General features: G+C 63.9%; 212 protein-coding genes, 4 tRNA genes and 5 pseudogenes (2 of these 221 running past the window's edge). 111 read left to right on the forward strand and 110 right to left on the reverse strand.

Features of this window, described 5'->3' with window-relative positions:
* Nucleotides 1-392, forward strand: the 3' portion of a protein-coding gene (locus PJW05_RS16915; RefSeq protein ID WP_014820685.1) for an IS5-like element ISPst5 family transposase. Its footprint begins 589 nt before the window's first position; the window shows 392 of its 981 coding nt (coding positions 590-981); the start codon falls outside the window, past its left edge; the stop codon is at nt 390-392.
* A 134-nt stretch (nt 393-526) separates the two neighbouring features.
* Here the strand turns inward: PJW05_RS16915 and PJW05_RS16920 are convergent, their stop codons facing one another.
* From PJW05_RS16920 to PJW05_RS16940, 5 genes are all read right to left on the reverse strand, one after another.
* Nucleotides 527-973, reverse strand: coding sequence for an enoyl-CoA hydratase-related protein (locus PJW05_RS16920; RefSeq protein ID WP_271408137.1), 447 nt, complete (start codon nt 971-973; stop codon nt 527-529).
* A 28-nt stretch (nt 974-1,001) separates the two neighbouring features.
* The gene (locus tag PJW05_RS16925) at nt 1,002-2,276 is read right to left on the reverse strand and encodes a CaiB/BaiF CoA transferase family protein (RefSeq protein WP_271408138.1); all 1,275 of its coding nucleotides are present in this window, start codon (nt 2,274-2,276) and stop codon (nt 1,002-1,004) included.
* 24 nt (nt 2,277-2,300) lie between these two features.
* Nucleotides 2,301-3,968 (reverse strand): GMC family oxidoreductase, encoded by a 1,668-nt coding sequence (locus tag PJW05_RS16930; RefSeq protein ID WP_271408139.1) that lies wholly within the window; start codon nt 3,966-3,968, stop codon nt 2,301-2,303.
* An 80-nt stretch (nt 3,969-4,048) separates the two neighbouring features.
* Nucleotides 4,049-4,684 (reverse strand): acrylate utilization transcriptional regulator AcuR, encoded by a 636-nt coding sequence (gene acuR / locus PJW05_RS16935; protein WP_271408140.1) that lies wholly within the window; start codon nt 4,682-4,684, stop codon nt 4,049-4,051.
* Nucleotides 4,685-4,755: 71 nt separating this feature from the next.
* Nucleotides 4,756-6,279, reverse strand: a complete 1,524-nt coding sequence (locus tag PJW05_RS16940) for a CoA-acylating methylmalonate-semialdehyde dehydrogenase (protein ID WP_271408141.1) — start codon at nt 6,277-6,279, stop codon at nt 4,756-4,758.
* Between the two features lie 116 nt (nt 6,280-6,395).
* Between PJW05_RS16940 and PJW05_RS16945 the strand changes: the two genes are divergently transcribed.
* Nucleotides 6,396-7,337: a LysR family transcriptional regulator gene (locus PJW05_RS16945; protein ID WP_271408142.1), complete on the forward strand. Its 942-nt coding sequence runs from the start codon at nt 6,396-6,398 to the stop codon at nt 7,335-7,337.
* Between the two features lie 476 nt (nt 7,338-7,813).
* Here the strand turns inward: PJW05_RS16945 and acuI are convergent, their stop codons facing one another.
* Nucleotides 7,814-8,797 (reverse strand): acrylyl-CoA reductase (NADPH), encoded by a 984-nt coding sequence (gene acuI / locus PJW05_RS16950; RefSeq protein WP_271408143.1) that lies wholly within the window; start codon nt 8,795-8,797, stop codon nt 7,814-7,816.
* Between the two features lie 424 nt (nt 8,798-9,221).
* Between acuI and PJW05_RS16955 the strand changes: the two genes are divergently transcribed.
* From PJW05_RS16955 to PJW05_RS16970, 4 genes are all read left to right on the forward strand, one after another.
* Nucleotides 9,222-10,721, forward strand: a complete 1,500-nt coding sequence (locus PJW05_RS16955; protein WP_271408144.1) for an aldehyde dehydrogenase family protein — start codon at nt 9,222-9,224, stop codon at nt 10,719-10,721.
* 63 nt (nt 10,722-10,784) lie between these two features.
* Nucleotides 10,785-11,909, forward strand: coding sequence for an alkene reductase (locus PJW05_RS16960; protein ID WP_271408145.1), 1,125 nt, complete (start codon nt 10,785-10,787; stop codon nt 11,907-11,909).
* Between the two features lie 65 nt (nt 11,910-11,974).
* Complete coding sequence (locus PJW05_RS16965) at nt 11,975-12,940, forward strand: LLM class oxidoreductase (protein WP_271408146.1); 966 nt, start codon at nt 11,975-11,977, stop codon at nt 12,938-12,940.
* A gap of 148 nt (nt 12,941-13,088) precedes the next feature.
* Nucleotides 13,089-13,394, forward strand: coding sequence for an ArsR/SmtB family transcription factor (locus tag PJW05_RS16970; RefSeq protein ID WP_057384357.1), 306 nt, complete (start codon nt 13,089-13,091; stop codon nt 13,392-13,394).
* 57 nt (nt 13,395-13,451) lie between these two features.
* On the opposite strand, the gene PJW05_RS16975 is transcribed toward PJW05_RS16970, so the two are convergent.
* Nucleotides 13,452-14,608, reverse strand: a protein-coding gene (locus PJW05_RS16975; RefSeq protein ID WP_271408147.1) for an IS3 family transposase whose coding sequence is annotated in 2 segments (ribosomal slippage) — nt 13,452-14,359 and nt 14,359-14,608 — 1,158 coding nt in all. Because the reading frame shifts where the segments join, the coding sequence is not laid out codon by codon here.
* Between the two features lie 59 nt (nt 14,609-14,667).
* Nucleotides 14,668-14,979 (reverse strand): annotated as a pseudogene (locus PJW05_RS16980) (S24 family peptidase); the annotation flags it as partial.
* A gap of 89 nt (nt 14,980-15,068) precedes the next feature.
* Here PJW05_RS16980 and PJW05_RS16985 point away from each other — a divergent pair.
* From PJW05_RS16985 to PJW05_RS17000, 4 genes are all read left to right on the forward strand, one after another.
* A complete protein-coding gene (locus PJW05_RS16985) occupies nt 15,069-15,797 on the forward strand; it encodes an SOS response-associated peptidase (RefSeq protein WP_271408149.1) in 729 nt (242 codons plus the stop codon).
* Nucleotides 15,798-16,017: 220 nt separating this feature from the next.
* A complete protein-coding gene (locus PJW05_RS16990) occupies nt 16,018-16,725 on the forward strand; it encodes a helix-turn-helix transcriptional regulator (RefSeq protein WP_271408150.1) in 708 nt (235 codons plus the stop codon).
* Between the two features lie 677 nt (nt 16,726-17,402).
* On the forward strand, nt 17,403-17,615 hold the full coding sequence (locus PJW05_RS16995; protein ID WP_271408151.1) for a hypothetical protein: 213 nt from the start codon (nt 17,403-17,405) through the stop codon (nt 17,613-17,615).
* A complete protein-coding gene (locus tag PJW05_RS17000; protein ID WP_271408152.1) occupies nt 17,615-18,754 on the forward strand; it encodes a tyrosine-type recombinase/integrase in 1,140 nt (379 codons plus the stop codon). The genes PJW05_RS16995 and PJW05_RS17000 overlap by 1 nt, the downstream gene beginning before the upstream one ends.
* Nucleotides 18,755-18,855: 101 nt before the next feature.
* Here PJW05_RS17000 and PJW05_RS17005 read toward each other — a convergent pair.
* Nucleotides 18,856-18,932 (reverse strand) — tRNA-Val (locus tag PJW05_RS17005).
* A 184-nt stretch (nt 18,933-19,116) separates the two neighbouring features.
* Here PJW05_RS17005 and PJW05_RS17010 point away from each other — a divergent pair.
* Nucleotides 19,117-20,400 carry an NAD(P)/FAD-dependent oxidoreductase gene (locus PJW05_RS17010; protein ID WP_271408153.1) on the forward strand — a complete coding sequence of 428 codons (1,284 nt, stop codon included), beginning with the start codon at nt 19,117-19,119 and terminating at the stop codon, nt 20,398-20,400.
* A gap of 59 nt (nt 20,401-20,459) precedes the next feature.
* Here the strand turns inward: PJW05_RS17010 and PJW05_RS17015 are convergent, their stop codons facing one another.
* Nucleotides 20,460-21,128, reverse strand: a complete 669-nt coding sequence (locus tag PJW05_RS17015) for a PA2778 family cysteine peptidase (protein ID WP_271408154.1) — start codon at nt 21,126-21,128, stop codon at nt 20,460-20,462.
* A gap of 313 nt (nt 21,129-21,441) precedes the next feature.
* Here PJW05_RS17015 and PJW05_RS17020 point away from each other — a divergent pair, with 313 nt between their 5' ends.
* The 3 genes from PJW05_RS17020 to PJW05_RS17030 all read left to right on the forward strand — a co-directional run bounded on the left by PJW05_RS17020 (nt 21,442) and on the right by PJW05_RS17030 (nt 23,215).
* On the forward strand, nt 21,442-21,711 hold the full coding sequence (locus tag PJW05_RS17020) for a hypothetical protein (RefSeq protein WP_271408155.1): 270 nt from the start codon (nt 21,442-21,444) through the stop codon (nt 21,709-21,711).
* A 243-nt stretch (nt 21,712-21,954) separates the two neighbouring features.
* On the forward strand, nt 21,955-22,968 hold the full coding sequence (locus PJW05_RS17025; RefSeq protein ID WP_271408156.1) for a GlxA family transcriptional regulator: 1,014 nt from the start codon (nt 21,955-21,957) through the stop codon (nt 22,966-22,968).
* 4 nt (nt 22,969-22,972) lie between these two features.
* Nucleotides 22,973-23,215 (forward strand): DUF1272 domain-containing protein, encoded by a 243-nt coding sequence (locus PJW05_RS17030; protein ID WP_271408157.1) that lies wholly within the window; start codon nt 22,973-22,975, stop codon nt 23,213-23,215.
* 174 nt (nt 23,216-23,389) lie between these two features.
* Here the strand turns inward: PJW05_RS17030 and nfuA are convergent, their stop codons facing one another.
* Entirely contained in the window at nt 23,390-23,974 is a 585-nt protein-coding gene (nfuA, locus tag PJW05_RS17035) for a Fe-S biogenesis protein NfuA (RefSeq protein WP_271408158.1), read from the reverse strand.
* 94 nt (nt 23,975-24,068) lie between these two features.
* Nucleotides 24,069-26,354: a fatty acid cis/trans isomerase gene (locus PJW05_RS17040; protein ID WP_271408159.1), complete on the reverse strand. Its 2,286-nt coding sequence runs from the start codon at nt 26,352-26,354 to the stop codon at nt 24,069-24,071.
* 172 nt (nt 26,355-26,526) lie between these two features.
* Between PJW05_RS17040 and metH the strand changes: the two genes are divergently transcribed.
* The gene (gene metH, locus PJW05_RS17045) at nt 26,527-30,237 is read left to right on the forward strand and encodes a methionine synthase (RefSeq protein WP_271408160.1); all 3,711 of its coding nucleotides are present in this window, start codon (nt 26,527-26,529) and stop codon (nt 30,235-30,237) included.
* A 373-nt stretch (nt 30,238-30,610) separates the two neighbouring features.
* Here the strand turns inward: metH and PJW05_RS17050 are convergent.
* Nucleotides 30,611-30,995, reverse strand: a pseudogene (locus PJW05_RS17050) (DUF1883 domain-containing protein).
* A gap of 80 nt (nt 30,996-31,075) precedes the next feature.
* Here PJW05_RS17050 and PJW05_RS17055 point away from each other — a divergent pair.
* From PJW05_RS17055 to PJW05_RS17065, 3 genes are all read left to right on the forward strand, one after another.
* A complete protein-coding gene (locus PJW05_RS17055) occupies nt 31,076-31,687 on the forward strand; it encodes a hypothetical protein (protein ID WP_271408162.1) in 612 nt (203 codons plus the stop codon).
* Nucleotides 31,688-31,748: 61 nt separating this feature from the next.
* Nucleotides 31,749-32,789, forward strand: coding sequence for an RNA methyltransferase (locus PJW05_RS17060; RefSeq protein ID WP_271408163.1), 1,041 nt, complete (start codon nt 31,749-31,751; stop codon nt 32,787-32,789).
* 55 nt (nt 32,790-32,844) lie between these two features.
* Complete coding sequence (locus tag PJW05_RS17065; RefSeq protein WP_271408164.1) at nt 32,845-33,063, forward strand: DUF2970 domain-containing protein; 219 nt, start codon at nt 32,845-32,847, stop codon at nt 33,061-33,063.
* Nucleotides 33,064-33,066: 3 nt separating this feature from the next.
* On the opposite strand, the gene PJW05_RS17070 is transcribed toward PJW05_RS17065, so the two are convergent.
* The gene (locus PJW05_RS17070) at nt 33,067-34,152 is read right to left on the reverse strand and encodes an ABC transporter substrate-binding protein (protein WP_271408165.1); all 1,086 of its coding nucleotides are present in this window, start codon (nt 34,150-34,152) and stop codon (nt 33,067-33,069) included.
* Nucleotides 34,153-34,595: 443 nt separating this feature from the next.
* On the opposite strand from PJW05_RS17070, the gene PJW05_RS17075 reads away from it, so the two are divergent.
* Both PJW05_RS17075 and PJW05_RS17080 read left to right on the forward strand, forming a co-directional pair.
* On the forward strand, nt 34,596-36,254 hold the full coding sequence (locus PJW05_RS17075) for a nitrite/sulfite reductase (RefSeq protein ID WP_271408166.1): 1,659 nt from the start codon (nt 34,596-34,598) through the stop codon (nt 36,252-36,254).
* Nucleotides 36,238-36,738, forward strand: a complete 501-nt coding sequence (locus PJW05_RS17080; protein WP_271408167.1) for a DUF934 domain-containing protein — start codon at nt 36,238-36,240, stop codon at nt 36,736-36,738. Before PJW05_RS17075 ends, PJW05_RS17080 begins: the two co-directional genes overlap by 17 nt.
* Before the next feature lie 76 nt (nt 36,739-36,814).
* On the opposite strand, the gene PJW05_RS17085 is transcribed toward PJW05_RS17080, so the two are convergent.
* The gene (locus PJW05_RS17085) at nt 36,815-37,396 is read right to left on the reverse strand and encodes a TetR/AcrR family transcriptional regulator (protein WP_271408168.1); all 582 of its coding nucleotides are present in this window, start codon (nt 37,394-37,396) and stop codon (nt 36,815-36,817) included.
* Between the two features lie 110 nt (nt 37,397-37,506).
* Between PJW05_RS17085 and PJW05_RS17090 the strand changes: the two genes are divergently transcribed.
* Nucleotides 37,507-38,361 carry an alpha/beta hydrolase family protein gene (locus PJW05_RS17090; protein ID WP_271408169.1) on the forward strand — a complete coding sequence of 285 codons (855 nt, stop codon included), beginning with the start codon at nt 37,507-37,509 and terminating at the stop codon, nt 38,359-38,361.
* A 13-nt stretch (nt 38,362-38,374) separates the two neighbouring features.
* On the opposite strand, the gene sohB is transcribed toward PJW05_RS17090, so the two are convergent.
* The gene (gene sohB / locus PJW05_RS17095; protein WP_271408170.1) at nt 38,375-39,400 is read right to left on the reverse strand and encodes a protease SohB; all 1,026 of its coding nucleotides are present in this window, start codon (nt 39,398-39,400) and stop codon (nt 38,375-38,377) included.
* A gap of 209 nt (nt 39,401-39,609) precedes the next feature.
* Between sohB and PJW05_RS17100 the strand changes: the two genes are divergently transcribed.
* The 4 genes from PJW05_RS17100 to PJW05_RS17115 all read left to right on the forward strand — a co-directional run bounded on the left by PJW05_RS17100 (nt 39,610) and on the right by PJW05_RS17115 (nt 42,765).
* On the forward strand, nt 39,610-40,320 hold the full coding sequence (locus tag PJW05_RS17100; protein WP_271408171.1) for a histidine phosphatase family protein: 711 nt from the start codon (nt 39,610-39,612) through the stop codon (nt 40,318-40,320).
* A 59-nt stretch (nt 40,321-40,379) separates the two neighbouring features.
* Nucleotides 40,380-40,694, forward strand: a complete 315-nt coding sequence (locus PJW05_RS17105; RefSeq protein ID WP_271408172.1) for an SCP2 sterol-binding domain-containing protein — start codon at nt 40,380-40,382, stop codon at nt 40,692-40,694.
* A 207-nt stretch (nt 40,695-40,901) separates the two neighbouring features.
* Nucleotides 40,902-41,972 (forward strand): phosphotransferase family protein, encoded by a 1,071-nt coding sequence (locus PJW05_RS17110; RefSeq protein ID WP_271408173.1) that lies wholly within the window; start codon nt 40,902-40,904, stop codon nt 41,970-41,972.
* A 25-nt stretch (nt 41,973-41,997) separates the two neighbouring features.
* Nucleotides 41,998-42,765: an SDR family oxidoreductase gene (locus tag PJW05_RS17115; RefSeq protein WP_271408174.1), complete on the forward strand. Its 768-nt coding sequence runs from the start codon at nt 41,998-42,000 to the stop codon at nt 42,763-42,765.
* A 102-nt stretch (nt 42,766-42,867) separates the two neighbouring features.
* Here the strand turns inward: PJW05_RS17115 and PJW05_RS17120 are convergent, their stop codons facing one another.
* On the reverse strand, nt 42,868-43,518 hold the full coding sequence (locus PJW05_RS17120; protein WP_271408175.1) for a hypothetical protein: 651 nt from the start codon (nt 43,516-43,518) through the stop codon (nt 42,868-42,870).
* Nucleotides 43,519-43,624: 106 nt separating this feature from the next.
* Between PJW05_RS17120 and PJW05_RS17125 the strand changes: the two genes are divergently transcribed.
* Complete coding sequence (locus PJW05_RS17125; protein ID WP_271412245.1) at nt 43,625-44,398, forward strand: TSUP family transporter; 774 nt, start codon at nt 43,625-43,627, stop codon at nt 44,396-44,398.
* Here PJW05_RS17125 and nudC read toward each other — a convergent pair.
* The 3 genes from nudC to PJW05_RS17140 are packed head-to-tail and all read right to left on the reverse strand — an operon-like array spanning nt 44,372 to nt 47,737.
* Nucleotides 44,372-45,205: an NAD(+) diphosphatase gene (gene nudC / locus PJW05_RS17130; RefSeq protein ID WP_271408176.1), complete on the reverse strand. Its 834-nt coding sequence runs from the start codon at nt 45,203-45,205 to the stop codon at nt 44,372-44,374. The two genes, PJW05_RS17125 and nudC, sit on opposite strands and share 27 nt — an antisense overlap.
* Nucleotide 45,206: 1 nt before the next feature.
* Nucleotides 45,207-46,886 carry a ferrous iron transporter B gene (locus PJW05_RS17135; RefSeq protein ID WP_271408177.1) on the reverse strand — a complete coding sequence of 560 codons (1,680 nt, stop codon included), beginning with the start codon at nt 46,884-46,886 and terminating at the stop codon, nt 45,207-45,209.
* A gap of 38 nt (nt 46,887-46,924) precedes the next feature.
* Nucleotides 46,925-47,737, reverse strand: coding sequence for a crotonase/enoyl-CoA hydratase family protein (locus PJW05_RS17140; protein WP_271408178.1), 813 nt, complete (start codon nt 47,735-47,737; stop codon nt 46,925-46,927).
* Nucleotides 47,738-47,956: 219 nt separating this feature from the next.
* On the opposite strand from PJW05_RS17140, the gene nhaB reads away from it, so the two are divergent.
* Nucleotides 47,957-49,459: a sodium/proton antiporter NhaB gene (nhaB, locus tag PJW05_RS17145; RefSeq protein ID WP_271408179.1), complete on the forward strand. Its 1,503-nt coding sequence runs from the start codon at nt 47,957-47,959 to the stop codon at nt 49,457-49,459.
* On the opposite strand, the gene PJW05_RS17150 is transcribed toward nhaB, so the two are convergent.
* From PJW05_RS17150 to PJW05_RS17170, 5 genes are all read right to left on the reverse strand, one after another.
* Complete coding sequence (locus PJW05_RS17150; protein ID WP_271408180.1) at nt 49,443-50,807, reverse strand: amino acid permease; 1,365 nt, start codon at nt 50,805-50,807, stop codon at nt 49,443-49,445. The genes nhaB and PJW05_RS17150 overlap by 17 nt on opposite strands.
* Before the next feature lie 20 nt (nt 50,808-50,827).
* Nucleotides 50,828-53,083, reverse strand: coding sequence for an arginine/lysine/ornithine decarboxylase (locus PJW05_RS17155; RefSeq protein ID WP_271408181.1), 2,256 nt, complete (start codon nt 53,081-53,083; stop codon nt 50,828-50,830).
* A 104-nt stretch (nt 53,084-53,187) separates the two neighbouring features.
* Entirely contained in the window at nt 53,188-53,925 is a 738-nt protein-coding gene (gene dnaQ / locus PJW05_RS17160) for a DNA polymerase III subunit epsilon (RefSeq protein WP_271408182.1), read from the reverse strand.
* Between the two features lie 43 nt (nt 53,926-53,968).
* On the reverse strand, nt 53,969-54,412 hold the full coding sequence (gene rnhA, locus PJW05_RS17165) for a ribonuclease HI (protein ID WP_271408183.1): 444 nt from the start codon (nt 54,410-54,412) through the stop codon (nt 53,969-53,971).
* Complete coding sequence (locus PJW05_RS17170; protein ID WP_271408184.1) at nt 54,413-55,177, reverse strand: methyltransferase domain-containing protein; 765 nt, start codon at nt 55,175-55,177, stop codon at nt 54,413-54,415.
* Nucleotides 55,178-55,238: 61 nt separating this feature from the next.
* Here PJW05_RS17170 and gloB point away from each other — a divergent pair, with 61 nt between their 5' ends.
* Both gloB and PJW05_RS17180 read left to right on the forward strand, forming a co-directional pair.
* Nucleotides 55,239-56,018, forward strand: a complete 780-nt coding sequence (gene gloB / locus PJW05_RS17175; RefSeq protein WP_271408185.1) for a hydroxyacylglutathione hydrolase — start codon at nt 55,239-55,241, stop codon at nt 56,016-56,018.
* 99 nt (nt 56,019-56,117) lie between these two features.
* Complete coding sequence (locus PJW05_RS17180; protein WP_271408186.1) at nt 56,118-57,695, forward strand: LysM peptidoglycan-binding domain-containing protein; 1,578 nt, start codon at nt 56,118-56,120, stop codon at nt 57,693-57,695.
* A 173-nt stretch (nt 57,696-57,868) separates the two neighbouring features.
* Here PJW05_RS17180 and PJW05_RS17185 read toward each other — a convergent pair whose 3' ends face one another.
* Nucleotides 57,869-59,320, reverse strand: a complete 1,452-nt coding sequence (locus PJW05_RS17185; RefSeq protein ID WP_271408187.1) for an HDOD domain-containing protein — start codon at nt 59,318-59,320, stop codon at nt 57,869-57,871.
* A gap of 237 nt (nt 59,321-59,557) precedes the next feature.
* Between PJW05_RS17185 and PJW05_RS17190 the strand changes: the two genes are divergently transcribed.
* From PJW05_RS17190 to PJW05_RS17220, 7 genes are all read left to right on the forward strand, one after another.
* Nucleotides 59,558-61,384 (forward strand): extracellular solute-binding protein, encoded by a 1,827-nt coding sequence (locus PJW05_RS17190; RefSeq protein WP_271408188.1) that lies wholly within the window; start codon nt 59,558-59,560, stop codon nt 61,382-61,384.
* Nucleotides 61,381-63,228: an extracellular solute-binding protein gene (locus PJW05_RS17195; protein ID WP_271408189.1), complete on the forward strand. Its 1,848-nt coding sequence runs from the start codon at nt 61,381-61,383 to the stop codon at nt 63,226-63,228. Before PJW05_RS17190 ends, PJW05_RS17195 begins: the two co-directional genes overlap by 4 nt.
* Nucleotides 63,229-64,314, forward strand: coding sequence for a microcin C ABC transporter permease YejB (locus PJW05_RS17200; protein WP_271408190.1), 1,086 nt, complete (start codon nt 63,229-63,231; stop codon nt 64,312-64,314).
* A gap of 2 nt (nt 64,315-64,316) precedes the next feature.
* Nucleotides 64,317-65,336, forward strand: coding sequence for an ABC transporter permease (locus PJW05_RS17205; RefSeq protein ID WP_271408191.1), 1,020 nt, complete (start codon nt 64,317-64,319; stop codon nt 65,334-65,336).
* Nucleotide 65,337: 1 nt separating this feature from the next.
* On the forward strand, nt 65,338-66,945 hold the full coding sequence (locus tag PJW05_RS17210) for an ABC transporter ATP-binding protein (RefSeq protein WP_271408192.1): 1,608 nt from the start codon (nt 65,338-65,340) through the stop codon (nt 66,943-66,945).
* A 19-nt stretch (nt 66,946-66,964) separates the two neighbouring features.
* The gene (gene fabI / locus PJW05_RS17215) at nt 66,965-67,759 is read left to right on the forward strand and encodes an enoyl-ACP reductase FabI (RefSeq protein WP_271408193.1); all 795 of its coding nucleotides are present in this window, start codon (nt 66,965-66,967) and stop codon (nt 67,757-67,759) included.
* A gap of 116 nt (nt 67,760-67,875) precedes the next feature.
* Nucleotides 67,876-69,207 carry an IS4 family transposase gene (locus tag PJW05_RS17220; RefSeq protein WP_271408194.1) on the forward strand — a complete coding sequence of 444 codons (1,332 nt, stop codon included), beginning with the start codon at nt 67,876-67,878 and terminating at the stop codon, nt 69,205-69,207.
* Between the two features lie 183 nt (nt 69,208-69,390).
* On the opposite strand, the gene PJW05_RS17225 is transcribed toward PJW05_RS17220, so the two are convergent.
* From PJW05_RS17225 to PJW05_RS17265, 9 genes are all read right to left on the reverse strand, one after another.
* A complete protein-coding gene (locus tag PJW05_RS17225) occupies nt 69,391-71,265 on the reverse strand; it encodes a SurA N-terminal domain-containing protein (protein ID WP_271408195.1) in 1,875 nt (624 codons plus the stop codon).
* A 187-nt stretch (nt 71,266-71,452) separates the two neighbouring features.
* Nucleotides 71,453-71,725, reverse strand: a complete 273-nt coding sequence (hupB, locus tag PJW05_RS17230; RefSeq protein ID WP_003087931.1) for a nucleoid-associated protein HU-beta — start codon at nt 71,723-71,725, stop codon at nt 71,453-71,455.
* A 136-nt stretch (nt 71,726-71,861) separates the two neighbouring features.
* Entirely contained in the window at nt 71,862-74,258 is a 2,397-nt protein-coding gene (gene lon, locus PJW05_RS17235) for an endopeptidase La (protein WP_271408196.1), read from the reverse strand.
* Nucleotides 74,259-74,391: 133 nt separating this feature from the next.
* Nucleotides 74,392-75,672 carry an ATP-dependent Clp protease ATP-binding subunit ClpX gene (gene clpX, locus PJW05_RS17240; protein WP_271408197.1) on the reverse strand — a complete coding sequence of 427 codons (1,281 nt, stop codon included), beginning with the start codon at nt 75,670-75,672 and terminating at the stop codon, nt 74,392-74,394.
* A gap of 110 nt (nt 75,673-75,782) precedes the next feature.
* Nucleotides 75,783-76,424 (reverse strand): ATP-dependent Clp endopeptidase proteolytic subunit ClpP, encoded by a 642-nt coding sequence (clpP, locus tag PJW05_RS17245; protein ID WP_271408198.1) that lies wholly within the window; start codon nt 76,422-76,424, stop codon nt 75,783-75,785.
* Nucleotides 76,425-76,520: 96 nt separating this feature from the next.
* A complete protein-coding gene (tig, locus tag PJW05_RS17250) occupies nt 76,521-77,831 on the reverse strand; it encodes a trigger factor (protein WP_271408199.1) in 1,311 nt (436 codons plus the stop codon).
* 140 nt (nt 77,832-77,971) lie between these two features.
* Nucleotides 77,972-78,056, reverse strand: a tRNA-Leu gene (locus PJW05_RS17255).
* Between the two features lie 57 nt (nt 78,057-78,113).
* Nucleotides 78,114-78,189, reverse strand: a tRNA-His gene (locus PJW05_RS17260).
* Between the two features lie 34 nt (nt 78,190-78,223).
* A tRNA-Arg gene (locus PJW05_RS17265) sits at nt 78,224-78,300 on the reverse strand.
* Nucleotides 78,301-78,562: 262 nt separating this feature from the next.
* On the opposite strand from PJW05_RS17265, the gene folD reads away from it, so the two are divergent.
* The 3 genes from folD (at nt 78,563) to PJW05_RS17280 (ending at nt 82,087) form a co-directional block, all read left to right on the forward strand.
* On the forward strand, nt 78,563-79,417 hold the full coding sequence (gene folD, locus PJW05_RS17270) for a bifunctional methylenetetrahydrofolate dehydrogenase/methenyltetrahydrofolate cyclohydrolase FolD (RefSeq protein WP_271408200.1): 855 nt from the start codon (nt 78,563-78,565) through the stop codon (nt 79,415-79,417).
* Between the two features lie 115 nt (nt 79,418-79,532).
* Complete coding sequence (locus PJW05_RS17275; RefSeq protein WP_271408194.1) at nt 79,533-80,864, forward strand: IS4 family transposase; 1,332 nt, start codon at nt 79,533-79,535, stop codon at nt 80,862-80,864.
* 90 nt (nt 80,865-80,954) lie between these two features.
* Nucleotides 80,955-82,087 (forward strand): IS3 family transposase gene (locus PJW05_RS17280; protein WP_271408201.1). Its coding sequence is split into 2 segments (ribosomal slippage): nt 80,955-81,306 and nt 81,306-82,087, totalling 1,134 coding nucleotides; the frame shifts between segments, so codons are not numbered across the junction.
* Between the two features lie 59 nt (nt 82,088-82,146).
* Here PJW05_RS17280 and cysS read toward each other — a convergent pair.
* Together cysS and PJW05_RS17290 are read right to left on the reverse strand one after the other, a co-directional pair.
* Nucleotides 82,147-83,532 (reverse strand): cysteine--tRNA ligase, encoded by a 1,386-nt coding sequence (cysS, locus tag PJW05_RS17285; protein WP_271408202.1) that lies wholly within the window; start codon nt 83,530-83,532, stop codon nt 82,147-82,149.
* Complete coding sequence (locus PJW05_RS17290) at nt 83,532-85,199, reverse strand: glutamine--tRNA ligase/YqeY domain fusion protein (protein ID WP_271408203.1); 1,668 nt, start codon at nt 85,197-85,199, stop codon at nt 83,532-83,534. The genes cysS and PJW05_RS17290 overlap by 1 nt, the downstream gene beginning before the upstream one ends.
* A 122-nt stretch (nt 85,200-85,321) precedes the next feature.
* On the opposite strand from PJW05_RS17290, the gene PJW05_RS17295 reads away from it, so the two are divergent.
* The gene (locus PJW05_RS17295) at nt 85,322-85,816 is read left to right on the forward strand and encodes a peptidylprolyl isomerase (protein ID WP_271408204.1); all 495 of its coding nucleotides are present in this window, start codon (nt 85,322-85,324) and stop codon (nt 85,814-85,816) included.
* Nucleotides 85,813-86,535 carry a UDP-2,3-diacylglucosamine diphosphatase gene (lpxH, locus tag PJW05_RS17300; RefSeq protein ID WP_271408205.1) on the forward strand — a complete coding sequence of 241 codons (723 nt, stop codon included), beginning with the start codon at nt 85,813-85,815 and terminating at the stop codon, nt 86,533-86,535. The genes PJW05_RS17295 and lpxH overlap by 4 nt, the downstream gene beginning before the upstream one ends.
* A gap of 48 nt (nt 86,536-86,583) precedes the next feature.
* Here the strand turns inward: lpxH and PJW05_RS17305 are convergent, their stop codons facing one another.
* The gene (locus tag PJW05_RS17305; protein ID WP_271408206.1) at nt 86,584-87,186 is read right to left on the reverse strand and encodes a tRNA-(ms[2]io[6]A)-hydroxylase; all 603 of its coding nucleotides are present in this window, start codon (nt 87,184-87,186) and stop codon (nt 86,584-86,586) included.
* 174 nt (nt 87,187-87,360) lie between these two features.
* Here PJW05_RS17305 and PJW05_RS17310 point away from each other — a divergent pair, with 174 nt between their 5' ends.
* Entirely contained in the window at nt 87,361-88,224 is an 864-nt protein-coding gene (locus tag PJW05_RS17310) for a universal stress protein (RefSeq protein WP_271408207.1), read from the forward strand.
* 48 nt (nt 88,225-88,272) lie between these two features.
* Here the strand turns inward: PJW05_RS17310 and PJW05_RS17315 are convergent, their stop codons facing one another.
* The gene (locus PJW05_RS17315) at nt 88,273-88,749 is read right to left on the reverse strand and encodes a DUF1289 domain-containing protein (protein ID WP_271408208.1); all 477 of its coding nucleotides are present in this window, start codon (nt 88,747-88,749) and stop codon (nt 88,273-88,275) included.
* A 400-nt stretch (nt 88,750-89,149) separates the two neighbouring features.
* On the opposite strand from PJW05_RS17315, the gene acnB reads away from it, so the two are divergent.
* From acnB to cobA, 11 genes and pseudogenes are all read left to right on the forward strand, one after another.
* Nucleotides 89,150-91,759, forward strand: coding sequence for a bifunctional aconitate hydratase 2/2-methylisocitrate dehydratase (gene acnB, locus PJW05_RS17320; protein WP_271412246.1), 2,610 nt, complete (start codon nt 89,150-89,152; stop codon nt 91,757-91,759).
* Between the two features lie 127 nt (nt 91,760-91,886).
* Entirely contained in the window at nt 91,887-91,964 is a 78-nt protein-coding gene (locus PJW05_RS17325) for a DUF903 domain-containing protein (RefSeq protein WP_271412247.1), read from the forward strand.
* A 191-nt stretch (nt 91,965-92,155) separates the two neighbouring features.
* Nucleotides 92,156-93,370, forward strand: coding sequence for a CmpA/NrtA family ABC transporter substrate-binding protein (locus PJW05_RS17330; protein WP_271408209.1), 1,215 nt, complete (start codon nt 92,156-92,158; stop codon nt 93,368-93,370).
* A 20-nt stretch (nt 93,371-93,390) separates the two neighbouring features.
* Nucleotides 93,391-93,969, forward strand: a complete 579-nt coding sequence (locus PJW05_RS17335) for an ANTAR domain-containing response regulator (protein WP_271408210.1) — start codon at nt 93,391-93,393, stop codon at nt 93,967-93,969.
* 184 nt (nt 93,970-94,153) lie between these two features.
* Nucleotides 94,154-95,389, forward strand: a complete 1,236-nt coding sequence (gene alaC / locus PJW05_RS17340) for an alanine transaminase (RefSeq protein ID WP_271408211.1) — start codon at nt 94,154-94,156, stop codon at nt 95,387-95,389.
* Nucleotides 95,390-95,851: 462 nt separating this feature from the next.
* Nucleotides 95,852-96,511, forward strand: coding sequence for a hypothetical protein (locus PJW05_RS17345; RefSeq protein WP_271408212.1), 660 nt, complete (start codon nt 95,852-95,854; stop codon nt 96,509-96,511).
* Between the two features lie 208 nt (nt 96,512-96,719).
* Nucleotides 96,720-97,406: a polysaccharide lyase family 7 protein gene (locus PJW05_RS17350; protein ID WP_271408213.1), complete on the forward strand. Its 687-nt coding sequence runs from the start codon at nt 96,720-96,722 to the stop codon at nt 97,404-97,406.
* Nucleotides 97,407-97,937: 531 nt separating this feature from the next.
* Entirely contained in the window at nt 97,938-99,149 is a 1,212-nt protein-coding gene (locus PJW05_RS17355) for a nitrate/nitrite transporter (protein ID WP_271408214.1), read from the forward strand.
* A 71-nt stretch (nt 99,150-99,220) separates the two neighbouring features.
* Nucleotides 99,221-100,891 (forward strand): bifunctional protein-serine/threonine kinase/phosphatase, encoded by a 1,671-nt coding sequence (locus PJW05_RS17360; RefSeq protein WP_271408215.1) that lies wholly within the window; start codon nt 99,221-99,223, stop codon nt 100,889-100,891.
* Nucleotides 100,892-101,145: 254 nt separating this feature from the next.
* Nucleotides 101,146-102,147 (forward strand): annotated as a pseudogene (locus PJW05_RS17365) (NAD(P)/FAD-dependent oxidoreductase); the annotation flags it as partial.
* A gap of 136 nt (nt 102,148-102,283) precedes the next feature.
* Nucleotides 102,284-103,021, forward strand: coding sequence for a uroporphyrinogen-III C-methyltransferase (cobA, locus tag PJW05_RS17370; RefSeq protein ID WP_271408216.1), 738 nt, complete (start codon nt 102,284-102,286; stop codon nt 103,019-103,021).
* 143 nt (nt 103,022-103,164) lie between these two features.
* Here the strand turns inward: cobA and PJW05_RS17375 are convergent, their stop codons facing one another.
* The 9 genes and pseudogenes from PJW05_RS17375 to ppsA all read right to left on the reverse strand — a co-directional run bounded on the left by PJW05_RS17375 (nt 103,165) and on the right by ppsA (nt 110,926).
* Nucleotides 103,165-104,217 (reverse strand): OmpA family protein, encoded by a 1,053-nt coding sequence (locus tag PJW05_RS17375; protein WP_271408217.1) that lies wholly within the window; start codon nt 104,215-104,217, stop codon nt 103,165-103,167.
* Between the two features lie 109 nt (nt 104,218-104,326).
* Nucleotides 104,327-104,917: an RNA polymerase sigma factor SigX gene (gene sigX, locus PJW05_RS17380; protein WP_083245941.1), complete on the reverse strand. Its 591-nt coding sequence runs from the start codon at nt 104,915-104,917 to the stop codon at nt 104,327-104,329.
* Between the two features lie 95 nt (nt 104,918-105,012).
* Nucleotides 105,013-105,837, reverse strand: a complete 825-nt coding sequence (locus PJW05_RS17385) for a mechanosensitive ion channel family protein (protein ID WP_271408218.1) — start codon at nt 105,835-105,837, stop codon at nt 105,013-105,015.
* Between the two features lie 2 nt (nt 105,838-105,839).
* Entirely contained in the window at nt 105,840-106,094 is a 255-nt protein-coding gene (locus PJW05_RS17390) for a CrfX protein (protein WP_271408219.1), read from the reverse strand.
* 48 nt (nt 106,095-106,142) lie between these two features.
* Nucleotides 106,143-106,432, reverse strand: a pseudogene (locus PJW05_RS17395) (CorA family divalent cation transporter); the annotation flags it as partial.
* 193 nt (nt 106,433-106,625) lie between these two features.
* Nucleotides 106,626-107,114: a ribonuclease E activity regulator RraA gene (gene rraA / locus PJW05_RS17400; protein WP_271408221.1), complete on the reverse strand. Its 489-nt coding sequence runs from the start codon at nt 107,112-107,114 to the stop codon at nt 106,626-106,628.
* 20 nt (nt 107,115-107,134) lie between these two features.
* A complete protein-coding gene (locus PJW05_RS17405) occupies nt 107,135-107,434 on the reverse strand; it encodes a Rieske (2Fe-2S) protein (RefSeq protein ID WP_271408222.1) in 300 nt (99 codons plus the stop codon).
* A 76-nt stretch (nt 107,435-107,510) separates the two neighbouring features.
* A complete protein-coding gene (locus PJW05_RS17410; protein WP_271408223.1) occupies nt 107,511-108,491 on the reverse strand; it encodes an alpha/beta fold hydrolase in 981 nt (326 codons plus the stop codon).
* 65 nt (nt 108,492-108,556) lie between these two features.
* Entirely contained in the window at nt 108,557-110,926 is a 2,370-nt protein-coding gene (gene ppsA / locus PJW05_RS17415) for a phosphoenolpyruvate synthase (protein WP_271408224.1), read from the reverse strand.
* Here ppsA and PJW05_RS26840 point away from each other — a divergent pair.
* Both PJW05_RS26840 and ppsR read left to right on the forward strand, forming a co-directional pair.
* A complete protein-coding gene (locus tag PJW05_RS26840; RefSeq protein WP_442969168.1) occupies nt 110,873-111,076 on the forward strand; it encodes a hypothetical protein in 204 nt (67 codons plus the stop codon). The two genes, ppsA and PJW05_RS26840, sit on opposite strands and share 54 nt — an antisense overlap.
* A gap of 14 nt (nt 111,077-111,090) precedes the next feature.
* Complete coding sequence (ppsR, locus tag PJW05_RS17420; protein ID WP_271408225.1) at nt 111,091-111,909, forward strand: posphoenolpyruvate synthetase regulatory kinase/phosphorylase PpsR; 819 nt, start codon at nt 111,091-111,093, stop codon at nt 111,907-111,909.
* 55 nt (nt 111,910-111,964) lie between these two features.
* Here ppsR and prpF read toward each other — a convergent pair whose 3' ends face one another.
* From prpF to PJW05_RS17445, 5 genes are all read right to left on the reverse strand, one after another.
* Nucleotides 111,965-113,152, reverse strand: coding sequence for a 2-methylaconitate cis-trans isomerase PrpF (gene prpF, locus PJW05_RS17425; RefSeq protein WP_271408226.1), 1,188 nt, complete (start codon nt 113,150-113,152; stop codon nt 111,965-111,967).
* 63 nt (nt 113,153-113,215) lie between these two features.
* A complete protein-coding gene (gene acnD, locus PJW05_RS17430) occupies nt 113,216-115,837 on the reverse strand; it encodes a Fe/S-dependent 2-methylisocitrate dehydratase AcnD (RefSeq protein ID WP_271408227.1) in 2,622 nt (873 codons plus the stop codon).
* Nucleotides 115,837-116,994 (reverse strand): bifunctional 2-methylcitrate synthase/citrate synthase, encoded by a 1,158-nt coding sequence (prpC, locus tag PJW05_RS17435; RefSeq protein WP_271408228.1) that lies wholly within the window; start codon nt 116,992-116,994, stop codon nt 115,837-115,839. The genes acnD and prpC overlap by 1 nt, the downstream gene beginning before the upstream one ends.
* Before the next feature lie 84 nt (nt 116,995-117,078).
* Nucleotides 117,079-117,963: a methylisocitrate lyase gene (gene prpB, locus PJW05_RS17440; protein ID WP_271408229.1), complete on the reverse strand. Its 885-nt coding sequence runs from the start codon at nt 117,961-117,963 to the stop codon at nt 117,079-117,081.
* Nucleotides 117,960-118,682, reverse strand: coding sequence for a GntR family transcriptional regulator (locus tag PJW05_RS17445; RefSeq protein WP_271408230.1), 723 nt, complete (start codon nt 118,680-118,682; stop codon nt 117,960-117,962). Before PJW05_RS17445 ends, prpB begins: the two co-directional genes overlap by 4 nt.
* Before the next feature lie 303 nt (nt 118,683-118,985).
* Here PJW05_RS17445 and rloA point away from each other — a divergent pair, with 303 nt between their 5' ends.
* Genes rloA through PJW05_RS17460 form a run of 3 tightly spaced genes read left to right on the forward strand, consistent with a single transcriptional unit; the run spans nt 118,986 to nt 122,044 of the window.
* Entirely contained in the window at nt 118,986-119,522 is a 537-nt protein-coding gene (gene rloA, locus PJW05_RS17450; protein WP_271408231.1) for a retropepsin-like aspartic peptidase RloA, read from the forward strand.
* Nucleotides 119,523-119,527: 5 nt separating this feature from the next.
* Nucleotides 119,528-121,054 (forward strand): osmotic stress tolerance membrane protein RloB, encoded by a 1,527-nt coding sequence (rloB, locus tag PJW05_RS17455; protein ID WP_271408232.1) that lies wholly within the window; start codon nt 119,528-119,530, stop codon nt 121,052-121,054.
* Between the two features lie 3 nt (nt 121,055-121,057).
* Complete coding sequence (locus PJW05_RS17460) at nt 121,058-122,044, forward strand: alpha-L-glutamate ligase-like protein (RefSeq protein ID WP_271408233.1); 987 nt, start codon at nt 121,058-121,060, stop codon at nt 122,042-122,044.
* Nucleotides 122,045-122,213: 169 nt separating this feature from the next.
* On the opposite strand, the gene speE is transcribed toward PJW05_RS17460, so the two are convergent.
* On the reverse strand, nt 122,214-123,074 hold the full coding sequence (gene speE, locus PJW05_RS17465; protein WP_271408234.1) for a polyamine aminopropyltransferase: 861 nt from the start codon (nt 123,072-123,074) through the stop codon (nt 122,214-122,216).
* Between the two features lie 206 nt (nt 123,075-123,280).
* Here speE and PJW05_RS17470 point away from each other — a divergent pair, with 206 nt between their 5' ends.
* Together PJW05_RS17470 and PJW05_RS17475 are read left to right on the forward strand one after the other, a co-directional pair.
* A complete protein-coding gene (locus PJW05_RS17470; protein WP_271408235.1) occupies nt 123,281-124,141 on the forward strand; it encodes a DNA-3-methyladenine glycosylase family protein in 861 nt (286 codons plus the stop codon).
* Nucleotides 124,141-124,641: a methylated-DNA--[protein]-cysteine S-methyltransferase gene (locus tag PJW05_RS17475; RefSeq protein WP_271408236.1), complete on the forward strand. Its 501-nt coding sequence runs from the start codon at nt 124,141-124,143 to the stop codon at nt 124,639-124,641. Before PJW05_RS17470 ends, PJW05_RS17475 begins: the two co-directional genes overlap by 1 nt.
* A gap of 8 nt (nt 124,642-124,649) precedes the next feature.
* On the opposite strand, the gene PJW05_RS17480 is transcribed toward PJW05_RS17475, so the two are convergent.
* From PJW05_RS17480 to aroC, 6 genes are all read right to left on the reverse strand, one after another.
* Nucleotides 124,650-125,207 carry a histidine phosphatase family protein gene (locus PJW05_RS17480; RefSeq protein ID WP_271408237.1) on the reverse strand — a complete coding sequence of 186 codons (558 nt, stop codon included), beginning with the start codon at nt 125,205-125,207 and terminating at the stop codon, nt 124,650-124,652.
* 124 nt (nt 125,208-125,331) lie between these two features.
* Nucleotides 125,332-126,015, reverse strand: coding sequence for an acireductone synthase (mtnC, locus tag PJW05_RS17485; protein ID WP_271408238.1), 684 nt, complete (start codon nt 126,013-126,015; stop codon nt 125,332-125,334).
* 42 nt (nt 126,016-126,057) lie between these two features.
* Nucleotides 126,058-126,603: a 1,2-dihydroxy-3-keto-5-methylthiopentene dioxygenase gene (locus tag PJW05_RS17490; protein WP_271408239.1), complete on the reverse strand. Its 546-nt coding sequence runs from the start codon at nt 126,601-126,603 to the stop codon at nt 126,058-126,060.
* An 87-nt stretch (nt 126,604-126,690) separates the two neighbouring features.
* Entirely contained in the window at nt 126,691-127,305 is a 615-nt protein-coding gene (locus PJW05_RS17495; protein ID WP_271408240.1) for a methylthioribulose 1-phosphate dehydratase, read from the reverse strand.
* Nucleotides 127,302-128,462 (reverse strand): MFS transporter, encoded by a 1,161-nt coding sequence (locus PJW05_RS17500; protein ID WP_271408241.1) that lies wholly within the window; start codon nt 128,460-128,462, stop codon nt 127,302-127,304. Before PJW05_RS17500 ends, PJW05_RS17495 begins: the two co-directional genes overlap by 4 nt.
* Nucleotides 128,459-129,550, reverse strand: coding sequence for a chorismate synthase (aroC, locus tag PJW05_RS17505; RefSeq protein ID WP_271408242.1), 1,092 nt, complete (start codon nt 129,548-129,550; stop codon nt 128,459-128,461). The genes PJW05_RS17500 and aroC overlap by 4 nt, the downstream gene beginning before the upstream one ends.
* A 126-nt stretch (nt 129,551-129,676) precedes the next feature.
* Between aroC and PJW05_RS17510 the strand changes: the two genes are divergently transcribed.
* Entirely contained in the window at nt 129,677-130,657 is a 981-nt protein-coding gene (locus PJW05_RS17510; protein ID WP_271408243.1) for an alpha/beta hydrolase, read from the forward strand.
* A 100-nt stretch (nt 130,658-130,757) separates the two neighbouring features.
* Nucleotides 130,758-131,543, forward strand: coding sequence for a hypothetical protein (locus PJW05_RS17515; protein ID WP_271408244.1), 786 nt, complete (start codon nt 130,758-130,760; stop codon nt 131,541-131,543).
* A 6-nt stretch (nt 131,544-131,549) separates the two neighbouring features.
* Here PJW05_RS17515 and prmB read toward each other — a convergent pair whose 3' ends face one another.
* Entirely contained in the window at nt 131,550-132,464 is a 915-nt protein-coding gene (gene prmB, locus PJW05_RS17520; protein WP_271408245.1) for a 50S ribosomal protein L3 N(5)-glutamine methyltransferase, read from the reverse strand.
* Between the two features lie 214 nt (nt 132,465-132,678).
* Here prmB and PJW05_RS17525 point away from each other — a divergent pair, with 214 nt between their 5' ends.
* From PJW05_RS17525 to PJW05_RS17535, 3 genes are all read left to right on the forward strand, one after another.
* Nucleotides 132,679-133,275, forward strand: coding sequence for a cysteine hydrolase family protein (locus tag PJW05_RS17525; RefSeq protein ID WP_271408246.1), 597 nt, complete (start codon nt 132,679-132,681; stop codon nt 133,273-133,275).
* 103 nt (nt 133,276-133,378) lie between these two features.
* Nucleotides 133,379-133,699: a hypothetical protein gene (locus PJW05_RS17530; protein ID WP_271408247.1), complete on the forward strand. Its 321-nt coding sequence runs from the start codon at nt 133,379-133,381 to the stop codon at nt 133,697-133,699.
* A gap of 50 nt (nt 133,700-133,749) precedes the next feature.
* A complete protein-coding gene (locus PJW05_RS17535) occupies nt 133,750-134,322 on the forward strand; it encodes a Smr/MutS family protein (protein WP_271408248.1) in 573 nt (190 codons plus the stop codon).
* A 32-nt stretch (nt 134,323-134,354) separates the two neighbouring features.
* On the opposite strand, the gene PJW05_RS17540 is transcribed toward PJW05_RS17535, so the two are convergent.
* Complete coding sequence (locus tag PJW05_RS17540; protein WP_271408249.1) at nt 134,355-134,903, reverse strand: carboxymuconolactone decarboxylase family protein; 549 nt, start codon at nt 134,901-134,903, stop codon at nt 134,355-134,357.
* Between the two features lie 89 nt (nt 134,904-134,992).
* On the opposite strand from PJW05_RS17540, the gene PJW05_RS17545 reads away from it, so the two are divergent.
* Together PJW05_RS17545 and folE are read left to right on the forward strand one after the other, a co-directional pair.
* Nucleotides 134,993-135,331 (forward strand): winged helix-turn-helix transcriptional regulator, encoded by a 339-nt coding sequence (locus tag PJW05_RS17545; protein WP_271408250.1) that lies wholly within the window; start codon nt 134,993-134,995, stop codon nt 135,329-135,331.
* An 83-nt stretch (nt 135,332-135,414) separates the two neighbouring features.
* The gene (folE, locus tag PJW05_RS17550; RefSeq protein ID WP_028627819.1) at nt 135,415-135,963 is read left to right on the forward strand and encodes a GTP cyclohydrolase I FolE; all 549 of its coding nucleotides are present in this window, start codon (nt 135,415-135,417) and stop codon (nt 135,961-135,963) included.
* Between the two features lie 102 nt (nt 135,964-136,065).
* On the opposite strand, the gene PJW05_RS17555 is transcribed toward folE, so the two are convergent.
* From PJW05_RS17555 to PJW05_RS17565, 3 genes are all read right to left on the reverse strand, one after another.
* Nucleotides 136,066-137,268 (reverse strand): ISL3 family transposase, encoded by a 1,203-nt coding sequence (locus tag PJW05_RS17555; protein ID WP_271408251.1) that lies wholly within the window; start codon nt 137,266-137,268, stop codon nt 136,066-136,068.
* 143 nt (nt 137,269-137,411) lie between these two features.
* Entirely contained in the window at nt 137,412-138,014 is a 603-nt protein-coding gene (locus PJW05_RS17560; RefSeq protein WP_271408252.1) for a glutathione S-transferase family protein, read from the reverse strand.
* Nucleotides 138,015-138,032: 18 nt separating this feature from the next.
* Complete coding sequence (locus tag PJW05_RS17565; protein ID WP_271408253.1) at nt 138,033-139,199, reverse strand: aminotransferase-like domain-containing protein; 1,167 nt, start codon at nt 139,197-139,199, stop codon at nt 138,033-138,035.
* A gap of 82 nt (nt 139,200-139,281) precedes the next feature.
* Here PJW05_RS17565 and PJW05_RS17570 point away from each other — a divergent pair, with 82 nt between their 5' ends.
* Nucleotides 139,282-139,737 carry a MarR family winged helix-turn-helix transcriptional regulator gene (locus PJW05_RS17570; protein WP_271408254.1) on the forward strand — a complete coding sequence of 152 codons (456 nt, stop codon included), beginning with the start codon at nt 139,282-139,284 and terminating at the stop codon, nt 139,735-139,737.
* Here the strand turns inward: PJW05_RS17570 and PJW05_RS17575 are convergent.
* A complete protein-coding gene (locus PJW05_RS17575) occupies nt 139,734-140,363 on the reverse strand; it encodes a hypothetical protein (RefSeq protein ID WP_271408255.1) in 630 nt (209 codons plus the stop codon). The two genes, PJW05_RS17570 and PJW05_RS17575, sit on opposite strands and share 4 nt — an antisense overlap.
* Nucleotides 140,364-140,511: 148 nt before the next feature.
* On the opposite strand from PJW05_RS17575, the gene PJW05_RS17580 reads away from it, so the two are divergent.
* Nucleotides 140,512-141,129, forward strand: coding sequence for a LysE family translocator (locus tag PJW05_RS17580; RefSeq protein ID WP_271408256.1), 618 nt, complete (start codon nt 140,512-140,514; stop codon nt 141,127-141,129).
* Nucleotides 141,129-142,343 carry a benzoate/H(+) symporter BenE family transporter gene (locus PJW05_RS17585; protein ID WP_271408257.1) on the forward strand — a complete coding sequence of 405 codons (1,215 nt, stop codon included), beginning with the start codon at nt 141,129-141,131 and terminating at the stop codon, nt 142,341-142,343. The genes PJW05_RS17580 and PJW05_RS17585 overlap by 1 nt, the downstream gene beginning before the upstream one ends.
* 80 nt (nt 142,344-142,423) lie before the next feature.
* Here the strand turns inward: PJW05_RS17585 and PJW05_RS17590 are convergent, their stop codons facing one another.
* The gene (locus tag PJW05_RS17590) at nt 142,424-143,185 is read right to left on the reverse strand and encodes an SDR family oxidoreductase (RefSeq protein WP_271408258.1); all 762 of its coding nucleotides are present in this window, start codon (nt 143,183-143,185) and stop codon (nt 142,424-142,426) included.
* Nucleotides 143,186-143,410: 225 nt separating this feature from the next.
* On the opposite strand from PJW05_RS17590, the gene PJW05_RS17595 reads away from it, so the two are divergent.
* Nucleotides 143,411-144,415 carry an NADP-dependent oxidoreductase gene (locus tag PJW05_RS17595; RefSeq protein ID WP_271408259.1) on the forward strand — a complete coding sequence of 335 codons (1,005 nt, stop codon included), beginning with the start codon at nt 143,411-143,413 and terminating at the stop codon, nt 144,413-144,415.
* A 45-nt stretch (nt 144,416-144,460) separates the two neighbouring features.
* Here PJW05_RS17595 and pyrF read toward each other — a convergent pair whose 3' ends face one another.
* Entirely contained in the window at nt 144,461-145,159 is a 699-nt protein-coding gene (pyrF, locus tag PJW05_RS17600) for an orotidine-5'-phosphate decarboxylase (RefSeq protein ID WP_271408260.1), read from the reverse strand.
* Nucleotides 145,160-145,230: 71 nt separating this feature from the next.
* Nucleotides 145,231-145,965, reverse strand: coding sequence for a ZIP family metal transporter (locus PJW05_RS17605; protein WP_271408261.1), 735 nt, complete (start codon nt 145,963-145,965; stop codon nt 145,231-145,233).
* Nucleotides 145,966-146,194: 229 nt separating this feature from the next.
* On the opposite strand from PJW05_RS17605, the gene PJW05_RS17610 reads away from it, so the two are divergent.
* Together PJW05_RS17610 and PJW05_RS17615 are read left to right on the forward strand one after the other, a co-directional pair.
* Entirely contained in the window at nt 146,195-146,362 is a 168-nt protein-coding gene (locus tag PJW05_RS17610) for a DUF2897 family protein (protein WP_151135083.1), read from the forward strand.
* A gap of 52 nt (nt 146,363-146,414) precedes the next feature.
* Complete coding sequence (locus PJW05_RS17615) at nt 146,415-147,173, forward strand: CPBP family intramembrane glutamic endopeptidase (RefSeq protein ID WP_271408262.1); 759 nt, start codon at nt 146,415-146,417, stop codon at nt 147,171-147,173.
* Here PJW05_RS17615 and PJW05_RS17620 read toward each other — a convergent pair.
* Together PJW05_RS17620 and PJW05_RS17625 are read right to left on the reverse strand one after the other, a co-directional pair.
* Nucleotides 147,130-147,945 (reverse strand): amino acid ABC transporter substrate-binding protein, encoded by an 816-nt coding sequence (locus tag PJW05_RS17620; protein WP_271412248.1) that lies wholly within the window; start codon nt 147,943-147,945, stop codon nt 147,130-147,132. The two genes, PJW05_RS17615 and PJW05_RS17620, sit on opposite strands and share 44 nt — an antisense overlap.
* A 106-nt stretch (nt 147,946-148,051) precedes the next feature.
* Nucleotides 148,052-148,681 (reverse strand): TetR/AcrR family transcriptional regulator, encoded by a 630-nt coding sequence (locus PJW05_RS17625; RefSeq protein WP_271408263.1) that lies wholly within the window; start codon nt 148,679-148,681, stop codon nt 148,052-148,054.
* Nucleotides 148,682-148,873: 192 nt separating this feature from the next.
* On the opposite strand from PJW05_RS17625, the gene PJW05_RS17630 reads away from it, so the two are divergent.
* From PJW05_RS17630 to PJW05_RS17665, 8 genes are all read left to right on the forward strand, one after another.
* Nucleotides 148,874-150,661 (forward strand): acyclic terpene utilization AtuA family protein, encoded by a 1,788-nt coding sequence (locus tag PJW05_RS17630; protein ID WP_271408264.1) that lies wholly within the window; start codon nt 148,874-148,876, stop codon nt 150,659-150,661.
* A gap of 11 nt (nt 150,662-150,672) precedes the next feature.
* The gene (locus PJW05_RS17635; protein ID WP_271408265.1) at nt 150,673-151,548 is read left to right on the forward strand and encodes an SDR family oxidoreductase; all 876 of its coding nucleotides are present in this window, start codon (nt 150,673-150,675) and stop codon (nt 151,546-151,548) included.
* On the forward strand, nt 151,548-153,164 hold the full coding sequence (gene atuC / locus PJW05_RS17640) for a geranyl-CoA carboxylase subunit beta (protein ID WP_271408266.1): 1,617 nt from the start codon (nt 151,548-151,550) through the stop codon (nt 153,162-153,164). Before PJW05_RS17635 ends, atuC begins: the two co-directional genes overlap by 1 nt.
* 22 nt (nt 153,165-153,186) lie before the next feature.
* Nucleotides 153,187-154,347, forward strand: coding sequence for a citronellyl-CoA dehydrogenase (atuD, locus tag PJW05_RS17645; RefSeq protein WP_271408267.1), 1,161 nt, complete (start codon nt 153,187-153,189; stop codon nt 154,345-154,347).
* Nucleotides 154,348-154,469: 122 nt separating this feature from the next.
* Nucleotides 154,470-155,264: an enoyl-CoA hydratase/isomerase family protein gene (locus tag PJW05_RS17650; RefSeq protein WP_271408268.1), complete on the forward strand. Its 795-nt coding sequence runs from the start codon at nt 154,470-154,472 to the stop codon at nt 155,262-155,264.
* Between the two features lie 92 nt (nt 155,265-155,356).
* On the forward strand, nt 155,357-157,339 hold the full coding sequence (gene atuF, locus PJW05_RS17655) for a geranyl-CoA carboxylase subunit apha (RefSeq protein WP_271408269.1): 1,983 nt from the start codon (nt 155,357-155,359) through the stop codon (nt 157,337-157,339).
* A gap of 89 nt (nt 157,340-157,428) precedes the next feature.
* Nucleotides 157,429-158,253 (forward strand): SDR family oxidoreductase, encoded by an 825-nt coding sequence (locus tag PJW05_RS17660; protein WP_271408270.1) that lies wholly within the window; start codon nt 157,429-157,431, stop codon nt 158,251-158,253.
* Between the two features lie 231 nt (nt 158,254-158,484).
* Nucleotides 158,485-160,308 (forward strand): long-chain-acyl-CoA synthetase, encoded by a 1,824-nt coding sequence (locus PJW05_RS17665; RefSeq protein WP_271408271.1) that lies wholly within the window; start codon nt 158,485-158,487, stop codon nt 160,306-160,308.
* A 119-nt stretch (nt 160,309-160,427) separates the two neighbouring features.
* Here PJW05_RS17665 and PJW05_RS17670 read toward each other — a convergent pair whose 3' ends face one another.
* From PJW05_RS17670 to PJW05_RS17705, 8 genes are all read right to left on the reverse strand, one after another.
* Nucleotides 160,428-160,946 carry a hypothetical protein gene (locus tag PJW05_RS17670; RefSeq protein WP_271408272.1) on the reverse strand — a complete coding sequence of 173 codons (519 nt, stop codon included), beginning with the start codon at nt 160,944-160,946 and terminating at the stop codon, nt 160,428-160,430.
* 76 nt (nt 160,947-161,022) lie between these two features.
* Nucleotides 161,023-161,691, reverse strand: coding sequence for a hypothetical protein (locus tag PJW05_RS17675; RefSeq protein WP_271408273.1), 669 nt, complete (start codon nt 161,689-161,691; stop codon nt 161,023-161,025).
* Complete coding sequence (locus tag PJW05_RS17680; RefSeq protein WP_271408274.1) at nt 161,688-162,278, reverse strand: RNA polymerase sigma factor; 591 nt, start codon at nt 162,276-162,278, stop codon at nt 161,688-161,690. The genes PJW05_RS17675 and PJW05_RS17680 overlap by 4 nt, the downstream gene beginning before the upstream one ends.
* Before the next feature lies 1 nt (nt 162,279).
* Nucleotides 162,280-164,001 (reverse strand): vWA domain-containing protein, encoded by a 1,722-nt coding sequence (locus PJW05_RS17685; protein ID WP_271408275.1) that lies wholly within the window; start codon nt 163,999-164,001, stop codon nt 162,280-162,282.
* A 105-nt stretch (nt 164,002-164,106) separates the two neighbouring features.
* Nucleotides 164,107-165,540, reverse strand: coding sequence for an aminotransferase-like domain-containing protein (locus tag PJW05_RS17690; protein ID WP_271408276.1), 1,434 nt, complete (start codon nt 165,538-165,540; stop codon nt 164,107-164,109).
* A 155-nt stretch (nt 165,541-165,695) separates the two neighbouring features.
* Nucleotides 165,696-166,508: an OmpA family protein gene (locus tag PJW05_RS17695; RefSeq protein WP_271408277.1), complete on the reverse strand. Its 813-nt coding sequence runs from the start codon at nt 166,506-166,508 to the stop codon at nt 165,696-165,698.
* Nucleotides 166,505-166,861, reverse strand: coding sequence for a DUF4398 domain-containing protein (locus PJW05_RS17700; RefSeq protein WP_271408278.1), 357 nt, complete (start codon nt 166,859-166,861; stop codon nt 166,505-166,507). The genes PJW05_RS17695 and PJW05_RS17700 overlap by 4 nt, the downstream gene beginning before the upstream one ends.
* Nucleotides 166,862-166,875: 14 nt before the next feature.
* The gene (locus tag PJW05_RS17705) at nt 166,876-167,694 is read right to left on the reverse strand and encodes a substrate-binding periplasmic protein (protein WP_271408279.1); all 819 of its coding nucleotides are present in this window, start codon (nt 167,692-167,694) and stop codon (nt 166,876-166,878) included.
* A gap of 113 nt (nt 167,695-167,807) precedes the next feature.
* On the opposite strand from PJW05_RS17705, the gene PJW05_RS17710 reads away from it, so the two are divergent.
* Complete coding sequence (locus tag PJW05_RS17710) at nt 167,808-168,737, forward strand: alpha/beta fold hydrolase (protein ID WP_271408280.1); 930 nt, start codon at nt 167,808-167,810, stop codon at nt 168,735-168,737.
* A gap of 61 nt (nt 168,738-168,798) precedes the next feature.
* Here the strand turns inward: PJW05_RS17710 and PJW05_RS17715 are convergent, their stop codons facing one another.
* Together PJW05_RS17715 and PJW05_RS17720 are read right to left on the reverse strand one after the other, a co-directional pair.
* Nucleotides 168,799-169,728, reverse strand: a complete 930-nt coding sequence (locus PJW05_RS17715; protein ID WP_271408281.1) for an electron transfer flavoprotein subunit alpha/FixB family protein — start codon at nt 169,726-169,728, stop codon at nt 168,799-168,801.
* A complete protein-coding gene (locus tag PJW05_RS17720; RefSeq protein ID WP_271408282.1) occupies nt 169,728-170,477 on the reverse strand; it encodes an electron transfer flavoprotein subunit beta/FixA family protein in 750 nt (249 codons plus the stop codon). The genes PJW05_RS17715 and PJW05_RS17720 overlap by 1 nt, the downstream gene beginning before the upstream one ends.
* A gap of 319 nt (nt 170,478-170,796) precedes the next feature.
* Between PJW05_RS17720 and PJW05_RS17725 the strand changes: the two genes are divergently transcribed.
* Entirely contained in the window at nt 170,797-172,461 is a 1,665-nt protein-coding gene (locus tag PJW05_RS17725) for an electron transfer flavoprotein-ubiquinone oxidoreductase (RefSeq protein WP_271408283.1), read from the forward strand.
* A 52-nt stretch (nt 172,462-172,513) separates the two neighbouring features.
* Here the strand turns inward: PJW05_RS17725 and PJW05_RS17730 are convergent, their stop codons facing one another.
* The 4 genes from PJW05_RS17730 to PJW05_RS17745 form a co-directional block, all read right to left on the reverse strand.
* Nucleotides 172,514-173,083 carry a DUF1285 domain-containing protein gene (locus PJW05_RS17730; RefSeq protein ID WP_271408284.1) on the reverse strand — a complete coding sequence of 190 codons (570 nt, stop codon included), beginning with the start codon at nt 173,081-173,083 and terminating at the stop codon, nt 172,514-172,516.
* Nucleotides 173,084-173,093: 10 nt separating this feature from the next.
* On the reverse strand, nt 173,094-173,696 hold the full coding sequence (locus PJW05_RS17735) for a DUF4823 domain-containing protein (protein ID WP_271408285.1): 603 nt from the start codon (nt 173,694-173,696) through the stop codon (nt 173,094-173,096).
* A 66-nt stretch (nt 173,697-173,762) separates the two neighbouring features.
* Nucleotides 173,763-174,731, reverse strand: a complete 969-nt coding sequence (locus tag PJW05_RS17740) for a GTP 3',8-cyclase MoaA (protein ID WP_271408286.1) — start codon at nt 174,729-174,731, stop codon at nt 173,763-173,765.
* An 89-nt stretch (nt 174,732-174,820) separates the two neighbouring features.
* A complete protein-coding gene (locus PJW05_RS17745; RefSeq protein WP_271408287.1) occupies nt 174,821-175,459 on the reverse strand; it encodes a TetR/AcrR family transcriptional regulator in 639 nt (212 codons plus the stop codon).
* Between the two features lie 74 nt (nt 175,460-175,533).
* Between PJW05_RS17745 and PJW05_RS17750 the strand changes: the two genes are divergently transcribed.
* Nucleotides 175,534-176,667: an aminotransferase class V-fold PLP-dependent enzyme gene (locus tag PJW05_RS17750; protein WP_271408288.1), complete on the forward strand. Its 1,134-nt coding sequence runs from the start codon at nt 175,534-175,536 to the stop codon at nt 176,665-176,667.
* A 248-nt stretch (nt 176,668-176,915) separates the two neighbouring features.
* On the opposite strand, the gene PJW05_RS17755 is transcribed toward PJW05_RS17750, so the two are convergent.
* The 13 genes from PJW05_RS17755 to PJW05_RS17815 form a co-directional block, all read right to left on the reverse strand.
* Nucleotides 176,916-177,698, reverse strand: coding sequence for a TatD family hydrolase (locus PJW05_RS17755; RefSeq protein WP_271408289.1), 783 nt, complete (start codon nt 177,696-177,698; stop codon nt 176,916-176,918).
* A gap of 68 nt (nt 177,699-177,766) precedes the next feature.
* Complete coding sequence (locus PJW05_RS17760; protein WP_271408290.1) at nt 177,767-178,123, reverse strand: PilZ domain-containing protein; 357 nt, start codon at nt 178,121-178,123, stop codon at nt 177,767-177,769.
* Between the two features lie 36 nt (nt 178,124-178,159).
* On the reverse strand, nt 178,160-179,146 hold the full coding sequence (locus PJW05_RS17765; protein ID WP_271408291.1) for a DNA polymerase III subunit delta': 987 nt from the start codon (nt 179,144-179,146) through the stop codon (nt 178,160-178,162).
* Nucleotides 179,139-179,771: a dTMP kinase gene (tmk, locus tag PJW05_RS17770; protein WP_271408292.1), complete on the reverse strand. Its 633-nt coding sequence runs from the start codon at nt 179,769-179,771 to the stop codon at nt 179,139-179,141. The genes PJW05_RS17765 and tmk overlap by 8 nt, the downstream gene beginning before the upstream one ends.
* A gap of 13 nt (nt 179,772-179,784) precedes the next feature.
* Nucleotides 179,785-180,819: an endolytic transglycosylase MltG gene (gene mltG, locus PJW05_RS17775; protein WP_271412249.1), complete on the reverse strand. Its 1,035-nt coding sequence runs from the start codon at nt 180,817-180,819 to the stop codon at nt 179,785-179,787.
* A 6-nt stretch (nt 180,820-180,825) separates the two neighbouring features.
* Nucleotides 180,826-181,641: an aminodeoxychorismate lyase gene (gene pabC / locus PJW05_RS17780; RefSeq protein ID WP_271408293.1), complete on the reverse strand. Its 816-nt coding sequence runs from the start codon at nt 181,639-181,641 to the stop codon at nt 180,826-180,828.
* The gene (gene fabF, locus PJW05_RS17785) at nt 181,641-182,885 is read right to left on the reverse strand and encodes a beta-ketoacyl-ACP synthase II (protein WP_271408294.1); all 1,245 of its coding nucleotides are present in this window, start codon (nt 182,883-182,885) and stop codon (nt 181,641-181,643) included. The genes pabC and fabF overlap by 1 nt, the downstream gene beginning before the upstream one ends.
* Before the next feature lie 167 nt (nt 182,886-183,052).
* Complete coding sequence (acpP, locus tag PJW05_RS17790; RefSeq protein ID WP_016493661.1) at nt 183,053-183,289, reverse strand: acyl carrier protein; 237 nt, start codon at nt 183,287-183,289, stop codon at nt 183,053-183,055.
* A gap of 191 nt (nt 183,290-183,480) precedes the next feature.
* A complete protein-coding gene (gene fabG, locus PJW05_RS17795; RefSeq protein WP_271408295.1) occupies nt 183,481-184,224 on the reverse strand; it encodes a 3-oxoacyl-ACP reductase FabG in 744 nt (247 codons plus the stop codon).
* 15 nt (nt 184,225-184,239) lie between these two features.
* Complete coding sequence (gene fabD / locus PJW05_RS17800) at nt 184,240-185,178, reverse strand: ACP S-malonyltransferase (protein ID WP_271408296.1); 939 nt, start codon at nt 185,176-185,178, stop codon at nt 184,240-184,242.
* Nucleotides 185,179-185,282: 104 nt separating this feature from the next.
* Entirely contained in the window at nt 185,283-186,293 is a 1,011-nt protein-coding gene (gene plsX / locus PJW05_RS17805; protein ID WP_442969169.1) for a phosphate acyltransferase PlsX, read from the reverse strand.
* Nucleotides 186,294-186,296: 3 nt separating this feature from the next.
* Entirely contained in the window at nt 186,297-186,479 is a 183-nt protein-coding gene (rpmF, locus tag PJW05_RS17810) for a 50S ribosomal protein L32 (RefSeq protein WP_004422311.1), read from the reverse strand.
* 13 nt (nt 186,480-186,492) lie between these two features.
* Nucleotides 186,493-187,020 (reverse strand): YceD family protein, encoded by a 528-nt coding sequence (locus tag PJW05_RS17815; RefSeq protein WP_271408297.1) that lies wholly within the window; start codon nt 187,018-187,020, stop codon nt 186,493-186,495.
* Nucleotides 187,021-187,127: 107 nt separating this feature from the next.
* Here PJW05_RS17815 and PJW05_RS17820 point away from each other — a divergent pair, with 107 nt between their 5' ends.
* A complete protein-coding gene (locus PJW05_RS17820; RefSeq protein ID WP_271408298.1) occupies nt 187,128-187,706 on the forward strand; it encodes a Maf family protein in 579 nt (192 codons plus the stop codon).
* Nucleotides 187,707-187,942: 236 nt separating this feature from the next.
* Here the strand turns inward: PJW05_RS17820 and sppA are convergent, their stop codons facing one another.
* The 3 genes from sppA to rluC are packed head-to-tail and all read right to left on the reverse strand — an operon-like array spanning nt 187,943 to nt 190,554.
* Nucleotides 187,943-188,923, reverse strand: a complete 981-nt coding sequence (gene sppA, locus PJW05_RS17825) for a signal peptide peptidase SppA (RefSeq protein WP_271408299.1) — start codon at nt 188,921-188,923, stop codon at nt 187,943-187,945.
* Complete coding sequence (locus PJW05_RS17830; protein ID WP_271408300.1) at nt 188,916-189,608, reverse strand: HAD-IA family hydrolase; 693 nt, start codon at nt 189,606-189,608, stop codon at nt 188,916-188,918. The genes sppA and PJW05_RS17830 overlap by 8 nt, the downstream gene beginning before the upstream one ends.
* On the reverse strand, nt 189,601-190,554 hold the full coding sequence (gene rluC / locus PJW05_RS17835) for a 23S rRNA pseudouridine(955/2504/2580) synthase RluC (protein WP_271408301.1): 954 nt from the start codon (nt 190,552-190,554) through the stop codon (nt 189,601-189,603). Before rluC ends, PJW05_RS17830 begins: the two co-directional genes overlap by 8 nt.
* On the opposite strand from rluC, the gene PJW05_RS17840 reads away from it, so the two are divergent.
* Nucleotides 190,553-190,768: a hypothetical protein gene (locus PJW05_RS17840; RefSeq protein ID WP_271408302.1), complete on the forward strand. Its 216-nt coding sequence runs from the start codon at nt 190,553-190,555 to the stop codon at nt 190,766-190,768. The genes rluC and PJW05_RS17840 overlap by 2 nt on opposite strands.
* Nucleotides 190,769-191,115: 347 nt before the next feature.
* Nucleotides 191,116-194,193, forward strand: coding sequence for a ribonuclease E (gene rne, locus PJW05_RS17845; RefSeq protein ID WP_271408303.1), 3,078 nt, complete (start codon nt 191,116-191,118; stop codon nt 194,191-194,193).
* 91 nt (nt 194,194-194,284) lie between these two features.
* Here rne and PJW05_RS17850 read toward each other — a convergent pair whose 3' ends face one another.
* The 3 genes from PJW05_RS17850 to PJW05_RS17860 form a co-directional block, all read right to left on the reverse strand.
* Nucleotides 194,285-196,054, reverse strand: a complete 1,770-nt coding sequence (locus PJW05_RS17850) for an ABC transporter transmembrane domain-containing protein (protein ID WP_271408304.1) — start codon at nt 196,052-196,054, stop codon at nt 194,285-194,287.
* Nucleotides 196,055-196,174: 120 nt separating this feature from the next.
* Nucleotides 196,175-196,615 carry a thiol-disulfide oxidoreductase DCC family protein gene (locus tag PJW05_RS17855; protein WP_271408305.1) on the reverse strand — a complete coding sequence of 147 codons (441 nt, stop codon included), beginning with the start codon at nt 196,613-196,615 and terminating at the stop codon, nt 196,175-196,177.
* A gap of 69 nt (nt 196,616-196,684) precedes the next feature.
* Nucleotides 196,685-197,812 carry an ATP-NAD kinase family protein gene (locus tag PJW05_RS17860; RefSeq protein ID WP_271408306.1) on the reverse strand — a complete coding sequence of 376 codons (1,128 nt, stop codon included), beginning with the start codon at nt 197,810-197,812 and terminating at the stop codon, nt 196,685-196,687.
* A gap of 191 nt (nt 197,813-198,003) precedes the next feature.
* Here PJW05_RS17860 and PJW05_RS17865 point away from each other — a divergent pair, with 191 nt between their 5' ends.
* Nucleotides 198,004-198,180: a PA1571 family protein gene (locus PJW05_RS17865; protein ID WP_271408307.1), complete on the forward strand. Its 177-nt coding sequence runs from the start codon at nt 198,004-198,006 to the stop codon at nt 198,178-198,180.
* Nucleotides 198,181-198,215: 35 nt separating this feature from the next.
* Here the strand turns inward: PJW05_RS17865 and pdxB are convergent, their stop codons facing one another.
* Nucleotides 198,216-199,346, reverse strand: coding sequence for a 4-phosphoerythronate dehydrogenase PdxB (gene pdxB / locus PJW05_RS17870; RefSeq protein ID WP_271408308.1), 1,131 nt, complete (start codon nt 199,344-199,346; stop codon nt 198,216-198,218).
* Between the two features lie 258 nt (nt 199,347-199,604).
* Between pdxB and PJW05_RS17875 the strand changes: the two genes are divergently transcribed.
* The gene (locus tag PJW05_RS17875; RefSeq protein ID WP_271408309.1) at nt 199,605-200,987 is read left to right on the forward strand and encodes an MATE family efflux transporter; all 1,383 of its coding nucleotides are present in this window, start codon (nt 199,605-199,607) and stop codon (nt 200,985-200,987) included.
* Nucleotides 200,988-201,033: 46 nt separating this feature from the next.
* Here PJW05_RS17875 and tusA read toward each other — a convergent pair whose 3' ends face one another.
* On the reverse strand, nt 201,034-201,273 hold the full coding sequence (gene tusA / locus PJW05_RS17880) for a sulfurtransferase TusA (protein WP_016493680.1): 240 nt from the start codon (nt 201,271-201,273) through the stop codon (nt 201,034-201,036).
* Nucleotides 201,274-201,418: 145 nt separating this feature from the next.
* Here tusA and PJW05_RS17885 point away from each other — a divergent pair, with 145 nt between their 5' ends.
* On the forward strand, nt 201,419-201,586 hold the full coding sequence (locus PJW05_RS17885; RefSeq protein WP_271412251.1) for a hypothetical protein: 168 nt from the start codon (nt 201,419-201,421) through the stop codon (nt 201,584-201,586).
* 6 nt (nt 201,587-201,592) lie between these two features.
* On the opposite strand, the gene rlmM is transcribed toward PJW05_RS17885, so the two are convergent.
* Complete coding sequence (rlmM, locus tag PJW05_RS17890) at nt 201,593-202,642, reverse strand: 23S rRNA (cytidine(2498)-2'-O)-methyltransferase RlmM (RefSeq protein WP_271408310.1); 1,050 nt, start codon at nt 202,640-202,642, stop codon at nt 201,593-201,595.
* A gap of 215 nt (nt 202,643-202,857) precedes the next feature.
* Here rlmM and acnA point away from each other — a divergent pair, with 215 nt between their 5' ends.
* Nucleotides 202,858-205,548 carry an aconitate hydratase AcnA gene (gene acnA, locus PJW05_RS17895; RefSeq protein ID WP_271408311.1) on the forward strand — a complete coding sequence of 897 codons (2,691 nt, stop codon included), beginning with the start codon at nt 202,858-202,860 and terminating at the stop codon, nt 205,546-205,548.
* A gap of 170 nt (nt 205,549-205,718) precedes the next feature.
* Complete coding sequence (locus PJW05_RS17900; protein ID WP_271408312.1) at nt 205,719-207,284, forward strand: methyl-accepting chemotaxis protein; 1,566 nt, start codon at nt 205,719-205,721, stop codon at nt 207,282-207,284.
* Between the two features lie 72 nt (nt 207,285-207,356).
* Here PJW05_RS17900 and PJW05_RS17905 read toward each other — a convergent pair.
* Nucleotides 207,357-208,039 (reverse strand): annotated as a pseudogene (locus PJW05_RS17905) (alpha/beta family hydrolase).
* A gap of 41 nt (nt 208,040-208,080) precedes the next feature.
* On the opposite strand from PJW05_RS17905, the gene ccoN (PJW05_RS17910) reads away from it, so the two are divergent.
* The 14 genes from ccoN (PJW05_RS17910) (at nt 208,081) to hemN (ending at nt 221,756) form a co-directional block, all read left to right on the forward strand.
* Nucleotides 208,081-209,505 (forward strand): cytochrome-c oxidase, cbb3-type subunit I, encoded by a 1,425-nt coding sequence (gene ccoN, locus PJW05_RS17910; protein WP_271408314.1) that lies wholly within the window; start codon nt 208,081-208,083, stop codon nt 209,503-209,505.
* 11 nt (nt 209,506-209,516) lie between these two features.
* Entirely contained in the window at nt 209,517-210,128 is a 612-nt protein-coding gene (gene ccoO, locus PJW05_RS17915; RefSeq protein WP_271408315.1) for a cytochrome-c oxidase, cbb3-type subunit II, read from the forward strand.
* Between the two features lie 5 nt (nt 210,129-210,133).
* Nucleotides 210,134-210,301 carry a cbb3-type cytochrome oxidase subunit 3 gene (locus PJW05_RS17920; RefSeq protein WP_271408316.1) on the forward strand — a complete coding sequence of 56 codons (168 nt, stop codon included), beginning with the start codon at nt 210,134-210,136 and terminating at the stop codon, nt 210,299-210,301.
* The gene (gene ccoP / locus PJW05_RS17925) at nt 210,298-211,233 is read left to right on the forward strand and encodes a cytochrome-c oxidase, cbb3-type subunit III (protein WP_271408317.1); all 936 of its coding nucleotides are present in this window, start codon (nt 210,298-210,300) and stop codon (nt 211,231-211,233) included. The genes PJW05_RS17920 and ccoP (PJW05_RS17925) overlap by 4 nt, the downstream gene beginning before the upstream one ends.
* Before the next feature lie 421 nt (nt 211,234-211,654).
* Nucleotides 211,655-213,094: a cytochrome-c oxidase, cbb3-type subunit I gene (gene ccoN / locus PJW05_RS17930; RefSeq protein ID WP_271408318.1), complete on the forward strand. Its 1,440-nt coding sequence runs from the start codon at nt 211,655-211,657 to the stop codon at nt 213,092-213,094.
* Complete coding sequence (gene ccoO, locus PJW05_RS17935) at nt 213,094-213,705, forward strand: cytochrome-c oxidase, cbb3-type subunit II (RefSeq protein WP_271408319.1); 612 nt, start codon at nt 213,094-213,096, stop codon at nt 213,703-213,705. The genes ccoN (PJW05_RS17930) and ccoO (PJW05_RS17935) overlap by 1 nt, the downstream gene beginning before the upstream one ends.
* A 6-nt stretch (nt 213,706-213,711) precedes the next feature.
* Entirely contained in the window at nt 213,712-213,900 is a 189-nt protein-coding gene (locus PJW05_RS17940; protein ID WP_271408320.1) for a cbb3-type cytochrome oxidase subunit 3, read from the forward strand.
* Entirely contained in the window at nt 213,897-214,871 is a 975-nt protein-coding gene (ccoP, locus tag PJW05_RS17945) for a cytochrome-c oxidase, cbb3-type subunit III (RefSeq protein ID WP_271408321.1), read from the forward strand. The genes PJW05_RS17940 and ccoP (PJW05_RS17945) overlap by 4 nt, the downstream gene beginning before the upstream one ends.
* 134 nt (nt 214,872-215,005) lie before the next feature.
* Nucleotides 215,006-216,421: a cytochrome c oxidase accessory protein CcoG gene (gene ccoG, locus PJW05_RS17950; protein ID WP_271408322.1), complete on the forward strand. Its 1,416-nt coding sequence runs from the start codon at nt 215,006-215,008 to the stop codon at nt 216,419-216,421.
* A 14-nt stretch (nt 216,422-216,435) separates the two neighbouring features.
* A complete protein-coding gene (locus PJW05_RS17955; protein ID WP_271408323.1) occupies nt 216,436-216,933 on the forward strand; it encodes a FixH family protein in 498 nt (165 codons plus the stop codon).
* A 2-nt stretch (nt 216,934-216,935) separates the two neighbouring features.
* Nucleotides 216,936-219,335 (forward strand): heavy metal translocating P-type ATPase, encoded by a 2,400-nt coding sequence (locus PJW05_RS17960; protein ID WP_271408324.1) that lies wholly within the window; start codon nt 216,936-216,938, stop codon nt 219,333-219,335.
* Between the two features lie 27 nt (nt 219,336-219,362).
* Entirely contained in the window at nt 219,363-219,584 is a 222-nt protein-coding gene (gene ccoS, locus PJW05_RS17965; RefSeq protein ID WP_271408325.1) for a cbb3-type cytochrome oxidase assembly protein CcoS, read from the forward strand.
* The gene (locus tag PJW05_RS17970) at nt 219,577-220,293 is read left to right on the forward strand and encodes a sulfite exporter TauE/SafE family protein (RefSeq protein WP_271408326.1); all 717 of its coding nucleotides are present in this window, start codon (nt 219,577-219,579) and stop codon (nt 220,291-220,293) included. Before ccoS ends, PJW05_RS17970 begins: the two co-directional genes overlap by 8 nt.
* A gap of 80 nt (nt 220,294-220,373) precedes the next feature.
* Nucleotides 220,374-221,756, forward strand: coding sequence for an oxygen-independent coproporphyrinogen III oxidase (gene hemN / locus PJW05_RS17975; RefSeq protein WP_271408327.1), 1,383 nt, complete (start codon nt 220,374-220,376; stop codon nt 221,754-221,756).
* 7 nt (nt 221,757-221,763) lie between these two features.
* Here hemN and PJW05_RS17980 read toward each other — a convergent pair whose 3' ends face one another.
* Nucleotides 221,764-222,213, reverse strand: coding sequence for a hypothetical protein (locus PJW05_RS17980; protein WP_271408328.1), 450 nt, complete (start codon nt 222,211-222,213; stop codon nt 221,764-221,766).
* Between the two features lie 147 nt (nt 222,214-222,360).
* Here PJW05_RS17980 and fnr point away from each other — a divergent pair, with 147 nt between their 5' ends.
* From fnr to PJW05_RS17995, 3 genes are all read left to right on the forward strand, one after another.
* Nucleotides 222,361-223,095 (forward strand): fumarate/nitrate reduction transcriptional regulator Fnr, encoded by a 735-nt coding sequence (fnr, locus tag PJW05_RS17985; RefSeq protein WP_271408329.1) that lies wholly within the window; start codon nt 222,361-222,363, stop codon nt 223,093-223,095.
* A 66-nt stretch (nt 223,096-223,161) separates the two neighbouring features.
* Nucleotides 223,162-223,710: an adenine phosphoribosyltransferase gene (locus PJW05_RS17990; protein ID WP_271408330.1), complete on the forward strand. Its 549-nt coding sequence runs from the start codon at nt 223,162-223,164 to the stop codon at nt 223,708-223,710.
* Between the two features lie 247 nt (nt 223,711-223,957).
* Nucleotides 223,958-224,794, forward strand: a complete 837-nt coding sequence (locus PJW05_RS17995) for a metal-dependent hydrolase (RefSeq protein WP_271408331.1) — start codon at nt 223,958-223,960, stop codon at nt 224,792-224,794.
* Between the two features lie 298 nt (nt 224,795-225,092).
* Here PJW05_RS17995 and PJW05_RS18000 read toward each other — a convergent pair whose 3' ends face one another.
* On the reverse strand, nt 225,093-225,794 hold the full coding sequence (locus PJW05_RS18000; RefSeq protein ID WP_271408332.1) for a DUF6901 family protein: 702 nt from the start codon (nt 225,792-225,794) through the stop codon (nt 225,093-225,095).
* Between the two features lie 165 nt (nt 225,795-225,959).
* Between PJW05_RS18000 and PJW05_RS18005 the strand changes: the two genes are divergently transcribed.
* Together PJW05_RS18005 and PJW05_RS18010 are read left to right on the forward strand one after the other, a co-directional pair.
* Nucleotides 225,960-227,210 (forward strand): ATP-binding protein, encoded by a 1,251-nt coding sequence (locus PJW05_RS18005; protein WP_271408333.1) that lies wholly within the window; start codon nt 225,960-225,962, stop codon nt 227,208-227,210.
* A protein-coding gene (locus tag PJW05_RS18010; protein ID WP_271408334.1) for an HD domain-containing phosphohydrolase crosses the window boundary here: on the forward strand, nt 227,207-227,222 show its 5' end (the start). 1,331 nt of this gene lie beyond the right edge of the window; the window shows 16 of its 1,347 coding nt (coding positions 1-16); its start codon is at nt 227,207-227,209; its stop codon lies off the right edge, out of view. Before PJW05_RS18005 ends, PJW05_RS18010 begins: the two co-directional genes overlap by 4 nt.

Genomic DNA, 227,222 nt, shown 5'->3' on the forward strand with positions numbered 1-227,222 from the left:
ACGTTGCTGACGTTACCCAGGTCGACAAACTGCTGCATGGAAAGGAAAACATGGTCGGCGCCGACGCGGGTTACACCGGCGTAGAGAAACGCCCGGAACATGAAGGCCGGGAGGTGATCTGGCAGATTGCGGCCCGCCGCAGTACGTACAAGAAGCTGAGTAAGCGCAGTGCGCTGTACAAAGCCAAGCGCAAGATCGAGAAATCCAAGGCCCAGGTGCGCGCCAAAGTCGAGCACCCGTTCCGGGTGATCAAGCGCCAATTCGGCTACGTGAAGACACGCTTCCGTGGCCTGGCGAAGAACACCGCGCAGTTGGTGACACTGTTCGCGCTGTCGAACCTGTGGATGGCGCGCCGACATTTGCTGACGAATGCAGGAGAGGTGCGTCTGTAATGCGGGAAATGGCCGGCGCGAGGTGCTCGCGCCGGCTATAAATCCGGAAAGAGGGGATGATTTGATCGTTTTTTAGCCGAATCACCGTTTTGAAATCGGCAAGGGCTGGAGTCAGCCAGAAATACCTGACTACTTCAGACCATCCCTAGCGCATAGCCACTAACAGCAGCGATGATCGGTTTGCTGATAGTGGGCACTTCCTGCCAGGCGGCGAAAATATCTCTCGACTGCAGCTCGACGAAGGTCTTGTCGGCCATCTCCTCAATGTCAGCCCCCGCCGCAAAGGCCCTGGGGCTGCCTGCAATGACGATGGCTCCAATATTGTCGTCGGCATCAAAAGTGCGAAGCGCTGCGACCACTTCTTGAGACATGCGCACATTCAGTGCATTGAGACTCTTTGGCCTGTTCAGTGTGAGCAAACCGACACGGTCCCGCCTCTCGACCAAGATAGTTTCGTAGCGGAGTGCCGGTGGCGGCTCGATAGCAGAAGCCTCGGTGCCAGCTTTGACGATATCGGATTGCGAGCTTGTGCCCTTCGGGATGGAAGATTTTTGCGAAGATGAAGTTGCTGCGCTTGACATGGGTGGCATCTCCTTTTGGATTGGCAACTTAAACAGAATCAGGCAGTGGGCATTTTTGTTGGATATTGATTTCCTGCGACAAACACTCGTTGAAAGGTCCGGTAGATGGCGCATAGTCCCCAGTTCGTGACATCAACTGCGAAAGAATCCGCTCACGGTGTTCATCAAGAGCAGGCGCGCGTATTGGGGTGGACACATCTATGTCGGCGAAGGAGCTGAGCTTGATCGGATTGCCTGCGGTGCGTACAGGACGTCCTCCGGCACCTTGCACCTGGATGATCATGTTGCGTGCATCGAGTTGGGGATGGTCGAACAGCTGATCAATCGTGTTGAGTGGCGCGCAAGGAACCCCGGCTTCGTTGAGTCGTTCAACCCAGTAAGCTATCGGCGCAGTGGTAGTGATTTTCTCAATCGCTTTCACTAACGCTGGGCGATTTTGGCAGCGTAAATCGTTACTAATGAACATCACATTGAGTGCTAGCTGAGGGTCACCCAACGCGTCAGCCATAAGCATGAACAGCTGGTCATTGCCTGCGGCAATGACGAATCGTCCATCTTGCGCTGCGAAAGTTTCAAAAGGTGCAAGAGAGGGGTGGCTGTCGCCTGTACGTGTAGGTACTTTTCCTTCCACGTCGTAACGGGCCAACGCGGTTTCCATGAGCGCGGCCTGGCAGTCCAGCATCGCGATATCCACCCGCGTGCCCTGTGCATCCTGGGTTCGCTTGTAGAGCGATGACAGGATGCCAATGACGGCAAACAGCGCAGCGCTGAGATCGCCAAAGCTTGTGCCGACCCGGGCAGGTTGCCCATCAGGCCAGCCGGTCAAGCTCATGATGCCACCCATGGCCTGGACCACCATGTCGTAACCCGGTAGGTCGCTGTACGGTCCCGTGTGCCCGAAACCTGAGATGGAGGTGTAAACGAGATGGGGGTGGGTGCGCGCCAGGCGTACGGCGCCATAGCCCAATCGATCCATCACACCAGGCCGAAAATTCTCGACCAATACGTCCGCTTCGCCGAGCATTCGTTCGAGGATATCGCGGTCTCGGGGACTTTTGAGGTCCAGCGCGATGCTCTCTTTGCCACGGTTAAAGCACATGAAGTACGCTGACTCATTGTCTACGAATGGTCCGAACGCACGCGTATCGTCTCCGGTGGCGATCCTCTCGATTTTGATTACCCGAGCCCCGAGATCGGCCAATATCATTGTGCAATAGGGGCCCGCCAGAACACGCGAGAAATCTAAAACGGTGACCCCTTCGAGAGGGCCTTTCTTTGGGGATGTGCCTTGTGGGAGGTCCATATTATTGTTTCCACGGTTGATGGATTAAATACCCGCAATGATCCAACGCGCAGCTTTCTCCGCAATCATCAATGTCGGACTATTGGTGTTGCCGCTCGTAATAGTGGGCATGACACTTGCGTCCACCACCCGAAGACCGTGAAAGCCATGCACGCGCAAATGACTGTCCACCACTGCCATCGGGTCGGATGCTCGTCCCATCTTGGCGGTGCCGACAGGATGAAAAATCGTAGTGCCGATTTCTCCTGCCAGCCTCGCTAGTTGTTCGTCCGTTTCGTACTGAGGGCCCGGCTTGTATTCGTAAGGGTGGTAGCGCGCCAAGGCCGGTTGTGCTGCAATTCGGCGGGTCACTCGTAGTGAATCAGCCGCCACCTTACGATCTTCATCAGTGCTTAAGTAATTGGGTGCAATGATCGGAGCGGTACGGTAGTCTGAACTTTGGATAGTCACTTTGCCGCGACTGCTTGGACGTAGGTTACACACACTGGCGGTAATAGCCGGGAACGTGTGCAACGGTTGTCCGAACGCTTCCAGACTTAGCGGTTGGACGTGATACTGAATGTTGGGGTATCGATAGGACTCATCACTGCTGGTAAAAATCCCCAGTTGTGAAGGTGCCATACTCATCGGCCCACTACGCTTGAGCACATACTCTAGTGCGATTGCGAATTTTCCCCACAGTTTGGTTGCCTGGGTATTTAGGGTTGGTGCACCGTGAATTTGATATATCGAGCGGATCTGTAGGTGATCCTGCAGATTGTCGCCTACTCCAGGCAAATGCTTCACAACAGGAATATGATGCTCATTCAGCAAGTTAGCATCTCCTACTCCAGAAACCTGCAGCAACTGCGGAGTACCGATGGCGCCCGCGCTGAGAATAACTTCACGACGGCTAAGAACCCTGTGGTGTTGTCCCTCATTTACGATTTCGACGCCATAACATACTTGCTGACTATCTTCACGCAATTCAAATAGTAAACGGGATGCTTGAGCTCCTGTCCAAATCGTAAGATTCCGGCGCTTTTTTCGGATGGGTTTTAAGAACGCCTTGGATGCATTCCACCGCAAGCCACTTCGTTGGTTTACCTCAAAGTAACCAACACCATGGTTGTCTCCGCCGTTGAAATCTTCGGTTGCAGGGATACCAGCTTGCTGTGCAGCCTCGGCAAACGCATCGAGTATTTCCCAGCGAAGGCGTTGCTTCTCTATACGCCATTCCCCTCCCGAACTATGCAAGGCTTTAAATCGTTCGATTTGGCTGCCCAAATTTCCGGTAGCGCTAGCGTCAAGGCGATAGTGATCTTCGTGAGCGCGGAAGTCCCTCAGGCAGTTCTCCCAATTCCATTCCTCATCACCAGTGACCTGTGCCCAGTGGTCGTAATCTTGGGCTTGGCCACGCATATAGATCATCCCGTTAATACTTGAGCATCCCCCTAATGTCTTGCCTCGGGGATAAAGCAGTTCACGGCCGTTCAGTCCAGGCGATGCCGCAGTCCGGAAGCGCCAGTCAGTTCGCGGATTGTCAATGCAATAGAGATATCCGACCGGTATGTGAATCCAGGGGTAATTGTCCGGGCTACCAGCTTCAAGAAGTAGGACTTGGCAGTTCTCATCGGCGCTGAGACGGTTGGCAAGCAAGCAGCCAGCCGTACCCGCCCCGATGATGATGTAGTCAAAGGTTGGCGTTTGCATCGTGACACCCTGTTGTGGCGAGCAGTGGATAAGCGCTCATTTAATTAGACCGATCGTCTATTAATGGGTAAAAAAAAGCCTTAGGACCTAAGGCTCATCAAAAACAGATCTGCAAATACACGCAGGGGATCTCCCTTGCGCTCAAGCTTGGCGCGCAGTACGGCACCCTCCCAGCCTATCCAAAAGAAAGCGGCCAATCGCGCGCAGTCAGTATGCTGAGGTATTTCACCGGCACTCTTTGCCGCCTCCAAGCAATGTTCGAACCGACTCTGCCAGTCCAAGAGCACATCAGTCAGTTGCGCGCGAAATGACTCCGGGAGCGCTCCCATCTCCTGGCCCAGATTACCGACCAAGCAACCCCGGCTGAAACTGAACTTTTCCATCCCGCGCTCGGCATCCTGACAAAATGCATCAATGCGTTCTAACGGAGTGAGACTTTCATCCAGCAGAAACCGGTCCAACTTGCGTGCGAAGTAATGGGCATACAGGGTGATTAGTTCTGACCCAAAAGCCTCTTTGCTCGCGAAGAAATGATAGAAAGACCCTTTGGGCACACCCACTGACGACAATATTTCGTCAAGGCCAGTGGCCGAAAAACCCTTCTCGGTCAACGCAGCCACGCCTGCGCGACATAGGGTCTCACGGGTTTCTCGGTAGTCGCCGGCAGCTTTCGCCGGACGGCCACGCTTACGGGGAGTAGCTTGGATTTGGCTCATGAGGCAATTAATAGACTAGTCGTCTCGAAAAATCAAGAGGTTTTTCGAGACGACTCCCGAAGGGGCTGCCGCTATTTTGCGGTCGGCATCGCGAACTCTGCGCCTTTGGCAATGCTTTCCGGCCAACGCTGCATGATGGATTTTTGCTTGGTATAGAAACGCACGCCCTCTTCACCGTAAGCATGCATGTCCCCGAAGAGGCTCTTCTTCCAGCCGCCAAAACCATGCCAAGCCATCGGCACAGGAAGCGGGACGTTGATGCCCACCATCCCTACCTGGATACGGCGACTGAATTCACGGGCTACGTTACCGTCGCGGGTGAAGCAGGCCACGCCGTTCCCAAATTCGTGGTCATTGACCAGTTGCACGGCCGTAGCGAAATCAGGCACACGAACGCACGCCAGTACCGGACCAAAGATCTCTTCCTGGTAGATGCGCATATCCGGAGTGACGTGGTCGAACAGAGTACCGCCCATCCAGAAACCCTCTGCACACCCTTCACCTGCCTCCGCCGCATTGAATTCACGGCCGTCAGCCAACAACTGGGCACCTTCTTGTACGCCGAGCTCGATGTATTCCGTGATCCGGGCATGAGCGGCGGCCGTAACGATTGGGCCCATTTCAGCGGCCAGGTTGGTGCCATTGAGAACTTTCAAGGCTTTGGTCCGTTCCAGCAGCTTTGGTACGACCTTGTCGGCCACGTCACCAACCAGCACCGCCACGGAAATCGCCATGCAACGTTCGCCGGCTGAACCGTAGCCCGCGCCGATGAGGGCATCCACGACCTGGTCGACATCTGCATCCGGCATGACCACCAAATGGTTTTTCGCACCACCCAACGCTTGCACACGCTTGCCATGGCGAGCGCCAGTTTCGTAGATGTAGTTGGCGATTGGCGTGGAGCCAACGAAGGACACCGCCTTCACTTCGGGGTGCACCAACAACGCGTCTACGGCTTCCTTGTCGCCCTGCACAACGTTGAACACACCATCCGGCAGGCCTGCTTGCTTAAGGAGGTCTGCCATGAACAGGCTGGCGCTCGGGTCGGTAGGGCTGGGCTTGAGAATGAAGGTATTTCCCGCGGCTATTGCCACCGGGAACATCCACATCGGCACCATCACGGGGAAGTTGAACGGGGTGATACCGGCAACAACACCCAGTGGCTGACGCAGCGTCCAGTTATCCAGGTTCGTGGACACCTGGTCGGAGAAGTCGCCCTTGAGCAACTGGGGGATGCCACAGGCAAACTCAACGATATCAATACCGCGTGCGACTTCGCCCAAAGCATCGGTGAAGACCTTGCCGTGCTCAGCAGTGATCATGTGAGCCAACTCGTCCTTGTTCTGGTTCAACAACTCCAAGAACTTGAACAGAATTCGCGCCCGGCGAATCGGTGGGGTGTTGGACCAGCTTGGAAAGGCTGCCTGGGCGCACGCTACCGCAGCATCGACGTCTTGGGCGGTACCTAAACGCACACGGCCGCTAACAGCTCCAGTGGCGGGGTTGTATACGGGCTGAGTGCGAGTGCCGTTGCCGGTGACATGTTCACCGTGGATGTACTGGGCAATCTCTTGAGTATCGTTTGCTTGGTTCATGACGTGTCTCACTACGATGGGTAAGTCGGAAGTGCCCCCAGAGCCTAGGGAATCCCCCTCCCCCCAACAACGCCACAAACTTGAATTGATTGTTCACGATGGTGAACAATAGATCCATGAACGACAAAAATATCGAAGCCCTTTGGGCTCATCTGCATTGGCTGATCGTCCTGGAGCAACAAGGCAGCTATACGGCTGCTGCGGCTCGCCTTGGAGTGAGCAAGGCAGCCATGAGCCAACGCATCGTTGAACTCGAACGCGCAGTCGGCATGCCGCTTGTGCGGCGCACAACCCGCAGCATGCGCCTTACCGAGGTTGGCCAGCGGCTGGTGGATGACATTCGAACGCCGTTCGAGCGAATAGCGCACAGCTTCGCGGGTGTCCGTGACTTGGCGGGGGTGCCGACCGGGCTGCTGCGCGTGACGGCCCCTGTCGCCCTCGCACGTCAACAACTGGTGCCGCGCTTGGCAGAATTCTCACGTGCCAATCCTGAAGTCCGGTTGGAGTTGGAGCTTTCCGACCGCATCAGTTCGCTGTCGATGGAAGGGTTTGATTTGGCGATCCGGCACGCAGCCACCGTACCGGACACGCATGTGGCCTGGCAGTTATGCAACACGCGGTCCCTATTGGTCGCCAGTCGCGCCTACCTGCGGCGCCGTCATGCGCCTAGCACACCTGAAGCGCTGTCAGAACATGACTGCTTGTATTACCCGCGCGCTCAAGAGACGCCCACCTGGGCCTTCGAACCTCTGGATGGCCGTTCAGGGGGCGAGAGAGTCACGGTGGCAATCACCGGTCCGTTCGCAGCCAACAATAGTGAGGCACTGCGTGATGCAGCGATAGCAGGACTGGGTATCGCACTACTGCCAGATTTCAGCGCTCAGGCGGCCCTGGAAGCCGGAAAGCTGGTCGAGATTCTCCCTGAATGGGTGCCGGTGGGAACGTTCGCAGAACGGCTCTACGCCGTTCGCCCCTACGCAAGCCATGTGCCGTTGGCGGTCTCCACGTTTGTGAGTTTTCTGCGCCACGCATGGGTATCCGGCTTCGCGCCGAAGTAGCGTCTTCGACGTTGCCACGGCACTCCGCGGGTTCGCGGTTGCGGATGTAGGGATAGGAGCAGGGAGGAGACTTTAGGAGCGGTGAGTTCGCACTCGGGTCGGGCAGATCGCCAGTCAGTTGTTGATCTGGGTGGTTGGCCGCCAACGCACATGGGTGTTCGACCTTGAAAGGGTAAAGCTGGGCTCGGCACGTCGTATTGTCCTTTGGTCCCTAGGCCAGGGCACAGCGCCAGTCAGGGGTATTGCAGAGAACATCCCCGCCCTACCCCGCATTGACTGCTTTGTCGCAACAGGCCACCGGGGGTTCTCTCATAGACAGCAAACGGCGGTGGATCGCGCCACCGCAGTTCGAGCTGCGACAGCGCTTGCCCACTTACTCCTGGAGCAGTCAGAACTCACGCCAGGAGTGATGGCCGAAGACCTGCATCAGGAACTTCCACTGACCAAGCGCAGGCTTACTACTGGATCACTGTTGTTCAGCGGTTTACGTCCACCACCAGACGACCCCTGACTTTCCCTTGCAACAGATCGCTCGCTGCCTCAAGACTCTGCGGCAGCGCAATCTCGCGCGTGATTTCTGTCAGTTTATGGAAATCCAACTCGTCACAGAGACGGCTCCATGCTTCGACTCTTCGTGCATAGGGCTGCGTGACACTGTTGACGCCGAGCAGACTTACGCCTCTCAGAATGAAGGGCGCTACTGATGCCGGGAAATCCATACCTTGAGCCAAACCACAGGCAGCTACCGCACCTTCTGCTTGCGTGCCGGCACAGACATTGGCGAGCGTATGGCTTCCGACAGAGTCGATTGCGGCGGCCCATCGTTCCTTTGCAAGAGGACGCCCCGGCTCTGACAGCTCAGATCGATGAATGACAGTCTCGGCTCCGAGGTGCTTGAGGTACTCGGTTTCCTCAAGCCTCCCTGTCGCAGCGATAACCGAATACCCATTGTTGGCTAGGAGCGCGATTGCAAAGCTTCCCACTCCACCGCTGGCTCCAGTGACCAGAACCTTGCCGTGCTCCGGGCGAACTCCATGACGCTCCAATGCCATTAGGCAGAGCATGGAAGTGTATCCCGCCGTACCAATGGCCATCGCCTGTTGCTCACTGATGCCCAGGGGAAGTGGAATCAGCCAGTCACCGTTGACTCTTGCTTTTTGCGCCAGGCCTCCCCAATGAGTCTCACCTACTCCCCAGCCATTGAGCAGCACCTTGTCGCCGGCCTGGTACTTGGGGTGTGTGCTGTTCTCGACGGTGCCAACGAAATCGATCCCCGGCACCATCGGAAATTGGCGCACAACTGGGCTTTTTCCAGTGATTGCCAACCCATCCTTGAAATTGAGGGTGCTATAGGACACCCGCACGGTCACATCACCTTCGGGAAGTTGTTCGTCGCTCAGGTCGGTAATCCGAGCCTGGTACGTCGAGTCGACCTTATCAATCAAAATTGCCTTGAACACATTCACCTCCTTTTAGACCGATCGTCTATAAATCAACCAAAAAGCATCAGCGTTCGATGCGGGTATTAACTCCTTGATGAAACATCGAGGAGTTGATCCATGAGTCAGCTGGCGCAACGCCTGGCGCCTTCCCAGCCAACTCTGCCGAGAACTGCCCATTCCGGACACAGGATGGCAGTCACGCGTAGCACATTCCCCTCACGATCCTAAGAGGTGATCTCGCAAGCTGTAGGCTTGACGATTTCATCGTGCGAATAATTAGACCGGTCGCCTCGAAAAGTCAAGCACGCATGCGCCAATCCAGGAAGCGGACCTTGTCGCACAAAATTCCGTGTGAAGAAATTGTGGAAATTAGATATTGACATATCTCGATATGACAAATAGCTTAGAAATCGCAAGCCACCCTACCCCCTGGAGATACCCCATGCAAAAGCTCGACGTTACCCTCCCGACCTACGTACCCGACAGCAGCTACGGCCTGTTCATCGACAACCAATGGGTTGCTGGTGAAAGTGGTGAGACCCTTTCCATCATCAATCCCGCTAACGGACAAACGCTCACCAGCATCCCGAACGGCACAGCCGCCGATATCGATCGTGCGGTGCAGGCCGCTCAGCGCGCCTTCGAAACCTGGCGGTTAACCAGCCCCATCGAGCGCGCCAATGCCCTGCTGAAAATTGCCGATCTGATGGAAGCCGATGCAGAACGTTTCTCCGTCCTGGAGACTCTCGACGTAGGCAAGCCGATCCGGGAAAGCAGCAGCATCGACGTCCCGCTGGCCATCGATCACTTCCGCTACTTCGCCGGCGTGATCCGCAGTCACTCCGACGAGGCGGTAATGCTGGACGAGCAGACTCTCAGCATCGTGCTCAGTGAGCCACTGGGCGTGGTGGGCCAAGTAATTCCCTGGAACTTCCCGCTGCTGATGGCAGCCTGGAAAATCGCCCCGGCCATCGCGGCGGGTAATACTGTGGTCATCAAACCATCCGAACTGACCCCGGTTACCATCCTTGAGCTTGCGAAGATTCTCGCCAAGGTTCTACCGGCCGGCGTCGTGAACATCGTCACCGGCACGGGGGCCTCTGCAGGCCAGGCGCTGCTGGACCATCCGGACGTGCGCAAGCTCGCCTTCACCGGCTCGACCGGTGTCGGCATGCGTGTCGCCGATGCGGCGGCGAAGAAGCTGATTCCGGCGACCCTCGAGTTGGGCGGCAAATCGGCCAATATCGTCTTCCCCGATGCAAACTGGGACAAGGCCGTGGAAGGCGCTGCTCTCGCCATCCTCTGGAACCAGGGCCAGGTTTGCGAATCCGGCGCACGGCTGTTCGTCCATGAGTCGATCTATGAGCGCTTCCTAGCCGAGGTCCAGCAGAAGTTCGAAGCCGTGCGCGTGGGCGACCCGCTGCATCGGGACACCATGATGGGGGCCCAGGTCAGCAAGACACAAATGGAGCGCATCCTTGGTTACATCGATATCGCCAAGCAGGAGGGCGCACGGGTGCTGATCGGCGGTGGTCGCCTGACAGGGCCTGCTTACGATAACGGCTTCTTCATCCAGCCGACCATCCTGGTCGACGTACGCAACGACATGCGCGTGGCATACGAGGAGATCTTTGGCCCTGTCCTGTGTGTGATTCCGTTCAAGGATGAAGCGGAGGTCATCGCCATGGCCAACGACTCGGACTACGGGCTGGCTGGTGCGGTCTGGACCCAGGACATCAATCGCGCGGTGCGCGTGGCACGTGCGGTGGAAACCGGTCGCATGTGGGTGAACACCTACCATGACATCCCTGCCCACGCGCCCTTTGGTGGCTACAAGAAGTCCGGCCTTGGAAGAGAGACCCACAAGTCCATCCTCGAAGCCTACAGCCAGAAGAAGAATATTCTCGTCAGCCTCAAAGAAGCGGCCCATGGCTTGTTCTGATGCTGTGAAGCGGGTTCAGTTTGCCCACTAACATCGATAAATCGAGATATGCAGGTAATTGAAATGAATCAGTCTGTCCTCTTCGAAACCACCCAACTGGGTCCGTACACCCTCAAGAACCGCATCGTTCTGCCGCCGCTGACGCGTTCCCGTAGCTCTCAGCCCGGCAACATTCCGAACGATCTCATGGCCACTTATTACCGCCAGCGTACCGGTGCCGGCTTCATGGTGACCGAAGGCACCCAGATCGAACCCCGCGGTCAGGGGTACGCCTGGACCCCTGGTATCCACAGCGCTGAGCAGGTCGAAGGCTGGCGTAAGGTCACTGATGCTGTGCATGCCGAAGGGGGTGTGATCTTCGCGCAGCTCTGGCATGTCGGCCGCGTGTCGCACACTTCTCTGCAGCCCCGCGGCGAAGCGCCCATCGCGCCATCGGCCATCCGGGCAGACAGCGTCAAGGTGTTCATCGAGACGGGCCCCGGCACGGGTGCATTGGCTGAGCCGTCGACTCCACGCGCACTTTCGACCGCAGAAGTGAAGGAACTGGTCCAGCTCTATGCCCAAGCGGCCCGAAATGCGTTGGACGCCGGTTTCGACGGGGTAGAAATCCACTCTGCGAACGGCTACCTGGTGAACCAGTTCATTTCCGCCCATACCAACCGTCGCGATGACGAATATGGTGGCTCGCTGCAGAACCGCTTGCGCTTCCTGCGCGAAGTCACTGAGGCCGTTGCCGGCGTCGTGGGTACGGAGCGCTTGGGCGTTCGCTTCGCACCGCTCTTCGCTACCACTGATGAGGATCGCGTCTACCTCGGCCTGGTCGAAGAGGATCCGCATCAAACCTATATCGAGGCGGTGAAGATTCTTGAGGAAGTGGGCATCGCCTACCTGTCGCTCGCCGAAGCCGACTGGGAGAACGCCCCCGAACTGCCCGAGGCGTTTCGCGAGGATGTTCGCAAGACCTTCAGCGGCAAGATCCTTTATGCCGGCAAATACACCGCTGAGCGAGGAAGTCGGGTGATCCAGGCGGGCTGGGGTGACCTCATCGCATTCGGTCGACCCTTCATTGCGAACCCGGATCTGCCCGCCCGCATCGCCAACAATTGGCCGCTGAATCCAGTGGACCCTACCAGCATGTATGGCGGCACTGATAAGGGCTACACCGACTACCCAACCTATCAACCCTAATGATAGTCGCCGCGCCCTGAAGCACCAGGGCGCGGCTCGTGGCCTTCCAGTAGAGGAAGATAGATATGTATCAACCGAGCACTGTTCCTTACCAAGACCATCATGGGTTCAGAAGAACCTTCATGCCGGGCAATCTGAGCCTGGGGTTGTTCTTCCCACTGGAGGCCTTCGAGTGGGATACGCCGACCATGCACGATCAGGTGGCATTGGCGAGACGGGCCGAAGAGCTAGGTTTTGCCACACTCTGGTTTCGCGATGTTCCACTTAGGGACCCGGACTTTGGTGATGTCGGCCAGGTCTTCGACCCATGGGTCTACCTGGGCTACATGGCCGCCCATACCACCAAGATCGCTTTGGGTACTGCTTCAATCGCCTTGCCCTTGCACCATCCTTTGCATGCAGCCAAGGCGGCAGCGAGCGTCGACCAGTTGAGCGACGGTCGGTTGCTACTAGGGGTGGCGTCTGGAGACCGTCCAGTGGAGTTTCCCGCATTCAACGTCGATCCCGAAAAACGGGGTGAGGTCTTCCGCGAATGCTGTGAAGTCATACGCCAGGCCCATTCCAGTTCGTTTGCGCCCATTCGCTGGAGGGGCGGCGAGTTGCGGGGGGCTGACCTCATCCCCAAGCCTACAACCCGTGAGATCCCTTTGTTCGTGACCGGGCATAGCCGCCAGTCGCTCGATTGGATCGCGCGCGAAAGCCATGGATGGATCAACTATCCACGCCCTCCGAAAATTCAGCAGATGATCGTCGAGGATTGGCGGCGTGAAGTCAGAACGCAGTGTGGCCCCGTCTACAAACCGTTCATGCAGTCGCTTTACATCGATCTCGATGCATCCCCGTCTGCCCTTCCCTCTCGAATTCATCTTGGGTTCCGTTTAGGGCGTGACCACCTGCGGGCGTTATTGGAGGCGCTTCAGGAAATCGGTGTGGACCACGTTATCCTGAACCTGAAATACGGCAGACGCCCCGCAGCCGAGGTTATCGAAGAGCTTGGCAAGCACGTTGTTCCTCGCTTTCGCGCGTTCTAGCGCTAGTTCGTCGGCCTAGCGGAGCAATGGAATTGAGTCATGAGCGATTCGAAGACAAGCGGTCGGTGAAGGTCACTTTGAGGCCTTCCCTTTCTCCGCGTTGACGAGGAAAATATCGCAATATTGCGAAAAATAGGTATCTCGATCTATGAGCATTGACGTGAATGAAGCCCTGAAGGCTTTGGCAAACCCGATTCGCCTCGCCATCCTCAACTGGCTCAAGGACCCTCGGGCAAGCTTTCCTGAGCAAGAGGTCGATCCGGAAACGGTCGGGGTGTGCGTCAGCATCATCCAGGAGCGTACGGGCCTTTCGCAGTCCACCACATCGCTTTACCTGACAGCGTTGCAACGCGCGCAACTGGTGACATCGCAGCGCATCGGCCCCTGGACCTACTACAAGCGACATGACGAAAACATCGAAGCCTTCTTTACGGCGCTGCAGGAGAGGATCTAGGCCAATCCTGCCGGACATAGCTGGGACAGCCTGACGAACGACACATTGAGACGGGTTCTACCCCATTTCCACGGACGGTTTGAAAAGGGCTGAAAACTTCAAATCTTGCCGGGCGACTCTACGACGCATTCGTGGGTTATGAAACCGCTCGATGTAGTCGAATAGATCAGCCCGTGCTTCATCGCGCGTTCGATACGCTTGATGGGCAACACGCTCCCGTTTGAGCAGACCAAAGAAGCCTTCACAGGCAGCGTTATCGCCACAATGCCCGACGGCACTCATGCTACAAACCAGCGTGTTGCGAGTTAGAAAGCGCTGGTAATCCGCACTGGTGAACTGGCTGCCACGATCCGAATGCAGGATCACTGACCAATCGCCCTGGCGTTGCCAGATTGCCATTTCCACCGCTCGGATCACCATCTGCCGATCCTGACGGTGATGCATCGACCAGCCAATGACCAGCTTGCTGTACAGGTCGAGCACCACGCACAGGAACAGTTTGCCCTCCAGGGTGGCGACTTCCGTGATGTCGGTGACCCACTTGCGCTCCGGCTCCAAGGCGGTGAAGTCGCGCTCCAGTAGATTCTTCACGCCAGCTGGACGACCAGAGGCTACTCGACCAAGGCCGCGCTTCTTCTGACGTGGCCATCCTTGAATTCTCTCTGCGGACATCAGGCGAGCAACGCGGTTCAGGCTGACAGTTTCACCTTCGTCGAGCAGATCCTCACGCATACGAGGAGCGCCGATCACACCACGGCTGTCCTCATGAATCTCCCGAATGCGCCTTACTAGGCGCGCATTCTCTTGAGCGCGCGGACTTGGCTCGCGATCCTGCCAGTCGTAATAGCCGCTGGCAGAAACCTTCAGGCAACGGCACATCAGTCGTACCGGGTACTCGTTGCGGCAGCGCTGGATCACCGAGTACCGCTCGATGACTCCCTGGCAAAGTACGCTGCCGCGTCTCTTAAAAAATCACGTTCCTTGGTCACTCGGGCCAACTCACGCTTGAGGCGGGCAAGCTCCTCATCTCGCGGACTCCCCGTTCCTGGAAACGCCTTTTCTACGCCTGGCTGCGACTCTCTAACCCAGCGTGTGAGCAGGTTCGGAGCAACACCAATCTCCAGGGCAACCTGTCGGCAGCTCGCCCCTGAACGACGAACCAGCTCGATGGCTTCCCGCTTGAACTCGGGGCTGTATCTCTTGCGCTTGGACATGAACACTCCTTCAGCTCAGCGTGAGCTTACTCGAAAGTGTCCGTGCTAACGGGGTAGAACCCCTCCTTCGCCAGGCGCTTGACCGTGGGTTCGCCGTTCACTGCGGCAATCACGATGTCGCCCTCCACTGCCTCCCGCGAGCGGTCCACCACCATCAGATCCCCATCATGGATGCCCGCGCCCACCATGCTGTCGCCGCCACAGCGCACCAGGTAAGTCTGGGGGGCGCGGATGTTGAGTATCTCGTCCAGGGAAATCGACCTTTCCAGGTGGTCCTGGGCGGGCGATGGAAAACCGGCGGGCACGCGGAAAGAGAAGAATGGCAACCGAAGGCCATGGGCCGCCAGGCGAGCTACTACAACGGGAATCATGGGACTACCTACGATAACTGTATGTATATACAGTAATAGACAGCAGACGTTTCCTACAATGGGACAGATGACGAGCGGAGGACCTGAGGATGTGCGGACGCTATGTCTCCCCGTCGGACTGGGCGATCGAAAACTACTGGCATATAGGGGCGCGCAATTCCGGCGGCTGGATCCAGAGCTTCAATGTCGCCCCCACCACCCAGGTGCCCATGCTGCGCCTGGACCCTCAAGGCGAACTGGAGCTGGTGGCCGCCCGCTGGGGCCTGATTCCCTTCTGGTGGAAGCAGCCCAAGCCACCGGGGGTGACCTTCAACGCGCGCAGTGAGGAAGCCGCCACCAAGCCCATGTGGCGCCAGAGTCTGCGAACGCACCGCTGCCTGATGCCGGCCATGGGCTGGTACGAATGGAATGAACACCAGCCGGTGCGAAGCCGATCCGGCCGCAAGGTGAATCAGCCCTACTACCACCACAGCAACGACGATGGGGTACTGGCGATTGCCGGGCTCTGGTCGACCTGGACCGGGCCCGGAGGTCAGGAAGTCGTTTCCTGCGCGCTGATGACGAAGGAAGCTGCGCCGTCGGTGGCGCATGTCCATCACCGGATGCCAGTGATTCTGGCACCGGAGCAGTTCGACCTGTGGCTGACTCCCGAGACAACGGCAGAACAGGTCCAGGGCGCTATTGCCCTGAGCCGTGAGGACTTTGCTGCCTACCCTATTACCACGGATGTCGGTAACACCAGGAACGACTATCCCGAGTTAATAGAACCAATTTCGGACAATCGGGTTGATGACTCCGCGGGCCCCGCTAGGGTCTAGCGCGTGACCCAAAGACTAAAAATTCGGCCATCCCAAGAAGAAAACTTCAAGCCACCCCCTAAAGCTCTGGCCTTTTGGAAATTTTCTTAACCTTCATACACTCCCGCGATCCAAGCCCTGCTCAATGGAACGGTCGCGCTTGATCGTTATATTGTATAAGTTTTGGCACTCTTAAGAAGCCCCAGTTTCGCCCATAAACTTATTTGACCAAATCAAGGACATGGAAAAACACGAGCGCATTCAGTATGCCATTACTCAAAGTGGCAAGCAGAAACAGGAAATTGCCGAGCTTTGCCATGTAACTCCTTCGGCTATTTCACAGTGGACTGCTGGGCCGAAATTAATTCGAGGTGAGAATCTGTTGAGTCTTGCGAAGGCCACAGGATTTCGGGCTGAGTGGTTATCCCGGGGTATAGGACCTCAAAAGGATCAAGCCCAAGGCGAAGTAATAGGTCTCGTTACTCGATTAGACACCAACGAATCTACGTCTAGCGGCGAAGTGGACTTACCCTACTACGAGCAGATTGAGATTGCAGCAGATCACGGTGTGAATCAGGCGGTCAAGATTGCCGACAGAGTGCTCCGCTTCTCCAGGGAAACGCTCAAGGCTGCAGGTGTCGAATCCTCCAACGCGGCAGTCGCAGTGGTCAAGGGTCGCGCCATGGAGAGATTGATCCAGGACGGTTCAGCAATCGGATTCGACACTTCCTTTAAGCACATCATCGATGGAGAAATCTACGCCTTTGATCACAAAGGGATATTGCTAGTGAAGTTTCTATACAAGCTGCCGGGTGGCGGAATCCGAATCCGCAGCGAGAACTCATATGAATACCCGGACCAGACAATGAACCGAGAAGACTTTGGTCACATCAAGATGCTGGGCCGGGTGTTTTGGTGGTCTAGCATTCGGCGCGCCCCTTGCCTCTGACTTTTTCTCGCAGCCCGACTGAGGTAGACGTCTTGTACGAACTGATTACTTGGAAGCGAGGAAATTTCAGATTCCTTCTTTCTGAGCTTGAGAGTGCTTGAGAAATCTTAATATTGAAACTTAACCTAATAACGCGCCATCACGGCGCGAGCTCTTTAACATCTTGGACCAACCATGCCGGCTCTGGTTTCCGGCCAACTCAAAGTTGCGACGCTGTTCTGGAGGCGGCGCACCGAGGGTTGCATTGCTAACGCTCCCTGCCTGGACCCGTTGAGAAGGGTGAGTCACCAGGCATAGCGGACAGGCGTCCAAAGCGCTTGCGATGAATATTCGCGCCTAACTGGTGGTGGCCTCGTAACCCCAGCCGCAATATTAATGCTGCGCACGGCACACCGACGTGGCGATACCCAAACACCAGAAGCAAGGCCCGCGGGTTGTAGAAGCCCAGTAGGCGAACGCGGGAGCAACAACGATTTCCTCGATGCCATCCAAAGGGTGGCATCCGGGAAATCAGATCTGTTTCGCAGTAATGCGAACCAAAACTGCCCTGAAACCCATCCAAGCCCTGCCCTCCCCCAACAATTGCCGGCGAAAGCCAGCGCCTAACCACAACTGGACAGCCCTGACGCCAAGCGCTGGGCGGCGAGATCTTCTCTATGGCACGAGTAATTGCCCAGATGACCGTTCAATTGCCGCGCCTCATGGAAGTCGGCGAATACAGGAAGCTGCGCTACGTAGGCGCAAAACCCAGCCTGCAGCAGCTCAAGAAATGGATCGAGGAAGGAATCGTGGTCGGCGAGATGAAGGGCGACATGTACTTTGTAGACCTGCAGGCTGAGCTCACCGGTTCCACCGACCCCCTGCTTGCCAAAATGCTGGATGTTGGTTGATGTCCCCGCCAAGGAAGCGCACCACGCAGAACCGGCACCTGCCGAATAACCTCTACCCTAACGGCAAGTACTGGCGGTACCGCAACCCGATCACGGGCGCGATCACCAGCATCAACAAACCCATGGCGGAGGCGATCAAGTTGGCCAAGGCGGCGAACGCCAAACTGGCTCCGCTGATGGCCGACGACGGCGCCCTGCTCTCCCTACTCACCGGAGAGAAGGCGCCTACCTTCGAGCGCTTGCTAGGCAGGTTCGAGGAGGAGTGGCTGTGGACGCGCGGATACTCCGACCGCACCCTCAAGGAAGTGCGATTCAAGCTGGCTAGGTACCGGGCCGACCTTGGCCCCCGGATGATCGGGCAGCTGGACGTGCTGGCCATTGCCGAGTACCTGGATCAGTTCAGCAACAACGCCTACACGAAGCACCGGGGTCTGATGGTGCAGATCTTCGCGTTCGCGGTGGCCAAGGGCCTGGCTGAGCGCAACGTGGCCGAGCTGACCCTGGTGAAGCTGGAGAAAGAGAAGAAGCGCCAACGTCACACCAAGGAGGGACTGGACAGGATCATCGCATTTGAGGGGACGCCGGACTGGCTGCGCCGCGCGATACGCCTGGCCCTGGTGAGCCTGCAGCGGCGCGAGGACATCGTGACTTGGGAGAAGGCGGCGGTGGACCTCGATCGAAACACCATCCGGGTATCGCCCGGAAAGACCCAGAACTACGCCACCCCGATCCACCTAGAGATCGTTATGGGTGAGGCGTTGCGCGGCGTAGTGAAAGAGTGCCTAGCCTCGCCGGTGGTCTGCCCCTTCCTGATCCATTACTCGCCCAAAGCGAGAAAGCGGGAGCAGCTGGACGCGAAGCGCCACTGGAACGCGGTGACCGAGGACTACCTGACGAAGGCATTCACGAAAGCCCGGGACGAGTCCAAGGCCTATGACACGATGCCGAAGGCGGCGCGGCCGACCTTTCACGAGATTCGCGCGCTGGGGTCCTGGCTGTATGAGCAGCAGGGCTATCCGCTGGAGTACATCCAAGCGCTGATGGGCCATGCTGATGAGGAGATGACCGAGCATTACCAGGCCGGTCACGAGAAGAAGGAGGTTCAGTACCAACGCGTGGGCGCCGACCTGAAGCTGTAGACGGTGGGACGTTTTGAAAAAATAGTGAAAATCTGTTGAAAACAAAAAGGGGCGACCCTTTCGGACCGCCCCTCTTAGCCCCGCGCTATGCGGGTTCGATTTGGTAGGCACAATTGGACTCGAACCAACGACCCCCACCATGTCAAGGTGGTGCTCTAACCAACTGAGCTATGTGCCTTCGATGGGTGCGCATTCTACGGATTCACTTTTACCTGTCAACACCTTTTTTCGCTAACTCTCTGAAAAAGTGGATTTTTTACTGTTCACCGCGTCGTTTAATATTTTGCACAGAGGCTAGCCGAGCCGTTTCAACTCAGGTAGCATCAGCATATCTGTAAAAAATAAAAAACAGAGATTCCATTATGACGCACACTCCCTACCCTCAGTCCTATTACGCGTTCTCGGCCAATCCGGTACCGGCCCGCCCTGAACTGCAAGGCGAGACCGAAGCCGACGTCTGCATCATCGGCGCAGGCTACACAGGCCTCTCCACCGCCCTATTCCTTCTGGAGAACGGCTTCAGGGTCACAGTCCTGGAAGCCGCCAAGGTGGGGTTCGGTGCTTCCGGTCGCAACGGCGGTCAGATCGTCAACAGCTATAGCCGCGACATCGATGCGATCGAGCGCAGCGCGAGCCCGAAGCACGCCAAGTTGATGGCCGACATGGCCTTCGAGGGCGGCCGAATCATTCGTGACCGCATCAAGAAGTACGACATCCAGTGCGACCTGAAGGACGGCGGCGTGTTCGCAGCCTTCACCAAGAAACAGATGGGTCACCTGGAAGCCCAGAAGAAGCTGTGGGAGCGCTTCGGCCACAACCAACTGGAACTGCTAGATGCCAAGCGCATCCGCGAAGTGGCCGCGACCGACAACTATATTGGCGGCATGCTGGACATGAGCGGCGGCCACATCCACCCGCTCAATCTCGCCCTGGGCGAAGCCGCGGCCGTCGAATCCCTCGGCGGCGTGATTCATGAGCAGAGCCCGGCCACCCGCATCGAGCGTGGCGCCAATCCTGTGGTGCACACTCCGAAAGGCCGCGTGAGAGCCAAGTTCGTGGTGGTCGCCGGAAACGCCTACCTGGGCAATCTGGTTCCCGAACTGGCCAGCAAGTCCATGCCTTGCGGCACCCAGGTGATCACTACTGAACCGCTGTCGGACGAACTGGCCAAGTCCCTGCTGCCGCAGAACTACTGCGTCGAGGACTGCAACTACCTGCTGGACTATTACCGCCTTTCCGGCGACAAGCGCTTGATCTATGGCGGTGGCGTGGTCTACGGCGCGCGCGACCCGGCGAACATCGAAGCCATCATCCGGCCGAAGATGCTCAAGACCTTCCCGCAACTGAAAGATGTGAAGATCGACTTTGCCTGGACCGGCAATTTCCTGCTGACCCTGTCGCGACTGCCGCAGGTCGGCCGAATCGGCGACAACATTTACTACTCCCAGGGCTGCAGCGGCCACGGCGTGACCTATACCCACATCGCTGGCAAGGTAATTGCCGAAACCCTGCGCGGCCAGGCTGAGCGCTTCGACGCCTTCGCCAGCCTGCCACACTATCCCTTCCCGGGTGGCCGTATGTTCCGCGTGCCGTTCACCGCGATGGGCGCTTGGTACTACTCCCTGCGTGACAAGCTGGGCGTCTGATTCGCCCACCAAAAGAAAACGGCGCCTCTGGGCGCCGTTTTCGTTGACCAGGCGAAATCCTAGGGCATCTGAAGGCGGGCCATCTTGGCGGCAGTGACCTGGCCCGCAGCGGCCAGCTCATCGGCCGCCTTCAGCCAGCGAGCCCGCTCCACCGCCGCCGGCAACTGATTCGGCGCCTGCACCAGTACGGCCCAGTTCCCCGCTTCATTCCAGCTCGACTCGAACCCGCCGAATCCCATCAGGTCGCGACGCCGGTGGCCGTGGCGCAGCAGGACCTGTTGGTTGGTGCGGTCGTATCCGATCAGCACCGCATAGCGCCAGGTCGGCATCCAGCCAAAGCCTTCGCGCAGATGGACCAACACCGGATTGCCTGCCGCCACCTGCTCCAGCAGATCATCCAGCCGGTTACCCAACGGATAGACCATCAAGCCATGCTGACGCGCCGTGGCCGCCAGCCCCTCACGCAGGGATGCCTCTTTCTTCGGCAGTTGCAGCTCCTTCTCGACCGATCCCGGCGTCACCTCTTCGCCCTGCAGGGTCAGCAGAGCCGCCATGGACGCGGGCGCACTCTGGTAGGCGTTCTGGGCGAAGAAGGGAACGCCGCTCAGCTCGACGCGCTCCGGCACCGAGCGCAGCTTCGGTGACAATGGCTGCACGGAGCAGCCGACCAGCACAGCGATGCAGGTGGTAAGGAAAAGCGGACGGAACAAGCGGTTCAGAACAGGCACGGCAACACGCTCAGCAGGTAACCGGAAACGGATCGCGATGATACTGGCAGGAAGCCAAACGGTACATTGCGGGAGCGACCGGCCTGATCGGGGACAATGCGGGAAGCCCCCTGTATACCCTGCTGACCGGTGAAAACGCACAACGCCCGGGACAAAAGTCGCTTACCCATTCATTTCAGCGACAAAAACTTAGTTTTTCACGACGCCTTGTGACTTCCTGGTCATGTCTCGCCATCCACATTCACGACGGTGTCATAAAGGCCTGAAGCCGCACCGCCACCTTCATTGGGCACAATATGGAGAGACTCCCCCCATGAACACCCCGCTGCGTTTCAACGAAGCCCTGATCATTGCCGACCGTGCATTCAAACCCTTCCAGTGCGTTGCCTGGGCTCTGCAGGATGGAACCGGTGAACTGAGCATCAGCGTGATCGACCGCACCAGCACCCGCCTGCTCGGCCGTTCGAGAATTCCCAGCAGCTCCTATTCCGACCCGGTGCAACTGGCCAGCATCCTCAAGCAGTCCCGTGAGGAACTGAGCCGCCAAGGCTACAACCTCGAACCCTGGTCGATGCCGGAGTAACCGCTCCAGCGCAAGTGCCCAATGCGTGGGCGGGCAGGCCTCCCTGCTCGCCCTGACGATTTATCCCTCCTACGGTTACCCTTCGGCACGACGTAAGTCCCGTCCCCGCCCCCTCCCCCGTTGAATCCCCGATCTCACCCTGCTGGCCGCCTGGCATGGAATGGCAGCATCTGTGGGGATATTGTCATTGTTGCCACGCCAGGATCGCTGCAGACTGGGGCCCTCTCCTATGCAGAGACCGCCATGCACGCCATTCGCCCTATCGCCTGCCTGAGTTTCACCGGGGTCATGAGCCTGGATGTCACCGGGCCGCTGCAAGTGTTCGCCTCGGCCAACGACGAGCGCCAGCGCCAGGGACTGCCTCCCGCCTACAGGCTGCTAATACTCGGACCCGAAGCAGGACCGGTGAAGACCTCCGCCGGCTTCGCCCTGGTGGCCGAACAAGCCTGGCGCGAGGTCGATCCGGCAACCCTGGATACGCTACTGATTCCGGGCGGCATGCGGATGGACAGACTGTGCCAGGATGCCGACCTGCTGGACTGGCTGCGACAGGCGGAACGCCAGATTCACCGTCTCGGGTCCATCTGTTCGGGCGCCCTGGTCCTCGCGGCGGCCGGACTGCTCGATGGTCGGCGCGCCACCACCCACTGGGCGGATGTGGACGCGCTGAGCGGCCATGTCGGCGTGGATGTGCAGGGAGACCGCCTGCACACCTACGATCCGGAAGGCCGCGATGGTGACGCCCACGTGTTCACCTCGGCGGGCGTCACCGCTGGCATCGATCTGGCGCTGGCGCTGGTGGAAGCCGACCTCGGCCGTCCCTTGGCGCTGGCCGTCGCCCGGCGACTGGTGCTGTTCCTGCGCCGGCCCGGCGGCCAGGCGCAATTCAGCGCCCTATTGGCCCCAGAGCCCAGCCGCACTCCCAAGCTGGCCGCATTGCTGGAGTGGATACCCGCCAACCTGGGCAGCGACCTGTCTCTGGAGGCCTTGGCTGCCCAAGCGAAAATGGCGCCACGCAGCCTGTCGCGAGCATTCATCCGGGAATTGGGCCTTGGCCCCGGCAAGTACGTGGAGAGGGTCCGGCTGGAAGCCGCCCGCGCCCTGCTGCAGGATGCCCAGGCCTCCATCGCCACCGTGGCGCGCCTGACCGGCTTTGGCCACCCGGAGAATCTGCGCCGCACCTTTCACAAGCACCTGTCCGTCAGCCCGCAGGACTACGCGGAACGCTTCGGACGCCCACCCCGCAACCGAGGATGATGCCATGCTGGAACTGCGCCCCAACTGCGAATGCTGCGACAAAGACCTGCCGCCGGATGCCGCCGAGGCGATGGTGTGCTCCTTCGAATGCACCTTTTGCCGCGACTGCGCCGAGCGCCGCCTGCACGGCACCTGCCCCAACTGCGGTGGTGAGTTGGTGCGCCGGCCGATTCGCCCGACCAGCAAGCTGGCCAAATTCCCGCCCTCCAGCGAGCGCGTGCTCAAGCCGGCGGGGTGTCCGAGCTGATTGCGAGTGATTTCGTCCGCATGGGATTCGCTTCGCTCTTCCCATCCTACGGTTTGGCAAGGGTGCGGACGCTCGAAAGCGCCCTTGTAGGATGGGTAGAGCCTGCGAAACCCATCGTTGCCAGGCCCATGAAAAAGGCGACCCGCAGGTCGCCTCTTTCGCTTCGATCACGCCTCAGTAGTAGGCGTTCTCGCGGTTGCTGTGGTCGGTGACGTCGCGCACGCCCTTGAGCTCGGGGATGCGCTCCATCAGGGTCTTCTCGACGCCGTCCTTCAGGGTCATGTCGACCATGCCGCAGCCCTGGCAACCGCCGCCGAACTGGAGGACGGCGATGCCTTCGTCGACCACGTCCACCAGGCTCACCTGGCCGCCATGGCTGGCCAGGCCGGGGTTGATCTCGGTCTGCAGGTAATAGTTGATGCGCTCGTTGAGCGGGCTGTCTTCGCTGACCATGGGCACCTTGGCGTTCGGCGCCTTGATGGTCAGTTGGCCGCCCATACGGTCGGTGGCGTAGTCCACCACTGCGTCTTCCAGGAAGGGCTCGCTGACGCCGTCGATCCAGGCCGTGAAGGCGGCCAGTGCCACGGCGTTGTCCTCGGGCTTCTGCTCGCCCGGCTTGCAGTAGGCGATGCAGGTTTCGGCGTACTGGGTGCCGGGCTGGGTGATGAAGATACGAATGCCGATGCCCGGGGTGTTCTGCTTCTCGAGCAGGTCAGCCAGATAGTCCTGGGCAGCTTGGGTGATGGTGATGGCGCTCATGGCAACTCCTCGCAAACATGGGCGCAGTGTACGCCAAAGGGGAACAGGGGATAAAGCCTTACCAAATCAGTAGGAATTATTCTCGTCCAGTGCTTCAGAGGTTCTCATAGCGATTCATGTCCAGCGTCCCTGCCTCTACGGGTTCGGTTTCGCGGATGTAATCGGCCAGATCATGGAAGTAGAACCAGAACTGCGGATGGCTGCGGCGAATGCCCCAACGCTGCACCACCTGATCGAAGGCAGCGCCGTCCTTCACCCGCTCCAGACTACCGACGAATTCCTCCGCCTCCGCAGCCTTCAGGCTGAAAATGAAGTTGGGGTAGCTGCTGAGTACGCCCGGATAGAGCGTCAGGGTATCCAGCCCCGGCTGGTAGCGCAGCGCCTCGCCCAGCATGAAGGCGACGTTGCTGTGAGCGCGGTTGCGCAGCAGGCTGTAGACCTCGCGCCGGCCGTCGGCAAACTCCACCCGCAGCAAGGTAGCTTCCGGCAGTTGCTCGATCACCTTGAGGCCCGCCGCCGGTCGGCTCACCAGGCGGCTGAAGGCCTGCTCCGCCAGTTGCAGCTCAGGCGCGACGCCTGGCCGGAAGCACTCGGCGCCGCTGCAGCGGTTGATTGGGTCGGGGCGCGCATTGAGGCCGGCGTAGCGGGTCAGCAGTTCCTCGGCGAAAGCACGCTTGGGGTCCCTTCCCGCCAGCGACAGGCCGCCGGGCGTGTCCTTGTCGATGCTCTGGTAGTCCAGCCACATCTTCACCTTGCCGCTGTTCTGGTACCAGTCATCCAGCAGTCCCGCACGGGAGTCAGGCGGCATCAGACGCAGGAAGTTGACCTCGGCGCCATTGCGGATCAGGTCAAAATAGAGCCGTGTCTGCGCCTGATGGGACACATTGCCGAATACGTCGAAGTTGACCACCAACTGGTAATAGGTGCGCTCGAACAGCGGGTAGTCCATCCACCAGATGGTTTGCGGAATCTCGCCGATCAGGCCTCTGCGCACCGACGCGCTGTCGTGCTGGCGGAAGATCGACAGCAGCGCGTTGTCGTTGCCTGTCCAGATATGCGACCAGTTGGGCGGCGGCGCCTCGGCATAGGCCTCCATGCGGAGCGCCTCGTACGCGTTGCGCTTGTTGCGATAGCTGTGCCAGAGGCCGAGCAGATCGCCGATCTCATCGAACTGGCCGGGCATCGCCAACAGTGGCGTGGCCTCTTCACGGTATGCGGAATTGGTGATGTAGAGGTCGTGGGACGGGTCCTGGAACAGCGCCCAGAAGTTATCGCGAATCACGTCGGTGGCGATCTGCCCGCGGCAGACCGGGCCACGGATAAAGGTCCGCACGAAGTATTCGGCGTTATCCAGCATGAACTGGTAGCGCGCCCGCGCCGGAATGGCCTGGAAGGTCTCGAATGGGTTGGCCCGGCGCTGGGCGCCATAGCCCGGAACGGCGTCCACCCGCCAGTCGCCGCTGAAGAACAGCTCCTTCACCCGCGCCAGCTTCGCCGCACTCAGCGGATAGGTGATGTGGGTCTTGTGCACGATCGAGCCCTGGATCGGCCAGAGGCGGTAGTAGAAGGTGTTGCCCGGATCGTCGTTGGGGCGCCGCGTAGCGATGGGGTCGATGGGTTGGCCAGTGGGCGTGCGCGAACGCACCAACTGGAAGAAATGACCCTGCTCACCCGCCTCGAAGTACAGGTGCGCCAGGAACAGATGCTCGAACAGCCATCGGCCCACCAGCGCCTCGCGGGCGCCCGGCGCATTCAGCAGGGCCTCCCACTGGGCCACCTGGCGAACCTCTGCCGCGCTGGGTTGCGGGGGCCGCTCCTCGCTCTTGCCGCCTTCGGACAGCCAGCGTTGCAGCGTCTGGTACTCGCTATCGGTCAGGCCGGTCACCGCGAAGGGCATGCCGGCACGGGCGTGTTTCCGGGCGTAGGCGTCGAACTCGCCGGGCAGCGGGCACTGGTTCTGGCGGTCGATGCTGATATCCAGGTCAGCCGGTAGCTTGGCGTTGGGCGCCAACGGGTTAGCGCGGCCCAGCTCCAGCATCCGCGCCATCAAGGCCGCCTGGGCGCCATTGGCGTCCAGCACCGAATGAAAGCCCTTGCGCCGCCAGGCGTCGGCCCCGTGGGCGTCGAAATAAAGCCGGGTGCTGTCCTGAGCCCTGGTGCGGCCGCCGTCATACACGGGCACCTTGCTGGCACCGCGTACGGCCCCCTCGGCGCTGCCCAGGTTCAGTTGGCAGGGCGAGTCGTAGCAGGCATGGCAGGCCACGCACTTCTGCGTGAAGATCGGCTGGATGTCGCGGCTGTAGGAGAGTTCGGCCGCCGGGCCCGGACGCCCCCACAGCATGAGCAGGACAAACAAGGCAGCTAGCGTGCGCGGCGACATGACTCGATCCCTGATAGGCGAATGGGCGGATTTTACTGGCTTGCGACAACTCGCGACCATACGGCCCCGACCACAACATGAGCAAAATTCATGGAAATGGCGGACAAGCTAAAAATTACTAAGGTTTTGCTATCATCCCCGCCTTTGTTCACGCCAGCCTCAGGTAGCTCCCATGTCCGATCGCATCGCCCGCCAGCAAGCCCTGCAACAGGCGCTCAAAGAGCGCATCCTGATCCTCGACGGCGGCATGGGCACCATGATCCAGAGCTACAAGCTGCAGGAAGAGGATTACCGTGGCACTCGCTTCGCCGATTGGCCGAGCGACGTGAAAGGTAACAACGACCTGCTGCTGTTGACCCGCCCCGACGTGATCCAGGCCATTGAAAAGGCCTACCTGGATGCTGGCGCCGATATCCTCGAGACCAACACTTTCAACGCCACGCGTGTGTCCCAGGCCGACTACGGCATGGAAGAGCTGGTCTACGAGCTGAACGTGGAGGGCGCGCGCCTGGCCCGCGAAGTGGCCGACGCCAAGACCCTGGAGAATCCGGCCCGGCCGCGCTTCGTCGCCGGCGTGCTCGGCCCGACCAGCCGCACCTGCTCCATCTCCCCGGACGTGAACGACCCGGGCTTCCGCAACGTCACTTTCGACGAACTGGTAGAGAACTACACCGAAGCCACCCGCGGCCTGATCGAGGGTGGCGCGGACCTGATCCTGATCGAAACCATCTTCGACACCCTCAACGCCAAGGCGGCCATCTTCGCCGTGCAGGGCGTGTTCGAAGAACAGGGCTACGAGTTGCCGATCATGATTTCCGGCACCATTACCGACGCCTCCGGCCGCACCCTCTCGGGCCAGACCACGGAGGCTTTCTGGAACTCGGTGCGCCACGCCAAGCCGATCTCCATCGGCCTGAACTGCGCCCTCGGCGCCAAGGAGCTGCGCCCCTACCTGGCGGAACTCGCGGCCAAGGCCGACACCCAAGTCTCGGCCCACCCCAACGCCGGCCTGCCCAACGCCTTCGGCGAGTACGACGAAACCCCGGCGCAGATGGCCCAGGTGGTGGAGGAGTTCGCGGCGAGCGGACTGCTGAACATCATCGGTGGCTGCTGCGGCACCACCCCGCCGCACATCCAGGCCATCGCCGAAGCCGTGGCCAAGTACCCGCCGCGCGTGATCCCGGAAATTCCCAAGGCCTGCCGGCTCTCGGGCCTGGAGCCCTTCACCATCGACCGCAGCTCGCTGTTCGTGAACGTCGGCGAGCGCACCAACATCACCGGCTCTGCGAAGTTCGCCCGGCTGATCCGCGAGGAAAACTACACCGAGGCCCTGGAAGTGGCCCAGCAACAGGTGGAGGCCGGCGCCCAGGTGATCGACATCAACATGGACGAAGGGATGCTCGACTCCCAGGCGGCCATGGTCACCTTCCTCAACCTGATCGCCTCCGAACCGGACATCTCCCGTGTACCGATCATGATCGACTCCTCCAAGTGGGACGTGATCGAAGCGGGTCTCAAGTGCATCCAGGGCAAGGGCATCGTCAACTCCATCTCCATGAAGGAAGGTGTCGAGCAATTCAAGCACCACGCCCGCCTGTGCAAGCGCTATGGCGCCGCAGTGGTGGTGATGGCCTTCGACGAGGTTGGCCAGGCCGACACCGCCGCGCGCAAGAAGGAAATCTGCCAGCGCAGTTACGACATCCTGGTGAACGAAGTCGGCTTCCCGCCGGAAGACATCATCTTCGACCCGAACATCTTCGCCGTGGCCACCGGTATCGAGGAGCACAACAACTACGCGGTGGACTTCATCGAGGCCTGCGCCTACATCCGCGACCAGTTGCCCTACGCGCTGTCCTCCGGCGGCGTGTCCAACGTGTCCTTCTCCTTCCGCGGCAACAACCCAGTGCGCGAGGCCATCCACTCGGTCTTCCTCTACCACGCCATCAAGAACGGCCTGACCATGGGCATCGTCAACGCCGGCCAGTTGGAGATCTACGACGAGATCCCCGCCGAGCTGCGCGACAAGGTCGAGGACGTGGTACTCAACCGCCATGAAGGCAGCACCGAGGCCCTGCTGGGCATCGCCGACAACTACCGTGGCGGCGGTGCGGTGAAGGAAGCCGAAGACGAGGAATGGCGCAGCTACCCGGTGGAAAAACGCCTGGAACACGCCCTGGTCAAGGGCATCACCACCTGGATCGTGGAAGACACCGAGGAATGCCGCCAGCGCTGCGCGCGCCCCATCGAAGTGATCGAAGGCCCGCTGATGGCCGGCATGAACGTGGTCGGCGACCTGTTCGGCGCCGGCAAGATGTTCCTGCCCCAGGTGGTGAAGTCCGCCCGCGTGATGAAGCAGGCGGTGGCCCACCTGATCCCCTTCATCGAAGCGGAAAAAGGCGACAAGCCGGAAGCCAAGGGCAAGATCCTCATGGCCACGGTGAAGGGCGACGTGCACGACATCGGCAAGAACATCGTCGGTGTGGTGCTGGGCTGCAATGGCTACGACATCGTCGACCTCGGCGTGATGGTGCCGGCGGAGAAGATCCTGCAGACCGCCCGCGAACAGAAGTGCGACATCATCGGCCTGTCCGGCCTGATCACTCCGTCTCTCGACGAGATGGTCCACGTCGCCAAGGAAATGCAGCGCCAGGGCTTCAACCTGCCGCTGATGATCGGCGGCGCCACCACGTCCAAGGCGCATACCGCCGTGAAGATCGACCCGCAGTACAGCAACGATGCGGTGGTCTACGTCACCGACGCCTCCCGCGCCGTGGGCGTGGCCACCACCCTGCTGTCCAAGGAACTGAAGGCCGAGTTCGTGCAGAAGACCCGCACCGACTACGCCGAAACCCGCGAGCGCACCGCCAATCGTGCCGCCCGCACCGAGCGCCTGGCCTATGCCGATGCCCTGGCCAACAAACCGCAGTTCGACTGGACCGCCTACCGCGCCCCCAAGCCGAGCTTCACCGGCGTTCAGGTGCTGGAAGACATCGACCTGGCGGTACTGGCCCAGTACATCGACTGGACGCCCTTCTTCATCTCCTGGGACCTCGCCGGCAAATACCCGCGCATCCTCAGCGATGAAGTGGTGGGCGAAGCCGCCACCGCGCTGTTCAACGATGCCCAGGCGATGCTCAAGCAGTTGATCGACGGCAAGCTGATCAAGGCCCGCGCCGTGTTCGGCTTCTGGCCGGCCAACCAGGTCGACCACGACGACATCGAAGTCTACGACGGCCAGGGCAAGGCCCTCGCCCGCCTGCACCACCTGCGCCAGCAGACCATCAAGCCGGACAGCAAGCCGAACCTCTGCCTGGCCGACTATGTCGCCCCCAGGGAGAGTGGCATCACCGACTACGTCGGCGGTTTCATCACCACCGCCGGCATTGGCGCCGAGGAACTGGCCAAGCAGTACGAAGCCAAGGGCGACGACTACAGCGCAATCATGGTCAAGGCCCTGGCCGACCGCCTGGCCGAGGCCTGTGCCGAGTGGCTGCACGAGCGTGTGCGCAAGGAATACTGGGGCTACGCCGCGGACGAGCACCTCGACAACGAGGCGCTGATCAAGGAGCAGTACAAGGGCATCCGCCCCGCGCCCGGCTACCCGGCGTGCCCGGACCATACCGAGAAAGCCACCCTGTTCAAGTTGCTCGACCCCTCCGCCGACCTCCTCAAGCCGGGCCAGAGCGGCGTGTTCCTCACCGAGCACTACGCCATGTTCCCCGCCGCCGCCGTCAGCGGCTGGTACTTCGCTCACCCGGATGCGCAGTACTTCGCCGTGGGCAAGGTCGAGCGCGACCAGATCGAAAGCTACAGCAAGCGCAAGGGTCAGGATCAGGCGGTGACTGAACGCTGGCTATCGCCGAACCTGGGATACGAGAGCTGAGTTCGGTGCTGACTTGTGGGAGCGAATTTATTCGCGAGTGAATTCGCGCCTACATCGGCTGCAACCGACCCGCAGGTCGGAGGAAATCCGGGAGCCATGGCACGAATTCCCCCGGATTGCATCCGGGAAGTCTCGGAACAAGAAAAAGCCCCGCGAGTGCGGTAATGCTGTTCACATAACGAAGTAACGGGACTCGATCAGTCCCCTCGCCCCTTTGGGGAGAGGGTTAGGGAGAGGGGAAAACAACTGTTTCGCAGGGAGTTCGCCCCTCTCCCCCAGCCCCTCTCCCATGAATGGGAGAGGGGAGCGAGTCATGCGCGCGCTTAAGTGAACAGCATTACGCGAGTGCGGGGCTTTTTCTTGGCATTGGGGTTCAGCTCTTGGTGCGGCGCACAAACTTGATCGACCACTCGAAGTTGGGCTTGCGCGTGACGCTGATGGCGCGGCGGGTGACGGTGTCCAGGGTGACGTTCCAGAAGCCGGTGCTGGGCACGACGATCTTCGCCGGGAAACGGTCGAAGGCGCCGCCGTGGTAGCTGTGCCGCCCACCGTTCTTGAAGCTGCGGAAGTTCGCATCGTTCATCAGACGGATGTTGCAGGTCTGCGAACACTGGATGACGACCAGGTCGCCTTCATTTAGGTGCTCGCGCTGATGGATGAACTTCATGAACCACTCCCGAATCGCTGGATCGAACAGCGCGGCAGGATAGCACGGAGGCAAAGGCCGCTGCCTCGCCTACGCTGTAGAAGCCGACCAGGCGGGTTGCCCGGGCGAAACAGCAGGCTTCCGCTCGTACAGCTACCCCTTCCGGACCCGATCGACCAAGGTGGACATGACATGCAGCACAGCAACCGAATTCCCGCGCTCCTGATCGCCCTAAGCCTTCTTGCAGCTTGTAGCAGCCAGGCCGAGAACAACGAAGGGCTGAACGCGACCACCAGCACCGCCGAAGCCTACGCCTCGGGCGTGCCCGGCAGCGTCATCTCCGAGACCGAACGAATTTCGGCGGTGGTCACGGCCGTCGACCAGCAGAAACGGACCTTCACCCTGAAGGACGACCAGGGCCACCACCAGACTTTCAACGCGATACCGGAAATGCGCAATTTTTCGCAGTTGAAGGTGGGCGACCGGGTCAACGCGGTGGTCACCCACGAACGCGTGATCCAACTGCGCGCGCCCGACGCCCCCATGGAAGATGGCGCCGCCGGCCTGGTGGCGAGCGCGCCGGAAGGTGGCAAGCCGGGCATGCTGGTGGCCAATACGGTGGAGATCACCGCCGTGATCAAGGCCATCGACACCACTCAGCACACCGCCACCCTGGCGTTCGCCGACGGCAGCCGCAAGGTGGTGAGGGTGCGTCCGGACATCGAGCTCAAGCCGTCCTACCTCAATCAGGAAGTGGTGATCCGCATGACCTCGGCACTGGCCATCAGCGTCGAGGCCCCTTGACCGCACCAACCGGTGGGCGGGTCTGCCCGCCCGCCGGGGACAGTGATAGGATGCGCGCCCCATGCGCATCCTCGATATCCATCAACGCCTCGCCGACCTCGGCGCATTGCCCGTCCATCGCGGTCGGGTGGTGCGCGCCTGGCTACAAGGCAAGCCCCTCGACGCCGGTACCCGCCGCCAGCATACCGAGCACTTCCTGCCCCTCAGTGTCCGCGACGGCCTGCCCGCCCTGGCCGGCGAGCTGGACGGTCTGGCGCGGCTGCGCTCGGAACATCCCGGCGCCGACGGCTCGGCCCGCCTGCTGGTGGCCCTGCGCGATGGCCAGATGGTCGAGAGCGTGCTGCTGCCCCGCGACGGACTCTGCGTTTCCACCCAGGTCGGCTGTGCCGTGGGCTGCGTGTTCTGCATGACCGGCAAGAGTGGCCTGCTGCGCCAGGTGGGCAGCGCCGAGATCGTCGCCCAGGTCGCCCTCGCCCGCCGCTTCCGCCCGGTGAAGAAGGTGGTGTTCATGGGCATGGGCGAGCCGGCGCACAACCTCGAGAACGTCCTGGAAGCCATCGACCTGCTGGGCACCGACGGCGGCATCGGCCACAAGAACCTGGTGTTCTCCACCGTGGGCGACCTGCGCGTCTTCGAGCGTCTGCCACGGGAGCGGGTCAAGCCGGCCCTGGCGCTGTCGCTGCACACCACCCGCGCCGACCTGCGCGAGCGACTGCTGCCCAAGGCACCGCGCATCACCCCGGATGAGCTGGTGGAGCTGGGCGAACGCTATGCCCGCGGCATCGGCTACCCGATCCAGTACCAATGGACGCTGCTCAGGGGCATCAACGACAGCCAGGAGGAAATGGACGGCATCCTCCGCCTGCTCAAAGGCAAGTACGCGGTGATGAACCTCATCCCCTACAACAGCCTGGACGATGACCAGTACCAACGCCCGGACGGCGAGCGCATCGTGCAGATGGTCCGTTACCTGCACAGCCGCGGCATCCTCACCAAGGTGCGCAACTCCGCGGGCCAGGACGTCGAAGGTGGCTGCGGCCAGTTGCGCGCCCGCGCGGTGGAGCAGGTGAACACCCGCCGCCTGCACCGCCCCGCTTCCTGATCGAGCGAACGGCATTTCCCGGCCGACGAGCTAAGCTCAGGCCAGGAGGTGCCCCATGGACGACAAGAACCACGACCAACCCCTGAGCTTCCGCGAGATGCTGCAAAGCGTGCTCGCCGCGGCCTTTGGCGTGCAGAGCGGGAAGAACCGCACCCGCGACTTCAGCCGTGGCAAACCCAGCCATTTCATCCTGCTCGGCGTACTCTTCACCGCGGTCTTCGTGGTGCTGCTCTATGGGCTGGTGCGGCTGGTGCTGCACCTCGCGGGCGTCTGAACCTCAGTCGATCAGCGGGTCCAGGGAGAAGCGGTATTCACGCGCGCCCTGCTTGCCGACCAGGCTGTACGCGCGAAAGTCCAGGTCATACCCCTGCCGCTCCAAATGCCGCAGGAGGCGGATCGCCTTGTTTCGGTCCAGCGCCTGGAACAACCGGACCTCGCGGTCCTTGCCGCCATGCTGGGCGAAATCCACGCCGGCATCGTAGTCATGCAACAGGACCATGGCCCAGCCGCCGAGCGTGAAGTGGCCGCTGACCAGTGCGCCGATCTTGCCGTCGAGATAGGTGCGCAGCACTTCCGGGGAATTGTTCAGCGCGGAAAACAGCACGGCCTGCCCCGGCTCGCGGCCCAGTTCGCTGGCCGCCCGCATGGCGCCAAAGGCCATCTCATCGTTGGCCGACCACACCACCTTGGTATCCGGATAGCGTTGCAGCAATTGCAGGGCCTGGGTATAGGCGCGCTCGCGGCTCCATTCGCTGTAAACCAGTTGCCGCAGGCGCGCATTGGGGAATTCCGCCAGCGCCCGCATGAGGCCCTGCTCACGGCGTTGGGCGGCGGGCGTCTGCTTGACACCGGAGAACGCCAGCATGTCGAAAGGTCGCCCCGGCGCCAGACGATCCTGCTGCTCCAGCAACGAACGCGCCATCAGGTAGCCGGCCTCCTCGTCGTTCGGGACCATGCTGCCGATCCAGTCGGGATGGCGCTCCCGGGTGCCGCCGGTCACCGACTGCTGATCGCCGGTGAGGGTGCTGTTCACGGCAAACAGCTTGACGCCGCTGCCACGGGCCAGGCGAAGGATCTCGGGGCCGGCGTACTGTTCGTTGACGAAGAGCAGATAATCGGGCCGATCCTTACCGCGCAGCACCTCGCGGGCCTGATCGAGCATCAGGTCGAGGTTGCGCTCGGCATAGCGGATTTCCAACTCCATGCCCAGGTCGCGGGCGGCCGCCTGCATGAATTGTGCGTAACTGGCCCAGAACGGCTCCTGGGCCCGGCCGGGATTGAGAAACACCACAGAGGCGGCACTCAGCGACTGACTGAGACCCAGACAGAGGAAAAACAGAAGGGTGGCACAACGTCCTTTCATTCCATCACCCAGAAAAATCGGCGGCGCAGTATAACTGCTAATCGCAGGGCGATCGGACGGGCGAAAGCCGGCCGGATGATCCGGCCGGCGCGTGTTATTGGTGGCTGACCCAGAAAACGGCAGTGGAAACGGCGATCAGGATCAGGAAGAAGATGGCCCAGGCATCGACCTTGCTGTCACCGTTGGATTCTTCGGAATGATCGGTCATGGCATCCCCCGTAGTTGTGGTTATTAGTCGGCTTGCCCTCCGAGTAAAGACCAGGCCCCGCCGAGCCTCAAGCCGATGGTTATGCACCACCCCCAGGCAATAACTTCTGGTTCTTTACATATACTCAAACTTCACTTTTGCGCATAACCCCGAACTGGTATCTTCCTCCGGCTCCGCGGGGAGTGCGCGGCCGTGCGCGCAGAAGAGCTGTAGCAGCCTGACAACAGGACATTTCATGTACGTATACGACGAGTACGATCAACGGATCGTCGAGGACCGCGTCAAGCAGTTCCGCGATCAGACCCGCCGCTATCTGGAAGGCGAGCTTTCCGGCGAGGAATTCCGCCCGCTGCGCCTGCAGAACGGCCTGTACATCCAGCGCTACGCGCCCATGCTGCGCGTGGCCGTGCCCTACGGCCTGCTCTCGTCCGTCCAGGTGCGCAAGCTGGCCCAGATCGCTCGCGACTACGACAAGGGCTACGCCCACATCAGCACCCGCCAGAACGTCCAGTACAACTGGCCGGAACTGGAGGACGTGCCGGAAATCCTCGCCGAGCTGGCCACCGTACAGATGCACGCGATCCAGACCAGCGGCAACTGCATTCGTAACACCACCACCGACCAGTTCGCCGGCGTGGCCCGCGACGAGATCGTCGACCCGCGCCCCTGGTGCGAGCTCATCCGCCAGTGGTCCACCTTCCACCCGGAATTCTCCCACCTGCCGCGCAAGTTCAAGATCGCGGTGAACGGCGCCGTGAGCGACCGCGCCGCCATCGAGGTGCATGACATCGGCCTGGAAGCGGTGAAGAACGACGCCGGCGAGCTGGGCTTCCGCGTGTCCGTGGGCGGCGGCCTGGGCCGCACCCCGGTGGTGGGCAGCTTCATCAACGAATTCCTGCCCTGGCAGCACCTGATCAGTTACCTCGACGCCATTCTGCGCGTGTACAACCGCTACGGCCGTCGGGATAACAAGTACAAGGCGCGCATCAAGATCCTGGTCAAGGCGCTGACTCCGGAAGTCTTCGCCGAGCGCGTCAACGCCGAGTGGGCCCACCTGAAAGACGGCCCCACCACCCTGACCGAAGCCGAAGTCGAGCGCGTCGCCAAGCACTTCGTCGACCCAGCCTACCTGGCCCTGGAAGACCAGGACGCCGCCCTCGCCGCCCTGGACGCCGAGCACCCTGGCTTCGCCCGCTGGCGCAGCCGCAACGTCGTGGCCCACAAGAAACCCGGCTACGCCGCCGTGACCCTGTCGCTGAAGCCCACCGGCGTAGCCCCGGGCGACGTCACCGACAAGCAGCTGGACGCCATCGCCGACCTGGCCGACCGCTACAGCTTCGGTGAAGTGCGCAACAGCCATAACCAGAACATCATCCTGGCCGACGTCGAGCAGGCCCAGCTCTTCACCCTCTGGGGCGAACTGCGCGAACTCGGCTTCGCCACCCCCAACGTGGGCCTGCTGACCGACATCATCTGCTGCCCGGGCGGTGACTTCTGCTCCCTGGCCAACGCCAAGTCGATCCCGGTCGCCGAAGCCATTCAGCGCCGTTTCGACGATCTGGACTACCTGTTCGACATCGGCAACCTGGACCTGAACATCTCCGGTTGCATGAACGCCTGCGGGCACCACCACGTCGGCCACATCGGCATCCTCGGCGTGGACAAGAAAGGCCAGGAGTTCTACCAGGTGTCCCTTGGCGGCAGCGCCGGCCGCGACGCCAGCCTGGCGCAGATCCTCGGCCCGTCGTTCGCCCAGGACGAAATGGCCGACGTGATCGAGAAAATCATCAACGTCTACGTGGAACAGCGCACCGAAGACGAGCAATTCCTCGACACCTTCCGCCGTATCGGTATCGACCCGTTCAAGGAGCGCGTATATGCAGCGAATCATTAAGAACGGCCAGGTGATCGACGAAACCTGGCACCTGCTGGCCAAGGACGCGACCCTGGACGGTATCCCCAACTGCGACGACATCATCATCCCGCTGGCCCTCTGGCGCGACCACGCCCATGCCCTGAAAGCCCGCGACGGCGGTCTGGGCATCTGGCTGGACAGCGACGAAGAGATCGAGGAAATCGCGGACGACCTGGCGCACTTCCAGGTCATCGCACTGAACTTTCCGGCTTTCACCGATGGCCGCCACTCCTCCACCGCCTATCTGCTGCGCCAGCGCTATGGCTACCAGGGCGAAGTGCGTGCCATTGGCGACGTGCTGCGCGACCAGTTGTTCGCCCTGCGCCGCTGCGGTTTCGACGCCTTTGCCTTGCGCGCGGACAAGGACCCCTACGATGCCCTCAAGGCCTTCGAGGAGTTCGCCGAGGTCTACCAGGCTTCCAGCGACCAGCCCCTGCCGCTGTTCCGCCGCCGCTCGGCCTGAGCGAAGCACCCGTGAGAAGCCCCGCGACTGCGGGGCTTTTTGTTTGGTCCCATACGCCTTTCTTGCATGGGGCAGCCTACCGCGCCCGTACCGCCTCCCAGGCGGCGTCCATGAAGATTTCACGGCAGGCGGCCAGGCTGGTGCGGGTGCGCCCGGCCAACCAGTGGCGGGAAAAATCCTGCACGGGGCCGATGACGATCGAGACGAAGCAGTCCCGCGGCATGTCGCGAAACTCGCCCGCGTCGCGGTAGGGTCGGAGGAACTCGTCGATTCGCCCGTGGTGGAGACGGTTCGCCTCGCGCAATTGCTCGCCCATCTCGCTCGCCTCCACCCTGCCCCGGCTGTGCAGGATGAACCGCGCCCATTCCGGATGAGCCGTTACCCAGTCGATATAGCAAGCCACCAGCAAACGAATGCAGGCTTCGGCGCTGTCCGCCTGGGCGAAGCCTGCTTCCACCAGCCGCGCGTAGCCGCTGATGCCCTCCAGATAGAGCGCTGCAATGATCCGTTCCTTGTTGCCGAAATGGTGGTAGAGGCTGCCGATGCTGGCCCCCGAACGTTCACGGATCATCTCGATCGTGGTGGCATCGACGCCATGGTCCGTGAAGCAGGCCAAGGCGGCCTGGAGAATCTCGTCTTTGCGGGAGGGACGGCCCATGTATGTCCTCGGATGAGATTAGAATATTTTTCTAGAATACTTTTCTAGTTTTCGTATACTGCCCGGGTTCGCGTTTTTCCAGAAGCCCCTTCCACGCCAGGACAGATGCAATGAGCAGCTCGACAGAAACCCGGATCGACAACGGCAATGGCCACGTCATCAGCGCCAACTGGTTTCGCCCCGACGGCGACATCCAGGCCGCGGTGCTGATAGTACCCGCCATGGGGGTGCCGCAGCGCTACTACGCGCCCTTCGCCACCTGGTTGGCGGAGCGCGGTTACCTGGTTGCCACCTTCGACTACGTCGGCATGGGCCAATCGCGCAACGGCCACCTTCGTGACCTGGACGTGGATATCCTCGACTGGGCCCGCCATGACTGCAGCACCATGCTCTCCCTCGTAGCCAATGCCAGCGGCGACAAGCCGTTGTACTGGATAGGGCACAGCCTGGGCGGGCAGATCCTGCCGTTCGTGGACGGCGCCGAGCGCATCAGCAAGGTACTGACCATCGCCACCGGCAGCGGCTACTGGCGCGAAAACACCGCCGAACTGCGCCGCCGGGTCTGGCTGTTGTGGTTCCTGGTGGCGCCCCTGGTGACGCCGCTCGCCGGCTACTTCCCCGGCAAGCGTCTGGGCATGGTGGGCGATCTGCCCAAGGGCGTGATCCAGCAATGGCGCCGCTGGTGCCTGAACCCGGAGTACGCCGTGGGTGCCGAAGGCGAGAGCGTGAGGGCAGCCTACTCGGCGGTGCGCACGCCCATCACCTCCATCTCGTTCACCGACGACGAAATGATGTCCGGGCGCAACACCGAGTCACTGCACGGCTTCTATCGTCAGGCGCAGAAGACCTTCAAGCGCATCGCCCCTGCGGACGTGGGCGAGAAGAACATCGGCCACTTCGGCTTTTTCAAACCACAGTACCGGCGTTCGCTCTGGGAGGACGTGCTGCTGCCCGAACTGGCCTGAGCCGGCACGGGCCCTACTGCCAGAAGCGCTGCTGCACCAATCGGCTCCACCAGTTCAGCAACACCCGGTCGATGGCGACGCTGGCGGCCAGGCCGACGCGCTCCTGCAGGCTCTTGCGCGCCGCGAAATGCAGATGGTACAGCTCGGCATCCCGCGCCCGCCCGGCGAGGTACTCGTCACTGGTGCGCAACTCGTCCACCAGTTGCTTCTCCAGCGCCGCCATCCCCAGCCAGACCTCGCCCGTGGCGATTTCGGCCATGTTCAACTGCGGGCGGTAGCGGCTGACGAAACCCTTGAACAGCTCATGGGTGGTTTCCAGGTCTTCCTGGAACTTCTGCCGGCCCTTGTCGGTGTTTTCACCGAAGACGGTGAGGGTGCGCTTGTACTCCCCGGCGGTGAGCACTTCGAAATCGATATCGTGCTTCTTCAGCAGGCGATGCACGTTGGGCAACTGCGCCACGACACCAATGGAGCCAATGATGGAGAACGGTGCGGCAAGGATCTTCTGGCCGATGCACGCCATCATGTAGCCACCGCTGGCCGCTACCTTGTCCACACACACGGTAAGCGGGATGCCGGCATCGCGGATACGCGCCAACTGCGAGGACGCCAGGCCATAGCTGTGCACCATGCCGCCACCACTTTCCAGGCGAACGACCACTTCGTCCTTGTCGGTGGCCATGGACAGCAGCGCGGTCACCTCATGGCGCAGGTGGTCGGTGGCCGACGCCTTGATGTCGCCATCGAAGTCCAGCACGAAGACCCGCGGCTTCTGCTCGGCGGACTTCTTCAGTTGCTTCGCCGCCTTGGCCTCGGCCTTGCGTGCCGCCTTCAGGTGCGCCTTGTCCAGCACCGAGTGTTCCAGGCGCTCGCGCAGGTCCTTGTAGAAATCGTTGAGCTTGCGCACATCCAGATGACCACTGGCCACGCGCCGGTTGCGGCCACGCAGGGCGGCGATGGCCACCAGCACCACCAGTATCGCCACCAGCACGGTCACGGTCCTGGCCAGGAAGCCTGCATACTCGGCAATGAACTCCACGTGTATCCCCCTTGTTGCTGCGACTGGCACCGGCCTTTCGGCGGCGCGAAAAGCAGCAAGCATAACGGCGTCCCCCCCGCCTCGCCAGCGAGCGGAAACGTCTGCATAAACAGTGGAAATGCATTCAAACAAGCGTATGTTTTTTCGTTGACAGGCCTCTGGCTTCCTCATACCCTCGCGGGACTTTCAACCTCACGGGACGCCAGTACGTGGGCAGCATCTACCTGATTCGACATGGCCAGGCCTCCTTCGGCGCCGATGACTACGATGTGCTCTCGCCCGTCGGCATCCGCCAGGCCGAGGTACTGGGCGCCCACCTTGCCCAACTGGGGGTGCGCCTGGATCGCTGCTACAGCGGCGACCTGCGCCGTCAGCAGCACACCGCGCAAGCCGCCCTGGCCCAACTCGACGCGGGCGGTTTCGGCGCCCCGGCGATCCAGGTCGACCCGGCCTTCAACGAGTTCGACGCCGACGCGGTGATCCGCGCCCTGCTCCCCGACCTGCTTCCGGAAGAACCCGAAGCCCTTCACGTCCTGCGCAACGCCGCACAGCACCGCGCCGAGTTCCAGAGATTGTTCTCCACGCTGGTGCTGCGCTGGGTGTCCGGTGAGCACGACAAACCCGGTCTGCAGAGCTGGCAGTCCTTCGTCGAACAGGTCCGAGGCGGCCTCGAGCGCATCCTGGCCGAAGCCGACAGCAAGCAGAACATCGCCGTCTTCACGTCCGGCGGCACCATCACCGCCCTGCTCCACCTGGTCGCCGGCATCCCCGCTGCAAACGCCTTCGACCTCAACTGGCAGATCGTCAACACCTCGCTCAACCGCCTGAAGTTCCGTGGCAGCGAGGTGACCCTGGCTTCCTTCAACAGTCATGTGCATCTGGAACTGCTGAAGGCGCCGGAGCTCATCACCTACCGCTGAGCCCGGCCTACTGCGGCCGGAATGGCCGCCGGATAAAACCCTAGAAAAAGGAAAACACCATGACCAACGTTGCTGACATCGTCAAAACCATGCAGTCCAAGTTCAACGCCGGTGCCGCCGCTGGCCTGGACCTGGTATTCCAGTTCAACATCGAAGACGGCGACAACCACTACCTGGTGGTCAAGGACGGCACCTGCGACGTGCAGCAAGGCGACGCCGAGAACCCGAACGTCACCCTGATCATGGACAGCGCTACCCTGGTGGGCATCGTGAGCGGCGAAACCGACGGCATGCAGGCCTTCATGGCCGGCAAGCTGCGCGCCGAAGGCGACATGATGCTGGCCATGAAGCTCGGCGAGCTGTTCCCGGTCTAAGCTTCACCGGCCGAGCCATGTACGAAGAACCGGAGTCGACCGACTCCGGTTTTTTTTCGCCCGGCCCACCATCAGGCGGCGAATCAGGCCGCTTGATTGTGTTGCAACACCTTTGTCTATAACGGCTCGTTCAGCTTGTGACGCCCTCGGGGCGGCATTAGATTAGCGAATAGTCTCGGGCCCCCATCATAAATAGAAGGGATAAGCATGGCGCTCACTGATCAGTCCACCCGCATCCGCGAAGGCGAAGAGCTCGACGCCGCCGTTATCGATCGCTACCTCAAGGCCACTATTCCCGGCCTCACCGGCACGCCCCGCATCAGCCAGTTCCCTGGCGGCGCGTCCAACCTGACCTACCTGCTGGAATACCCCGACCAGGAGTTCGTCCTGCGCCGCCCGCCCTTCGGGCGCAAGGTCAAATCGGCCCACGACATGGGCCGCGAGTTCCGTATCCTCAACCAGCTCAACGCCGGCTTCCCCTACTGCCCGAAGGCCTATGTGCACTGCACCGACGAGTCAGTGATCGGCGCCGAGTTCTACGTGATGGAGCGGGTCAAGGGGGTGATCCTGCGCGCCGACCTGCCGGCCGACATGACCCTCGACGAGGGCCAGGCCCGCGAGCTGTGCCTGAGCTTCATCGACAAGCTGGTGGACCTGCATAACGTCGACTACAACGCCTGCGGCCTGGGTGACCTGGGCAAGCCGGAAGGCTATGTGCAGCGTCAGATCGCCGGCTGGAGCGACCGCTACGAGAAGGCCCTGACTCCCGACGCGCCGACCTGGGAGCCGGTCAAGGCCTGGCTGCGCGACAAGATGCCCGCCGACCACCACAAGCCGGCCATCGTCCACAACGACTACCGCTTCGACAACGTCATCCTCGACCCGGCCAATCCGCTGAAAATCATCGGCGTGCTGGACTGGGAACTGACCACCATCGGCGACCCGCTGATGGACCTGGGCAACACCCTCGCCTACTGGATCGAAGCCAAGGACCCGGCACCCGTGCAACTGATGCGCCGCCAGCCCAGTCACCTGCCGGGCATGCTGACCCGCCGCGAATTCGCCGACTACTACGCCGAGCGCGCCGGCCTGCCGCCCATCGACAACCTGGACTTCTATTACACCTACGGCCTGTTCCGCCTGGCCGGCATCGTGCAGCAAATCTACTACCGCTACTTCCATGGCCAGACCCAGGACAAGCGCTTCGCACAGTTCATCCACATGAACAAGCTGCTGGAGCAGATGAGCCTGCAGGTCATCAACCAATCACGGCTGTAAACCGGATCACAACAAGGGGAATCCCATGTCCAAGACCAACCTGTTCGACCTCGACGGCAAGATCGCCTTCGTTTCCGGCGCCAGCCGCGGCATCGGCGAAGCCATCGCCAAGCTGCTGGCCCAGCAAGGCGCCCATGTGATCGTGTCCAGCCGCAAGATCGAAGGCTGTCAGGCCGTGGCCGACGCCATCATCGCGGATGGCGGCAAGGCCACCGCCATCGCCTGCCACATCGGCGAGATGGAACAGATCCAGAGCGTGTTCGCCCAGATCCGCGAGCAGTTCGGCCGTTTGGACATCCTGGTCAACAACGCCGCCACCAACCCGCAGTTCTGCAACGTCCTGGAAACCGATCTGTCGGCCTTCCAGAAAACCGTGGACGTCAACATTCGCGGCTACTACTTCATGTCCGTCGAAGGCGGCAAGCTGATGAAGCAGAACGGCGGCGGCAACATCATCAACGTCGCGTCCATCAACGGCGTTTCCCCGGGCGAATTCCAGGGCATCTACTCCGTGACCAAGGCCGCGGTGATCAGCATGACCAAGGTCTTCGCCAAGGAATGCGCGCAGTTCGGCATCCGCTGCAACGCCCTGCTGCCAGGCCTGACCGACACCAAGTTCGCCTCGGCCCTGGTGAAGAACGACGCCATCCGCAACATCGCCCTGCAGCGCATCCCGCTCAAGCGCGTGGCCGACCCGAGCGAAATGGCCGGTGCCGTGCTCTACCTCGCCAGCGACGCCTCCAGCTATACAACCGGCGTGGCATTGAACGTGGACGGCGGCTTCCTCTCCTGAGCATCGCCGCCCAATGAAAAGGGAGCCTTTGGGCTCCCTTTTTAGTTTCTGTGGGAGCGGATTCATTCGCGAATGAATCTCCCACAAAGCGACGTGCTGGAATCAGCGCCAATCCTTGAGGGATTCCTTGGCCAACTGGTTCAACGGTTGCGCCAACAGGCCGGTGGGCGACAGGCTCACCGAGTAGGCTGCGCCATCGGCCATGGGCAGGTAAGTCACGCGCTGCGCCTCGGGCGCGAAGAGGAAGAAGTCGCGCTGGGCCAGCCGCAGCCAGCGCCAGAGATCGACACCATAGGGGCTTGCCGCCAGTTGCGCGCTGGGATGCTGGGCAAGGGCCTGCTGCTCGATGGCCAGGAAGCGGCCGGAAAGACGCTCCAGGCGATAGCCCGGCTGCAGGCCAAGCAGCTCGCCGAGCCCCTTCCACCTGAACAGCCGCGCATCCAGCTGCCAGAGATCGCCATCCAGCAACACCACGCGCTCGCTGCCACCCTCCAGCAGGGTCACCTGATAGCTCTGCGGACCAACGGACTTGAAGCTCAGGGTCACCAGCGGCTTCTCTTCCGGTAGTTCGCCGTAGCTCCACAGGTCCCGGGCCACCAACGCCACCAGCAGCGCCAGGGCGAGGAACACCAGGCCGCAGGTGCCCCGCAGCCAGCCGAGAAACCAACTGCGATCGAAGAGGATGCGTCCCGCCACCACCGCGATCAGCAATGCCAGCAGGGCGGTCGCCCAGGCCAGACCGTCATACTGCATGGAGCCCATTCCTTATGCGTGAAAATGCCGGCATTATGCGCAACTCCCCCCGCCGCAGCCACAAGCCACGCGGCAGTTGTAGACACGGACCTCGTTTTCCATGCCGATCCCCTTCGAGCTGGCGGTCGATCCCGCCACCCTGGCCATTCTGGCCGCCGTTGCCTTTCTCGCCGGATTCATCGACGCCATCGCCGGCGGTGGTGGCCTGCTGACCATCCCCGCCCTGCTCACCGCCGGCCTGCCGCCGCATCTGGTGCTGGGCACCAACAAACTGTGCGCGACCTTCGGCTCGGCCACCGCCAGCTACACCTTCTACCGGCGCAAGCTGTTCGAGCCGTCGAAATGGCGCAATGCGCTGATCGCCACCGCCGTAGGCGCGGCCCTGGGCGCGGTGATCGCCCACTGGCTGCCGGCGGAGTGGCTCAACCAGATGCTGCCGGTGGTGGTCTTCGGTTGCGGCCTGTACCTGCTGTTCGGCAAGACGCCGGACGTGGCCCACAGCCAGGACGCCCCGATCTCCCGTGGCCGCCAGTGGCCGCAAGGGCTGGGCCTGGGCTTCTACGACGGAGTCGCCGGTCCCGGCACCGGGGCCTTCTGGACCGTCAGCGGCCTCCTCCTCTACCCCCTGGACCTGGTGCGTGCCAGCGGCGTCGCCCGCAGCATGAACTTCGTCAGCAACGCCATGGCCCTGGCGGTGTTCATCGCCGCCGGCCAGGTGGCCTGGGCCCTGGGCATCAGCATGGGGCTGGCATTGATGGCCGGCGCCTTCCTCGGCGCGCGCACGGCCATCCAGGGCGGGGCCAAGTTCATCCGCCCGGTGTTCATCCTGGTGGTGCTGGCGCTGACCGCGCGCCTAGTCTGGCAACACTGGATCGGCTAGGCCGAGGCGGCGTGCCACGTAGAGGTCGATGAGGTAGCGCGCGATGGAGCGCTGCGCCGGCAAGGGCGGCAGCGCATCCACCGGGAACCAGCGGGCGTCTTCGATCTCGCCCGGCTGGGGGACGATGTCTCCGCTGCGGTATTCGGCATGGAAACCGAGCATCAGGGAGTGCGGGAACGGCCAGTTCTGGCTGGCGATGTACTGAATGTTGCCGATCTCCACGCCCACCTCTTCCCGCACTTCGCGGGCGACGCAGGCTTCCACCGACTCGCCCGGTTCGACGAAACCCGCCAGGGTGCTGTAGACGCCACTGACGAAGCGCGGCGAACGCGCCAGCAGCAACTCATCGCCACGGCTGACCAGCACGATCATGCTCGGCGACAGCCTTGGGTAGTGGTGGACGTCGCAGCTCGGGCACCGCATAGCGCGCTCGCCGGGTACGGGTTCCATACGCTGGCCGCAGCTGCCGCAGAAGCGATGCTGGTCGGCCCAGGTGCCGATCTGGCTGGCGTAGCCCAGCATGCGGAAGATGTCCGCGTCACCCTGCAGCATTACCTGGCGCAATCCCTGCCAGCAGCAGCCCGCTACCTCGGCCGGCTGGGCCAGCTCCAGTAGGTAGATGGCGTCGCCATCGAAACGGCCGATGCCATGTTCGGCCAGCAGCGGCAGCTCCTGGCGCTTCAGCCACTCCCGCGGGAAGAGCACGCCGTTGCTGTCGGCGAGGAATTGCTGGCGGCAATGGGCCACGGCCCAGCCGCCAGGCGTGGCGACATCCAGCAGGCCGGGCTGCCAGCGTGGGCCAGCCATCTCAGGCCGCCACCGGCAGGCCGAGGGCCCGTACGCTATTGGCCGCCAGGTCGAGCACGTCGGTCTGGAAGCCGCGCCGCAGGCCGGCACCGCCTTCGAGGTAGTACTCGAGGCTGGTCAGGGCATCCGCCAGGGTCTCCAGCATCTGTTCCGAGGGCATCAGGGACGTTTCCAGCATCTGCTGCTGGATGTACTCGCCACAGGCACCGACAAGGCCCGCAGCGCGTTCCTGGCCAAGGAACCAAAGCCCGCCACGGACGGCCTGCAGGCTCACCGGCACGTTGGCCAGGTGCAGCTTGTCACCGTTGGACTCCAGGTAGGCGGTGATGGCGCGCTTGGCCAGGGCCAGGCCCGCCTGGGCTTCGTCCAGCACCACGATGCGCGCCTCGGCCAACTGGTGATTGGCGAAGGACTCCGCCTCGTGCCCCGGCTCGGCCGCCTGCCGCGCGCCACGGCGTGCGCCGCTGTCGAGACCGGCCACCATGCTTTCCACATAAAGCACTGCATCGGCGAGCCTGAGCAACTCGCCAGCCTCCACCGGCGCGGCGGCGCTCCACGCGGCCACCATCGGCAGCTGCGCCTGCAGGGCGTTGCCCGGGGAATTCAGGCCGACCATGACCAGGGTCTTGGCCAGTTTGCCCAGCAGGCTGCAGAGATTCTCGTAGGACTCAGTGGGCGCCGTCCCCCGCTCGATCAAGTCGATCAGGTCCTTGACGCCGTTCAGCTCTTCGAAAATCGCCGAAGACAGCGAGCGCATCACCGCCTGCCCGGGACCGGACAGGCGCTGGTACTCCTGCTCCAGCAGTTGGTCGGTGAAGGGCAGCGCGGTCATGCCGAAGACTTCGCGCACCTCGCGCGAACGCGCGCCCCGGCTATCGGCCAGCGCCACCAGGTAGAGGAGCTCCTTCTGCAGGCTACGCGGCGCCTCGTAGGCGGCGTTGGCCAGCAGCAACTTGAGTTCGCGGTCCAGGCGCGAGAACAGTTGCTTGCGCGACTTGCGCGCCAACAGTTGACCGTCCAGCTGCGACTCGATGGCCGCAGCGCCGATCCAGCACAGGCGGCCGCGGGGCTGCCCGGCGAACAGCCGCTCGAGTCCGCCCAGGGCGCGCTCCATCGTGCGCAGGGCGCTGGGCACCTTCTGCCCGCGCAGGAAACCGAGCAGGCCCTGCTGGTAGGCCTGGCGGAAACGCCGGGCCAGGGCATCGGCGTCGAGGCCCTCCGGCAAACGGGACGCCGCCGCGACCTGGCGGGTCTGGTCCAGGCGAACACCGAAGAAATAGCTCTCCGGCAGTGGCGACTGGCCGCCGGCCTGGCGCAGGTCGTTGATCGCCGGAAGCAGCAGTTCAGGCATTTCCTGACGATGCAGGTCGAGGTTTTCCAGGTAGCGGCGCAGCACGTGCAGGGCGTTGCTCAGGGCCGCCAGCTGGACGTCACGCTCCTCGCCAGCGCCGGCCGGAATGTCGGTGGCCTGGTCCAGCAACTCCTGGGCCAGCAGCTCGGCCCCGGTCAGCTCGATCAGATTGAGGGTGCCACGCACCTGGTGCATGGCTTCCACCGCCTGCTGCAGCAGGCTGCCGTTCTGACGCTCGGCGATGAAGTGTTCGAGGCTCTGTTCAGCCTGCTCCATGGTGGCGAACAGTTCGTCGCGCACCAGCCCCAGCGAAGTGACTCCAGTGACCATGCCTCAGTGCGCCTCCCGCGCAAATGTGCGGTAACGCATCAGTCTGCGAACTCGGGCTTCTGTTTGCTCATATGGGCGGCCATGGCTACGCGCAGGTCGGCCGACTGCAGCATCGAGGCGTTCCAGGTGGCGACGTACTCAAGACCGTCGTCCACTCGGTGGTCGCGCATGTAGCGGATCATTTCCTTGGTGCCACGCACCGCGATGGGCGACTTGGCGGCGATCTGATGGGCAATGCCGAACACCCCATCGAGCAGGGCGTCCTGATCGGCATAGGTACGGTTCACCAGGCCGAGGCGCTGTGCCTCAGCGCCGTCGAGGGTGCGGCCGGTGTAGGCCAGTTCGCGCATCATGCCATCGCCGATGATGCGTGGCAGGCGCTGCAGGGTGCCGACGTCGGCGGCCATGCCGATGTCGATCTCCTTGATGGAGAACTGCGCATCCTGCGTGCAATAACGCATGTCGCAGGCCGAAATGAGGTCGATGGCGCCGCCCAGGCAATAGCCCTGGATGGCCGCGATCACCGGCTTGCTGCAGCTGTCGACGGCATTGAAGGAGGCCTGCAGCTCGAGGATCTTGCGCCGCAGGGTGCGCGCATTGCGCCCTGCGTCCGGGCCTAGCTGCGCGCCGACCGAAGCCAGCATCATCAGGTCGATGCCGGAGGAGAAATGCTTGCCGGCGCCCGAAAGCACCACGACCCGTACTTCGTCGTTGTCCTCGATATCGCGGAAGATCTCGATGATTTCTTTCCAGAAATCGGCATTCATCGCGTTGATCTTCTCGGGACGGTTGATCTGCACATGGGCGATCTTGTCTGCCAACTCTACGCGGAAGGCTTTGTAATCAGGCACGGGTCGGTCCTCGGCGTGCGCCATAGAAGGAAGGGTATTCAGGAAGCCCGGCAACTATAACAAGCACGAAGTAAATGTCGATGGCGCCCACTGTGACGCAGGCCACGCCATGCAATTGCCACTTCACACGGAAAAGCCGGCGCGGGCACTTGATCTGCCGCGACCGGACTGGCAATTTCCCTGCGCCTTCCAACAACTAGAAATCCAAGGATCACCTCGATGCCCGTCTCGTCCGCTGCAGCCCTCGGCCGCAACTTTCTCGGCAATTCGCCCCACTGGTACAAGCTGGCGATCATCGCGTTCCTGGTGCTGAACCCACTGCTGCTCTGGACGCTCGGGCCGGTCGTGTGCGCCTGGTTGCTGGTGGGCGAGTTCATCTTCACCCTGGCCATGGCGCTCAAGTGCCATCCGCTGCTGCCGGGTGGCCTGCTGGTCGTGGAGGCCCTGCTGCTCGGGCTGGCGACGCCCGAGGCGGTATACAAGGAGCTCGAGCACAACTTCCCGGTGCTCCTGCTGCTGATGTTCATGGTGGCGGGCATCTACTTCATGAAAGACCTGCTGCTCCTGCTGTTCTCCCGCCTGTTGCTCGGTTTACGCAGCAAGTCCCTGCTGTCCCTGATGTTCTGCTTGCTGGCGGCCTTTCTCTCGGCCTTTCTCGATGCCCTGACGGTGACCGCCGTGATCATCAGCGTCGCCCTGGGCTTTTATGCCGTGTACCACCGGGTCGCCTCCGGCAAGGGCGCAAGCGATGACCATAGCCATGACTCGGACCACGAGGTCATCCACCTGCACCGCGAGGACCTGGAGACCTTCCGCGCCTTCCTGCGCAGCCTGCTGATGCATGCCGCCGTGGGCACGGCCCTGGGCGGAGTCTGCACCCTGGTGGGCGAGCCGCAGAACCTGCTGATCGGCCACGAGGCCGGCTGGCACTTCAAGGACTTCTTCCTCAAGATGGCGCCGGTGTCCCTGCCGGTACTGGCGGCCGGCCTGCTGACCTGCGCGCTGCTGGAGAAGGTCCGCTGGTTCGGCTATGGCGCCGAGCTGCCGGACAGCGTACGCCAGGTCCTGGCCGATTTCGCCCGGGAAGAAAACGCCCAGCGCACCCCGTTCCAGCGCATGGCGCTGCTGGTGCAAGGCGCGGCGGCGCTGATCCTCATCGTCAGCCTGGCCCTGCACGTCGCCGAAGTGGGGCTTATCGGCCTGCTGGTGATCGTGCTGATCACCAGCTTCAGCGGCATCACCGACGAGCACCAGATCGGCCGCGCCTTCCAGGACGCCATGCCCTTCACCGCACTGCTGGTGGCCTTCTTCGCGGTGGTCGCGGTCATCCAGCAACAGCACCTGTTCACCCCGATCATCCACGCCGTGCTGGCGCTGCCGACGGACCAGCAGCCGGGCATGCTGTTCATCGCCAACGGACTGCTCTCGGCCATCAGCGACAACGTCTTCGTCGCCACCATCTACATCACCGAAGTGAAGAATGCGCTCGACGCCGGGGACATGACCCGCGAACACTTCGACACCCTGGCGGTGGCCATCAACACCGGTACCAACCTGCCCAGCGTAGCCACCCCGAACGGCCAGGCGGCCTTCCTCTTCCTGCTCACCTCCTCCATCGCGCCGCTGGTGCGCCTGTCCTACGGGCGCATGGTGTGGATGGCGCTGCCTTATACCCTCGTGATGGGTGCGCTCGGCTGGTGGGGCGTCAGCCATTGGCTTTGACGATGGTTTCCGCCTGCACCCGGTTACGCCACTGGCGCCAGGTGTAGAGCGGAATGCCGGCCATCAACACGAGGAAGCCCCAGAAGATGGCCTCCTCGCCGGTGCCGTACAGCGCCCAGATGGAGTAGATGAAGCCCAGCACGCCGATGGCCACCAGCCTGCCGCGCTCGCCTTCGGAGAAATTGCCGGGCTTCACCGCCAGTTGCTGGAGCAGCGCGGCGGTGCAGAAGGCATAGGGGACCACGCCGGTCATGGTGCCGAGCAGGATGATCACGTTGAACACATCCACCAGGTCGCCTTGCCCATCCACCAGCACCAGCGCAGTGACCAGCACGCCGGACACCAGCAGGCCGTGGGCCGGCACGTCGTGCTTGTTGGTCTTCGCGAAGGATTCCGGCAGCAGCCCGTCACGGGCGGTGGCCAAGGGAATCTGTCCCTGCAGCAGCACCCAGCCGTTGAGCGCACCGAGACAAGCAATCACCGCGCCCCCCGCCACCAGGTGGTAGCCCCACTCCCCGACCAGTACACGTGCCGCGTCGGCGAATGGCGCAGTGGAGCGCGTCAGGACCTCGGGCGGCAACACGCCCTGCACGGCGGTGATGGACAACATGTACACGCCGGCCGCCACCAGGGTGCCGAACACCGTGGCACGGGGAATGGTGCGCTGCGGGTCGTCGACATGGTCCGCCGGGACCGTGGCCGACTCCAGGCCGATGAAGGACCAGAGGGTCAGCGCCGCCGTGGTGGCGATGGCCTGGGCGTAGCCACCCACGCCCCGGGGAAGCTCACTCACCTCGGGAATGCGCAAGTGCTCGGGATTGAAGGAGAACCAGCCGAGCACCCCCACCAGCAGCAGCGGCACCAGCTTGAGTACCGTAAGCAGGTTCTGCGCCAGGCCGAACGCGCCGATGCCGCGCAGATTGATCAGGGTACAGAGCCAGATGGCGCCAATGGCGGTGGACACCATCAGCACCGGGTCACGCAGCGCCGGAATGAACACTTGCAGGTAACCCACCAGGGTCACGGAGATCGCGGCGTTGCCGATCCACGCCGCCTTCCAGTAGGTCCAGGCGCAGAGGTAGCCGGCGAAATTGCCAAAGCCGTCGCGGGTGTAGGCATAAGGGCCGCCGGCCGACGGGCTGAGCCGCGCCAGGCGGGCAAAGGTCAGGGCCAGGATCACCGCCCCGGTGCTGGAAATCAGCCAGCCGAACAGGCTGAGGCCCCCGTAGGCGGCGAGGCTGGAAGGCAGCAGGAACACCCCTGAACCAATCATGTTGCCCACCACCAGGGCGGTGCAGGTCCAGAACCCCATGCTGCCGCGCGACTTCGCCCGATCCGCTGTCGCCATCGTGTCCCCCGCCGGCCGGTTTATTCCCTGATGCAATCCACGGTATAGCAGCGACCCGTAGGACTTTCCTGACAGGTCAGGCCATGCACATCGATATCGAAGCCGGGGAAACTGATGTCGAACGTACGGGCGAATTCCAGATAGTCGATGATCGCCCGGGTTTCCGCCGTGAAGCGTTCACCCGGCATGATCAGCGGGATGCCCGGCGGATAGGGCACCAGCATCACCGCGGCGATGCGCCCCTGCAGCTTGTCCAGCGGCACCGCCTCCACCTCGCCGCGCACCAGCTTGTCGTAGGCGTCGGCCGGTTTCAGCGCCAGGCCCGGCAGCTTGGTGTACATGCGCCGCAATGCCTTGGGCGTGGCGTTGTTGCGGTAGCAGGCGTGCAGTGCATCGCAGAGGTCGCGCAGGCCCATGCCGGCATAGCGCGCGGCATGGGCGGCGGCGATCGAGGGCAGCGCTTCGGCCAGGGGCTGGTTGGCATCGTAACCGCGCTTGAACTCCAGCAATTCGGTGAGCAGCGTGCTCCACTTGCCTTTGGTGATTCCCATGGAGAACAGCACCAGGAAGGAATAAAGGCCGGTCTTCTCCACCACCAGCCCGCGCTCCCAGAGAAACTTGCTGACCACCGCCGCCGGAATGCCGCGCTCCCCCAGCTTGCCGTCCGCGGCCAGCCCCGGCGTCACCAGCGTGACCTTGATCGGGTCGAGCAGTACGTAGTCGTCCGCCACCTCGCCAAAACCGTGCCAGTCCGCGCCGGGTCGCAGCAACCAGTCATCCGTGGTCACGGCGTCGGCCCCCTCTACCAACGGCGGTTCCCAGATATCGAACCACCAGTCGTCGGTCGCCAGGGTCTGCCAGACATTCGCCAGCGCCCGGCGGAAGCGCAGCGCCTCGTCGAAGGTTTCCTGGATCAGCGAACGCCCGGCCGGGCCTTCCATCATGGCCGAAGCCACGTCCAGCGAGGCAATGATGCCGTACTGGGGCGAGGTGGAGATGTGCATCATGAAGGCTTCGTTGAAGCGGTGACGGTCCAGTTGGCGCGCTCCGCCATCCTGCACATGGATCATCGACGCCTGGCTGAAGGCCGCCAGCAGTTTGTGCGTGGAGTGGGTGGTGAATACCAGGGGGGAATGCGCCTCGCGGCGCGTGCACATGCCGTAGCGCCCGGCGTAGAACTCGTGGAAGGCGGCGTAGGCATACCAGGCCTCGTCGAAGTGCAGCACGTCCACCGAGTCGCCCAGGGCCTGCTTGATCAGTTCGGCGTTGTAGCAGAGGCCGTCATAGGTGGAGTTGGTCACCACCGCCAGCTTGACCCTGGGCTCACGCCCCTTGGCCAGGGGGCTGGCATCGATCTTGGCCTGGATCGACGCGCGGCTGAATTCGCTCAGGGGAATCGGCCCGATGATGCCCAGTTCGTTGCGCTCCGGCGTCAGGTACAGCGGGATGGCGCCGGTCATGATGATCGAATGGACGATGGACTTGTGGCAGTTGCGGTCCACCAGCACCAGATCGTCGCGACCGACCATGGAATGCCAGACGATCTTGTTGGCGGTGGACGTGCCGTTGATCACGAAGAAGGTGTGGTCGGCGCCGAAATTCTGTGCGGCCCGCGCCTCGGCCTCGGCCAGCGGGCCGGTGTGATCCAGCAACGAACCCAGTTCCGGTACCGATACCGACAAGTCCGAGCGCAGCGTGTTCTCGCCGAAGAACTGATGGAACGCCTGCCCCACCGGGCTCTTGCGATAGGCCACGCCGCCACCGTGGCCCGGCGTGTGCCAGGAATAGTTGGACTGCGCGGTGTGCTCCACCAGGGCACGGAAGAACGGCGGCAGCAGCCCCTCCAGGTAACCGCGAGCGGCCCGGGCCACCTGGCGGGCGAGGAAAGGCACGGTGTCCTCGTAGAGGTAGAGCAGACCGCGCAGCTGGTTGAGGTCGGCCATGGCCTCGGCCGGCGCGTTCTCGATGGTCACCTGCTCGCCCAGGGCGAAGATCGGCAGTTGCGGTGCGCGAACCCGGGCCACGCGGATCAGCTCCACCATGTCCTGCAGCAGCCGCTGGTTTTCCCCGGCGCCTTCGGCGGCGACCAGGATGCAGGCGAGGCCGTGGTGAGTGGAGGCGACGATACGACCTTCGGCGGAACTGGCGGTGGACAGGATGGTAAAGCCGTCTTGCTCCAGCTCCCGGGCGATGCTGCGCACCCGGTCGCCGGCGACGGTGTCGGCCTTGATATCGCGATGGACGATGAGGACGGGGAACTTGAGCTCTTTATACATTGTGGCTCCCTGAGGGGCGGGCCGGCCCGCCTATGCCCTCAGGGTAGAAGCTCGATCACGGGGGCGGTACCCCCGCGGCCGCCGGCTGTACGTAATGGTCGCAATCAGGAAGCCGGCGGGGTGTCCATCTGCGTCCACAGCGCCGGCGCACCGGCAGACTTCTCGATGGCCGCCAGGCGCGAGGCATGGGCCGCCAGTTCCTCTTCGCTGGCACGGATCACCCGGCCGCGCACACGATCGGCTGGCAGGCGGCGGATCGGCGACGCCTGGGGCCGGCCACTGCCGCCATCGCCCCCCTCCCCGGCCAGGGACAGGTTGGTCTGGCCACCGGTCATCGCCAGGTAGACGTCGGCAAGAATCTCGGCGTCGAGCAGTGCGCCGTGCAGCTCGCGGTTGGAGTTGTCGACGTCGTAGCGCTTGCACAGGGCATCCAGGCTGTTGCGCTGGCCCGGGTGACGCTCGCGGGCCATCAGCAGGGTGTCGAGGACCGTGCAGTACTCGGTGACGTCGCTGCGCTCGGTCTGCCCCAGCAGGGCGAACTCGTTGTTGATGAAGCCGACGTCGAACGCCGCGTTGTGGATGATCAGTTCGGCGCCCTTGATGAACTCGAAGAATTCGTCGGCGACGTCCTTGAAGCGCGGCTTGCCCACCAGGAACTCGTTGGTGATGCCGTGCACTGCGATGGCGCCTTCATCCACCTCGCGATCGGGTTGCAGGTAGACATGGAAATGACGGCCGGTCAGGCGCCGGCCTTCCAGTTCGACGCAGCCGATCTCGATGACCCGGTGGCCATCGGTGACCGGCATGCCGGTGGTTTCCGTATCCAGTACGACGTAACGCATGTTCAGGACCTATGAAGGAGATTGCCGCGATTGCGGCGAAATTCTAGCGGGCGCCGAGTTCGGCGACACCCCGGTTGGCCAACTGGTCGGCGCGTTCGTTGCCGGGATGGCCGGTGTGGCCGCGCACCCATTGCCAGCGCACGCTGTGTCGGCCCACCTGCTCGTCCAGGGCCTGCCAGAGGTCGGCATTCTTCACCGGCTGCTTGGCGGCGGTCTTCCAGCCGCGTTTCTTCCAGTTGGGCATCCATTCGGTGATGCCCTGCATCACGTACTGGGAGTCGGTGATGATCTTCACCTCACAGGGACGCTTGAGCGCGACCAGCCCCATGATGGCGGCCATCAGCTCCATGCGGTTGTTAGTGGTGTCGCGCTCGCCGCCCCAGAGTTCGCGCTCTGCGCCCTTGTAGACCAGCAGGGCGCCCCAACCGCCGGGACCGGGATTGCCCTTGCAGGCGCCGTCGGTATAGATCTCGACCAGATCGCTCACTTATGCCTCGTGTTTCGAATCGCACCGGCTGACCTTGGCCACCGGCATGGGAACCAGTTTGCCCACGGGCTCACGCCGGGACTGACGCAGGGGTCGCAGGCCGATCACCAGCTTGCGCGCCACCAATAGATAGAAGCCCGCACCGACCCCCTGTCCCGCTGCGCCCCAGCGCTCCAGTCGCGCCAGGCGGGACTGCCAGGCGGCCGAAGCGAGCGGCGGACGATAGCACCCGAAGCGACGTTTCTCCAGCGCGAAGCCCAGCAGGTTGAGCCAGTCGCTGACCCGCGCCGGCGAAATGCAGCGAGCCTGGCGCAGGGCGTCACCGGCAAAGTAGTGGCGCACGCCCCAGGCGCTCCAGGGGTTGACCCCGACTATGATCAGATGCCCGCCGGGGCGCACGCTGCGGGCGGCCTCGCGCAGCAGGCTGTGGGGCGACAGACAGAAATCCAGGCCATGCTGCAGCACCACCACATCGGCGGCGTGTTCGCTCAGCGGCCAGGCAGCTTCCTCGCAGGCGATCTCCACCCCCGGCAGGGGCGCGCCCAGGTGCACGCTGCGCTGGATCTGCCTGGCGCCGGGCGGTAATTCCGCGCGGGGACCGTAATGCACCAGGTAGCCGCCGAAATAACGTGCCAGTTCGTCCTGCAGCAAACGCTGTTCCTCGAACAACATCAGGCCGCCCAGCGGCCCTGAAAACCAGGAACGCGCCCCGCTGATCAGCTCCAGCCAGTCGGCATCGGCTTGGGCGAATGCTTTCTCGGTCATGGCAATCTCCTGCGTGAGAGCCCTAAGATGCTCCATTGCTCATCGCTTGGCGACTCCCTTCATGATCCAGATCGACGCCCTCCCCGCCTTCTCCGACAACTACCTCTGGCTGCTGCAGGACAGCGCATCCCGCCACTGCGCCGTGGTCGACCCCGGCGACGCGGCGCCCGTGCTGGCCTGGCTAGAAGCCCATCCGGGCTGGCAGCTGACCGACATCCTGGTCACCCACCACCATCACGACCATGTCGGAGGCGTGGCGCGGCTGAAGGAAGCCTGTGGTGCCCGCGTGCTGGGCCCGGCGCAGGAAAAGATCCCAGCCCGCGACCTGGCCCTGGGCGAAGGCGACCACGTCCAGGTGCTGGGCCTGGCGTTCAGGGTGATCGAAGTCCCGGGCCACACCCTGGGCCATATCGCCTATTTCCATGCCGATGCCCAGCGTCCTCTTCTGTTCTGCGGCGACACCCTGTTCGCCGCCGGTTGCGGTCGCCTGTTCGAAGGCACCCCGGAGCAAATGCACCACTCCCTCAGCCGGCTGGCGGCGCTGCCAGCGGCCACCTCGGTCTACTGCACCCACGAATACACCCTCGGCAACCTGCGCTTCGCCAAGGCGGTGGAACCCGGCAACCGCGCCACGTCCAAGCGATTCGACGAGGTCACCCGGCTGCGCGAGCAAGGCGGTATCAGCCTGCCGTCGACCATCGGCCTGGAACTGGCCACCAACCCCTTCCTGCGGGTAACCGAAACATCCGTTAAACAAATGGCCGACGAGCGGACCGGTCGGGATAACCCTACGCCAGCAGAGGTATTCGCGACTTTGCGAGCCTGGAAAGACCAGTTCTGAATCACCCATCGGGCGGTGGACGGCTGGTGAAAACTTGACCAGCCGTAGGTCGATTTCTAGAATCGCCGGACTTTTTTGCCGGAAAAAACCTCACAGCCAATGTTGTCTTCGCCGATCAAAACCCTCGACCTGGATGCATTGGCACGAGCCGCACGCGCGCTTGTGGTGGTATGCGCCGCCACGCTCGCCGGCTGTTCCGCCACGGGACAGAAGGACGATGACCAGGGCCGGGACACCGATCGCGCGCTGGGCATGCAGCAACAGGCCCAGTGGCTGGAAGAAGCCGAAGCCGAGCGCGAGCCCCAGGACATCTGGGAACGCATGCGCGATGGCTTCAAACTGCAGGGCGAGATCGGCGTCAACCCGCGCATCGAGCGCCAGCGCCTCTGGTACGTGAGCAAACCCTCCTTCCTGGAAAGCGCCAGCGAGCGCGGCAGCCTCTATATCCATTACGTGGTGGAACGCCTGGAAGAGCGCAACATGCCCCTGGAGCTGGCCCTGCTGCCGGTGGTGGAAAGCGCCTACAACCCCTTCGCCTACTCACGCAGCCACGCCGTAGGCATCTGGCAGTTCATCCCCTCCACCGGCCGCTACTTCAACCTGCGCCAGACCAACTGGTACGACGGTCGCCGCGACATCACCGCGTCCACCAACGCCGCGCTGAACTACCTGGAGCGCCTGCACGAGATGTTCAACGGCGACTGGCTGCTGGCGCTGGCCGCCTACAACGCCGGCGAGGGCACTGTCAGCCGGGCCATCGAGCGTAACCAGAAGCTCGGCCTGCCGACCGACTACTGGAACCTGCCGCTGCCCCAGGAAACCCAGGACTACGTCCCCAAACTACTGGCCCTGTCGCAATTGGTGATGGCGCCAGAAGCCTATGGCGTGAACCTCAACCCCATCGCCAACGAACCCTACTTCGAGGTGGTGGAGGTCAAGCAACAGCGTCTGAATCTGTCCCGCGTCGCCGAAATGGCGGACATGGACGCCGACGAGATGTACCAGCTCAATCCGGCCTTCAAGAAGCGCATCACCTTGGATGGCCCCCAGCATCTACTGGTGCCCACCGACAAGGCCGAGCTGCTGACCGCCAACCTCGCGCTGATGAAGCCCCAGGAACTGGTGGATTGGCAGCAGTACCGGGTCCGCAACGGCGACAGCCTGCACGGCATCGCCAACCGGTATCACGTGACGGTCAAGACCCTGAAGGAAATCAACGGCCTTTCTGGCAACCACCTGCGCGTGGGCCAGCAACTGAGCATTCCGGTGGAGCCCGGCCTGAAGCCCGACCAGCCGCTGTTCCAGAATGTCGCCGCCAGCAACGCCCCCGCGCCGGCAGCCACGCGCAGCCACCGGGTGAAGCGCGGCGACAACCTCTGGAGCATCGCCCGCCAGTACAAGGTCGACGTCCAGGACCTCAAGCGCTGGAACGGGCTCAAGGGCAATCACCTCAAGTCCGGCCAGGTCCTGAAACTGCAGGGCGCCGCCACCCAGGTCGCCCATGCCGGCAAGGGCGAGAGCCGTGAGTCGGTGACCTACTACAAGGTCAAGCAGGGCGACTCCCTCTATCTGATCGCCAAGCGCTTCAACGTCGAGATGAAGCACCTGCAGCGCTGGAACCCGCGCAGCGGTGGCGGCCTGAAACCAGGCCAGACCCTCACCCTCTACCTGCCCTGACCGGAATCGCCGGCCGCTGCGATTGGATGCAGCGTCGGCGCTGATCACGCCTCATCGATCCGCCACCGTGGCCCCAGGCTGACTCCGCTGGGGGATATGAACGGCGATACCCAGTCTCGTATCGACTGGCCCCTCCGGCGTTGGGCTTCGCTGCGCTCGGCGCCAACCTGTATCTAGCCCTGGGGCTTCTGCGCCATGGCCTCCAGACAGCGCCCCGCCGCCTGGGCGAAACGCTGAAACGCCACGAACTGCTCGTGCCTGAGCGCCCTCCCGGAAACCCGGCCATCGGCGTAGATCACGCCGATCTCACGCTTGCCGGCCAGCAGCGGCGCGATGAAGAACATCCCCTGCCCCAGCCACTCGCGCATCGGTCGTGTCACCAGATCGTTCAGGCTGTAGCTGGCGGGAACGCCCATCCACAGGGTCTCGCGGGTGCGCAGCACATAGCTGAAGAGATTGGGCTGTTCCGGCAGGTTGGCCGGCAAGGCGAATCCATCCAGCCAGCGCTCACAGCCCTCCCCCGCGACCCGGCGGACCGTGAAGCGGCTGCGCTGGTCGGTCAGCACCGCGACCATCACCCGCTCCAGTCCGGCCCCCTGGTGCAGGCCCTGCAGCAAGGTGTCCAGCACCAGATTGATCTCCGCCTTGCGCGATACGAGCATCCCCAGCTCCTGCAGCGCCTGCTGCATCACCTGCAGGTTCGGCTGCAGCAGTTTCGCCTGACGCTGCTCGCGCTGCAGGCGGATCTGCTCCGGGTCGGTGTGTGGAATCAGATGGCAGAGCTTGCTGGCACCGAAGGTCATCGCCACCTTGACCGCCTCGTCGGCACTGGCCAGCACCTGTTGCAGGGCGTCTTCCCGACTGAGTCCGACCAGGCCGGCCAATTGCTCCACCCATTGGTTCATGGCAGGGGAATCCCACCCCTGCAGGGCCGACTCACTGATACGCACCCCCAGGCTCACCGCCTTCACCGCCGGGTCGCCCTGGGCCGGGCCGGCATGGGCCAGGCTCGCCAGCTCCCCCAGGTTCCAACTGCGCACCAAGCCCTGGGTCAGTTGGCGAAAGCTGGTCCCCAGCACCTCACGTACCGCCTGTTCCTCTTCCACGCCGGGCTGCGCCAGCAGGGTGGCCAATTCGTCAGCCTGCTCGCCACCGCACCCCCAGAACGCCAGTTCACCCAGGTTGTGCAACAGCGCAGCGATGAACACCTCTTCCTGGCTGCGCGCCAACAGGTAGCCGGCGATGTTGCGGGCCTGCACCGCGGCATGGAAGGAGCGCGCCAGGAGTTCCGGCAACTGCTCGCGCGGGCCCCGGGCCAGCAGGCTGTCGATCAGGCTCACCGAAAGGCCGATCAGGCGCACGTTCTCAAAGCCGATCAGCACGATGGCGCGGGAGATGGTGCGGATGGCCTCCTGGGTGGGGTTGTAATAGACGCTGTTGGCGACCTTCAGCACCTTGGAGGTCAGGGAGGCGTCGCGCAGCAGCACATCCGCGAGCTGCTGCACCGAAGACTTGTCCTGTTGGGCCATCAGGTGCAAGTCCTGCACCACCGAGGCCAGAGCGGGTAGTTCGGCCTCGTTGAGCCGGTCGATCCATGACTGCAAACCATGGCTGCGTTCACCCAAGATCGGCACCTCTGCGCAATTTTCCGGAGGGTGGCCAGCATGCTGGCCAGCTAGCCGCAGGCTGGCCCTTTTTTCTTGCCGGTACAAGCTGTTACTGTACTTGCCAGCCGTCACCGCCGACACCCGTGGCGCGTGACTCCCGACACGATTTCGCCGGCCCGATGCCCGCACTTAATCCGCCCGCGAGGCCAGCGTCCAGATGCCCGACACAATAGCCATGGACCGGACCCCCACCTGATGCGTCGCCTTGCTTTCATGCTTATCGGCCTGCTGGCTCAACCCTGCTTCGCCAGCCTGATCGAAAGCCACGGCTATGCGCAGTTCGGCACCCTCAAGTACCCCGCCAACTTCGATCATTTCGACTGGACCAACCCCAGTGCGCCCAAGGGCGGCACCCTGCGGCTCATGGCCTTCGGCACCTTCGACACCCTCAACCCGTACACCTTCAAAGGCACCAGCCCGGTGGCCACGCCCAACTTCCTGCAGTATGGCGTGACCGAACTGAACGAGCCGCTGATGGTGGGGACTGGCCAATACGACCCCTCAGGCGACGAGCCGGCCTCCAGCTACGGACTGATCGCCAGAAGCGTCGAATACAGCGAAGACCGCAGTTGGGTCGTGTTCAACCTGCGCAAGGAAGCCCGCTTCCACGACGGCCAACCGATCACCGCCTACGACGTGGCCTTTTCCTACCGCACCCTGGCCAGGCACGGTCACCCGCAGTACCGCACCAGCCTGCGGGAAGTGAAGCGGGTCGATATCCTCAACCGCCATCGCATCCGCTTCGTGCTCAAACGCGCCGGCAATCCGCTGCTGATCCTGCGCCTCGGCGAGTTGCCGGTGCTGCCCCAACATTACTGGAAGGACCGCGACTTCAAGGCCACCACCTTCGAACCACCCCTGGGCAGCGGCCCCTATCGCATCACCCAGGTACGGCCAGGGCGTAGCCTGGTGTTCGAGCGGGTCGCGGATTGGTGGGGCCAGGATCTGCCGGCCAATAGGGGCAAATACAACTTCGACCGCGTCGAGGTGGAGTTCTACCGGGACAGCAACGTCGCCTTCGAAGCCTTCAAGGCCGGCGAATTCGATTTCTACATCGAGCACCAGGCGAAGAACTGGGCCAACGGCTATCGCTTTCCCGCCATCGCCCGTGGCGAGGTGATCCGCGCCGAGATTCCGCACCAGATTCCGACCCAGACCCAGGCGCTGTTCATGAACAGCCGCCACGCCGTCTTCCAGGACCGCCGGGTGCGCGAGGCCATGGGGCTGATGTTCGACTTCGAATGGACCAACCGCACCCTGTTCAACAACGCCTACATGCGCGCCACCAGCTACTACCCGAACAGCGAGTTCAGCGCAGTGGGCAAACCCGAGGGCCACGAGTGGCTGCTGCTCTCTCCGCACCGCAAGGAATTGCCGGAGGCGCTGTTCACGCAGCCGTTCCAGATGCCCACCACCGAAGGCCGTGGCATCCCGCGGGAAACCCTTCGCCGCGCCCTCGGTCTATTGGCCGAGGCTGGCTGGAAGCTGTCCGGCCAGCGCCTGGTGAACAGCCGTGGCCAACCGCTGCAATTCGAGATTCTGCTGGTCAACCCGAACCTTGAGCGCATCCTCCAGCCCTACCGCGAGAACCTCGCCGGCATCGGCATCGACGTCAGCCTGCGTACCGTGGACCGCGCCCAGTACAAGCAGCGCCTGGACCACTTCGACTACGACATGATCCTGATGACCCTGCCACAGACCTTGAGCCCCGGGCTGGAGCAGTACCTCTACTTCCACTCCAGCCAGGTGAACGTGAAGGGCAGCAAGAACTACGCCGGCGTCGCCAACCCGGTGGCCGACGAGATGATCGAAAAGCTGCTCGGCGCCCAGAACCGCGACGCGCAACTGGCCGCCGCACGGGCCCTCGACCGCACCCTGCTGTGGGAGCACTACAGCATCCCCAACTGGTTCATCAACTATCACCGCCTGGCGTACCGCAACCGGTTCGCCTTCGTCACCACGCCGCCCTACACCCTGGGCCTGCGCGCCTGGTGGCTGAAGCCCACGGAGAACGCCCGATGAGAAAAACGCTGCGCACCGTCTGCCTGCACGGCTGTGGCGCCCTGCTGCTGTCCCTCGCCGGCCTCGCCCTGGCCGAGCCGAAATACGCCATCACCCTCTACGACGAGCCCGCCAAGTACCCCGTCGACTTCACGCATTTCTCCTGGGTCAACCCGGACGCCCCCAAAGGCGGCGTGCTGCGCCTGGCTGGTGTCGGCGGCTTCGACAGCCTCAACCCCTTCATTCCTCGCGGCAACTCGGCCGACCAGCTCGGCCTGATCTACGACAGCCTGACCTTTCACTCCCCTGACGAGCCCTTCACCGAATACGGCCTGCTGGCGGAGAAAATCGAAAAGGCGCCCGACAACAGCTACGTGCGCTTCTACCTGAACCCCAAGGCGCGCTTCCACGACGGCCAGCCGGTGACGGCGGATGACGTGATCTTCACTTTCAACACCCTGGTCGAACACGGCGACCCCATGTACCGCCACTACTATGCCGACGTGGCCAAGGTGGAAGCCGAAGACCAACGGCGCGTGCGCTTCGATTTCAAGCACACGGGCAACCGCGAACTGCCGCTGATTCTCGGCCAGATCCAGGTGCTGCCCAAGCACTGGTGGGAAGGCCGGGACTTTAGCAAGACCAACCTGGAGCCACCGTTGGGCAGCGGCCCCTACCGAATCGCCAAGGTGGATGCAGGCCGTTCGATCCGCTACGAGCGGGACAAGGACTGGTGGGCCAAGGATCTGCCGGTGACCCGCGGCTACTACAACTTCGATGCCATCACGGTGGACTACTACCGCGACATGTCGGTGTCCCTGGAAGCCTTCAAGGCCGGCCAGTTCGACTTCAACCTGGAATACTCCGCCAAGGATTGGGCCACCGGCTACGATAGCCCTGCCCTGCGCGAAGGCAAGATCATCAAGGAAGCCCTCCCCAACCATAACCCCACCGGTATGCAGGGCTTCGCCTTCAACATCCGCCGGCCGCTGTTTCAGGACCGCCGGGTGCGCGAAGCCATCGCCCAGCTGTTCGACTTCGAGTGGGCCAACAAGCAGCTGTTCTTCAGCTCCTACAAGCGCACCAGCAGCTACTTCGAAAACTCGGAAATGGCCGCTCACGAATTGCCCAGCGAAGCCGAGCTGAAGATTCTCGAGCCTCTGCGCGACCAGGTGCCGCCGGAAGTCTTCACCCAGGTCTTCAAGCCGCCGGTCACCGACGGCAGCGGCATCATTCGCGAGCAGAAGCGCCGCGCCTACCAGTTGCTGACGGAGGCCGGCTACAAGATCGAGAACGACAGGATGGTCGGCCCGGACGGCAATCCGCTGGCCTTCGAGTTCCTGATCGCCCAGGCCAACCTGGAGCGGGTGGTCCTGCCGTTCAAGCGCAACCTGGCGGAACTGGGTATCGAACTGACCATCCGCCGGGTGGACGTGTCCCAGTACATCAACCGCCTGCGCTCGCGGGATTTCGACATGATCCCGGCCACCTGGGGCCAATCCAACTCGCCCGGCAACGAGCAGATGGAGTTCTGGCATTCGCGCAGCGCCGACAGCGCCGGCAGTCGCAACTTCATCGGCCTGCGCGACCCGGCCATCGACAAGCTGGTCGAAGGCCTGATCCGCGCCGACTCGCGGCAAAGCCTGGTGGAGCACGCCCGCGCCCTCGACCGCGTGCTGCTCTGGGGCCACTACGTGGTACCCAACTACTACGTGGATACCTACCGCGTGGCCTACTGGAACCATTTCCAGCGCCCGCCGACCACGCCGCTGTATGACTTCGGCCTGATGACCTGGTGGCAGAAACCCGGCACGGAAGCTGCTAGCCAGTCCGAGCCCTCCACTTCCGAGCCGGATAGCCAGTAAATGCTCGCCTACATACTGCGTCGACTGCTCCTGATCATTCCCACCCTGTTCGGCATCCTGCTGATCAACTTCATCATCATCCAGGCCGCCCCTGGCGGCCCGGTGGAGCAGATGATCGCCAAGCTGGAAGGCTTCGATGCCGCCGCCGGGGGAGCCACCGGACGCATTTCCGGCGGCGGCGCCGAAGTCGCCACGGCGGGCTCCAACTACCGCGGCGCCCAGGGCCTGGACCCGGAACTGGTGGCCGAGATCGAGAAGATGTACGGCTTCGACAAGCCGGCGCCGGAGCGCTTCTGGCTGATGATCAGCAACTACCTGAAGCTGGACTTCGGCAGCAGTTTCTTCCGCGACGCCAAGGTCATCGACCTGATCATCGAAAAGCTGCCGGTGTCCATCTCCCTCGGGTTGTGGAGCACCCTGATCATGTACCTGGTGTCCATTCCACTGGGAATCGCCAAGGCCGTGCGCCACGGCAGCGCCTTCGACGTCTGGAGCAGCACGGCGATCATCGTCGGCTACGCCATCCCGGCGTTCCTCTTCGCCATCCTGCTGATCGTGCTCTTCGCTGGCGGCAGCTACTTCGACTGGTTCCCGCTACGCGGCCTCACCTCGAACAACTTCGACGAGCTGAGCCTCATCGGCAAGATCCTCGACTATTTCTGGCACCTGGCACTGCCGGTGACCGCCCTGGTGATCGGCAACTTCGCCACCCTCACCCTGCTGACCAAGAACAGCTTCCTCGATGAGATCAACAAGCAGTACGTGATCACCGCCCGCGCCAAGGGCCTGTCAGAGAACCGCGTGCTTTACGGCCATGTGTTCCGCAATGCCATGCTGCTGATCATCGCCGGCTTCCCGGCGGCCTTCATCGGTATCTTCTTCACCGGCTCGCTGCTGATCGAGGTGATCTTCTCCCTCGACGGCCTGGGCCTCCTGAGCTTCGAGTCGGCCCTGAACCGCGACTACCCCGTGGTCTTCGGCACCCTCTTCATCTTCACCTTGCTGGGACTGGTCGTGAAACTGATCGGCGATCTCACCTACACCCTGGTCGATCCGCGCATCGACTTCGAAAGCCGGGAGGGTTGAGCATGGCCCTTTCCCCCATCAACCAGCGGCGCTTCGCGCGCTTCAAGGCCAACAAGCGCGGCTGGTGGTCGCTGTGGCTGTTCCTCGTGCTCTTCGTGCTCAGCCTCGGCGCGGAACTCATCGCCAACGACAAGCCCCTGGCAGTCAGCTACGACGGCCAATGGTACTTCCCCGTCCTCAAGCGCTACCCGGAGACCACCTTCGGCGGCGAGTTCCCCCTGGAAGCCAACTACAAGACGCCCTACATCCGCGAGCTGATCGAATCCAGGGGCGGCAGCATGCTCTGGGCACCCATCCCCTTCAGCTATGACACCATCAACTACGAACTCAAGGTCCCGGCCCCCGCGCCACCGTCCGCCGACAACTGGCTGGGCACCGACGACCAGGGGCGCGACGTCCTGGCCCGCGTCATCTACGGCTTCCGCGTCTCAGTGCTGTTCGCCCTTACGCTGACCATCCTCAGCTCCATCATCGGTGTGATCGCCGGCGCCCTGCAGGGCTTCTACGGCGGCTGGGTAGACCTCGTCGGCCAACGCTTCCTGGAAATCTGGTCCGGCCTGCCCGTGCTCTACCTGCTGATCATCCTCGCCAGCTTCGTGCAGCCGAATTTCTGGTGGCTGCTGGGCATCATGCTGCTGTTCTCCTGGATGAGCCTGGTGGACGTGGTGCGCGCCGAGTTCCTCCGTGGCCGCAACCTGGAGTACGTACGTGCCGCCCGCGCCCTGGGCATGCAGAACGGCGCCATCATGTTCCGCCACATCCTGCCCAACGCCATGGTTTCCACCATGACCTTCATGCCGTTCATCCTCACCGGCGCCATCGGTACCCTGACCGCGCTGGACTTCCTCGGCTTCGGCCTGCCACCGGGTGCCCCCTCCCTCGGCGAACTGGTGGCCCAGGGCAAGTCCAACCTGCAGGCGCCCTGGCTCGGCATTTCCGCCTTCCTGGTGCTGGCGGCCATGCTGACCCTGCTGGTGTTCATCGGCGAAGCCGCGCGCGACGCTTTCGACCCGAGGAAGTGAGATGAGCGAGAACCTGATTGAAATCCGCGACCTGTCCGTCGAGTTCGTTACCGGCGACAAGGCGCAGCGCGTGGTCGAAGGCGTCAGCTTCGATATCCGCAAAGGCGAAACCCTGGCCCTGGTGGGCGAAAGCGGCTCCGGCAAGTCGGTTACCGCGCATTCCATCCTGCGCCTGCTGCCCTACCCCCTCGCCCGCCATCCCAGCGGCAGCATCGACTACGCCGGCCAGGACTTGCTGAAGCTTCCCGAAGCCAAGCTGCGGGGTATTCGCGGCAACCGCATCGCCATGGTTTTCCAGGAACCCATGACCTCGCTCAACCCGTTGCACAGCATCGAGAAACAGATCAACGAGGTACTGGCGCTGCACAAGGGGCTGACGGGCAAGGCCGCCACCCAACGCACCCTGGAGCTGCTGGAGATGGTTGGCATCCCCAAGCCGCACAAGCGGCTCAAGGCCTACCCCCACGAACTGTCCGGTGGCCAGCGGCAGCGGGTGATGATCGCCATGGCCCTGGCCAACGAGCCGGAACTGCTGATCGCCGACGAACCCACCACTGCCCTGGACGTCACCGTGCAGCTGAAAATCCTCGAGCTGCTCAAGGACTTGCAGGCACGTCTCGGCATGGCGCTGCTGCTGATCAGCCACGACCTGAACCTGGTGCACAGAATTGCGCATCGCGTATGTGTCATGCAGCGCGGTTGCATCGTCGAACAAGCGTCGTGTGATGAGCTGTTCCACGCACCGCAGCATCCTTACACCCGGGAACTGCTCGGCGCCGAGCCTTCGGGCCAGCCGGCGGAGAACCCGCAAGGGGCGCCACTGCTCGAGGTCGATGACCTGCGGGTGTGGTTCCCGATCAAAAAAGGGCTGCTGCGGCGCACCGTGGATCACGTCAAGGCCGTGGACGGCGTCAATTTCAGCCTGCCCCAGGGACAGACCCTGGGCATCGTCGGCGAAAGTGGCTCCGGCAAATCCACGCTGGGCCTGGCAATCCTCCGGCTGCTGGGCAGTCGGGGCGGCATCCGCTTCCAGGGCCAACCCCTGGACGGTCTGTCGCAAAAAGACGTGCGTCCGTTTCGGCGGCAGATGCAGGTGGTTTTCCAGGACCCCTTCGGCAGTCTCAGCCCGCGCATGTGCGTGGGCGACATTGTCGGCGAGGGCTTGCGAATACACCGCATCGGCACCGAGGCGGAGCAGGAGCAGGCCATCATCGACGCGCTCCTGGAGGTAGGCTTGGACCCGGAAACCCGGCACCGCTACCCCCACGAGTTTTCCGGCGGGCAGCGGCAGCGGATTGCCATTGCCCGGGCATTGGTGCTGAAACCGGCACTGATCCTGTTGGACGAGCCCACCTCGGCGCTCGACCGGACGGTTCAGCGCCAAGTAGTGGAGTTGTTGCGCAGGCTACAGACCAAGTACGACCTGACCTACCTGTTCATCAGCCATGATCTGGCGGTGGTCCGGGCGCTGAGTCACCAACTGATGGTGATCAAGCACGGACAGGTGGTCGAGCAGGGTCCGGCCGATGCCATCTTCGCCGCCCCGCAGCACAGCTATACGAAGCAGTTGCTGGAAGCCGCATTCCTGGCTCCAGGAACTGCCCATTAACCAGAAGAGGATGAAGCACATGGGTTTTCTCGCCGGTAAGCGCGTACTGATCGTTGGCGTAGCCAGCAAACTGTCCATCGCATCGGGCATCGCTGCAGCCATGCATCGCGAAGGCGCCGAGCTCGCTTTCACCTACCAGAACGAAAAACTGAAGGGCCGCGTGGAAGAGTTCGCCGAGGGCTGGGGTTCCAGCGCTGAACTGTGCTTCCCCTGCGACGTAGCCAAGGACGAGGAAATCGTTGCCGTCTTCGAAGCCCTGAGCAAGAAGTGGGATGGCCTGGATTGCATCGTTCACTCTGTGGGCTTCGCCCCGGGCGACCAACTGGACGGCGACTTCACCGAAGTCACCACCCGCGAAGGCTTCCGTATCGCCCACGACATCAGCGCCTACAGCTTCGTGGCCCTGGCCAAGGCCGGCCGCGAACTGATGAAGGGCCGCAATGGCAGCCTGCTGACCCTGTCCTACCTGGGCGCCGAGCGCACCATGCCGAACTACAACGTCATGGGCATGGCCAAGGCCAGCCTGGAAGCCGGCGTCCGCTATCTGGCCGGCAGCCTCGGCCCGGAAGGCACTCGCGTCAACGCCATCTCCGCCGGCCCGATCCGCACCCTGGCCGCTTCCGGCATCAAGAGCTTCCGCAAGATGCTCGCCGCCAACGAGAAGCAGACCCCCCTGCGTCGCAACGTGACCATCGAAGAAGTCGGCAATGCCGGCGCCTTCCTCTGCTCCGACCTGGCGTCGGGCATCAGCGGCGAGATCATGTACGTCGACGGCGGCTTCAACACCACCGCGATGGGCAATATCGAAGACTGATAGCAGCCCCGACAAAAAAGCCCGCACAGATTGCGTAATGCTGTTCACATAAGCATTTGAGCTGCAGCCGAGGTTCCCCGAGAATCCGATGCCAGACCTCTGGCATCGGATTTTTTATGTCCTTTCAACAGCAGTTGCTCGACCTGGGCGAGTTGTTCAACTTCTCCGACTTGAGCACCTTCACCCAAAACATCCCGATCGAGTGGGTGGCGTCGGCGCTGGAGCTTTCTGCCCAGGCCACCATCCGCCGCCGGCGCCTGCCCAGTGATCAGGTGCTCTGGCTGGTGCTCGGCATGGCCTTGTTCCGCGACGAGCCGGTCCATGAGGTGGCGCGGCGCCTGAACATCTGCGCCCAGGGTCTGGCCTCCGACCACCTGCTGGCCAGAAGTGGGGTCACCGAGGCACGCAAACGGCTGGGGGCCGATCCGGTTGAATGGCTGTTTCGCCAGACGGGTCAGCAATGGGGGTGTGAGCGCTATGACGGCGATAGCTGGCAGGGCCTGCAGGTGTTGGCGGTGGATGGTGCACTGCTGCGCACCCCGGATACACCCGAACTGCGGGAGCATTTCGGCTCTGGCAATACCGCCACCGACCGTCAGACGCCGTTCCCCATGCTGCGTCTGGTGGCCCTGATGAATGTGCGCTCGCACTTGATTCTGGATGCCCAGCTGAGCCCATACCGGCGCAGTGAAATGCGCTTGGCCGATGCCTTTGTGCAGCAGATTCCCGACCATTCGGTGACCTTGTTCGACAAGGGGTTCTGGAGCGCCGATTTGCTGTTGGGGTTGAACAAGGGCGGTGACCACCGACATTGGTTGATCCCGGCCCGCCAGGGTCTAGTCAGCGAGGAAGTGACGCGTTATGGCAAAGGGGATCGCCTGTTGCGCATGAAGGTGTCGCCCCAGGCGCGAAACCGTAACCCGAACCTACCCACGCACTGGGAGGTGCGCGAGGTCAGCTACGAAGTCCAGGGCAAGGTAAAAACCGTTCTGACCTCGCTGCCGGCCGAGCGCTACAGCGCCAAGGCGGTCGCCACACTGTACCGGGAGCGCTGGGAGATCGAACTGGGCTTCCGGAACATCAAGAGTTCCCTGCAGCAGAATGCGGTGACCCTGCGCAGTAAGGTCAAGGCGTTGGTCTACCAGGAGGTCTGGGGATTGTTGCTGGCCTACAACATCATCCGCCGTGAGGCCGGTCAGGCGGCAGTCGCCTTCGGCCGCTCACCCGCCGACATCCGCTTCAAGCCGGTGGCTCACTATATCGCCGTGCAATTGATCGTGATGGCGGCGGCCAACCCGATTTCGGCCACGGGCCGTCGCCTGTCGGAGTTGCGAGCCGGTATTGGCGGGTTGTTTCTGGATCACCGCCCCAAGCCATCAAGACCCAGGACGGTGAAGATTTCCAAGACCCGCTACCCGGTGGACCGCAAGGCTGCTCCGCTTAAGTGAACAGCATTACGCACAGATTGCGGGCTTTTTTGTTTGCGTTGTTCAACCCCGTTTCCACACGGTCGATCACGCGTCATCGACGCATGATCGGCCCATGAACGATACCGAGAGCGGAAGGGAAGCCACCCGGTCCCAAAACGGAAGAAGGCCGCATCAGCGGCCTTCTTCTGTCCGAAGCGCAGATCAGAAACGCTCGATCTTCGCTTGTTCTTCCAACTGACGACGGTAGGCGGCGAAGTCCTGCTGACCGCTGCGCGAAGCGAGGAAGCGGCTGAACATCGCCTTCTCCTGCTCGGCTAGCTTGTCCTCCGACTGGTTGACGCCGTTCAGTCGGACTACCACGTAGTCGCCATTGTTCAGCTTCACGCCAGTGAATTCGGGTTTGTCGGCAGCGACCGGCTTCGGCATGCGGAACAGGGCCTGCAGCAGAACCGGCTCGACGCCTTCCTGGCTGCGGGTCGCAGCTTCCACCACGTGCCAGGACTGACCCTGCTGGGCCTGCTCGACCGGCGTCTTGCCTTCGCGCAGGCTGGCTATCAGGGCATCGCCCTTGGTCTTGGCGGCTTCGCTGGCCTTCTCGCTCAGCAAATGCTGGCGAATGCTGTCGCCGACCTTGTCCAGCCCGAGCTGCTCAGGCTTCTTGTGCTCCTTGACGCGCAGGACGACCACAGTCTCCGGGTCCAGTTCGATAGCCGAGCTGTTTGCCCCATCTTCCAGCACTTCAGGGCTGAAGGCGGCCTGGAGGACTTGGCGGTTGGCGGTCAGGCCTTCACCGCCTTCACGGCCGAAGGGTGCACTGCTCTTCACTTCCAGCTTCAGCTCCTGGGCAGGCTGCACCAGATCGGAAGCCTCGAACGCGGCATCCTCCAGCTCCTTGCTGGCCTCGACGAAGCGCTGCTCTACCTGCTGCGCCTTGATCTCGTGCTCCAGCTTGGGCTTCAGGCTTTCGAAACTCGGCACGTCAGGCGCTTGCACAGCCAGCAGCTTGATCAGGTGCCAGCCGTACTGGGTACGCACCGGCGCGGAAACCTCGCCCTGCTTCAGCGCATACAGCGACTCTTCGAAGGCGGGCTCATAGACGCCGGGACCGGCGAAGCCCAGATCACCGCCGTCGGCAGCGGAACCGGAGTCGTCAGAAAACTCCTTGGCCAGGGCGGAGAAGTCCTCCCCCTTATCCAAACGCTGCTTGACCTGCTCGATCTTGGCCTTGGCTTGCTCGTCGCTCAGCTTGTCGTTGACCTCCACCAGGATGTGGGCGGCCTGACGTTGTTCGGCGAGGTTGCTGATCTCCTTCTGGTACTGCGCCTGGAGGTCTTCCTCCTTGGCCTCGACCTGACTGAAGAAGGCTGCCTTTTTCAGCTCGACGTACTCGATCACGACCTGCTCGGTGCTCTTGAACTGATCGAGGTGACCGTCGTAGTAGGCCTTGATCTCATCATCGGAAATGCTGACCTCAGCCGGATCAGCCTTCAGGGTCAGGGTGGCGAAATCGCGGGTCTGCCTCTCAAGGCGCGCGAAGGCTTCGACCTCGGCGTCGGTGACAAAACCGCTGCCAGCCAGGCCGGCACGCAATTGGCCGATGAGCATTTCCTGCTCGAGCTTCTGGCGGAATTGCAAGCGGCTGTAATTCATCTGGCGGATGACCTGGTCGAAGCGGTCGGCGTTGAACTTGCCGTCCACCTGGAACTCCGGCGTCTGCAGGATAAGCTGGTCAAGAGCGGCCTGCGAGAAGGCAAAATCCGCCTCCTGGGCGCCTTGCAGCAGGAGCTGGCGCTCGATCAAACCTTTCAGCGCGGCCTCACGCAGCAACTTTTCGTCCAGCAGAGAGGCATCGAAGTCCTTCCCCAGTTGCTGCTGCAACTGGCGGCGCTGCATGTTCACCGCTTCGCTCAGTTGGTCCAGGGTGATCTCGTCCCCGTTGACCTCCGCCGCGTTCTGGCGATTGCTGGTGGCATTGAAGATGGCGTCGAAGCCGGTCAATGCCAGCAGTACGATGATGACGCCAATGATGGTTTTGGCAATCCACCCTTGTGAATTGTCCCTTATGTTCTGCAGCATGGGTCCCCCAGAAACGGCCGCATGGAATCGCAGCCGAGTAACGCGGGTAGAGTATCCGAATATGAGAAAGGCGCATCCAAGGATGCGCCTTCTCGTAACTTGCGGAGTCTGAGATTCGACCTCTCCGGCGGTAGGAAAAAATCCTCCACGCCCACCGCTCCGCTATCGGGCAGAGCCCGAAAGACGCTTAGTTGACGGCGTCTTTCAGAGCTTTGCCAGCCTTGAAGCCAGGGATCTTGGCAGCAGCGATCTTGATCGGCTTGCCAGTCTGCGGGTTACGGCCGGTACGAGCAGCACGCTCTTTAACAGCGAAAGTACCGAAGCCAACCAGCACCACGGAGTCACCAGCCTTCAGAGCGCCAGTAACGGATTCGATAACTGCGTCCAGCGCGCGGCCAGCTACAGCTTTCGGGATGTCAGCAGATGCGGCGATAGCATCGATCAGTTCCGACTTGTTCACTCTTAAGTCCCCTTATTTCTGTTGAGTTGTTTCTTAGTTGTTTGGTGTAAGCAAAGCGGGTGCCGGATGGCCTACTAACACATAAGAGCCGCTTTATAACAAGGGCTCTAAAAATGTGTCAAGGAAGCCCCCCCGGCTAATGCGTGCTGATTCGCTCCTTGGAATCAGTCTCGCGCTTGTCATCCTTTGCAACCATCTCGGGAGCCGCATCGGGCAAGGGCTCCGGGGCGTATTGCAGCGCAATTTGCAGGACTTCGTCAATCCATTTAACCGGTTTAATCGCCAAGTCTTGCTTGATATTTTCGGGAATTTCTTTCAGATCACGGACATTCTCTTCGGGAATGATCACGGTCTTGATTCCACCACGATGCGCTGCCAGTAATTTCTCTTTCAGGCCACCGATAGCGAGCACCTGACCACGCAGAGTGATTTCCCCAGTCATGGCTACATCAGCACGCACCGGAATCTGCGTCATGGCCGACACCAGCGCAGTGCACATGCCGATGCCAGCGCTGGGGCCGTCTTTCGGAGTAGCACCTTCGGGCATATGGATATGGATGTCGCGTTTCTCATGGAAGTCCGCCGGAATGCCCAGGCTCTTCGCACGACTGCGCACCACTGTCAGCGCCGCAGTGATGGACTCGGCCATCACGTCGCCCAGAGAGCCGGTCTTGGTCAGCTGGCCCTTGCCCGGAACGACAGCCGCTTCGATGGTCAGCAACTCCCCTCCCACCTGCGTCCAGGCCAAGCCGGTCACCTGGCCAATCTGATCCTGCTGCTCGGCAAGACCATAACGGTACTTGCGCACACCAAGGAAATGATCCAGGGATTCGGCGGTGATCCGCACCGCAAAGCGCTTCTCGTGGGCGTGCTCTTTCACCGCCTTGCGGCAGACCTTGGCGAGCTGGCGCTCCAGGCTGCGCACCCCGGCTTCACGGGTGTAATAGCGAATGATGTCGCGGATGGCCGCTTCGTCAAACTCAAGTTCACCCTTCTTGAGGCCGTTGGCCTTGGTCTGCTTCGGCGCGAGGTACTTGACGGCGATGTTCACCTTCTCGTCCTCTGTGTAGCCAGGCAGGCGGATCACTTCCATGCGGTCCAGCAGCGGTGCCGGAATGTTCATGGAGTTGGCGGTACAGAGGAACATCACATCCGAGAGGTCGTAGTCGACTTCCAAGTAGTGATCATTGAAGTTGTGGTTCTGCTCGGGGTCGAGCACTTCCAGCAGCGCCGAGGCGGGGTCGCCGCGCATGTCGCTGCCCATCTTGTCGATCTCGTCGAGCAGGAACAACGGGTTGCGTACACCGACCTTGGTCATCTTCTGGATCAGACGCCCCGGCATGGAACCGATGTAGGTGCGACGGTGGCCGCGGATTTCAGCTTCATCACGCACACCACCCAACGCCATGCGCACGAACTTGCGATTGGTAGCGCGGGCGATGGACTCGGCCAGCGAAGTCTTGCCGACACCGGGCGGCCCCACGAGACAGAGCACCGGGCCCTTTACCTTTTTCACGCGTTTCTGCACGGCGAGGTATTCGAGGATTCGCTCCTTGACTTCCTCCAGTCCGTAGTGATCGGCGTCGAGGATATCCTCGGCCTTGGCCAGATCCAGGCGGACCTTGCTCTCGGCCTTCCACGGCACATTGACCAGCCAATCGATATAGGAACGCACCACGGTCGCTTCGGCGGACATCGGTGACATCTGCTTCAGCTTGTTGAGCTCAGCATTGGCCTTGGCCAAGGCTTCCTTGGTCAGGCCAGCATTGTCGATGCGCTTCTTCAGCTCCTCGACTTCGTTGTGACCCTCGTCGATATCGCCCAGCTCCTTCTGAATGGCCTTCATCTGCTCATTCAGGTAGTACTCGCGCTGGCTGCGCTCCATCTGCTTCTTCACACGACCGCGGATGCGCTTTTCAACCTGCAGCAGATCGATCTCGGCGTCCAGCAGCGCCAGAACATGCTCGACACGCTCCGACAAGTCGGTCAGCTCGAGAATTTCCTGCTTCTGCTCGATTTTCAGCGCCATGTGGGCCGCCATGGTATCCACCAGGCGCCCTGGCTCATCGATGCTATTCAGCGAAGAAAGCACCTCGGACGGTACTTTCTTACCCAGTTGGACATACTGCTCGAACTGGCTGAGCAGGCTGCGAACAAATACTTCGGACTCACGCTCGCCCGCATCGACTTCGTCGATCAGACTGACTTCGGCGCGGCAATGGCCGTCGACTTCGATGAATCGCTCGATGGCCCCACGCTGCTCGCCCTCGACCAGCACCTTCACTGTACCGTCCGGAAGTTTCAGTAACTGCAGTACAGTGGCGACAGTTCCCATGCGATACAGAGCATCTTCGCCCGGATCATCGTCGGCCGGGTTCTTCTGGGCTACCAGGAGAATCTGCTTATCCCCTGTCATCGCGGCTTCGAGTGCCTCGATGGATTTCTCACGCCCTACAAACAGCGGGATGACCATGTGCGGGTAAACCACGACATCGCGCAATGGCAGGAGAGGTAATTCGGAAGTCGTATTCATGGTATCAGCTCTACGGCGGCCCTCGGGCCGTAAACAGATGAGGAAACCCTTGGCCCTAAGATGGGGTTAGGCCAGGGAAAAAACAAGCGTCGAGGCAGGAAATGCAAAGGGGCCCGCAGGCCCCTTTGTTTCATCAAGCGTCAGGCGCCGCCTTGGCAGGCTGCTCGTTGTTCTCATAGATCAACAACGGCTTGGACGATCCTTCGATGACACTTTCGTCAATAACCACCTTGCTTACATCTGTTTGAGAAGGAATCTCATACATGGTGTCGAGCAGGATACCTTCCAGGATGGAACGCAGCCCGCGGGCGCCGGTCTTGCGCTCCAGCGCCCGATGCGCAACGGCTTTCAGTGCATCCGGACGGAACTCCAGATCCACACCTTCCATTTCGAACAGCTTCGCGTACTGCTTGGTCAGCGCATTCTTTGGCTCGGTGAGGATTTGCATCAGGGCGGCCTCGTCCAGCTCATCCAGGGTGGCGATGACCGGCAGACGTCCCACGAACTCCGGAATCAAGCCGAACTTCACAAGATCCTCTGGTTCCACTTCGCGGAGAGCTTCGCCCACCTTCTTGCCAAGTTCCTTGCTACGCACCTCGGCATTGAAGCCGATTCCGCCCTGGGTGGAACGATTCTGGATAACCTTCTCCAGACCTGCGAATGCGCCACCACAAATGAACAGGATGTTGCGGGTATCAACCTGCAGGAACTCCTGTTGCGGGTGTTTGCGTCCGCCCTGGGGGGGGACGGAGGCGACGGTGCCCTCGATCAGCTTCAGCAGGGCCTGCTGCACGCCCTCACCGGACACGTCGCGGGTGATGGACGGGTTGTCGGACTTACGGGAAATCTTGTCGATCTCGTCGATATAGACGATGCCCATCTGGGCCTTCTCGACGTCGTAGTCGCATTTTTGCAACAGCTTCTGAATGATGTTCTCAACGTCTTCGCCGACGTAGCCCGCCTCGGTCAGGGTCGTGGCATCCGCGATGGTGAAGGGAACATTGAGCAGGCGAGCAAGGGTTTCAGCCAAGAGTGTCTTGCCCGAGCCGGTGGGGCCGATCAGCAGGATATTGCTCTTGCCCAGTTCGACGTCATCTTTCTTGTCGCGCTGGTTCAGACGCTTGTAGTGGTTGTACACCGCGACCGCGAGCACTTTCTTTGCACGCTCCTGGCCAATGACGTACTGGTCGAGGATTGTGCGGATTTCCTTGGGCGCTGGCAGCTTGTGCGCACTGCTCTCGGCCTGAGCTTCCTGCACCTCCTCGCGGATGATGTCATTGCACAGGTCGACGCACTCGTCGCAGATAAATACGGAGGGACCGGCAATCAGTTTGCGCACTTCGTGCTGGCTTTTGCCACAGAAGGAGCAATAAAGCAGCTTGCCGTTATCCTCGCCGTTGCGGGTGTCAGTCATTCGATCGATCCAATCGGGGTAGGCTTGAAACACAAGATGAAGGCAAATGCGGGCATTTTCAACCCCGCGAAACGGCCGGATATTCTCCGGCCGCGGTCCTGCGGAAGGGCTTAACCCGCGAGCTGGCGCTTGCTGAGCACTTGGTCGATCAGGCCGTATTTGACCGCTTCGTCACCACTCATGAAGTTGTCACGGTCGGTATCGCGCGCGATCACGTCAATCGGCTGGCCGGTGTGATCCGCCAGGATCTTGTTCAGCCGCTCGCGGATGGTGAGAATTTCACGGGCATGGATTTCGATATCCGAGGCCTGCCCCTGAAAGCCGCCCAGCGGCTGGTGAATCATCATGCGTGAATGCGGGAGGCAGAAACGCTTACCCGCGGCGCCACCAGCCAGCAACAGCGCGCCCATGCTGCACGCCTGGCCGATGCAGAGCGTGGAAACGTCGGGCTTGATGAACTGCATGGTGTCGTAGATCGACATGCCAGCGGTCACCGAGCCGCCCGGGGAGTTGATGTAGAGCTGGATATCCTTGTCGGGGTTCTCGGCCTCGAGGAACAGCAGCTGCGCCACTACCAGGTTGGCCATGTAATCCTCGACCGGCCCCACCAGGAAAATTACGCGCTCCTTCAACAGGCGCGAATAGATGTCATAAGCACGTTCGCCGCGGGCGGACTGCTCGATCACCATCGGCACCAGGCCACCGGCGGCTTGGATGTCAGGCATTTGCTGCATAAAAGAATTGCGGGACATGTCCTGCGATCACTCCCTAACTAGATAGTCATGTCTCAAAGACGCATAAGCCAGCTCGGAGGCTGGCTTATGGTGTACTCGAAAGAGGTAAAACAATCAGTCGGCTTTCGGAGCTTCCGCCGGCTTGACCGCCTCTTCGTAGGCAACCGATTTATCGGTCACGTTGGCCTTCTGCAGGACAGTATCTACAACTTGTTCTTCCAGCACAACAGAACGGACTTCGTTCAGCTGCTGGTCGTTCTTGTAGTACCAAGCCACGACTTGCTCCGGCTCCTGGTAGGCGGAAGCCATCTCTTCGATCAGCTCACGCACGCGGGCTTCATCAGGCTTCAGCTCGAACTGCTTGACCACCTCAGCGACGATCAGACCCAGAACAACTCGGCGCTTGGCCTGCTCTTCGAACAGCTCGGCCGGCAACTGGTCAGGGTTGATGTTTCCGCCAAACTGCTGGACGGCCTGCACGCGCAGGCGGTTCACTTCATTGGAGATCAGGGCCTTCGGCACTTCAACCGGATTGGCGGCCAGCAGACCATCCATCACTTGGTTCTTTACCTTGGACTTGATGGCCTGGCGCAGTTCGCGCTCCATATTCTTGCGAACCTCGGCGCGGAAGCCTTCCAGACCACCTTCCTTGATGCCGAACAGGGAGAAGAACTCGTCGTTCAGCTCCGGCAGCTGGGGCGCGGAAACGCTGTTCACGGTGACGGTGAACTCAGCAACCTTGCCCGCCAGGTCCAGATTCTGGTAATCGGCCGGGAAAGTCGGGTTGATAACGCGCTCTTCGCCAGCCTTGACACCCACCAGAGCCTCTTCGAAGCCCGGGATCATGCGGCCGGAGCCCAATACCAGCAAGGTCCCCTTGGCGGAACCACCGGCAAAGGCTTCGCCGTCAATCTTGCCTACGAAGTCGATGTTGAGTTGATCGCCATTCTCGGCCGCACGCTCCACGGCTTCGAAACGGGTGTTCTGTTTGCGCAGGATGTCCAGCATGTTGTCGACATCGGCATCGCCGACCTCAGCCTGCAGACGCTCGATGGCGATACCATCGAAGCCAGCCACCTGAAATTCAGGGAACACTTCGAAAGTAGCGATGAACTCCAGATCCTTGCCCTTTTCGAACACTTTCGGCTCGACGGACGGAGCACCGGCCGGGTTCAGCTTCTGTTCGACAACAGCCTCATAGAAGGAAGACTGGATCAGATCGCCCAGCACTTCCTGACGAGCGGAGTCCTCGAAGCGCTGACGAATGACGCTCATCGGAACCTTGCCCGGACGGAAGCCGGCAACCTTGGCGCGGCGGGCAGTCTGCTGCAGGCGCTTGGTCACTTCGTTCTCGACGCGCTCGGCCGGCACGCCGATGGTCATGCGGCGCTCAAGAGCGGAGGTGCTTTCTACAGAAACTTGCATGGATATTCCTCGTTGCACAGACATTAGCCGGCCGTTCCGGCCCCAGAATCAAGGGCATGCATTCTAGAGGGTCGATCTACAGAAGTCACCCAGCAGAAACAGCCGGCAAAACGAAGGGATAGAAGAAAAGAGAAGTAGGATGGTGCGGACGGAGAGACTCGAACTCTCACGCCTTGCGGCGCTGGAACCTAAATCCAGTGTGTCTACCAATTCCACCACGTCCGCGAGGGGCAACGCTTGAAACGAAAACGCCAGGCACGTGGCCTGGCGCTTTCTCGAATATGGGGTGGACGATGGGAATCGAACCCACGACACCAGGAGCCACAATCCTGTGCTCTACCAACTGAGCTACGCCCACCATATTACGTCTTGCTTGTGCCAAAGGCGCCAAATGGCACGCCCGGCAGGACTCGAACCTGCGACCATCCGCTTAGAAGGCGGATGCTCTATCCAGCTGAGCTACGGGCGCTTATATCTGCGAGCAGACTATAAAGCTTCGGCTTCGACTGAATCGAGCGATCCAGCCTCGCCGTCTTACCCAGCGACTGGCTGTGCTCGACAAGCGGGGCGCATGTTATCGACACACCTACACCTCGTCAACAGGAAAATTTAAAAAAATCAGAAAGATAAAGGAGTTACGGGAAAATGCTGACCAGCCGCCTTTGCCCGCCCGCCCCTCCATGCGAGAATACGCGCCCTTTTTAGCCCTTCCCGATGGTTAATCTAGCGTCATGACCGCACAACTGATCGACGGCAAAACGATCGCCGCCCGCCTCCGCCAGCAGATAGCCCAACGTGTCGCCGAGCGCCGCCAGCAAGGACTTCGTGTCCCCGGCCTCGCGGTGATCCTGGTCGGCAGCGATCCCGCCTCCCAGGTGTATGTCGCGCACAAGCGCAAGGACTGCGAGGAAGTCGGCTTCCTGTCCCAGGCTCATGACCTGCCCGCCAGCACAAGCCAAGCCGAATTGCTGGCCTTGATCGATCGCCTCAATGAAGATCCGGCCATCGATGGCATCCTGGTCCAACTGCCGCTGCCGGACCACCTGGACGCCTCTCAGTTGCTGGAGCGCATCCATCCCGACAAGGACGTTGACGGTTTCCATCCTTATAACGTCGGTCGACTGGCGCAGCGCATTCCCCTGCTCCGCCCCTGCACCCCCAAAGGCATCATGACTCTGCTGGAAAGCACCGGTGCCGATCTTTACGGCATGAGCGCGGTCGTCGTAGGTGCCTCGAACATCGTTGGCCGCCCCATGGCGCTGGAACTGCTGCTGGCTGGCTGTACCGTCACGGTTACCCACCGCTTCACCAGGGATCTGGCCGGCCACGTGGCAAACGCCGATCTGGTGGTAGTGGCCGCCGGCAAGCCTGGCCTGGTCAAGGGTGAATGGATCAAGCCCGGAGCCATCGTCATCGACGTCGGCATCAATCGCCAGGAGGACGGCAAGCTGGTCGGCGACGTGGAGTACGAGGTGGCCGAACAGCGCGCGAGCTGGATCACCCCCGTCCCGGGCGGCGTCGGCCCGATGACCCGCGCCTGCCTGCTGGAAAACACCCTCTACGCCGCCGAAACACTTCACGCATAACGCACAGAAAAATAGAAAAAGGCCGCATCAAGCGTAATGCTGTTCACATAAGCATTTGAGCTGCAGCCGAGGTTCCCCGAGAATCCGATGCCAGACCTCTGGCATCGGATTTTTTATGTCCTTTCAACAGCAGTTGCTCGACCTGGGCGAGTTGTTCAACTTCTCCGACTTGAGCACCTTCACCCAAAACATCCCGATCGAGTGGGTGGCGTCGGCGCTGGAGCTTTCTGCCCAGGCCACCATCCGCCGCCGGCGCCTGCCCAGTGATCAGGTGCTCTGGCTGGTGCTCGGCATGGCCTTGTTCCGCGACGAGCCGGTCCATGAGGTGGCGCGGCGCCTGAACATCTGCGCCCAGGGTCTGGCCTCCGACCACCTGCTGGCCAGAAGTGGGGTCACCGAGGCACGCAAACGGCTGGGGGCCGATCCGGTTGAATGGCTGTTTCGCCAGACGGGTCAGCAATGGGGGTGTGAGCGCTATGACGGCGATAGCTGGCAGGGCCTGCAGGTGTTGGCGGTGGATGGTGCACTGCTGCGCACCCCGGATACACCCGAACTGCGGGAGCATTTCGGCTCTGGCAATACCGCCACCGACCGTCAGACGCCGTTCCCCATGCTGCGTCTGGTGGCCCTGATGAATGTGCGCTCGCACTTGATTCTGGATGCCCAGCTGAGCCCATACCGGCGCAGTGAAATGCGCTTGGCCGATGCCTTTGTGCAGCAGATTCCCGACCATTCGGTGACCTTGTTCGACAAGGGGTTCTGGAGCGCCGATTTGCTGTTGGGGTTGAACAAGGGCGGTGACCACCGACATTGGTTGATCCCGGCCCGCCAGGGTCTAGTCAGCGAGGAAGTGACGCGTTATGGCAAAGGGGATCGCCTGTTGCGCATGAAGGTGTCGCCCCAGGCGCGAAACCGTAACCCGAACCTACCCACGCACTGGGAGGTGCGCGAGGTCAGCTACGAAGTCCAGGGCAAGGTAAAAACCGTTCTGACCTCGCTGCCGGCCGAGCGCTACAGCGCCAAGGCGGTCGCCACACTGTACCGGGAGCGCTGGGAGATCGAACTGGGCTTCCGGAACATCAAGAGTTCCCTGCAGCAGAATGCGGTGACCCTGCGCAGTAAGGTCAAGGCGTTGGTCTACCAGGAGGTCTGGGGATTGTTGCTGGCCTACAACATCATCCGCCGTGAGGCCGGTCAGGCGGCAGTCGCCTTCGGCCGCTCACCCGCCGACATCCGCTTCAAGCCGGTGGCTCACTATATCGCCGTGCAATTGATCGTGATGGCGGCGGCCAACCCGATTTCGGCCACGGGCCGTCGCCTGTCGGAGTTGCGAGCCGGTATTGGCGGGTTGTTTCTGGATCACCGCCCCAAGCCATCAAGACCCAGGACGGTGAAGATTTCCAAGACCCGCTACCCGGTGGACCGCAAGGCTGCTCCGCTTAAGTGAACAGCATTACGCATCAAGCGGCCTTTTTCATTTGGACTGTCCCGTCCTGAATAAGGTTTACACCTTGGCCTTTGTTTTCAGGAGCGTCCCATGGCGCAAGGTGTACGACGTAGCCAGCGCGATTACACGCTGGCTTTTAAATTGGCGGTCGTCGACCAGGTCGAAAAAGGCGAAATGAGTTACAAGGAGGCTCAGGCCCGTTATGGCATCCAGGGTCGGTCGACGGTGTTGGTGTGGTTACGCAAGCACGGTCGGCAGGATTGGAGCCAGGGGGCGTCCATCCGTACCGCAAGGAGCCTTTCCGTGTCCGAGCCCTATCGACCCTTGACCTCCGAGCAGCGCATCAAGGAACTGGAGCAGCAGCTGGAGCTGGCCAACCAGAAGGCCCAGTTCTTTGAGGCCGTGGTGGATGTGCTGAAGAACGACTACGGCGTTTCCATCGTAAAAAAGCGTACCGGCAAGTCCTCACGCAAAGGCAAGTCCAAGGGCTGAGCGTTAGCAGGGCTTGCCAGTTCATGGGCATCAGTCGCCAGGCCTATTACCAGCGCAACCGGACGGCGGATCGCCGCGGCCATCAGGATCGACAGGTCGCCCAGTTCGTGCGGCACCTGCGGATGCGTCAGCCGCGCCTGGGCACACGGAAACTGCATTTCGTGCTTCAGCGTCAGGCCGACCCGAGGCTGCGGGTCGGGCGGGATCGCCTGTTTCGCGTGCTGGCCGAGCACCGGCTGCTGATCTTGCCCAAGCGGGCGTATCACAAGACCACTCAAAGCTTTCACCGCTTCTATCGCCACCCCAATCTGCTCAAGCCCGGCCCGCAGCAAGTGCAGCCCGACGCGCCGGAACGGGTCTGGGTCGCCGACATCACCTACCTGCCCAGCCAAAGCGGCCCGTTGTACCTGAGCCTGGTCACCGATGCCTACTCGCGCCAGCCCCTGGTGCATCACTCGGACCGTGGCATCCAGTACTGCTCGGCGCATTACCAACGCCTGCATGCCCAGCACGGCATTACCTGCTCGATGACCGATGGCTATGACTGCTACCAGAACGCCCTGGCCGAGCGGGTCAACGGCATCCTGAAGAACGAACTGCTGACCCAGACTCCAGCGAACCTGGTACAAGCCCGCCGGATGGTGCGCGAGGCCGTGGACATCTATAACCGGGAACGCCCTCACCAAGCCCTGAAATACAAAACGCCCGATGCGGTGCATCGGGCGTTTTGAGGTCTGGATCCTGGCCTGATAGGTGTAAACCTATTTCAGGACTAGACAGACGGTTCGGATCAGTCTGCGAGGCGCCAGGTGGTCCCACCCTTGCTGTCCTCCAGAACCACGCCCATGGCGGTCAGTTGGTCGCGAATGCGGTCGGACTCAACCCAGTTCTTCTCCGCGCGAGCCTGCAGGCGCGCCTGGATCAACGCCTCGACCTCAGCGGCGTCCACCTTGCCTTCGGCGCCAGCGCGCAGGAACGCATCCGGTTCCAGCTGCAGCACGCCGAGCAGGCCGGCCAGCACCTTGAGCTGGGACGCCAGCGCAGCGGCGGCCGGCAGGTCACTCTCCCGCAACCGATTCACGTCGCGCACCATCTCGAACAGCACGGCACAGGCTTCCGGACTGTTGAAATCGTCATCCATGGCCGCAGCGAACCGCTCAACGAACGTCTCGCCACCGGCCGGAGCGGCATCGGGCAGGCCACGCAGCGCGTGATAAAAGCGCTCCAGGGCCCCCTTGGCCTCCTTCAGGCTTTCCTCGGAGTAGTTGATCGGGCTGCGGTAATGACTGGACACCAGCAGGTAACGCACAACCTCCGGGTGGTACTTCTCCAGCACCTCGCGAATGGTGAAGAAGTTGCCCAGGGACTTGGACATCTTCTCGCCATCCACACGCACCGCACCGGCGTGCATCCAGGCCTTGGCGTAAAGCTTGCCGGTGGCCGCCTCGCTCTGGGCAATCTCGTTTTCGTGATGGGGGAACACCAGGTCCGGACCACCACCATGGATGTCGAAGGTTTCCCCCAGGCAGCAGGTCGACATCACCGAGCACTCGATGTGCCAACCCGGACGACCAGCGCCCCAAGGCGACTCCCAGCTCGGCTCGCCCGGCTTGGCGCCCTTCCAGAGGACGAAATCCAGCGGATCCTCCTTGATTTCGTCCACCTCGATGCGGGCGCCGATCTTGAGCTCGTCGATCTTGCGCCGCGACAACTTGCCGTAGCCTTCGAACTTGCCGACCCGGTAATAGACGTCGCCATTGCCAGGCGCATAGGCGAAACCCTTGTCGATCAGGGTCTGGATCATCTGGTGCATGCCAGCGATATGGCCGGTGGCGCGGGGCTCGATGTCCGGACGCAGCACGGAGAGGCGCGCCTCGTCCTCATGCATCGCCGCAATCATGCGCTCCACCAGCACCTCGAAGGGCTCGCCGTTTTCGTTGGCGCGCCGGATGATCTTGTCATCGATGTCGGTGATGTTGCGCACGTAGGTGAGGTCATAGCCACGATGGCGCAACCAGCGCGCCACTACGTCGAACGCCACCATCACCCGCGCATGGCCGATGTGGCAGAAGTCATAGACCGTCATGCCACAGACGTACATGCGAACCTGGTTGCCGACCAGCGGCTGCAGCGGTTCCTTGGTCTTGCTCAGGGTGTTGTAGATCGACAGCGTCATCATTGGCCCCAGGAATCGCGCAGGGTCACGGTTCGGTTGAACACCGGCTTGCCGGGCTGAGAGTCCCTCAGGTCAGCGACGAAGTAGCCTTCGCGCTCGAACTGGAACCGGTCCTCCGGCTGCGCCTGGGCCAGGGACGGTTCGGCGCGGCATCCGCTCAGCACCTGCAGCGAGCCGGGGTTGATGTTGTCGAGGAAGCTGCCGCCCTCTTCCGACTTCTCCGGGTTCGGCGAACGGAACAGCCGGTCGTAGAGGCGCACTTCGCACTCCACGCTGCCTTCGGCCGGCACCCAGTGGATCACGCCCTTGACCTTGCGACCCTCGGGGTTCTTGCCCAAGGTGTCCGGGTCGTAGCTGCAGCGCAGCTCGACGATCTTGCCATCGGCGTCCTTGATGGCCTCGTCGGCGCGGATCACGTAACTGCCGCGCAGGCGCACCTCGCCACCGGGAATCAGGCGCTTGAAGCCAGCCGGAGGCACTTCCTCGAAGTCGGTGGCATCGATGTACAGCTCTCGGGCGAACGGCAGCACACGCACGCCCATGTCTTCCTTCGGATGGCGTGGCAGCTCGAGGCTCTCCACCTGGTCTTCCGGGTAGTTGGTGATCACCACTTTCAGCGGGTGCAGCACGCACATGGCGCGCGGCGCAGTGGCATCCAGATGGTCGCGGATGCTGAATTCCAGCATGCCGATATCGACCACGCCTCCGGCACGGTTCACGCCGATCATCTCGCAGAAGTTGCGGATGGATTCCGGGGTGTAGCCGCGGCGACGGTAGCCGGACAGGGTCGACATGCGCGGATCGTCCCAGCCGTTCACATGGCCTTCGTCCACCAACTGCTTGAGCTTGCGCTTGCTGGTGATGGTGTAGTTCAGGTTCAGGCGCGAGAATTCGTACTGGCGCGGCTGCGCCGGTACCGGGAGGTTTTCCAGGAACCATTCGTAGAGCGGGCGATGATCCTCGAACTCCAGGGTGCAGATGGAGTGGGTGATGCCCTCAATGGCGTCCGACTGGCCATGAGTGAAGTCATAGCTCGGATAGATGCACCACTTGTCGCCGGTCTGGTGATGGTGGGCATGGCGGATGCGGTAGAGAATCGGGTCGCGCAGGTTCATGTTCGGCGAAGTCATGTCGATCTTCGCGCGCAGGGAACGGGTGCCGTCCGGGAATTCGCCAGCCTTCATGCGAGCGAACAGGTCCAGGTTCTCCTCCACGGAACGGTCCCGGAAGGGGCTGTTCTTGCCCGGCTCGGTCAGACTGCCACGATAGTGACGCATCTCTTCGGACGACAGGTCGCAGACGAAGGCCTTGCCGGCCTTGATCAACTCGACGGCCCAATCATGCAACTGGTCGAAATAGTTGGAGGCATAGCGCACCTCGCCGGCCCACTGGAAACCCAACCATTTCACGTCGCTCTCGATGGCGTCGATATATTCCTGGTCTTCCTTGGCCGGGTTGGTGTCGTCGAAGCGCAGGTGGCAGTCACCACCGAACTCCTTGGCCAGGCCGAAGTTCAGGCAGATCGACTTGGCGTGGCCGATGTGCAGGTAGCCGTTGGGCTCCGGCGGGAAGCGGGTAACGATCTTGGCGTGCTTGCCGGCGTCCAGGTCCGCCTGGACGATCTGGCGCAGGAAGTTGGAGGCGGCGGGAGTCTCTGGCTTGCTCATGGGGTCCTTAGATCTGGCAGGTGCGCGGCTCAGGGTAGGCCGGTCAAATCAAAGCGCTTATCATAGCCGAAGCTGTCAATACCCTGACAGGCCTTGGATTTCTCGATAGAGCGAATAGCCCAATGATCAAGCTGCATACCAACCACGGTGTCATCACCCTGCAACTCTTCGAAGACAAAGCCCCGGAAACCGCGGCCAACTTCAAGGAGTACGTGAAGTCCGGCCATTACGACGGCACCATCTTCCACCGCGTGATCGGTAACTTCATGATCCAGGGCGGCGGTTTCGAACCCGGCATGAAGCAGAAGTCCACCCGCGCGCCGATCAAGAACGAAGCCAACAACGGCCTCTCCAACAAGGTCGGCACCATCGCCATGGCCCGTACCATGGAGCCGCACTCGGCTTCCGCCCAGTTCTTCATCAACGTCGCCGACAACACCTTCCTCAACCACAGCGCGCCGACCGTTCAGGGCTGGGGCTACGCCGTGTTCGGTGAAGTGGTCGAGGGCATGGACGTGGTGAACAAGATCAAGGGCGTCGCCACCACCATGAAGGCCGGCCACCAAGATGTCCCGGTCGACGACGTGGTCATCGAAAAGGCCGAGATCATCGAGTGATATTGCTGATCTCCGATCTGCATCTCGAAGAGGAACGCCCGGATATCACCCGGGCGTTTCTTCATTTCCTGCAGACGCGCGCGCCCCAGGCGGATGCCCTCTATATTCTCGGCGACTTCTTCGAAGCCTGGATCGGCGACGATGCCATGACCCCCTTCCAACACTCCATCGCCCAGGCGCTGCGCACGCTAGCCGACGGCGGCACGCGCATTTACCTGATGCACGGCAACCGCGACTTCATGGTGGGCAAGGCGTTCTGCCGCGAAGCGGGTTGCACCCTGCTGCCCGACCCCAGCCTGGCACGGATGAACGGCGAAGCGGTGCTGCTGATGCACGGCGACAGCCTTTGCACACAGGACGAGGCCTACATGCGCCTACGCCGCTGGCTGCGTAACCCCATCAGCCTGTTCATTCTGCGCAACCTGCCATTAGCCACTCGCCACAAGCTGGCCCGCAAGCTGCGCAAGGAAAGCCGGATGCAAACCCGCGAGAAGGCGGCGGAAATCACCGACGTAACCCCGGAAGAAATTCCGCGCATCCTCCGCCAGTACGGCGTCCGCACCCTGATCCACGGTCATACCCACCGCCCCGCCAACCATGAATTGGAACTGGACGGCCAGCCCGCCCGCCGCATCGTGCTGGGCGACTGGGATCGGCAAGGCTGGGCCTTGCAGGTGGACGAACAGGGCTTCGTGCAGACTCCCTTCAACCTGACCTGAAGGACCAGCCAACGAACAAGCGCGCTGTCGGGCGCTTTTCCAGATCGGTCAGACCGGCACGCCGCTGTGGAAGCGGAACTCCCCGTCCGGTGTCTCGATCAGCTCACGCTCGGCCGCCCTCACCTTTTCGATGGTGCGATCGACATCCCTGGCCTCGCCGTACTGGTAGGCCAGCTTCAAGTAACCCTGGTAGTGGCGCGATTCACTCTTCAGCAAGCCACCGTAGAATTTACCCAGTTCCTCATCCAGATTCGGCACCAGCGCTTCGAAGCGCTCGCAGGAGCGCGCTTCGATAAAGGCGCCGACCACCAGGGTATCGGCCAGCTTCTGCGGCTCGTGGCTGCGCACCAGCTTGCGCAGCCCCGAAGCGTAGCGGGAGGCCGAAACGGGTCTGAGGTCTATCCGGCGGCGTTTCATGATCCGCAGCACCTGCTCGTGATGCACCAACTCCTCGCGGGCCAGGCGCGACATGAAATTGATCAAGTCCAGGTAGGTGGAGTACTTGGCCATCAACGCCATGGCCGTGGATGCCGCCTTGAATTCGTTGTTCTTGTGGTCGATCAGCAGAGTCTCCTGATCAGCCAAAGCAGCGGCCACCCAGGCGTCGGGTGTGCGGCAACCAAGAAAGTCATGGATCTGGGGCAGGTTCACGAGCGGCTCTCATCATGCTGGGCGCCACGCTGGCCGGGCTCCCGAAGGCGGAGCATTATACGAATGGAGGACGCGACGACCAGCCCGGGCCACTTGATATATGTCAAGAACGCCGAAGCCGAATCAAGGCTACATTTGTTTTGGCTATAAGCCATCGACAGGGAGATGAGGACCATGCAAGCCATTCGCAGCATTCTGGTGGTACTGGAGCCGGACCGGCCGGAGGGCCTTGCCCTGAAAAGGGCGAAACTGATCGCCGGGGTGACCCAATCGCACCTGCATCTCTTGATCTGCGACCGCAAGGGCAACCATGCCGACTACCTCAGCGACCTCGCCGACTCGCTCAAGGCCGAGGGTTATAGCGTCAGCACCCAACAGAGCTGGCTGGAAAATCTGCACCAGACCATCATCGCCGCCCAGCAGGCCGAAGGCTGCGGCCTGGTGATCAAGCAGCACGTGCCCGACAACCCGCTGAAGAAAGCGCTGCTCACGCCTGACGACTGGAAACTCCTGCGCTACTGCCCCGGCCCCGTGCTGATGGTCAAGACCGACAGACCCTGGACCGGCGGCAATATCCTCGCCGCGGTGGACGTGGGCAACAGTGACGGCGAACACCGCACCCTGCACGCCACTATCGTCAGCCATGGCTACGACATCGCCAGCCTCGCCCATGGCACCTTGCACGTGATTTGCGCCCACCCGTCGCCGATGCTTTCGGCGGCGGACCCCACCTTCCAACTGAAGGAAACCATCGAGGCCCGCTACCGCGAGGAATGTCGAGCCTTCCAGGCCGAGTACGACGTCAGCGACGAACGGTTACACATCGAGGAAGGACCGGCCGACGTGCTGATCCCCCATGTCGCCCACAAGCTGGAAGCGGGGGTCACGGTGATCGGCACCGTGGCGCGCTCCGGCCTTTCCGGTGCGCTGATCGGCAATACCGCCGAAGTGGTGCTGGATGCCCTGGAAAGCGATGTCCTGGTACTCAAGCCCGAGGCCATCATCGCCCACCTGGAGGAACTGGTCGCCCAGCGTTGAGTTTCCAGAAACACCAAAGCCGCCCCCGGGCGGCTTTTTTTCACGGTGTCAGACGCGACTTTCGACGCCTTCGCGCAGGAAGCGTGGCGCGATGTAGCGCTCGTAGTGCGCTTCGGAAAGCAGGAAAAACTCGCGATCGATGGCTTCCCGCAGGTCCGGCAGCGACCAGTCGCGGAACTCGGGAAGCAGCGCGATGCCGTAGGCATCCAGCCGGTTGATCATGCGCGAAGCGCGGGCGATCAGCTGGTAAGCCCAGCAATAGGGGGATTGCTCGGGAACGAAACGTACCTGCCGCTGCTCCAGTTGCCCCCGCAGGCGCACCGGATCGAACACCTCCAGCTTGGCCTCCATCACCTGCACCAGGAGGAGCTCCAGGCGCCGCCAGACGGCACGCTTTTCCTCCTCGCTGTACAAGTTCCAGTTCACCACCTCATGGTGGAAACGCTTGCAGCCCCGGCAGACATGGTCGCCATAAACAGTGGAACAGAGGCCGACGCAAGGCGTCTTGATGCGCTGGTTGGACATGGCAAAAAGGAATTCGGCGGGCAAAACGGCCGGCCATCTTAGCCCTTTGTCCAATCAGGGTCACCCACAGCGAATTCGGGATTTCGTCTTAACTTTGCCGAGCCTTTCCATTAGAATCGGCGCGCCATTTAAGGCGCCGATATCCGTTGGAAGCTGTTTTCAAAGCGTCACGAGCACAGTTCATCCGGCAGGAAATAATGGCGCCGGGCACCCTGTCAGGGATGCCCGCCGCCAGCCCTCATCAGGCCTTCCTTCCGGCGTAAAACTTTGAAAACAGCTTCTCGATGGAGGCCGCCGAAACCTTGGCCAGACAGCCCAAAAGGCTGTGCGGCGCATGCGTTCGGCGGATTCCTGGATGAGCGCCCTGGACGATTCCAGGGCCACTGATGAGGGTAAAACTGTGCTTGAAGCCTATCGCAAACACGTAGAAGAGCGTGCCGCTCAGGGTGTCGTACCCCAGCCGCTGAACGCCGAACAAACCGCAGGCCTGGTCGAGCTGCTGAAGAACCCGCCGGCCGGTGAAGAAGCCTTTCTTCTGGATCTGATCACCAACCGCGTGCCGCCGGGTGTCGACGAAGCCGCCTACGTCAAAGCAGGTTTCCTCTCTGCCATCGCCAAGGGCGAAGCCACTTCCCCGCTGATTTCCAAAGAGCGCGCCATCGAACTGCTGGGCACCATGCAGGGCGGCTACAACATCGCCACCCTGGTGGAACTGCTGGACAGCACCGAGCTGGCCAGTGTCGCCGCCGAACAGCTGAAGCACACCCTGCTGATGTTCGACGCCTTCCACGACGTCGCCGAGCGTGCCAAGAAGGGCAATGCGGCTGCCCAAGCCGTGCTGAACTCCTGGGCCGAAGGCGAGTGGTTCAAGGCCAAGCCGGCCGTTGCCGAAAAGATCACCCTGACCGTGTTCAAGGTGCCCGGCGAAACCAACACCGACGACCTGTCCCCGGCTCCGGACGCCTGGTCCCGCCCTGACATCCCGCTGCACGCCCTGGCCATGCTGAAAATGGCCCGTGACGGCATCGAGCCGGTACAACCCGGTTCCGTCGGCCCGCTGAAACAGATCGAAGCAGTCAAGGCCAAGGGCTTCCCGGTCGCCTACGTCGGTGACGTGGTCGGTACCGGCTCCTCCCGCAAGTCCGCCACTAACTCCGTGCTGTGGTTCTTCGGCGACGACATCCCCTTCGTTCCGAACAAGCGCGCTGGCGGCTTCTGCTTCGGCACCAAGATCGCTCCGATCTTCTACAACACCATGGAAGACGCCGGCGCCCTGCCGATCGAATTCGACTGCACCAACCTGGCCATGGGCGACGTCATCGACGTTTACCCCTATGAGGGCAAGGTCGTTCGCCACGACAGCGGCGAAGTGGTCACCACCTTCGAACTGAAGACCCCGGTTCTGCTGGACGAAGTCCGCGCTGGCGGCCGTATTCCGCTGATCATCGGCCGCGGCCTGACCGAGAAGGCCCGTGCCGAACTGGGCCTGGGCGCTTCCGACCTGTTCAAGAAGCCGGAATCCCCGACCGACAGCGGCAAGGGCTACACCCTTGCGCAGAAGATGGTTGGCCGCGCCTGCGGTCTGCCGGAAGGCCAGGGCGTGCGTCCGGGCACCTACTGCGAGCCGAAGATGACCACCGTCGGCTCCCAGGACACCACCGGCCCGATGACCCGCGACGAGCTGAAAGACCTCGCCTGCCTCGGCTTCTCCGCTGACCTGGTGATGCAGTCCTTCTGCCACACCGCCGCCTATCCGAAGCCCATCGACGTCAACACCCACCACACCCTGCCGGACTTCATCAAGACCCGCGGCGGCGTGTCCCTGCGTCCGGGCGACGGCATCATCCACAGCTGGCTGAACCGCATGCTGCTGCCGGATACCGTCGGCACCGGTGGCGACTCCCACACCCGCTTCCCGATCGGCATCTCCTTCCCGGCCGGTTCCGGCCTGGTGGCCTTCGCCGCCGCCACTGGCGTCATGCCGCTGGACATGCCGGAATCCGTCCTGGTGCGCTTCAAGGGCAAGATGCAGCCCGGTATCACCCTGCGTGACCTGGTGCATGCCATTCCCTACTACGCCATCCAGGCCGGCCTGCTGACCGTCGAGAAGAAAGGCAAGAAGAACATCTTCTCCGGCCGCATCCTCGAGATCGAAGGCCTGAACGACCTGACCGTCGAGCAAGCCTTCGAGCTGTCCGACGCCTCGGCCGAACGTTCCGCCGCCGGCTGCACCATCAAGCTGCCGGAGCAGGCCATCGCCGAGTACCTGCAGTCCAACATCACCCTGCTGCGCTGGATGATCGGTGAAGGCTACGGCGATGCCCGTACCCTGGAGCGCCGCGCCCAGGCGATGGAAGCCTGGCTGGCCAAGCCGCAACTGCTGGAAGCCGACAAGGACGCCGAATACGCCGCCGTCATCGAGATCGACCTGGCCGAAGTCAAGGAGCCCGTGCTCTGCGCCCCGAACGACCCGGACGATGCCCGCCTGCTGTCCACCGTGGCCGGCGACAAGATCGACGAAGTATTCATCGGTTCCTGCATGACCAACATCGGTCACTTCCGCGCCGCCGGCAAGCTGCTGGACAAGGTCAAGGGTGGTATCCCGACCCGCCTCTGGCTGGCTCCGCCGACCAAGATGGACCAGCACCAGCTGACCGAGGAAGGCTACTACGGCATCTACGGCAAGGCCGGCGCCCGCATGGAAATGCCGGGTTGCTCCCTGTGCATGGGCAACCAGGCCCGCGTACAGACCGGCGCCACCGTGGTCTCCACCTCCACCCGTAACTTCCCGAACCGCCTGGGCGACGCCACCAACGTCTACCTGGCCTCCGCCGAACTGGCGGCAGTTGCCTCCATCCTGGGCAAACTGCCGACCGTCGAGGAGTACATGGAATACGCGAAGAACATCGACAGCATGGCTGCCGATATCTACCGCTACCTGTCCTTCGACCAGATCGCCGAGTACAAGGAAGCCGCTGCAAACGCCAAGATTCCGGTGGTTCAGGCCTAAAAGCCCCCATCGCCAGCTCGGCAAGAGAAGCCCCGCCCCGTGCGGGGCTTTTTCTTTTCCAGGGCCGGACAGGAACGGCCAGCTCATCGCCACCGACGAAAGACCCGAACTCGACAAAGACACCGGCATGCTTGTGTTCGAAGACCACGAAGGCCGTGCCCAGCAGGTCCCGCAAAGCCAGGTGGAACAGATCATCGAACGTTGAGGCAGCTCCAGGCTCGAACCCTTGCCCCGTCCCGGCGGGGTTCTTTCTTTCAGCCCTGGCATATCGCTTGCTTGACCAACACCAACGAGCCTCGCTCCAACGGCGGAGCGGGCTGATGACAATGGCGTCGATTCCGGCCGGCTCCGGCTGAACCGGATCGGCGCCATTTTTGCTGACAGGTGGTCACCACGATGACGGACAAGCAGAACACCACACGCACGGACAACCTGGCCTGGGTCGGGGGCAGCGATGCACCGGAAAAGTGCATGCTCAACCTGGGCTTCATGCCCCTGACCGACTCCGCCTCGCTGATAGTCGCGGCGACCCAGGGCTTCGCCCAGCCCTACGGCCTGACCCTGAACCTGCGCCGCCAGTCGTCCTGGGCCACCCTGCGCGACAAGCTGCTCTCCGGCGAACTGGATGCTGCCCAGGCCCTGTATGGGCAGGTCTACGGGATAGAACTGGGCATCGGCGGCCCCTGCTCCGAGATGGCCATCCTCATGGGCCTCTGCCAGAACGGCCAGGCCATCAACCTCTCCGAACCCCTGAAACGCATCGGCGTGACCAGTTCCGAGGCACTGCTCCGGCACGTGCGCCATGGCGGTGCACGCCTGATCCTGGCCCAGACCTTTCCCACCGGCACCCACGCCATGTGGCTGAACTACTGGCTCGCCGCCCAGGGCATCCATCCACTGCGGGATGTCGACACTGTCGTAGTACCGCCGTCACAGATGGTCGCCCACCTGCAGGCCGCGCGCATCGATGGTTTCTGTGCCGGCGGCCCGTGGGGCGCATTGGCGGTGGAACAGGGCCAGGGCTTCACCCTGGCCACCAGTCAGATGATCTGGCCCGACCATCCGGAGAAAGTCCTTGCCGTCACCCGCGAGTTCGCCGAGCGCTACCCGAATACCGCGCGCGCCCTGACCATGGCCGTGCTGGAGGCCGGCCGCTTCATCGAGGCGAGCCTGGAAAACCGCCGCAGTACCGCCCAACTGATCAGCGGCAGCGACTACGTCGACGTTCCCTTGGCCGCGGTGGAGCCTCGCTTCCTTGGCCATTACCAGGACGGTCTCGGCAATGCCTGGGAAGACCCACATCCGCTACGCTTCTTTCAGGATGGTCGGGTGAACATGCCCTACCTCTCCGACGGCATCTGGTTCATGACCCAGTTCCGCCGCTGGGGCCTGCTGCGGGAGGACCCGGACTACCTCGCCATTGCCCGCCGCGTCCAGCGGCTGGATCTCTATCGCGAGGCCGCCGGAGCCTTGGGCATCCCAATCCCGGAACTGATGCGCAGTGCCACGCTGATAGACGGTCGCACCTGGGATGGCAACGACCCGGCAGGCTATGCCCGCAGCTTCCCGATCCACGCCCTGGGCGGCAATGTCCGCGCCGCCATCCTGTAACCGCCAGGGAAGCCGTCGCCATGCTGCGTATCCTGCTGATCAACGACACCGCCAGAAAGGTCGGCCGCCTCAGGGCCGCCCTGGTGGAAGCCGGCTTCGAGGTCATCGACGAATCCGGCCTGACCATCGACCTGCCGGCCCGGGTCGAGGCCATCCGCCCGGACGTGGTACTGATCGATACCGAGTCCCCCGGACGCGACGTCATGGAACAGGTGGTACTGGTGACCCGCGACCAGCCCCGCCCCATCGTCATGTTCACCGACGAGCACGACCCCAAGGTCATGCGCCAGGCCATCCAGGCCGGTGTCAGCGCCTATATCGTCGAAGGCATCCAGGCCGACCGCCTGCAACCGATCCTCGACGTCGCCATGGCTCGCTTCGAGAGCGAGCAGGCGCTGCGCGCCCAGCTCAATGCCCGCGACCAGCAATTGGCCGAGCGCAAGCGCATCGAACTGGCCAAGGGCCTGTTGATGAAGATGAAGCACTGCAATGAAGAGGAGGCCTACACGCTGATGCGCCGGCAAGCCATGAGCCGGCAGCAGAAGCTGATCCAGGTGGCCGAACAGATCATCGCGATGCACGACATGCTCGGACCGTAGACAGAAACGCCCACCGCTCCCGAGCCGGCGACGACGGGGCACGCCCGAATGTTCACCCTACCGCGGGGACGTCGCGAATCTCTCCTCGACAATCCCCCTGGGAACCGCTTATCTTCGCCGCCAGGCCACCACAGTGGCCGACGTCGCTCGGACGGTTCCGGGCGCTTACGTATCCGAGGAAAGCATGGCTGACACGCGTTCACCGCGCCGTTTTGCGCGCATCGATCGTCTCCCCCCCTACGTCTTCAACATCACCGCCGAACTCAAGATGGCTGCACGCCGTCGCGGCGAGGACATCATCGACCTCTCCATGGGCAACCCCGATGGCGCCACCCCGCCGCACATCGTGGAGAAGCTCGTGCAAGTCGCCCAGCGCGAAGACACCCACGGATACTCCACTTCCCGCGGCATTCCGCGCCTGCGCCGGGCCATCTCGCGCTGGTACAAGGACCGTTACGATGTGGAGATCGATCCTGAAACCGAAGCCATCGTCACCATCGGCTCCAAGGAAGGCCTGGCGCACCTGATGCTGGCCACCCTGGACCACGGCGACACCGTGCTGGTGCCCAACCCCAGCTACCCCATCCACATTTATGGTGCGGTGATCGCCGGCGCCCAGGTGCGCTCGGTGCCCCTGGTCCCCGGCGTGGACTTCTTCGCCGAGCTGGAGCGCGCCATCCGCGAGAGCATTCCGAAGCCGAAGATGATGATCATCGGCTTCCCCTCCAACCCTACTGCCCAATGCGTGGAACTGGACTTCTTCGAGCGCGTCGTGGCCCTGGCCAAGCAGTACGACGTGCTGGTGGTACACGACCTGGCCTATGCCGACATCGTCTACGACGGCTGGAAGGCGCCCTCCATCATGCAAGTGCCCGGCGCTAAGGACATTGCGGTGGAGTTCTTCACCCTGTCCAAGAGCTACAACATGGCGGGCTGGCGGATCGGTTTCATGGTCGGCAACCCGGAACTGGTCAGCGCCCTGGCACGGATCAAGAGCTACCACGACTACGGCACCTTCACTCCGCTGCAGGTGGCCGCCATCGCCGCCCTGGAAGGCGACCAGCAATGCGTGCGCGATATCGCCGAGCAGTATCGCCAGCGCCGCAACGTGCTGGTGAAGGGGCTCCACGAGATTGGCTGGATGGTGGAGAACCCCAAGGCCTCGATGTACGTCTGGGCCAAGATTCCCGAACCCTATGCACACCTGGGCTCGCTGGAGTTTTCCAAGAAGCTGCTGGCCGAAGCCAAGGTCTGCGTCTCCCCAGGCCTCGGCTTTGGCGACTACGGTGACGACCATGTGCGCTTTGCCTTGATCGAGAACCAGGACCGCATCCGCCAGGCCGTTCGCGGCATCAAGGGCATGTTCCGCGCCGACGGAACCCTCGAGTCCTCGCCCATCACCAAACCCCGCAAGGCCTGACGCCCCGACTCGCCCCCTGGTCACAGGGGGCGCGCTCGTCGCTGAACTTTCCTGAAACGCCCGCCCCGCAAGGTCTGCTTGCCGTTTCAAGCGCAAAGCGAAGCCGGCAAGGCTGCGCCGCTCGTCGGCTTTCAGATCATTTCTTGAACAAAATCAGGGGTTCAGCACTCTGATGAAAGCCAGAATACATCGCGCCACTTTTTGAGCCACGGCTGGTCCTCGGCGCGCATGTCTTTTTTCCCCTTGAGTCCGGAGTGATTCCAAATGCACGAATTGACGTGCAGGCGGTTCCTTTGTCTCGAAAAAGGAGGAGTGCGTATGAAGACATGAAATACAACTAGATAGACCGCACGACCTGACCAACCACTCAAGGTCCAAAGAGACCTAAGAGTATAAACAACACATATCGGTGCCCTTACTGCATCAGCACACCAACTTACTTTGTAAAACAAGAGGTAAACCATGGAGCTGTACCATCTCATTACTTCCCTGTTCAAACAGGAAGCAACCATGGAATTAATGCGCATGGGTGTTGTTTATGCCCACCTGATCGCCTGCTGCGTGGCAATCGGCCTGGTCCTGACCAGCGATTTCGCCATGATCAAGCAGTTGATCACCGGCAAGGACGACGCTACCCATAGCGACAAAACCCATCTTGATACTTTGAAGAAAACTGTACTGCTTGCACTTGCGGCACTCTGGGTAACAGGGATAGGTATCGTACTGCTGGATTACTCTGTCAAAGGCGCGGTGTACTTCCTCAACCCCAAACTTCAGGCCAAGATCCTGATCGTAACCTTGCTGACCGTTAACGGCTTCCTGCTGCACAGCGTTGTCCTGCCCGCCATCACCAAGGCCGGCACGCTGGTCAAGATGGAAGTGAATGCCCGGACCCTCGCGGTATTCTCGGGCGTCGTCTCCGGAGTTTCCTGGTTCTACGCGGCCATGCTGGGCATCGCCCGCCCGCTGAGCTGGAAATACTCCCTTGGCGAAATCATGTTCGCTTACCCGCTGTTCATCTGTCTCGGCTTCGTCGCGATGACGCTGCTGGTGAAGTGGGCGAGCAACAGAGCTGAAAACCTCACTCTTTCCCGAGTGAATCCCGCACTCGCCTCCTGGTAAGAGAAGACTGGGCAGGGATGCCCAGTTTCAAGGAAACTTTACGGAAACAGTTCGCTGGACAACTAACCCGTCAACTTGAAGCCACTCTTCTCGAACGCTCCCGCCAACCGACACCCGCGTCCAAATCCGCAATCGCACCATCTCGGAACTTTTCCACTTCCTGCATGTACGAACTGCTGTTTCAGATAATCAGCAGTAAGGACATCCAGTGATCGATCTCAGCACCTGGAATCTGACGGTCCCTGCCACCGGTTCCAATACCCTCATCACCACCGAGCGCCTCAATAATGGCTATGACAGCCAGTACTTCCGGCGCAATGTCGATGGCAGTATCAGCTTCTGGGTTCCGGTAAACGGCTCCCGCACCGAGGACGCCCGTTACCCTCGCAGCGAACTGCGGGAAACTCAGGCCGACGGCGCCCTCAGTTACTGGTATCACGCCAGCGCGGACAACTACCTCAGCGCCGTGCTCTCGGTGGAGCAAGTGCCGAGCAAGAACAAGATCGTCATCGGCCAGATTCACAGCAAGGACGAACCCGGCAGCGAGAATGATCCTCTGCTCAAGCTGCAGTACCACTACCTGCGCGGCAACGGCCGCATCGAGGCGTTACTGCGCAAGCGCCCCGGCGACAAGGAGGTGGAGAACATCCTTCTGGTCGAGAACGTCGATCTGGGCGAGCGCTTCGGCTACGACCTGCGCCTGACCCCCACCGGCAAGCTGGGCATTGTGGTCACCAGTCAGGGCGATAACGGCAACCTCTATCGTCAACTCAGCGGCTACTGGAGCAAGCAGCAGCTCTATTTCAAGGCTGGCGCCTATATCCAGGACAACTATGGCGCCAGCAACGAAGGCGGCCGTGTCACCTTCTACTGGCTGAACAGCCTGCATCGTTGACGCTTTGCAGCGGTATGTCCGGCAAGCGGATGGCCACGGCCACGCCGGGCTGCGTCTTCCTCAACGGCCAGGAGCCCCTGCGTCCGTGGCACATCCGCCGGAGCGTACCCACCGCGTCGAATCGGCCTCAACTCGGTGCAGACGGGGCATTGACGCCCCATCTTGAGCCAGCCCGTTTCTCCTTTCCAAGCGCAGGAAGCGCTCTGCAACGGGACTTTACAAGGTTGGCCCGGCTATTGCTGAGCAACAGCCAGAGGTAGCCAACGGCGGTTGCCCAATACACGACAAAGGCGTCGCGTCACTCCGCAGCAATGCGGGCAGTGGTGCGACGCCTTTTTCGTTTCGACCCCAGCGATGGGGCGGTGGACGGCCCGGGACCCGGACGTCCACTCGCAGCTCACTCAATCCCGCTGCGGCCCCGGCCGCAGGACGGCGCGCCACAAGCGCGACGTTTTACCGGGAGGTGCGACCGCCGTGCCCACGATCAGGGCGGACGCACTTCCCGGCCCCCAACTGCAGATGAGGTGTTCGATGACAACGAGTTTCTGGAAAGCCGGCCACACGCCCACCCTGTTCTCCGCCTTCCTTTATTTCGATCTGAGCTTCATGGTCTGGTACGTCCTCGGTCCGCTGGGGGTGCAGATTGCCGCCGACCTCCAGCTCTCCACCCAGCAACGCGCCATGATGGTCGCCACGCCCATCCTGGCGGGCGCCGTGCTGCGCTTCCTGATGGGCATGCTGGCCGACCGCACTTCGCCCAAGACCGCGGGACTCCTTGGCCAGGTTGTGGTCATCGCCGCACTCTTCGTCGCCTGGCAGGTGGGCATCCGCACCTACGAGCAAGCCCTGCTCCTCGGCCTGTTCCTCGGTTTCGCCGGCGCATCCTTCGCCGTGGCACTGCCGCTGGCCTCCCAGTGGTATCCGCCGCAGCATCAGGGCAAGGCCCTCGGCATCGCCGGCGCCGGCAACTCCGGCACCGTGCTGGCCGCCCTGTTCGCCCCAGGCCTGGCCGCCCTCTACGGGTGGAACAACGTCTTCGGTCTGGCCCTGATTCCGCTGGTGCTGACGCTGGCAATCTTCGCCCTGGCCGCCCGCAATGCCCCCGACCGTCCGGCGCCCAAGGCGCTCGGTGACTACCTCAAGGCCCTGGGCGACCGTGACAGTTGGTGGTTCATGCTGTTCTACAGCGTGACCTTCGGCGGCTTCCTCGGGCTGGCAAGTACCCTGCCCGGCTATTTCCATGACCAGTACGGCCTGGCCCCGGTCACCGCCGGCTATTACACCGCCGCCTGCGTCTTCGCCGGAAGCCTGATGCGCCCGCTGGGCGGCGCCTTCGCCGACCGCTTCGGCGGCATCCGTACCCTGCTGGCGGTGTACACCGTTGCCTCCATCTGCATCGCCGCCGTGGGCTTCCACATTTCCAGCGCCACCCTCGCCCTGGCCTTCTTCGTGGTCGCCATGCTGAGCCTCGGGGCCGGCAACGGTGCGGTTTTCCAACTGGTGCCGCAGCGCTTCCACAAGGAAATCGGCGTCATGACCGGCCTGATCGGGATGGCCGGCGGCATCGGCGGCTTCTGCCTGACCGCGGGCCTGGGCGCCATCAAGCAGCAGACCGGTGACTATCAGCTCGGCCTGTGGCTGTTTGCCAGCCTGGGGGTGGTGGCCTGGTTCGGCCTCTACGGGGTCAAGCAACGCTGGCGCACCACCTGGGGCTCGGCTGCGGTCACCGCCGCCCGCGTCTGAGCCGGCCCGCCGGTTGTACCCGACAAGGAGCGCCCCGGCGCTCCTTCTCGCCATACAGGACTTTCAGCCCGATGACCTTGCAACTCAGCTTCGGCGAAGCCAGCGCCATCGGCCCACGTGCCGAGAACCAGGACGCCCTGCGCGTAGTCACCCCGGCGCCCGCCCTGGCCGCCAGCAAGGGCTACCTCTTCGCCCTGGCCGATGGCGTCAGCCAGTGTGCCGACGGCGGGCTGGCAGCTCGCGCCACCCTGCAGGCACTGGCGTCGGACTACTACTCCACCCCGGAAACGTGGGCCGTGGCCCAGTCCCTTGACCGGTTGCTGGTCGCCCATAACCGTTGGCTCCAGGCCAATGGCGGCGGCCAACCCCTGCTCACCACCCTGACCGCCCTGGTGCTGCGCGGTCGCCGATTCACCCTGGCCCACGTCGGCGACTGCCGCGCCTACCGCTGGAACGGCCGGCATCTGGACCGGCTCAGCGAAGACCATGTCTGGGAACAACCCGGCATGCAGCATGTGCTCAAGCGCGCCCTGGGTCTCGACCAGCACTTGGTGGTGGACTACCTGGACGGTGAACTGGCCGCGCAGGAGGGTTTCGTCCTCGTCAGCGATGGCGTCTGGGCGGTGCTTGGCGACCAGGGTATCCAGCGTATCCTCCAGGATGAACAGGATCTCCCCGCCGCCGCCCAGGCACTGGTGAGCGCCGCGCACCTGGCGGGCGGCCAGGACAACGCCAGTGCGCTGCTGATTCGCGTCGACAACCTGCCCCAGGCGGGCCTGGCGGACACCCTGGCGCAACTGGATCACTGGCCGCTGCCGCCACGCCTGCAGGATGGGCAGAACTTCGAAGGCTGGCAGGTTGAAGGCCTGGTCGCCGAGTCCCGCCAGTCCATGGTCTATCGGGTACGCGATAGCCAGGATCGCCGCTGGCTGTTGAAGACCCTGCCCGCCAGCCGCCATGACGAACCGGAGGCCGGCCCCGGCCTGATGCTGGAGGAGTGGTTTTTGCGGCGCGTCGCCGGACGCCACTTCCCCGAGGCCCATCCCCTGCCCCAGCGCCAGCACCTCTACTACGTGCAGCGCGAGTACGCCGGCCAGACCCTGGCCGAGCACCTGCGCCTCAGTGGCCCGATGGCACTGCCGGATTGGCAGGACATCGCTCCGCGCCTGCTTCGGGCCATCGGCCAACTGCACCGACGCAACATCCTGCACCGCGACATCAAGCCGGAGAATCTGCTGTGGGGTAACGACGGCGAACTCCGCCTGCTGGACTTCGGCCTGGCCTACTGTCCGGGCCTGTCCCAAGGCGAGCCTCACAGACTGCCCGGCACCCCCAGCTACATCGCTCCAGAAGCCTTTGCGGGTGACCCGCCCTCGCCCAGCCAGGACCTCTACGCCGCAGGTGTGACCCTCTATCACTTGCTCACCGCACATTACCCCTACGGTGAGATCGAGGCCTTTCAGCACCCACGGTTCGGCACACCCACGCCGGCCAGCCGCTATCGACCGGATCTGCCCGCCTGGCTGGACGAATGCCTGGCCCGTGCAGTCGCGGCCGACCCGATCCGTCGCTACGAAACGACCGAGGAGTGGCTGCTGGCCCTGGAGCAGGGTGAGCGCCGCCCCCTTGCCACCCGGCCCCGGCCATTGCTGGAGCGCGAACCGCTGAAGGTTTGGCGCGGCATGGCGCTACTGTCCCTGTTGCTCAACCTGACCCTGCTGGTGATCCTGCTGCACGGATGACGCACCAGGCCGGTGCGATGCGCCCCAGGCTAGTGCGAAGCGACCCACGGGTCATCCCGCCAGACGCCGAAACAGGCGGGCTCCAAGGGTTGGCACGGCGCCTGCAAAAGACCAATCGACAACCTACAAAAAGCGCCCGCCTCAACGACGAGACGGCACTTTCCCGATTGAACGGGACTTGGACAAAGGCGTCCTGCTGGCAACAGCGGGACGCCTTTTTTGTTGGCTCGACGTTTATGCAGGAGTGTCCTGGCATGAAAGCATCCAAGCTGGTGGTGATCGGAAACGGCATGGCCGGAGTGCGTACCCTCGAAGAATTGTTGAAGCTCGCCCCCGAGCGCTACCAGATCACGGTGTTCGGCGCCGAGCCCCATCCCAACTACAACCGCACCCTGCTTTCCCCCGTGCTGGCGGGCGAGCGGTCCTTCGAGGAGATCATCCTCAACGACCTCGCCTGGTACGCAGATAACGGCATCGAGTTGCTGCTGGGCCGCAAGGTAGTGAAGATCGATCGCCAGCGGCGCCAGGTCATCGCCGAGGATGGCACCCGCGCCGACTACGATCGTCTGGTGATTGCCACCGGCTCCACGCCAAGCCGTCTCTCCATACCCGGCAACCGCTTGCGTGGCGTGATCGGCTATCGCGACATCGCCGGCACCCGCGCCATGATCGAAACGACCCGCAGCCACAGCCACGCCGTGGTGATCGGCGGCGGACTGCTCGGCCTGGAAGCGGCCAACGGCCTCAAGCAACGCGGCATGGCAGTGACCGTGGTGCACCTGGCGGACTGGTTGCTGGAAAAGCAGCTCGACCAAACGGCCGGCGACAAACTGCAACGCGCCTTGCAAGCCCGGGGTATCCGTTTCCGCCTGGGCACCGCAACCGAGGAATTGATCGATAACGGCGACGGCCGTGTCTGCGCCGTACAACTGGAAAGTGGCGAGGTCATCACCGCCGATCTCGTCGTAATGGCGGCCGGCATTCAACCCAACACCGAACTGGCCCAACTCGCCGGCCTGCCGTGCAACCACGGCATCCTGGTGGACGACACCCTGCAAACCTACGACCCACGCATCTATGCCATCGGCGAATGCGCGAACCATCGCGGCGTTTCCTATGGGCTTGTGGCTCCGCTGATGGAACAGGCCAAGGTTTGCGCCAATCACCTGGCCATGCTCGGTTTCGCTCGCTATCAGGGCTCGCGAACGGGCACGCGGCTCAAGGTTGCCGGCATCGAGATGTTCAGCGCTGGCGACCTGCCCCACCCAGGCGAGGTCGCCGGCATGCCCGGCGCCTGCCCGCTGCACGACTGGCAGATCGAACTGGCCTCCGATGACGTGCTGGCCTGGACCTGAATCAATTGCGGCGCGCTGCGCGCCGGGGAGAACCTTGATGAATGGCAAAGTCTGGCTGGTTGGCGCTGGCCCCGGCGACCCCGAACTCCTGACCCTGAAAGCGGTGCGAGCCCTGAACCAGGCGGAAATCGTCATGATCGACGACCTGGTCAATCCGGCGGTGCTGGAGCATTGCCCCGATGCCCGCGTGATACGTGTCGGCAAGCGCGGCGGCTGCCGCTCCACCCCGCAGGAATTCATTCATCGCCTGATGTTGCGCTATGCCCGCCAGGGCAAATGCGTGGTCCGCCTGAAAGGGGGCGATCCGTGCATCTTCGGACGCGGCGGCGAAGAAGCCGAGTGGCTCTCCGAGCGCGGCATCGACAGCGAACTGGTCAACGGCATCACCGCTGGCCTGGCAGGAGCCACCAGCTGCGGCATTTCCCTCACCCTGCGCGGTATCAGCCGGGGCGTGACCCTGGTCACCGCCCATACCCAGGACGACAGCAGCCTCAACTGGCACGCCCTGGCGCAATCGGGCACCACCCTCGTGGTCTATATGGGCGTGGCCAAACTGGCGGATATTCGCGAAGGGCTATTGGCCGGCGGCATGCCCGGTGCGATGCCAGTGGCGATGATCGAGAACGCCTCCCTGCCCCAGCAGCGCGAATGCCGCAGCACCCTGACGCGGATGCAGGCAGATGCCGAGGGCTTCGCACTGAAGAGCCCGGCCATCCTGGTCATCGGCGAAGTCGCCGCGACCGAAGCGGTACTCCCGATGGCACAAAGCGCCTGACACAGTCTTCGCTCCTGCGAAGTAGTGCTTGCCCGGCCATGCCGGGCTTTTTTATGCGAGCGACACCGGCACACTCAACAACGGTTTTCTCCGGGCAAAGAAAAACCCGGCCAAGGCCGGGTTTTTCCTGGAGCTCGAGCCAATTACTTGGCCTGGGCTTCCACTTCAGCTTCTACACGACGGTTGATGGCGCGACCTTCAGCGGTAGCGTTATCGGCAACCGGGCGGGATTCGCCGTAGCCAACAGCGTTGACGCGCTCGCTGCCTACACCGTACTGGTCGACCAGTACATCGCGAACAGCGTCAGCACGACGCTCGGACAGCTTCTGGTTGTAGGCGTCGGTGCCCACGGAGTCGGTGTGACCTTCAACGGTGGTGGTGGTGGCCGGGTACTGGTTCATGAAATCAGCCAGGTTCTTGATGTCACCGTAGCTTTCTTCCTTGACCTTGGACTTGTCGAAGTCGAACTTCACGTCCAGTTCAACGCGTACCACCTCGGCAACAGCCGGGCAGCCATCGGCGTCAACGGTGACGTTGGCCGGGGTGTCCGGGCACTTGTCGACGTTGTCGCACACGCCGTCGTTGTCGCTGTCTGCGCAAACTTCGGCGACCGGAGCCGGGGCCGGCTCGGCTTGCTTGGTGGAGCCGCCGAAGTTGACGCCAACGCCAACACCAGCCATCCACTCGGCTTCCTGGGCATCCAGGTTGTACATGCCGTCCAGGCTGGCCTTGGCGAAGAAGTTCTCGGTGAAGTAGTACTTCAGACCAGTACCCACGTTGGCGAAGGTGCTGTGGTCACGACCGGTGCGCGGCGGAATGTTGCTGATGTTCTGATGGGCGAAGCCGGCAGAAACGTACGGGCGCAGGCCGACACCCGGGGTGCCGAAGTGGTAGATGGCATCCAGGGAAGCCAGGTTGCCTTTGATGTCCTTGTGGCCATTGACGCCGAAGGAGTCTTCGGAGGTCATGTCGTGGTATTCGCCATACGACAGAGCCAGGGAGACGTCGTCGGTCAGGTAGTAGCCTACCGAGCCGCCGTACAGGTTGCCGTTCTCGAGATCGCGAGAACTGTCGGTGAAGTAACGCTTACCGAACGCTTCCACCTCAACTGCGCCTTGGCCCTGAGCCAGCGCGTTCAGCGAAAAAGCGGCAACAAGAGAGCCAATGGCTACGCCTAAGGTGTTTTTCAGTTTCATCCGTAAATCCCCATCTTGGTGGTCAGTAAGTTGTCGAACAATTTGCAGACAACTTGGGCGGCAATTCTAGCAGAACGCGCCGGCCAATAAAGAGATTATTTTTTTCGAACTAAGTTTCAGCAAGGCCGGAAAATTTTTCGCGCAGACGATCCAATGCACGCTTGTAGCGCATCTTCGTGGCGCTCAAGCCCATATGCATAATGTCTGCGATCTCCTGGAACTCCAGCTCTGCGACAAATCGCAGCACCAGAATTTCCCTATCGATGGGATTGACATGTACCAACCATCGCTCGAGCCCCCCGCGCTCCTCTACCTTCGGCGCTTTCTCGTCAGACGCTTCCTCCAACGGATCCAGACTAAGCGCATCGAGCAAACGGCGTTTTCGGCGCTCTTTTCGGTATTGGGTAATACACTCGTTATACGTAATGCTATATAGCCATGTCTTGAACTTCGACTTGCCTTCGAAGTTTTTCAATCCATAAAGTACCTTCAGCATCACTTCCTGACAGACATCATCCGCGTCCCGATCATTCCCTAAATAACGGGCGCAAACGTTGAATAAGGTGCGCTGGTAGCGTCGCATCAACTCTTCATAGGCGCGAGTGACGTGGAACAGCTCGACATGCGCGCGCTCCACCAGCTCCTCGTCAGAGAGCTCGCGTGGGTCATAGCGCAAGGACAGCGATTGGGGCTTGTTCAAAACGGGTCGGGCCGACAGTCAGGTCAAAAGCCGCCGGGGCGCGGCGTTCGCGCCCCTTGTCTGGCGGCATACATTAGCAGGGAAAAGCCGTCGTGTTAGCGGCTGGTTACCCGTTGATCGAGCAAAGTGCGGTTCGACACCGATACCAGCTCACCTTCCTCGGTGAGCAGCAGAGTCTTCACCGTGCCGATCTCTTCGATCTGCCCTTCGACATCACCCACCTTCACTTGTTGCCCAACCTGATAGAGCTCGCGCACATAAATGCCGGCAAGGATCTGCCCGGCGATCTCACGGCTGCCGAGCCCCAGGGCCAGCGCCGCCGCCAAGCCGAAGGAAATCAGCACAATGGCGATGACATTGTTCAACAGGTCGGTCTTGACCTCCAGTTGGCCAATGGCCACGGAGATGCTGATGATGATGACCAGGCCCTGGGCGATTCGGCCCAGACCGTGGGCGTATTCCAGACCCACGCCTTCGGCGGCGCCGCGCACCAGGCCGCTGACCAGTTGCGCCAACAGCACGCCCGCCAGCAGCACCAGGGCGGCACCCAGGACCTTGGGCAGGTACAGCGCCAGCACGTCGAGGGTGGCGGACACGCGATCCAGGCCGAGGGATTCGGCGGCGGACACGAGGAAAATGAGCAGCACGAACCAGTAGACGATCTTGCCGATCAGGGTGGATACCGGCACCTGGATGCCGGCGCGAGCCAACATCTTGGTCAGGCCGGTGCCCGCCATCAGGCGATCCAGCCCCACCTTGGCCAGCAGCTTGGACAGCAGGGTATCGAGCAGCTTGGCCACCACGAAGCCCAGCAGCACCACCACCAGCGCGCCGAACAGGCGTGGAATGAAGCCCGCCACCGGTGTCCACACCGAGGTCATGGCGTTAACGAGTCCTTGGGTCCAGGGGTCGAATTCCATGTTCAATCAGCCTTATCTGCAGAACGGACAGAAGCGTTGCGGCGCGAAACAGGCGCCAGGTGGGGCGAGCCATTGTTAAGGGCCATCATCAGGGTTTCCAGCCAGTGGCCCATGAGGCTGAACAGATCCCCCGCCCCGACTTGCCGGTTGGCGGTCTTGAGCACACGGCCCAAGGTCGCGTCGTCGTCGTGATCGGAGTGCGGAGAGGCCTTGAGCAAATCCCGCAGGGATTCTTCGAACGGATCGTGCATGCGCACCTCGCGTGGATATGTCGGCTAGACGAGGCCGGAGCAGGTCGGGTCACATCAGAGCCAGCACAACCGACGGAACAACCACAACTGGAACCCCGCCACACCAAGGATCGGCGCACCGCGAGGATGAAGCCTCACGACCTCACGTCACCTGGGATGCCGCCCACGTTCACGCCCAGCATGCCGTTGATGAAGCGCAGCGGCAGGAAGAAACCGGTGGTGATACCAGGCAGGTACATGGCCTGGCTGCTGCGCTCGCCCTGGCGTCGACTTTCGATTTCAAGGTAGCGGGTGAGACGCCTGTTCAGCTCACTCCAATAATCGCTGTCGCCTTCCACGAACCAGGGCACCGGCTACGCACTCGCGGGCGGCTGCGATCCCCGCGCAGTCAAAGGCTCAGCTCCGGCGCCAGCTGCATGGCCAACGCCTCTCCGGAGGCCGGCTCGGAATTGGTCCGCCCGTCCAGCACGACGGCATGTGCCTCGAACACCCAGTCACCCTGGAAGAAACAGCCCGGCTTTCGCCGGGCGCCTTCGGTCAGGCCGGCATTTCCAGGGGTTTGGGCGAAATGATGATGCCGTTGTTGTCGGCGTACACGTAGTCACCCGGCCGGAAAGTGACACCACCGAAGGTGACCGCCACATTCAGGTCGCCGATCCCGCGCTTGTCTGTCTTCATCGGGTGGCTGGCCAGGGCCTGGACGCCCAGGTCGGTCTGGGCGATCACGTCGACGTCACGGATGCAGCCGTAGACCACGATTCCTTCCCAACCGTTGTTCGCGGCTTTCTCGGCCAGCATGTCGCCGAGCAGTGCGCGACGCAGGGAGCCGCCACCATCCACCACCAGCACCTTGCCCTTGCCAGGCAGGTCGACCTGCTCCTTGACCAGGGAATTGTCCTCGAAGCATTTGACAGTGACGATCTCGCCGCCAAAGGAATCGCGGCCACCGAAATTGCTGAACATGGGCTCGACAACCTGGACCAGGTCCGGATAGGCATCGCACAGATCAGGGGTAACGTATTGCATGGACATCTCCTTGATAGCAGTTACAGATCGAGCCCGATGCGGTCGCCGTCGTAGGCCAGCGGCAAGCGCTGCAACGGCGGGCAAGGCGCATTGAGCGCACGGCCATGGACCAGATCGAAGGCGATGCCGTGCCTGGAACAACGCAGCAGCCGGCCTTCGAGCGTGCCGGTGTGCAGGGGGGCACCCTGATGCGGACAGCGATTTTCCATAAGGATCGGCTGCTGATCAACGACGATCAGCAACAATTGCCGGCCCTGCACCTCAAAAGTCTTCTGATAGCCATCCTGCAGGTTGATCAGCCGTTCCAGCGCAACGAACATAGGACCTCCGTCGCCCGCGATTCCCGCCATCTTTAGCACAGCCTCTCGTCAGCCGAAACCGCCGACTACCGGCAAGCTACGCACTATCCGGGGCCTTCAGCGCGATCGGCAGACGCCGATGTTCCAGCCAGTACGCCACCAGGGGCCAGACCTCGCGTTCGGCAGCCTTGCTCACCAGCATCTCGACATGACCGAAGTCGCCACTGAATCCTCCATCCTTCGCCAGCCTGAGGAAATGTCGATACGCCTCCGGCACCTGCGCCGCCAGCTTGCGGCAGGCCCAGACGGGGTCCTGCAGGTCGCCGGCCGCGGCCACCGCCAGCACAGGCACGCGAACTTCCGCCAACCCCGCCCACCAGTCTCGCTCGGCATCGCCAAAACGACCGAACAGTCCGTGCCAGCGCAGGCTTTCCAGCACCAGGCCGATAGGTTCGTCTTCTGGCCCGCGCTTCAACAATGAGCCGGAGATCACGTCGAAACGCTTGAGCAGCAGGCGCCCACCCCACTCCACCGGCGGCATCTTGAGCGGCCAGTACCGACGGCTGATCTGGGTGCCGAACAAGGCAGCCGAGGCCACGTTTTCCTCGCCCAGGTAATGCCCGCCCAGGGCTGCCGCCAGGGTCGTACCCCCGAGGGAATGGCCGACCCAATGCGGCACCCGCCCATTCTGTTCGCGCACGAAGGCGGCGATGGCGGGCAGGTCATAGCGCGCATAGTCGGCCACGCAATTGCGGCGGTAGCGCTGGTTGCGTGGCGACAGGCCATGACCGCGCATCTCGGCGATCCAGACGTCGAATCCGACGCGCGCCAGGTACGGTCCCAGGCCAAGGCCCTTGGGCGAATACCAGAAACGGCGATTGGAAAAGCTGCCGTGCACCAGGATCACCGGCACACCACGACCGCCTTCCTGGCCGAAACGGCCGAGGCGGGTCAGGACCAGTTCGACGCTCGGATCCGGACTGTTGCCGGGTTTCAGGCGATAGACATCTTCGGTCAGGTCGCCACGGAGTTCTGCGCTGATCAGCGCAACGGGAAAGAGATCGCTACTGCTTTGCATGATTGTCGCTTGCACAAAAAAGGGCGGGTTTGAAACCCGCCCTTTTCGTTTCGACCAACGAAGGATCAGGCCTGCCCTTCCGCCAGGAAGAACCAGGTATCCAGGACGGAGTCGGGATTCAAGGACACGCTTTCGATGCCCTGCTCCATCAGCCACTTGGCCAGGTCCGGGTGGTCGGAAGGTCCCTGGCCGCAGATGCCGATGTACTTGCCGGCCTTGTTGCAGGCGGCAATGGCATTGGCCAGTAGCTTTTTCACGGCGGGATTACGCTCGTCGAACAGGTGGGCAACGATCCCGGAATCGCGGTCCAGGCCGAGGGTCAGCTGGGTCAGGTCGTTGGAGCCGATGGAGAAACCATCGAAGAACTCCAGGAACTCTTCAGCCAGCAGGGCGTTGGACGGCAATTCGCACATCATGATGACCTTCAGGCCATTCTCACCGCGCTTCAGGCCGTTGCTGGCCAGCAATTCCACCACTTGCGACGCTTCGCCCAGGGTACGCACGAAGGGCACCATGATCTCGACGTTGGTCAGGCCCATCTCGTTGCGCACTTTCTTCAGCGCGCGGCATTCCAGCTCGAAGCAGTCGCGGAAGGATTCGCTGATGTAGCGCGAGGCGCCACGGAAGCCGAGCATCGGGTTTTCTTCTTCCGGCTCGTAGAGCTTGCCGCCGATGAGGTTGGCGTACTCGTTGGACTTGAAGTCGGACAGGCGCACGATGACCTTCTTCGGCCAGAACGCCGCGGCCAGGGTGCTGATACCCTCCACCAGCTTCTCGACGTAGAAGCCCACCGGATCGCTGTAGCCGGCGATGCGCTTCTCGACGCTTTCCTTGATTTCGGCCGGCAGGCTGGCGAAGTTCAGCAACGCCTTCGGGTGCACGCCGATCATGCGGTTGATGATGAACTCCAGGCGCGCCAGGCCCACGCCCTCGTTGGGCAGTTGGGCGAAGTCGAAGGCACGATCCGGGTTGCCGACGTTCATCATGATCTTGAACGGCAACTCGGGCATGGCGTCGACCGAATTCTTGCGCACGTCGAAGCCCAGCTGGCCTTCGAAGATGAAACCGGTGTCGCCTTCGGCGCAGGATACGGTCACGCCCTGGCCATCCTGCAGGACGGAGGTGGCGTTGCCGCAGCCGACCACGGCCGGGATGCCCAGTTCACGTGCGATGATCGCGGCGTGGCAGGTACGGCCGCCACGATTGGTGACGATGGCGCTGGCGCGCTTCATCACCGGCTCCCAATCCGGGTCGGTCATATCGGAGACCAGCACGTCGCCGGGCTGGACCTTGTCCATCTCGGAAACGTCGTGGATCACGCGAACCGGGCCGGCGCCGATGCGCTGGCCGATGGCGCGACCTTCCACCAGGACCGTACCCTTCTCCTTCAGCAGGTAGCGCTCCATCACGGTGGCGCTGGCACGGCTCTTCACGGTTTCCGGGCGGGCCTGCACAATGTACAGCTTGCCGTCGTCACCGTCCTTGGCCCATTCGATGTCCATCGGACGGCCATAGTGTTTCTCGATGATCAGCGCCTGCTTGGCCAGTTCGGTCACTTCGGCATCGCTCAGGGAGAAGCGGGCGCGATCGGCACGTTCCACGTCCACGGTCTTGACCGACTTGCCAGCCTTGGCTTCGTCGCCATAGACCATCTTGATCGCCTTGCTGCCCAGGTTGCGGCGCAGGATGGCGGGGCGACCAGCCTCCAGGGTCGGCTTGTGCACGTAGAACTCGTCGGGGTTCACCGCGCCCTGCACCACGGTCTCGCCGAGGCCGTAGGCGGCGGTGATGAACACCACGTCACGGAAACCGGACTCGGTGTCCAGGGTGAACATCACGCCGGCCGTGCCGGTTTCCGAGCGGACCATGCGCTGCACGCCGGCAGACAGGGCGACCAGCTTGTGGTCGAAGCCCTGGTGCACGCGATAGGCGATGGCACGGTCGTTGAACAGGGAGGCGAATACCTCCTTGGCGGCGCGGATCACGTTGTCCACGCCACGGATATTCAGGAAGGTTTCCTGCTGGCCGGCGAAGGAAGCGTCGGGCAGGTCTTCGGCAGTGGCGGAGGAACGCACGGCCACAGCCAGGTTGTCGTTGCCCCCGGCCAGCTCGGCGAAGGCGGTTCGAATCTCGGCATCCAGACGCGCCGGGAACTCGGCGTCCATCACCCACTGGCGGATTTCCGCGCCGGTCTTGGCAAGGGCGTTGACGTCATCCACATCGAGCCGGTCGAGAGCCGCGTGGATGCGATCGTTCAGGCCGCTCTGCTCGAGGAAGTCACGGTAGGCCTGGGCGGTCGTGGCGAAACCACCGGGAACGGAAACACCGGCGCCAGCCAGATTGCTGATCATCTCGCCCAGGGATGCGTTCTTGCCCCCCACATGCTCAACATCGTGAACGCCGAGCTTATCGAGGGAAACTACGTACTCTACCAAGGTGATCTCTCCACTATTTGTTGGAAAAGCTCATGCGGAGCGACTCCGCTGCGTTCTGGCTTTGGTCCAGAAAAATACGTCACAATGCCGACCGGCTCGGGCCTGGCGAAAAACGCGGCCTATCATAGCCAAGAATCGTTCCTGACTTAAGGCCTTTGGCGCAAATGAAACGAACCGCTTTCTTCATCTCCGACGGTACCGGCATCACTGCGGAAACCCTTGGCCAGAGCCTCTTGGCGCAGTTCGAGACCATTACCTTCAACAAGATCACGCGGCCTTATATCGACAGCGTTGAAAAAGCGCGCGCCATGGTACAGCAAATCAACAAGGCTGCGGAGGTTGACGGCGCCCGACCGATCATCTTCGACACCATCGTGAACCAGGAAATCCGTGACATCCTGGCCACTTCCAACGGTTTCATGATCGACATCTTCTCGACCTTCCTTTCGCCGCTGGAACAAGAACTTACCTCACACTCTTCGTACTCCGTCGGCAAGTCCCACTCCATCGGCCAGCACTCCAACTACATGGAGCGGATCGAGGCGGTGAACTTCGCCCTGGACAACGACGACGGCGCCCGCACCCACTACTACGACAAGGCCGACCTGATCCTGGTGGGCGTGTCCCGCTGCGGCAAGACGCCCACCTGCCTGTACATGGCGATGCAGTACGGCATCCGCGCCGCCAACTATCCGCTGACCGAAGAGGACATGGAGCGCCTGCAGCTTCCTGCCGCCCTCAAGAAGTACAAGGACAAGCTGTTCGGGCTGACCATCGACCCCGACCGCCTCACCGCCATCCGCAACGAACGCAAACCCAACAGTCGCTACGCGAGCTTCGCCCAGTGCGAGTTCGAAGTGCGCGAGGTGGAGAACCTGTTCCGCCGCGAGCACATCAATTTCATCAACTCCACCCATTTCTCGGTGGAAGAGATATCCGCCAAGATCCTGGTGGAAAAGGGCGTCGAACGGCGACTCAAGTAACCGACCGATGCTGAAAAAAGCCCGCTGCAGCGGGCTTTTTTCAGGGTGGCGTCACTCAGAACGCATCGCCGGGCACGCGCACCCAACCTTCCATCAGCACGCGGGCGCTGCGGCTCATGATGGCCTTGGTCACTGTCCATTCGCCGTCCACCCTGACCGCCTCGGCTCCGACGCGCAGGGTGCCCGACGGATGGCCGAAACGCACCGCGTTGCGCTCACCCCCGCCAGCCGCCAGGTTCACCAGGGTGCCGGGAATGGCCGCGGCAGTGCCGATGGCCACGGCCGCCGTGCCCATCATCGCGTGGTGCAGCTTGCCCATGGACAGCGCGCGCACCAGCAGGTCGACGTCCCCGGCCTTGACCTCCTTGCCACTGGAGGAGAGGTAATCCCTGGGCTGGGCCACGAAGGCGATCTTCGGCGTATGCTGCCGGGTGGCGGCCTCTTCCGCGGTCTTGATCAGGCCCATGCGCAAAGCGCCGGCCACGCGGATGGCCTCGAAACGCGCCAGCGCCTCGGGGTTGCCGTTGATGTGCTCGCGCAGTTCGGTTCCGGTGTAGCCGATCTCCTCGGCATTGACGAAGACGGTCGGGATGCCGGCGGTGATCATGGTCGCCTTCAGCGTGCCGATGCCCGGGACCTCCAGGTCGTCGACCAGGTTGCCGGTAGGGAACATCGAACCGCCCTCCTCGCCGTCATCGGACGGATCGAGGAACTCCAGCACGATTTCCGCAGCCGGGAAGGTCACGCCATCGAGTTCGAAATCGCCGGTTTCCTGGACCTGGCCATTGCTGACCGGCACGTGGGCGATGATGGTTTTCTGAATGTTGGCCTGCCAGATGCGCACCACACAGGTCCCGTCCCGGGGGATGCGCGCCGGGTCGACCAGCCCGGCATGCAGGGCGAAGGCCCCGGCGGCGGTGGACAGGTTGCCGCAATTGCCGCTCCAGTCGACGAAGGCCTTGTCGATGGAAATCTGCCCGTAGAGGTAGTCCACATCGTGATCGGGCTGAGCGCTCTTCGACAGGATCACGCATTTGCTGGTACTGGAGGTGGCTCCGCCCATGCCGTCGATGTGCGCGGAATAAGGATCGGGACTGCCGATCACCCGCATGAACAGTGCATCGCGCGCCGCACCCGGCACCTGGCAACGCTCGGGCAGGTCCTGCAGGCGGAAGAACACGCCCTTGCTGGTGCCGCCACGGATGTAAGTAGCGGGGATTTTCACTTGGGGTACGTGGGGCATGGAATTTGTCCTGAAAGACTTTGAACGCCCCTCTCCCGGCGGGAGAGGGGGTTGTCGCATGCTTCAGCCAACGGCCTGCTGCGACGAGGACTCGAGGAAGTCCTGGGCGAAGCGCTGCAGCACGCCACCGGCCTCGTAGATCGACACCTCTTCGGCGGTATCCAGGCGGCAGGTCACCGGCACCTTGAGGGATTCGCCATTGGTACGGCGGATCACCAGGGTCAGGTCGGTGCGCGGTTTGCGCTCGCCGATCACGTCGAAGGTTTCGGTGCCGTCGATGCCGAGGGTCTTGCGGGTGGTGCCCGGCTTGAACTCCAGCGGCAGCACGCCCATGCCGATCAGGTTGGTGCGGTGGATGCGCTCGAAGCCTTCGGCGACGATGGCCTCGACACCCGCCAGGCGCACGCCCTTGGCCGCCCAGTCGCGGGACGAACCCTGGCCGTAGTCGGCGCCGGCGATGATGATCAGCGGCTGCTTGCGCTCCATGTAGGTCTCGATGGCTTCCCACATGCGCATCACCTTGCCTTCCGGCTCGACGCGGGCCAGGGAACCCTTCTTCACCTCGCCGTCGACCACGGCCATCTCGTTCACCAGCTGCGGGTTGGCGAAGGTGGCGCGCTGCGCGGTCAGGTGATCGCCACGGTGGGTGGCGTAGGAGTTGAAGTCCTCCTCTGGCAGGCCCATCTTCGCCAGGTACTCGCCGGCCGCCGAGCTCGCCAGGATGGCGTTGGACGGCGACAGGTGGTCGGTGGTGATGTTGTCCGGCAGCACCGCCAGCGGACGCATGCCCTTGAGCGTGCGCTCACCGGCCAGGGCCCCTTCCCAGTACGGCGGACGGCGGATGTAGGTGCTCATCGGACGCCAGTCGTACAGCGGGCTCTCGGCTTCCTTCACCGCACCGAGGTCGAACATCGGGATGTAGATCTGTTTGAACTGCTCGGGCTTCACCGAGGCGGCGACGATGGCGTCGATCTCCTCGTCGCTCGGCCACAGGTCCTTCAGGGTAACGGGCTTGCCCGCCAGGTCATGGCCCAGCACGTCCTGCTCGATGTCGAAGCGCACGGTACCGGCGATGGCGTAGGCCACCACCAGCGGCGGCGAGGCGAGGAAGGCCTGCTTGGCATAGGGATGGATACGGCCGTCGAAGTTGCGGTTGCCGGAGAGCACGGCCGTGGCGTACAGGTCGCGGTCGATGATTTCCTGCTGGATCTTCGGGTCCAGCGCGCCGGACATGCCGTTACAGGTGGTGCACGCGTAGGCGACGATGCCGAAGCCGAGCTTCTCCAGCTCCGGCAACAGGCCCGCCTCTTCCAGGTACAGCTTGGCGACCTTCGAGCCAGGCGCGAAGGAAGTCTTCACCCAGGGCTTGCGCAGCAGCCCCAACTGGTTGGCCTTCTTCGCCAGCAGGCCGGCAGCCACGACGTTGCGCGGGTTGGACGTGTTGGTGCAGCTGGTGATCGCGGCAATGATCACCGCGCCATCCGGCATCAGGCCATCGGCCTCTTCGGCCTTGCCGGCCTCCAGCTTGGCCTCGTCGGCGATACCGCGCTCGGCCAGCGCGGAGGTCGGCAGGCGGCGATGGGGGTTCGACGGCCCGGCCATGTTGCGCACGACCGTCGACAGGTCGAACTGCAGCACCCGCTCGTACTCGGCGGTGACCAGCGCGTCGCCCCACAGGCCGGTGGTCTTGGCGTAGTTCTCGACCAGCTCCACCTGTTCCGGCTCGCGACCGGTCAGCTTGAGGTAATCGATCGTCTGCTGGTCGATGTAGAACATCGCCGCAGTGGCGCCGTATTCCGGGCACATGTTGGAGATGGTGGCGCGGTCGCCGATGGACAGGCTGTCGGCACCCTCGCCGAAGAACTCGACGTAAGCACCCACCACCCTCTCCTTGCGCAGGAACTCGGTGAGGGCCAGGACGATATCGGTGGCGGTGATACCGGGCTGGCGCTTGCCGGCCAGCTTGACGCCGACGATGTCGGGCAGGCGCATCATCGAGGCGCGACCGAGCATCACGGTTTCCGCCTCAAGGCCGCCGACGCCGATGGCGATCACGCCCAGGGCGTCCACGTGCGGAGTGTGGCTGTCGGTGCCGACACAGGTGTCGGGGAAGGCGACGCCCTCGCGCGCCTGGATCACCGGGCTCATTTTCTCCAGGTTGATCTGGTGCATGATGCCGTTGCCGGCCGGGATCACGTCGACGTTCTTGAAGGCGGTCTTGGTCCACTCGATGAAGTGGAAGCGGTCCTCGTTGCGACGCTCCTCGACCGCACGGTTCTTCTCGAAGGCGTCCGGGTCGAAGCCGCCGAACTCCACGGCCAGGGAATGGTCGACGATCAGCTGGGTCGGCACCACCGGGTTGACCTTGGACGGGTCACCGCCTTGCTCGGCGATGGCGTCGCGCAGGCCGGCCAGGTCCACCAGCGCAGTCTGGCCCAGGATGTCGTGGCAGACCACGCGGGCCGGGTACCAGGGAAAGTCCAGGTCACGCTTGCGCTCGATCAGCTGCTTGAGCGAATCGGTCAGCATGGCCGGATCGCAGCGGCGCACCAGCTGCTCGGCCAGCACGCGGGAGGTGTAGGGCAGCGTGGCGTAGGCGCCGGGGGCGATGGCATCCACCGCCTCGCGGGTGTCGAAGTAGTCCAGCCGGGTACCGGCCAGAGGCTTGCGGTATTGGCTGTTCATCACTTGCGGTCCTTGAGCGGCACGAACTTGAGGTCTTCCGGGCCGACGTAGTTGGCGCTCGGGCGGATGATCTTGCCGTCGATGCGCTGTTCGATGACGTGGGAAGACCAGCCGGAGGTACGGGCGATGACGAACAGCGGGGTGAACATGGCGGTGGGCACGCCCATCATGTGGTAGCTGACGGCGCTGAACCAGTCGAGGTTGGGGAACATCTTCTTGATTTCCCACATGGTCGACTCCAGACGCTCGGCAATGTCGAACATCTTGGTGTTGTTCTGCTCGGCGGACAGCTCGCGGGCGACTTCCTTAATCACCTTGTTGCGCGGATCGGACACGGTGTAGACCGGGTGGCCGAAGCCGATCACCACTTCCTTCTTCTCGACGCGGGCGCGGATGTCCGCTTCCGCTTCGTCCGGGTTGTCGTAGCGCTTCTGGATCTCGAAGGCCACCTCGTTGGCGCCGCCGTGCTTCGGACCACGCAGCGCGCCGATGGCGCCGGTGATGCAGGAGAACATGTCGGAACCGGTGCCGGCGATCACGCGGGAGGTGAAGGTGGACGCGTTGAACTCGTGCTCCGCGTAGAGGATCAGCGAGGTGTGCATGGCGCGGACCCAGGAGTCGCGGGGTTTCTCGCCGTGCAGCAGGTGCAGGAAGTGGCCGCCGATGGAATCGTCATCGGTTTCCACGTCGATGCGCTTGCCGTTGTGGCTGAAGTGGTACCAGTAGAGCAGCGCGGAGCCCAGGCAGGCCATCAGCTTGTCGGCGATGTCGCGGGCGCCCGGGTGGTTGTGGTCGTCCTTCTCCGGGGACAGGCAGCCCAGTACGGAAACCGCGGTGCGCATCACGTCCATCGGGTGGGCGGAGGGCGGCAGTTGCTCCAGGGCAGACTTGACCCCGGCCGGCAGGCCGCGCAGGGCTTTCAGCTTGGCCTTGTAGCCAGCCAGTTCGGCGACGGTCGGCAACTTGCCGTGCACCAGCAGGTGTGCGATTTCCTCGAACTCGCAGGTGGTGGCGACATCGAGGATGTCGTAGCCACGGTAGTGCAGGTCGTTGCCACTGCGACCAACGGTGCACAGGGCGGTGTTGCCGGCGGCGGTGCCCGAGAGGGCCACGGACTTCTTGGGTTTGAAGGCGGTGGTGTTTTCGGTAGCGCTCATCGCGTGAATCTCCTCATTTCTATCCGGTTGCTTGGCGTCTTGTTTTTCCGCGGGTCGCCCCTCGGGGGAGCGACCCGCGTCCGGTCATTTCTTGGCGGCGAACAGGGCGTCGAGCTTCTGCTCGAACGCGTGGTAGCCGATACGGTCGTAGAGTTCGGCGCGAGTCTGCATCAGGTCGACCACTTCTTTCTGATGGCCGTCGCGGCGAATGGCGGTGTACACGGCTTCGGCGGCCTTGTTGGCGGCGCGGAAGGCGGACAGCGGGTAGAGCTGGATGGCCACGCCGACCGAAGCCAGCTCATCGCGGGAGAACAGCGGGGTGGCGCCGAACTCGGTGATGTTGGCCAGGATCGGCACGTTCAGCGCGTCGACGAAGCGCTTGTAGGTCGGCAGGTCGTAGGCCGCTTCGGCGAAGATGGCATCGGCACCGGCCTCCACGTAGCGCTGGCAGCGCTCGATGGCGGCGTCCACGCCCTCGGCCTGGATGGCGTCGGTACGGGCGATCAGGAAGAAGTTCGGGTCGGTCTTGGCATCGGCGGCAGCCTTGACGCGGTCGGCCATCTCCTCGGTGGAGACGATTTCCTTGCCCGGACGATGACCGCAGCGCTTGGCGCCGACCTGGTCCTCGATATGGGCAGCGGCGGCACCGGCCTTGATCAGGTTCTTCACGGTGCGCTCGATGTTGAAGGCGCTGGGGCCGAAGCCGGTGTCGATGTCCACCAGCAGCGGCAGGTCGCAGACGTCGGTGATGCGGCGTACGTCGGTGAGCACGTCGTCCAGGGTGTTGATGCCCAGGTCCGGCAGGCCCAGGGAGCCTGCGGCCACGCCGCCACCGGACAGGTAGATGGCCTTGAAGCCGGCGCGCTTGGCCAGCAGCGCATGGTTGGCGTTGATGGCACCGATGACCTGCAGCGGACGTTCCTCGGCGATGGCGTCGCGGAAACGCTGGCCGGCGGTTTTCTGACTCATGACTCACCTCGTGTTTTGGACGGGTTGACGAGCGCTTCCTGGTAGTGGCGCTCGATATTGCGCTTGGAGGCGCCGATGTGACGGCGCATCAGCAACTCGGCCAGTTCGCCGTCACGGTCGGCGATGGCATCGAGAATCCGGTGGTGTTCGTTGAAGGCCTGCCGCGGCCGGTTCGGCACGCTGGAGAACTGCAGGCGGTACATGCGCACCAGTTGGTAAAGCTCACCGCAGAGCATCTTGGTCAGGGTCTGGTTACCGCTGCCCTGGATGATCCGGTAGTGGAAGTCGAAGTCGCCTTCCTGCTGGTAATAGCCACGGCCGGCCTGGAAAGCCTCGTCGCGTTCGTGGGTATCCAGCACCCGGCGCAATTCGTCGATCTCGGTCTGGCTCATGCGCTCGGCGGCCAGACGACAGGCCATGCCTTCGAGGGATTCGCGAATCTCGTAGAGCTCGATCAGCTCGGCATGACTGAGGGACACCACCCGCGCACCGACATGGGGCACGCGCACCAGCAGACGCTGCCCTTCCAGGCGGTGGATCGCTTCGCGCAGGGGACCACGGCTAATGCCGTAGGTGCGCGCCAGCTCGGGCTCGGAGATCTTGCTGCCCGGCGCGATCTCGCCTCGCACGATCGCCGTCTGGATGCGCCGGAAGACGGTCTCGGCCAGGGTTTCCGAGTCCAGCTGTTCAGTAACGGGGGCTTCAGGGGCGTCCAGCATGATTGTCGACACATTATTGTTTGATGGCGCAAAACTACTGCCAATAAAGGCGGCCTGTCAAACGCCATTCGACATATTGTCGACAATCGGCCTAATGACAAAAAATTTGGCACGGCATCACGCTCCAGCCTTTGGCGCCATAAGCGCCTGTCGCGGCGGAAAATCCGCGTGCTAGAATGCGCGCCGCCAGCGCCAGTCTGGGCGCCAGCGACTTGCCTGCTAGACTCCCAGACCAGGCGCCTCAGCCAAGATGGCCGTGGGCCGGGCTCCTGGACCGATGACCGCGTTACGCTCAAAGGACTTATGACACTCAAGCCCTTCGCCCCCTTAGCCTGCCTGCTCGCCCTCCCCGGCTTGAGCCTCGCCACCGAGAAGACCGTCTACGGCCTCAACGAGTATGCCCGGCTGAAGAATCTCGACCTGGAGGTCGCCGCCAAGCTCGACACCGGCGCCAAGACGGCCTCCCTCAGCGCCCGCGACATCAAGCGTTTCAAGAAGGACGGCGAAACCTGGGTACGCTTCTACCTGGCCATCGACGACACCCACGAACACCCGATCGAGCGCCCTCTGGCGCGCATCAGCAAGATCAAGCGCCGCGCCGGGGACTACGACCCCGACGAAGGCAAGACCTACACCGCCCGCCCGGTCATCGAGCTGGAGGTGTGCATGGGCCAGGCCCTGCGGCAGATCGAAGTGAACCTCACCGACCGCAGTGCTTTCCAATACCCGCTTCTGATCGGCTCCGAGGCGCTCAAGCGTTTCGATGCCCAGATCGACCCGAGCCTTAAATACGCAGCCGGCAAGCCCGATTGCGCCACCGACGCAAACTCTGACGAGTAACCCACATGCGCTCTCTTACCCTGCATCTGAAAGTCCTGATCACCCTGCTGGTGAGCCTGGGCATTCTGATAACGGCCTACCAGATATTCATCCAGGGCATCCCGATCACCGAGGATGAAACCGATGACCTCTGGAACATCGACGCCAAGGTCGAGTTCCAGGCGAGTCCGCGCGACCCGATCAAGGTCCAGATGTATGTTCCGCCGCTGAGCCGGAACTACGTCAGCCTCAACGAGAGCTTCATCTCCAACAACTACGGGGTGAGCATCAATCGCGTCGATGGCAACCGCAAGGTGACCTGGTCCGCCCGCCGCGCGAGCGGCAACCAGACCCTCTATTACCGCCTGGTGCTGACCAAGCGCTACAGCGGCGAGAAGGCCAAGGACAAGGGCCCGATCTTCCGCGACAGCATCCCGGTGGAAGGGCCCGAGAAGATCGCCGCCGAAGCCCTGCTGGCGCCCATCCGCCAGCACTCGGCCGACGTCGAGACCTTCATCAGCGAAACCATCAAGCGGGTCAACAACCTCAACGACGACAACGTCAAGCTGTTGCTGGCCGGCGACCCGAGCACCCCGAACAAGGCCAAGGTCATCGAGCTGCTGCTGTCCATCGCCCACGTGCCGATGGAACGCGTGCACACCATCCGCCTGGTGAGCGAGCAGGCGCAGAGCCCCGAGCTGTGGTTGCGCAGCTTCAACGGTGAGAACTGGCTGTACTTCAACCCCGAGTCCGGCGAGCAGGGCCTGCCCAACGACCGCCTGATCTGGTGGACCGGTGACGACAACCTGGTCACCGTCGACGGCGGCAAGAAGCCCCAGGTGACCTTCAGCATGAACAACAGCGAGATGAACGCCATCCGCCTGGCCAAGCTGACCGACGAGAACACCGACGCCGATTTCCTCGAATACTCGCTCTACGGCCTGCCGCTGCAGACCCAGCAGACCTACCAGATCATGATCATGATCCCGATCGGCGTGCTGGTGATCCTGGTCCTGCGCAACCTGATCGGCATCCAGACCCTGGGCACCTTCACCCCGGTGCTGATCGCCCTCGCCTTCCGCGAAACCCAGGTCGGCTTCGGCATTGTGCTGTTCACCATCATCACGGCGCTCGGCCTGTCGCTGCGCTCCTACCTGGAGCACCTCAAGCTGCAGATGCTGCCCAGGTTGTCGGTGGTGCTCACCTTCGTCGTGGTGCTGATCGCGGTGATCAGCCTCTTCAGCCACAAGCTCGGCCTTGAGCGCGGCCTGTCGGTGGCGCTGTTCCCGATGGTGATCCTGACCATGACCATCGAACGCCTGTCCATCACCTGGGAAGAGCGCGGCGGCAACCACGCCTTCAAGGTCGGTGTCGGCACCATCATCGCCGCGTCCCTGGCGCACATCCTGATGAGCGTTCCGGAGCTGATCTACTTCGTCTTCACCTTCCCGGCCGTGCTGATGATCCTGGTGGGCTTCATGCTGGCGATGGGTCGCTACCGCGGCTACCGCCTGACCGAACTCTTCCGCTTCAAAGCCTTCCTGAAGGACTGAGCCATGTTCGGCCTGATCAAGACGTGGAAAGCCCTTAACGCCCGCGGCATCATGGGCATCAACCGGCGCAACGCGGACTACGTGCTGAAGTACAACAAGCGGCACCTGTACCCGATCGTCGACGACAAGATCATCACCAAGCAGCGAGCCATCGAGGCGGGAATCCACGTACCCGAGATGTACGGGATCATCTCCACCGAGAAGGAAATCGAGAAGCTCGACGAGATCATCGGCGAGCGCAACGACTTCGTGATCAAGCCGGCGCAGGGCGCTGGCGGTGACGGCATCCTGGTGATCGCCGACCGTTTCGAAGGCCGCTACAAGACCGTCTCCGGCAAGATCATCAGCCACGAGGAAATCGAGCATCAGATTTCCTCGATCCTCACCGGCCTCTACTCCCTCGGCGGGCATCGTGACCGTGCGCTGATCGAGTACCGGGTGACGCCGGACCAGATCTTCAAGAGCATCAGCTACGAAGGCGTGCCGGACATCCGCATCATCGTGCTGATGGGCTACCCAGTGATGGCCATGCTGCGCCTGCCGACCCGCCAGTCCAGCGGCAAGGCCAACCTCCACCAGGGCGCCATCGGCGTCGGTGTGGACCTGGCCACCGGCGTGACCCTGCGCGGCACCTGGCTGAACAACAAGATCGCTAAGCACCCGGACACCACCAACGCGGTGGACGGCGTGCAGTTGCCCAACTGGGACGGCTTCATGAAGCTGGCGGCCGGCTGCTACGAGCTGTGCGGCCTGGGCTACATCGGCGTCGACATGGTGCTGGACCAGGACAAGGGGCCGCTGATCCTCGAACTCAACGCCCGTCCCGGCCTGAACATCCAGATCGCCAACGACTGCGGCCTGACCCACCGCGCCCACGCCGTCGAGGCCCGTCTCGCGGAACTGAAGGCCAAGGGCATCCAGGAAACCCCGGAAGAACGCGTGCGGGTGTCCCAGGAACTCTTCGGCCATGTGCGGCCAACGGAGATCTGATCCTCCGCTCCATGAGAAAGCCCGGCCCAGCGCCGGGCTTTCTCTTTTCCGCAACCTCACCGCGCTCGCAGGTGGGTGCCGAGCGCAGCGAAGCCCACCCTACGAGGACTTCCGCTCCCCTGATAGAAAAAGGGGCCTCACGGCCCCTTCCTTCATTTATCCAGGCAACTCAGTCGTTGCTCGGCTTGTTCACCGCATGCAGCACGTACTGCGGCAGGGCGAAGGCGCCGACGTGGATCTCCGGATTGTAATAGCGGGTGACGATACCGCTGCCGGCGTAGCGCTGGCGCAGGATGTCCACAGGGAGCTTGCGCAGCGCGGGGTCGGTGGTGCCCCAGGCGAACGTCATCGCACCGCCGATATAGGTGGGCACCGCCGCCTGATAGAAATGCCAGTCGGCGAACAGGCCGGTCATGCGGCTGGCGGTAGTCTGCACTTCGCCGAGTTGCATGAAAGGGGTGCCGTTCTGGGTCACCAGCACGCCGCCATCGTTCAGGCAGCGGCGACAGGCCTGGTAGAAGTTCTCGGAAAACAGCACCTCGCCCGGACCGATGGGGTCGGTGGAGTCGGAGATGATGACGTCGAACGTCTCCTCGGTGGTGGCGACGAAGCGCATGCCGTCGTCGATCACCAGGTTCAGGCGCGGGTCGTCATAGGCGCCCTTGGAGTGGTTGGGCAGGAACTCCTTGCACATGTCCACCACCGTGCCGTCGATCTCGACCATGGTGATGCGTTCGATGCCGCGGTGTTTGCACACTTCGCGCAGCATGCCGCCGTCGCCGCCGCCGATGATCAACACGCTCTTCACCGCGCCATGGGCGAGGATCGGTACATGGGTGAGCATCTCGTGGTAGATGAATTCGTCCGCCTCGGTGGTCTGGATCACACCGTCCAGCGCCATCACGCGGCCCATGCGCGCATTCTCGAAGATCACCAGGTGCTGGTGCTCAGTCCGCACCTCATGAAGCAGCTTGTCCATGCGGAACCGCTGGCCGTAACCGTCGTAGAGCGTTTCCAGGTAATCACTCATGGGCTATCTCCCCTGCTGGCTGTTGGAGCGGTCGGTGCCTCCGCCCCTTGAAAAGGCGCGCATTCTACGATGGCTTCGATGTCAGGTCGAACCGCGCGGGAGAATTTGAAAGTCAGTTTTGCAGAGACGACGCGGCGCCAGGAGGATATCGTCGCTCCATGCGCCCTCACCCACTCCTTGCCGATTCTCGCGAGCCCACCGAGCCCATGCGCCTTGACTATTTCGAGCCCTGGAGCTGGACGCAGTTCCAGCAACATTTCGCCCTGCGGCGCCTGCCCGGCGTCGAGCAACTGACGGCCGACAGCTACTGTCGCAGCTTCCGCCTGGACGGACGCAGTGGCTGGTTCCGCCTGCGCCCGCTGCCCGGCGCGCTGGAACTGGAGCTCAGCCCCTCGGCCCGCGACCTGGCGCCGCAACTGGCGCCGCGCATCCGGCGGATGTTCGATCTGGACAGCAACCCCGCCGCCATCGCGCGCCACCTGGGCCGCGACCCGCTGCTGCACGGACTGCTGGACCGCTACCCGGGCCTGCGCCTGCCAGTGGCGTTCGATCCCTTCGAACAGGGCGTGCGTACCATCATCGGCCAGCAGGTCACGGTGAAGGCGGCAGTGACCATCGCCGGGCGACTGGTGGAGCGCCTCGGGGTACCACTGGCGGATGCCGAGGCGGACGGCCCGCAGCGCCTGTTCCCCACGCCCCGGGCCATCGCCGATGATCCGCTGCCCGGCATCGGCATGCCCGGCAAACGGGTCGACACCCTGCGCCGCTTCGCCGGGGCGGTGGCCGACGGCAGCCTGGAACTGAGCCTGGCCGACGGCGTCGAAACCCTGATCGAACACCTTTGCGCCCTCCCCGGCATCGGCCGCTGGACCGCCGAATACATCGCCCTGCGCGCATTCGGACAACCGGATGCCTTTCCCACCGCCGACCTGGGCCTGCTCAAGTCGCCGCTCTGGGGCCCAGGCGGCATCAGCGCAAAGGAACTGGCCGAGCGCGCCGAACAATGGCGTCCCTGGCGGGCCTACGCGGCCGTCTATCTCTGGCAGAGCTACGCCGAGGAGCACTGATGTACTTCCGCTACCACGAAAGCCCCACCGGACCGCTGTTGCTGGCCGGCGACGACGCCGGCCTGCAGCTTCTGTACATGGACAACGCCGCGCGCTGGCACCCGCAGGCCGACTGGCAACCCGCGGCACGCCAGCTGGACGAGGCCTGTCGACAACTGGACCGCTACTTCGAAGGCCGCCTGAAACGCTTCGACCTGCGCCTGGCGCCGCGCGGTACCGCGTTTCAACAGGAGGTCTGGAAGGCACTGCAGGCAATACCCTACGGCCACACCACCAGCTACGGCGCGCTGGCCGAGCGTATCGGCAGACCCAGGTCGGTACGCGCCGTGGGCACGGCCAACGGCGCAAACCCCATTTCCATCATCATTCCCTGCCACCGGGTGATCGGTCGCGACGGCAGCCTCACGGGCTACGCCGGGGGCCTGCCGCGCAAGGCGCTGCTGCTCAAGCTGGAAGGCGTGAACCTGCAACCGGCGCAGGACCAGCTCTTGCTGATCTGACCGAGGCATCAGGGCTGGCGAATTCGCGCCAGCACCTTGGGCGGGTCCGCCAGGGGCAGTTCGATGATCATCCCTTCGCCGCTCTTCGGCGCAAACCCGGTCAACGCCTTGATGTTCACCTGGTGGCTGACCATGACCACCGGCCGGTCCTTGGGCACCTTGTCGATGGCCTTGCGCAGCTCCAACGTCTGCGCTGCCTGGCTGTCGGGATCGCTGAAAAAGGAGTCCAGCGCGGGGAGCGTTTCCACCGCCCCCAGCCCCATTTCCAGGGCGGTGTCCTGGGCGCGGCACCAGTTGCTGCTGTAGAGGCGCGGCTGCTCCACCTCGCGCCCCACCAGCAGCCTGCCCCAGCGCTTCGCTTCCTGGCGCCCCTGCTCGCTGAGATTGCGCTGGGTGCTGCAGTCACCCAGGCGGAAACCCTCCGGATCACCGGTACCAGGGGCCGTGGTGTGCCGCAGCAGGAGGAAGGCCTTGCCTTCGCGCAGGGCTTGCCAGGCGGATTTCTGGTCCGCCACCGCCGGCATGGCCAGCAGCGCGAACAGCATCAGGACGACAAGCCGGGTCATGGCCGAGCCACGACGGCGCAGAGACAGGGACCCATGGGGACGCTCCCGAGTGGATGCAGTTCCCCAAGGATAGATCGGCCGGCAGCGGGCTTCCTCGCGCTCCGTCAGCCGACTCCGGGCGGCCTCAGATGCGCGCCAGATCGATCACCGCAAAACTGGCCACCGTCTCATGCCCCGCCAGCAGTCCGCCTTCGCGGGCCAGGCCGACCGTCTGCAGGCCGGCCTCGCGGGCGGCATCCAGCTCCTCGACCACGTCGGACAGGAAAAGGATCTGCTCGCCCGACAGGCCGATGGCATCGGCAATGCGCCGGTAGGACGCCGCCTCGCGCTTCGGCCCGGAGGTGGTATCGAAGTAGCCGGAGAACAAGGGCGTCAGGTCGCCGGCCTCGGAGCAGCCGAAGATCAGCTTCTGCGCCTGGATGGAACCGGAGGAATAGACATAGAGGTCGTAGCCCTCCTCCTTCCAGCGGCGCAGCGCCTCCACCGCGTCCGGATAGACGTGGCCCTTGAGCTGGCCGGCGTTGTAGCCCTGCTCCCAGACCATGCCCTGCAGGGCCTTGAGCGGCGTCGCCTTGCGGTCTTCGGCGATCCAGCCGAGGAGAATCTCCACCACCCGCTCGACGCTGGCCCCTGCTTCACCGCTCTCCGCCCGTACGGCCTCGAGCTGCCGCGCCACCTCCGGCTGGTCGGCGTGGGCCAGGACGAACTCCGGCAGGTGGCGGGCGGCAAAGGGAAAAAGCACGTCGAAAACGAAGCTCACCGCGCTGGTGGTGCCTTCGATATCGGTGAGGATGGCCTTGATAGGCATGGGCGAACTCCAGGTGAATCAGGTCCAGGCAATTTCGGGAAATCAGTCTTCCAGTTGCGGGAAGCGCTTGGCGATTTCGTCGCCGGTGAAGTTGGCGACCCAGCCTTCCGGGTTGTTGAACAGACGAATGGCAACGAAGTGCGGGTGTTCGCCCATATCGAACCAGTGGCGGGTGCCGGCCGGCACCGAGATCAGGTCGTTCTTCTCGCAGAGCACGGCATACACGTAATCGTCGATATGCAAGGTGAACAGGCCGCGTCCGGCGACGAAGAAACGCACTTCATCCTCGCCATGGCGGTGCTCGTCGAGGAACTTGGCGCGCAGTTCGGCCTTCTGCGGGTGATTACTGTTCAGGCTGACCACGTCGACGGTAACGTAGCCCTGCTCCTGCATCAGCCGGTCGATCTGCGGCCGGTAGGCGGCAATCACCTCGTCCTGGCTCGCGCCCGGCGCGATGGCAGCCGAAGCCTCCCAGCGCTCGAAGCGCACGCCGACGGTGGCGAGGGTGGAGGCGATATCGTCCGGATGGGTGAGGACCTTGTTCGGCAGATCCGGGCTGGATTCGTGGTAGACGGTCAGGCTGCTCATCTGGGTACTCCTTGCGGGCCGCCTTCCGGCTCTCTGGCGGGTCGGGCGACGCCGGTTTCAGTCAGGCATCTTCGTGCGAGAAAAGCGTCAACGCTGGGTGATCGAGAGCGTCTTCAGCTCGCACTCGAAGAGGAATTCGAAGGCTTCGATCTGGCGCAGGGCGTCGCTCATGCGCGGCCCCCAAGTATAGAGGCCATGGCCGCGGATCAGGTAACCCACGCAATCGGGATGCTGGTCCAGCCAGGGCTGCACCTTGGCGGCCAGACGGGCGATGTCCTGATCGTTGTCGAAGATCGGTACCAGCACCTGGGACTCATGGGTGGAGATACCGCTGAAGGCTTTCTGCAGCTCGTAGTCGGCGAACACCAGGGAATCGGCCAGCGTCAGGCGCGAAAGCACGGTGGCGTTCACCGAGTGGGTGTGCAGCACCGCGCCGATTTCCGGCTTCCAGCGGTATAACTGGGTATGCAGCAGGGTCTCGGCCGAGGGCTTCTTGCCCGGTTCCAGGCTGTTGCCGTCGAGGTCGGTGGCCAGGACGTCGTCCTGCTCCAGCTGCCCCTTGTGCTTGCCGGACACGGTGAGCAGCGCTTCGCTGGCGGACAACCGCACCGAGTAATTGCTGCTGGTGGCCGGCGACCAGCCGCGGCCGTACAGGAAACGGCCGGCGTCGATGATTTCCTGGGCGAGTTGTTGGCGATTCATGCCCGCTCCTCCTGCAATTGGGTGGCAATGATAACGGCTGCGGCGGCTGCCGCGAGACTGGCGATGGCGTAGGTCCAGACCGGCCCGAAGCCGCTCCAGCTGTAGCCCGAGTAGAGTGCGCCGAGGGCGCCGCCAGTACCGGCCAGGGCGGCGTACAACGCCTGGCCCTGGCCTTGCTGGCGCGGTCCGAACCGACGTTGCACGAAATGGATGGCGGCCGCGTGAAAGCTGCCGAAAGTAGCGGCGTGCAGCAGTTGCGCGAACAGCAGCACGGGCAACTGGTCGGCGAAATTGCCGATCAACAGCCAACGCAGCGCGGCAATCAGGAAACTGACCAGCAGCACCGTCCGTACCGAGTAGCGCACCAGGATGCGCGCCATCACCAGGAACAACAGCACCTCGGCCACCACCCCCAGGGCCCAGAGCTGGCCGATCAGGCTGCGGGAATAGCCGAGGGATTCCAGGTAGATGGTCTGGAAGCTGTAGTAGGGCCCATGGGACAGCTGCATCAGCCCCACGCATAGATAGAAGGCGAGCACGCCCGGCTGGCGCAACTGGACGAGGAAGCCACCTTGCCCCGCCGCTTCCGGCCGCGCCTGGGGCGTCGCGTTGGGTACCCAGAAGCTGCTGAGGACGATGCCGGCCATGATCAGCACCAGCGCCCAGGGATAGAGGTCCAGGCTGAACAACTCGAACAGCTTGCCCAGGCCGATCACCGTGAGGATGAAGCCGATCGAACCCCAGAGCCGCACCTGGCTGTAGCGCGCCGCCTGCTCCCGCAGGTGGGCCAGGGTGATCACCTCGAACTGCGGCAGTACGGCATGCCAGAAGAAGGCGTGCAGGGCCATGATCAGGGCCAGCCAGGCATAGCGCTGGCTGACGAAGATCAACGAGAAGGTCACCAGGGTGCAGAAGGCGCCGAAGCGCACGATGTCCAGGCGCCGGCCACTGCGATCGCCCAGCCAGCCCCAGAGATTGGGCGCCACGCAGCGCATCAGCATGGGGATGGCCAGCAGCTCGCCGATGCGCGCACTGGAAAAGCCCAGGTGCGCGAAGTAGAGGCCAAGGAAGGGCGCCGTGGCGCCCAGCAGGGAGAAATAGAAGAGGTAGAAGCTGGACAGCCGCCAATAGGGCAGCGCGTTCGCGCCGCCGGTCACAGCTGGCCGAGCACCGGGGTGTCCACTCGCACGTCGGCATTCTGCGCGCGGTGGCGCAGCAGGTGATCCATCAACACGATGGCCATCATGGCTTCGGCGATCGGCGTGGCGCGGATGCCGACGCAGGGATCGTGGCGGCCCTTGGTGACGACATCCACCGGGTTGCCGTTCACATCGATGGAGCGACCGGGGGTGGTGATGCTGGAAGTCGGCTTGAGCGCAAGGTTGGCGATGATCGGCTGGCCCGACGAAATACCGCCGAGGATGCCGCCGGCATTGTTGCTGAGGAAGCCTTCCGGGGTCAGCTCATCGCGATGTTCGGTCCCGCGCTGGGCCACGCACTCGAAACCGGCGCCGATCTCCACGCCCTTCACGGCGTTGATGCTCATCAGCGCATGGGCCAGTTCGGCGTCCAGACGGTCGAAGATCGGCTCGCCCAGCCCCGGCGGCACGCCGTCGGCGACCACGGTGATCTTCGCGCCCACCGAGTCCTGGTCACGGCGCAGCTGGTCCATGTAGGCCTCCAGCTCCGGCACCTTGTCCGGGTCGGGGCTGAAGAAGGCGTTCTGCTCCACCGAATCCCAGGTCTTGAACGGAATCTCAATGGGGCCGAGCTGGCTCATGTAGCCGCGCACGGTGATGCCCTGGGTGGCCAGGAACTTCTTGGCGATGGCACCGGCCGCCACACGCATGGCGGTTTCCCGCGCCGAGGAGCGGCCACCGCCACGGTAGTCGCGGATGCCGTACTTGTGGTGGTAGGTGTAGTCGGCGTGGGCCGGGCGGAACAGGTCCTTGATCGCCGAGTAGTCCTTGGACTTCTGGTCGGTGTTGCGGATCAGCAGACCAATGGCGCAACCGGTGGTCTTGCCTTCGAACACGCCGGAGAGGATTTCCACTTCGTCCGCTTCCTGGCGCTGGGTGGTGTGGCGGCTGGTACCCGGCTTGCGGCGGTCGAGGTCACGCTGCAGGTCTTCGAGGGACAATTCCAGCCCCGGCGGGCAGCCGTCGACTATGGCGACCAGCGCCGGACCATGGCTTTCGCCAGCGGTGGTGACGGTGAACAGCTTGCCGTAGGTGTTGCCGGACATGCACAGTGCTCCGCAGAAATGGACCCCGATTCGAAGGCCGAGCAGTATACCCGCGGCCTTCCGTCAGTTCACCCCTCGAACCTCGCGCCGGCGGGCGCCTTCCCATCCAGGACGGACTTCACCCCCATGCTGCGACTGTTGCTGCTGTTCATCCCCCTTCTCGCCGGCCTCGCCCAGGCCGCTCCACAAAGCGTCTTGCATCGCCCCATCGAACTGGACACCGGCAGCGGGGTGCTGCACGGCAGCCTGCTGCTGCCCAAGGTCGAAGACGCCGTTCCGGTGGCGCTGATCATCGCCGGTTCCGGCCCGACCGACCGGGACGGCAACAACCCGATGGCCGGGCGCAACGACAGCTTGAAGAAGCTGGCCGAGGTGCTGGCGCAGAACGGCATCGCCAGCGTGCGCTATGACAAGCGCGGCATTGCCGCCAGCCAGGAGGCCGGCGCCGACGAGCGCCACCTCAGCATCGACCTCTACGCCCGCGATGCAGCCGCCTGGGGCCAGCGCCTGAAGCAGGATCCGCGCTTCTCCCGCCTCATCCTCATCGGCCACAGCGAGGGCGCATTGATCGCCAGCCTGGCGGCCGAGGCCGCCGGAGCCGACGCACTGGTCAGCATCGCCGGCAGCGCCCGCCCCATCGACCAATTGCTGCGGGACCAGCTGCAAAGCCGTCTGCCGCCCCCCCTGCTGACGCGCAGCGAAACCATTCTCGCCAGCCTGGCCGAGGGCCGCCAGGTGGCCGAGGTGCCCCGTGAACTGGAGGTGCTGTTCCGCCCCAGCGTGCAGCCCTACCTGATTTCCCTGTTCCGCCACGACCCGGCCCAGGCCTTCGGCCGGCTGCGGATACCGGCGCTGATCCTCCAGGGCAGCCACGACATCCAGGTCAGCGTGGCCGACGCCGAGCAGCTCAAGGCCGCCCGCCCCGAGGCCCGGCTCGACATCATTCCGGGCATGAACCACATGCTGCGCATCGTGCCGATGGAGATGGAACAGCAACTGGCTTCCTACCGCGATCCGCACCTGCCGTTGGCCCGGGAACTGGGCCAACGCCTGCTGGCCTTCATCCAGGCGCTGCCGGACTCCAGAAATGGCGAACGCCGCCGATAAGGGTTCAGGCTCCGCACGAAAGCCGCCGGACCAGGCGGTTTTCCGCACAGGACCAGGACTGACACCCCCGTCGCCGATCGCCCCCGCCAGGTACATCCCGATGACTGAAAGCCCAGCCGAACACCAGCCGAGCGCCGAAGAAGACGCCCCGCCACAACCCCATCCCTGGGCCGAGCTGGCGCCCGAGCACTTCGAACTGCTGCGCCTCGCGCCCCTGCCCATCGATCGCCACACCGGCGCGCGGCCGCTGCGCTTCGTCGAATTGGGCCGCGTGGAACGACACAGCCCGGAACAGAGCCTGCTGCGCCTGAGCATCGGGCTGCCCGGGCAGAAACTGCGCAAGGAACAGAACCTGCTGGAGGTCTGGGCCAACCATCTCAGCAAGGAAGTGCGCTTCGGCCCGGACGGTGGCCTGCAGTTGGAACCACAAAACCGCGGCCTGGGGCGTTTCCTGCTGGCGCAGGGCATCGCCTGGGCCAGACAACGCTGGGCGCACTACCGGGTCGAGGGCGGCGCGCTGCCGGCCAAGGACGCTCTGGATAGCGAGGCCCGCCTACGGCGCGACCACGTCCTCAAGGCGCAGGGGTTCGACGTCACCTACCTGGACAGCCTGCAATTGAAGGCCAGCTACGGCGCCGGTCGGGTCAGCGAGTTGCACGGCGACTGGCACCGCGAGAACGTGCAGCCGGTGGGCCTGCAGGAGGCCGCTGCGATGTTGGAACAGGCCGACCAGAACCTGCAGCGGCAAACCGTGGAGATTCGCAAGCTGGAAGAGCGCATCGCGATCTACCAGCGCGAAGACGGCGGCCTGCGCTTTACCATCGCCTGCCTGGTGGCGTTCGCGGTGTTCCAGGCCGGCCTGCTGATCTGGATCACCACCCACTGACCACGCCTAGGGGTTCAGCCGCGAGCGAAACAGCGCCTGATGCTCCCGGCACTGCCTGGCGCTGAGCAGGAACACGCCATGGCCACCGTGCTCGAAATCCAGCCAGAGGAAATCCACCTCCGGATAGAGCGCCTCGACGTGCACCTGGCTGTTACCCACTTCAACGATCAGCAAGCCCTTCTCGCTCAGGTGGTCAGCCGCCTCGGCCAGCATCCGCCGCACCAGGTCCAGGCCATCGGCGCCGCAGGCCAGGCCCATTTCGGGCTCATGGTGGTACTCGGCCGGCATGTCGGAGAAGTCTTCGGCGTCCACATAGGGCGGGTTGGACAGGATCAGGTCGAAGCGCTGCCCCGGCAGGCCGTCGAAGCCGTCGCCCTGGACGGTGTAGACGCGATCGTCCAGGCCATGGCGCTCGATGTTCAGGTTGGCCACCTCGAGCGCATCGAAAGAGAGGTCGCCGAGCACCACCTCCGCCTCCGGAAACGCATGGGCGCAGGCAATACCGATGCAGCCCGAACCGGTGCAGAGGTCGAGGATTCGCGCCGGGTCCTGCGGCAGCCAGGGGGCGAAGTGCTGCTGGATCAGTTCGGCGATGGGTGAGCGCGGCACCAGCACCCGTTCATCGACCACGAAGGGCATGCCGCAGAACCAGGCCTCGCCCAGCAGGTAGGCCACTGGCACGCGCTCCTCGATACGCCGGCGCAACAACTCGCGCAGCTGGGCGCATTCGTCCTCTTCCAGGCGGCAATCCAGGTAGCTGTCGGCAATTTCGTAGGGCAGGTGCAAGGCACCGAGCACCAGTTGGCGGGCCTCATCCCAGGCGTTGTCGGTGCCATGACCGAAGAACAGGTTTTCAGCATGGAAACGGCTGACGGCCCAGCGGATGTGGTCACGCAGGGTACGCAAGCGGGATTCGGACACGGCGGCTACCTCAGAAATCGGGGCGCAGATTCTACCACCCCCGCCGCCCCGGGGCAGCCCGACGGGCGGCGCCGAGGAGGCGCCCGCAAGCGCCGCCATGGCGCATTTGGCCGCCGGTTGCCGGGGTCGCGCCAGGCAACTGGACCTTGGTCCATGGTTCACTTATTCCGTCGCAGGGCGGACAATAGTGGCCATGTCGCACCTGGAGATTCGCATGTCCGCCCCGAAATCCATGTTCCAACTCAGTGGCCGCGGCCATCCGCCGGCCAGCCTGAACAATGCCACCCTGGTGATCATCGATGCCCAGGAAGAATACCGCAGCGGCGTCCTCGCCCTGCCCGGCCTCGACGAGGCCCTCGGCGAGATCGCCAGCCTCCTCGCCGCCGCCCGCAGCATGGGCACTGCCATCGTCCACGTGAAACACCTCGGCGTTCCCGGCGGCATCTTCGATCCCCGTGGCGAACGCGGCGAGCACCTGGCCGAAGTCGCTCCCCTGCCCGGCGAGATCGTCGTCGAGAAACGCCTGCCCAATGCCTTCGCCGGCACCGACCTGCACGACCGCCTGCAGGCCATCGGTCATCTGGACCTGATCGTCTGCGGCTTCATGACCCACTCCAGCATCAGCACCACCGTCCGCGCCGCGAAGGACTATGGTTATCGCTGCACGCTGGTGAGCGCCGCCTGCGCGACCCGCGACCTGCCGACCGTCGATGGCGGCGTCATCAGCGCGGAGGAGATGCACCGGGTCGAGGTGATCGCCCTCGCCGACAACTTCGCCAGCGTAGTGCCGCAGGCCAAGGCGCTTTTCTGATCCAGAAAAGCGTCGTCACATCCCGCGACATCCGCGACGGGGCAGACCGGAACCACCACCAGCCGGCGCCGGTCATAACCCGATCAAGCAAGAGGACGTCCGGATGAAGTTATCCGATGGTTTCGATGCCCGCCGTCTGCGCCCGAGGGGCCCAGGCAGCTGGCGCTGGCGTTTCGCGGCCGCCCTGGCCGCGCTCTTTGCCGGTTTCGGCGTGCTGCTGGCGATGGCCGGCACCGCCACCCTCCTTGGTCGCCCCCCGGCCCTCGGTCCGCTCAACGACAGCACCGGAGCGGCCATCGTGCTACTGCTTTTCGGCCTGCTCTTCCTGTGGATCGGCGTGCTCGCCTGGCGCCTTTGCCGGCGGCGCTCGCGGCGCCGCAACGCCCTCAGCATGTCGCCCCACCTGATGAAGAAACGCGACTGAGCCGCGAATCGGACATTTGGGTACACTAGCCGCCCTTCGCGGAGGCCTGTATGCAAGACGACACCCAGCACATTGACGAAAGCACCCTGTTCGCCGAACAGATGCGCGGCGTGAAGCGCATCCAGAACGATCGCGCGGACACCGGTAAGCCGAAGACCGACGTCAAACAGCTCGCCAATCGCCGGCAGAACGCCACGGCGGCCCAGGCCGGCGTCAAGGTGGACGGTCTCTCCGACCAGTTCGTCATCGATGTGGGCGCCGAAGACGAACTGTACTGGGCTCGCGACGGCGTACAGGAAAGCCAGATGCGCAAGCTCAAGCAGGGGCAGATCGGCTTCGAAGGCAGCCTCGACCTGCACGGCATGACCGTGGAAAAGGCCCGTGAAACCCTCTGGGACTTCATCGCCGAAGCCACCCGCTTCGAAGTGCGCTGCGTGCGTGTCACCCATGGCAAGGCGGCACGCCTGGACGGCAAGCGCCCGCTGATCAAGAGCCACGTCAACACCTGGCTGCGCCAGCATCCGCAGGTCCTGGGCTTTACCTCCTGCCAACCCAGACACGGCGGAACCGGCGCGGTATACGTGATGCTGCGCCGAACCATGCTCGAAGGCCGCGACGAGTGACAGCGCGGGGCGGCGTGGCGGTCTGTTCGCAGTCAGGCCGGGAACCGCGGCGCATTCGCCTCCAGCTCCACCCGCAGCCCCTTGGCCAGGAAGGACACGGCGTGGTACAGCCCCGCCAGCATCACACACTCCACCAACTGTTCCTCGCTGAAATGCCCACGCAGGCGCTGCCACAGGTCGTCGTCGATGTCCGCTCGCTCATGCAGGGCATCGGCGAGAGCCAGCAGCGCCAGCTCCGAGTCCTCCCATAGCGCCGCGTCCACCGCCAAACGGCAGGTATCGGCCAGTTGCGCCGGGCTGAAACCCGCGCGGGCATTGAAGGCCGCCACATGCACACCCCATTCGTACTCAGCCCCGCAGCGGGCCGTGCTGCGCAGGATCAGTAGCTCCCGTTCGCGCAGACGGATGCTGCCGCGATCCAGCAGGCCGCCGGCCATCATCCGCTGCAATACACGGGAATTGCGGCCGACGCAGCGAAACAGCTTGAGCGGCGGCACGCCGGGCGGCATGACGCAGTCGAAAGCCGCCTGGATTTCCGCTTCGTAGGGGGCGTCCAGAGGCTGGATGCGGGTCTGGCTCATGGTGAGACTCCTGTCGGGCTGATACGCTATCGAAAACGTAGCACCCGAAGTCGTCGTACGCTACTAAATTCGAAGCAATGGAGACGATCATGACCACTCCACTCCCCGGCCAACCCGTCCGCGGCTCCAGCAGCGGACGCCCGATCATGGCGCTGCTCGACCTTCTCGGCCGACGCTGGAGCCTACGGGTGCTCTGGGAACTGAACCAGGGACCGACGACCTTCCGTGAGCTGCAGGCACGCTGCGAGGGGCTTTCCCCTTCGGTGCTCAACACCCGCCTGGGCGAACTGCGCCAGGCGCTGCTGGTGGAAAACGGCGACGCCGGCTACCGCCTGACGGACGACGGCGCGGAGTTGGTGCGACGCTGCCTGCCGCTGGCGGAGTGGGCGGCGAATTGGGCCGATCGCCTGCCCACACCCGAAAAATGAATCGTACTGGCGCATGGCGCCCTTGCCAGCCGCCCCTTCGCGCCCTACCCTGCGCCTTTGCGTAAATCCTCACAGGAATTTCCATGTCCCTGGAACAGCATTACACCGCGATCCTCGGCCAGCTCGGCGAGGACGTCTCCCGCGAAGGCCTGCTCGACACCCCGAAGCGCGCTGCCAAGGCGATGCAGTACCTCTGCCGCGGCTACCAGCAGACGCTGGAAGAAGTCACCAATGGCGCCCTGTTCAGCTCCGACAACAGCGAAATGGTGCTGGTGAAGAACATCGAGCTGTATTCCCTCTGCGAACACCACCTGCTGCCGTTCATCGGCAAGGCTCACGTGGCCTACATCCCCAACGGCAAGGTGCTGGGCCTGTCCAAGGTGGCACGCATCGTCGACATGTTCGCCCGCCGCCTGCAGATCCAGGAAAACCTCAGCCGCGAGATCGCCGAAGCCGTGCAACAGGTCACCGGCGCCCTGGGCGTGGCCGTGGTCATCGAGGCCCAGCACATGTGCATGATGATGCGCGGCGTGGAGAAGCAGAACTCCTCCATGGTCACTTCGGTGATGCTCGGCGAGTTCCGCGAGAACGCCGCCACCCGCAGCGAATTCCTCAGCCTGATCAATAACTGATCCCCGCTGGGCACCGAAAGAAGCCGGCAATTGCCGGCTTTTTTCATGGCCGCCGGAACATCCGAGGGCAGCCGGACACAGCCCGATCCGGATAAAAAAGGTTCATCGCGCTTTCCCGGGGAAGGCGGCCTTGATTTTCAGGAAGAAGTAGTGGGAGTCCCGGAAGCCGTAGGCCATCCGTTTGATCACCTTGATGCGGTTGTTCACGCCTTCCAGGACGCTGGTGTGCAGGGGGAAGCGGGCGCTGGCGAGGATGCCCCGGGCGTATTTGCGCAGATTCCGGGCAAAGCGTTGGAGCGGCGCCAGACCGCTGTCCCGAGCATGCCGTAGCCAACTTCGCCAGCGCCGCCAGCCCTCTCGCACAGTGGGGGCGTACCAGACTTCCTTCAGGGCATCCTTGAGCACGTAGACCGTGGCCAGCGGCTGGTTGGCGTCGAGTAGCTCCTGCAACTGCACGGCTTGCCCGTCCTTCAGACTCTCGCGGTTGCGCAGCAACAGCCAGCGGCTCTGCTTGACCACCTTGCGCGCCGGTTTGTCCTGGCGCAGCAGGTTGGCCTGGTCGACCCGGATGCGGTCGATCACCTCGCGGCCGTAGCGCGCCACCACATGGAAGAGGTCGTACACCACTTCGGCCTGCGGGCAATGCCGCTGCACCTCCAGGTCGAACGCGGTGTTCATGTCCATCGCCACCGCCTCGATCTGTTGGCAGCGCTCGCCGAGCAGCTCGAAGAACGGACGAATCGCCTCACGGCTGTTGCCATGCCCCACCCACAGCACCCGTGTCCGCTCGGCATCCATGATCACCGTGGCGTAGCGATGGCCCTTGTGCAGGGCGAACTCGTCCATCACCAACCGGCGCACCTCGCCCGGATCGAACGCGCCGACGGCGGCTTCCAGGCGACGTTTATCGAGCTGCTTGAGCGTGTGCCAGTGCAAGCCGGTGAGGCGGCTGACGTGGCTGATCGGCAGCAGTTGCAGCAAAGCCTCGAGCCAGGCCTGCAAGCGCCGCGTCAGGCGTGACGCCGGCTCCAGCCAGGCGATCCGCTCGGTCACCCGCCCACAGCGCAGGCAGTCAACGCGGCGCACCGGCACCTGGAGCAGAACGCGCTGGTCGAGCAAGTCGCGATCGCGTACCCGACGCAGTCGGCACTCATGGATCAGCGGACAAGCTTGGCCGCAGCGCCCACATTCGGGGATGGCGTCGGCTCGAGGCTTGAGTTCGATCAGCAGGGTGTTGTCGGCAGAGGGGCGACAGGCGACGACTTCGTAGCCTGGCCAGAACTGGGCAAGATCAATAGGATGCACGGCGGCAGCAGGGAGTGGGGGTTGGTTCGTTTGGCGACTGCCAATTTACCCACTTCCCTGACTGTCAACGCGCTCTTCCCCCAGACTCCGCGAAGAACCATAAAAAAGCCGGCTTGCGCCGGCTCCTTCACCCTTAGGCACGCTCACCCCAGCATGGTCACATGCCGCGGATGGCTGGCCACGCGGTCCAGCCAGGCGAGGATCGCCGGGTAGCCGGACAGGTCGAAGCCGCCTTCATGGGCCACGTGGGTGTAGGCGTAGAGGGCGATATCGGCGATGGAAAACTGCTCACCCACCAGATACGGCGTGCGCTGCAGCTGCTTCTCCATCACTTTCAGCGCCTTGTGCCCGCGCGCCTGACAGACCTTGTACTCCTCCAGACGGTCGTCCGGCATGCCTTGGTAGAGCTGGATGAAGCGCGCCACCGCCACATAAGGCTCATGACTGTACTGCTCGAAGAACTGCCACTGCAGCACCTGGGTGCGCAGGCGCGGCTCGGAAGGCAGCAGGTCGCTGCCTTCGGCGAGGAAGTTGAGGATGGCATTGGATTCCCAGAGGGTGGTGCCGTCTTCCAGTTCCAGCACGGGAATCTTGCCGTTGGGATTCATCTCCAGGAACTCGGGGTCCTGGGTCTCGCCCTTGAGGATGTCCACCGGTACCCATTGGTACGGCAGGCCGAGCAGATTGAGGATCAGCTTGACCTTGTAGCAGTTGCCGGACTTGTAATCGCCGTAAACCTTGTACATCGCTCTTCTCCTCTGTAATCAGGCGGCCTCGGCCGCCTGCGCCTGGCGGACGACGCCGGCCAGCCGCTTCAGACCTTCACCGAGACGTTCCGGGGCCACATGGCTGAAGTTCAGGCGCAAGTGGCCGGGATGCTGGTCCGGGTCGATGAAGAAAGGTTCGCCCGGCATGAAGGCGACGTTCTGTTCCAGCGCCGGCTTCAGCAGGGTGCGGGTGTCCAGTTTGTGCTTCAGGGTCAGCCAGAAGAACAGCCCGCCCTGGGGGATTTCCCAAGTGGCCAGCTCGCCGAAGTGTTCCTCCAGTTCCGCCTGCATGGCGTCGCGGCGTACTCGGTAGAAGTCGCGCAGTTCGGCCAGGTGCTGGCGGTACTGCTCGGTACCGAACCATTGCAGCGCCTGCCACTGGCCGATGCGGTTGGTGTGCAGGTCGGCCGACTGCTTCAGGCGCAGCAGGTGCGGGTAGAGGTCCGGGGTGGCGATCAGGAAGCCCACGCGCAGGCCCGGCAGCAGGGTCTTGGACACCGTGCCGGTATAGATCCAGCTGGTCTTTTTCAGACGGCTGACGATGGGCGTGGCGCTGCCTTCGTCGAACACCAGTTCGCGGTAGGGTTCGTCTTCGATCAGGGTCACGCCGAACTCGTCCAGCAGGGCCGCGACCGCGTCGCGCTTGGCCTCGCTATAGCGGGTGCCGGACGGATTCTGGAAAGTCGGGATGAAATACGCGAAGGCCGGCTTGTGCTGCTCCAGGCGCTGGCGCAAGGCGGCGATCTCCGGACCGTCGGCTTCCTGGGGGACGGCGATGCAGTTGGCACCGAACAGCTGGAAGGCCTGCAGGGCCGCCAGGTAGGTAGGCGCTTCCAGCAGCACTTCGGTGCCCGGGTCGATGAACAGCTTGGAGGCCAGGTCCAGGGTCTGCTGGGAGCCGCTGACGATCAGCACCTGGCTCGCCTCGCAGGGAACGCCCAGGGCACGCGCTTCGGCGGCGATGGCCTCACGCAGGGCCGGCTCGCCCTCGCTCATGCCGTACTGGCCCATGCTGGCCGGCATCGCCTCCCAATCCACCTTCGGCAGCATCGGCTCGGCCGGCAGGCCACCGGCGAAGGACATCACTTCCGGACGCTGGGCGGCGGCAAGGATTTCGCGGATGAGGGAGCTTTTCAGGCGGGCGATGCGTTCGGAGAAGGCCATGGAGTGTCACCGGGTGCGGAAGCGAGGAAATTGAGTCAAACTGCTTGACCGAAACTACGATGACCGTGGCAGAAACGTCAATATGCTTGACCTGAAAAACCCCGTCATTCAACAAGCCGCCATGGAAGCCTTCTTCTTTGGCTACCAGGCCTTCACCAGCAAGCCGGACGAAATCCTCGCCCGCCGCGGCCTGTCGCGGGTGCACCACCGCATCCTGTTCTTCATCGCCAAATACCCGGGCCTCAGCGTCAAGGAACTGCTGGGCTACCTGGGGGTGACCAAGCAGGCGCTGAACACCCCGCTGCGCCAGTTGATCGAGATGAAACTGGTGGAAAGCGTGGCGGCCGCCGACGACAAGCGCAAACGCCTGCTGGGGTTCACCCGCGAAGGGGCGAAACTGGAACAGGCCCTGCGCCGCGAACAGGCCCGCCTGCTGAAACGCGCCTTCGGCGAGGCGGGGGAAGACGCGGTGCACGGCTGGCTGCAGGTCAACCAGGCGCTGTGCAAGGCGCGCCAGAACGAAGCTTCGGAGGCCTAGGCCGTGGGCTCCAGCTCTCGCGCCCCACGGAAAAACACCAGCATCAGGGCCAGGTTGGCGGCGATCAGCGGCAACAGGCCGAGCATCATCAGCACGATGGTGGCCATCATGATGCCGCCCACCAGGTCCAGCCAGCCCATCACCCGGAGCGCCGGATAGGCGTTCTGGATCTTCAGCAGGCGCACGCCCAGCCAGGCGGTCAGCGCGCCGAGCAGGGCGACCGCGCCGAAGTAGAACAGCATCGGCCAACCTGGCTCGGTGCTGGCCTCCCCCAACAGAAAGCCCAACGCCTCGATCGCCAGGCTGCCGACGATCACCGCCCAGACCGGCGGTGCCAGGTCCTCGGCGGCGAAACGCGCCTCGGCGAACAACTTGAAGCGGATCAACAGGTAGCACCCGAGCAGCGTCAGCGCCACACCGAACCAGTCGGACAGGCGGGTCATCAGCGGGTCTTCGGTAGCGCCGGCGGCCACTGCGAGCCCGGTCAGGATCAGGGAGCTCGCTGCACAGACCAGGCTCAGCCAGGCCAGCAGCCTGAGGTGGCCGGGCGCCCAGCCGTTCATCTGCCGCGTTGCCGCCTCCTCCACCAACTCCACCTGCGGGGTGGCGTAAGGGTTCTCATCCATGTGTGTCTCCAGACGGGAAAAAGCATCACAGTAGTCGCTGATACCCGGGGTGCCAACCGACTGTATCGCTCAATGGGTGCATCGCTGTATCGGGACGTTTCCGGGCGCCTGGCCTTAGTCTGCCGGCATAACGACAAGGTAGACCGTCATGAGCCTGGAATTGATCTTCGCCTTCATCCTCTTCGCCTTCGTCACCTCGGTGACGCCCGGCCCCAACAACATGATGCTGCTCGCCTCCGGCGTGAACTTCGGGGTACGCCGCAGCCTGCCGCACATGCTCGGTATCAGCATCGGCTTCATGGTGCTGGTGGTGGCGGTCGGCCTCGGCCTGGCCCAAGTGTTCCAGCAGGTGCCGGAGCTCTACACCGCACTGCGCTACGCCGGCGCGGCCTACCTGCTCTACCTGGCCTGGAAGATCGCCGGGGCGGGCGCGCCGGACGCGGACAAGGCCGAAAAGCGCCCGAAACCCTTCACCTTCCTCCAGGCTGCCGCCTTCCAGTGGATCAATCCCAAGGCCTGGGTCATGGCCATCGGCGCCATCACCACCTACACCCCGCAGGAGAACTTCGTGGTCAACGTGGTACTGATCGCGGCCCTTTTCGCCCTGGTCAACTGCCCCAGTGTCGGTCTCTGGACCATCGCCGGCAGCCTGCTGCGCCGTTGGCTGTCCGAACCGCGCATACTGCGCCTGTTCAACATCGGCATGGCCCTGTTGCTGGTGGCCTCGCTCTATCCCATTCTGGTCGACGTCAACGGAACGCTCTGATGCACCCTACCTCGGAAACCCCGGTCAACCCGCCACGCTTGCGTCCCCTGGCGGACTCCTCGCCCTCCGCCGTGGTGGCGGGCTTCATCGCCATGCTCACCGGCTACACCAGTTCCCTGGTACTAATGTTCCAGGCCGGCCAGGCCGCGGGTCTGAGCAATGCCCAGATTTCTTCCTGGATCTGGGCCCTGTCCATCGGCATGGCCCTGACCACTATCGGCCTGTCCCTGCGCTACCGCACGCCGATCGTGGTTGCCTGGTCCACCCCCGGCGCGGCCCTGCTGATCACCAGCCTGCCGGGCGTCAGCTACGGCGAAGCCATAGGCGCCTTCATCGTCTGTGCCGCGCTGCTCGCCCTGGTGGGCCTGACCGGCGGCTTCGAGCGCCTGATGCGCCGGCTGCCGGCGTCGCTGGCGGCCGCCCTGCTGGCTGGCATCCTGTTCAAGATCGGCAGCGAGATCTTCATTGCCGCCCAGCACCGCACCGCGCTGGTCCTGGCCATGTTCGTCAGCTACCTGCTGTTCAAGCGCCTGCAGCCGCGCTATGCCGTGCTGGCGGCGCTCCTGGTGGGTTGCGTGATGGCGGCCGCGCTGGGCCTGCTGGACTTCAGCGGCTTCGAGTTCGCCCTGGCCGAGCCGGTGTGGACTACGCCGGAGTTTTCCGCCACGGCCGTGATCAGCATCGGCATTCCGCTGTTCGTGGTGGCCATGGCCTCGCAGAACATCCCCGGCATCGCCGTATTGCGCGCCGACGGTTACCCGGTGCCGGCCTCGCCGCTGATTTCGGTCACCGGCATCGCCTCCCTGCTGCTGGCGCCCTTCGGCTCCCACGGCATCAACCTGGCCGCCATCAGCGCCGCCATCTGCACCGGCTCCCACGCCCACGAGGACCACGCCAAGCGCTACACCGCCGCGGTCTGGTGCGGGATTTTCTACGGCGTCGCCGGCACCTTCGCCGCCACCCTCGCGGCGCTGTTCGCGGCATTTCCCACGGAGCTGGTGCTGTCCATCGCCGCCCTGGCGCTGTTCGGCTCCATCAGCAACGGCCTCACCGCCGCCATGCAGGAGCCCCGGGAACGCGAGGCGGCGCTGATCACCTTCATGGTCACCGCCTCGGGCATGAGCCTGCTGTCCATCGGCTCGGCCTTCTGGGGCCTGATCGCCGGAGTGCTGACCTTGCTGATCCTCAACGTCGACAGCGGCAAGCAAAAATGAAGAAAGGCGCCGCGAGGCGCCTTTCTTCTACAGCTGTGATGGGTTTCGCTTCGCTCTACGCCATCCTACGGAAGCTGCCTTCAAATTGCCGTGGCGCCGCCGTCCACGGCCAGGGCATGGCCGGTGGTGAAGCCGGCCGCGTCGCAGCAGAGATAGAGCACCGCCCCCGCGATTTCCTCCACCTTGCCGATGCGCCCCACCGGGTGCATGGCGAGGGCGAACTCGCCCTTCTTCGGATCAGACTCGCAGGCACGGCGGAACATGTCGGTGTCGATCACCGCCGGGCAGACCGCGTTGACCCGAACCTTCTTCTTCGCATATTCGACGGCCGCCGATTTGGTCAGGCCGATCACCGCGTGCTTGGAAGCGGCATAGATACTCATCTTCGGCGCGGCCCCCAGGCCCGCGACCGACGCGGTGTTGACGATGGCGCCACCGCCCTGGGCCAGCATCAGCGGAATCTGGTGCTTCATGCACAACCAGACGCCTTTCACGTTGACCCCCATGATGGCGTCGAACTCCGACTCGTTACCTTCCGCCAACCTGCCCTGCTCGATCTCGATGCCGGCGTTGTTGAAGGCGTAGTCGAGGCGGCCATAGGCGGCGAGGGTGCCCTGCATGAGCGCCTGGACCTCGGCGTCGCGGGTCACGTCGCAGCGGATGAAGCACGCTTCGCCACCCGCGGCGCGAATCAGTTCCGCGGTGCCTTCGCCACCGGCGACATCCACATCGGACACCACCACCTTGAGGCCCTCGGCGGCGAAGGCCTGGGCGGTCGCGCGGCCGATTCCATTGGCACCGCCAGTGACCAGGGCGACCTGGCCGGAAAACGTCATGCTCATCTCTGCAACCTCGACAGGAGTGGAAACTGCGGCGAAGTCTAGTCAGTCGCCACTGCGCCGCGTCAGCATCATCAGGACGCTGGTGGGCAGGTCATCCACTTCACTGATGCAAGCGAAGCCCCTTCATCATTGGCACTCATGGCTCGCCATTCGGCCCAGGCTCCGGACTTGCCGGGCTCCGGCCAGCGGGCTATCACCAAGGCTTTCCTTCGCGGAGTTCCTGCCATGTCCCTGCTCAACCGTCAGTTCCAGCTCGCCCAACGCCCGGTCGGCCCGGCCACCCGTGAAACCTTTTCCTACGTGGAAACCCCTGTCGGCGAGCCCGGCCCGGGACAGGTGCTGGTGGAAAACCTCTACCTCTCCCTGGACCCGGCCATGCGCGGCTGGATGAACGACGCCCGCTCCTACATCGCCCCCGTGGCAATCGGCGAGGTGATGCGCGCCCTCGGCGTCGGCAAGGTGGTGGCATCGCAACATCCGGACTACCAAGTGGGCGAGCACCTCTGCGGCGTGGTGGGCGTCCAGGACTACTTCCTCGGCGAGCCGCGCGACTTCCACAAGGTCGATCCGGGCCAGGCGCCCCTGCCGCTCTACCTCTCGGCCCTGGGCATGACCGGCATGACCGCCTATTTCGCCCTGCTCGACGTGGGCCAACCCAAGGCCGGGGAAACCGTGGTCATCTCCGGCGCCGCCGGTGCGGTGGGCAGCGTTGCCGGGCAGATCGCCCGGATCAGGGGCTGCCGTGTCGTGGGCATCGCCGGCGGCGCCGACAAGTGCCGCTACCTGGTGGACGAACTGGGCTTCGACGGTGCCATCGACTACAAGGCCGAGGACCTCCATGCCGCCCTCAAACGTGAATGCCCCAAGGGCGTGGACGTCTATTTCGACAACGTCGGCGGCGACATCCTCGACGCGGTGCTCACCCGCATCAACCGCAAGGCGCGCATTGTCATCTGCGGCGCCATCAGCCAGTACAACAACAAGGAGGCGGTGAAGGGACCGGCCAACTACCTGGCACTGCTGGTCAACCGCGCGCGCATGGAGGGCATGGTGGTGTTCGACTACGCACCGCGCTTCGGCGAGGCGGTCAAGGACATCGCCGGCTGGCTGGCCAGTGGCGAGCTGAAGAGCAAGGAGGATGTGGTGACGGGGCTGGGGACCTTCCCGGAAACCCTGGGCAGGCTGTTCAGCGGCGAGAACTTCGGGAAACTGGTGTTGAAAGTGCGCTGATGGAGGGCGAAAGTGCGCCACCGGCCGGGTGGCGCACCCGCACGCTCACGCCAGCTCGGCGACGACCGCGGCCAGAGCCTGGGCCGGATCGGCGGCCTGACTGATCGGACGGCCGATTACCAGGTAGTCCGAGCCGGCATCCAGGGCCTGGCGCGGGGTAAGGATGCGGCGCTGGTCGTCCTGGGCACTGCCAGCCGGACGGATACCCGGGGTCACCAGTTGCAGGCGCGGATAGGCAGCCTTCAGGTCGGCAGCTTCCTGAGCCGAGCAGACAAGGCCGTCCATGCCGGCCTTGTCGGCCAGGCCCGCCAGGCGCAGCACCTGCTCCCTGGGCTCGACGTCCAGGCCGATGCCGGCCAGGTCCTCGCGCTCCATGCTGGTCAGCACGGTCACGCCGATCAGCAGCGGCTTGGGCCCGTTGAACTTGTCCAGGGTTTCGCGGCAGGCCGCCATCATGCGCAGGCCGCCGGAGCAATGTACGTTGACCATCCACACGCCCATTTCCGCAGCGGCCTTCACCGCCATGGCGGTGGTGTTGGGGATGTCGTGGAATTTCAGGTCGAGGAAGACCTCGAAGCCCCGGTCACGCAGGGTCGAGACGATTTCGGAGGCGCAGCTGGTGAACAGCTCCTTGCCCACTTTGACCCGGCACAGCCTGGGGTCCAACTGGTCGGCCAGCCGCAGGGCGGCCTCACGGGTGGGAAAGTCGAGGGCGACAATGATCGGCGTCTGACAGGCGGACATGGGGCGGGCTCTCTGGCGAATCGGAAACGGCGCGCATTGTAGCGGAAGCCAACGCGCGCCGCTGCCTTCCCTCATACCAGGTGGTCGAGGGCGAACGCCGTCATGAAACCCGCCAGGGTGATCAGCCCGGTCCAGGCATGGGTGCTCTGGAAGGCCTCCGGGATCAGGGTATCCACCAGCATGCAGAGCACCGCCCCCGCCGAGAACCCCAGGGCGAAGGCCAGCCAGTGCGGCGACAGGTCGGCGAACAGTCCGGGGCCGGCCATGGCCGCCAGTCCGGACAGGACGGCGATGACGCCCCAGAGGCCGAACACCTGCCAGGCGCCGCGCCGCTCCTCGCGCAGGCCGGCGGCGCTGGCCAGGCCCTCGGGCAGGTTGGCGAGGAAGATGGCCACCAGCATCAGCACGCTGACCTCGCCCCCATCCAACAGGCCCAGCCCCAGTCCAAGGGACTCGGGAATGCCATCGAGGAAGGCGCCAACGGCGATCAGCAGGGCGACCATGCCATTGCCGCTCGTGCGGCGGTGATGGCCCTCGAGCCGGTCGAGGAACTGGCTGGCCAGCACGAACACGAAGCCGCCGGCCAACAATCCCGCCAGGGTCGGCCAAAGCCCTCCGATCCGTTCGGCTTCGGGAATCTGGCCGAAGCACAGCGCGGCGACCAGCACGCCGCTGCCGTAAGCCATGATCGATGCCACGACCTTCTGCGGCAGCCTGGCGAAAAAGCCCACGGCCGCGCCCAGCAGCAAGCTGCTGGCGGCCAGCCAACCCCACAGGCCGGCCTGGATGGTGACGGGAATCTGCATGAACGCCTCCTTGTTGAATTCGCCTGGGAATCAGGCCGGCCAGCAGTAGCCGTTTTCTCGCATCCTGGCTGTAGGACGATGCCGAAAAGATACCCGCCATGCTCCGAATGTAGCCTCCTGCGGTCGCGCCCTGGAAAAGAGCCCGCCCGCCTGCGCCGAACGACACCCGCGAATGTGGAAAGGCGCGCACAATCGAATAGAGTAATGGCCCTTTCCACAGGAGATCGTCATGCCCTGGTATGCCTGGCTGATACTGGTCCTGGCCATCGGCTCCATAGTCGGTAGCCTGATGCTGCTGCGCGACACGGCGAAGAAACTGCCGTTGACCGAGGAACAACTCAAGCGCATCCGCGAGCGCAATGCCGAGATGGATGCCAAGGAAGCCAAGGACCGCTGACCCCGTGCCCACCCCGGAAGGCCGAAGCGTGTTCCCGCGACAGGGAAGCCTCATGCCGCTTCACCTGCAGCTGCTGTTTCCGTTGATCGTCCTCGTCCTGGGCCAGGGCCTGGGTGGCGTGCAGCCGAGCGCCCTGCTGGCGGGGGTCGCCTATGCCGGCTGGGTCTTCGCCGAGCGCCAGTTGCCGGTGCAGCTGTGGCGGGTAGTCACCCTGCTGTCATCCGTCGCCCTGGCCGCCCACCTGTTGCCTGGTTTCAGCCCCCTGTCCCTCGGTGAGCCGCAACGGCTGAGCCCGGATGCCCCGCCCTACGCCCTGCGCCTTTCCTGGGACAAATTGCTGGTCGGCCTGACGCTGCTCGCCTGGTGGCTGGGCCGCCATCCGGCACCCTGCGGCCGCTCGCCGCGCCGAGCCTGGCTAGTGGTGCTGGCCACCCTGCCGCTGGTGCCGGCGCTGGCCCTGGTTACGGGCCTGGTGGGCTGGCAGCCGAAGTGGCCGGACATGATCTGGGCATGGCTGGCGATCAACCTGCTGGCCACGGTGCTGGCGGAAGAACTGGTATTTCGCGGGCTGCTGCAACCGGCGCTGGTGTCCGGGCTGGGGGCGCGCCAGGGCGTGCTACTCACGGCGGCCATCTTCGGCGCCGTGCATCTCCCGTTCAGCCCGTTGTTCGCCCTGATCGCCGGACTGGCCGGCCTGGGCTACGGCCTGGCCTACCATTACAGTGGCAGGCTCTGGGTAGCCGTGGCCCTGCACCTGGGCGTCAACCTCAGTCATCTGTTGTTGCTGAGCTACCCGCTGCGACTGGCCTGACCACCACCCCGTAAGGCTCGAATATCCGCTGCAACCGACCACCGGCACGCAGCGTCTCCAGCAGCGCGGCGAACTGCACGGCGCTGATGGGGGCTCCCGGCCGCAGCAAGGCGTAGTGATGGTAGCGCTGGTCCAGTCGGTCGCTGACGAGGAAGCTGCCGGCCAGCTCCGGATTGCGCTCCAGGTAGGCATTGAAATAGGAGCGGGTCACCAGAGCGATGTCCGCGCGCGCGCGCAACAGCATGCGCAGATTGCTGTCGTGGGAATACGTGAGCACCGCATTGAAGCGGTGCTGGAGAAAGTCCGGATCGGCGTTGAAGCCTGCAAAGCCGTAGTGATAGCCGTGGTAGAGCGCCAGGCGTTTGCCGGCCAGCGCATCGAAGTAGTCCTGCCCGCGCCCCGACTCGGCCTTGGCAACGAAGATTTCCGCATCCTCCAGGCCCATGTCGATGCGCGCGCCAGGAATGCCCTGCCAGCCCCAGTTCGGGTTCTCGAACACCGCCAAGTCGATCAGGCCTTCCTGAAAGCTCCGGAACCGTCGCGGAATCGAGGTGGGCCGCACGACGAAATGGAAGTCCTTCTGGACGTCGTTGAGCGCCGCGAGCAGGTCAAGGAGCAAGCCACTGGCTTCGGCCGATTCGGGTTTGATCACATAAGGAGGGAAATGGGCAGCGCCGACCCGGACAGTCTGCGCCGCCAGCGCGGGCCCCGAAACCAGCAAAAGCACGGAGAACCACACTGCCTTCAGGGTCAGCCCCCTCCTTGCGTCCATCGCTACCACCGCTCCCTGCTGATGAGGCCCAGCCCCGCAGCCTACGTGATTGATGCTTCGACGACCCGCCTTGCTGAGTGGACCGTGACGGAATTCACATTTGCCCTCAGGCGTTCTTGAGAACCAGCGACAGCGCCTGTTCGGCCAACTGGTCCAGGCTCATCGGCCCTTCCGGGCGGAACCAGGTGGTGGTCCAGCTCAGGGCCCCGGTAAGAAAGCGTCGCAGGATGAACGGATCGGCCGTGAAATAGCCCTCGGCCCGCGCCTCGCCCAGCACCTGCAGCCAGATCTGCTCGTAGGTTTCGCGCAGCGCGAGGATGTGCGCCTGGCTCTCCTCCGACAGCGAACGCCATTCGTACACCAGCACCGCCATGGCTTCCCCGGTGCCGCCCATGATGGACTGCAGCTCGCAGCGGATCAGCGCCAGCACCCGCTCGCGCAGGCTGTTGGCGTCCGTCAGGGCGGCACGCATCAGGGCGGTGTTGTAGAGGACGGTCTCCTCCATGACCGAGCGGAGGATCTCATCCTTGCTCTTGAAGTGGTGGAAGATGCTGCCGGACTGGATGCCCACGGCGCTGGCCAGATCGCGCACCGTGGTGCGCTCGTAGCCCTTGCTGCGGAACAGGTGGGCGGCGGTCTGCAACAGCTTGCCGCGGGCGCTGTCGGGGTCGGTGACCAGGCCGCTGGCTACCAGCTCGCGCATCACCGCCTGGGCTTTTTCGTCGTCAAGGCTCATCACAATCCCCGCTGCAGTCAGCCACTCCAACTTAAGAATGGTCCGCAAGTCTCTGTCTTGATTCACGAAATCTATGCCGACCGGGAATCCCAAGCAAGCGCTCGGGTGAAAAAGTGCTGCGCCGACACTTTTCAACCAAGCGCTTGCTTGGTAGTGTTCATCCATCACCCAACAGTGCTGCGGACCACTCCAATGACAAGAACCGTACGCATCGGCTGCGCCTCCGCCTTCTGGGGCGACACCTCCACCGCCGCCGCCCAGCTGGTACATGGCGCCACGCTGGACTACCTGGTATTCGATTACCTGGCCGAGATCACCCTGTCGATCATGGCCGGCGCCCGCCTCAAGGACCCCAACGCCGGTTACGCCACCGACTTCGTCGACGTGCTGGCCCCGCTGCTGCCGGCGATCGCCGAGAAGAAGATCCGCGTGATCAGCAATGCCGGCGGGGTCAATCCGGCCGCCTGCGCCAGCGCCCTGGCCGCTGCCTGCGAAAAGGCCGGTGTGAGGCTGAAAATCGCCGTCCTGCACGGCGACAACCTGCAGCCCCGGCTGGGCGAACTGGCCAAGGCGGGTATCCGCGAAATGTTCAGCGACGCCCCGCTGCCGCCTCTCTGTGTCTCGGTCAACGCCTACCTGGGCGCACCGGGCATAGTGGCGGCGCTGGAACGGGATGCGGACATCGTCATCACCGGCCGCGTGGTGGACAGCGCGGTGGTCAGCGCCGCACTGGTGCACGAATTCGGCTGGGCCTGGCGCGACTACGACAAGCTGGCCCAGGCGGCCCTTGCCGGTCATCTGATCGAATGCGGCGCCCAGTGCACCGGGGGCAACTTCACCGACTGGGAAGCGGTGCCGGACTATGAACACATCGGTTTCCCCATCGTCGAGGTCGAGGCCGATGGCACGTTCTGCGTGACCAAGCCGGAAGGTTCCGGCGGCCTGGTCACGCCGTTCTCCGTCGGCGAGCAGATGCTCTACGAGATCGGCGACCCACGTGCCTACCTGCTCCCCGACCTGGTCTGCGACTTCACCCGCGTCACCCTGGAACAGGCCGGCGCGCACCGCGTGCGCGTACAGGGTGCCCGCGGCCTGCCGCCGACACCGCAGTACAAGGTCAGCGCCACCTACCCCGACGGCTTCCGCTGCACCGCCAGCTGTCTGCTGGCCGGCGTCGATGCGGTGAGGAAGGCCGAGCGGGTCAGCCGCGCCATCATCGCCAAAACCGAGGAACTCTTCGCCGAGCGCGGCTGGGCCCCCTATCGCGAGGTCAACATCGAACTGCTGGGCAGCGAGGCCACTTACGGACCTCACGGCCAAAGGCAGGACAGCCGCGAAGTGGTGATCAAGATCGCCGTCAGCCATAGCCGCAAGGAGGCCCTGGTGCTGTTCTCCCGCGAGATCGCCCAGGCCGCCACCGGCATGGCGCCGGGCCTGACCGGCATCGTCGGCGGCCGCCCCACCGTCTACCCGGTGATCCGTCTGTTCTCCTTCCTGGTGGACAAGTCGCTCTGCAGCCTCGAAGTCGAGCTGGACGGCCAGCGCATCCCCTGCGAGCTGCCCGGCGTGGACAGCTTCGAGGTCGGCGCCCTGGCCGACGACCTGCCGCCCCCCACCGCCGAGGGCCAGGCCAGCGCCAGCGTCCCCTTGGTGAAGCTCGCCGTGGCGCGCTCCGGCGACAAGGGTAATCACAGCAACATCGGCGTCATGGCTCGCAAGCCCGAATACCTGCCCTGGATAGCCGAGGCCCTGACGCCCGAAGCCGTGGTCGACTGGATGGGCCATGTGCTCGACCCGCAACGGGGCCGCGTGGCTCGCTGGTACCTTCCGGGCAGCCACAGCCTGAACTTCCTGCTGGAGAACGCCCTCGGCGGCGGCGGCGTGGCCAGCCTGCGCATCGACCCACAGGGCAAGGCCTTTGCCCAGCAACTCCTGGAATTCCCGGTGCCGGTGCCGCAAGCCCTGGCCGACAGCCTCTGAGGATGCAATCCATGGCATACGATTCGGTATTCACGCCCGGCCTGTTCAGTGGCCAGACCATCATGGTCACCGGCGGCGGCAGCGGCATCGGCCGTTGTACCGCCCACGAGCTGGCCGCCCTGGGCGCCCATGTGGTGCTGGTGGGACGCAAGCCGGAAAAGCTGGAGAAGACGGCTGGCGAAATCAGCGAAGACGGTGGCAGCGCCAGTTGGCAGGCCTGCGATATCCGCGACGAAGAGGCGGTCAAGGCCATGGTTGCGGCGGTGCTGGGCGAGCGCGGCGCGATCCACCATCTGGTGAACAACGCCGGCGGCCAGTACCCCGCCCCGCTCGCCTCGATCAACCAGAAGGGCTTCGAGGCCGTGGTGCGCACCAACCTGGTAGGCGGCTTCCTGGTGGCCCGCGAAGTGTTCAATCAGGCCATGAGCAAGACCGGCGGCAGCATCGTCAACATGCTCGCCGACATGTGGGGCGGCATGCCCGGCATGGGCCACTCCGGCGCCGCCCGCGCCGGCATGGAGAACTTCACCAAGACCGCCGCCGTCGAGTGGGGCCATGCCGGGGTGCGGGTCAATGCCGTGGCGCCGGGCTGGATCGCCTCCAGCGGCATGGACACCTATGAAGGCGCCTTCAAGGCCATCATCCCCACCCTGCGCGAACATGTGCCGCTCAAGCGCATCGGCAGCGAGTCGGAAGTGGCGGCCGCCATCGTCTTCCTGCTCTCTCCCGGCGCGGCCTTCATCAGCGGCACCACCATTCGCATCGACGGTGCGGCCAGCCAGGGCAGCCGCGCCTTCCCCCTGGTCAAGGCCAAGCCCGGCCAGAGCAAGGCCTACAACGGCTTTCACCGGGCCTACCTGCCCGACGTACTGAAGGATCAAGCCTGATGGCCGTCATCCAGTCCGAACTCGACGTCCAGGGAGAAGACTTCGCGAAGAACCGCGACGCCATGCTCGCCGCCATCGCCGGCTTCCGCGAGATCGAACAGAAGGTCCTGGACAAGGCGGCCGAGGCCAAGCCGAAATTCGAGAAGCGTGGCCAGCTCCTGCCCCGCGAGCGGTTGAACCTGCTGCTGGACCCGGGCAGTCCCTTCCTCGAACTCTGCTCCCTGGCCGGCTACAAGCTGCACGATGACAAGGACGGCACCCAGGCCGGCGGCGGCATCATCGCCGGCATCGGCTATATCGCCGGGGTGCGCTGCCTGATCAGCGCCAGCAACAGCGCCATCAAGGGCGGCACCATCTCGCCCACCGGGCTGAAGAAGACCCTGCGCCTGCAGCAGGTCGCCATGGAGAATAAACTGCCGCTGGTGGCGCTCACCGAAAGCGGCGGCGCCAACCTCAACTACGCGGCGGAAATCTTCGTCGAAGGCGCGCGGGGCTTCGCCAACCAGGCGCGCATGTCCGCCATGGGCATCCCCCAGGTCACGGTCGTGCACGGTTCCAGCACCGCCGGCGGCGCCTACCAGCCGGGGCTGTCGGACTATGTGATCGTGGTGCGCGGCAAGGCCAAGATGTTCCTCGCCGGGCCGCCGCTGCTCAAGGCCGCCACGGGAGAAGTGGCGACGGACGAGGATCTGGGCGGCGCCGAGATGCACGCCCAGGTGGCCGGCACCGCCGAATACCTGGCGGAGAACGATGCCGACGGCCTGCGCCTGGCCCGCGAAATCCTCGCCATGCTGCCCTGGAACGCCCAGCTGCCACCCCCGCGCAAGGCCGAATGGCGTGAACCGCTGTACAGCGCCGAGGAACTGCTGGGGGTGGTCCCGGCGGACCCGAAGAAACCCTACGACGTGCGCGAGATCGTCGCCCGCATCGCCGATGGCTCGGAATTCCTCGACTTCAAGCACGAATACGACAGCCAGACCATCTGCGGCCACCTGCGCATCGAGGGCCGGCCGTGCGGCCTGATCGGCAACAACGGCCCCATCACGCCCCAGGGCGCGGCCAAGGCGGCGCAGTTCATCCAGCTCTGCGAGCAGGCCAACGTGCCCCTGCTGTTCCTGCACAACACCACCGGGTTCATGGTGGGCACCGAGTCCGAACAGTTGGGAGTGATCAAGCACGGCGCGAAGATGATCCAGGCGGTGGCCAACGCCCGCGTGCCCAAGCTCACCCTGGTGGTGGGCGGCTCCTACGGCGCCGGCAACTACGCCATGTGCGGCCGCGGCCTGGACCCGCGCTTCATCTTCGCCTGGCCCAACAGCCGCACCGCCGTGATGGGTGGCGCCCAGGCCGGCAAGGTATTGCGCATCGTCACCGAGGAAAAGCACGCCAAGGAGGGCAAGGAGCCCGATCCGAAGATGCTCGACATGCTGGAACAGATGACCGCGCAGAAGCTCGACAGCCAGTCCACCGCCCTCTATGGCACCGCCAACCTCTGGGATGACGGCTTGATCGACCCCCGTGACAGCCGCCGCCTGCTGGGTTATCTGCTGGATATCTGCGCGGAGGCCGAAGCCCGGCCGCTCAAGGCCAACAGCTTCGGCGTGGCCCGTTTCTGAATCGATAAGGAGAACAAGAAAAATGATCTTCACCCAGGAACACGAAGAACTCCGCCGCACCGTGCGCCATTTCGTCGACAGGGAGATCAACCCCCATGTCGACCAGTGGGAAAAGGAAGGCCGTTTCCCCATTCACGACATTTTCAAGAAGGCCGGCGAGCTGGGCCTGCTGGGCATCTCCAAACCGGAGAAGTTCGGCGGCATGGGCCTGGACTACAGCTACTCGATCGTCGCCGCCGAAGAATTCGGCACCATCCATTGCGGCGGTATCCCCATGTCCATCGGCGTGCAGACCGACATGTGCACCCCGGCCCTGGCCCGTTTCGGCTCCGATGAGCTGCGCGAGGAATTCCTCCGTCCCGCCATCAGCGGCGAGAGGGTCGGCTGCATCGGCGTCTCCGAAGTGGGCGCGGGTTCCGACGTGGCCGGGCTGAAGACCACCGCCCGCAAGGACGGCGACGACTACGTGATCAACGGCAGCAAGATGTGGATCACCAACTCCCCCAGCGCCGACTTCATCTGCCTGCTGGCCAACACCTCGGACGACAAGCCCCACGTCAACAAGTCGCTAATCATGGTGCCGATGAACACGCCCGGCATCACCCTCAGCGCCCACCTCGACAAGCTCGGCATGCGCAGCTCCGAGACCGCCCAGGTGTTCTTCGACAACGTCCGCGTGCCGCAGCGCTACCGCATCGGCCACGAAGGCGCGGGCTTCATGATGCAGATGCTGCAGTTCCAGGAGGAACGCCTGTTCGGCGCCGCCAACATGATCAAGGGCCTGGAGCACTGCGTCGACGTCACCATCGACTACTGCAAGGAGCGCAAGACCTTCGGCAATGCGCTGATCGACAACCAGGTGATTCACTTCCGCCTGGCCGAACTGATGACCGAGATCGAGGCCCTGCGCGCCCTGGTCTACCAGGCCGTGGAACTCTACGTCACCGGCAAGGACGTCACCCGTCTTGCCTCCATGGCCAAGCTCAAGGCCGGCCGCCTCGGCCGCGAGGTCACCGACGCCTGCCTGCAATACTGGGGCGGCATGGGCTTCATGTGGGACAACCACGTATCCCGCGCCTACCGCGATACCCGCCTGGTCTCCATCGGCGGCGGCGCCGACGAGATCATGCTCGGCATCATCTGCAAGCTGATGGGCATCCTGCCCGGCAAGAAGAAGGGCTGAGGATCCGTAGGATGGGTGGAGGCGCGCAGCGCCGATACCCATCGCCTCGAATGATGGGTATCGCTCCGCTCGCGGAACGCCGCCCGCCCCAGCCTACGACCACGCATCTCCGGGACACGACCATGGAATTGCCGAACACTGAAACCCTGCTGCTGGAACAGGCCGATGGCGTGCTGCACGTCACCCTGAACCGGCCGGACTGCCGCAACGCCATGAGCCTGACCATGGTGAATGAACTGCGCGCCGTACTGGCCGCAGCGCGTGAAGACGCCGGCGTGCGCGCCCTGGTGCTGCGAGGCGCCGACGGCCACTTCTGTGCCGGCGGCGATATCAAGGACATGGCCAGCGCCCGTACCAGCGGCAGCGCCGCCTACCGTGACCTGAACCGCGCCTTCGGCCGCCTGCTGGAGGAAGCCCAGGCGCAACCCCAGGTACTGGTGGCGGTGCTGGAAGGCGCGGTGCTCGGCGGCGGTTTCGGTCTGGCCTGCGTCTCCGATATCGCCATCGCCCTGCAAGGCGCCCAGTTCGGCCTGCCGGAAACCAGCCTGGGCATCCTCCCGGCACAGATCGCCCCCTTCGTGGCCAGGCGCGTCGGCCTGACCCAGGCCCGCCGCCTGGCCCTGACCGCCGCCCGCTTCGACGGCGTTGAGGCCCTGCGCCTGGGTCTGGTGCATTTCGCCGAACCTGATACGGCAACCCTGGAACAGCGGCTGATGGACAGCCTGCAACAGGTGCGTCGCTGCGCCCCCGGCGCCAACGCGCGGACCAAGGCCCTGCTGCTGGCAACCGAGGTCGAGCCCCTGGGCAACCTGCTGGACAGTGCGGCCGAGCAGTTCGCCGAAGCCGTCACCGGGCCGGAAGGCACCGAAGGGACCCTGGCCTTCGTGCAGAAGCGCAAGCCCGCCTGGGCCGTGTAGCCAGCCCCCCTAACGAACGGATGTAGCCCGGATGCAATCCGGGAAAGTCCAACCCCGGAGGCATCCGGGCTACGTACAGCAGGAGCATTCCGATGCCCGCGTTCAACAAGATCCTCATTGCCAACCGTGGCGAAATCGCCTGCCGGGTGATGCACACGGCACAGTCGCTTGGCTACCGCACCGTGGCTGTCTACAGCGAGGCCGATGCCGACGCCCGCCATGTGCAACTGGCCGACGAGGCGGTGTGCATCGGCCCGGCACCGGTGGGGCAGTCCTATCTGTCGGTCGAAGCCATCATCGCCGCGGCCCGCAAGACCGGCGCCAAGGCCGTCCATCCCGGCTACGGATTCCTCTCCGAGAATGCCGAATTCGCCCGCGCCTGTGAGGCGGCCGGCATCGCCTTCATCGGCCCGACGGCGCAAGCCATCCACCTGATGGGCAGCAAGCGCCTGTCCAAGCTGGCCATGCTGGAAGCCGGCGTGCCCTGCATCCCCGGCTACGAAGGCGCCGAGCAGGACGACGCGACCCTGGCCCGGGAAGCCGAACGCATCGGCTACCCCCTGATGATCAAGGCCAGCGCCGGCGGCGGCGGGCGTGGCATGCGCCTGGTGCAGGGGGCTGAGGAACTCGCGGCGCAGCTGCGCACGGCCCGCTCGGAAGCGTTGAACGCCTTCGGCAGCGCCGAGCTGATCCTGGAAAAGGCCGTGCTGCAACCGCGCCATGTGGAAATCCAGGTGTTCGGCGACCAGCACGGCAACATCGTCTACCTGGGAGAACGCGACTGCTCGGTGCAACGCCGCCACCAGAAGGTGATCGAGGAAGCGCCCTGCCCAGTCATGACGCCCGAATTGCGCCAGGCCATGGGCGAAGCAGCGGTTCTGGCCGCGCGCACGGTGGACTACGTCGGCGCCGGCACCGTCGAGTTCCTGCTGGACGCCGGCGGCGACTTCTACTTCCTGGAAATGAACACCCGCCTGCAGGTGGAGCATCCGGTCACCGAACTGATCACCGGCCAGGACCTGGTGGCCTGGCAGATTCGCGTGGCGGAAGGTGAGCCGCTGCCGCTGAAACAGGCAGACATCCATCTGAACGGTCATGCCATGGAAGTGCGTCTCTACGCCGAAGACCCGGCCGCCGGCTTCCTGCCCCAGACCGGCGAGGTGCTGCGCTGGGAGCCGTCGATACTTCCTGGCATCCGTATCGACCACGGCCTGGTGGAAGGCCAGGCCGTCACGCCGTTCTACGACCCCATGCTGGCCAAGGTGATCGCCTGGGGCGCCACCCGTGACGAGGCCCGGCGCAAACTGGCCCGTGCCGTGGAGGATTGCGTGCTGCTGGGGGTCAAGGGCAACCAGCGCTTCCTCGCCAACCTGCTCAGGCACCCGCGCTTTGCCGCCGGCGAAGCCACCACCGCCTTTATCGGCGAAGCCTTTTCCAGCGATGCCAGCCTGAGCCCGCAATCGATCTTGCCGGCCGAACTGGCCGTCGCCGCCACCCTGCTCTACCAAGCGTCGGCCACCGGCAGCGCCCACCAGGGCAGTCTGGCCGGCTGGCGCAGTGCCGGCAGTGCCCCCTGGCGCCTGATGGTGCGCCAGGGCGAGCAGAAGCATGCCGTGGAACTGGCGGTACAGGACGCCGGGCAACAACCGCGCCTGCAGGCCAGGGTCGGCGAGGCGGTCATTGTCATTCGCATGCTGGCCGCCGATGGCCGCTGGGCGACGGTGGAGCTGGACGGCATCCGCCGCCGTGTGGCCTACCATCAGCGCGGCACGCAGCTCTGGCTGTTCGGCCAGCACGGCAACCTGGAACTGCAGGACGTGACCCACGAAGCGGCCGGCGGCCAGGGCGGCGCGGGCTCCGGCACGGTGAAGGCCCCCATGGATGGCGCCATAGTCGAGGTGCTGGTGAGCGAAGGCGAACGGGTCGGCAAAGGCCAACTGCTGGTGGTGCTGGAAGCCATGAAGATGGAACACCCGCTGAAGGCCAGCGTTGACGGCGTTATCCGCCGCGTGCAGGTCAGCCGCGGCGACCAGGTGAAGAGCCGCCAACTGCTGGTGGAGGTGGAAGAAGCCTGACGCTCCCCGCAGCTTCCCGACGGGAGCGAATCCACTCGCGAATGGGCCGCAACGCGGCCCCCCAAGGAACAACAATCAGGAGAACGCGCATGTCCCTTTCCGGCAAGACCCTGTTCATCACTGGCGCCAGCCGTGGCATCGGCCGCGAAATCGCCCTGCGCGCCGCCGCCGACGGCGCCAACCTCGTCATCGCCGCCAAGAGCGCCGAGCCCCATCCCAAGCTGCCCGGCACCATCTTCAGCGTGGCCGAGGAGGTGCAGGCCGCCGGCGGCAACGCCCTGCCCCTGCAACTGGACGTGCGCGACGAGCATGCCGTGGCCGAGGCCATGGCCAAGGCCGCGGCGCACTTCGGCGGCATCGATGCCCTGGTCAACAACGCCGGCGCCATCAAGCTGGTGGGCGTCGAGCTCCTGGAGGCCAAGCGCTTCGACCTGATGTACCAGATCAACACCCGCGCGGTCATGGTTTGCAGCCAGGCCGCCCTGCTCTACCTGAAGCAGAGCGCCAACGGCCATATCCTCAACCTCTCGCCGCCGCTCAACCTGGCGCCGAAGTGGTTCGCCCAGCACGGCCCCTACACCGTCACCAAATACGGCATGAGCATGCTCACCCTGGGCATGAGCGAGGAGTTCAAGAAGTACGGCATCAGCGTCAACTCGCTGTGGCCGCAGACCATGATCGCCACCGCCGCCATCGAATTCGAGCTGGGCAGCCGCGACGCTTTCAAGCGCGCCCGCACCCCGACCATCATGGCCGACGCCGCCCATGCCATCCTGACGAGCGAAGACCGCAGCATCACCGGGCGCCTGCTGATCGACGAAGCGCTGCTGCGCGAGCAAGGCCAGACCGAGTTCGAGCAGTACCGCTACGACCCCGAAGGCGGTTCGCTGGTGCCGGATCTGTTTCTGGATTGATCCTCCCTCTTGTGGGAGCGAATTCATTCGCGAATGGGCGGCGCAGCCGCCCTGGAACACCGCAGGGCATGACTACGTCCTGCTTCGCGAATGAATTCGCTCCTACAGATTGAGCGCCCGGACTTCCGTTCGCCCATCTGCCCCCTGATGTCCGCGCCAGGGTCATGGCGCGGACAGACAGCCCGCCCTAGAGTCATGTCTGCGCACAACAACGACAATTACGCGAGCATCATGAGCCAAGCCGACCTGATCTCCCCGCTTCGCTTCATTACCCGCCTGCCGGCCAACCTGCCACGTCTGCCGCGCATGCTGCTGGGTCTTTACTACACCGGTATCCGCAACCGCGAGAAAACGCTGTCCCTGGGCTGGGCCCTGGAGCGCGCTGCCCGCCTGTATCCACGGCGACCGGCAGTGATCGATGAAAGGCGCCGGCTCGGCTACGCCGAATTCAATGCCTGGTGTAATCGTCTGGCCCATGCCCTGAAGGCCGAAGGCGTGGCCCATGGCAGCGTGGTGGCGGTGATGCTGGAAAATCGTATCGAAGTGCTGGCGGTGCTCGGTGCCCTGGCCAAGCTCGGAGCCATCGCCGCCCTGGTCAACACCACCCAGCGCGGCAAGGTGCTCAGCCACAGCCTGAACCTGGTGAAGGCCCGGCACTTTGTGGTGGGCGACGAACTGCGCGGCGCCTTCGACGACGTGCGCGACCAATTGGAGGACACCCGTCACTGCTACTGGGTGGCCGATGCGGACTGCTTCTGCGAACCGGGCGACACCCCGCCCGGCTGGCAGAACCTGATGCGCCTGGCACTGGACCAGTCCGGCGAAAACCCGGACGAGACGGGCCTGGTTCGGCTCAAGGACGCCTGCTTCTACATCTATACGTCCGGCACCACCGGCCTGCCCAAGGCCTCCATCCTCAGTCACGGCAAGTGGATCAAGGCCTACGGCGGCTTCGGCCATTCGGGCCTGGGTCTGACCGAGAACGACGTTTTCTACCTGACCCTGCCCTGTTACCACAACAACGCGGTGACCGTGAGCTGGGCTTCGGTACTGGCGGGCGGCGCCGCCATCGCCCTGCGCCGCAAGTTTTCCGCCAGCAACTTCTGGAAGGACGTGGCGCGCTACCAGGCCACGTGCTTCGGCTACATCGGCGAACTCTGCCGCTACCTGTTGAACCAGCCGCCCTGTCCTGAGGAGCGCGGCAACACGCTCACCAGCATGATCGGCAACGGCCTGCGCCCGTCCATCTGGGCGGAGTTCAAGGCGCGCTTCGGCATCGAGCGGGTGATGGAGTTCTATGCCTCCAGCGAGGGCAATATCGGCTTCACCAACCTGTTCAACTTCGACAATACCGTGGGCTTCTCCCCGGCCACCTTCGCCATCGTCCGCTACGACCTGGAAAACGACCGGCCGCTGCGCAACCAGCGCGGCTTCCTGGAGGAAGTCGCCAGGGGCGAGGCGGGCCTGCTGATCAGCGAGATCAGCGACAAGTGGCCCTTCGACGGCTACACCGACCCGGCCAAGAGCGAGGCGGTGATCCTGCGCGACGTATTCAAGCAGGGCGACGCCTGGTTCAACACCGGCGACCTGATGCGCGGCATCGGCTGCAAACATGCGCAATTCGTCGACCGCCTGGGCGATACCTTCCGCTGGAAGGGCGAGAACGTTTCCACCACCGAGGTGGAAAACGCCCTCGGCGCCTTCCCCGGCGTGGAGGATGCGGTGGTGTACGGCGTGGAGATTCCCGGTACCAATGGCCGTTGCGGCATGGCGGCCCTGCGCCTGGCCAGCGGAGCGCACCTGAATCGCCAGGCCCTGGCCGACCACCTGGATCGCGAGCTGCCGGCCTATGCCTCGCCGCTGTTCGTGCGCCTGCTGGACGAGGTGGAGACCACTGGAACCTTCAAGTACAAGAAGACCGACCTGAAGCAACAGGCGTACGACCCCGAGGCTGTGAACGCGCCCCTCTTCGCCCGGCTGCCCGGCGATGCGCACTTCCGCCCGCTGGATGACGCGCTGTATCAGGCGATACAACGCGGGGACTACCGATTCTGAGGCTGGCCTCTTGATGTCGGTCCCACAGCACCCGGTTGCAGCCGGGTGGACCACGCTTCAGCGCTCCCCCCTTCGAAGCCACGGTGTTGGCTTGGGAGTGCCCGCCCGAGGGTGGCGGATCAGCGCTTGAACTCGAACTGCAGCTCAGCCCCTTCCACCGAGCGCCAGTAATCATCCTCCCGTTCGTTGGTGATCAGCTTGCCGTTGAGCTGGAACGGGCTTTCCGGCAAGGGCTTTTCCACGAACAGCTGCGGCAGCAGCGGCTGCTCCGACAGATCACCCGTGGTGCCCTCGGGGGCCAGTTGATCGGCCAACTCCTTGGGTAGGCTGAGATCGATCCTGGCCTTGGGCAACGGCTTCGCGACGGTCGCCGCCACGGGCGGCTCCTTCGGCTTGACCGGCGCGGGGGGCGACGGCGACGGCTTCACCGGAACCACCGGCGCCGGTGGAGCGGGCTTGGGCTCAGGCACAGCCGGCGCGACCGACACGGCTGGCTCCAGTGCTGGCGAAGGCGGTTCCGGCTGGCTGGACATGGGCGGCGGCACGGGCGGTGCCTTGGGTGGCGACGGGGCTTGCTTGTCGCACGCAGTCAGCAGAGCCAGTACCAGACCGGCACAGAGCGTATGGATTGCGCGCATGGCGGCTCTAGCAGGGAATGACGATGACGCCATGCTCCACCTTGCCCCGCCCCCTGGCAAGCCTGACGCGACCGCCTCAGCGGTCCGCTTCCAGCTCGCGCAGCTCGGCGGCGATATCCCGCTGCGGATAGCGCGCCTGCAACTCGTCCAGCAGCCTGTGCGCCTCGTCGCGCCGACCCTCCGCCCGCAGCGCCAACACGCGGCGCAGGCTGGCTTCCGGCTCGGCGGGCGGCGCGGACCTGGCCAATTCCGCCTTGGGCGAGGCCTCCTCCAGGTGCGAGAAGCCTGTCCCTCGGGCTTCGACTTCGGCACTGCTGTCGGCCATGGCCGAGCTCTTCTTCTCCATCCGGGCCGGCGGGCTCGCCAGGGTGGAGGGTGCAGCGCGGGACATCGGGGCGGCGGCTGGTGCCGGCGCGGAGTACGGCGCCGAGCCGGCCGGCGGTGCGTCGAAGCGCTGCTCGGCCTGCTCCTGGGTGCGCAGGGTCAGGCTCAGGCCAATGCCCAGGGTGGCGAAGCCGGCCAGGGCGACCGTCCAGCGCTGCCGCCCGCCCGCGCCGAACAGCCAGGCGTGCAGTCGCCCGGCGAAGGAGGGTCCGGGGGCGGCCCGCTTCTGCGTCGCCTGGGCCGCGGCGGCGGCAAGGATGCGCTGGTCCAGCGCTGCCGAAGGCTCGTCGTGGCAGTGGCTGCGATAGTGTTCGAGCAGTTCCCGTTCCATGGCGTCCGGCTGTTTCGGGTCTTGGTTCATGCGGATACCTCCTCGGCCGACGCCGGGTCGGCCAGCAGCCGACGCAACTTCTGCAGTGCATAACGCAGGCGGCTCTTCACCGTTTCTGCCGGTGTGCGGGTGAGTTCGGCGATCTCGGCCAGCTCCAGGTCGCCATGGGCGCGCAGCAGGAAGACTTCACGCTGTTCGCCCGGCAGCTCATCCAGGGCCGCGCGCAAGCGCTGCTGGTCACGGCTGAGAGAGAGTTCGTGCGCGGGATCGGGGCTGTTGCCGGGCATGGCGTCGCCGTGCAGCGCTTCGTCGAACGCCTCGGTGACGCCCTGTTGGCGGCCATGCTTGCGCCAATGGTCGATCAGCCGATTGCGGGCGATCTGGTAGAGCCAGGTCTTGAAACCGGCTTGACCGAGCGGCTCGGACGCGCTGCGGATCAGGTTGAGCCAGGTTTCCTGAAAGATTTCCTCGGCCAGCGCGGCGTCGCCGCACAGACCGCAGAGAAAGCGGTAGAGACCGAGGCGGTGGCGCGCATAGAGCGCGCCAAAGGCTTCGGCATCGCCGTTGCGGTAGCGCCGCAGCAAGGCGGCGTCGTCGTCCGTGAAGGTCGCGTTCACGTCATTCCTTCCGCGCGTGAGGTGGGAGCGGAGTGTGCAGACTTTGCGCGAGTTCCACCAGTTGCACGAACTCCCCGCGCAGGCCGAAACGATCATCGCCACGGGCGGCGCGCGCCAGCCGCGCACTGTCGGCCAGGTCGAAGTCGCCGGTGTACCGGCCGCCCTTGAGCTGCTGGGCAAAGGCCGCTACCGCCGCGGCAAAGCGCAGGTCCTCGCTGGCCGCCTCCAGGCTGACCACCTTGCCGGCGGCTATGGGGCGCTCCAGCAGACGACTCTGTTCGACGCCCGGCACCTTGTAGCGCACCCGCAGCCAGGCCAGCTCGCCGGCCTGGCCTTCAGCCCTGGGGGATGCCCGGTAGCGCAGCGGCTCCAGCCAGCCCTTCGCGCCTGCGGGGACGATTTCGTAGAGCGCGGTGACGGTGTGGCCCGCCCCAATCTCGCCGGCATCCACCTTGTCGTTACTGAAGTCCTCGCGTTTGAGCGCGCGGTTCTCATAGCCCAGAAGGCGGTATTCGCTGACCTCGGCCGGATTGAACTCGAGTTGCAGCTTCACGTCCCTGGCCACCACCGACAGGGTCGAGCCGAGCTGGTCCACCAGCACCTTGCGCGCCTCACGCAGGTTGTCGATGTAGGCATAGTTGCCGTCTCCGGCATCGGCCAGTTGCTCCATCAGGCGCTCGTTGTAGTTGTCCACGCCGAAGCCGAGGGTGGTGAGGGAAACACCGCCCTTACGCTTCTGCGCGGCCAGTTGCTTGAGGCTCTCGAAATCGCTGATGCCGACGTTGAAGTCACCGTCGGTGGCCAGCAGGATGCGGTTGATGCCGTTGGCGATCATGCCCTTGGCGGCCTCGGCGTAGGCCAGTTGGATGCCCGATTCGCCGGCTGTCGAACCGCCGGCGCTTAGCTGCTCGATGGCGGTACGGATCTTCGTCTTTTCGCTGCCGGGCGTGGAAGCCAGCACCACCCGCGCCTCACCGGCGTAGGTGACCAGGGACACGCGATCCTGCGGGCGCAGCTGGTCCACCAGCAACTTGAGGGTGCCCTGCACCATGGGCAACCCCTCGCGACGGTCCATGGAACCGGAAACATCCACCAGAAATACCAGGTTGGCAGGCGGCAACCGCTCGACACTGCTGTCGGAGGCCTTGATCGCCACGCGCAGTAGGCGCGTCTGCGGGTTCCAGGGCGTCTGCGCCAGTTCGATGCCGATACCGAAGGGCACATCCCCCTCCGGCTGCGGATAGCGGTAGGGAAAGTAGTTGACCATCTCTTCGAGCCGCACCGCATCGGCGGGCGGCAACTGGCCGCCATTGAGGAAGCGCCGCACGTTGGCATAGCTGCCGGTGTCGACGTCGATACTGAACGTGGAAACCGGCTCGCGGGCCACCTCATGCACCGGATTGTCGGGCAGATGCTGGTACTGCTCGCGGGGTCGATCGCGGTAGCCCGGGAGGACATCCGTCGCCGGCGCCAGCGCGGCCCTTGGCATCTGCATGGATTCGGCGGCGTAGTCGGCGCGCTTGGCGAAGGGCACCGGCGCACTGACCTTGACCTCCTCGTGCAGCACCGGCTCGGGCTGCTCCAGCGCAGGCAACGGCGCTTCGGCCTTGCCGGCGGCCGGTGCGGAGGCATCCTGGGCACTGCAGGCGGTCAGGGCCAGCAGCAGGCCAGCGGTGAAGCCGGCGGCCAGGGGTTGGTATGAGAGGAAAGTGTGGCGGGACATGGACGCCTCCTGGGAACGAATGAGCCATTCGCACCAGTAGACGGAGGTCGCCGGCGAAAGGGGTTAAGACTGCGTCGATGTCCCACGGGGGCTGCGTTGCAGCCCCTACAGACCAGCCTCCTGGCACAGCTGCTTGGCCAGCATGCCGAGGGTCATGATGGCGCGCTCGGCTTCACGGTTCCACGGAATGCCGCAGTTCAGCCGCACGCAGTGGTTGAACTGTTCGGTGTTACTGAAGATCAACCCCGGCGCAATGCTGATGCCCTGCTGCAGGGCGCGCACGTGCAAATCCTTGGTATTCACCTTGGCCGGCAGGCTGAGCCAGAGGATGAATCCGCCATTGGGACGGGTGATCTGCGTGCCTTCGGGGAAGTACTGCTGCACCCCCAGCTGGAAGGCGGTGAGGTTCTTTCGGTACTCCTGGCGGATGTAGCGCAGGTGCCGGTCGTAGCCACCGTTCTCCAGGTAGGCGGCCACGCCCATCTGGGTGACGCTGCACGCCGAGTGGGTGCTGAAGGTCTGCAGGCGCTGGATCTCCGCCTGGTACTTGCCGGCGATCATCCAGCCGATGCGCACACCGGGGGACAAGGTCTTGGAGAAACTGGAGCAGTAGATCACCCGGTCATCCAGGTCGTAGGCCTTGATGGCCTTGGACGGCCCCTGGTCGAACATCAGCTCGCCGTAGATGTCGTCTTCGATGATCTGGATATCGAAGTCCGAGGACAGGCGCAGCAGCTGTTTCTGACGATCCTCGGGAATGGTCCCGCCCAGCGGGTTGCTCAATCGCGCGGTCAACACCAGCGCCTTGATCGGCCACTGGTTGGCGGCCAGTTGCAGGGCCTCCAGGCTGATCCCTGTGGTCGGGTCGCTGGGGATCTCGATCACTTTCAGGCCCAGCAGGTCGGCCAGTTGCAGCAGGCCGTAGTACGTGGGCGACTCGGTCGCGATCAGGTCGCCCGGCCGGGTCAGCACCCGCAGGCTCATCTGCAGGGCATCCACGCAGCCGTGGGTGATCACCACTTCGCTCGGGTCCACCACCACGCCGGCATCGCGCATGCGGATGGCCACCTGGCGCCTCAGTGGCTCGAAGCCGGGGCTGAACATGTAGCTGAAGGCGCGCGGGCTGTGGAACCGGGTCACCTTGGCCAGTTGCTGGTGCAAGGTGCGCACCGGCAGGTAATCGACATGGGGCACCGCCGCGCCCAGGGGAAACACCCCTTCGCGGCGGGACTCGGCCAGCACCTGCTGGATGATGCTGGCGCGGGTGACCAGGCCGGGCCGCTCGACACGGGCGATATCCGGTGTGGACGCCGTCAGCGCCGGGGTCTGGTGCACGTAGAAACCGGATTGCGGACGCGCGCGAATGAGCCCCTGATCCTCCAGGCTGGCATAGGCCTGCAGAACGGTGGCGTGGCTGACGCTGAGCTGGGAACTGAGCTTGCGCACCGACGGCACGCGTTCGCCCGGCTGATAGACACCACGGCGAATATCATCGGCCAGTTGCTGGGCGATGCGTTGGTAGAGCAACAGATTGGTCATGACGGTGGTACCTGTATCACTGGACCGAAACACTATCCGAATGCCCTGTAACTGCACCGGTACAGATCAATGAATTGTGTGCGATACAGTGAGATTGTCCAGGCACAAAAAAGCCCCGACGCCGAACGGCAATCGGGGCTTTCCCGTGTCGCGTTTCAGCGTGCCGGGCCGAGTTCGCCTTTTTCGTTGGAGAAGACGATCTCCACCCGACGATTCTGCGCCCTGCCCCGGTTGGAGGCGTTCTCCGCCACCGGGAAAGCTTCGCCATAACCCTGGACCTGGATGCGCCTGGCATCGACCCCGAGGTCGATCAGCGCATCGGCTACCGCCTGCGCGCGCGCCGTGGAGAGCGTGAGGTTGTCCGCCTTGTTGCCGCTGCTGTCGGTATAACCCTCGATACGCACGACGCGTCGCGGGTTGAGCTGGAGGAACTGCACCAGCTTGAGCACAGTGCGATTGGCCGAGGCCTTGAGGTCGGCATGAGCGGTATCGAACAGCACATCCCCCAGGGTCATCACCAGGCCGCGATCGGTCTCGGTAGCCGCCAAGGCGATCATCTGCTCTTCCAGCCATTTCCCCTGCTGCTGGACGCTGAGCAGCTTGGCCTCGCGCAGCGCCAGCTGCAGGCGCTCCCGCTCCAGTTGCAGTTTGGCGGCGCGAGCCTGGTTCAGGCTCTGCTCGCTGTGCTGGCTGGCGATCTCGCTGTAGCGCTGGCTGAGGTAGGCATAGTGGGCGACGTCGGCTTCGTTACCCAAGTAGCTGGACAATCGCTCGGCGCGGGCCAGGGACTCGCCGGCGCGGATGACATCCTTGGGCGCGCTGCTGAGGACGTCCTGGTCTTCCTTCACCTTCTGGAACATCTGCCGGGCCTGTTCCAGGCTCTGCTCGGTCTGCTGCTGGTTGGCACAGCCACCAAGCAGTCCGAGGCCAAGCAGCAGGCCGGCGGTCTTTGCATGATTCCGGGTCACTGCACATCCCCCAACTGCTTGCGCAGGCGATTGATCCGCGCCGTCAGCTCGGCCAACTGGTCCTGGCTCTTCCTGGTCAGCACCTTGGCTTCCGCCAGACGCGCGTCCAGTTCGGCTTCCTCGGCCAGGACACGGGCGCGCTTGTAGTCCTGCTCGCCCATGTTCTTCTCGGCCAGGGCGAGTTTCTCCTGGGCCAGCTTCATTTCCTCGATCTGCTCGGTGGCACCAACGGCCTTGGCCTGCTCCACCGCTTTGTGGGTCAGGCGCATCTGCTCGATGGGGGCCGGGTCGTTGGCGCAGCCGACCAGGGCCAGCACGGCCAGGCCGGCAGCCAACAGGGGTGTCTTGCTCACTAGAGGGTTCCTAATCATTCAGCCGTGGCGGCGGGCAGCATCTGCAGCGCCTTCCATCGCTCCAGGTTGCGCTGCAGCAGGGTTTCCGGCACTCCGGAGGCGACCAATTCTGTCATTTTTTTCGCCAGCTGTCCGCGCAGCCAGGGGTCGTTGCACGCCGAGTTGTGGGACAGGGTCAGGTACAGACCTTCACTGGAGATCGGCGGTTCCAGGGCAACGAGGTCATCGGCCATGCCCAAGGTGTCGGCCAGCACCAGGCCGGGGTAGTGCTCGTAGAGCACGTAGTCGGTCCGCTCCAGCAGGAGCTTCTGGTAGGCCTGGGTCAGGCTCGGAACCTCTTCGAGCTTGAGGTTTTCCTTGGCGAAGCGGTCGAAGGCTTCGCCGAAACTGTTCTTCACCAGGGTACCGCCCGTGCGCTCGCGCAGGTCGTCCCAACTGTTGTAGGGGAATACCTTGTCGCGCTTGACCCAGACGACGCTCTGGGTTTCGAGGAAGGCCGGATGGACGTAGTCCATGTTTTCCAGGCGCGGGAGGGTGAGAAAGGCCCCGGCGATCAGGTCGACCCGGCCGGTGCGGACCTCATCCTGGGCACGGGACCAGGGACCGGTGTAGAGGATATCCACCTTCAGCCCGAGCTCTGTGGCGATCTGCTTGAGCAGATCGGCATTGGCGCCGATCAGTTGCTTGGGGTTCTCGGGGTCGCGCCAGAGATACGGGGGATATTCGGGATTACCGGTTGCCACCAGGCGCTCGCACTTCCCGGCGGCCTGCACGAATCCGGGCAGCAGGCTGAGCACGAGGAGCAGGGACGAAAAGTGGAATCGACTTGGCATCTGAGGTTTCCCGGACTGGACGTTCGATTGGCTGCGGCATGGGCCGCATCGCCTGGCACGAGCTTCATGCTAGCGTACAGGCAGTAGGAAGAACCATTTGCGAAGAGCTGGCCATGAAGAAACTCTTCATTGCAGTCGTCATGCTGCTGACGGCTTTGGCGGCAACCCTGTATTTCTCCCCGGCGGCGCTAACGGCCAGCGTGCTCCTGTTGGAGCGGCAGATGGCCGGCCTGTCGGAACGACAGATTGCGCTGGGCGATCTTAGCATCCATTACTACGAGGGCGGCCCGGTCAGGGGCGAAACCATCGTGATGATCCATGGTTTCGGCGCCAGCAAGGACAACTGGCTGCGCTTCGCCCGCCATTTTACCGCCCGCTATCGCGTCATCGCCCTGGACCTGCCGGGCTTCGGCGACAGTGACCGGCCCGACGGCAGCTACGACGTGGGCACCCAGGCCGAGCGCCTGGAGTCCTTCGCCAAGGCGTTGGGCCTCGGCAAGATCCACCTTGTGGGCAACTCCATGGGGGGCCACATTGCCGGAATCTTCGCCGCCCGCTATCCGCAGCAGGTCAGCAGCCTGGGCCTGTTCTCCACCGGCGGGATCAGCGCGCCAAACAAAAGCGAGCTGTTCCGCCTGATCGAAAGCGGCCAACCCAATCCGCTGGTGGTGCGCAACGCCGAGGACTACCAGCGCATGCTGGACTTCGTCTTCGTCGTGCCCCCCGCCCTGCCCGACTCGGTCAAAGCCTGGCTGGCCGAACGGTCCGTCGCCAGCCAGGCGCACTACGACGACGTGTTCCACCAGCTGCGGGAGCGCTATATCCCGCTGGAGCCCGAGCTGCCCCGCATCGAGGCGCCTACCTTGCTGCTCTGGGGCGACCGCGACCGGGTACTGGATGTCTCCAGCATCACCGTGATGAAACCGCTGCTGAAGAAACCCAGCGTGGTGATCATGCAGAACTGCGGCCACGCCCCGATGATCGAGCGTCCCGAGGAAACGGCACGGCATTACCAGGCCTTCCTTGACGCCAATCGTGGCTGAGAGGCAATAAAAAACCCGCTCCGGAGAGCGGGTTTTCTGTACGGCAGGCCGGGAAGTGCTATTACAGCAGCTTTTCCAGTTCCGGGATGGCTTCGAACAGGTCAGCCACCAAGCCGTAGTCGGCCACCTGGAAGATCGGGGCTTCTTCGTCCTTGTTGATCGCGACGATCACCTTGGAGTCCTTCATGCCCGCCAGGTGCTGGATGGCACCGGAAATGCCCACGGCGATGTACAGCTGAGGGGCAACGATCTTGCCGGTCTGGCCGACCTGCATGTCGTTCGGCACGAAGCCGGCGTCGACCGCGGCACGGGACGCACCCACGGCAGCGCCCAGCTTGTCGGCCAGGGCGTAGAGGTGCTTGAAGTTGTCGCCGTTCTGCATGCCACGGCCGCCGGAGACGACGATCTTGGCAGCGGTCAGTTCAGGACGGTCGGACTTGGCCAGTTCTTCGCCGACAAAGGCGGACGTGCCGGCATCGGATACGCTACCCACGGCCTCGACGGCAGCGGAACCACCTTCGGCAGCGGCGGCATCGAAACCGGTGGTGCGCACGGTGATCACCTTCACGGCCGCGGAAGACTGCACGGTGGCGATGGCGTTGCCGGCGTAGATCGGACGCTTGAAGGTGTCGGCGCTCTCGACGGCGATGATCTCGGAGATCTGGTCGACGTCCAGCAGGGCGGCCACGCGCGGCAGGTAGTTCTTGCCGTTGGTGGTGGCGGCGGCCAGCACATGGCTGTAGCCCTTGCCGAGTTCGGCGATCAGCGGCGCGACGTTTTCCGGCAGCTGATGCGCGTAGGCGGCGTTGTCGGCGACCAGGACCTTGGATACACCGGCGATCTTGGCAGCGGCCTCGGCGGCAGCGCCGACGCCCTGGCCGGCGACCAGCACGTGGATGTCGCCACCGATCTTCTGAGCGGCGGTCACGGTGTTGAGGGTGGCGGCTGCCAGCGCGGCGTTAGTGTGTTCAGCAACAACCAGGATAGCCATCAGATTACCTTCGCCTCGTTCTTCAGTTTGTCGACCAGTTCGGCCACGGACTTGACCTTGATACCGGCCTGGCGGGCGGCCGGTGCTTCGACTTTCAGGGTCTTCACGGTGGACCCGGTGGCAACGCCCAGGGCCTCCGGGGTCACCACGTCCAGCGGCTTCTTCTTGGCTTTCATGATGTTCGGCAGCGACGCGTAGCGCGGTTCATTCAGGCGCAGGTCGGTGGTGACGATCGCCGGCAGGTTCAGCGCGACGGTCTGCAGGCCGCCGTCGATCTCACGGGTGACGTTGACCTTGTCGCCGGCGACTTCAACCTTGGAGGCGAAAGTGCCCTGGGCGTAGCCCGTGAGGGCGCCGAGCATCTGGCCGGTCTGGTTGTTGTCGCTGTCGATGGCCTGCTTGCCGAGGATCACCAGTTGCGGCTGCTCCTTGTCGACCACGGCTTTCAGCAGCTTGGCCACGGCGAGGGAGTTCAGTTCGTCGGCGGATTCCACCAGGATCGCACGGTCGGCGCCCAGGGCCAGGGCCGTACGCAGCTGCTCTTGAGCGGTGTTCGGGCCGATGGTGACGACGACGATTTCACTCGCTACGCCTTTCTCTTTCAGACGGACGGCTTCTTCCACGGCGATTTCGCAGAAGGGGTTCATCGACATCTTCACGTTGGCGAGGTCGACGCCGGAGTTGTCCGCCTTGACGCGGACCTTGACGTTGTAGTCGACCACTCGTTTGACAGCTACAAGAACCTTCATGGATTCCTCGTTACTCTCCGGTTAATAAGAATGTCGCCAAGACGAGCCTGGCCAGTGTTGCAGGTCGGCCGGAACCGACTCTCAGCCCAGACAGCGAGCGCAAAACCGCCCGTATCTTGACCGGATCGCCTATTCGGGTCAATACAGAAAAATACCCCGCCATAAGCCGCAGAGCCTTATCCTATCAGGGTTTCACAAAATTCAAACAAACGTTTGTATTGGACCGAACAAAGGCTCTGGATATAATGCGCCCGCTCAGGTCAGGGATCGAGCCTAGCCCTCCAACACAAAATATCGAAGAGCCTTGAGGAGATTGACTGTGGAACGCGAATACATGGAATTCGACGTCGTCATCGTCGGCGCTGGCCCTGCTGGCCTGTCCGCCGCGTGCCGACTGAAGCAGCAGGCTGCGCAAGCGGGTCAGGAGATCAGCGTATGCGTGGTCGAGAAGGGTTCCGAAGTGGGCGCCCACATTCTCTCTGGCGCCGTATTCGAACCGCGAGCCCTTAACGAACTCTTCCCTGACTGGAAAGATCTCGGCGCCCCGCTGAACACTCCGGTGACCCGCGACGACATCTATATGCTCAAGGATGCCGATTCCGCCATCAGGGTTCCCGACCTGTTCGTGCCCAAGACCATGCACAACGAGGGCAACTATATCATCTCCCTGGGCAATCTCTGCCGCTGGCTGGCCCAGCAAGCCGAAGGCCTGGGCGTGGAAATCTACCCGGGCTTCGCCGCCCAGGAAGCGCTGATCGACGAGAACGGCGTGGTGCGCGGCATCATCACCGGCGATCTGGGCGTGGATCGCGAAGGTAACCCGAAAGAGGGTTACTACACCCCCGGCATGGAACTGCGCGCCAAGTACACCCTGTTCGCCGAAGGCTGCCGTGGCCATATCGGTAAGCAACTGATCAAGAAGTACAACCTCGACTCCGAAGCCGACGCCCAGCACTACGGCATCGGCATCAAGGAAATCTGGGACATCGACCCGGCCAAGCACCAGCCCGGACTGGTGGTCCACACCGCCGGTTGGCCGATGGACATCATGGGCACTGAGAACACCGGTGGCTCCTTCCTCTATCACCTGGAAAACAACCAGGTGGTGGTCGGCCTGATCATCGACCTGTCCTATGCCAACGCCTACCTGTCACCCTTCGACGAATTCCAGCGCTACAAGCACCACCCGGTGATCAAACAGTACCTGGAAGGCGGCAAGCGCGTGGCCTACGGCGCCCGCGCCATCTGCAAGGGCGGCCTGAATTCGCTGCCGAAGATGGTCTTCCCGGGCGGCGCCCTGATCGGTTGCGACCTGGGCACCCTGAACTTCGCCAAAATCAAGGGCAGCCACACCGCCATGAAATCCGGTATGCTGGCCGCCGAAGCCGTTGCCGCTGCCCTGGTCGCCGGCAAGGAAGGCGGTGACGAGCTGGCCGGCTACGTCGATGCCTTCAAGTCCAGCTGGCTGTACGACGAATTGTTCCGCAGCCGCAACTTCGGCGCCGCCATTCACAAGTACGGCGCCCTGGTGGGTGGTGCCTTCAACTACATCGACCAGAACTGGTTCGGCGGCAAGATCCCCTTCACCCTGCACGACAACAAGCCGGACTACGCCTGCCTGAAGCCCGCCGCCCAGTCCCAGCGCATCGAATATCCGAAGCCGGACGGCAAGATCAGCTTCGACAAGCTCAGCTCGGTGTTCCTCTCCAATACCAACCACGAAGAGGAACAACCCTGTCACCTGAAGCTGGCCGACGCGAGCATCCCGATCGCCAAGAACCTGCCCCTGTATGACGAGCCGGCGCAGCGCTACTGCCCGGCTGGCGTGTATGAAGTGGTGGCGAACGAAGACGGCAGCAAGCGCTTCCAGATCAACGCCCAGAACTGTGTGCACTGCAAGACCTGCGACATCAAGGACCCCGCCCAGAACATTACCTGGGTGGCCCCGGAAGGCACCGGAGGCCCGAACTACCCCAACATGTAAGCCGTCACGAAAAAGGCTCCCGAGGGAGCCTTTTTCGTTGCCGTCTTCCGGATTATTCCGGCAGGGGGCCGATGGGAAAGAACGCTCCGCCGCTCCACACACCAAGCCAGATGGCGCCATTGACCTCGTGCGGGACAGCCAGCTCCACCAACTGGTAGAAGACATTGCGATGGATCAGCGCTTCAAGGTTGCCGCGCACCAGCACATAGGGCGAAGGCTCCTGGGTGTCAGGGTCCAGTTCGACCCTTAGCGGATGCGCGCTACCGGCCACCACCTCGTCTTCGACATTGGTGATGAAGCGCAGTCGCTGCGACTCACCCCTACCGTCCACGCGCAGCTCCACGGCCACGAAGGGGGCGTCGTCGACCTGGATGCCCACCTTCTCCACCGGCGTCACCAGGAAATAATCCTCGCCATCCTTGCGAATCACGCTGGAGAACAGCTTGACCATGGGCTTGCGGCCAATTGGCGTTCCCAGGTAGAACCAGGTGCCGTCCCGGGCGATGCGCATGTCGATATCGCCGCAGAACGGCGGGTTCCACAGATGAACGGGCGCGCCGCCCGGGTTATCTGCCGTGGCAATCTGCGCCAACAAATCACCGGCCTTGCCGGGATCGCTCATGCCCATCTCCTCAACGACTCAATCCAATGAGACTGCGAGCATACTCTTCCAGCGGCGGCCCAATCAGGTCCTCGGGCCTGGAATCGTAGAACGTCAGAAAACCGCCACGACTGTGGATGCGGGCCGTGTCGACCAGATAGCGGGTGTTGGTCTCGATCAGCATCAGCTGTATCACACCACGGTCGCGCCCGAGCCGGTCCAGTGCCTCCTGATCCTCCCACTCTTCGACCGTGCCGATGCGGTCATCGGCGCTGGCGAAACGTGCGTACAGCAGATAATGCGCGCCCACCGCACGAGCTTGACCCATGGCCTCTTCGAGGCCGGCCGGCCCCTTGGCGCGGCGCACCATGGGGAAATACTCGACAAAACCGCTGAAAGCCTCCTCGGCCACCACATTGGGCCGCGGATAAGGCGAGCCCGGCGGCACGAAGTAACCTTGGGCGATATAGATGAAGGAGTCCGCCTGCAAGCGCCAGGGGCTGGCGCGACGGGTATCGCTGTGGTCCAGGAATCCGGCATCGCTCAACTGCTCGCGAGTGCCTTCAGCCATGTCACTGACCTTCATGCAGCCCACCAGGCCGAGAATCGCCAGCAACAGAATCATGCTACGCATCGTATGTCCTCCACGCGCCGGTGACGAAAAACCGGCGGATAGAGAACCAATGCAGCTTCCGCGCCATCAGCCGCCAATGATCTTCATCACAGTCACACCGCCGGAGAACGCGACGTCCTGCTTATCGGCGAGCGCCTTCACCAACAGACGCTGCAACGCCGGCAAGGCCTCGTGGCGCGGCTTCTCCAGCAGGTCGCCGACATAGTGGCGGTTGCTCGACGACAGGCAACCATGCAGCCAGCCGGTGGACGACAGGCGCAGGCGCGAACAGGTTCGACAGAACGGCACGCTCTCGTTGGCGATCACGCCGAAATGCCCCAAGTGCGGCACTCGGTAGCGCAATGCCGTGGCATCCAGCGGCGCATCGGCCTGGACGAATTCATGGGCGGTTCCGATCAGCGCCAACAGCTCCTCCAGCCCCACGAACTGCTGATGGAAGGCATTGGGATCACGGGCCAGGTGACCCATGCGCATCAGCTCGATAAAGCGCAGCTCGAAACCTCGTTCGAGGCAGTAATCCAGCAAAGGCAGAACCTGGTCGAGGTTCTTGCCGCGCAAGGGGACCATGTTGACCTTGATCCTGAGTCCCGCCGCCCTCGCCTCTTCGAGCCCCCTGAGCACGGTCGCCAGGTCACCTCCGCGGGCAATGCCACGGAATGCTTCGGCATCCAGGGTATCCAGGGAGATGTTCAGACGGCGGATACCGCAGTCCAGCAGCAGCGGCAGCTTACGCGACAGCAACTGGCCGTTGCTGGTCAGGCTGATATCTTCGAGGCCGAGCGTGCTGACGGCCCGAAGGAAAGGATCGAGCCTGGGACTGACCAGCGGCTCACCGCCGGTAATGCGCAGGCGTTCGATACCGGCGGCTTCGATGAGGTAGGCCACGCCACGCACCATGGCCTCTGCGGAGAGTTCGTCCTGGGCCGCGACGAGACGCTTGCCGTCCGGCACGCAGTAGGTGCATGCGTAATTGCAGGCGGCGGTCAGGCTGATGCGCAGGTTGCGGAAGCGCCTGCCTTGGCGGTCAACGATCATGGGACGCTCCGGCATGTGATACGCCGGAGTATATCCCCGCGGCCGGAACCGCACATATCCGGGACCGCGTCATGGATGCACTGAATACGTCAGCTGGCGGGCGACTCGGACTCGCGCTTGCGCTTGTTGCCCATGCGCACACCGATGTCCATGAGGAACTGGAAGAATCCTTCCTGATCCTCCAGCACACTGCTCCAGAACGGCGAGTGGTACAGCGCAACGGCGCCATGCACCAGCGCCCAGGCGGCGCAGTAGTGGAAGTACGGCGGCACGTCTTCCAGCTTGCCCTCGGCGATCCGGCCCTTGATCAACTGGGTCAGGCGCTCGAAGTTGGACGCACGGATCTTGTGCAGCTGCTCGACCATCTCGGGCACCTGGCTGTTCTTCACCACCTTTTCCTCCAGGCGGTCGAACAGTCGGTAGCGCTGCGGATCGCGCATGCGGAACTCGAAGTAGGCGCGCGACAAGGCTTCCTTGTCGCGGTCGACATCGGCGGAATGGAACAGCGCGTTCAGGTCACGCTCGTAGTCGAGCATCAGGCGCAGGTAGATTTCCGCCTTCGACTTGAAGTGCTTGTAGATGGTGCCTTTGCCGATACCCACTGCGTCGGCGATCATCTCGACGGTAACGCTGTCTTCGCCCTCTTCGAGGAAGAGCTTGAGGGCGGTGTCGAGAATTTCCTGCTCGCGGCGGCGGAACTCACGGACTTTACGGGGTTCTTTCTGCATAAAGGGACTGTGGGGTCGAAAATCAAGCCGCGTATTATGCCTATCTGGCGTAAAAATGCACGGATCATCCGACTATGAGCGTATTGCAAGATGAGTTTGCCCAGGCGGACGGCCTCCGCTATCTCAACCATGCGGCCGTCGCCCCCTGGCCGAAACGCGCGACCCGTGCGGTCCAGCGTTTTGCCGAAGAGAACTGGCGCCTAGGCGCCAGGGACTATCCAGACTGGCTGAGTGTAGAACGTCGTCTGCGCGAACGCCTGGCCAGACTACTGAACGCCCCGACCACCGCCGATCTCGCACTGGTCAAGAATACATCTGAAGCCCTGTCCTTCGTAGCTTTCGGCCTGGACTGGATGGAGGGCGACCAGGTCGTCATCAGCGACCAGGAGTTCCCCTCCAACCGAGTCGTCTGGGAAGCCCTGAGACGCTATGGAGTGACGACTATCCAAGTGCCGCTGGACGAGAGCGATCCGGAAGGCGCCCTGCTCGCCGCCTGTGGGCCGCGCACCCGACTCCTCTCGATCAGCGCCGTGCAATACGCCAGCGGCCTGCGCCTGGACCTGCAGCGGCTGGGCCAGGCGTGCCGCCAGCGAGGCGTGCTTTTCTGTGTCGACGCCATCCAGCAACTCGGCGCCCTGCCCTTCGACGTCCAGTCCATCGATTGCGCGTTCGCCATGGCCGACGGCCACAAGTGGATGCTCGGCCCTGAAGGCCTGGGCGTCTTCTATTGCCGCAGTGATCTGCGCCAGCAGTTGAAACTGCATGAATACGGCTGGCACATGCTGGAACACCCTGGCGACTACGAACGCGCCGATTGGGAACCCTCGCGCACCGCCCGCCGCTTCGAATGCGGCAGTCCCAACATGCTGGGCGCCATGGCCCTGGAGGCCAGCCTGTCGCTGCTGGAACAGGTCGGCATGGTGCAGGTGGCGGCAGCATTGGCGGAACGGGTGCAATGGTTGCAGGACGGGTTGATGCAGATTCCCGGCACGCAACTGCTGAGTCCGCTGAATCCGGTACGCCGGGCCGGCATCCTCAACTTTCGCCTGGACGGCTGGGACAATCAGGCGCTGTTCGAACGACTGCGGGCCGAGCAGGTAGTCTGTGCCCTGAGGGGCGGCGGCATTCGCCTCTCTCCGCACTTCTACACCGAACCCCGCGTGATAGACGACACCCTGGCGTTGTTGCGCCAGATGGCAGACGCATGAGGACTCAGCCGACGCCGGTGTATTCCAAATAGGTTTAAGAATCGCCGCCAGCCTGTCTGGACGCGTGGGGATAATGGCCAATACTTCTTCTTACTGGCGCGCGGCATCTCCCCCCAAGTGCCCAGCCAGTCGAGGAACCGTGGATCGCGTTCCTTTGTTTTACTCCTAATGGTCTTGACCCGGATTCATCCCCCAGAACCCGGGTTTTTTTTGCGTGCAGCATTTTCCAGCCGGCATGGAGGCAGCGCTCATGCGCGTCGCGCAAGGGGAAACAGGCGCAGGTAGTTCTCGCCGGTCTGCTCGGCAAGGACCTCGAAAGGTACACCACGCAAGTCCGCCAGGAACTCCGCCACCTCGCGCACGTATTGCGGCAGGTTGGGCTTTCCGCGATGAGGGACGGGGGCGAGATAGGGCGAGTCGGTCTCTACCAGCAGGCGATCGGCCGGTACCTGACGGGCCACCTCGCGCAGGGCATCGGCATTGCGGAAGGTCACGATACCGGACAGCGAGATATAGAAGCCCAGGTCCAGCGCGGCGCGGGCCATGTCCCAGTCTTCAGTGAAGCAATGCAGCACACCGGCCTGGGGTAGCGCCGCCTCTCGGAGCAATGCCAGGGTGTCGGCTCTGGCTTCGCGGGTATGCACGATGACCGGCTTGCCGGTCACTTTCGCCGCCTCCAGATGCAGGCGGAAGGCCTGCTGCTGAAGCGCTGCGGCCTCGGGTTCGTAGTGGTAGTCCAGACCGGTTTCGCCAATGGCCACCACCCGCGGATGCGCCAGCTCGCCGAGCAGCCAATCCAGCGCCAGGGACTCGCCTGGCTGCAGGTCAAGGGGATGGACGCCAACGGAACAATGCACATCCTCGTAGCGCTCGGCCAGGGACTTTACCGCGGCGGCATTCTCGGCACTCACGCCAATGCAGAGGAATTGGCTGACTCCGCGGGCACGGGCGGCATCCAGGGCGGCATCCAGTGAACCACCGTGGGCGGCCAGGTCGAGGCGGTCCAGGTGGCAGTGGGAATCGATCAACATGGTTCATGGCTCCAGGCGCAGGCGCCGAGCTTCAAGCCCGACGCTTGTAGCCCGCGCCTGACGGCCGGTTACATCGTGTGAGTGGGACGGTCGGACTTGAGGGCGCCGGCGAGGTAGGTCTCGATCTTGTTACGCGCGCCGCTGTCACTGTCGTTGAACTGGACGCCAATGCCCGCTGCGCGATTGCCCTGGGCGCCCTTGGGGGTAATCCAGACCACCTTGCCGGCGACCGGAATCTTCTCCTGCTCATCCATCAGGTTGAGCAGCATGAAAACTTCGTCACCAAGCTTGTAGGTCTTGTTGGTCGGAATGAACAGGCCACCGTTCTTGATGAACGGCATGTAGGCGGCGTACAGCACGGACTTGTCCTTGATGGTCAAGGACAGAATCCCGTTACGCGGACCCAGATTCGGTGGCAGGCTCATGCGTTATTTCCTGGCAAGCTGGTTCAGCCACCGATTCTAGCCCGGCCCGGGCAAGCTTGCCCACTGGACCAGAAGCGCTTCGAGAAGCAAGACACGGTTGAGGTTGGCCTTGTTCAGGACCTTCTGCCGTTGCTGCAGCAGCCATTCCTGCATTGCGAGGACCTTGTGCTGCGGCGCCTTGTCGGCCAGGTACTGCACCACCTTGCGCATGTCACCCAGCCCGAGCCCGGCTTCGTCGCGAGTGAGCTGGTAGCGCAGCATCAGTTGCGCCCAGTCGCAGAACCATTCGAACAGCAGCGGCAGCGGCACCGCGTTCCAGCCTTCGGCCAGTTGACTGGCCCCCACCTGCTGCTTGAGCAGCCGCTTCACCCCTTCCACCACTTCGGCGCGCTGCGCACGCACGCCCTGCCCTTCCAGACGCAGCGCCGACAGCGGCGAACCACCGGCCAGCACCAGCAGCTCGCGCAGTGCTTCGGGCGTCGCATCCGGCAAGGCCGAAGCGAGCCAGGCCAGGCTCTGGACCTCACTGGGCAGCGGACAGGCCTGCTGCACGCAACGGCTCTTGATGGTCGGCAACAGGCGGCTGGGCTGGTGGCTGATCAGCAGCAGAACGGTATCGCCGGAGGGCTCTTCCAGGCTTTTGAGCAGAGCGTTGGAGGCATTGATGTTCATCGCCTCGGCGGGCTCCAGCAACACCACCTTGCGCCCGCCGAGCTGTGCGGTCTGAACCACGAACTCGACCAGCTCGCGCACCTGGTCGACGCGGATGGCCTTGTCGGCCTCTTCCGGCTCCAGCACGAAGGCATCGGGATGGGTGCTGGCGGCCAGCAGCAGGCAAGCCTTGCACTGGCCGCAGGCATCGAGTCCGACCGGGCTCTGACACAGCAGCCTCGCCATCAGGCGTTCGGCCAGCGCGCGCTTGCCAATGCCGGCGGGGCCGTGCAGCAGGTAGGCGTGGGCGTGTTGCGCACGTCCGGCCAGTTGCCGCCACACCCCCTCCTGCCAGGGGTAGGCATCAGCCATGGCAACGCTCCAACAGGTCCGGCAGCAGCTTGTCGAGATTGGCCTGCACGTCCACCAGGGGCAATGAAGCGTCGATCACCTTGTAACGCTCCCTGGCCGCCTGCGCTCGCTGCAGATAGGCCTGGCGCACTGCTTCGAAGAAGCCGCGCTGCTCCTGCTCGAATCGGTCTAGGCGACCACGGGCGGCGGCGCGGCGCAGGCCGATCTCCACCGGCAGGTCGAAGACCAGTGTCAGGTCCGGGCGCAGATCGCCCTGAACGAAGTTCTCCAGCAGCGCGATACGGGCCTCGGGCAAGCCCCGCCCGCCCCCCTGGTAGGCATAGGTGGCATCCGTGAAACGGTCGCAGAGCACCACGGCGCCGCCAGCCAGGGCCGGTCTGATGACGCCCTCCAGGTGCTGGGCACGGGCAGCGAATACCAGCAAGAGCTCGGTATCGACGCCCATGGCTTCGTCGCTGGGCGTCAGCAGCAACTCGCGGATGCGTTCCGCCAGGGGCGTACCACCCGGCTCGCGGGTCAATACCACTTCGATGCCATGAGCGCGCAAACGCTCGGCGAGGTACTCGCGGTTGGTACTTTTTCCGGCGCCTTCGGGGCCTTCTAATGTGATGAACAGACCGCTCACTGGGTGTCCTTATTCATTGCGGGGCCGGGCTCGAGCGATAGTCGCTGCGGCGCTTCAGCTGGAAGTCGCGCACGGCCTGGTTGTGCTCGCCCAGGGTCTCGGAGAATACATGGCTGCCATCACCACGGGCGACGAAATAGAGGCTCCGGCCCGAAGCGGGATGCAATGCGGCATGGATGGCCTCACGTCCGGCAAGGGCGATCGGCGTTGGCGGCAGACCACTGATGACGTAGGTGTTGTAGGGCGTCGCCTCGCGCAGATGGTCACGAGTCAGGTTGCCGTTGTAGCGCTCGCCGAGACCGTAGATCACGGTCGGGTCGGTCTGCAGCAGCATGCCGGTTCGCAGGCGACGGACGAAGACGCCGGCAATCTGCTTGCGCTCGGTCGCCACGCCAGTCTCCTTCTCCACCAGGGACGCCATGATCAGTGCCTGGTAGGGGTCCTTGTAAGGCAACTGCTCCGCGCGTTTGCTCCACTCCTCCGCCAGTACCTGATCGAGACGATCGCGCGCCTGCTTCAGCAGGTCGATATCGCGCATGCCACGCACGTAGCGATAGGTATCGGGAAAGAAGCGGCCTTCGGGGTACTCGCCCGGGCGACCGAGACGAGCCATCAGTTCGGCATCGTCGACATTGGTCAGGGTCTGCTCGAGCTTGGCCTGCTTGGCCAGCGCCGCGCGGACCTGGCGGAAGCTCCAGCCTTCCACCAAGGTCAGGCTGTACTGCACCACCGCACCGCGCTGCCAGAGCTCCAGCAGGTCGACCGCGCGCATTCCGGGGGTTACGCGGTACTCGCCACTGTGCAGGGAGGCGTTGGCCAGGTTGAAGCGCCAGTACTGGCGCAACCAGAAGGCATTGTTCAGCACCCCCTCTTGTTCCAGGCGGTTGAGCAGGCCGCCCGGCGTGGCACCAGCCGGGACATCGAGCATCCGCTCGGCGGAGATGTTCAGGGGTTGCTGGAGGGTAACGCGTTGCTGCCAGCCGGCAAAGGCCACCAACAAGCCGGCAAGGAGCAGGCCTGCCTCCAGCATCAGCAGGAATTTGCGTATCACGAATCAGATGTCCAGTAGATCGCGGGCGATGGCCTGAAGTTTACGGGTCAGCGGCCCGACCGGCCAGTGATGGCCTGTTACAGAACGCACCGGCCAAATACCGAAGAGGCTGTTGCAGAGGAACACCTCATCGGCCTGGAGGAATTCTTCGAAGACGATGTCACGCACCTCCGCCGGAATACCCGCCGCACCGACGGCGTCCAGCAGCGCCGCACGCATGACACCGGCGACCCCGCAACGGGACAGGTCGGCAGTCACCAGCACACCATCACGCGCGATGAAGAGGTTGCTGAATACGCCCTCGACCACACGACCGGCCTGGTCCCGCATCAGGCCCTCGGCGAACTCGCTGCCCTGCCACTCGGCACGGGCCAGCACCTGTTCCAGGCGATTCAAATGCTTGAGGCCCGCCAGCAGCGGCTGCTCGGCAAGACGCGTCGCACAGGGGAAGAGCTGGACGCCCTGCTCCCGATGGCTTTCCGGGTAAGCCGGAAACGGGCCGCTCTGCAGAATGCGCCGGGGCAAGGCGACCGGTGGAGGTGCATAGCCTCGCAAGCCTTCGCCACGGGTGACCATCAGCTTGACGACCCCCTCCCCCAGCCCGGCCGAAAAGGCCAGCAATTCGGTGCGCATCTGCTGGAGGTCGAGAGGAAGGCCAAGGCGTCGGCAGCCTTCGGCCAGCCGCGCCATGTGGTACTCAAGCAGCGGGGGGCGGCCGGCACGGACGGCGATGGTCTCGAAAAGCCCATCGCCGTATGCCAGGCCGCGATCCTTGATGGATATCGACTCGGCAGGATGACCGTCGACCCAGTTCGGCATCAGCCCGCGAACCGGCGGAACACCAGGGAACCGTTGGTGCCGCCGAAGCCGAAGGAGTTGGACAACACGACATCGATGGGCATGGAGCGCGCTTCGTGGGGCACGAAATCGAGGTCGCAGCCTTCATCCGGCTCATCGAGGTTGATGGTGGGCGGCGCCACCTGATCACGCAGGGCCAGCACGCTGAAAATCGCCTCCACGGCACCGGCGGCGCCCAGCAGGTGGCCGGTCATGGACTTGGTGGAACTGACGGCGAGCTTGTAGGCGTGATCGCCGAACACCGACTTGAGCGCCATGGCCTCAGCCACATCGCCAGCCGGCGTCGAGGTGCCATGGGCGTTCACGTACTGCACCTGATCGACGTTCAGACCGGCATCACGCAGGGCGTTGCGCATGCAGCGCGCGGCACCGGCGCCATCGTCCGGCGGCGACGTCATATGGAAAGCGTCACCGCTCATGCCGAAGCCGATCAGCTCCGCATAGATGGTTGCCCCGCGGGCCTTGGCATGCTCCAACTCCTCCAGCACCAGGGCGCCGGCACCGTCGGACAGCACGAAGCCGTCGCGGCCCTTGTCCCAGGGACGGCTGGCGCGCGCGGGGTCGTCATTGCGGGTGGACAGCGCCCGGGCAGCGCCGAATCCGCCCAGACCGAGGCCGCAAGCGGCCATCTCGGAACCACCCGCAACCATCACGTCGGCCTCGCCGTAAGCGATATTGCGCGCGGCCATGCCGATGCAGTGGGTGCCGGTGGTGCAGGCGGTAGCGATGGCGTAGTTCGGGCCCTGGATACCCAGGTGGATCGACAGGAAGCCGGACACCATGTTGATGATCGAACCAGGCACGAAGAACGGCGAGATACGCCGCGGCCCCTGCTCGTGCAGCGACTTGCAGTTGTTCTCGATGTTGGTCAGGCCGCCAATGCCGGAGCCCATGGCGACACCAATGCGCTCGCGATTGGCATCGGTGACCTCGAGCCCCGAGTCACGCACGGCCTGGAAGCTGGCGGCAAGACCGTACTGGATGAACAGGTCGAGCTTGCGCGCTTCCTTGGCCGACAGGTACTCCTCGACATTGAAGCCCTTCACCGAGCCGCCGAAACGGGTGGAGTAGGCGGAAAGGTCCATATGTTCGATCGGACCGATGCCACTACGGCCAGCCAGAATTCCCTGCCAGGTGCTCGGTACATCGGTACCCAGCGGCGACAGCATGCCAAGGCCAGTGACCACGACGCGTCTACGCGACACAGCGATCTCCTTCTTCAATCTTCACGGCGGTTGATTCGGGTTAACAGACTCTTGAAAAGCCCGGCAGGTAACATTCGCCATCGCGGATTTTCAACAATCGGCTAAAGAAAAGCCGCACGCCCGGTCGGGTCGTGCGGCTTTTCCGCGTCGGGGAACCGACGACTACATTACTGCGCGTGGGCGTTGATGTAGTCGATGGCTTCCTGAACGGTGGTGATCTTCTCGGCTTGCTCGTCCGGGATTTCGGTCTCGAATTCCTCTTCCAGAGCCATCACCAGCTCAACGGTGTCAAGGGAGTCGGCGCCCAGGTCTTCAACGAAGGAAGCGCTGTTGGTGACTTCGTCTTCTTTGACGCCCAGTTGCTCGGCGACGATTTTCTTGACGCGTTCTTCGATGGTGCTCATACCTTGTTTTCACTCCTATGGAAAAATCCGTGCAGCTGGGGCTGCAGTGTATAGAAAGGGTTTTCCGCATTTCAAGCAGAACGCCTGAACCCCTTCCGGATCGCCGCAACGAAATGTCTATAACCCGGCTGCACTGTTATAGCGAATTCTAGACAGCCCATATGACAGCTTCCTGAAGGGATTCGTCACATTCAGCTCATGTACATGCCGCCGTTGACCGGAATGGTCGCGCCGGTGACGTAGGCCGCGCCGTCGGAAGCGAGGAAGCCCACCACCCTGGCGATCTCTTCAGCCTGGCCCAGGCGGCCCAGCGGGATCTGGGTCAGCAGGGCGTCGCGCTGGGCTTCTGGCAGTTCGCGAGTCATGTCGGTGTCGATAAAGCCCGGTGCTACCGCGTTGACGGTGATGGCACGGGAGCCGACCTCACGCGCCAGCGCGCGACTGAAACCTTCCAGGCCGGCCTTTGCGGCCGCGTAGTTTGTCTGTCCGGCGTTGCCCATGGCACCCACCACCGAACCGATGTTGATGATGCGGCCCCAGCGAGCCTTGGTCATACCGCGCAGCACGGCCTTGGACAGGCGGTACAGGCTGTTCAGGTTGGTGTTGATGACATCGAACCACTCGTCATCTTTCATGCGCAGCATCAGGTTGTCGCGGGTGATGCCGGCGTTGTTCACCAGGATCAGCGGCTGACCGAGGTGCTGCTGGATGTGCTCCAGGGTGCTGGCGACCGATTCGTCGTCGCTGACATCCAGAACCAGGCCGGCACCTTCGATGCCGCTGCTCTTGAGGTACTCGGCGATGCGCTCGGCACCGGAAGCGGTGGTCGCGGTGCCGATCACCACGGCGCCCTGACGGCCCAGTTCGAGAGCAATAGCCTGGCCAATGCCGCGGCTCGCACCGGTGACCAGTGCCACCTTACCTTGCAGACTCATAGGTCTTCTCCTTGTTCAGGCCAGCGCAGCGCGGGCGGCTGCGAAAGCATCAGGGGTATCCAGGTTGTGAGTATTGACGCCCTTCACGCAGCGCTTGTTCAGACCGGACAACACCTTGCCCGGACCACACTCGACCAGTTCGGTGACGCCACGCTCGGAAAGACTGACCATCGACTCTACCCAGCGCACCGGACTGTAGAGCTGGGCCAGCAGGTCGCGCTTGAGTTCAGCCAGGTCTGCCACCACGGCGGCGCTGACGTTCTGTACCAGCGGAATCTGCGGTGCCTGCCAGGCCAGGGCTTCGACCGACTCCGCGAAGCGCTCGGCGGCCGGCTTCATCAGCGCGCAGTGGGACGGCACGCTCACCGGCAGCGGCATGGCGCGCTTGGCACCACGCGCCTTGCACGCCTCGATGGCACGCTCGACGGCCGCAGCGGCGCCAGCGATCACCACCTGGCCGGGCGCATTGAAGTTCACGGCGCTGACCACCTCGCCCTGCGCGGCTTCGACGCAGGCTGCCAGCACATCTGCATCCTCCAGACCGAGTATGGCGGCCATGCCGCCCTGCCCCGCCGGTACGGCCTGCTGCATCAGTTGGCCACGACGCTCGACCAGTTTCACGGCATCGGCGAAAGCCAGGCTGCCAGCGGCGACCAGGGCGGAGTATTCGCCCAGACTGTGACCCGCGACGTAGGCCGGACGCGCACCACCCTCGGCCAGCCACAGGCGCCAAAGGGCGATGGAGGCAGTGAGGATGGCTGGCTGGGTCTTGTCGGTCTGGTTGAGTTGTTCTTCCGGACCTTGCTGAGTCAGCGCCCAGAGGTCATAACCGAGGGCCTCGGAGGCTTCGGCGAAGGTATCCAGGACCAGCTTCTGCTGGCCCCCCTGCTCGGCCAGCATGCCCAGAGACTGGGAGCCCTGACCGGGAAACACGAAAGCGAGGGATGCGGACATGTAAGTAAGGTCCCTTTTCTGGCGGTATAGGGAGATTGACGCCCAGCATAGCCAAGCGCAGGAAACTGACAGTTGGATGACAGCCTGCCAATAGCGGTCACATCCTACAGCAACAGATCTTCCAGGCGGCCGTGGAGGCGCTGGGGCACATTCTCGCGAACCTCCACCAGGGCACGACGGATGGCGCTTTGGAAACCGTCCATGCCGGCAGAGCCGTGGCTCTTGATGACAATGCCCTGCAACCCCAGAAAGCTCGCCCCGTTGTGGCGAGCAGGCGTCAGGTCGGCGCGCAACCGCCGCAACAGCGGCAAGGCCAGCGCACCCACCATCCGCGAACCGAGGCTCTCGGCGAACAACGCCTCCATGCGAGAGGAAATCATCGAAGCCAATCCCTCACTGGACTTGAGCAGGATGTTGCCGACGAACCCGTCGCACACCACCACATCCGCCTCGCCACGGTAAAGGCCGTCACCTTCGATGTAGCCGATGTAGTTCAGACCTTCAGCCTGCTGCAGCAGGCTCGCCGCTAGCTTGACCTGCTGGTTTCCCTTGATGTCTTCGGTTCCAACATTCAGCAGCGCGACTCGCGGGCGAGCGGTCCCCAGCGCCTCGGCGGCGACCGCCCCCATCACGGCGAACTGATAGAGGTGCTCGGCACTGCAATCGACATTGGCCCCGAGATCCAGCAGATGGCAGTGGCCTCGCGCCGTGGGAATGGCACTGACCATGGCCGGACGATCGATTCCCGCCAGGGTTTTCAGTACGTAGCGGGACAGCGCCATCAGGGCGCCGGTGTTGCCGGCACTGACGCAGGCCTGGGCGCGCCCGTTGCGAACCAGTTCGAGGGCGACGCGCATTGAGGCATCCGGCTTGCCGCGCAGCGCCTGCGCCGGACGTTCGTCCATGGCGATCACTTCGCTGGCATGCTCGATCTGCAGGCGCTGGCGATCAACCGCGGGAATGCGGGCGACAAGTTCTTCAAGGAGGGGAGCTTGGCCGACGAGGACCAGATGAAGCGAGGGGAATTCGGCCAGACAGGCGACGCTGGCTGGAACAATGCAGCGGGGACCGTAGTCCCCGCCCATTGCATCAATCGCGATGATCGAGGCAGCCAAGGATTACTCGGCAGCGCCCTTGTCGATCACTTTGCGACCGCGGTAGAAACCGTCCGGGGAAACGTGGTGGCGCAGGTGAACTTCACCGGTGCTCTTCTCAACGGACAGTGCATTGGCGTCGAGGGCGTCGTGGGAACGACGCATGTCGCGTGCCGAGCGGGATTTTTTGTTCTGCTGAACAGCCATAATCAATTAACTCCTAAACGTTTGGGTCACGCTTTAACTGCGCCAGTACGCTGAACGGGTTGGACCGCGAAACCTCGTTCTCGCTCGGCTCGGGCTCTTCAAGGCCCGCCGGCTGCTGGCAATCTTCAGGGTCATGGGCCGGAACTATGGGCAGGGCGAGCAGCAGCTCATCCTCGACCAGAGTCATCAGATCCAGAGGATCCTCTCCCACTTCCAGCACGTCATAGCCCTTCGGCAGCGACTGACTGTCAGCCCCTTCCCTCACCACCGCGTAATCGCATTCGCTGTGGATGTTCAGGGCAACCAGCTCCAGACAACGCTGGCAAACCATCTTGACCTCGACGTCGATCCGACTGCGGATGGTGACAGTGCGACGCTCGTCGCGACCAAACGCCAGGCTCGCACGAATGCTGCCCGCGTTGTCCGCAAGGGGTTCGCAGAGTCGCTCCAGGCTGGCGAGCGCAATGTCACCTTCAAGAGTGACTTCGCGGTCCGCCAACTTGCGCGGATCTACATGAGGTGGAATCGGCCCATTCAACATAGGCGCGACATTCTATGGACGAGCCCCTGCCCTGTCAAAAGAATTTCCGCGCTGTTCGCATGTCGGCAGGCTCTATAGAATTCCACGCCCACTTTCCGGAGATTGCCATGCCGCCCCTGGTGCTCGCCTCCAGCTCTCCCTACCGCCGCGAACTGCTCGAACGCCTGCGTCTGCCTTTTACCTGGGGAGCGCCAGCCATCGACGAAAGCCGCCACGCCGGGGAGCCAGCCGAACAACTGGTACGCCGCCTGGCCCTGGAGAAGGCCCGCGCCCTGGCCAGCCAACACCCCAGGCACCTGATCATCGGCTCCGACCAGGTCGCCGTGCTGGGCGAGCAGATCCTCGGCAAACCCCACAACTTCGAACGGGCCCGCGATCAACTCCTGGCCGCCAGCGGCAACCATGTCAGCTTCCTCACCGGCCTCGCCCTGCTGAACAGCGCCACCGGCCAGTACCAGGTGGATTGCATCCCTTTCACCGTGCATTTCCGCGAACTGGATGACGCACGCATCCAACGCTACCTGGCAGCCGAACAACCCTTCGACTGCGCCGGGAGCTTCAAGGCCGAAGGGCTGGGCGTCAGCCTCTTTCGCGCCACCGAGGGCCAGGACGCCACCAGCCTGGTGGGCCTGCCACTGATCCGACTGGTGGACATGCTGCTCGCCGAGGGCGCGCAGATTCCCTGACCTCCTATAGAAGGAAGAAAGCCCGGCATCGACCGGAATGCTGTTCACATAAGAAGTAACGGGGCTCGATCAGTCCCCTCGCCCCTTTGGGGAGAGGGTTAGGGAGAGGGGGAAACGACTGTTTCGCAGGGATTTCGCCCCTCTCCCATAAATGGGAGAGGGGCGCGAGTCATGCGCGCGCTTAAGTGAACGGCATTACGGCATCGACCGGGCTTTTTCTATCAGGGAAGGAAGACTCAGCGCAGAGCCGGCCCCTGGAACCCCATCCACAGCGCCAGCCGCTCAGCGACACTGGCACCGAATTTCTTCGAGAATCGATCCAAGGGCGACTCCTGGACGGTGTAATCGACGATCTCTTTAGCCCCGATGACCTCGCGCGCCACGAAGCTGGTATTGCCAAGCCTGTCCACCAACCCCAGCGCCAGAGCCTGCTCGCCGGACCACACCAGACCGCTGAAGAGCTCGGGATGACCATCGACCTTGAGTCGATCGCCACGCCCCTTCTTCACGCTTTCGATGAACTGCTGGTGGGTGGTATTCAGCACACCCTGCCAGAACTCGGTCTCTTCCGGCTTCTGCGGCTGGAAAGGATCGAGGAACGCCTTGTGCTCGCCAGAGGTATAGACGCGGCGCTCCACGCCCAGCTTGCCCATGGCCTCGACGAATCCGAAGCTGGCAGCGGTAACACCGATGGAACCCACCAGACTGGCCTTGTCGGCAAAGATCTCGTCGGCCGCACTGGCGATGTAGTAGGCACCGGAAGCACCGAGGTCGGTGATCACCGCATAGACCTTGATCGCCTTGTGCTCCTCCCGCAGGCGGCGAATCTCGTCATAGACGTAGCCGGACTGCACCGGACTGCCGCCGGGGCTATTGATGCGCAGCACGACACCCTTGGTCTTCGGATCCTCGAAAGCCGCACGCAGACTGGTGACGACATTGTCAGCGCTGGCCGCCTCTTCATCGGCGATCATGCCGCGAATCTCCACGAGCGCCGTGTGCTCCTGACTGCGCGCCGCGCTTTTCTGCAGATCGAAAGCCGGCAGGAACAACGCCAGCGCGACAAACAGATAGAGGAAGGTCAGCAGCTTGAAGAAAATACCCCAACGCCGGGCGCGACGCTGCTCCTGGACACCCGCCAGAACCGCCTTTTCCAGCAACTTCCAACTCTTCTGCTCGGCCTTGTCGTCAGCCGGCTCTTTCCATTCGTCAGACATAGAGCTCCACCTCACGGGATTGCAGGCTCAGGTCACCGTTCAGCCAGTGACGCAGATCCTCGAAACGCTCGATCGCCAACCTGGGCGACTCCTTGAGCAACTCAGTCAGCGGCTGGGCACCATAGCCCACTGCCACGGAATCCATCCCCGCCCGATGCGCCATGCGCAGATCGAAGGGCGAATCCCCCACCATCACCGCGCGCTCGGCCGACACACCGCAATGCACCAGGATTTCCCGCAACATGCGTGGATCGGGCTTGCTCGCGGTTTCATCGGCACAGCGGGTGACGTCGAAATAATCCAGCCATCCGCGACCAGCCAGCACATGATCCAACCCGCGACGACTCTTGCCGGTGGCCACGGCCAGGCGGTAGCCCTGCTCTCGAAAAGCCTCCAGGGCCTCCCCCACCCCCTCGAACAGGGGCGAAGGCTGACGTTCCAGGGCGTTGTAGTGCTCACCGTAACGCCGCCGAAATGCTTCGATGCGACGCCCATCCTCGAGTTCGGGATAAAGCGTGGCGATAGCTTCCGGCAAGCCAAGGCCGATGATGCCCTTGATGGCGGCATCATCGCGCCAGGGCAACCCGGATGCATCCGCCGCCACGCGCATGGACTCGACAATGCGGGCAATGGAATCGACCAGCGTGCCGTCCCAGTCGAAAATCAACAGTTGGTAATCAGACACCCAGACGCTCCAGGGTTTTCTGCCACATTTCGTCCACGGGCGCCTCCAGTCGCAGCTCGCCGCCGTCAGGCAAGCTAATAGCCAGCGCATGCGCATGAAGGAACAGGCGCTTACCACCCAGTTCGCGAATCTCGCGAGTGAAATCCTCGTCGCCGTACTTGGGGTCGCCGGCGATGGAGTGGCCGGCGTGCTTGGCGTGCACCCGGATCTGGTGGGTGCGGCCGGTGATGGGACTGGCTTCCACCAGCGTGGCGAATTCGCCGAAGCGGCGCACGACGCGGAATTCCGTCAGTGCCTCCTTGCCCTCGGGATTCACCTCCACCATGCGCTCGCCGGAGCGCAGGTTGTTTTTCAGCAGCGGCGCACTGACCTTCTTCTTCGACGTTGGCCAACTGCCGCGCACCAGCGCCAGGTAGCGCTTGTCGACACCGTCGCCACGCAAGGCCTCGTGCAGGTGCCGCAGCATGCTGCGTTTCTTGGCGATCATCAGCAGGCCGGACGTATCGCGATCGAGGCGATGCACCAGCTCCAGATCCATGGCGTCCGGACGCAACTGACGAAAGGCCTCGATCACGCCGAAACTTAGACCGCTGCCACCGTGCACCGCGATCCCCGCCGGCTTGTTCAGCACGATCAGCGCCTTGTCCTCATAGACGATGGCTGCCTCCAGGCGCTCCAGCAGACCCTGGGCCACGGGCGCCGGCTCGTTCGGCTCGGACAGGCGCAGGGGTGGGACCCGCACGACATCGCCAGCCTGAAGCTTATATTCAGGCTTGATGCGTCCCTTGTTCACGCGGACTTCGCCCTTGCGCAGGATGCGATAAATCAACGTCTTGGGCGCACCTTTCAGTTGAGTGCGTAGGAAATTGTCGATTCGTTGGCCGGCATATTCCGGCGCAACCTCAAGCAGCTGGACGCCGGAGGTTGGGGAGGCGGGAGTAGTCATGGCGCGCATCATAACAATTTTTTATGGATTTGAAGCACTTAATGATTACTGCTATAGTCGCGAACGCCGCCAAAAGCGGTCTGGTTTCGGGGTGTTCGCCAAAACTGCCACCCCAACCGCTGCAACCCTTTCAGGACGCAAGGCCGTCCGACAGAAAATTCGCCGCAACGACCGCGAATTTTCCGAAATCAAAGCCTTGAGCCATGACGCGTGATCACCCCCATCCAGATGGGCAATCACGGTAAATGCAACCCGCTACGGATTCAGCGAGCGGCACCCGATTTTCAAGGGATAAGTGTAGGGTGGAGATGCATAACCGTCGGACTGCGTAGTTTCAAGACGCCTTATTTCGTCCGCTACCGACCGTTGATTCCTCCTCCTGACCAAGTGCTTCTGTCACGACACAGCAAGCAGGAGATGTAGTCGCGATTCCGGCTCTACAGGCCGGAGTTCGCTGGACACGGGAGTGGCCCGCCACTCCTGACACGCACCTGACACCGACCGCGAGAGTCGTGTGCGCCAATCGCCGTTTCCGGTAGCCCGGAAACCTATTGGTATCACATGAAAAGAATGCTGATTAACGCGACTCAGCCCGAAGAGTTGCGTGTTGCTCTGGTCGACGGCCAACGCCTGTACGACCTGGACATCGAATCGGGTGCCCGCGAGCAGAAGAAAGCCAACATCTACAAGGGCCGTATCACTCGCATCGAGCCCAGCCTCGAAGCCGCCTTCGTCGACTTTGGCGCCGAGCGCCACGGTTTCCTGCCCCTCAAGGAAATCTCCCGCGAGTACTTCAAGAAGTCCCCCGAAGGCCGCATCAACATCAAGGAAGTACTCAGCGAAGGCCAGGAAGTCATCGTCCAGGTCGAGAAAGAGGAGCGTGGCAACAAGGGCGCAGCCCTGACCACCTTCATCAGCCTTGCCGGTCGCTACCTGGTGCTGATGCCGAACAACCCCCGCGCCGGCGGCATCTCCCGCCGCATCGAAGGCGAAGAGCGCAACGAGCTGCGTGAAGCGCTGAACGGCCTCAACGCTCCGGCCGACATGGGCCTGATCGTCCGTACCGCCGGCCTCGGTCGTTCCAGCGAAGAGCTGCAGTGGGACCTGGACTACCTGCTGCAACTCTGGAGCGCCATCAAGGAAGCCTCCGGCGAGCGCGGCGCGCCCTTCCTGATCTATCAGGAAAGCAACGTCATCATCCGTGCCATCCGCGACTACCTGCGCCAGGACATCGGCGAAGTGCTGGTGGACAGCGTCGAGGCCCACGAGGAAGCCCTGAGCTTCATTCGCCAGGTGATGCCGCAATACCAGAGCAAGATCAAGCTCTACCAGGACAGCGTTCCGCTGTTCAATCGCTTCCAGATCGAAAGCCAGATCGAGACCGCCTTCCAGCGCGAAGTGAAGCTGCCCTCCGGCGGCTCCATCGTCATCGACCCGACCGAGGCCCTGGTGTCCATCGACATCAACTCGGCCCGCGCGACCAAGGGTGGCGACATCGAGGAAACCGCGCTGCAGACCAACCTGGAAGCGGCCGAGGAAATCGCCCGCCAACTGCGTCTGCGTGACATCGGCGGCCTGATCGTCATCGACTTCATCGACATGACCCCGGCCAAGAACCAGCGCGCCGTGGAAGAAAAAGTCCGCGAAGCCCTGGAAGCCGACCGCGCCCGCGTGCAGATCGGCCGCATCTCCCGCTTCGGTCTGCTGGAAATGTCCCGCCAGCGCCTGCGTCCGTCCCTCGGCGAGACCAGCGGCATCGTCTGCCCGCGCTGCGACGGCCAAGGCATCATCCGCGACGTCGAGTCCCTGTCGCTGGCCATCCTGCGCCTGATCGAAGAAGAAGCACTCAAGGACCGCACTGCCGAAGTCCGCGCCCAGGTGCCGATCCCGGTGGCCGCCTTCCTGCTCAACGAGAAGCGCAACAGCATCACCAAGATCGAGCTGCGCACCCGTTCGCGCATCGTCATCCTGCCGAACGACCACCTGGAAACCCCGCACTTCGAAGTCCAGCGCCTGCGCGACGACAGCCCGGAAGTGCTGAGCAACCAGTCCAGCTACGAAATGACTCCGGCGGAAGCGGAAGAAGTCCAGCCGGTCAGCTCCACCCGCACCCTGGTTCGCCAGGAAGCCGCGGTGAAGACCGTTTCCCCCGAGCGCCCCGTTCCGGCCCCGGTCGCAGTCGCGCCGCTGGCCCCGCCGGCGCCGGCTCCGGAGCCCAGCCTGTTCAAGGGCCTGGTGAAGTCCCTGGTGGGTCTGTTCGCCGGCAAGGAAGAAGCCAAGGTCGAAGCCGAGAAGCCTGCTGCCGAGCGTCAACCGCGCAGTGAAGAGCGTCGCAACGGCCGCCAGCAGAACCGTCGCCGTGATGGCCGCGAAGGTCGTGAAGGCCGTCGTGATGACGATCGCAAGCCGCGCGAAGAGCGTCAGCCGCGCGAAGCCCGCGAGGGCCAGGAAGGTCGCCGCGAGCGTGGCGAACGCGCCGAGCGTCCGGCCCGCGAGGAGCGCCAGCCGCGTGAGGAGCGTCAACCGCGCGAAGAGCGTCAGGCCCGCGAGCCGCGTGAGGCACGCGAGGAACGTCAGCCCCGCGAAGAGCGCCAACCCCGCGAGGAGCGTCAACCGCGTGAAGAGCGTCAGCCGCGCGAAGTCCGCGAGGGCCAGGAAGGTCGCCGCGAGCGTGGCGAACGCGCCGAGCGCCCGGCCCGCGAAGAGCGCCAGCCGCGTGAAGAGCGTCAACCCCGCGAGGAACGCCAGCCACGCGCCGAGCTGGCCCAGGCCGAGGTGGTCGACGAAGAACTGCTGACCAACGAAGAACTGCTGCAGGACGACGATCAGGAAGGCGCCGATGGCGAACGCCCCCGTCGCCGTTCCCGCGGCCAGCGCCGTCGCAGCAATCGCCGCGAACGCCAGCGTGAGGCCAACGGCGAAGAGCTGGCGGAAGGCCAGGAAGAAGCCGAACAGGCTGCACCTGACGCGAACGTCCAGGCCGCAACTGTGGTCGCGACCGCCGTGGCGGCCGCTGAAGCGGTTGCCGATGCCACCACCGAGGCCCCGGCCCAGGCGGAGGCCACTGCCGACGCCGTTGCCAGCGAAGCCGTCGCCGAGTCTGCGACTCCAGAAACCGTGGCGCCAACAGCCGAGGAAACCCCCGTTGCCGTCGAACCGGCGCCGGTGGCCGAACAGGCCCCAGCCAAGGTGGAAGCACCCGAGGTCATGGAGCCGGCGACTGTCGAAGCCATAGTCGAAGCACCGGCCAGCACGCCGGTCGAACCGGCACCGGCCGTCGAGTCGCAGGCCGAAGCCCGCGCCAGCGGCGGCCGTGCAGCCAACGACCCGCGTGAGGTCCGCCGTCGCCAGAAGGAAGCGGAGCGGTTGGCCAAGGAAGCCGAAGAGGCTGCCGCCAAGACCGTCGAGGCCGTCGCCGCCGCCGAGCCGGCTGCCGCTGCCGCACACGCCATCGCCGGCGTGGAAGAGGACGTGGTCGCCACCGAGCAGAAGGCCGAAGAAACCGTCGAGCGCGCGGAAGAAGCCCCTGCTGAGCAGGTGGCGGTAGCGACCGAAGCCGAAACGCCGGCGCAAGCCGAGACCAAGGCCGAGGAAGACGAGAAGGACGAGGCCAAGGACGAAACCAAACCGGTCGTCTGATACCTGTCCTGAACGAAAAAGGGGATGCCATTGGCATCCCCTTTTTTCTTGCGCACCGCCCCGCCCACAATCGCCAACAGAGCCCTCCCCGCTATCCCGCCTCCACTCCAAACTGCAGCGCCGCCAACCGCGCATAGAGCGGGTTGCTGGCCACCAATTGCGCGTGGCGGCCGACCGCCACCACCCGGCCCCGCTCCATCACCGCGATGCGGTCGGCGTTCTGCACCGTGGCCAGGCGGTGGGCGATCACCAGGGTGGTGCGACCGCTCATCAACGCCGGCAGGGCCTGCTGGATCAAGTGTTCGCTTTCTGCATCCAGGGCGCTGGTGGCCTCGTCCAGCAGCAGGATCGGCGCATCCACCAGCAGCGCACGGGCAATGGCCAGCCGCTGGCGCTGGCCGCCGGAGAGTCCGATGCCACCCTCGCCCAGATGGGTCTGGTAGCCCTGGGGCAGGCGGCTGATGAATGCGTGGGCATGGGCCGCGCGCGCCGCGGCTTCCACGTCGGCGTCACGAGCTTCGGGGCGGCCATAGCGGATGTTGTCCTCGACAGTGCCGTGGAACAGCGCGGGGTTCTGCGACACCAGGGCGAAGCAACGGCGCAGGTCGGCCGGGTCGAGCCGCGCCAGCGCCACGCCGTCCAGCCGGATGGCCCCCGCCTGGGGATCGAAGAAGCGCAGCAGCAGCTCGAAGACCGTGGTCTTGCCCGCGCCGGAGGGCCCCACCAGTGCCAGGGTTTCACCGGGCCGCACCTCCAGGCTGACGCCGTCCAGGGCGTTCACCTCGGGCCGGCCCGGATAGGCGAAACGCACCGCATCCAGTTCGATGCGCCCGCTGACCCGTTGCGGCAGCGCCATCCGCCCCACCTCGGGCGCCTGGATGGCATTGCGCGCCTGCAGCAGTTCGGCGATGCGCTCGGCCGCCCCGGCGGCGCTCTGCAGTTCGCCGATCACCTCGCTGATGGCGCCGAAGGCGGCGCCCACGATCAGGCTGTAGAAGACGAAGGCCGCGAGGTCACCGGGCGAAATGCGCCCGGCGATCACGTCGCTGCCACCGACCCACAGCATCACCCCCACGGCCCCCAGCACCAGCAGGATCACCAGGGTGATCAGCCAGGCGCGCTGGGCGATGCGTTGCCGCGCGGTGTCGAAGGCACCTTCCACGGTGCGGGCGAAGCGCTGGCGATCCTGGGCCTGGTGGTTGTAGGCCTGCACCGTCTTGATCTGCCCCAGGGTCTCGCCGACATAGCTGCCGACATCGGCGATGCGGTCCTGGCTCTGCCGCGACAGGCGCCGCACACGCCGGCCGAAAAGGAGGATGGGCGCCAGCACCAGTGGCAAGGCCAGCAGCACGATGCCGGTGAGCTTGGGATTGGTGACGAACAACAGACCGATGCCACCCACCAGCATGATGCCGTTGCGCAGCGCCATGGACAGCGACGAGCCGATCACCGATTGCAACAGCGTGGTATCGGCGGTCAGCCGCGACTGGATTTCCGAGGCGCGGTTGCTCTCGTAGAAGCCCGGATGCAACTGGATCAGGTGGTCGAACACGCGCTTGCGGATGTCCGCAACGAAACGCTCGCCGATCCAGGAAACCAGGTAGAAGCGGGTGAAGGTTCCCGCCGCCAGGGCCAGTACCAGGCCGAAGAACAGCATGATGGAATGCCGCAGGGAAGCCTCGGACTGGGTCGCCAGCCCCTGATCCACCAACAGGCGGATGCCCTGCCCCATGGACAGGGTGATGCCGGCGGTGAACAGCAGCGCCAGCAACGCGCCGGCCACCCGCCAGCGGTAGGGTGCGACGAAGCGCGCGGCCATGCGCAGCGCATTGCGCCGCCCCGGAGAAAGGAACGAGGTCATTGCAGAAGCTCGGGAGGGTTCGGGAATTGTCCGCTGCGCCACGGCGACAGGCGTTTCCGCGCGCCACCGACGCAACCCGATGAGTGGCCTGGCCCGACCGGCGCGGCGAAGCGGCGCGACTCAGCGGTCGCCATCGAGGAAGCGCCCCTTATGGTCGGGCGACGGCAGCAGGCAGACCGCATGCCGGCCGAACAGCCGGTAGCGGTTCAGGGCGATGCGGTCATAACACCAGTCCCGCAGCCCCAAGGGCAGGAAACGGAACACGGCCAGCAACGGCCAGGGCGCCGGCAACTGGCGCAGGATGCGCGCGATGGCCTCGGAACGGACGTACAACTCGCGCCCCTCGACATAGAGCATCGTCGCGAAACGGTCGGTGGGCAGGCCGAACCAGCGCAGGATCGCCTGGCCTTCCGCGGACTGCACCGCGGCAAGCCGGAACAACCTCGCCCGGTCATGACGGATCAGGAAGCGCACCCAGCCGTTGCACAGTGCGCAGACCCCGTCGAAAAGCACGACGCGCTCGCCGGGGCGGAGATGGGGCGGGTAACGTTCGGCATCCATGGGGTGTCCTGCAACGTCGGGAAAGTGCCGTCGATGGTAACCGAACGCCCCGGTATCCGGTGAACGGCCTCAGGCCGGGTCGCCCCAGCCGAGCGGGTAGAGCAGCTCCTCCTTGTAGCCCGCCCAGACCCGCACCGCATCGGGGAAGGCCGCGTCCAGCGCCGGGTCGCCGCTGTCCACCAGCAGCGGACGGCCCTCCAGGGTGCCGAGCTTGCGCTTGGTGGCCACCACCCGCAGGTGGTCCAGGCCGATGGCGCGCAGCACGCGCGGGCTGATCTGCTGGTTGCCGCGACCGATGATATGCCCCTGGCCGCCGATGGCCGTCACCAGGAGCCGAGCCGGATGGCCATCCACCCACTCGAACAACTGGGCCTCGGTCACATCACGCGCCAGCACTGCGCCATTCTCGATCACGTCCACGCCCAGCAGCGTGGTTTCCAGCCCCAGGTTGGCCGCCAGGCCGTGCAGCGTGGACCCCGGACCGAAGACGTAGCGCACGTCCTCCTCCCAGCTGTCGTTCAGCCAGTCGGCGAGCTCCACCAGCACCAGTTCCTCCGACTCCATGCCGCCCTGCTTGACGTGCTGCATGAAGTGCCCCTCCACCGGCACCGTCAGTTCGCCGTACCAGCGCGCCGCGACCTTGCCGTCGCGCAGGGCGGTTTCGTCCAGGTCGCGCACCTCGCCGCTGGCCAGGCGCACCAGCCCTCCCTCCACCAGGCGCCGCGCCAGTTCCCCGGCGGCACGCGGGCTGATGGCGTAGACCCCGGAATGGATCTTCACCCCGGCGGGAATACCCAGCACGGGTTGCCCCTCGCGTACGGCCGCACTGACATCCCGCGCCGTGCCGTCGCCACCGGCGAACAGGATCAGCGCGACCCCGGCCTCCTGCAGGGCCTCCACCGCCCGGCGGGTATCCTCGGCGCGGGTGGCGGGACCGTCCAAATGGCCCAGCACCCTATGGGAAAAACCCATCTCCGCCAGCAGGTCGGCGCCCATCGGGCCGGGGAAGGTCAGGAACTGGATACGCCCGGCCAGCGGCAGCAGACACTCCAGGGCCAGCCGGGTCCGCGCCGCCGAGCGGGGCTCGGCGCCCCTGGCAAGGGCCTCGGCGGCGACCCCGTCGCTGCCCTTGAGCGCCGCTGGGCCGCCCAGGCCGGCCAGGGGATTGATGATCAGGCCCATATGGAAGATCGACATGCTTACCTCTATCCGAACACTTGCCCCACCCTCGGGGGCCATCCACCAGGACCAGGGGACTCGCACTTGGCATATTCGCTGCTAGTGTTTCCTGGTCTTTCGTATTTCCCGGCGCCGCGCTGGCGCCACTGTCACTGCGCGTTCACACGCCCTGCCTAGACTGCGCGCAGCCCCTGAAGAGGAGACAGGCCATGAGCTTGCGCAACAGCACCTCCGATCACCGCGTGATCCCGCTGCGGCCTAAGCAGCCGGTGGGCGGTGCCATCATCGACGCCGACGGCCGTGAAATTCCGATCACCGAGACCATGATCCAGCGCGCCTGCCAGGAACTGCACAAGCAACTGGCGGCCGAGCTGAAACCGGCCTGATGCCTTGAGGCCCGGAGGCAATCCCGGGCCGTCTCCTACACCAGCTCCGCACCCAGCGCCCGGACGATTTCCGCCAGACGCGGCGCATCCCCCTGCAAACGCACCCGCAGCCCATCGATCTCCCGCCGCACCGGATAGTGCTTGCGCAAGGCATCGAAGGCCGTGCAGCGCCGGGCCTCGTCCCCCACCAGGCTGCGGCGGAAGTCCGCATCGTCGCGGCGCGGGTCGTACACCGCGCGGCACAAGGTCGCCAGCGCCCAGGCCGGGTCGCTGCCGGCATTCAGCGCCAGTTCGCCCAGCCAGGGCGCCGGCAGCAGTTCGTCCAGTCGCACGCGTTCCGCCTGGCCGCTGGCGCGGCACCAGGCCTGGTAGACCTGCGCGGTACCGCGCAGCTTGCCGTCCAGGCTGTAGCCGGCGATATGCGGGGTGGCGATGCGGCACAGGCGCGCCAGTTCCACGTCGGCCAGGGGTTCGCCCTCCCAGACGTCCAGCACCACCCGCAGGTCGATGCGACGCCCGAGCAGCGCGCGCAAGGCCTGGTTGTCCACGACGGCGCCGCGGCTGGCGTTCACCAGCCAGGCCCCCTGGCGCAGGCGTTCGAGTCGCCCGGCGTCCAACAGATGATGGGTGCCGCGATCCAGTGGGGTGTGCAGGCTGATGGCGTCGCATTCGCGGAGGATGGTCTCCAGATCGACATAATCGCCGCCCTCGGCCGCCTGGCGCGGCGGATCGCACACCAGCACCCGCCAGCCCAGGCCACGCAGCACGTCCACCAGGCGCCCGCCCACCTGGCCCGCGCCGACGACGCCGAACGTGCGCGTGGCGAGTTCGACACCTTCGTCCTCCGCCAGCACCAGCAGGCTGCCCAGCACGTAGTCCACCACGCCGCGAGCATTGCAGCCGGGGGCGCTGGACCAGGCGATGCCGGCCTCGGCGAAGTAGTCCAGGTCGAGGTGATCGGTACCGATGGTGCAGGTGCCGACGAAACGTACCGGGCTGCCGGCCAGCAGGGCACGGTCGACGCGGGTCACCGAGCGCACCAGCAGCAACTCGGCATCGGCCAGGGCGGCAGCATCGATGGCGCGGCCCGGCAGGCGGCGGATGTCGCCCAGCGCACCAAAGAAGGCATCGACCAGGGGTATGTTTTCGTCGGCAACGATTCGCATGGCAAGGCTCCGGCAGAGAGATCGCCATTCTACGCAATCGCCCCTTTGCGCGCCCCTGCTCCCCTCTTTTCTGACCGAGGCGACAGGGCGTAGACTACGGCTCCTTCAGCCTCCACGTCCCGTTCCGCCGGCAGCCTCTTCTGCAAAGGCGGGGACCGTGCACCGTTGCGAGCCCGTCGCGACCAGGCAGCTTCCAGACGCCCTTCAACCACCCTTTGCATGGACACCCCCGGTTCGCCCGGTGGATGCGTTATCGATATGGAACTCTCAGAAACCCCAGTCCAGACCCGCTTCACCCGCGCCCGCACGGAACTGCGCGCGCTGCTCAAGCTGGCCGCACCGATCATGGTCGCCCAGCTCTCCAACTCCGCCATGGGCTTCGTCGACGCCGTGATGGCCGGCCGTGTCGGTGCCCGGGACCTGGCCGCCGTCGCCCTCGGCAACTCCATCTGGATCCCGGTGTTCCTGCTGATGACCGGCATCCTGCTGGCAACCACCGCCAAGGTCGCCGAGCGCTTCGGTGCCGGGCGGCAGGACGAGATCGGCCCGCTGGTTCGCCAGGCCCTCTGGCTGGCCCTGGTGGTGGGCCTGTGCGGTGCCCTGCTGCTGATCAATGCACGCCCCGTGCTGCAACTGATGGGTGTGGACCCGGACCTGGTCGCCCCGGCCATGGGCTACCTGCACGGCATCGCCTTCGGCTTCCCGGCGGTGGCGCTGTACTACGTGCTGCGCTGCTTCAGCGACGGCCTGGGCCGTACCCGCCCGAGCATGGTGCTGGGGATCTGCGGCCTACTGCTGAACATCCCGCTGAACTACATCCTGATCTACGGCCACTTGGGCATGCCCGCCCTTGGCGGCGTGGGCTGCGGCTGGGCCAGCGGCCTGGTGATGTGGTTCCTGCTGCTGGGCATGTTCGGCTGGGTGACCCGCGCCCCGGCATACAGGCCGAGCGGCCTGTTCGAGCGTTTCGACAAGCCAAGCTTGCCGGTGATCAGGCGTCTGCTGTCCATCGGCGGCCCCATCGGCATCGCGGTGTTCGCCGAGTCCAGCATCTTCGCCGTGATCGCCCTGCTGATCGGCGGCCTGGGCGCCACGGTGGTGGCCGGTCACCAGATCGCGCTGAACTTCAGCGCCCTGATCTTCATGATTCCCTATGCCCTGGCGATGGCCGTCACCGTGCGCGTCGGCCAGGCCCTGGGACGTGGCGACCCGCGGGCGGCGCGCTTCGCCGCCGGCGTCGGGATCGGCGCCGCGCTGGCCTACGCCTGCCTGTCGGCCAGCCTGATGCTGCTGTGCCGCGAGCTGATCGCAAAGATGTACTCGCCCGACCCGGCGGTGATCGCGGTGGCGGCGATGCTGATCGTGTATTCCGCGCTGTTCCAGTTCTCCGACGCCATCCAGGTCGCCGCCGCCGGCGCCCTGCGGGGCTATCAGGACACCCGCGCGACCATGCTCATCACCTTGTTCGCTTACTGGGGCATCGGCCTGCCGGTGGGGTATGCCCTGGGCCTGGCCGACTGGCTGGGCGAACCCAGCGGCCCCAAGGGGCTCTGGCAGGGTCTGGTGGTGGGCCTGACCTGCGCGGCGGCACTGCTCAGCCTGCGCCTCGCGCGCAGCGCACGGGCGCGTATCCGCCGCTGACGAAAAAGGGCCGCATCGCGCGGCCCTTCTTCATTGGCAGAGAGAATCAGTCCGCCTTCTTGCGAATCCAGTAGAGATAGGTGCCCGCCTCTTCCGACTGGTCCAGCAGCTCGTGGCCGAGGAATACGCAGAACTTGGGAATGTCGCGGCGCGTCGAGGGGTCGGTGGCGATCACCTTGAGCAGGCCGCCGGCCGGCAGGTCGCGCACCTTGTTGTGCAGCATCATCACTGGCTCGGGGCAGTTCAGGCCGGTGGCGTCGAGGATGGCATCAGGCTGTTGGGACATGGGGCACTCCAAAAACTGGCCGCTATTGTGGCGCAAAGCCGAGTCTCCGCCCAGCCTTGCCGTTCCCACCGCGACGTCCGGCCACCAACGCCCCTCGCCAGCCCATGAAGGACGGTGCAGCATGGAGCTTTCCACGGAGGCCGGCATGCCCGAATCCACCGAGCGCGACTGGTGTGTCAAGCGGCTGGATGACAACGGCAACGAGTTCGTCCTGCGTGCCGGCCTGACCCGCGAGGAGGCCGAACGCCTGGCGGCGGACTACCAGGCGCGGGGCCACAAACAGAGCTATTGGGCGGAGCCGATGCGGCCTTGACGCGTGCTACAGGCGGCGCAGGTGGCAGGTGACTTCCTCGCGGTCGTGGTAGAGCTGCTTGCAGGCGATGGAGGCTTTCACGCCCCGCCCCTTCAGGCCGGCCTCTATCCGCGCCAGCAACTTGCGCACCTCGGCGTAGCGCTGCTTCATCGGCAGCTTGAGGTTGACCACCGCCTCCTGGCACCACCCCTCGCCCATCCAGGTTTCGATCATCGCCGCGGTGCGTGCGGGCTTCTCGACGATGTCGCAGACCATCCAGTTCACTGGCCGGCGCGGCTTGAAAGTGAAGCCGTCGGCGCGCTGGTGTTCGACGAAGCCCGAATACATCAGGCTTTCGGCCATGGGACCGTTGTCGACGGCGGTAACCTTGATCTCGCGCCGCACCAGTTGCCAGGTCCAGCCGCCCGGCGCGGCGCCCAGGTCGACCGCGGTCATGCCCGGCGCCAGGCGGGCATCCCATTGGTGCCGTGGAATGAACTGGTGCCAGGCCTCTTCCAGCTTGAGGGTGGAGCGGCTCGGCGCTTCGCGCGGGAACTTCAGGCGCGGGATGCCCATGGGCCAGAGCGCCGAGTTGTCCGGCTCGGCCAGGCCGACGAAGGCCTCGCGGCCGCTGCGGAAGGTCAGCAGCAGACGCGGCAGTTGCGCATCGTCCTTGAGCTTGCCGGCCTTGCTCAGGGCGGTGCGCAGGGGTTTTTCGAACTTGCGGCAGAAGGTGGACAGCTCCTTGCCTTCGTTGGTGTCCAGCACCTCCAGCCAGAGGCTGCCGCAGACCGGGAAGCCCGCCAGGGCGTCCAGCAGGACGGTGATACGGTCGGTCTCCGGCAACGGGACGTACTCGCCACGGGCCCACTGGCGGGGAAAGATCAGTTGGCTGAAACGCAGCTTGCGCATCAGGCGTTCGGCGCCGCCCGCTTCGCTGCAGACGAACTCGGCACAGGCGCTCTGGGGCTTGGCCCGGGGATATCCGGCCACATCGAGACGGGCGGCGTGCTCGGCGATCTCGGCACAGACTTCGCCTTCGAATCCGGGGCGGCAGTGCAACAGCAAGGTGTTCATCGGGGTTCCTCCTGGGCGCGCACTATAGTTGCGCCGCAGCCGTTTTCACACAGCCCGACAAGCAAAATCCTACAGACCACATCCCTCCCGCCCTTGGAACCCCGTTGCCGTCCAGCCGGTCGGCTGATATGGCGAGTCCCGCCAAGCAGAACTAGCTTTTTAGATTCTGTACGTGCAGCCGGCCCATGCCGTGTGGGCCTCAAGGAGAAAGTCCGATGCCTTCCCTGGATAGCCTGAATTGCCGCCGCAGCCTCGACGTGGCCGGCAAGACCTACCACTATTTCAGCCTGCCCGAGGCAGCCAAGCGCCTTGGGGCCATCGACAAGCTGCCCATGTCGATGAAGGTCCTGCTGGAGAACCTGCTGCGCTGGGAGGACGACGAAACCGTCAGCGCCGCCGATCTCAAGGCCCTGGCCGACTGGCTCGGTCCGCGCAGCTCGGAGCGGGAAATCCAGTACCGTCCGGCGCGGGTGCTGATGCAGGACTTCACCGGCGTGCCCGCCGTGGTCGACCTGGCCGCCATGCGCGCCGCCGTGGCCGCCGCCGGCGGCGACCCGCAGCGGATCAACCCGCTGTCGCCGGTCGATTTGGTGATCGACCACTCGGTGATGGTGGACCGCTTCGCCTCCCAGGCCGCCTTCGAACAGAACGTCGAGATCGAGATGCAGCGCAATGGCGAGCGCTACGCCTTCCTGCGCTGGGGCCAACGCGCCTTCGACAACTTCAGCGTGGTGCCGCCGGGCACCGGCATCTGCCACCAGGTCAACCTGGAATACCTGGCCCGCACCGTCTGGACCCGCGAAGAAGACGGCGTCACCTGGGCCTTCCCCGACACCCTGGTGGGCACCGACTCCCATACCACCATGATCAACGGCCTCGGCGTGCTCGGCTGGGGCGTCGGCGGGATCGAGGCCGAGGCGGCCATGCTCGGCCAACCGGTGTCGATGCTGATTCCCGAAGTGATCGGCTTCAAGCTCACCGGCAAGCTGCGTGAAGGTATCACCGCCACCGACCTGGTGCTGACCGTCACCCAGATGCTGCGCAAGAAAGGCGTGGTGGGGAAGTTCGTCGAATTCTATGGCGACGGTCTGGCCGACCTGCCCCTGGCCGACCGCGCCACCATCGCCAACATGGCACCGGAATATGGCGCCACCTGCGGCTTCTTCCCGGTGGACGAGATCACCTTGGGCTACCTGCGCCTGTCGGGCCGCGCGGAAGACACCGTGCAACTGGTGGAGGCCTACAGCAAGGCCCAGGGGCTGTGGCGCGAGCCCGGCCACGAGCCGCTGTTCACCGATACCCTGGCGCTTGATCTCGGCAGCGTCGAAGCCAGCCTCGCCGGCCCGCGACGGCCACAAGACCGCGTCCCCCTGCCGCAGGTCCCCAAGGCCTTCGACGACCTCCTCGGCCTGCAACTCCGGCCCGCCGATGCGGGCGCCGCGGGCAGCGCCGAGGTGACACTGGACGACGGCCAGGCGTTCACCCTGGAGGAAGGCGCCGTGGTGATCGCCGCCATTACCTCCTGCACCAACACCTCCAACCCCAGCGTGATGATGGCCGCCGGCCTGCTGGCGAAGAAGGCGGTGGAAAAAGGCCTGGTGCGCAAGCCCTGGGTCAAATCCTCCCTGGCCCCCGGCTCCAAGGTCGTCACCGAATACTTCCGCGCCGCCGGGCTGACGCCCTACCTGGACCAGCTCGGCTTCAACCTGGTGGGCTACGGCTGCACCACCTGCATCGGCAACTCCGGCCCCTTGCTCGACCCCATCGAGGCGGCCATCCAGCAAGCGGACCTGACCGTGGCCTCGGTGCTGTCCGGCAACCGCAACTTCGAGGGCCGCGTGCACCCCCTGGTCAAGGCCAACTGGCTGGCCTCGCCGCCGCTGGTGGTGGCCTACGCCCTGGCCGGCAGCGTGCGCCTGGACCTGGGCAGCCAACCCCTGGGCCAGGGCAAGGACGGCCAGCCGGTCTACTTGCGGGACATCTGGCCCAGCCAGCAGGAAATCGCTGCCGCCATCCAGAAGGTGGACACCGCGATGTTTCGCAAGGAATACGCCGAAGTCTTCGCCGGCGACGAGAAATGGCGGGCGATCCAGGTGCCCGAATCCGACACCTATGCCTGGCAGGCGGACTCCACCTATATCCAGCATCCGCCTTTCTTCGCCGACATCACCGGTGCACCGCCCAAGGTGGAAGACGTGCGCCAGGCGCGAATCCTCGCCCTGCTCGGGGACTCGGTGACCACCGACCACATCTCCCCGGCCGGCAACATCAAGGCCGACAGCCCGGCCGGACGCTACCTGCGCGAGCACGGCGTGGCGCCCGCCGACTTCAACTCCTACGGCTCGCGACGCGGCAACCATGAGGTGATGATGCGCGGCACCTTCGCCAACATCCGCATCCGCAACGAAATGCTCGGCGGCGAGGAAGGCGGCAACACCCTGCATGTGCCCAGCGGCGAGAAACTGGCCATCTACGACGCGGCCATGCGCTACCAGGCCGAAGGCACGCCGCTGGTGATAGTGGCCGGCAAGGAGTACGGCACCGGCTCGTCCCGCGACTGGGCGGCCAAGGGCACCAACCTGCTGGGGGTCCGGGCGGTGATCGCCGAGAGTTTCGAGCGCATCCACCGTTCCAACCTGGTGGGTATGGGCGTGCTGCCGCTGCAGTTCAAAGCGGGCAAGGACCGCAAGAGCCTGAACCTGACCGGTCGGGAAACCCTCGATATCCTCGGCCTGAACGGTGCCAGCCTGCGGCCGCACATGGACCTGCGCCTGGCGATCACCCGCGAGGACAGCACCCGCGACCAAGTGGAACTGCTCTGCCGCATCGATACCCTGAACGAGGTGGAGTACTTCAAGGCGGGCGGCATCCTGCACTACGTGCTGCGGCAGTTGCTCGCCAGTTGAGGCGGTCCTCGGCGCGCGGCCCCCTCGCGGCGCCGCGTGCCCGGGGGCACGGATAATCGCCGCCTCCTTGAACGCTTGGCAGCGAAATGCGGATAGACTGGCGCCGTAAGAAAAGGCTCAACCTTGACGCGCAGGTGCCGATAAGGATGTAAGCCTTGCGGAAGGACACCATGAGAAACAACCAGCCTATCACTCAGCGGGAACGCAGCTTCCCAGCCGAACAACGCCTGATCTCCACGACGGACAGCAAGGGCGTCATCACCTATGCCAACGAAGCCTTCATCGCCATCAGCGGCTTCAGCCGCGACGAACTGCTTCGCTCGCCCCACAATCTGGTACGCCATCCGGATGTCCCGCCGGCCGTCTTCGCCCATATGTGGACGACCCTGAAAAAGGGTCGCCCCTGGATGGGTGTGGTGAAGAATCGCTGCAAGAACGGTGATCACTACTGGGTGAACGCCTACGTCACCCCCATATTCGAAGGCAGCCAGGTCGTCGGCTACGAGTCGGTGCGGGTCAAGCCCAGCGCCGAGCAGGTGCGTCGCGCCGAGGCCCTCTACCAGCGCCTGAACGCCGGCAAGGCCGCCATCCCCAGTCGCGACAAGTGGCTGCCGGTACTGCAGGACTGGTTGCCGTTCATTCTCATCAGCCAGATCGGCTTCCTCATCGGCGCCTGGCTGGACTCCCACTGGGGCTTCATCCTTGCCGCCCTGCTCTCGGTGCCGCTGGGCCTCATCGGCCTGGCCTGGCAGAACCGTGGCATCAAGCGCCTGCTGCACCTGGCCGAGCAGAGCACCTCCGACCCGCTGATCGCGCAGATGTACACCGACAGCCGCGGCGTCCAGGCCCGCCTGGAAATGGCCATGCTCAGCCAGGAAGCCCGCCTGAAGACCTGCCTGACCCGGCTGCAGGACACCGCCGAGCACCTCACCCAGCAGGCCCGCCAGGCCGACACCCTGGCCCACAACAGCTCCGAAGGCCTGGAACGCCAGCGCGTGGAAACCGAGCAGGTGGCGGCAGCCGTCAACCAGATGGCCGCCACCACCCAGGAAGTGGCCAACAATGTGCAGCGCACCGCCGACGCCACGCAGGAAGCCAATCGGCTGACCAGCCAGGGCCGCGACATCGCCGCCGAAACCCGCGAAGCCATCCAGCGCCTTTCGCAGTCGGTGGGTGAAACCGGCGAAACCGTCACCCGCCTGGCCCAGGATAGCAACGAGATCGGCGGGGTGGTGGACGTGATCAAGGGCATCGCCGACCAGACCAACCTGCTGGCGCTCAACGCCGCCATCGAGGCCGCCCGAGCTGGCGAAATGGGCCGCGGCTTCGCCGTGGTCGCCGACGAGGTACGCCAGTTGGCCCAACGCACGGCGGAGTCCACCGGGCAGATCCACCAGCTCATCGCGCAGTTGCAGAAGACCGCCGAAGAAGCCGTGCACACCATGGAGAACGGCCGCCGGCAGGCGGACGAAGGCGTCGAGCGCGTACTCCAGGCGGACCAGGCACTGGTGGGGATCAGCGAGGCGGTGGCCAACATCGCCGACATGGCCGACCAGATCGCCGCCGCCACCGAGGAACAGAGCGCGGTGGCCGAGCAGATCAACCAGAGCATCAGCAGCATCGCCCACCTGGCCGACCAGACCTCGGGCGAAGCCCAGCGCACTGCCCTGCTCAGCGAGGAATTGACCCACACCGCCCAGGGGCAGTACTCCCTGGTGGACCGGTTCAATCGCTGATAGCGCGGAAGTGAACAAGGGCGCCGATTGGCGCCCTTGTTGTTTGGTCCTTCACGGATTCTTCGGTTCCGATCAGCAGGTCAGAAACCGCTCTATCACCTGCGCCGCGCTGTCCAGGTGCTGCCCATGGGTCAGGCCCGAGGCCTTGAGGGGCTTCAGGTCATGGTCCGCCGCCGCCAGCCAGTGCACGCGAATGGCGTCAGAGAGGCTGTACCCCGCCACCGTCAGCCGGTCGCCCATGGGATCGCGCTCGCCCTGGAGAATCAGGGCGGGGGTCTTGAGATCGGCCAGGTGGGCAACTCGCGGCTTGTCCGCCTTGCCCACGGCATGGAAGGGATAGCCCAGGCACACCAGCGCATCGGCCTCCAGTTCATCGGCCAGCAGGCTGGCCATGCGCCCGCCCATGGACTTGCCGCCGATGGCCAGCCTGCCTGTGACCTGCTGTCGCACCAGGGCATGGACCTCCCGCCAGCAGGTCAGCAGTTGCGCCTGGGGATTCGGTGGACGGCGGCGGCCATCCTCGCGCCGCGCGGCCATGTAGGGAAACTCGAAACGCACTACCGCAACGCCACGGGTGGCAAGCCTATGCGCCATGTCATCCATGAACGGACTGTCCATCGGCGCCCCCGCGCCATGGGCCAGGACGAGGGTGCATCCAACCGGGCCTTCAGGCCTGTTCCACAACAACATTCGGACTCTCCGTCGCTCAGGGGCAATTGATCCAGATCAATAGCCGTCAAATGGGCTTTCACCATGCTTGCCGCGCAATCCAAAAACCGTGGATGGAAGCCCATAAATGAGCACAGCAAGCAGCACCGCCTACAACTATAAGGTGGTCCGCCAGTTCGCCATCATGACCGTGGTCTGGGGAATCGTCGGGATGGGGCTCGGCGTATTCATCGCGGCCCAACTGGCCTGGCCGGAACTCAACCTCAATCTCCCCTGGACCAGCTTCGGCCGCTTGCGACCGCTGCATACCAATGCAGTGATCTTCGCCTTCGGCGGCTGCGCCCTGTTCGCCACGTCCTACTACGCGGTGCAGCGCACCTGCCAGACGCGACTGATCTCCGACAAACTGGCGGCCTTCACTTTCTGGGGTTGGCAACTGGTCATCGTACTGGCCGCCGTCAGCCTGCCGCTGGGCTGGACCAGCTCGAAAGAATACGCGGAGTTGGAGTGGCCGATCGACATCCTGATCACCATTGTCTGGGTCAGCTACGCCATTGTCTTCTTCGGCACCGTGGTCAAGCGCAAGACGAAGCACATCTACGTGGGCAACTGGTTCTTCGGTGGTTTCATCCTCACCGTGGCCATCCTCCACCTGGTGAACAACCTGGAGATTCCGGTCACCCTGACCAAGTCCTACTCCCTGTACTCGGGCGCCACCGACGCCATGATCCAGTGGTGGTACGGGCACAACGCCGTGGGCTTTTTCCTCACCGCCGGCTTCCTCGGCATGATGTACTACTTCGTGCCCAAGCAGGCCGAACGCCCGGTTTACTCCTATCGCCTGTCCATCGTGCATTTCTGGGCGCTGATCGCCGTCTACATCTGGGCCGGCCCGCACCACCTGCACTACACCGCCCTGCCGGACTGGGCCCAGTCCCTCGGCATGGTCATGTCGCTGATCCTGTTGGCGCCTTCCTGGGGCGGCATGATCAACGGCATGATGACCCTCTCCGGCGCCTGGCATAAGTTGCGCTCCGATCCCATCCTGCGCTTCCTGGTGGTGTCCCTGGCCTTCTACGGCATGTCCACCTTCGAAGGCCCGATGATGGCCATCAAGACCGTCAACGCCCTCTCCCACTACACCGACTGGACCATCGGCCACGTGCATGCCGGGGCGCTGGGATGGGTCGCCATGGTGTCCATCGGCTCGCTGTACCACCTGATCCCAAAAGTGTTCGGCCGCGAGCAGATGCACAGCATAGGCCTGATCAACTCGCACTTCTGGCTGGCCACCATCGGCACCGTGCTCTACATCGCCTCCATGTGGGTCAACGGCATCACCCAGGGCCTGATGTGGCGTGCAGTCAACGAGGACGGCACCCTCACCTACTCCTTCGTCGAGGCCCTGGAAGCCAGCCACCTCGGCTTCGTGGTGCGGATGATCGGTGGCGCCATTTTCCTCAGCGGCATGTTCCTCATGGCCTGGAACACCTGGCGCACCGCTCGCGCCGCCAATCCGGCGGAATACGACGCCATCGCCCAGATCGCCTGAGGAATCGACAGATGAAAAAGCATGAAGTCATCGAGAAGAACGTCGGCCTGATGGCCCTGTTCATGATCCTGGCCGTCAGCATCGGCGGCCTGGTGCAGATCGTGCCCCTGTTCTTCCAGGACGTGACCAACACCCCGGTGGAAGGCATGAAGCCCTACACCGCCCTGCAACTGGAAGGCCGCGACATCTACATCCGCGAAGGCTGCGTCGGCTGCCACTCGCAGATGATCCGCCCGTTCCGTGCCGAGACCGAGCGCTACGGCCACTACTCCGTCGCCGGCGAAAGCGTCTGGGACCACCCCTTCCTGTGGGGCTCCAAACGTACCGGTCCGGACCTGGCCCGCGTCGGCGGCCGCTACTCCGACGACTGGCACCGCGCGCACCTCTACAACCCGCGCAACGTGGTGCCGGAATCGAAGATGCCGGCCTACCCCTGGCTGGTGGAGAACACCCTGGACGGCCAGGACACCGCCGCCAAGCTGCGCGCCATGCAGACGCTCGGCGTGCCCTACAGCGACGCGGATGTGGCCGGTGCCCAGGCCGCGGTCAAGGGCAAGACCGAAATGGACGCCCTGGTCGCCTACCTGCAGGTGCTGGGCACCAGCTTGAAGAACAAGAGGTAAGGACCATGGACATCGGAACCCTGCGAGGCCTCGGCACCCTGATGGTGCTGATTGCCACCCTCGGCGTACTGCTCTGGGCCTTCAGCGCCAAGCGCAAAGCCGCGTTCGACGAGGCCGCCAACCTGCCCTTCGCCGACGATGACCGAAACGATTCCAGGAGCTCCCACCCATGACCACTTTCTGGAGCTGGTACATCTCCCTGCTCACCCTCTTCACCCTGCTGGCGCTGGTCTGGCTGATCTTCGCCACCCGCAAGGGCGAACCCAAAGGCACCACGGACGAGACCATGGGCCATGCCTTCGATGGCATCGAGGAGTACGACAACCCGCTGCCCAAGTGGTGGTTCATGCTGTTCGTCGGCACCCTGGTGTTCGCCATCGGCTACCTGGCGCTCTACCCGGGCCTGGGCAACTGGAAAGGCCTGTTCCCCGGCTATGCGAACGGCTGGACCCAGGAAGCCCAGTGGCAGCGCGAAGTGAAAAAGGCCGACCAGCAATACGGCCCCATCTTCGCCCGCTACTCCGCCATGGCCATCGAGGCGGTGGCCCAGGACCCGGACGCCATGAAAATGGGCGGCCGCCTGTTCGCCACCTACTGCTCCATCTGCCACGGTTCGGATGCCAAGGGCGCCCTGGGCTTCCCCAACCTCACCGACAGCAACTGGCGCTGGGGCGGCGAGCCGGAAACCATCAAGGCCTCCATCCTCCATGGTCGCGTCGCCGCCATGCCGGCCTGGGGCGAAATCCTGGGCGATGAAGGCGTGAAGAACGTCGCCGCCTACGTCCGCCAGGACCTGGCCGGCCTGAAACTGCCCGAAGGCAGCACCGCAGACGTAGAAGCCGGCCGGAAGCTGTTCGCCACCACCTGCGTTGCCTGCCACGGCGCCGAAGGCAAGGGCCTGGCCGCCATGGGCGCACCGGACCTGACCCACCCGGCCGGCTGGATCTACGGCTCGAGCCTCGCCCAGCTGCAGCAGACCATCCGCCATGGTCGCCAAGGCACCATGCCAGCCCAACAGGAATACCTTGGCCAGGACAAGGTCCACGTTCTAGCGGCTTACATCTACAACCTGTCCCACAAGGCGCAGGAGCTGGCTGACAAGTAGCGAGGCTGACGGGGCGGCGCAGGGACGCGCCGCTCCTCCCAGGCAGCCGGCCCCAGGGCCGAACTGCAGACGGCATCCAGGACCGGGTGCCCAGGACACAGGGATGTGTCCCCTTCCTTTATATAGTGCGACCCAGTGTCGCACCTCTCCGACCAGTAGCACCCTGCCTGATTTGACATCGGCTAAGCTGCTTTCCACTCGCCACCTGCGACTACGCCAAGGCGATCCCTCCGGTCACGCCCCCCACCAGATTTCGACGGCAGGTCGAAAAGCACCGGCAGCACAGCCGCAAATCCTTGTCCAGTGGGCCTCCCAGCCCGGATTGTGTCGGCTTGTGTCGTTGCAATGGCTACCCTCTTTCTCCATACTTGCCGCCGATTTTTTGTCCCCAAAAAACTCCATTAACCGTGGAACCCCTAGCATGAGCACAGCAATCAGTCAGACTGCTTATAACTATAAGGTGGTCCGCCAGTTCGCCATTATGACGGTGATCTGGGGGGTCATAGGGATGGGTCTAGGCGTGTTCATCGCCGCACAACTCGTGTGGCCGGAACTCAACCTGAACCTGCCCTGGACCTCGTTCGGCCGCCTGCGCCCCCTGCATACCAACGCGGTGATCTTCGCCTTCGGCGGATGCGCCCTGTTCGCCACTTCCTACTACGTGGTGCAGCGCACCTGCCAGACCCGCCTGGTATCCGACAGTCTGGCCGCCTTCACCTTCTGGGGTTGGCAAGCCGTGATCGTGCTGGCAATCATCACCCTGCCGCTGGGTTACACCTCTTCCAAGGAATACGCCGAGCTCGAGTGGCCGATCGACATCCTCCTGGGTGTTGTCTGGATCACCTACTGCGTCGTCTTCTTCGGCACCATCATGAAGCGCAAGACCAAGCACATCTACGTGGGCAACTGGTTCTTCGGCGCCTTCATCCTGGTAACCGCCATGCTGCACATCGTCAACAGCATGGAAATGCCGGTCTACGCCTTCAAGTCGTACTCCATGTACTCCGGCGCCACCGACGCCATGATCCAGTGGTGGTACGGCCACAACGCCGTGGGCTTCTTCCTGACCACCGGCTTCCTGGGGATGATGTACTACTTCGTGCCGAAGCAGGCCGAGCGTCCGATCTACTCCTATCGCCTGTCCATCGTGCACTTCTGGGCGCTGATCACCCTGTACATCTGGGCCGGTCCGCACCACCTGCACTACACCGCCCTGCCGGACTGGGCCCAGTCCCTCGGCATGGCCATGTCCCTGATCCTGCTGGCGCCCTCCTGGGGCGGCATGATCAACGGCATGATGAGCCTGTCCGGCGCCTGGCATAAGCTGCGTTCCGACCCCATCCTGCGCTTCCTGGTGGTGTCCCTGGCCTTCTACGGCATGTCCACCTTCGAAGGCCCGATGATGGCCATCAAGACCGTCAACGCCCTCTCCCACTACACCGACTGGACCATCGGCCACGTACACGCCGGCGCCCTCGGCTGGGTTGCCATGATCTCCATCGGCTCGCTGTACCACCTGATCCCGAAGGTGTTCGGCCGCGAGCAGATGCACAGCGTGGGCCTGATCAACGCGCACTTCTGGCTGGCCACCATCGGTACCGTGCTCTACATCGCCTCCATGTGGGTCAACGGCATCACCCAGGGCCTGATGTGGCGTGCAGTCAACGAAGACGGCACCCTCACCTACTCCTTCGTCGAAGCCCTGGAAGCCAGCCACCTGGGCTACCTGGTGCGCATGATCGGCGGTGCCTTCTTCGTTACCGGCATGCTGCTGATGGCCTACAACACCTATCGCACCGTACGTGCTGCGAAGCCGGCTGAATACGACGCCGCTGCGCAGATCCCGCAAGGAGCTCACTAATGAAGCAACACGAATTAGTCGAGAAGAACATCGGCCTGCTGGCCCTGTTCATGGTGATCGCCGTGAGCATTGGCGGCCTGGTGCAGATCGTGCCGCTGTTCTTCCAGGACGTGACCAACACCCCGGTGGAAGGCATGAAGCCGCGCACCGCCCTGGAACTCGAAGGCCGTGACATCTACATCCGCGAAGGCTGCGTCGGCTGCCACTCGCAGATGGTCCGTCCGTTCCGCGCCGAAACCGAGCGCTACGGCCACTACTCCGTCGCCGGCGAAAGCGTCTGGGACCACCCCTTCCTGTGGGGCTCCAAGCGTACCGGTCCGGACCTGGCCCGCGTCGGCGGCCGCTACTCCGACGACTGGCACCGCGCGCACCTCTACAACCCGCGCAACGTAGTGCCGGAATCGAAGATGCCGTCCTACCCCTGGCTGGTTGAGAACAAGCTCGACGGCAAGCACACCGCCGACAAGATGGAAGCTCTGCGCAAGCTGGGCGTGCCCTACACCGACGAAGACATCGCCGGCGCCAAGGCAGCAGTCAAAGGCAAGACCGAGATGGATGCCGTCGTGGCATACCTGCAAGGTCTGGGCACCGCTATCAAGAACAAACGGTAACGCAAGATGGATATCGGGACTCTCCGCGGCATAGGCACCTTCGTGGTTTTCGTAGCCTTTATCGGCGTCGTGCTCTGGGCCTACAGCAGCAAGCGCAAGAGCAGCTTCGACGAAGCGGCCAACCTGCCCTTCGCGGACGAGCCGCCCAAATCCTCCAAGCGCGACGAGCAAGCTTCTAGGAGTGAGAAAGAATGACTTCGTTCTGGAGTTGGTATGTAACCCTGCTCACCAGCGCCACGCTGGTAGCGCTGACCTGGCTGATCTTCGCCACCCGCCGTGGCCAGCGCCAGGAAAGCACCGAAGAAACCGTTGGCCACGCCTTCGACGGCATCGAGGAATACGACAACCCGCTGCCCAAGTGGTGGTTCATGCTGTTCGTCGGCACCCTGATCTTCGCCGTCGGCTACCTGGTCATGTACCCGGGCATGGGCAACTGGAAAGGCATCTTCCCCGGTTACAACGAAGTGGCCGAAGGCAAACCCTTCGCCAACGGCGAGACCGGCTGGACCGGCGTGCACCAGTGGGAAAAGGAGATGGACAAGGCCGATAAGGAATACGGTCCGATCTTCGCTAAGTACGCTGCCATGCCCATCGAGCAAGTAGCCCAGGACCCGCAGGCGCTGAAAATGGGTGGCCGCATGTTCGCCTCCTACTGCTCCGTGTGCCACGGCTCCGACGCCAAGGGTGCCTATGGTTTCCCGAACCTGACCGACCACGACTGGCGCTGGGGTGGCGACGCCGCCACCATCAAGACCACCATCATGGGTGGCCGCCATGGCGTGATGCCGGCCTGGGGTGAAGTCATCGGCGACCAGGGCGTACGCGACGTTGCCGCTTTCCTGCGCGTGACCCTGCATGGGCGCGAGCTGCCGAAGGACGTGAAAGCCGATCCGGAAGCCGGCAAGGCCATCTTCGCCGCCAACTGCGTGGCCTGCCACGGTCCGGAAGCCAAGGGCACCCCGGCCATGGGCGCGCCCAACCTGACCCACCCGGGCGCCTTCATCTACGGCAGCAGCTACGCTCAGCTGCAGCAGACCATCCGCTATGGTCGCCAAGGCACCATGCCGGCCCAGGAGCAAATCCTCGGCAACGACAAGGTGCACCTGCTGGCCGCCTACGTTTTCAGCCTGTCGCAGAAGCCCGCCGCGAACGCTGAAACCAAGTAACACCCAGCCTGCCATGCGCGACGCACTGTCGCACATGGCAGGCCGCTATCAGGCGTACCATATAGGGCGGATGGAATGACTCGGACCGGCAATGCACTGGTCAGAGCGCCGACAACCGCCGTGGTATGAGAACGATGAGCGAACAGATTCCCGTCAAGAACGTCACCCCTCCCCCGGCCAAGGGCGGTGAAACCACCGACCTGTACGCCAGTCGCGAAAAAATCTACACCCGAGCCTTCACCGGCCTGTTCCGCAACCTGCGGATGACCGGCGGCGCTTTCCTCTTCCTGCTCTACTTCGGCACCGTCTGGCTCAGCTGGAACGACCGCCAGGCCGTCTGGTGGAACCTGCCCGAGCGCAAGTTCTACATCTTCGGCGCCACCTTCTGGCCCCAGGACTTCGTCCTCCTCTCCTGGCTGCTGATCATCTGCGCCTTCGGCCTGTTCTTCATCACCGTATTCGCCGGGCGCGTCTGGTGCGGCTACACCTGCCCGCAGAGCGTCTGGACCTGGATCTTCATGTGGTGCGAAAAGGTCACCGAAGGTGACCGCAACCAGCGCATGAAGCTCGACAAGGCCCCCATGAGTGGGCAGAAAGTGCTGCGCAAGTCGGCCAAGCACGGCCTCTGGCTGCTGATCGGCTTCGCCACCGGCATGACCTTCGTCGGCTACTTCACCCCCATCCGCGAACTGGTGTTCGACTTCTTCACCGGCGCAGCCAGCGGCTGGGCCTATTTCTGGGTGGGCTTCTTCACCCTGGCCACCTACGGCAACGCCGGCTGGCTGCGCGAGCAGGTGTGCATCTACATGTGCCCTTACGCACGTTTCCAGAGCGTGATGTTCGACAAGGACACCCTGATCGTCTCCTACGACCCGCGACGCGGCGAATCCCGCGGCCCGCGCAAGAAAGGCATCGACTACAAGGCCCAGGGCCTCGGCGACTGCATCGACTGCACCATGTGCGTCCAGGTCTGCCCCACCGGCATCGACATCCGCGACGGGCTGCAGATCGAGTGCATCGGCTGCGCCGCCTGCATCGACGCCTGCGACAGCATCATGGAGAAGATGAACTACCCGAAAGGGCTGATCAGCTACACCACCGAGCACAACCTCAACGGCCAGAAGACCCACCTGCTGCGCCCGCGCCTGATCGGTTACGCTATCGCCCTCGTCGCCATGATCGGCTTCTTCGCCTACGCCGTGGCCGTCCGCTCCCTGGTGGAACTGGACGTGATCAAGGACCGCGTGCTGTACCGCGAGAACGAGCAGGGCCGGATCGAGAACGTCTACACCCTGAAGATCATGAACAAGTCCCAGGTTGACCAGACCTTCGTCATCGACGCCGAAGGCCTCGACGATCTGGTCTACGAAGGCAAGCGCGAAGTGCGCGCCGACGCGGGCGAAGTGCTCTCGGTCCCGGTGGAACTGTCCATCGAGCCGGACCGCTTGCCCTCCAGCACCAACAAAATCCTCTTCCGCGTCCACAGCGCGGATGACCCCAGCATCAAGACCGACGCCGACAGCCGCTTCATCGGCCCCAGCGTCCGCTAGCAAACGGAAGATCCATGCAGTCCGAAACTCCCAGCCGCTGGTACAAGCAACCCTGGCCCTGGTTCATCCTGGCCATCCTCGGCACCTCGGTGGTGCTCGGCACCACCATGCTGGTGATCGCCAGCAAGAACCCACCGAGCCTGGTGGCCGACAACTATTACGAAGTCGGCAAGGGCATCAACACCTCGCTGGAACGTGAGAACCTGGCCGAGCAACTCGGCATGCAGGCCAGCCTGCAACTGGACGAAGCCAGCGGCGCGGTCGACCTGCAACTGCTGGGCCAGAGCCGTCCGCAGCAGTTGGTACTGAGCCTGCTCTCCCCCACCCAGCCGGAGAAGGACCGCCGCGTCATCCTGCAGCCCCAGGCCGACGGCCACTACCGTGGGCAACTGCAAGACCCGGTCAGCGGACGTCGCTTCGTCGAGCTGATCGGCCAGGAGCAGGGTCAGGACTGGCGCCTGTTCGAAGAGGAAACCCTGGAGCAGGGCAGCGTCATCCGCCTCGGCGAATAAGCGTGAGCGCACCGCTTTCCTGCTACCACTGCGGTCTGCCGGTACCCACCGGCAGCCGTTTCGAGGCCCGCGTGCTGGGAGAGACGCGGGCCATGTGCTGTCCGGGGTGCCAAGCGGTAGCCGAGGCGATTGTCGCCGGTGGCCTTGAGAGCTACTACCACCACCGCAGCGACACCGCTGCCAACCCCGACGCCCTGCCCCGCGAGCTGCCCGACGAGCTGGCGCTGTACGACCGCGCCGAGGTGCAGCAACCCTTCGTCCAGCACCAGGGCGAACTGAGCGAAACCTGCCTGCTGATCGAAGGCATCAGCTGCGCCGCCTGCGGCTGGCTGATCGAGAAACACCTGAAGACCCTGCCGGGCGTGGCGGAGGCCAGCCTCAACCTGTCCAACCACCGCCTGCAGGTGCGCTGGTCCGATAGCCAACTGCCGCTGAGCCGGCTGCTCAAGGAACTGCGCAAGATCGGCTACGCCGGCCACCCCTACAAGGCCGACGAAGCCGCCGAGCGCCTGGCCAGCGAAAACCGCCGCGCCATGCGCCAGCTGGGCGTCGCCGGCCTGCTGTGGATGCAGGTGATGATGGCGGCCATGGCCACCTGGCCGGAATTCAACATCGACCTGTCGCCCGAGCTGGACACCATCCTGCGCTGGGTCAGCCTGTTCCTCACCACACCCATCGTCTTCTACTGCTGCGGCCAGTTCTTCCGTGGCGCCCTGCGCGACCTGCGCACCCGCCACCTGACCATGGACGTCTCGGTCTCCCTGGCCATCGGCGGTGCCTACGTCGCCGGCATCTGGTCCACGGTCACCGGCGTCGGCGAACTCTATTTCGACGCCGTGGGCATGTTCGCCCTCTTCCTCCTGGCCGGTCGCTACCTGGAACGCCGCGCCCGCGAACGCACCGCCGCCGCCACCGCGCAACTGGTCAACCTGCTGCCGGCGTCCTGCCTGCGCCTGGACGCCGCCGGCCAGGGCGAGCGCATCCTGCTGAGCGAACTGAATATCGGCGACCGGGTACTGGTACCGCCGGGAGCCCTGCTACCGGCCGACGGCCGTATCCTGTCCGGCCAGTCCAGCGTCGACGAATCCCTGCTCACCGGCGAATATCTGCCCCACCCGCGCGGCGAGGGCGATGCCGTCACCGCCGGTACCCTGAACGTCGAAGGGCCGCTGACCATCGAAGTGCAGGCCCTGGGCGACGATACCCGCCTCTCCGCCATCGTCCGCCTGCTGGAACGCGCCCAGGCCGACAAGCCGCGCCTGGCCGAACTGGCCGACAAGGTGGCGCAATGGTTCCTGCTGATCGTGCTTGGCGCCGCGGCCATCGTCGGCCTGGTCTGGTGGCAGATCGATGCCGACCGCGCCTTCTGGGTCGTGCTCTCGCTACTGGTCGCCACCTGCCCCTGCGCCCTGGCCCTGGCCACGCCCACCGCCCTCACCACCGCCACCGGCAGCCTGCACAGACTCGGCCTGCTGCTGACCCGTGGCCACGTGCTGGAAGGCCTGAACCAGATCGACACGGTGATTTTCGACAAGACCGGCACCCTCACCGAAGGCCGTCTGACCCTGAGCGCGATCCATGCCCTCGGCGAACTGGACCGCGACGCTTGCCTGGCCCTTGCCGCCGCCCTCGAGAACCGCTCCGAGCACCCCATCGCCCGCGCCTTCGGCCGTGCGCCGCAAGCGGCGGACGAGGTGCAGAGCGTGGCCGGCCGAGGCCTGGAAGGCCGGGTCGGCTCGCACCGCCTGCGCATCGGCCAGCCCGGTTTCGTCAGCGAACTCAGCGGCCAGCCGGCGCCGGCGATCCCCGGCGACCAGGGCCAGTGGCTGCTGCTGGGCGACGAACAGGGGCCGTTGGCCTGGTTCGTCCTCGACGACCGCCTGCGGGAAGACGCCCCGGCCCTGCTCGACGCGTGCCGCTCGCGCGGCTGGAAGCTGCTGCTGCTTTCCGGAGACAGCTCGCCCATGGTGGCCGGCATCGCCCGCCAGCTCGGCATCGACGACGCCCGTGGCGGCCTGACCCCGGACGCCAAGCTGGACGTCCTGCGCCAGCTCCACCAGCAGGGTCACAAGGTGCTGATGCTCGGCGACGGCGTCAATGACGTGCCGGTCCTGGCCGGTGCCGATATCAGTGTCGCCATGGGCAGCGCCACCGACCTGGCCAAGACCAGCGCCGACGCCGTGCTGCTCTCCAACCGCCTCGACAGCCTGGTGCAGGCCTTCGCCCTGGCGCGTCGGACGCGCCGCATCATCGTCGAGAACCTGGCCTGGGCGACCCTGTACAATGGCCTGGTGCTGCCCTTCGCCGCCCTCGGCTGGATCACTCCGCTCTGGGCGGCCTTCGGCATGTCGGTCAGCTCGCTGCTGGTGGTGGTCAACGCCCTGCGCCTGGCCCGCACCTGACCCACGCATTCTCAATCGGAGCCCCTGATGCCAGCGCTTTACGTACTGATCCCGGTCGCCATCGGCCTGGTCGGTTTCGCCATCTGGCTGTTCTTCTGGGCCGTGGACAGCGGCCAGTACGACGACCTCGACGGCCCGGCCCACAGCATCCTCTTCGACGACGAAGACCCCAAGCACCAGGCCGGCATCGCCGAAGCCGAGGGCAACGAAAAAGACCAGCAGGACGAGCAGGACAAGCCCCGTGGCTGAACTCGCACCCCTGCTGCTGTCCGCACTCATCCTCGGCCTGCTCGGCGGCGGGCACTGCCTCGGCATGTGCGGCGGCCTGATGGGCGCCCTGACCCTCGCCATCCCACCGGAACAACGCGCCCGCCGCGTGCGTCTGCTGCTCGCCTACAACGCCGGGCGCATCTTCAGCTACGCCCTCGCCGGCCTGCTCGTTGGCCTGGCCGGCTGGGCCATCGCCAGCAGCCCGGCGGCCATGGCGCTGCGGGTGGTGGCGGCACTGCTGCTGATCTGCATGGGCCTGTACCTGGCCGGCTGGTGGAGCGGCCTGACCCGCATCGAAGCCCTGGGCCGTGGCCTCTGGCGGCATCTCCAACCAGCGGCGCGCCGACTGCTGCCGGTTTCCTCCGTGCCCCACGCCCTGTTGCTGGGCGGGCTCTGGGGCTGGCTGCCCTGCGGGCTGGTCTACAGCACGCTGCTCTGGGCCGCCAGCCAGGGCTCGGCGACGGACAGCGCGCTGTTGATGCTCGCCTTCGGCCTCGGCACCCTGCCGGTCCTGATCGCCACGGGGCTCGCCGCCGAACGCCTGACCGCGTTGCTGCGCCAGCGCGGCGTGCGCATCGCCGGCGGCCTGCTGGTGATCCTCTTCGGCCTCTGGACCCTGCCCGGCCCACACCAGGCCTGGCTCATGGGCCACGGTGCTACCAGCGGCGGCCAACAGCACATCCACTAACACCTTGATACAAATCAAGACCGCCCGACGGCACGCTCCCTAGACTCCCCGCTACCGACTGCCGAACCGGGGACACCCGCATGCTCGACAACATTCGCTGGGACGCGGATTTGATCCGCTGCTACGACACCCCAGGCCCGCGCTACACCTCCTATCCCACCGCCGTGCAGTTCAACCACAAGGTGGGCCCCTGCGACCTGCTCCAGGCCCTGGACGGCAGCCGCAAGGCGCGTCGTCCGCTGTCGCTTTACGTGCACGTGCCGTTCTGCGCGAACGTCTGCTACTACTGCGCCTGCAACAAGGTCGTCACCAAGGACCGCGGCCGCGCCCTGCCCTACCTGGAGCGTCTGGAGCGGGAAATCGAGCTGATCGCCTGCCACCTCGACCCACGGCAGAAGATCGAGCAGCTGCACTTCGGCGGCGGCACCCCCACCTTCCTCAGCCATGACGAACTGCGTCGGCTGATGGGCCACCTGCGCAAGCACTTCAACCTGCTGGACGACGACTCCGGCGACTACGGCATCGAGATCGACCCACGCGAAGCCGACTGGTCCACCATGGGCCTGCTTCGCGAGCTGGGTTTCAACCGTGTGAGCCTCGGCGTTCAGGACTTCGATCCGGCGGTGCAGCGCGCCGTCAATCGCCTGCAGAGCCTGGAGGAAACCCGCGCCATCATCGAAGCCGCGCGGACCCTGCAGTACCGCTCGTTGAACCTGGACCTGATCTACGGCCTGCCGAAGCAGACCCCGAGCAGCTTCGCCCGCACCGTCGACCAAGTGATTGCCCTGCAGCCCGACCGGCTCTCGGTGTTCAACTACGCCCACCTGCCGGAGCGCTTCATGCCACAGCGGCGTATCCGCAGCGAAGACCTGCCCAGCCCCGCACAAAAACTGGACATGCTCCAGCGCAGCATCGAGCAGTTGAGCGCCGCCGGGTATCGCTACATCGGCATGGACCACTTCGCCCTGCCCGACGACGAACTGGCCATCGCCCAGGAGGACAGCCGCCTGCAACGCAACTTCCAGGGCTACACCACCCACGGTCACTGTGACCTGATCGGCCTCGGGGTGTCGGCCATCAGCCAGATCGGCGACCTCTACTGCCAGAACGCCGTGCAAATCGCCGAATACCAGGCCACCCTGGGCCAGAACCTGCTGGCCACCCAGCGCGGCCTGGTGTGCGACCGGGACGACCGAATCCGGCGGGCGGTGATCCAGCAACTCATTTGCCAGTTCGAACTGGACTTCGCCAGCATCGAATCGCGCTTCACCATCGAATTTCGCGGCTACTTCGCCAGCATCTGGCCGCATCTGCAGCGAATGCACCAGGATCGCCTGATCGCCCTGGGCGACAGCCGCATCGACGTGCTGCCCGCCGGGCGCCTGCTGGTGCGCTCGCTGTGCATGCTCTTCGACCACTACCTGGTCGGGCAGAACCCGCAGCGTTTCTCCCGGGTAATCTGAAGCGGACTCAGGCGGTCAGCAGCGCGCTCAGCTCCGCCGCCTGTTCCTGACTCAGTCCGGCCTCGCGAACCAGCTTGGCCAGGTTCGCGTTGGCGCTGCTCAGGGCTCCCTGCAGCGACGCCAGTTGGGATTGCACCGCTTCCATACGCTGCATGCGGGTTTCCTCGTCCAGGCTCCGGTCGGCGGCGATGGCCTCCAGTTCCGCCTTGCGCTCGGCGATCTGCGCCTTGATCTCGCGGATCATTTTCAGCACTTCCTTGATGGCGTCCGGCAGACTGCTCTCGTCGATGTCGTCGTTCTTCGGCGGCTGGCCGGGCTTGCCCAGGTCCGACAGGCTGACACGGAGGCCCTGACGCAGGGACGCCATGTCCACCGAATCCCCTTCCTGGCGTGCGGCCTGTCGCCGCACCGACTCCGCCACGCGCGAAACCGTGCTGTTCGTGTCCAAGCGCAACATTGGCCGCTCCTTGCCTGAATCTCGCCTCGGATATCGGCCTTCATTGCAGAATCTTGAGCGAAGTGTCAGGTAGGCTTTTTCTAGCTGTTGCCTACACCCTGCGTTAACCTTACAGCCATTGTGTGATTGCCTCGCAAGGAACGGCCCATGTCCGAAATCATCAAGGTGCGCAACGTACCTCAGGCCCACTGCAAGGACTGCAGCCTGGCCAGCCTTTGTCTGCCCCTGTCGCTGAACATGGAGGACATGGATGCGCTCGACGAGATCGTCAGGCGCGGCCGCCCTCTGAAGAAGGGCGAACTGCTGTTTCGCCAGGGCGATGCGTTTGGCTCGGTCTTCGCGGTACGTTCGGGCGCCCTCAAGACCTTCACCGGCACCGATACCGGCGAGGAACAGATCACCGGCTTCCACCTGCCCAGCGAACTGGTGGGCCTGTCCGGCATGGACACCGAACTCTACCCGGTTTCCGCCCAGGCGCTGGAAACCACCTCGGTGTGCGAAATCCCCTTCGAGCGCCTGGACGAACTCTCGGTCCAGTTGCCGCAACTGCGCCGCCAACTGATGCGTGTAATGAGCCGCGAGATCCGCGACGACCAGCAGATGATGCTGCTGCTGTCGAAGAAGACCGCCGACGAGCGCATCGCGACCTTCCTGGTCAACCTCTCGGCGCGTTTCCGCGCTCGCGGCTTCTCCGCCAGCCAGTTCCGCCTGGCCATGTCGCGCAGTGAGATCGGCAACTACCTGGGCCTGGCGGTGGAAACCGTTTCCCGCGTCTTCACCCGCTTCCAGCAGGCCGATCTGATCGCCGCCGAGGGCAAGGAGGTGCGCATCCTGGACCCCATCGAACTCTGCGCCATGGCTGGCGGCAGCATCGAAAGCTGATCCCGAGGGCACGCCGCTCCGGCGGCCGCGCCTGTACCACCCCGCCCATTTCTCCAGGCATCGACGATGATTTTCGACGACTTCTCCATCAAGACCCTGATCCGCCCGGTTCCGGACTTCCCCAAGCCCGGCGTGGTGTTCCGCGATATCACCCCGCTGTTCCAGTCGCCCCGCGCCCTGCGCCTGGTGGCCGACAGCTTCATCCAGCGCTATGTCGAAGCCGACTTCAGCCATATCGGCGCCATGGACGCCCGCGGCTTCCTGATCGGCTCGATCATCGCCTACGAACTCAACAAGCCCCTGGTGCTGTTTCGCAAGCAGGGCAAGCTGCCAGCGGACGTGCTCTCCGAGCCCTACCAGACCGAGTACGGCGAGGCCTTCCTCGAAGTCCACAGCGACAGCCTGTGCGAAGGCGACAAGGTGCTGATCTTCGATGACCTGATCGCCACCGGCGGCACCCTGCTGGCCGCCACCCGCCTGGTCCGTCGCATGGGCGCCAGCGTGTATGAAGCCGCCGCCATCATCGACCTGCCGGAACTGGGCGGCTCCGAGCGCCTGGCCGAATCCGGCATTTCCACCTTCTCCCTCACCGCCTTCGCCCTCGACGAGCGTTGAGCGGCGCGCGGGTCCGCCCTAGCGGGCCCGCCCCAACCGAAGCACGGCCGACCGCGGCGGGTTACAGCCTCTCGCGCCGGCGTTACCGCGCACCCCAGCAGCCCCCGCGAACACCCGCCGAAAGTTGGCGCCCAGGCCCTCGCGCCTGTCCTCGTGATCCTCAATAGTTACATCGACTGATGGCACGGTTGCCGTGCCCTCCCGATGACAACGAACGGACGGCTCCCCGAGCCCGAGAGGATTCCCCATGACCGCCACCGCCAGCGCCTCCCTGCCCAAGGCCAATTTCCCCGTGCGCCGTATGGACTTCAGCTTCGCATCGACCCAGAAGTACTGGTGGAGCGGCGATCCCTTCATGACCCACTTCATGAACAACCTCTCCTCGCTGTTCCCTTATGGCGAGAAGTTCTTCGTCGACAGCGTCCGCGCCGTACGCGACCAGGTCGGTGACCGGCAGCTACAGAAGGACATCAGCGCCTTCATCGGCCAGGAAGCCATGCACTCCAAGGAACACGCGACCTACAACGACTACGCCGCCGCGCACGGCATCGACCTGGAGCGCCTGGAACTGCGCATCAAGGTGCTGCTGGAATGGGTCACCCGCTTCACCACGAAGAAACAGCGCCTGGCCGCCACCTGCGCCCTGGAGCATTTCACCGCCACCATGGCCGAACAGCTGCTGCGCCGGGAGGACATCAACACCCAGATGGACGACCCGAAGATGTACAAGCTCTGGATGTGGCACGCCATCGAGGAAAACGAGCACAAGGCGGTCTGCTACGACGCCTACAATGCCATCGGCGGCGGTTACCTGATCCGCACCGTCACCATGTTCCTGACCACCTTCCTGTTCTTCGGCGTGATCATGACCTTCCAGATCCACCTGATGCGCAAGGATGGCCAACTGTTCAACTGGCGCAGCTGGGCACGCGGCCTTAAGACCCTGTTCGGCCCCCGCGAGGGTTATTTCCCGAAGATGATCCGCCCCTACCTCGACTACTACCGTCCTGGCTTCCACCCCTTCGACCACGAAACCAAGTCCCTGGAGATGCGCTGGAAGGAACGCCTCGGCTTCAATGGCTGACGGCACTGTTCCCCTGTAGGCGAATCCATTCGCGATGTACGCCGTAGGTTGGGTAGAGGGACGAAACCCAACGATTGTCGGGTCGGCATCGCCTGGATGGAGCGTTTGGGGTTCAATGGCTGAGCCCTGATCGATGGGTTCCGTCCCTCAACCCACCCTACAAAACTGTGCCCCTGTGGGAGCGAATTCATTCGCGAAAGGACGGCGAAGCCGTCCCAGGAGCACCCGGCAGGTCTTCGACCTGCTTCGCGATTGAAATCGCTCCCACAATGACCGCTCCAGGTTCAACCCAGTAGCTTCACTCCTCCTCGAAATACTCCGCGAAGAAGCCATCCAGTTCGCCCTCGTAGCTGTCCAGCGAATACAGGGTGTCGGCCGCCAGCAGGTCCAGCAGGATCAAGCCGTTGAGGCTGGAGTCCTCCTCGGCGGCGGCACGCAGCCGGCCGGCCATGCCCAGGTTGACCTGGCGCAGGTTGCGGTAGAGCGCGCGCAGGCCGTCCATGTCCCAATCCGGCTCCAGCCCGCGCTGACGGCGCAGGTGCTGCCCCAGCAGGTAGGTGCCCAGGGAGCGGTAGAGGGTTTCGGCCGAGGTACTGAACGGCCAGTGGAACCAGGCCATCGCCCGCAGCATCCGGGTGTGGGGACAGCCGCTGGTCGCCCCGAGCAGCCCCAGTAGCGAGCCCAGGGCCCGCTGCAGGGTAGTCCGCTGGCGGATTTCCCGTCCCCGCCAGGACACCGCCACCTGCACTTCCTCGTAGGAGGGCGAACTCGCCAGCACCGTCACCGGCCGCACCAGGGCGCGGGCGAAGGGGCAGTCGCGCACCTGCGCGGCGTCCAGCGGGCAATGGCTGCATTGCCGAAATCCCAGGCGCACCCAGTCAGGCGCCGGCTCAAGGCACTCATCCGGCGCCGCCAGGCTCACCTCGTGGACCCAGAGGCGGCCATCGGGAAAGCAGAATTCGTAACGAACCTCGGCCTCAGCGCTTGATGCCAGCTCCATCGTCTACCCTTGTCCCTTGTTGGAAGAAATGTCCGACGCCAGCCTAGGATTTCACGACAAATTCCGACGCCTGAAATCTGTCATACACTTCGTACAACAAAGTCGGACAAGCGCCAGAATTCAACCCCTGCCAACCATTCCACAGCAAAAAAAGCGGGCGACATCATGGACAGCAGCCCTTTGGATCTTGCCGGAGCCCTGGTTGAACAGATCGAGGTGGGCATCATCCTCCTCGACCGGGACCTGCGCATCCTTCACTGGAACGAGTTCGTCAGCCTGCGCAGTGGCAAGGCCCTGGAGCCCGCCCTGCACCAGCCCCTGACCGCGGTCTTTCCGGAAGCCGACACACCGCGCCTCGAGCAGATGGTGGCCAGGGCCCGCGAAGAGGGCCTGCACGTCTACAGCCATTGGCGCGAAGCCCCCTACCTGATCCAGTTGCCCTACAGCCCCGAAGGCCAGGCAGCGCCGTTACGCTTGCAGAGCACGCTGCTGTTCCCCTTCGACTGCGGGGGCGAGCGCTGCTACGGCCTGATGCTCTACGACTCCAGCGAGCAACTGGCCAACGTCCTCGACGCCCTGGGCGGCAATCAGCTGCAGCAGGAGCAGTTGGTCCACAAGCTGGAAAAGGCCAACGCCCAGTTACTGCAGTCGGAAAAGCTCGCCGCCATCGGCCAGTTGGCGGCCGGCGTCGCCCATGAGATCAACAACCCCATCGGCTATGTCTTCTCCAACCTCAAGACCCTCAGCGGCTACGTCAACGACCTGCTGCGCATCGTCGACGCGGTGGATGGCGTCGGCAGCCTGGAAGAACTGCAGCAGCTCAAGCAAAGCCTGGAGTACGACTACATCCGCAACGACGTCGAGGCCCTGATTCATGAATCCGGGGACGGCATCGAGCGAGTCAAGAAGATCATCACCTCCCTCAAGGACTTCTCCCATATCGAAGAAGAGGAATTCCGCCCCGCCGACCTGCACAAGGGCGTCGACAGCACCCTCAACCTGGTCAACAACGAACTCAAGTACAAGGCCGAGGTGGTGCGCGAGTATGGCGCGCTGCCGCTGGTGGAGTGCATTCCCTCGCAGATCAACCAGGTGGTGATGAACCTGCTGATCAACGCCGCCCACGCCATCGAGGGCTTCGGCCGCATCACCCTGCGCAGCGGTCACGAGGACGACTGGGTCTGGCTGGAAGTGGAAGACGACGGCAAAGGCATCGACCCGGCCATCCTCCATCGCATCTACGAACCCTTCTTCACCACCAAGCCGGTGGGCAAGGGCACGGGCCTGGGCCTCGCGCTTTCCTACAACATCGTGCAGAAACACAACGGCCGCATCGAAGTGGCCAGCCAGCCCGGCCAGGGCACGCGCTTCCGCGTCTGGTTGCCGCACCAGCAACCGGGTGGAGCGAGCGCATGAGTGAAGCCCAGC

The sequence above is a fragment of the Pseudomonas sp. Q1-7 genome, assembly GCF_028010285.1.
GTDB lineage: Bacteria > Pseudomonadota > Gammaproteobacteria > Pseudomonadales > Pseudomonadaceae > Metapseudomonas.

Excerpts from the sequence above, each read along its gene's own strand:
- PJW05_RS16920 (WP_271408137.1), bottom strand. The coding sequence starts at position 973 with ATGTCAAGCGCAGCAACTTCATCTTCGCAAAAATCTTCCATCCCGAAG.
- PJW05_RS16925 (WP_271408138.1), bottom strand. The coding sequence starts at position 2,276 with ATGGACCTCCCACAAGGCACATCCCCAAAGAAAGGCCCTCTCGAAGGG.
- PJW05_RS16930 (WP_271408139.1), bottom strand. The coding sequence starts at position 3,968 with ATGCAAACGCCAACCTTTGACTACATCATCATCGGGGCGGGTACGGCT.
- acuR (WP_271408140.1), bottom strand. The coding sequence starts at position 4,684 with ATGAGCCAAATCCAAGCTACTCCCCGTAAGCGTGGCCGTCCGGCGAAA.
- PJW05_RS16940 (WP_271408141.1), bottom strand. The coding sequence starts at position 6,279 with ATGAACCAAGCAAACGATACTCAAGAGATTGCCCAGTACATCCACGGT.
- PJW05_RS16945 (WP_271408142.1), top strand. The coding sequence starts at position 6,396 with ATGAACGACAAAAATATCGAAGCCCTTTGGGCTCATCTGCATTGGCTG.
- PJW05_RS16955 (WP_271408144.1), top strand. The coding sequence starts at position 9,222 with ATGCAAAAGCTCGACGTTACCCTCCCGACCTACGTACCCGACAGCAGC.
- PJW05_RS16960 (WP_271408145.1), top strand. The coding sequence starts at position 10,785 with ATGAATCAGTCTGTCCTCTTCGAAACCACCCAACTGGGTCCGTACACC.
- PJW05_RS16965 (WP_271408146.1), top strand. The coding sequence starts at position 11,975 with ATGTATCAACCGAGCACTGTTCCTTACCAAGACCATCATGGGTTCAGA.
- PJW05_RS16970 (WP_057384357.1), top strand. The coding sequence starts at position 13,089 with ATGAGCATTGACGTGAATGAAGCCCTGAAGGCTTTGGCAAACCCGATT.
- PJW05_RS16985 (WP_271408149.1), top strand. The coding sequence starts at position 15,069 with ATGTGCGGACGCTATGTCTCCCCGTCGGACTGGGCGATCGAAAACTAC.
- PJW05_RS16990 (WP_271408150.1), top strand. The coding sequence starts at position 16,018 with ATGGAAAAACACGAGCGCATTCAGTATGCCATTACTCAAAGTGGCAAG.
- PJW05_RS16995 (WP_271408151.1), top strand. The coding sequence starts at position 17,403 with ATGACCGTTCAATTGCCGCGCCTCATGGAAGTCGGCGAATACAGGAAG.
- PJW05_RS17000 (WP_271408152.1), top strand. The coding sequence starts at position 17,615 with ATGTCCCCGCCAAGGAAGCGCACCACGCAGAACCGGCACCTGCCGAAT.
- PJW05_RS17010 (WP_271408153.1), top strand. The coding sequence starts at position 19,117 with ATGACGCACACTCCCTACCCTCAGTCCTATTACGCGTTCTCGGCCAAT.
- PJW05_RS17020 (WP_271408155.1), top strand. The coding sequence starts at position 21,442 with ATGAACACCCCGCTGCGTTTCAACGAAGCCCTGATCATTGCCGACCGT.
- PJW05_RS17025 (WP_271408156.1), top strand. The coding sequence starts at position 21,955 with ATGCACGCCATTCGCCCTATCGCCTGCCTGAGTTTCACCGGGGTCATG.
- PJW05_RS17030 (WP_271408157.1), top strand. The coding sequence starts at position 22,973 with ATGCTGGAACTGCGCCCCAACTGCGAATGCTGCGACAAAGACCTGCCG.
- nfuA (WP_271408158.1), bottom strand. The coding sequence starts at position 23,974 with ATGAGCGCCATCACCATCACCCAAGCTGCCCAGGACTATCTGGCTGAC.
- PJW05_RS17040 (WP_271408159.1), bottom strand. The coding sequence starts at position 26,354 with ATGTCGCCGCGCACGCTAGCTGCCTTGTTTGTCCTGCTCATGCTGTGG.
- metH (WP_271408160.1), top strand. The coding sequence starts at position 26,527 with ATGTCCGATCGCATCGCCCGCCAGCAAGCCCTGCAACAGGCGCTCAAA.
- PJW05_RS17055 (WP_271408162.1), top strand. The coding sequence starts at position 31,076 with ATGCAGCACAGCAACCGAATTCCCGCGCTCCTGATCGCCCTAAGCCTT.
- PJW05_RS17060 (WP_271408163.1), top strand. The coding sequence starts at position 31,749 with ATGCGCATCCTCGATATCCATCAACGCCTCGCCGACCTCGGCGCATTG.
- PJW05_RS17065 (WP_271408164.1), top strand. The coding sequence starts at position 32,845 with ATGGACGACAAGAACCACGACCAACCCCTGAGCTTCCGCGAGATGCTG.
- PJW05_RS17070 (WP_271408165.1), bottom strand. The coding sequence starts at position 34,152 with ATGAAAGGACGTTGTGCCACCCTTCTGTTTTTCCTCTGTCTGGGTCTC.
- PJW05_RS17075 (WP_271408166.1), top strand. The coding sequence starts at position 34,596 with ATGTACGTATACGACGAGTACGATCAACGGATCGTCGAGGACCGCGTC.
- PJW05_RS17080 (WP_271408167.1), top strand. The coding sequence starts at position 36,238 with ATGCAGCGAATCATTAAGAACGGCCAGGTGATCGACGAAACCTGGCAC.
- PJW05_RS17085 (WP_271408168.1), bottom strand. The coding sequence starts at position 37,396 with ATGGGCCGTCCCTCCCGCAAAGACGAGATTCTCCAGGCCGCCTTGGCC.
- PJW05_RS17090 (WP_271408169.1), top strand. The coding sequence starts at position 37,507 with ATGAGCAGCTCGACAGAAACCCGGATCGACAACGGCAATGGCCACGTC.
- PJW05_RS17105 (WP_271408172.1), top strand. The coding sequence starts at position 40,380 with ATGACCAACGTTGCTGACATCGTCAAAACCATGCAGTCCAAGTTCAAC.
- PJW05_RS17110 (WP_271408173.1), top strand. The coding sequence starts at position 40,902 with ATGGCGCTCACTGATCAGTCCACCCGCATCCGCGAAGGCGAAGAGCTC.
- PJW05_RS17115 (WP_271408174.1), top strand. The coding sequence starts at position 41,998 with ATGTCCAAGACCAACCTGTTCGACCTCGACGGCAAGATCGCCTTCGTT.
- PJW05_RS17120 (WP_271408175.1), bottom strand. The coding sequence starts at position 43,518 with ATGCAGTATGACGGTCTGGCCTGGGCGACCGCCCTGCTGGCATTGCTG.
- nudC (WP_271408176.1), bottom strand. The coding sequence starts at position 45,205 with ATGGCTGGCCCACGCTGGCAGCCCGGCCTGCTGGATGTCGCCACGCCT.
- PJW05_RS17135 (WP_271408177.1), bottom strand. The coding sequence starts at position 46,886 with ATGGTCACTGGAGTCACTTCGCTGGGGCTGGTGCGCGACGAACTGTTC.
- nhaB (WP_271408179.1), top strand. The coding sequence starts at position 47,957 with ATGCCCGTCTCGTCCGCTGCAGCCCTCGGCCGCAACTTTCTCGGCAAT.
- PJW05_RS17150 (WP_271408180.1), bottom strand. The coding sequence starts at position 50,807 with ATGGCGACAGCGGATCGGGCGAAGTCGCGCGGCAGCATGGGGTTCTGG.
- PJW05_RS17155 (WP_271408181.1), bottom strand. The coding sequence starts at position 53,083 with ATGTATAAAGAGCTCAAGTTCCCCGTCCTCATCGTCCATCGCGATATC.
- dnaQ (WP_271408182.1), bottom strand. The coding sequence starts at position 53,925 with ATGCGTTACGTCGTACTGGATACGGAAACCACCGGCATGCCGGTCACC.
- PJW05_RS17170 (WP_271408184.1), bottom strand. The coding sequence starts at position 55,177 with ATGACCGAGAAAGCATTCGCCCAAGCCGATGCCGACTGGCTGGAGCTG.
- gloB (WP_271408185.1), top strand. The coding sequence starts at position 55,239 with ATGATCCAGATCGACGCCCTCCCCGCCTTCTCCGACAACTACCTCTGG.
- PJW05_RS17180 (WP_271408186.1), top strand. The coding sequence starts at position 56,118 with ATGTTGTCTTCGCCGATCAAAACCCTCGACCTGGATGCATTGGCACGA.
- PJW05_RS17190 (WP_271408188.1), top strand. The coding sequence starts at position 59,558 with ATGCGTCGCCTTGCTTTCATGCTTATCGGCCTGCTGGCTCAACCCTGC.
- PJW05_RS17195 (WP_271408189.1), top strand. The coding sequence starts at position 61,381 with ATGAGAAAAACGCTGCGCACCGTCTGCCTGCACGGCTGTGGCGCCCTG.
- PJW05_RS17200 (WP_271408190.1), top strand. The coding sequence starts at position 63,229 with ATGCTCGCCTACATACTGCGTCGACTGCTCCTGATCATTCCCACCCTG.
- PJW05_RS17205 (WP_271408191.1), top strand. The coding sequence starts at position 64,317 with ATGGCCCTTTCCCCCATCAACCAGCGGCGCTTCGCGCGCTTCAAGGCC.
- PJW05_RS17210 (WP_271408192.1), top strand. The coding sequence starts at position 65,338 with ATGAGCGAGAACCTGATTGAAATCCGCGACCTGTCCGTCGAGTTCGTT.
- fabI (WP_271408193.1), top strand. The coding sequence starts at position 66,965 with ATGGGTTTTCTCGCCGGTAAGCGCGTACTGATCGTTGGCGTAGCCAGC.
- PJW05_RS17220 (WP_271408194.1), top strand. The coding sequence starts at position 67,876 with ATGTCCTTTCAACAGCAGTTGCTCGACCTGGGCGAGTTGTTCAACTTC.
- PJW05_RS17225 (WP_271408195.1), bottom strand. The coding sequence starts at position 71,265 with ATGCTGCAGAACATAAGGGACAATTCACAAGGGTGGATTGCCAAAACC.
- lon (WP_271408196.1), bottom strand. The coding sequence starts at position 74,258 with ATGAATACGACTTCCGAATTACCTCTCCTGCCATTGCGCGATGTCGTG.
- clpX (WP_271408197.1), bottom strand. The coding sequence starts at position 75,672 with ATGACTGACACCCGCAACGGCGAGGATAACGGCAAGCTGCTTTATTGC.
- clpP (WP_271408198.1), bottom strand. The coding sequence starts at position 76,424 with ATGTCCCGCAATTCTTTTATGCAGCAAATGCCTGACATCCAAGCCGCC.
- tig (WP_271408199.1), bottom strand. The coding sequence starts at position 77,831 with ATGCAAGTTTCTGTAGAAAGCACCTCCGCTCTTGAGCGCCGCATGACC.
- folD (WP_271408200.1), top strand. The coding sequence starts at position 78,563 with ATGACCGCACAACTGATCGACGGCAAAACGATCGCCGCCCGCCTCCGC.
- PJW05_RS17275 (WP_271408194.1), top strand. The coding sequence starts at position 79,533 with ATGTCCTTTCAACAGCAGTTGCTCGACCTGGGCGAGTTGTTCAACTTC.
- cysS (WP_271408202.1), bottom strand. The coding sequence starts at position 83,532 with ATGACGCTGTCGATCTACAACACCCTGAGCAAGACCAAGGAACCGCTG.
- PJW05_RS17290 (WP_271408203.1), bottom strand. The coding sequence starts at position 85,199 with ATGAGCAAGCCAGAGACTCCCGCCGCCTCCAACTTCCTGCGCCAGATC.
- PJW05_RS17295 (WP_271408204.1), top strand. The coding sequence starts at position 85,322 with ATGATCAAGCTGCATACCAACCACGGTGTCATCACCCTGCAACTCTTC.
- PJW05_RS17310 (WP_271408207.1), top strand. The coding sequence starts at position 87,361 with ATGCAAGCCATTCGCAGCATTCTGGTGGTACTGGAGCCGGACCGGCCG.
- PJW05_RS17315 (WP_271408208.1), bottom strand. The coding sequence starts at position 88,749 with ATGTCCAACCAGCGCATCAAGACGCCTTGCGTCGGCCTCTGTTCCACT.
- PJW05_RS17325 (WP_271412247.1), top strand. The coding sequence starts at position 91,887 with ATGCTTGTGTTCGAAGACCACGAAGGCCGTGCCCAGCAGGTCCCGCAA.
- PJW05_RS17330 (WP_271408209.1), top strand. The coding sequence starts at position 92,156 with ATGACGGACAAGCAGAACACCACACGCACGGACAACCTGGCCTGGGTC.
- PJW05_RS17335 (WP_271408210.1), top strand. The coding sequence starts at position 93,391 with ATGCTGCGTATCCTGCTGATCAACGACACCGCCAGAAAGGTCGGCCGC.
- alaC (WP_271408211.1), top strand. The coding sequence starts at position 94,154 with ATGGCTGACACGCGTTCACCGCGCCGTTTTGCGCGCATCGATCGTCTC.
- PJW05_RS17345 (WP_271408212.1), top strand. The coding sequence starts at position 95,852 with ATGGAGCTGTACCATCTCATTACTTCCCTGTTCAAACAGGAAGCAACC.
- PJW05_RS17355 (WP_271408214.1), top strand. The coding sequence starts at position 97,938 with ATGACAACGAGTTTCTGGAAAGCCGGCCACACGCCCACCCTGTTCTCC.
- PJW05_RS17360 (WP_271408215.1), top strand. The coding sequence starts at position 99,221 with ATGACCTTGCAACTCAGCTTCGGCGAAGCCAGCGCCATCGGCCCACGT.
- cobA (WP_271408216.1), top strand. The coding sequence starts at position 102,284 with ATGAATGGCAAAGTCTGGCTGGTTGGCGCTGGCCCCGGCGACCCCGAA.
- PJW05_RS17375 (WP_271408217.1), bottom strand. The coding sequence starts at position 104,217 with ATGAAACTGAAAAACACCTTAGGCGTAGCCATTGGCTCTCTTGTTGCC.
- PJW05_RS17385 (WP_271408218.1), bottom strand. The coding sequence starts at position 105,837 with ATGGAATTCGACCCCTGGACCCAAGGACTCGTTAACGCCATGACCTCG.
- rraA (WP_271408221.1), bottom strand. The coding sequence starts at position 107,114 with ATGCAATACGTTACCCCTGATCTGTGCGATGCCTATCCGGACCTGGTC.
- PJW05_RS17405 (WP_271408222.1), bottom strand. The coding sequence starts at position 107,434 with ATGTTCGTTGCGCTGGAACGGCTGATCAACCTGCAGGATGGCTATCAG.
- PJW05_RS17410 (WP_271408223.1), bottom strand. The coding sequence starts at position 108,491 with ATGCAAAGCAGTAGCGATCTCTTTCCCGTTGCGCTGATCAGCGCAGAA.
- PJW05_RS26840 (WP_442969168.1), top strand. The coding sequence starts at position 110,873 with ATGCTCAACATCGTGAACGCCGAGCTTATCGAGGGAAACTACGTACTC.
- ppsR (WP_271408225.1), top strand. The coding sequence starts at position 111,091 with ATGAAACGAACCGCTTTCTTCATCTCCGACGGTACCGGCATCACTGCG.
- prpF (WP_271408226.1), bottom strand. The coding sequence starts at position 113,152 with ATGCCCCACGTACCCCAAGTGAAAATCCCCGCTACTTACATCCGTGGC.
- acnD (WP_271408227.1), bottom strand. The coding sequence starts at position 115,837 with ATGAACAGCCAATACCGCAAGCCTCTGGCCGGTACCCGGCTGGACTAC.
- prpC (WP_271408228.1), bottom strand. The coding sequence starts at position 116,994 with ATGAGCGCTACCGAAAACACCACCGCCTTCAAACCCAAGAAGTCCGTG.
- prpB (WP_271408229.1), bottom strand. The coding sequence starts at position 117,963 with ATGAGTCAGAAAACCGCCGGCCAGCGTTTCCGCGACGCCATCGCCGAG.
- PJW05_RS17445 (WP_271408230.1), bottom strand. The coding sequence starts at position 118,682 with ATGCTGGACGCCCCTGAAGCCCCCGTTACTGAACAGCTGGACTCGGAA.
- rloA (WP_271408231.1), top strand. The coding sequence starts at position 118,986 with ATGACACTCAAGCCCTTCGCCCCCTTAGCCTGCCTGCTCGCCCTCCCC.
- rloB (WP_271408232.1), top strand. The coding sequence starts at position 119,528 with ATGCGCTCTCTTACCCTGCATCTGAAAGTCCTGATCACCCTGCTGGTG.
- PJW05_RS17460 (WP_271408233.1), top strand. The coding sequence starts at position 121,058 with ATGTTCGGCCTGATCAAGACGTGGAAAGCCCTTAACGCCCGCGGCATC.
- speE (WP_271408234.1), bottom strand. The coding sequence starts at position 123,074 with ATGAGTGATTACCTGGAAACGCTCTACGACGGTTACGGCCAGCGGTTC.
- PJW05_RS17470 (WP_271408235.1), top strand. The coding sequence starts at position 123,281 with ATGCGCCTTGACTATTTCGAGCCCTGGAGCTGGACGCAGTTCCAGCAA.
- PJW05_RS17475 (WP_271408236.1), top strand. The coding sequence starts at position 124,141 with ATGTACTTCCGCTACCACGAAAGCCCCACCGGACCGCTGTTGCTGGCC.
- PJW05_RS17480 (WP_271408237.1), bottom strand. The coding sequence starts at position 125,207 with ATGACCCGGCTTGTCGTCCTGATGCTGTTCGCGCTGCTGGCCATGCCG.
- mtnC (WP_271408238.1), bottom strand. The coding sequence starts at position 126,015 with ATGCCTATCAAGGCCATCCTCACCGATATCGAAGGCACCACCAGCGCG.
- PJW05_RS17490 (WP_271408239.1), bottom strand. The coding sequence starts at position 126,603 with ATGAGCAGCCTGACCGTCTACCACGAATCCAGCCCGGATCTGCCGAAC.
- PJW05_RS17495 (WP_271408240.1), bottom strand. The coding sequence starts at position 127,305 with ATGAATCGCCAACAACTCGCCCAGGAAATCATCGACGCCGGCCGTTTC.
- aroC (WP_271408242.1), bottom strand. The coding sequence starts at position 129,550 with ATGTCCGGCAACACCTACGGCAAGCTGTTCACCGTCACCACCGCTGGC.
- PJW05_RS17510 (WP_271408243.1), top strand. The coding sequence starts at position 129,677 with ATGCTGCGACTGTTGCTGCTGTTCATCCCCCTTCTCGCCGGCCTCGCC.
- PJW05_RS17515 (WP_271408244.1), top strand. The coding sequence starts at position 130,758 with ATGACTGAAAGCCCAGCCGAACACCAGCCGAGCGCCGAAGAAGACGCC.
- PJW05_RS17525 (WP_271408246.1), top strand. The coding sequence starts at position 132,679 with ATGTCCGCCCCGAAATCCATGTTCCAACTCAGTGGCCGCGGCCATCCG.
- PJW05_RS17530 (WP_271408247.1), top strand. The coding sequence starts at position 133,379 with ATGAAGTTATCCGATGGTTTCGATGCCCGCCGTCTGCGCCCGAGGGGC.
- PJW05_RS17535 (WP_271408248.1), top strand. The coding sequence starts at position 133,750 with ATGCAAGACGACACCCAGCACATTGACGAAAGCACCCTGTTCGCCGAA.
- PJW05_RS17540 (WP_271408249.1), bottom strand. The coding sequence starts at position 134,903 with ATGAGCCAGACCCGCATCCAGCCTCTGGACGCCCCCTACGAAGCGGAA.
- PJW05_RS17545 (WP_271408250.1), top strand. The coding sequence starts at position 134,993 with ATGACCACTCCACTCCCCGGCCAACCCGTCCGCGGCTCCAGCAGCGGA.
- folE (WP_028627819.1), top strand. The coding sequence starts at position 135,415 with ATGTCCCTGGAACAGCATTACACCGCGATCCTCGGCCAGCTCGGCGAG.
- PJW05_RS17560 (WP_271408252.1), bottom strand. The coding sequence starts at position 138,014 with ATGTACAAGGTTTACGGCGATTACAAGTCCGGCAACTGCTACAAGGTC.
- PJW05_RS17565 (WP_271408253.1), bottom strand. The coding sequence starts at position 139,199 with ATGGCCTTCTCCGAACGCATCGCCCGCCTGAAAAGCTCCCTCATCCGC.
- PJW05_RS17570 (WP_271408254.1), top strand. The coding sequence starts at position 139,282 with ATGCTTGACCTGAAAAACCCCGTCATTCAACAAGCCGCCATGGAAGCC.
- PJW05_RS17575 (WP_271408255.1), bottom strand. The coding sequence starts at position 140,363 with ATGGATGAGAACCCTTACGCCACCCCGCAGGTGGAGTTGGTGGAGGAG.
- PJW05_RS17580 (WP_271408256.1), top strand. The coding sequence starts at position 140,512 with ATGAGCCTGGAATTGATCTTCGCCTTCATCCTCTTCGCCTTCGTCACC.
- PJW05_RS17585 (WP_271408257.1), top strand. The coding sequence starts at position 141,129 with ATGCACCCTACCTCGGAAACCCCGGTCAACCCGCCACGCTTGCGTCCC.
- PJW05_RS17590 (WP_271408258.1), bottom strand. The coding sequence starts at position 143,185 with ATGAGCATGACGTTTTCCGGCCAGGTCGCCCTGGTCACTGGCGGTGCC.
- PJW05_RS17595 (WP_271408259.1), top strand. The coding sequence starts at position 143,411 with ATGTCCCTGCTCAACCGTCAGTTCCAGCTCGCCCAACGCCCGGTCGGC.
- pyrF (WP_271408260.1), bottom strand. The coding sequence starts at position 145,159 with ATGTCCGCCTGTCAGACGCCGATCATTGTCGCCCTCGACTTTCCCACC.
- PJW05_RS17605 (WP_271408261.1), bottom strand. The coding sequence starts at position 145,965 with ATGCAGATTCCCGTCACCATCCAGGCCGGCCTGTGGGGTTGGCTGGCC.
- PJW05_RS17610 (WP_151135083.1), top strand. The coding sequence starts at position 146,195 with ATGCCCTGGTATGCCTGGCTGATACTGGTCCTGGCCATCGGCTCCATA.
- PJW05_RS17615 (WP_271408262.1), top strand. The coding sequence starts at position 146,415 with ATGCCGCTTCACCTGCAGCTGCTGTTTCCGTTGATCGTCCTCGTCCTG.
- PJW05_RS17620 (WP_271412248.1), bottom strand. The coding sequence starts at position 147,945 with ATGGACGCAAGGAGGGGGCTGACCCTGAAGGCAGTGTGGTTCTCCGTG.
- PJW05_RS17625 (WP_271408263.1), bottom strand. The coding sequence starts at position 148,681 with ATGAGCCTTGACGACGAAAAAGCCCAGGCGGTGATGCGCGAGCTGGTA.
- PJW05_RS17630 (WP_271408264.1), top strand. The coding sequence starts at position 148,874 with ATGACAAGAACCGTACGCATCGGCTGCGCCTCCGCCTTCTGGGGCGAC.
- PJW05_RS17635 (WP_271408265.1), top strand. The coding sequence starts at position 150,673 with ATGGCATACGATTCGGTATTCACGCCCGGCCTGTTCAGTGGCCAGACC.
- atuC (WP_271408266.1), top strand. The coding sequence starts at position 151,548 with ATGGCCGTCATCCAGTCCGAACTCGACGTCCAGGGAGAAGACTTCGCG.
- atuD (WP_271408267.1), top strand. The coding sequence starts at position 153,187 with ATGATCTTCACCCAGGAACACGAAGAACTCCGCCGCACCGTGCGCCAT.
- PJW05_RS17650 (WP_271408268.1), top strand. The coding sequence starts at position 154,470 with ATGGAATTGCCGAACACTGAAACCCTGCTGCTGGAACAGGCCGATGGC.
- atuF (WP_271408269.1), top strand. The coding sequence starts at position 155,357 with ATGCCCGCGTTCAACAAGATCCTCATTGCCAACCGTGGCGAAATCGCC.
- PJW05_RS17660 (WP_271408270.1), top strand. The coding sequence starts at position 157,429 with ATGTCCCTTTCCGGCAAGACCCTGTTCATCACTGGCGCCAGCCGTGGC.
- PJW05_RS17665 (WP_271408271.1), top strand. The coding sequence starts at position 158,485 with ATGAGCCAAGCCGACCTGATCTCCCCGCTTCGCTTCATTACCCGCCTG.
- PJW05_RS17670 (WP_271408272.1), bottom strand. The coding sequence starts at position 160,946 with ATGCGCGCAATCCATACGCTCTGTGCCGGTCTGGTACTGGCTCTGCTG.
- PJW05_RS17675 (WP_271408273.1), bottom strand. The coding sequence starts at position 161,691 with ATGAACCAAGACCCGAAACAGCCGGACGCCATGGAACGGGAACTGCTC.
- PJW05_RS17685 (WP_271408275.1), bottom strand. The coding sequence starts at position 164,001 with ATGTCCCGCCACACTTTCCTCTCATACCAACCCCTGGCCGCCGGCTTC.
- PJW05_RS17690 (WP_271408276.1), bottom strand. The coding sequence starts at position 165,540 with ATGACCAATCTGTTGCTCTACCAACGCATCGCCCAGCAACTGGCCGAT.
- PJW05_RS17705 (WP_271408279.1), bottom strand. The coding sequence starts at position 167,694 with ATGCCAAGTCGATTCCACTTTTCGTCCCTGCTCCTCGTGCTCAGCCTG.
- PJW05_RS17710 (WP_271408280.1), top strand. The coding sequence starts at position 167,808 with ATGAAGAAACTCTTCATTGCAGTCGTCATGCTGCTGACGGCTTTGGCG.
- PJW05_RS17715 (WP_271408281.1), bottom strand. The coding sequence starts at position 169,728 with ATGGCTATCCTGGTTGTTGCTGAACACACTAACGCCGCGCTGGCAGCC.
- PJW05_RS17720 (WP_271408282.1), bottom strand. The coding sequence starts at position 170,477 with ATGAAGGTTCTTGTAGCTGTCAAACGAGTGGTCGACTACAACGTCAAG.
- PJW05_RS17730 (WP_271408284.1), bottom strand. The coding sequence starts at position 173,083 with ATGAGCGATCCCGGCAAGGCCGGTGATTTGTTGGCGCAGATTGCCACG.
- PJW05_RS17735 (WP_271408285.1), bottom strand. The coding sequence starts at position 173,696 with ATGCGTAGCATGATTCTGTTGCTGGCGATTCTCGGCCTGGTGGGCTGC.
- PJW05_RS17740 (WP_271408286.1), bottom strand. The coding sequence starts at position 174,731 with ATGATCGTTGACCGCCAAGGCAGGCGCTTCCGCAACCTGCGCATCAGC.
- PJW05_RS17745 (WP_271408287.1), bottom strand. The coding sequence starts at position 175,459 with ATGCAGAAAGAACCCCGTAAAGTCCGTGAGTTCCGCCGCCGCGAGCAG.
- PJW05_RS17750 (WP_271408288.1), top strand. The coding sequence starts at position 175,534 with ATGAGCGTATTGCAAGATGAGTTTGCCCAGGCGGACGGCCTCCGCTAT.
- PJW05_RS17755 (WP_271408289.1), bottom strand. The coding sequence starts at position 177,698 with ATGTTGATCGATTCCCACTGCCACCTGGACCGCCTCGACCTGGCCGCC.
- PJW05_RS17760 (WP_271408290.1), bottom strand. The coding sequence starts at position 178,123 with ATGAGCCTGCCACCGAATCTGGGTCCGCGTAACGGGATTCTGTCCTTG.
- PJW05_RS17765 (WP_271408291.1), bottom strand. The coding sequence starts at position 179,146 with ATGGCTGATGCCTACCCCTGGCAGGAGGGGGTGTGGCGGCAACTGGCC.
- pabC (WP_271408293.1), bottom strand. The coding sequence starts at position 181,641 with ATGCCGAACTGGGTCGACGGTCATCCTGCCGAGTCGATATCCATCAAG.
- acpP (WP_016493661.1), bottom strand. The coding sequence starts at position 183,289 with ATGAGCACCATCGAAGAACGCGTCAAGAAAATCGTCGCCGAGCAACTG.
- fabG (WP_271408295.1), bottom strand. The coding sequence starts at position 184,224 with ATGAGTCTGCAAGGTAAGGTGGCACTGGTCACCGGTGCGAGCCGCGGC.
- fabD (WP_271408296.1), bottom strand. The coding sequence starts at position 185,178 with ATGTCCGCATCCCTCGCTTTCGTGTTTCCCGGTCAGGGCTCCCAGTCT.
- rpmF (WP_004422311.1), bottom strand. The coding sequence starts at position 186,479 with ATGGCTGTTCAGCAGAACAAAAAATCCCGCTCGGCACGCGACATGCGT.
- PJW05_RS17815 (WP_271408297.1), bottom strand. The coding sequence starts at position 187,020 with ATGTTGAATGGGCCGATTCCACCTCATGTAGATCCGCGCAAGTTGGCG.
- PJW05_RS17820 (WP_271408298.1), top strand. The coding sequence starts at position 187,128 with ATGCCGCCCCTGGTGCTCGCCTCCAGCTCTCCCTACCGCCGCGAACTG.
- sppA (WP_271408299.1), bottom strand. The coding sequence starts at position 188,923 with ATGTCTGACGAATGGAAAGAGCCGGCTGACGACAAGGCCGAGCAGAAG.
- PJW05_RS17840 (WP_271408302.1), top strand. The coding sequence starts at position 190,553 with ATGGCGCGCATCATAACAATTTTTTATGGATTTGAAGCACTTAATGAT.
- rluC (WP_271408301.1), bottom strand. The coding sequence starts at position 190,554 with ATGACTACTCCCGCCTCCCCAACCTCCGGCGTCCAGCTGCTTGAGGTT.
- rne (WP_271408303.1), top strand. The coding sequence starts at position 191,116 with ATGAAAAGAATGCTGATTAACGCGACTCAGCCCGAAGAGTTGCGTGTT.
- PJW05_RS17850 (WP_271408304.1), bottom strand. The coding sequence starts at position 196,054 with ATGACCTCGTTCCTTTCTCCGGGGCGGCGCAATGCGCTGCGCATGGCC.
- PJW05_RS17855 (WP_271408305.1), bottom strand. The coding sequence starts at position 196,615 with ATGGATGCCGAACGTTACCCGCCCCATCTCCGCCCCGGCGAGCGCGTC.
- PJW05_RS17860 (WP_271408306.1), bottom strand. The coding sequence starts at position 197,812 with ATGTCGATCTTCCATATGGGCCTGATCATCAATCCCCTGGCCGGCCTG.
- PJW05_RS17865 (WP_271408307.1), top strand. The coding sequence starts at position 198,004 with ATGAGCTTGCGCAACAGCACCTCCGATCACCGCGTGATCCCGCTGCGG.
- pdxB (WP_271408308.1), bottom strand. The coding sequence starts at position 199,346 with ATGCGAATCGTTGCCGACGAAAACATACCCCTGGTCGATGCCTTCTTT.
- PJW05_RS17875 (WP_271408309.1), top strand. The coding sequence starts at position 199,605 with ATGGAACTCTCAGAAACCCCAGTCCAGACCCGCTTCACCCGCGCCCGC.
- tusA (WP_016493680.1), bottom strand. The coding sequence starts at position 201,273 with ATGTCCCAACAGCCTGATGCCATCCTCGACGCCACCGGCCTGAACTGC.
- PJW05_RS17885 (WP_271412251.1), top strand. The coding sequence starts at position 201,419 with ATGCCCGAATCCACCGAGCGCGACTGGTGTGTCAAGCGGCTGGATGAC.
- rlmM (WP_271408310.1), bottom strand. The coding sequence starts at position 202,642 with ATGAACACCTTGCTGTTGCACTGCCGCCCCGGATTCGAAGGCGAAGTC.
- acnA (WP_271408311.1), top strand. The coding sequence starts at position 202,858 with ATGCCTTCCCTGGATAGCCTGAATTGCCGCCGCAGCCTCGACGTGGCC.
- PJW05_RS17900 (WP_271408312.1), top strand. The coding sequence starts at position 205,719 with ATGAGAAACAACCAGCCTATCACTCAGCGGGAACGCAGCTTCCCAGCC.
- ccoN (WP_271408314.1), top strand. The coding sequence starts at position 208,081 with ATGAGCACAGCAAGCAGCACCGCCTACAACTATAAGGTGGTCCGCCAG.
- ccoO (WP_271408315.1), top strand. The coding sequence starts at position 209,517 with ATGAAAAAGCATGAAGTCATCGAGAAGAACGTCGGCCTGATGGCCCTG.
- PJW05_RS17920 (WP_271408316.1), top strand. The coding sequence starts at position 210,134 with ATGGACATCGGAACCCTGCGAGGCCTCGGCACCCTGATGGTGCTGATT.
- ccoP (WP_271408317.1), top strand. The coding sequence starts at position 210,298 with ATGACCACTTTCTGGAGCTGGTACATCTCCCTGCTCACCCTCTTCACC.
- ccoN (WP_271408318.1), top strand. The coding sequence starts at position 211,655 with ATGAGCACAGCAATCAGTCAGACTGCTTATAACTATAAGGTGGTCCGC.
- ccoO (WP_271408319.1), top strand. The coding sequence starts at position 213,094 with ATGAAGCAACACGAATTAGTCGAGAAGAACATCGGCCTGCTGGCCCTG.
- PJW05_RS17940 (WP_271408320.1), top strand. The coding sequence starts at position 213,712 with ATGGATATCGGGACTCTCCGCGGCATAGGCACCTTCGTGGTTTTCGTA.
- ccoP (WP_271408321.1), top strand. The coding sequence starts at position 213,897 with ATGACTTCGTTCTGGAGTTGGTATGTAACCCTGCTCACCAGCGCCACG.
- ccoG (WP_271408322.1), top strand. The coding sequence starts at position 215,006 with ATGAGCGAACAGATTCCCGTCAAGAACGTCACCCCTCCCCCGGCCAAG.
- PJW05_RS17955 (WP_271408323.1), top strand. The coding sequence starts at position 216,436 with ATGCAGTCCGAAACTCCCAGCCGCTGGTACAAGCAACCCTGGCCCTGG.
- ccoS (WP_271408325.1), top strand. The coding sequence starts at position 219,363 with ATGCCAGCGCTTTACGTACTGATCCCGGTCGCCATCGGCCTGGTCGGT.
- hemN (WP_271408327.1), top strand. The coding sequence starts at position 220,374 with ATGCTCGACAACATTCGCTGGGACGCGGATTTGATCCGCTGCTACGAC.
- PJW05_RS17980 (WP_271408328.1), bottom strand. The coding sequence starts at position 222,213 with ATGTTGCGCTTGGACACGAACAGCACGGTTTCGCGCGTGGCGGAGTCG.
- fnr (WP_271408329.1), top strand. The coding sequence starts at position 222,361 with ATGTCCGAAATCATCAAGGTGCGCAACGTACCTCAGGCCCACTGCAAG.
- PJW05_RS17990 (WP_271408330.1), top strand. The coding sequence starts at position 223,162 with ATGATTTTCGACGACTTCTCCATCAAGACCCTGATCCGCCCGGTTCCG.
- PJW05_RS17995 (WP_271408331.1), top strand. The coding sequence starts at position 223,958 with ATGACCGCCACCGCCAGCGCCTCCCTGCCCAAGGCCAATTTCCCCGTG.
- PJW05_RS18000 (WP_271408332.1), bottom strand. The coding sequence starts at position 225,794 with ATGGAGCTGGCATCAAGCGCTGAGGCCGAGGTTCGTTACGAATTCTGC.
- PJW05_RS18005 (WP_271408333.1), top strand. The coding sequence starts at position 225,960 with ATGGACAGCAGCCCTTTGGATCTTGCCGGAGCCCTGGTTGAACAGATC.